214 protein-coding genes, 1 tRNA gene and 1 other RNA gene (2 of these 216 running past the window's edge) are annotated in these 221744 nt (G+C 66.3%); 96 read left to right on the top strand and 120 right to left on the bottom strand.

Annotated features, from left to right (window positions below; genetic code table 11):
- The 3 genes from ACQ4L4_RS05535 to ACQ4L4_RS05525 all read right to left on the bottom strand — a co-directional run.
- Nucleotides 1-503, bottom strand: the 5' portion of a protein-coding gene (locus ACQ4L4_RS05535) for a DUF1295 domain-containing protein (protein WP_431103233.1). Its footprint begins 325 nt before the window's first position; only the first 503 of its 828 coding nucleotides appear in the window; it begins with the start codon at nt 501-503; its stop codon lies off the left edge, out of view.
- Nucleotides 504-513: 10 nt separating this feature from the next.
- Nucleotides 514-1575, bottom strand: coding sequence for an SAM-dependent methyltransferase (locus tag ACQ4L4_RS05530; protein ID WP_431103231.1), 1062 nt, complete (start codon nt 1573-1575; stop codon nt 514-516).
- A gap of 157 nt (nt 1576-1732) precedes the next feature.
- On the bottom strand, nt 1733-3670 hold the full coding sequence (locus tag ACQ4L4_RS05525) for a WD40/YVTN/BNR-like repeat-containing protein (protein ID WP_431103230.1): 1938 nt from the start codon (nt 3668-3670) through the stop codon (nt 1733-1735).
- A 433-nt stretch (nt 3671-4103) separates the two neighbouring features.
- On the opposite strand from ACQ4L4_RS05525, the gene ACQ4L4_RS05520 reads away from it, so the two are divergent.
- Together ACQ4L4_RS05520 and ACQ4L4_RS05515 are read left to right on the top strand one after the other, a co-directional pair.
- On the top strand, nt 4104-4508 hold the full coding sequence (locus ACQ4L4_RS05520; RefSeq protein WP_431103229.1) for a RidA family protein: 405 nt from the start codon (nt 4104-4106) through the stop codon (nt 4506-4508).
- 176 nt (nt 4509-4684) lie between these two features.
- Complete coding sequence (locus tag ACQ4L4_RS05515) at nt 4685-5179, top strand: GNAT family N-acetyltransferase (RefSeq protein ID WP_431103227.1); 495 nt, start codon at nt 4685-4687, stop codon at nt 5177-5179.
- A gap of 33 nt (nt 5180-5212) precedes the next feature.
- On the opposite strand, the gene ACQ4L4_RS05510 is transcribed toward ACQ4L4_RS05515, so the two are convergent.
- Nucleotides 5213-5710, bottom strand: a complete 498-nt coding sequence (locus tag ACQ4L4_RS05510) for a 5-carboxymethyl-2-hydroxymuconate Delta-isomerase (protein WP_431103226.1) — start codon at nt 5708-5710, stop codon at nt 5213-5215.
- Here ACQ4L4_RS05510 and trhA point away from each other — a divergent pair.
- From trhA to ACQ4L4_RS05465, 9 genes are all read left to right on the top strand, one after another.
- Nucleotides 5709-6380 carry a PAQR family membrane homeostasis protein TrhA gene (trhA, locus tag ACQ4L4_RS05505; RefSeq protein WP_431103225.1) on the top strand — a complete coding sequence of 224 codons (672 nt, stop codon included), beginning with the start codon at nt 5709-5711 and terminating at the stop codon, nt 6378-6380. The two genes, ACQ4L4_RS05510 and trhA, sit on opposite strands and share 2 nt — an antisense overlap.
- A gap of 22 nt (nt 6381-6402) precedes the next feature.
- On the top strand, nt 6403-6870 hold the full coding sequence (locus ACQ4L4_RS05500) for a nuclear transport factor 2 family protein (protein WP_431103223.1): 468 nt from the start codon (nt 6403-6405) through the stop codon (nt 6868-6870).
- 71 nt (nt 6871-6941) lie between these two features.
- Nucleotides 6942-7520, top strand: coding sequence for an ankyrin repeat domain-containing protein (locus ACQ4L4_RS05495; RefSeq protein ID WP_431103222.1), 579 nt, complete (start codon nt 6942-6944; stop codon nt 7518-7520).
- A 66-nt stretch (nt 7521-7586) separates the two neighbouring features.
- Complete coding sequence (locus tag ACQ4L4_RS05490; RefSeq protein WP_431103221.1) at nt 7587-7970, top strand: hypothetical protein; 384 nt, start codon at nt 7587-7589, stop codon at nt 7968-7970.
- 280 nt (nt 7971-8250) lie between these two features.
- On the top strand, nt 8251-9141 hold the full coding sequence (locus tag ACQ4L4_RS05485; protein ID WP_431103220.1) for a hypothetical protein: 891 nt from the start codon (nt 8251-8253) through the stop codon (nt 9139-9141).
- Between the two features lie 109 nt (nt 9142-9250).
- Nucleotides 9251-9805, top strand: coding sequence for an ECF-type sigma factor (locus tag ACQ4L4_RS05480; protein ID WP_431103219.1), 555 nt, complete (start codon nt 9251-9253; stop codon nt 9803-9805).
- Between the two features lie 27 nt (nt 9806-9832).
- Nucleotides 9833-12907 (top strand): protein kinase domain-containing protein, encoded by a 3075-nt coding sequence (locus tag ACQ4L4_RS05475; RefSeq protein ID WP_431103218.1) that lies wholly within the window; start codon nt 9833-9835, stop codon nt 12905-12907.
- A 90-nt stretch (nt 12908-12997) separates the two neighbouring features.
- Nucleotides 12998-13711 carry a hypothetical protein gene (locus tag ACQ4L4_RS05470; protein ID WP_431103217.1) on the top strand — a complete coding sequence of 238 codons (714 nt, stop codon included), beginning with the start codon at nt 12998-13000 and terminating at the stop codon, nt 13709-13711.
- A gap of 216 nt (nt 13712-13927) precedes the next feature.
- Complete coding sequence (locus tag ACQ4L4_RS05465; protein ID WP_431103216.1) at nt 13928-15322, top strand: TolB family protein; 1395 nt, start codon at nt 13928-13930, stop codon at nt 15320-15322.
- A gap of 74 nt (nt 15323-15396) precedes the next feature.
- Here the strand turns inward: ACQ4L4_RS05465 and ACQ4L4_RS05460 are convergent, their stop codons facing one another.
- Nucleotides 15397-15828, bottom strand: a complete 432-nt coding sequence (locus ACQ4L4_RS05460) for a DUF1801 domain-containing protein (RefSeq protein ID WP_431103215.1) — start codon at nt 15826-15828, stop codon at nt 15397-15399.
- Nucleotides 15829-15901: 73 nt separating this feature from the next.
- Between ACQ4L4_RS05460 and ACQ4L4_RS05455 the strand changes: the two genes are divergently transcribed.
- On the top strand, nt 15902-16270 hold the full coding sequence (locus ACQ4L4_RS05455) for a glyoxalase superfamily protein (RefSeq protein ID WP_431103214.1): 369 nt from the start codon (nt 15902-15904) through the stop codon (nt 16268-16270).
- A gap of 32 nt (nt 16271-16302) precedes the next feature.
- On the opposite strand, the gene ACQ4L4_RS05450 is transcribed toward ACQ4L4_RS05455, so the two are convergent.
- Entirely contained in the window at nt 16303-16674 is a 372-nt protein-coding gene (locus tag ACQ4L4_RS05450) for a YciI family protein (RefSeq protein ID WP_431104880.1), read from the bottom strand.
- A 105-nt stretch (nt 16675-16779) separates the two neighbouring features.
- Entirely contained in the window at nt 16780-17202 is a 423-nt protein-coding gene (locus ACQ4L4_RS05445) for a hypothetical protein (RefSeq protein WP_431103213.1), read from the bottom strand.
- A gap of 289 nt (nt 17203-17491) precedes the next feature.
- On the opposite strand from ACQ4L4_RS05445, the gene ACQ4L4_RS05440 reads away from it, so the two are divergent.
- The 10 genes from ACQ4L4_RS05440 (at nt 17492) to ACQ4L4_RS05395 (ending at nt 27874) form a co-directional block, all read left to right on the top strand.
- Nucleotides 17492-17884 carry a nuclear transport factor 2 family protein gene (locus ACQ4L4_RS05440; RefSeq protein WP_431103212.1) on the top strand — a complete coding sequence of 131 codons (393 nt, stop codon included), beginning with the start codon at nt 17492-17494 and terminating at the stop codon, nt 17882-17884.
- Nucleotides 17881-18360: a hypothetical protein gene (locus tag ACQ4L4_RS05435; RefSeq protein ID WP_431103211.1), complete on the top strand. Its 480-nt coding sequence runs from the start codon at nt 17881-17883 to the stop codon at nt 18358-18360. The genes ACQ4L4_RS05440 and ACQ4L4_RS05435 overlap by 4 nt, the downstream gene beginning before the upstream one ends.
- Nucleotides 18360-19010, top strand: coding sequence for a DMP19 family protein (locus ACQ4L4_RS05430; RefSeq protein WP_431103210.1), 651 nt, complete (start codon nt 18360-18362; stop codon nt 19008-19010). Before ACQ4L4_RS05435 ends, ACQ4L4_RS05430 begins: the two co-directional genes overlap by 1 nt.
- A 191-nt stretch (nt 19011-19201) precedes the next feature.
- Nucleotides 19202-20428 (top strand): hypothetical protein, encoded by a 1227-nt coding sequence (locus ACQ4L4_RS05425; RefSeq protein WP_431103209.1) that lies wholly within the window; start codon nt 19202-19204, stop codon nt 20426-20428.
- A 6-nt stretch (nt 20429-20434) separates the two neighbouring features.
- Nucleotides 20435-21757 (top strand): hypothetical protein, encoded by a 1323-nt coding sequence (locus ACQ4L4_RS05420; protein ID WP_431103208.1) that lies wholly within the window; start codon nt 20435-20437, stop codon nt 21755-21757.
- A complete protein-coding gene (locus ACQ4L4_RS05415) occupies nt 21754-23880 on the top strand; it encodes a carboxypeptidase-like regulatory domain-containing protein (protein WP_431103207.1) in 2127 nt (708 codons plus the stop codon). Before ACQ4L4_RS05420 ends, ACQ4L4_RS05415 begins: the two co-directional genes overlap by 4 nt.
- 15 nt (nt 23881-23895) lie before the next feature.
- On the top strand, nt 23896-24396 hold the full coding sequence (locus tag ACQ4L4_RS05410; RefSeq protein ID WP_431103206.1) for a hypothetical protein: 501 nt from the start codon (nt 23896-23898) through the stop codon (nt 24394-24396).
- On the top strand, nt 24393-25655 hold the full coding sequence (locus ACQ4L4_RS05405; RefSeq protein WP_431103205.1) for a hypothetical protein: 1263 nt from the start codon (nt 24393-24395) through the stop codon (nt 25653-25655). Before ACQ4L4_RS05410 ends, ACQ4L4_RS05405 begins: the two co-directional genes overlap by 4 nt.
- Before the next feature lie 24 nt (nt 25656-25679).
- Nucleotides 25680-27065 carry a peptidoglycan recognition protein family protein gene (locus tag ACQ4L4_RS05400; protein WP_431103204.1) on the top strand — a complete coding sequence of 462 codons (1386 nt, stop codon included), beginning with the start codon at nt 25680-25682 and terminating at the stop codon, nt 27063-27065.
- A 14-nt stretch (nt 27066-27079) separates the two neighbouring features.
- Nucleotides 27080-27874, top strand: coding sequence for an amidohydrolase family protein (locus ACQ4L4_RS05395; RefSeq protein ID WP_431103203.1), 795 nt, complete (start codon nt 27080-27082; stop codon nt 27872-27874).
- On the opposite strand, the gene ACQ4L4_RS05390 is transcribed toward ACQ4L4_RS05395, so the two are convergent.
- A complete protein-coding gene (locus tag ACQ4L4_RS05390; protein WP_431103202.1) occupies nt 27822-29231 on the bottom strand; it encodes a sigma 54-interacting transcriptional regulator in 1410 nt (469 codons plus the stop codon). The two genes, ACQ4L4_RS05395 and ACQ4L4_RS05390, sit on opposite strands and share 53 nt — an antisense overlap.
- A 246-nt stretch (nt 29232-29477) precedes the next feature.
- The gene (locus ACQ4L4_RS05385) at nt 29478-31700 is read right to left on the bottom strand and encodes a diguanylate cyclase domain-containing protein (protein WP_431103201.1); all 2223 of its coding nucleotides are present in this window, start codon (nt 31698-31700) and stop codon (nt 29478-29480) included.
- A 147-nt stretch (nt 31701-31847) separates the two neighbouring features.
- On the opposite strand from ACQ4L4_RS05385, the gene ACQ4L4_RS05380 reads away from it, so the two are divergent.
- The gene (locus ACQ4L4_RS05380; RefSeq protein WP_431103200.1) at nt 31848-33803 is read left to right on the top strand and encodes a T6SS phospholipase effector Tle1-like catalytic domain-containing protein; all 1956 of its coding nucleotides are present in this window, start codon (nt 31848-31850) and stop codon (nt 33801-33803) included.
- Nucleotides 33804-33840: 37 nt separating this feature from the next.
- On the opposite strand, the gene ACQ4L4_RS05375 is transcribed toward ACQ4L4_RS05380, so the two are convergent.
- Entirely contained in the window at nt 33841-34272 is a 432-nt protein-coding gene (locus tag ACQ4L4_RS05375; protein WP_431103199.1) for a hypothetical protein, read from the bottom strand.
- A 137-nt stretch (nt 34273-34409) separates the two neighbouring features.
- Between ACQ4L4_RS05375 and ACQ4L4_RS05370 the strand changes: the two genes are divergently transcribed.
- Complete coding sequence (locus tag ACQ4L4_RS05370) at nt 34410-35639, top strand: esterase-like activity of phytase family protein (RefSeq protein ID WP_431103198.1); 1230 nt, start codon at nt 34410-34412, stop codon at nt 35637-35639.
- A 136-nt stretch (nt 35640-35775) separates the two neighbouring features.
- Nucleotides 35776-36996: a class C beta-lactamase gene (ampC, locus tag ACQ4L4_RS05365; protein WP_431103197.1), complete on the top strand. Its 1221-nt coding sequence runs from the start codon at nt 35776-35778 to the stop codon at nt 36994-36996.
- A gap of 76 nt (nt 36997-37072) precedes the next feature.
- On the opposite strand, the gene ACQ4L4_RS05360 is transcribed toward ampC, so the two are convergent.
- Nucleotides 37073-37486 carry a DUF5329 domain-containing protein gene (locus ACQ4L4_RS05360; RefSeq protein ID WP_431103196.1) on the bottom strand — a complete coding sequence of 138 codons (414 nt, stop codon included), beginning with the start codon at nt 37484-37486 and terminating at the stop codon, nt 37073-37075.
- 113 nt (nt 37487-37599) lie between these two features.
- On the opposite strand from ACQ4L4_RS05360, the gene chrA reads away from it, so the two are divergent.
- Together chrA and ACQ4L4_RS05350 are read left to right on the top strand one after the other, a co-directional pair.
- A complete protein-coding gene (chrA, locus tag ACQ4L4_RS05355) occupies nt 37600-38952 on the top strand; it encodes a chromate efflux transporter (RefSeq protein WP_431103195.1) in 1353 nt (450 codons plus the stop codon).
- A 1-nt stretch (nt 38953) separates the two neighbouring features.
- On the top strand, nt 38954-40411 hold the full coding sequence (locus tag ACQ4L4_RS05350; protein WP_431103194.1) for a 3-deoxy-D-arabino-heptulosonate 7-phosphate synthase: 1458 nt from the start codon (nt 38954-38956) through the stop codon (nt 40409-40411).
- Nucleotides 40412-40435: 24 nt separating this feature from the next.
- On the opposite strand, the gene ACQ4L4_RS05345 is transcribed toward ACQ4L4_RS05350, so the two are convergent.
- Nucleotides 40436-43900, bottom strand: a complete 3465-nt coding sequence (locus tag ACQ4L4_RS05345) for a P-loop NTPase fold protein (RefSeq protein WP_431103193.1) — start codon at nt 43898-43900, stop codon at nt 40436-40438.
- A gap of 123 nt (nt 43901-44023) precedes the next feature.
- Here ACQ4L4_RS05345 and ACQ4L4_RS05340 point away from each other — a divergent pair, with 123 nt between their 5' ends.
- From ACQ4L4_RS05340 to ACQ4L4_RS05330, 3 genes are all read left to right on the top strand, one after another.
- The gene (locus tag ACQ4L4_RS05340) at nt 44024-44974 is read left to right on the top strand and encodes a 5'-nucleotidase, lipoprotein e(P4) family (RefSeq protein WP_431103192.1); all 951 of its coding nucleotides are present in this window, start codon (nt 44024-44026) and stop codon (nt 44972-44974) included.
- Between the two features lie 139 nt (nt 44975-45113).
- Nucleotides 45114-45572, top strand: a complete 459-nt coding sequence (locus tag ACQ4L4_RS05335; protein WP_431103191.1) for a BlaI/MecI/CopY family transcriptional regulator — start codon at nt 45114-45116, stop codon at nt 45570-45572.
- Nucleotides 45565-46839 carry a M56 family metallopeptidase gene (locus tag ACQ4L4_RS05330; protein ID WP_431103190.1) on the top strand — a complete coding sequence of 425 codons (1275 nt, stop codon included), beginning with the start codon at nt 45565-45567 and terminating at the stop codon, nt 46837-46839. The genes ACQ4L4_RS05335 and ACQ4L4_RS05330 overlap by 8 nt, the downstream gene beginning before the upstream one ends.
- Before the next feature lie 97 nt (nt 46840-46936).
- On the opposite strand, the gene ggt is transcribed toward ACQ4L4_RS05330, so the two are convergent.
- From ggt to ACQ4L4_RS05160, 34 genes are all read right to left on the bottom strand, one after another.
- Complete coding sequence (ggt, locus tag ACQ4L4_RS05325) at nt 46937-48556, bottom strand: gamma-glutamyltransferase (protein ID WP_431104878.1); 1620 nt, start codon at nt 48554-48556, stop codon at nt 46937-46939.
- A 195-nt stretch (nt 48557-48751) separates the two neighbouring features.
- Nucleotides 48752-49246, bottom strand: a complete 495-nt coding sequence (locus ACQ4L4_RS05320) for a DUF1178 family protein (RefSeq protein WP_431103189.1) — start codon at nt 49244-49246, stop codon at nt 48752-48754.
- A 12-nt stretch (nt 49247-49258) separates the two neighbouring features.
- A complete protein-coding gene (locus tag ACQ4L4_RS05315; RefSeq protein ID WP_431103188.1) occupies nt 49259-49918 on the bottom strand; it encodes an NUDIX domain-containing protein in 660 nt (219 codons plus the stop codon).
- The gene (locus ACQ4L4_RS05310) at nt 49899-50234 is read right to left on the bottom strand and encodes a DUF2818 family protein (RefSeq protein WP_377155449.1); all 336 of its coding nucleotides are present in this window, start codon (nt 50232-50234) and stop codon (nt 49899-49901) included. Before ACQ4L4_RS05310 ends, ACQ4L4_RS05315 begins: the two co-directional genes overlap by 20 nt.
- A gap of 60 nt (nt 50235-50294) precedes the next feature.
- Nucleotides 50295-51776 carry an NADH-quinone oxidoreductase subunit NuoN gene (nuoN, locus tag ACQ4L4_RS05305; protein ID WP_431103186.1) on the bottom strand — a complete coding sequence of 494 codons (1482 nt, stop codon included), beginning with the start codon at nt 51774-51776 and terminating at the stop codon, nt 50295-50297.
- Nucleotides 51777-51788: 12 nt separating this feature from the next.
- Nucleotides 51789-53258, bottom strand: a complete 1470-nt coding sequence (locus ACQ4L4_RS05300; RefSeq protein WP_431103184.1) for an NADH-quinone oxidoreductase subunit M — start codon at nt 53256-53258, stop codon at nt 51789-51791.
- A gap of 18 nt (nt 53259-53276) precedes the next feature.
- Entirely contained in the window at nt 53277-55328 is a 2052-nt protein-coding gene (nuoL, locus tag ACQ4L4_RS05295) for an NADH-quinone oxidoreductase subunit L (RefSeq protein WP_431103182.1), read from the bottom strand.
- A 25-nt stretch (nt 55329-55353) separates the two neighbouring features.
- Nucleotides 55354-55665, bottom strand: coding sequence for an NADH-quinone oxidoreductase subunit NuoK (nuoK, locus tag ACQ4L4_RS05290; RefSeq protein ID WP_431103180.1), 312 nt, complete (start codon nt 55663-55665; stop codon nt 55354-55356).
- Entirely contained in the window at nt 55665-56306 is a 642-nt protein-coding gene (locus tag ACQ4L4_RS05285) for an NADH-quinone oxidoreductase subunit J (protein WP_377155454.1), read from the bottom strand. The genes nuoK and ACQ4L4_RS05285 overlap by 1 nt, the downstream gene beginning before the upstream one ends.
- A 78-nt stretch (nt 56307-56384) precedes the next feature.
- Nucleotides 56385-56867: an NADH-quinone oxidoreductase subunit NuoI gene (nuoI, locus tag ACQ4L4_RS05280; protein ID WP_088407447.1), complete on the bottom strand. Its 483-nt coding sequence runs from the start codon at nt 56865-56867 to the stop codon at nt 56385-56387.
- A gap of 15 nt (nt 56868-56882) precedes the next feature.
- Nucleotides 56883-57980, bottom strand: a complete 1098-nt coding sequence (gene nuoH / locus ACQ4L4_RS05275; RefSeq protein WP_377155455.1) for an NADH-quinone oxidoreductase subunit NuoH — start codon at nt 57978-57980, stop codon at nt 56883-56885.
- A gap of 13 nt (nt 57981-57993) precedes the next feature.
- The gene (nuoG, locus tag ACQ4L4_RS05270; protein WP_431103178.1) at nt 57994-60336 is read right to left on the bottom strand and encodes an NADH-quinone oxidoreductase subunit NuoG; all 2343 of its coding nucleotides are present in this window, start codon (nt 60334-60336) and stop codon (nt 57994-57996) included.
- Between the two features lie 21 nt (nt 60337-60357).
- On the bottom strand, nt 60358-61755 hold the full coding sequence (gene nuoF / locus ACQ4L4_RS05265; protein ID WP_431103177.1) for an NADH-quinone oxidoreductase subunit NuoF: 1398 nt from the start codon (nt 61753-61755) through the stop codon (nt 60358-60360).
- A gap of 12 nt (nt 61756-61767) precedes the next feature.
- Entirely contained in the window at nt 61768-62310 is a 543-nt protein-coding gene (gene nuoE, locus ACQ4L4_RS05260; protein ID WP_431103175.1) for an NADH-quinone oxidoreductase subunit NuoE, read from the bottom strand.
- Between the two features lie 11 nt (nt 62311-62321).
- A complete protein-coding gene (locus ACQ4L4_RS05255; RefSeq protein WP_431103173.1) occupies nt 62322-63578 on the bottom strand; it encodes an NADH-quinone oxidoreductase subunit D in 1257 nt (418 codons plus the stop codon).
- Between the two features lie 2 nt (nt 63579-63580).
- A complete protein-coding gene (locus ACQ4L4_RS05250; protein WP_297526090.1) occupies nt 63581-64177 on the bottom strand; it encodes an NADH-quinone oxidoreductase subunit C in 597 nt (198 codons plus the stop codon).
- 19 nt (nt 64178-64196) lie between these two features.
- Nucleotides 64197-64673 carry a NuoB/complex I 20 kDa subunit family protein gene (locus ACQ4L4_RS05245; RefSeq protein WP_067273441.1) on the bottom strand — a complete coding sequence of 159 codons (477 nt, stop codon included), beginning with the start codon at nt 64671-64673 and terminating at the stop codon, nt 64197-64199.
- 173 nt (nt 64674-64846) lie between these two features.
- Nucleotides 64847-65206 carry an NADH-quinone oxidoreductase subunit A gene (locus tag ACQ4L4_RS05240; protein WP_431103172.1) on the bottom strand — a complete coding sequence of 120 codons (360 nt, stop codon included), beginning with the start codon at nt 65204-65206 and terminating at the stop codon, nt 64847-64849.
- Between the two features lie 264 nt (nt 65207-65470).
- A tRNA-Leu gene (locus ACQ4L4_RS05235) sits at nt 65471-65555 on the bottom strand.
- A 134-nt stretch (nt 65556-65689) separates the two neighbouring features.
- Nucleotides 65690-66082: a preprotein translocase subunit SecG gene (secG, locus tag ACQ4L4_RS05230; RefSeq protein ID WP_431103171.1), complete on the bottom strand. Its 393-nt coding sequence runs from the start codon at nt 66080-66082 to the stop codon at nt 65690-65692.
- A 34-nt stretch (nt 66083-66116) separates the two neighbouring features.
- Entirely contained in the window at nt 66117-66857 is a 741-nt protein-coding gene (gene tpiA / locus ACQ4L4_RS05225) for a triose-phosphate isomerase (protein WP_377155461.1), read from the bottom strand.
- A gap of 48 nt (nt 66858-66905) precedes the next feature.
- On the bottom strand, nt 66906-67892 hold the full coding sequence (locus ACQ4L4_RS05220) for an NAD(P)H-quinone oxidoreductase (RefSeq protein WP_431103170.1): 987 nt from the start codon (nt 67890-67892) through the stop codon (nt 66906-66908).
- A 28-nt stretch (nt 67893-67920) separates the two neighbouring features.
- On the bottom strand, nt 67921-70059 hold the full coding sequence (gene pnp / locus ACQ4L4_RS05215; protein WP_431103168.1) for a polyribonucleotide nucleotidyltransferase: 2139 nt from the start codon (nt 70057-70059) through the stop codon (nt 67921-67923).
- A gap of 283 nt (nt 70060-70342) precedes the next feature.
- Entirely contained in the window at nt 70343-70612 is a 270-nt protein-coding gene (gene rpsO / locus ACQ4L4_RS05210; RefSeq protein ID WP_067273461.1) for a 30S ribosomal protein S15, read from the bottom strand.
- Nucleotides 70613-70797: 185 nt separating this feature from the next.
- Nucleotides 70798-72042 carry a branched-chain amino acid ABC transporter substrate-binding protein gene (locus ACQ4L4_RS05205; protein ID WP_431103167.1) on the bottom strand — a complete coding sequence of 415 codons (1245 nt, stop codon included), beginning with the start codon at nt 72040-72042 and terminating at the stop codon, nt 70798-70800.
- 95 nt (nt 72043-72137) lie between these two features.
- Nucleotides 72138-73196, bottom strand: a complete 1059-nt coding sequence (gene tsaD / locus ACQ4L4_RS05200) for a tRNA (adenosine(37)-N6)-threonylcarbamoyltransferase complex transferase subunit TsaD (protein WP_431103166.1) — start codon at nt 73194-73196, stop codon at nt 72138-72140.
- Nucleotides 73197-73267: 71 nt separating this feature from the next.
- Complete coding sequence (gene fdx / locus ACQ4L4_RS05195) at nt 73268-73606, bottom strand: ISC system 2Fe-2S type ferredoxin (protein ID WP_067273474.1); 339 nt, start codon at nt 73604-73606, stop codon at nt 73268-73270.
- 58 nt (nt 73607-73664) lie between these two features.
- A complete protein-coding gene (hscA, locus tag ACQ4L4_RS05190) occupies nt 73665-75533 on the bottom strand; it encodes a Fe-S protein assembly chaperone HscA (protein WP_431103165.1) in 1869 nt (622 codons plus the stop codon).
- A 55-nt stretch (nt 75534-75588) separates the two neighbouring features.
- On the bottom strand, nt 75589-76110 hold the full coding sequence (gene hscB / locus ACQ4L4_RS05185) for a Fe-S protein assembly co-chaperone HscB (RefSeq protein ID WP_431103164.1): 522 nt from the start codon (nt 76108-76110) through the stop codon (nt 75589-75591).
- A gap of 84 nt (nt 76111-76194) precedes the next feature.
- A complete protein-coding gene (gene iscA / locus ACQ4L4_RS05180) occupies nt 76195-76518 on the bottom strand; it encodes an iron-sulfur cluster assembly protein IscA (RefSeq protein WP_377155468.1) in 324 nt (107 codons plus the stop codon).
- 8 nt (nt 76519-76526) lie between these two features.
- Entirely contained in the window at nt 76527-76943 is a 417-nt protein-coding gene (gene iscU / locus ACQ4L4_RS05175; protein WP_431103163.1) for a Fe-S cluster assembly scaffold IscU, read from the bottom strand.
- Nucleotides 76944-77014: 71 nt separating this feature from the next.
- Nucleotides 77015-78235, bottom strand: coding sequence for an IscS subfamily cysteine desulfurase (locus ACQ4L4_RS05170; protein ID WP_431103162.1), 1221 nt, complete (start codon nt 78233-78235; stop codon nt 77015-77017).
- A gap of 68 nt (nt 78236-78303) precedes the next feature.
- The gene (locus ACQ4L4_RS05165) at nt 78304-78837 is read right to left on the bottom strand and encodes a Fe-S cluster assembly transcription factor (RefSeq protein ID WP_067273486.1); all 534 of its coding nucleotides are present in this window, start codon (nt 78835-78837) and stop codon (nt 78304-78306) included.
- A gap of 168 nt (nt 78838-79005) precedes the next feature.
- Nucleotides 79006-79470 (bottom strand): low molecular weight protein-tyrosine-phosphatase, encoded by a 465-nt coding sequence (locus tag ACQ4L4_RS05160; protein ID WP_431103161.1) that lies wholly within the window; start codon nt 79468-79470, stop codon nt 79006-79008.
- A 120-nt stretch (nt 79471-79590) separates the two neighbouring features.
- On the opposite strand from ACQ4L4_RS05160, the gene ACQ4L4_RS05155 reads away from it, so the two are divergent.
- From ACQ4L4_RS05155 to ACQ4L4_RS05145, 3 genes are all read left to right on the top strand, one after another.
- Nucleotides 79591-79755 carry a hypothetical protein gene (locus ACQ4L4_RS05155; protein ID WP_431103160.1) on the top strand — a complete coding sequence of 55 codons (165 nt, stop codon included), beginning with the start codon at nt 79591-79593 and terminating at the stop codon, nt 79753-79755.
- Nucleotides 79756-79878: 123 nt separating this feature from the next.
- A complete protein-coding gene (locus tag ACQ4L4_RS05150) occupies nt 79879-80856 on the top strand; it encodes an aliphatic sulfonate ABC transporter substrate-binding protein (RefSeq protein WP_431103159.1) in 978 nt (325 codons plus the stop codon).
- A 56-nt stretch (nt 80857-80912) separates the two neighbouring features.
- Complete coding sequence (locus ACQ4L4_RS05145) at nt 80913-82595, top strand: rhodanese-like domain-containing protein (RefSeq protein WP_431103158.1); 1683 nt, start codon at nt 80913-80915, stop codon at nt 82593-82595.
- A gap of 142 nt (nt 82596-82737) precedes the next feature.
- On the opposite strand, the gene uvrB is transcribed toward ACQ4L4_RS05145, so the two are convergent.
- Entirely contained in the window at nt 82738-84903 is a 2166-nt protein-coding gene (gene uvrB / locus ACQ4L4_RS05140) for an excinuclease ABC subunit UvrB (RefSeq protein ID WP_431103156.1), read from the bottom strand.
- Between the two features lie 133 nt (nt 84904-85036).
- Here uvrB and ACQ4L4_RS05135 point away from each other — a divergent pair, with 133 nt between their 5' ends.
- The 8 genes from ACQ4L4_RS05135 (at nt 85037) to ACQ4L4_RS05100 (ending at nt 90604) form a co-directional block, all read left to right on the top strand.
- Entirely contained in the window at nt 85037-86239 is a 1203-nt protein-coding gene (locus tag ACQ4L4_RS05135) for an amino acid aminotransferase (RefSeq protein ID WP_431103155.1), read from the top strand.
- 250 nt (nt 86240-86489) lie between these two features.
- Nucleotides 86490-87812 carry a polyhydroxyalkanoate depolymerase gene (locus ACQ4L4_RS05130; protein ID WP_431103154.1) on the top strand — a complete coding sequence of 441 codons (1323 nt, stop codon included), beginning with the start codon at nt 86490-86492 and terminating at the stop codon, nt 87810-87812.
- A gap of 62 nt (nt 87813-87874) precedes the next feature.
- Complete coding sequence (gene rsxB, locus ACQ4L4_RS05125) at nt 87875-88507, top strand: electron transport complex subunit RsxB (RefSeq protein ID WP_431104877.1); 633 nt, start codon at nt 87875-87877, stop codon at nt 88505-88507.
- Nucleotides 88508-88562: 55 nt separating this feature from the next.
- Nucleotides 88563-89201 (top strand): endonuclease III, encoded by a 639-nt coding sequence (gene nth / locus ACQ4L4_RS05120; protein ID WP_431103153.1) that lies wholly within the window; start codon nt 88563-88565, stop codon nt 89199-89201.
- A gap of 47 nt (nt 89202-89248) precedes the next feature.
- A complete protein-coding gene (zapB, locus tag ACQ4L4_RS05115) occupies nt 89249-89503 on the top strand; it encodes a cell division protein ZapB (RefSeq protein WP_377155480.1) in 255 nt (84 codons plus the stop codon).
- Nucleotides 89500-89832: a cell division protein ZapA gene (locus tag ACQ4L4_RS05110; RefSeq protein ID WP_431103152.1), complete on the top strand. Its 333-nt coding sequence runs from the start codon at nt 89500-89502 to the stop codon at nt 89830-89832. The genes zapB and ACQ4L4_RS05110 overlap by 4 nt, the downstream gene beginning before the upstream one ends.
- A gap of 29 nt (nt 89833-89861) precedes the next feature.
- Nucleotides 89862-90042, top strand: a non-coding RNA gene (gene ssrS, locus ACQ4L4_RS05105) — 6S RNA.
- A 124-nt stretch (nt 90043-90166) separates the two neighbouring features.
- Nucleotides 90167-90604 carry an EVE domain-containing protein gene (locus ACQ4L4_RS05100; protein ID WP_431104876.1) on the top strand — a complete coding sequence of 146 codons (438 nt, stop codon included), beginning with the start codon at nt 90167-90169 and terminating at the stop codon, nt 90602-90604.
- Nucleotides 90605-90637: 33 nt separating this feature from the next.
- On the opposite strand, the gene ACQ4L4_RS05095 is transcribed toward ACQ4L4_RS05100, so the two are convergent.
- Entirely contained in the window at nt 90638-91657 is a 1020-nt protein-coding gene (locus tag ACQ4L4_RS05095) for a GGDEF domain-containing protein (RefSeq protein WP_377155482.1), read from the bottom strand.
- A 459-nt stretch (nt 91658-92116) separates the two neighbouring features.
- Here ACQ4L4_RS05095 and rpsU point away from each other — a divergent pair, with 459 nt between their 5' ends.
- The 5 genes from rpsU (at nt 92117) to ACQ4L4_RS05070 (ending at nt 95736) form a co-directional block, all read left to right on the top strand.
- A complete protein-coding gene (rpsU, locus tag ACQ4L4_RS05090) occupies nt 92117-92329 on the top strand; it encodes a 30S ribosomal protein S21 (protein ID WP_012346814.1) in 213 nt (70 codons plus the stop codon).
- Between the two features lie 166 nt (nt 92330-92495).
- Nucleotides 92496-92942 (top strand): GatB/YqeY domain-containing protein, encoded by a 447-nt coding sequence (locus tag ACQ4L4_RS05085; RefSeq protein WP_431103150.1) that lies wholly within the window; start codon nt 92496-92498, stop codon nt 92940-92942.
- 37 nt (nt 92943-92979) lie between these two features.
- Nucleotides 92980-93321, top strand: coding sequence for a TIGR01244 family sulfur transferase (locus ACQ4L4_RS05080; protein ID WP_431103149.1), 342 nt, complete (start codon nt 92980-92982; stop codon nt 93319-93321).
- Nucleotides 93322-93598: 277 nt separating this feature from the next.
- Nucleotides 93599-94207, top strand: a complete 609-nt coding sequence (locus tag ACQ4L4_RS05075) for a TRAP transporter small permease subunit (protein ID WP_431103148.1) — start codon at nt 93599-93601, stop codon at nt 94205-94207.
- Nucleotides 94207-95736, top strand: a complete 1530-nt coding sequence (locus tag ACQ4L4_RS05070; protein WP_431104875.1) for a TRAP transporter large permease — start codon at nt 94207-94209, stop codon at nt 95734-95736. The genes ACQ4L4_RS05075 and ACQ4L4_RS05070 overlap by 1 nt, the downstream gene beginning before the upstream one ends.
- On the opposite strand, the gene ACQ4L4_RS05065 is transcribed toward ACQ4L4_RS05070, so the two are convergent.
- Both ACQ4L4_RS05065 and sugE read right to left on the bottom strand, forming a co-directional pair.
- Entirely contained in the window at nt 95733-96053 is a 321-nt protein-coding gene (locus tag ACQ4L4_RS05065; RefSeq protein ID WP_431103147.1) for a hypothetical protein, read from the bottom strand. The two genes, ACQ4L4_RS05070 and ACQ4L4_RS05065, sit on opposite strands and share 4 nt — an antisense overlap.
- 142 nt (nt 96054-96195) lie before the next feature.
- A complete protein-coding gene (gene sugE, locus ACQ4L4_RS05060) occupies nt 96196-96516 on the bottom strand; it encodes a quaternary ammonium compound efflux SMR transporter SugE (RefSeq protein ID WP_431103146.1) in 321 nt (106 codons plus the stop codon).
- A 99-nt stretch (nt 96517-96615) separates the two neighbouring features.
- On the opposite strand from sugE, the gene ACQ4L4_RS05055 reads away from it, so the two are divergent.
- A complete protein-coding gene (locus ACQ4L4_RS05055; RefSeq protein ID WP_431103145.1) occupies nt 96616-97635 on the top strand; it encodes a LysR family transcriptional regulator in 1020 nt (339 codons plus the stop codon).
- On the opposite strand, the gene ACQ4L4_RS05050 is transcribed toward ACQ4L4_RS05055, so the two are convergent.
- From ACQ4L4_RS05050 to ACQ4L4_RS05030, 5 genes are all read right to left on the bottom strand, one after another.
- Nucleotides 97550-98509 carry an amino acid ABC transporter substrate-binding protein gene (locus tag ACQ4L4_RS05050; RefSeq protein ID WP_431103144.1) on the bottom strand — a complete coding sequence of 320 codons (960 nt, stop codon included), beginning with the start codon at nt 98507-98509 and terminating at the stop codon, nt 97550-97552. The genes ACQ4L4_RS05055 and ACQ4L4_RS05050 overlap by 86 nt on opposite strands.
- Nucleotides 98510-98536: 27 nt before the next feature.
- Nucleotides 98537-99949: a replication-associated recombination protein A gene (locus ACQ4L4_RS05045; protein ID WP_431103142.1), complete on the bottom strand. Its 1413-nt coding sequence runs from the start codon at nt 99947-99949 to the stop codon at nt 98537-98539.
- A gap of 21 nt (nt 99950-99970) precedes the next feature.
- Nucleotides 99971-100591: an outer membrane lipoprotein chaperone LolA gene (lolA, locus tag ACQ4L4_RS05040; RefSeq protein WP_431103141.1), complete on the bottom strand. Its 621-nt coding sequence runs from the start codon at nt 100589-100591 to the stop codon at nt 99971-99973.
- Nucleotides 100592-100668: 77 nt separating this feature from the next.
- Entirely contained in the window at nt 100669-103041 is a 2373-nt protein-coding gene (locus tag ACQ4L4_RS05035) for a DNA translocase FtsK (RefSeq protein ID WP_431103140.1), read from the bottom strand.
- Nucleotides 103042-103129: 88 nt separating this feature from the next.
- The gene (locus ACQ4L4_RS05030) at nt 103130-103798 is read right to left on the bottom strand and encodes a Crp/Fnr family transcriptional regulator (protein ID WP_088383470.1); all 669 of its coding nucleotides are present in this window, start codon (nt 103796-103798) and stop codon (nt 103130-103132) included.
- Between the two features lie 192 nt (nt 103799-103990).
- Between ACQ4L4_RS05030 and trxB the strand changes: the two genes are divergently transcribed.
- The 3 genes from trxB (at nt 103991) to rpmG (ending at nt 105629) form a co-directional block, all read left to right on the top strand.
- Nucleotides 103991-104950, top strand: a complete 960-nt coding sequence (gene trxB / locus ACQ4L4_RS05025; protein ID WP_431103139.1) for a thioredoxin-disulfide reductase — start codon at nt 103991-103993, stop codon at nt 104948-104950.
- Nucleotides 104951-105202: 252 nt separating this feature from the next.
- A complete protein-coding gene (rpmB, locus tag ACQ4L4_RS05020; protein ID WP_377155495.1) occupies nt 105203-105436 on the top strand; it encodes a 50S ribosomal protein L28 in 234 nt (77 codons plus the stop codon).
- A 22-nt stretch (nt 105437-105458) separates the two neighbouring features.
- Nucleotides 105459-105629 carry a 50S ribosomal protein L33 gene (gene rpmG / locus ACQ4L4_RS05015; RefSeq protein ID WP_067273562.1) on the top strand — a complete coding sequence of 57 codons (171 nt, stop codon included), beginning with the start codon at nt 105459-105461 and terminating at the stop codon, nt 105627-105629.
- An 86-nt stretch (nt 105630-105715) separates the two neighbouring features.
- On the opposite strand, the gene ACQ4L4_RS05010 is transcribed toward rpmG, so the two are convergent.
- From ACQ4L4_RS05010 to ACQ4L4_RS05000, 3 genes are all read right to left on the bottom strand, one after another.
- Nucleotides 105716-106234, bottom strand: coding sequence for a DUF3016 domain-containing protein (locus tag ACQ4L4_RS05010; protein WP_431103137.1), 519 nt, complete (start codon nt 106232-106234; stop codon nt 105716-105718).
- Between the two features lie 150 nt (nt 106235-106384).
- Entirely contained in the window at nt 106385-107596 is a 1212-nt protein-coding gene (locus ACQ4L4_RS05005) for a DesA family fatty acid desaturase (RefSeq protein ID WP_431103136.1), read from the bottom strand.
- Nucleotides 107597-107827: 231 nt separating this feature from the next.
- Nucleotides 107828-109096, bottom strand: coding sequence for an RsmB/NOP family class I SAM-dependent RNA methyltransferase (locus tag ACQ4L4_RS05000; protein WP_431103135.1), 1269 nt, complete (start codon nt 109094-109096; stop codon nt 107828-107830).
- 69 nt (nt 109097-109165) lie between these two features.
- Here ACQ4L4_RS05000 and ACQ4L4_RS04995 point away from each other — a divergent pair, with 69 nt between their 5' ends.
- Nucleotides 109166-109444 carry a DUF1653 domain-containing protein gene (locus ACQ4L4_RS04995; RefSeq protein ID WP_431103134.1) on the top strand — a complete coding sequence of 93 codons (279 nt, stop codon included), beginning with the start codon at nt 109166-109168 and terminating at the stop codon, nt 109442-109444.
- 18 nt (nt 109445-109462) lie between these two features.
- On the top strand, nt 109463-110113 hold the full coding sequence (locus tag ACQ4L4_RS04990) for a DUF1345 domain-containing protein (protein ID WP_431103133.1): 651 nt from the start codon (nt 109463-109465) through the stop codon (nt 110111-110113).
- Between the two features lie 62 nt (nt 110114-110175).
- Here the strand turns inward: ACQ4L4_RS04990 and purN are convergent, their stop codons facing one another.
- A complete protein-coding gene (purN, locus tag ACQ4L4_RS04985; protein WP_431103132.1) occupies nt 110176-110814 on the bottom strand; it encodes a phosphoribosylglycinamide formyltransferase in 639 nt (212 codons plus the stop codon).
- A gap of 158 nt (nt 110815-110972) precedes the next feature.
- On the opposite strand from purN, the gene trpS reads away from it, so the two are divergent.
- Genes trpS through ACQ4L4_RS04970 form a run of 3 tightly spaced genes read left to right on the top strand, consistent with a single transcriptional unit; the run spans nt 110973 to nt 113840 of the window.
- The gene (trpS, locus tag ACQ4L4_RS04980) at nt 110973-111989 is read left to right on the top strand and encodes a tryptophan--tRNA ligase (protein ID WP_431103130.1); all 1017 of its coding nucleotides are present in this window, start codon (nt 110973-110975) and stop codon (nt 111987-111989) included.
- A 10-nt stretch (nt 111990-111999) separates the two neighbouring features.
- The gene (locus ACQ4L4_RS04975; protein WP_431103129.1) at nt 112000-112455 is read left to right on the top strand and encodes a DUF3717 domain-containing protein; all 456 of its coding nucleotides are present in this window, start codon (nt 112000-112002) and stop codon (nt 112453-112455) included.
- On the top strand, nt 112452-113840 hold the full coding sequence (locus ACQ4L4_RS04970) for an MATE family efflux transporter (RefSeq protein ID WP_431103128.1): 1389 nt from the start codon (nt 112452-112454) through the stop codon (nt 113838-113840). The genes ACQ4L4_RS04975 and ACQ4L4_RS04970 overlap by 4 nt, the downstream gene beginning before the upstream one ends.
- A 3-nt stretch (nt 113841-113843) precedes the next feature.
- On the opposite strand, the gene ACQ4L4_RS04965 is transcribed toward ACQ4L4_RS04970, so the two are convergent.
- From ACQ4L4_RS04965 to ettA, 4 genes are all read right to left on the bottom strand, one after another.
- On the bottom strand, nt 113844-115367 hold the full coding sequence (locus tag ACQ4L4_RS04965; protein WP_431103127.1) for a HAMP domain-containing sensor histidine kinase: 1524 nt from the start codon (nt 115365-115367) through the stop codon (nt 113844-113846).
- A 13-nt stretch (nt 115368-115380) separates the two neighbouring features.
- Nucleotides 115381-116094, bottom strand: coding sequence for a response regulator (locus ACQ4L4_RS04960; RefSeq protein ID WP_067282373.1), 714 nt, complete (start codon nt 116092-116094; stop codon nt 115381-115383).
- Between the two features lie 94 nt (nt 116095-116188).
- Nucleotides 116189-116776, bottom strand: coding sequence for a Spy/CpxP family protein refolding chaperone (locus tag ACQ4L4_RS04955; protein WP_431103126.1), 588 nt, complete (start codon nt 116774-116776; stop codon nt 116189-116191).
- Nucleotides 116777-117065: 289 nt separating this feature from the next.
- Entirely contained in the window at nt 117066-118730 is a 1665-nt protein-coding gene (ettA, locus tag ACQ4L4_RS04950; protein WP_431103125.1) for an energy-dependent translational throttle protein EttA, read from the bottom strand.
- Nucleotides 118731-118913: 183 nt separating this feature from the next.
- On the opposite strand from ettA, the gene ACQ4L4_RS04945 reads away from it, so the two are divergent.
- Nucleotides 118914-120572, top strand: coding sequence for an ABC transporter substrate-binding protein (locus tag ACQ4L4_RS04945; RefSeq protein WP_431103124.1), 1659 nt, complete (start codon nt 118914-118916; stop codon nt 120570-120572).
- A gap of 70 nt (nt 120573-120642) precedes the next feature.
- Here the strand turns inward: ACQ4L4_RS04945 and ACQ4L4_RS04940 are convergent, their stop codons facing one another.
- Entirely contained in the window at nt 120643-121350 is a 708-nt protein-coding gene (locus ACQ4L4_RS04940) for a winged helix-turn-helix domain-containing protein (RefSeq protein ID WP_431103123.1), read from the bottom strand.
- A 456-nt stretch (nt 121351-121806) separates the two neighbouring features.
- Between ACQ4L4_RS04940 and ACQ4L4_RS04935 the strand changes: the two genes are divergently transcribed.
- Nucleotides 121807-123378 carry a DEAD/DEAH box helicase gene (locus ACQ4L4_RS04935; RefSeq protein ID WP_431103122.1) on the top strand — a complete coding sequence of 524 codons (1572 nt, stop codon included), beginning with the start codon at nt 121807-121809 and terminating at the stop codon, nt 123376-123378.
- Nucleotides 123379-123486: 108 nt separating this feature from the next.
- Nucleotides 123487-125424 (top strand): FAD-dependent 5-carboxymethylaminomethyl-2-thiouridine(34) oxidoreductase MnmC, encoded by a 1938-nt coding sequence (gene mnmC, locus ACQ4L4_RS04930; RefSeq protein ID WP_431103121.1) that lies wholly within the window; start codon nt 123487-123489, stop codon nt 125422-125424.
- 5 nt (nt 125425-125429) lie between these two features.
- Here mnmC and ACQ4L4_RS04925 read toward each other — a convergent pair whose 3' ends face one another.
- Both ACQ4L4_RS04925 and ACQ4L4_RS04920 read right to left on the bottom strand, forming a co-directional pair.
- Nucleotides 125430-125810, bottom strand: coding sequence for a hypothetical protein (locus ACQ4L4_RS04925; RefSeq protein ID WP_431103120.1), 381 nt, complete (start codon nt 125808-125810; stop codon nt 125430-125432).
- Nucleotides 125811-125962: 152 nt separating this feature from the next.
- Complete coding sequence (locus tag ACQ4L4_RS04920; RefSeq protein ID WP_431103119.1) at nt 125963-126325, bottom strand: putative quinol monooxygenase; 363 nt, start codon at nt 126323-126325, stop codon at nt 125963-125965.
- 195 nt (nt 126326-126520) lie between these two features.
- Between ACQ4L4_RS04920 and ACQ4L4_RS04915 the strand changes: the two genes are divergently transcribed.
- Nucleotides 126521-128071, top strand: coding sequence for a methyl-accepting chemotaxis protein (locus tag ACQ4L4_RS04915; RefSeq protein ID WP_431103118.1), 1551 nt, complete (start codon nt 126521-126523; stop codon nt 128069-128071).
- Nucleotides 128072-128138: 67 nt separating this feature from the next.
- Here ACQ4L4_RS04915 and rpiA read toward each other — a convergent pair whose 3' ends face one another.
- The 5 genes from rpiA to ACQ4L4_RS04890 all read right to left on the bottom strand — a co-directional run bounded on the left by rpiA (nt 128139) and on the right by ACQ4L4_RS04890 (nt 132171).
- Nucleotides 128139-128798: a ribose-5-phosphate isomerase RpiA gene (gene rpiA / locus ACQ4L4_RS04910; protein ID WP_431103117.1), complete on the bottom strand. Its 660-nt coding sequence runs from the start codon at nt 128796-128798 to the stop codon at nt 128139-128141.
- 110 nt (nt 128799-128908) lie between these two features.
- A complete protein-coding gene (locus ACQ4L4_RS04905; protein ID WP_431103116.1) occupies nt 128909-129382 on the bottom strand; it encodes a DUF6152 family protein in 474 nt (157 codons plus the stop codon).
- Nucleotides 129383-129466: 84 nt separating this feature from the next.
- On the bottom strand, nt 129467-129895 hold the full coding sequence (locus tag ACQ4L4_RS04900) for a hypothetical protein (RefSeq protein WP_431103115.1): 429 nt from the start codon (nt 129893-129895) through the stop codon (nt 129467-129469).
- A gap of 106 nt (nt 129896-130001) precedes the next feature.
- On the bottom strand, nt 130002-131135 hold the full coding sequence (locus ACQ4L4_RS04895) for a 3-deoxy-7-phosphoheptulonate synthase (protein WP_431103114.1): 1134 nt from the start codon (nt 131133-131135) through the stop codon (nt 130002-130004).
- Between the two features lie 52 nt (nt 131136-131187).
- Nucleotides 131188-132171: a DMT family transporter gene (locus ACQ4L4_RS04890; RefSeq protein ID WP_431103113.1), complete on the bottom strand. Its 984-nt coding sequence runs from the start codon at nt 132169-132171 to the stop codon at nt 131188-131190.
- Between the two features lie 114 nt (nt 132172-132285).
- Between ACQ4L4_RS04890 and ACQ4L4_RS04885 the strand changes: the two genes are divergently transcribed.
- The 5 genes from ACQ4L4_RS04885 to ACQ4L4_RS04865 all read left to right on the top strand — a co-directional run bounded on the left by ACQ4L4_RS04885 (nt 132286) and on the right by ACQ4L4_RS04865 (nt 136938).
- Nucleotides 132286-133236, top strand: coding sequence for a LysR family transcriptional regulator (locus tag ACQ4L4_RS04885; RefSeq protein WP_431103112.1), 951 nt, complete (start codon nt 132286-132288; stop codon nt 133234-133236).
- A gap of 155 nt (nt 133237-133391) precedes the next feature.
- Entirely contained in the window at nt 133392-134432 is a 1041-nt protein-coding gene (locus ACQ4L4_RS04880; RefSeq protein WP_431103111.1) for a quinone-dependent dihydroorotate dehydrogenase, read from the top strand.
- A 172-nt stretch (nt 134433-134604) separates the two neighbouring features.
- The gene (locus tag ACQ4L4_RS04875; protein ID WP_431103110.1) at nt 134605-134931 is read left to right on the top strand and encodes an iron uptake protein; all 327 of its coding nucleotides are present in this window, start codon (nt 134605-134607) and stop codon (nt 134929-134931) included.
- A 17-nt stretch (nt 134932-134948) separates the two neighbouring features.
- On the top strand, nt 134949-136634 hold the full coding sequence (locus ACQ4L4_RS04870; RefSeq protein ID WP_431103109.1) for a PepSY-associated TM helix domain-containing protein: 1686 nt from the start codon (nt 134949-134951) through the stop codon (nt 136632-136634).
- Nucleotides 136627-136938 carry a DUF3325 domain-containing protein gene (locus ACQ4L4_RS04865; RefSeq protein ID WP_377155528.1) on the top strand — a complete coding sequence of 104 codons (312 nt, stop codon included), beginning with the start codon at nt 136627-136629 and terminating at the stop codon, nt 136936-136938. Before ACQ4L4_RS04870 ends, ACQ4L4_RS04865 begins: the two co-directional genes overlap by 8 nt.
- Nucleotides 136939-137036: 98 nt before the next feature.
- On the opposite strand, the gene ACQ4L4_RS04860 is transcribed toward ACQ4L4_RS04865, so the two are convergent.
- The 5 genes from ACQ4L4_RS04860 to ACQ4L4_RS04840 all read right to left on the bottom strand — a co-directional run bounded on the left by ACQ4L4_RS04860 (nt 137037) and on the right by ACQ4L4_RS04840 (nt 143581).
- Complete coding sequence (locus tag ACQ4L4_RS04860) at nt 137037-137537, bottom strand: FxDxF family PEP-CTERM protein (protein WP_431103107.1); 501 nt, start codon at nt 137535-137537, stop codon at nt 137037-137039.
- Between the two features lie 230 nt (nt 137538-137767).
- Entirely contained in the window at nt 137768-140128 is a 2361-nt protein-coding gene (parC, locus tag ACQ4L4_RS04855) for a DNA topoisomerase IV subunit A (RefSeq protein WP_431103106.1), read from the bottom strand.
- A 166-nt stretch (nt 140129-140294) separates the two neighbouring features.
- Nucleotides 140295-141023 (bottom strand): lytic transglycosylase domain-containing protein, encoded by a 729-nt coding sequence (locus tag ACQ4L4_RS04850; protein ID WP_431103105.1) that lies wholly within the window; start codon nt 141021-141023, stop codon nt 140295-140297.
- Complete coding sequence (locus ACQ4L4_RS04845; RefSeq protein WP_431103104.1) at nt 141020-141565, bottom strand: GNAT family N-acetyltransferase; 546 nt, start codon at nt 141563-141565, stop codon at nt 141020-141022. The genes ACQ4L4_RS04850 and ACQ4L4_RS04845 overlap by 4 nt, the downstream gene beginning before the upstream one ends.
- A gap of 15 nt (nt 141566-141580) precedes the next feature.
- Nucleotides 141581-143581: a DNA topoisomerase IV subunit B gene (locus ACQ4L4_RS04840; RefSeq protein WP_431103103.1), complete on the bottom strand. Its 2001-nt coding sequence runs from the start codon at nt 143579-143581 to the stop codon at nt 141581-141583.
- A 236-nt stretch (nt 143582-143817) separates the two neighbouring features.
- On the opposite strand from ACQ4L4_RS04840, the gene ACQ4L4_RS04835 reads away from it, so the two are divergent.
- The 7 genes from ACQ4L4_RS04835 to bamC all read left to right on the top strand — a co-directional run bounded on the left by ACQ4L4_RS04835 (nt 143818) and on the right by bamC (nt 150584).
- Nucleotides 143818-145299 (top strand): amidohydrolase family protein, encoded by a 1482-nt coding sequence (locus ACQ4L4_RS04835; protein ID WP_431103102.1) that lies wholly within the window; start codon nt 143818-143820, stop codon nt 145297-145299.
- Nucleotides 145300-145400: 101 nt separating this feature from the next.
- Nucleotides 145401-146636, top strand: coding sequence for an MFS transporter (locus ACQ4L4_RS04830; protein WP_431103100.1), 1236 nt, complete (start codon nt 145401-145403; stop codon nt 146634-146636).
- Nucleotides 146637-146671: 35 nt separating this feature from the next.
- On the top strand, nt 146672-146809 hold the full coding sequence (locus ACQ4L4_RS04825) for a hypothetical protein (RefSeq protein WP_431103099.1): 138 nt from the start codon (nt 146672-146674) through the stop codon (nt 146807-146809).
- A 93-nt stretch (nt 146810-146902) separates the two neighbouring features.
- Nucleotides 146903-147706, top strand: coding sequence for an SDR family oxidoreductase (locus ACQ4L4_RS04820; RefSeq protein WP_431103098.1), 804 nt, complete (start codon nt 146903-146905; stop codon nt 147704-147706).
- On the top strand, nt 147703-148374 hold the full coding sequence (locus tag ACQ4L4_RS04815) for a class I SAM-dependent methyltransferase (RefSeq protein ID WP_431103097.1): 672 nt from the start codon (nt 147703-147705) through the stop codon (nt 148372-148374). The genes ACQ4L4_RS04820 and ACQ4L4_RS04815 overlap by 4 nt, the downstream gene beginning before the upstream one ends.
- Before the next feature lie 84 nt (nt 148375-148458).
- The gene (gene dapA / locus ACQ4L4_RS04810) at nt 148459-149340 is read left to right on the top strand and encodes a 4-hydroxy-tetrahydrodipicolinate synthase (RefSeq protein ID WP_431103096.1); all 882 of its coding nucleotides are present in this window, start codon (nt 148459-148461) and stop codon (nt 149338-149340) included.
- An 83-nt stretch (nt 149341-149423) separates the two neighbouring features.
- A complete protein-coding gene (gene bamC / locus ACQ4L4_RS04805) occupies nt 149424-150584 on the top strand; it encodes an outer membrane protein assembly factor BamC (protein WP_431103095.1) in 1161 nt (386 codons plus the stop codon).
- Between the two features lie 308 nt (nt 150585-150892).
- Here bamC and ACQ4L4_RS04800 read toward each other — a convergent pair whose 3' ends face one another.
- From ACQ4L4_RS04800 to ACQ4L4_RS04790, 3 genes are all read right to left on the bottom strand, one after another.
- Nucleotides 150893-151093, bottom strand: coding sequence for a hypothetical protein (locus ACQ4L4_RS04800; protein ID WP_431103094.1), 201 nt, complete (start codon nt 151091-151093; stop codon nt 150893-150895).
- A gap of 157 nt (nt 151094-151250) precedes the next feature.
- Entirely contained in the window at nt 151251-151775 is a 525-nt protein-coding gene (locus ACQ4L4_RS04795) for a hypothetical protein (protein ID WP_431103092.1), read from the bottom strand.
- Between the two features lie 48 nt (nt 151776-151823).
- The gene (locus ACQ4L4_RS04790; RefSeq protein WP_431104874.1) at nt 151824-152951 is read right to left on the bottom strand and encodes a cupin domain-containing protein; all 1128 of its coding nucleotides are present in this window, start codon (nt 152949-152951) and stop codon (nt 151824-151826) included.
- Between the two features lie 107 nt (nt 152952-153058).
- Here ACQ4L4_RS04790 and ACQ4L4_RS04785 point away from each other — a divergent pair, with 107 nt between their 5' ends.
- On the top strand, nt 153059-153592 hold the full coding sequence (locus tag ACQ4L4_RS04785; RefSeq protein WP_431103091.1) for an FKBP-type peptidyl-prolyl cis-trans isomerase: 534 nt from the start codon (nt 153059-153061) through the stop codon (nt 153590-153592).
- Nucleotides 153593-153646: 54 nt separating this feature from the next.
- Here ACQ4L4_RS04785 and ACQ4L4_RS04780 read toward each other — a convergent pair whose 3' ends face one another.
- From ACQ4L4_RS04780 to ACQ4L4_RS04740, 9 genes are all read right to left on the bottom strand, one after another.
- On the bottom strand, nt 153647-154075 hold the full coding sequence (locus ACQ4L4_RS04780) for a hypothetical protein (protein WP_431103090.1): 429 nt from the start codon (nt 154073-154075) through the stop codon (nt 153647-153649).
- 94 nt (nt 154076-154169) lie between these two features.
- Nucleotides 154170-154622, bottom strand: coding sequence for a hypothetical protein (locus tag ACQ4L4_RS04775; protein ID WP_431103089.1), 453 nt, complete (start codon nt 154620-154622; stop codon nt 154170-154172).
- Between the two features lie 36 nt (nt 154623-154658).
- Nucleotides 154659-154847: a hypothetical protein gene (locus ACQ4L4_RS04770; RefSeq protein ID WP_431103088.1), complete on the bottom strand. Its 189-nt coding sequence runs from the start codon at nt 154845-154847 to the stop codon at nt 154659-154661.
- A 36-nt stretch (nt 154848-154883) separates the two neighbouring features.
- Nucleotides 154884-155054 carry a hypothetical protein gene (locus tag ACQ4L4_RS04765; RefSeq protein ID WP_431103087.1) on the bottom strand — a complete coding sequence of 57 codons (171 nt, stop codon included), beginning with the start codon at nt 155052-155054 and terminating at the stop codon, nt 154884-154886.
- 37 nt (nt 155055-155091) lie between these two features.
- Nucleotides 155092-155766, bottom strand: a complete 675-nt coding sequence (locus tag ACQ4L4_RS04760) for a hypothetical protein (RefSeq protein WP_431103086.1) — start codon at nt 155764-155766, stop codon at nt 155092-155094.
- 34 nt (nt 155767-155800) lie between these two features.
- On the bottom strand, nt 155801-156304 hold the full coding sequence (locus ACQ4L4_RS04755) for a hypothetical protein (RefSeq protein WP_431103085.1): 504 nt from the start codon (nt 156302-156304) through the stop codon (nt 155801-155803).
- A 374-nt stretch (nt 156305-156678) separates the two neighbouring features.
- Complete coding sequence (locus tag ACQ4L4_RS04750) at nt 156679-157617, bottom strand: hypothetical protein (RefSeq protein WP_431103084.1); 939 nt, start codon at nt 157615-157617, stop codon at nt 156679-156681.
- A gap of 195 nt (nt 157618-157812) precedes the next feature.
- Nucleotides 157813-158706, bottom strand: a complete 894-nt coding sequence (locus ACQ4L4_RS04745; protein ID WP_431103083.1) for a sensor histidine kinase — start codon at nt 158704-158706, stop codon at nt 157813-157815.
- Between the two features lie 373 nt (nt 158707-159079).
- Nucleotides 159080-159304 carry a hypothetical protein gene (locus ACQ4L4_RS04740; protein WP_431103082.1) on the bottom strand — a complete coding sequence of 75 codons (225 nt, stop codon included), beginning with the start codon at nt 159302-159304 and terminating at the stop codon, nt 159080-159082.
- A gap of 60 nt (nt 159305-159364) precedes the next feature.
- On the opposite strand from ACQ4L4_RS04740, the gene ACQ4L4_RS04735 reads away from it, so the two are divergent.
- Nucleotides 159365-160765: an IS110 family transposase gene (locus tag ACQ4L4_RS04735; RefSeq protein WP_431103081.1), complete on the top strand. Its 1401-nt coding sequence runs from the start codon at nt 159365-159367 to the stop codon at nt 160763-160765.
- 142 nt (nt 160766-160907) lie between these two features.
- Here ACQ4L4_RS04735 and ACQ4L4_RS04730 read toward each other — a convergent pair whose 3' ends face one another.
- Together ACQ4L4_RS04730 and ACQ4L4_RS04725 are read right to left on the bottom strand one after the other, a co-directional pair.
- Nucleotides 160908-163556, bottom strand: a complete 2649-nt coding sequence (locus ACQ4L4_RS04730) for a DEAD/DEAH box helicase (protein WP_431103080.1) — start codon at nt 163554-163556, stop codon at nt 160908-160910.
- Nucleotides 163553-164524 carry a HamA C-terminal domain-containing protein gene (locus ACQ4L4_RS04725; protein ID WP_431103079.1) on the bottom strand — a complete coding sequence of 324 codons (972 nt, stop codon included), beginning with the start codon at nt 164522-164524 and terminating at the stop codon, nt 163553-163555. The genes ACQ4L4_RS04730 and ACQ4L4_RS04725 overlap by 4 nt, the downstream gene beginning before the upstream one ends.
- Before the next feature lie 1178 nt (nt 164525-165702).
- Between ACQ4L4_RS04725 and ACQ4L4_RS04720 the strand changes: the two genes are divergently transcribed.
- The gene (locus ACQ4L4_RS04720; RefSeq protein WP_431103078.1) at nt 165703-166920 is read left to right on the top strand and encodes a hypothetical protein; all 1218 of its coding nucleotides are present in this window, start codon (nt 165703-165705) and stop codon (nt 166918-166920) included.
- Between the two features lie 63 nt (nt 166921-166983).
- On the opposite strand, the gene ACQ4L4_RS04715 is transcribed toward ACQ4L4_RS04720, so the two are convergent.
- Entirely contained in the window at nt 166984-167961 is a 978-nt protein-coding gene (locus ACQ4L4_RS04715) for a hypothetical protein (protein ID WP_431103077.1), read from the bottom strand.
- Nucleotides 167962-168326: 365 nt separating this feature from the next.
- Between ACQ4L4_RS04715 and ACQ4L4_RS04710 the strand changes: the two genes are divergently transcribed.
- Together ACQ4L4_RS04710 and ACQ4L4_RS04705 are read left to right on the top strand one after the other, a co-directional pair.
- Nucleotides 168327-168638, top strand: coding sequence for a hypothetical protein (locus ACQ4L4_RS04710; protein WP_431103076.1), 312 nt, complete (start codon nt 168327-168329; stop codon nt 168636-168638).
- A gap of 37 nt (nt 168639-168675) precedes the next feature.
- Nucleotides 168676-170193 carry a HEPN domain-containing protein gene (locus tag ACQ4L4_RS04705; protein ID WP_431103075.1) on the top strand — a complete coding sequence of 506 codons (1518 nt, stop codon included), beginning with the start codon at nt 168676-168678 and terminating at the stop codon, nt 170191-170193.
- Nucleotides 170194-170306: 113 nt separating this feature from the next.
- On the opposite strand, the gene ACQ4L4_RS04700 is transcribed toward ACQ4L4_RS04705, so the two are convergent.
- Nucleotides 170307-171140, bottom strand: coding sequence for a hypothetical protein (locus ACQ4L4_RS04700; RefSeq protein WP_431103074.1), 834 nt, complete (start codon nt 171138-171140; stop codon nt 170307-170309).
- A 116-nt stretch (nt 171141-171256) separates the two neighbouring features.
- Between ACQ4L4_RS04700 and ACQ4L4_RS04695 the strand changes: the two genes are divergently transcribed.
- Both ACQ4L4_RS04695 and ACQ4L4_RS04690 read left to right on the top strand, forming a co-directional pair.
- Nucleotides 171257-172222: a hypothetical protein gene (locus ACQ4L4_RS04695; RefSeq protein WP_431103072.1), complete on the top strand. Its 966-nt coding sequence runs from the start codon at nt 171257-171259 to the stop codon at nt 172220-172222.
- 243 nt (nt 172223-172465) lie between these two features.
- Nucleotides 172466-173188 carry a DUF4365 domain-containing protein gene (locus ACQ4L4_RS04690; RefSeq protein WP_431103070.1) on the top strand — a complete coding sequence of 241 codons (723 nt, stop codon included), beginning with the start codon at nt 172466-172468 and terminating at the stop codon, nt 173186-173188.
- A gap of 146 nt (nt 173189-173334) precedes the next feature.
- Here ACQ4L4_RS04690 and ACQ4L4_RS04685 read toward each other — a convergent pair whose 3' ends face one another.
- Both ACQ4L4_RS04685 and ACQ4L4_RS04680 read right to left on the bottom strand, forming a co-directional pair.
- Nucleotides 173335-173958, bottom strand: coding sequence for a hypothetical protein (locus tag ACQ4L4_RS04685; RefSeq protein ID WP_431103069.1), 624 nt, complete (start codon nt 173956-173958; stop codon nt 173335-173337).
- A gap of 83 nt (nt 173959-174041) precedes the next feature.
- Complete coding sequence (locus tag ACQ4L4_RS04680) at nt 174042-175028, bottom strand: hypothetical protein (RefSeq protein ID WP_431103068.1); 987 nt, start codon at nt 175026-175028, stop codon at nt 174042-174044.
- A gap of 487 nt (nt 175029-175515) precedes the next feature.
- Here ACQ4L4_RS04680 and ACQ4L4_RS04675 point away from each other — a divergent pair, with 487 nt between their 5' ends.
- Nucleotides 175516-176940, top strand: a complete 1425-nt coding sequence (locus ACQ4L4_RS04675) for a hypothetical protein (RefSeq protein WP_431103067.1) — start codon at nt 175516-175518, stop codon at nt 176938-176940.
- A 123-nt stretch (nt 176941-177063) separates the two neighbouring features.
- Here ACQ4L4_RS04675 and ACQ4L4_RS04670 read toward each other — a convergent pair whose 3' ends face one another.
- A complete protein-coding gene (locus ACQ4L4_RS04670) occupies nt 177064-178365 on the bottom strand; it encodes an MFS transporter (protein WP_431104873.1) in 1302 nt (433 codons plus the stop codon).
- Between the two features lie 161 nt (nt 178366-178526).
- Here ACQ4L4_RS04670 and ACQ4L4_RS04665 point away from each other — a divergent pair, with 161 nt between their 5' ends.
- Nucleotides 178527-179120, top strand: a complete 594-nt coding sequence (locus tag ACQ4L4_RS04665) for a TetR/AcrR family transcriptional regulator (protein WP_431103066.1) — start codon at nt 178527-178529, stop codon at nt 179118-179120.
- A 72-nt stretch (nt 179121-179192) separates the two neighbouring features.
- Here the strand turns inward: ACQ4L4_RS04665 and ACQ4L4_RS04660 are convergent, their stop codons facing one another.
- Entirely contained in the window at nt 179193-181358 is a 2166-nt protein-coding gene (locus tag ACQ4L4_RS04660) for a phage infection protein (protein ID WP_431103065.1), read from the bottom strand.
- A 172-nt stretch (nt 181359-181530) separates the two neighbouring features.
- Here ACQ4L4_RS04660 and ACQ4L4_RS04655 point away from each other — a divergent pair, with 172 nt between their 5' ends.
- The gene (locus ACQ4L4_RS04655) at nt 181531-181665 is read left to right on the top strand and encodes a hypothetical protein (RefSeq protein WP_431103064.1); all 135 of its coding nucleotides are present in this window, start codon (nt 181531-181533) and stop codon (nt 181663-181665) included.
- Nucleotides 181666-181771: 106 nt separating this feature from the next.
- On the opposite strand, the gene ACQ4L4_RS04650 is transcribed toward ACQ4L4_RS04655, so the two are convergent.
- From ACQ4L4_RS04650 to ACQ4L4_RS04635, 4 genes are read right to left on the bottom strand one after another with little or no spacing between them, the layout of a single operon-like run.
- Nucleotides 181772-182092 carry a DUF2845 domain-containing protein gene (locus ACQ4L4_RS04650; protein ID WP_431103063.1) on the bottom strand — a complete coding sequence of 107 codons (321 nt, stop codon included), beginning with the start codon at nt 182090-182092 and terminating at the stop codon, nt 181772-181774.
- A gap of 36 nt (nt 182093-182128) precedes the next feature.
- The gene (locus tag ACQ4L4_RS04645; protein ID WP_431103062.1) at nt 182129-184306 is read right to left on the bottom strand and encodes a protein kinase domain-containing protein; all 2178 of its coding nucleotides are present in this window, start codon (nt 184304-184306) and stop codon (nt 182129-182131) included.
- 17 nt (nt 184307-184323) lie between these two features.
- Nucleotides 184324-185091: a PP2C family serine/threonine-protein phosphatase gene (locus ACQ4L4_RS04640; protein ID WP_431103061.1), complete on the bottom strand. Its 768-nt coding sequence runs from the start codon at nt 185089-185091 to the stop codon at nt 184324-184326.
- Between the two features lie 8 nt (nt 185092-185099).
- Nucleotides 185100-185774, bottom strand: a complete 675-nt coding sequence (locus tag ACQ4L4_RS04635) for a vWA domain-containing protein (protein WP_431103060.1) — start codon at nt 185772-185774, stop codon at nt 185100-185102.
- Between the two features lie 229 nt (nt 185775-186003).
- Between ACQ4L4_RS04635 and ACQ4L4_RS04630 the strand changes: the two genes are divergently transcribed.
- Nucleotides 186004-186312 (top strand): DUF4148 domain-containing protein, encoded by a 309-nt coding sequence (locus ACQ4L4_RS04630; RefSeq protein WP_431103059.1) that lies wholly within the window; start codon nt 186004-186006, stop codon nt 186310-186312.
- 309 nt (nt 186313-186621) lie between these two features.
- Here the strand turns inward: ACQ4L4_RS04630 and ACQ4L4_RS04625 are convergent, their stop codons facing one another.
- Entirely contained in the window at nt 186622-187650 is a 1029-nt protein-coding gene (locus tag ACQ4L4_RS04625) for a porin (protein ID WP_431103058.1), read from the bottom strand.
- Nucleotides 187651-187822: 172 nt separating this feature from the next.
- A complete protein-coding gene (locus ACQ4L4_RS04620; protein ID WP_431103057.1) occupies nt 187823-188716 on the bottom strand; it encodes a LysR family transcriptional regulator in 894 nt (297 codons plus the stop codon).
- A gap of 142 nt (nt 188717-188858) precedes the next feature.
- Between ACQ4L4_RS04620 and ACQ4L4_RS04615 the strand changes: the two genes are divergently transcribed.
- The 3 genes from ACQ4L4_RS04615 to ACQ4L4_RS04605 are packed head-to-tail and all read left to right on the top strand — an operon-like array spanning nt 188859 to nt 191793.
- The gene (locus ACQ4L4_RS04615; RefSeq protein ID WP_431103056.1) at nt 188859-189854 is read left to right on the top strand and encodes a Bug family tripartite tricarboxylate transporter substrate binding protein; all 996 of its coding nucleotides are present in this window, start codon (nt 188859-188861) and stop codon (nt 189852-189854) included.
- A complete protein-coding gene (locus tag ACQ4L4_RS04610) occupies nt 189854-190897 on the top strand; it encodes a succinylglutamate desuccinylase (protein WP_431103054.1) in 1044 nt (347 codons plus the stop codon). Before ACQ4L4_RS04615 ends, ACQ4L4_RS04610 begins: the two co-directional genes overlap by 1 nt.
- The gene (locus ACQ4L4_RS04605) at nt 190894-191793 is read left to right on the top strand and encodes a hypothetical protein (RefSeq protein ID WP_431103052.1); all 900 of its coding nucleotides are present in this window, start codon (nt 190894-190896) and stop codon (nt 191791-191793) included. The genes ACQ4L4_RS04610 and ACQ4L4_RS04605 overlap by 4 nt, the downstream gene beginning before the upstream one ends.
- Nucleotides 191794-191928: 135 nt before the next feature.
- Here ACQ4L4_RS04605 and ACQ4L4_RS04600 read toward each other — a convergent pair whose 3' ends face one another.
- Complete coding sequence (locus ACQ4L4_RS04600; RefSeq protein ID WP_431103051.1) at nt 191929-192342, bottom strand: hypothetical protein; 414 nt, start codon at nt 192340-192342, stop codon at nt 191929-191931.
- A gap of 357 nt (nt 192343-192699) precedes the next feature.
- Here ACQ4L4_RS04600 and ACQ4L4_RS04595 point away from each other — a divergent pair, with 357 nt between their 5' ends.
- Nucleotides 192700-193071, top strand: a complete 372-nt coding sequence (locus tag ACQ4L4_RS04595; RefSeq protein WP_431103050.1) for an H-NS family nucleoid-associated regulatory protein — start codon at nt 192700-192702, stop codon at nt 193069-193071.
- A 170-nt stretch (nt 193072-193241) separates the two neighbouring features.
- Nucleotides 193242-193478 (top strand): protein L, encoded by a 237-nt coding sequence (locus ACQ4L4_RS04590; RefSeq protein ID WP_431103049.1) that lies wholly within the window; start codon nt 193242-193244, stop codon nt 193476-193478.
- A 164-nt stretch (nt 193479-193642) separates the two neighbouring features.
- On the opposite strand, the gene ACQ4L4_RS04585 is transcribed toward ACQ4L4_RS04590, so the two are convergent.
- The gene (locus ACQ4L4_RS04585) at nt 193643-194311 is read right to left on the bottom strand and encodes a DUF6988 family protein (protein WP_431103048.1); all 669 of its coding nucleotides are present in this window, start codon (nt 194309-194311) and stop codon (nt 193643-193645) included.
- A gap of 205 nt (nt 194312-194516) precedes the next feature.
- Here ACQ4L4_RS04585 and ACQ4L4_RS04580 point away from each other — a divergent pair, with 205 nt between their 5' ends.
- Together ACQ4L4_RS04580 and ACQ4L4_RS04575 are read left to right on the top strand one after the other, a co-directional pair.
- Nucleotides 194517-195299, top strand: a complete 783-nt coding sequence (locus tag ACQ4L4_RS04580) for a hypothetical protein (protein ID WP_431103047.1) — start codon at nt 194517-194519, stop codon at nt 195297-195299.
- A gap of 298 nt (nt 195300-195597) precedes the next feature.
- Nucleotides 195598-196353 (top strand): SDR family oxidoreductase, encoded by a 756-nt coding sequence (locus tag ACQ4L4_RS04575; protein ID WP_431103046.1) that lies wholly within the window; start codon nt 195598-195600, stop codon nt 196351-196353.
- A 101-nt stretch (nt 196354-196454) separates the two neighbouring features.
- On the opposite strand, the gene ACQ4L4_RS04570 is transcribed toward ACQ4L4_RS04575, so the two are convergent.
- The 7 genes from ACQ4L4_RS04570 to ACQ4L4_RS04540 all read right to left on the bottom strand — a co-directional run bounded on the left by ACQ4L4_RS04570 (nt 196455) and on the right by ACQ4L4_RS04540 (nt 205678).
- Complete coding sequence (locus tag ACQ4L4_RS04570) at nt 196455-198524, bottom strand: PAS domain-containing sensor histidine kinase (RefSeq protein ID WP_431103044.1); 2070 nt, start codon at nt 198522-198524, stop codon at nt 196455-196457.
- A gap of 384 nt (nt 198525-198908) precedes the next feature.
- Nucleotides 198909-200459 (bottom strand): methyl-accepting chemotaxis protein, encoded by a 1551-nt coding sequence (locus tag ACQ4L4_RS04565; protein WP_431103043.1) that lies wholly within the window; start codon nt 200457-200459, stop codon nt 198909-198911.
- 301 nt (nt 200460-200760) lie between these two features.
- Entirely contained in the window at nt 200761-201585 is an 825-nt protein-coding gene (locus ACQ4L4_RS04560; RefSeq protein WP_431103042.1) for an isochorismatase family cysteine hydrolase, read from the bottom strand.
- 242 nt (nt 201586-201827) lie between these two features.
- Complete coding sequence (locus ACQ4L4_RS04555) at nt 201828-202817, bottom strand: porin (protein WP_431103041.1); 990 nt, start codon at nt 202815-202817, stop codon at nt 201828-201830.
- A gap of 138 nt (nt 202818-202955) precedes the next feature.
- The gene (locus ACQ4L4_RS04550) at nt 202956-203579 is read right to left on the bottom strand and encodes a cysteine hydrolase family protein (protein WP_431103040.1); all 624 of its coding nucleotides are present in this window, start codon (nt 203577-203579) and stop codon (nt 202956-202958) included.
- A 331-nt stretch (nt 203580-203910) separates the two neighbouring features.
- Nucleotides 203911-204594 (bottom strand): type 1 glutamine amidotransferase domain-containing protein, encoded by a 684-nt coding sequence (locus tag ACQ4L4_RS04545; RefSeq protein ID WP_431103039.1) that lies wholly within the window; start codon nt 204592-204594, stop codon nt 203911-203913.
- Between the two features lie 100 nt (nt 204595-204694).
- Nucleotides 204695-205678, bottom strand: coding sequence for an NADPH:quinone reductase (locus ACQ4L4_RS04540; protein WP_431103037.1), 984 nt, complete (start codon nt 205676-205678; stop codon nt 204695-204697).
- A gap of 190 nt (nt 205679-205868) precedes the next feature.
- Between ACQ4L4_RS04540 and ACQ4L4_RS04535 the strand changes: the two genes are divergently transcribed.
- A complete protein-coding gene (locus tag ACQ4L4_RS04535; RefSeq protein WP_431103036.1) occupies nt 205869-209135 on the top strand; it encodes a hypothetical protein in 3267 nt (1088 codons plus the stop codon).
- A complete protein-coding gene (locus ACQ4L4_RS04530) occupies nt 209132-209389 on the top strand; it encodes a hypothetical protein (protein WP_431103034.1) in 258 nt (85 codons plus the stop codon). Before ACQ4L4_RS04535 ends, ACQ4L4_RS04530 begins: the two co-directional genes overlap by 4 nt.
- Before the next feature lie 261 nt (nt 209390-209650).
- Here the strand turns inward: ACQ4L4_RS04530 and ACQ4L4_RS04525 are convergent, their stop codons facing one another.
- A complete protein-coding gene (locus ACQ4L4_RS04525) occupies nt 209651-209827 on the bottom strand; it encodes a hypothetical protein (RefSeq protein ID WP_431103033.1) in 177 nt (58 codons plus the stop codon).
- Here ACQ4L4_RS04525 and ACQ4L4_RS04520 point away from each other — a divergent pair.
- Nucleotides 209817-210614 carry an MFS transporter gene (locus tag ACQ4L4_RS04520; protein ID WP_431103032.1) on the top strand — a complete coding sequence of 266 codons (798 nt, stop codon included), beginning with the start codon at nt 209817-209819 and terminating at the stop codon, nt 210612-210614. The two genes, ACQ4L4_RS04525 and ACQ4L4_RS04520, sit on opposite strands and share 11 nt — an antisense overlap.
- On the opposite strand, the gene ACQ4L4_RS04515 is transcribed toward ACQ4L4_RS04520, so the two are convergent.
- Nucleotides 210595-211884, bottom strand: a complete 1290-nt coding sequence (locus ACQ4L4_RS04515) for an IS256 family transposase (protein WP_431100636.1) — start codon at nt 211882-211884, stop codon at nt 210595-210597. The genes ACQ4L4_RS04520 and ACQ4L4_RS04515 overlap by 20 nt on opposite strands.
- A 71-nt stretch (nt 211885-211955) precedes the next feature.
- Here ACQ4L4_RS04515 and ACQ4L4_RS04510 point away from each other — a divergent pair, with 71 nt between their 5' ends.
- Nucleotides 211956-212504, top strand: coding sequence for an MFS transporter (locus ACQ4L4_RS04510; RefSeq protein ID WP_431103031.1), 549 nt, complete (start codon nt 211956-211958; stop codon nt 212502-212504).
- Nucleotides 212505-212557: 53 nt separating this feature from the next.
- Here ACQ4L4_RS04510 and ACQ4L4_RS04505 read toward each other — a convergent pair whose 3' ends face one another.
- The 6 genes from ACQ4L4_RS04505 to ACQ4L4_RS04480 form a co-directional block, all read right to left on the bottom strand.
- Complete coding sequence (locus ACQ4L4_RS04505) at nt 212558-214468, bottom strand: putative bifunctional diguanylate cyclase/phosphodiesterase (protein WP_431103030.1); 1911 nt, start codon at nt 214466-214468, stop codon at nt 212558-212560.
- A 132-nt stretch (nt 214469-214600) separates the two neighbouring features.
- Nucleotides 214601-215296, bottom strand: coding sequence for a hypothetical protein (locus ACQ4L4_RS04500; RefSeq protein ID WP_431103029.1), 696 nt, complete (start codon nt 215294-215296; stop codon nt 214601-214603).
- The gene (locus ACQ4L4_RS04495) at nt 215296-215904 is read right to left on the bottom strand and encodes a response regulator transcription factor (protein ID WP_431103028.1); all 609 of its coding nucleotides are present in this window, start codon (nt 215902-215904) and stop codon (nt 215296-215298) included. Before ACQ4L4_RS04495 ends, ACQ4L4_RS04500 begins: the two co-directional genes overlap by 1 nt.
- A gap of 234 nt (nt 215905-216138) precedes the next feature.
- A complete protein-coding gene (locus ACQ4L4_RS04490) occupies nt 216139-216438 on the bottom strand; it encodes a helix-turn-helix domain-containing protein (RefSeq protein ID WP_431104872.1) in 300 nt (99 codons plus the stop codon).
- A 282-nt stretch (nt 216439-216720) separates the two neighbouring features.
- The gene (locus tag ACQ4L4_RS04485; RefSeq protein WP_431100633.1) at nt 216721-217692 is read right to left on the bottom strand and encodes an IS5 family transposase; all 972 of its coding nucleotides are present in this window, start codon (nt 217690-217692) and stop codon (nt 216721-216723) included.
- Nucleotides 217689-218354, bottom strand: a complete 666-nt coding sequence (locus ACQ4L4_RS04480) for a cupin domain-containing protein (protein ID WP_431103027.1) — start codon at nt 218352-218354, stop codon at nt 217689-217691. Before ACQ4L4_RS04480 ends, ACQ4L4_RS04485 begins: the two co-directional genes overlap by 4 nt.
- A gap of 54 nt (nt 218355-218408) precedes the next feature.
- Between ACQ4L4_RS04480 and ACQ4L4_RS04475 the strand changes: the two genes are divergently transcribed.
- Nucleotides 218409-219197 (top strand): alpha/beta fold hydrolase, encoded by a 789-nt coding sequence (locus ACQ4L4_RS04475; protein WP_431103025.1) that lies wholly within the window; start codon nt 218409-218411, stop codon nt 219195-219197.
- 150 nt (nt 219198-219347) lie between these two features.
- Nucleotides 219348-220337, top strand: coding sequence for a quinone oxidoreductase family protein (locus tag ACQ4L4_RS04470; RefSeq protein WP_431103023.1), 990 nt, complete (start codon nt 219348-219350; stop codon nt 220335-220337).
- A 53-nt stretch (nt 220338-220390) separates the two neighbouring features.
- On the opposite strand, the gene ACQ4L4_RS04465 is transcribed toward ACQ4L4_RS04470, so the two are convergent.
- The gene (locus ACQ4L4_RS04465) at nt 220391-221128 is read right to left on the bottom strand and encodes an SDR family NAD(P)-dependent oxidoreductase (RefSeq protein ID WP_431103022.1); all 738 of its coding nucleotides are present in this window, start codon (nt 221126-221128) and stop codon (nt 220391-220393) included.
- Nucleotides 221129-221310: 182 nt separating this feature from the next.
- Between ACQ4L4_RS04465 and ACQ4L4_RS04460 the strand changes: the two genes are divergently transcribed.
- A protein-coding gene (locus tag ACQ4L4_RS04460; protein WP_431103020.1) for a winged helix-turn-helix transcriptional regulator crosses the window boundary here: on the top strand, nt 221311-221744 show its 5' portion. Its footprint extends 94 nt past the window's final position; only the first 434 of its 528 coding nucleotides appear in the window; it begins with the start codon at nt 221311-221313; its stop codon lies beyond the right edge, outside the window.

Raw genomic sequence — 221744 nt, 5'->3', positions numbered from 1 at the left:
TCGGCAACGGCCTCGACCAGGAGACCGCCCGCCGCCAGCGCGGCACCGAGGCTGTCCCACACGCCCCAAGGCACGCTGCCCGCGCCGCCTGCCGCGCCGCTGGCGACCAGCATCGGCCAGCTGACGATCCATCCCAGCACCGCCTGCAGCAGGAACACGAGCCACAGGCTCTTGAGCGCGAAGTTCGGCTGGTTGCGTGCCCGGATGGCTTGATAACGGCGGTCCTCGCCGTGGCCCCAATTGCGCACCGTCACGTAGACGCCGAGCCGCAACGCCCACGCGACCGTGATCGCCAGCATGACCTGCGCACGCGCGTCGCCGCCGGTCTTCCACACATAGAACGCGACGGGCACCGCGATGAATGCCGACCAGACGCGATCGGCGAGGCTCGCATCGCGCAGCGGGATGCTCGCAAGCCAGGTCGGCACCGCGAGGGCGATGGCGATCAGCAGGCCGGTGAGACCCAGCGCGGGCAAGGCCGGCAGCGATTCGAGGAATGACATGGCATCGACCTCAGCGCCGCGGCGCGAAGAGGTAGTGACTGACCCACCACTGCTGCCCGCGGTCGTAGCCGAACAGCTCCTCGACGGACAGCAGGAAGAGCCGCCAGCGCTGCCACCACATCGGCGCGTCGGCGGCGCCGTAGACCGACTCGAACATCGGCCACAGGGCGCTGCGATGCGCGTCGAAGCGCTGCAGCCAGGCGGCGGCCGTGCGCGCGTAATGGCGCCCGTCCCAGCGCCAGCGGTCCAGCAGCGCGAGGTCGTCCTGGCACAGCAGCGCGAGGTCGTCGCTGGGCATCATCCCGCCGGAGAAGAAGTACTGGCTCATCCAGTCGGTCGCGTCGCGGACCTCGAAGGCGTACGGCGCCTCGCGGTGCGCGAAGACATGCATGAAGAATCGGCCGTCGTCGCGCAGCCAGCCGGCGACCTTGCGGAAGGCGCGCGGCCAGTTGCGCAGGTGCTCGAACATCTCCACGGACACGACGCGGTCGAAGCGGCGGTCGAGACTGCCGTCCTCGCCGAACGCGTTGAAGTCGCAGGTCATCACGCGCAGGTTGCGGAGTCCGCGCGCCTGGGCCTGCTCCTCGATGAAGGCGCGCTGCGACGCGGAGTTCGACACCGCCAGGATCTCCGCCGCGGGGAACCGCGCCGCCATCCACAGGCTCAGCGAGCCCCAGCCGCAACCGAGCTCGAGGATGGACTGCCCGTCGGCCAGCCCGGCGCGCGCCGCGGTTTCCTCGAGCGCCGCCTCCTCGGCGGCCTCGAGCGTGTCCACGCCCTCGGGCCACCAGCAGCAGCTGTACTTGCGCTGCGGGCCGAGCATCGCCTCGAACAGCGTGGCAGGCAACTCGTAGTGCTGCTCGTTGGCCTTCTCGGTCTGCACGGCCAGCGGCGCGGCGCGCAGCGAGGCCAGGAAGGCCTGCGTCAGCGCCGCGGCGGTCTCGTGGTCGTGGTGATGCGATTCGTCGAGCCGCTGCCTCAGCAGGCGGCGGATGCCCAGCCGCACGGCGGCCTCCGGCAGCAGGCCGCGCTCGGCGAGCCGGACGGCGATCGAGGAGATGTCGAGATCCATGGAGACGACCGGAAGCAGAGGACGCCCCCTATACGCAGGAAGCGGCGATCTGGATCTCCGGCGTCGGCTACTGAGTCGTCGGCCATTCCGTCGTCGGCTGATGCGTTGTCAGCTGATCCGTCATCGACCGATCCGTCGTCGGTGACTGCTTCGTCGGCTACTGCGGCGTGAAAACGAGATTCGCCGACACGTAGCTGATCGGCATGAACACGCCGGCGCCGACATACTGCAGCTGCAGCGTGTCCGCCTGCCCGCCGGACAGCGAGCCCGTCACTCCCGGCGTGGTCGATGACCGGCGCACACCCCCATGGAGCGCGCCGCCGGACTTGCCGGCCAGCAGGGTCAGGCCGTTCGCGCTGCTGGCCACGGCCGTCCAGGCGCCGGCGTCGGCCGTGGGCCGCCACGACTGCCCGCCGTCCGGCGATTCATACAGCACGCCGCCGCTCGTGGCCGCCACGACATAACGGCCGTCCGACGAGGTGGCGATCCCGCGCCAGTCGCGGCTCGTCGTCACGGCTTCCCAGGTGGTGCCGAAATCGTCGGAGCGCCAGATGGCGCCGGTGTCGACCGTCGCGTACTGCCGCTGGCCGTCCGCGGACACCGCCGTGCCCCACCAGAACTGGGCCGAGGCCCGCGGGGTCCAGGTCACGCCGAAGTCGGTCGAGACATACAGCTGCGCGCCATTGGTGCCGGCGACCAGCACGCGCCCGTCGGCCGATGAACTGACACTCCGCCAGGCGCGATTGCTGTCGCGTGCCGTCCAGTTGGTGCCGCCATCGGGCGACGTCCAGATCTGTCCGAGGTAGGCCGTGGCCACGAGGCGCTGGCCGTCCGCCGAACTGGCGACGGCGGACCACGCGCGGCTGCTGCCATCGTCGGACCAGTTCAGGCCGCCGTTCGTCGACAGATAGAGGGCGCCCCCGTTGGTCGACGCGACGATCCGCAGTCCGTCGGAGGACATCGCGACACCGGACCAGGTCTGGCCGACGAGCCGCAGCGTCCATTGAGAGCCGGTGTCATCGGAGGTATAGAGCTCGCCGGACGCCGAGGCGGCGACCTGTCGCGTGCCGTCGGCGGACACGGCGGTCGCGGCCCAGGTCCCGGTCGGCACCTGAGGCGTCCAGGCCACGGTGTTGCCCCCGGGCAAGCCAAGGGTCGAGATGCGCTGGCCGGCGTTCTGCGCGATCGTCCAGCCTCCGGTGCCGACCCCGGTGACCTTGATCCAGTCACCGATGACCGGAGAGGCCGGCAGCGTGATGACCACGGAAGCGTTCGAATTCGCCAGATAGCCGGTGTTCGATGCGGCCTGCACGGCGGCGCCGGTCACCTCCACCCAACGCGTGTCGGCCGGGGCGGCGCTGCAGACGTAGGACGTGGCGGTGACTTCGCCGGCGTCCAGCACGCTGTTGCGGTTGGCATCCTGCCCCGACTGCACACGCTGGCCGCCATAGGCGCAATTGGCGCCGGCCGATTCCGCGACGACCGCGACCAGGGCGTCGAGGCCGGAAGCCCCCGAGGGGCCGGTCGGGCCCGTGGGACCCGTAGGACCCGTAGGACCGGTGGGACCGGTGGAGCCATTCGACCCGTTCGAGCCATTGGTGCCGTCCGCGCCACGGCAGACATAGGCGACGCTGCTGGCCTCGCTGTCTTCCAGCGCGCCATTGCCATTGGCATCCAGGCCGGCCAGCACGGCCGAGCCGCCTTGTGCGCAATTCGCGCCGGCGGCTTCCGCGCGGACGCGGACCAGCATGGCGGGCCCCGCGGCGCCGGGGGTGCCGGCCAGGCCGTTGCAGACGTACTGCGTGCTGGACACCTCCGCATCGGAGAGCACGCCATTCGAATTGGCGTCGCTGCCGGATTCAATGCGCGTGCCGCCCGCGGCACAGTGGCTCCCTGCGGGTTCCGCGGCGACGCGCACCAAGGTCGCGACCGTGGTGCCGGGTGTTGCCTCCGGTACCGCATCCGGCTCGGACGAGCCGCCGCCGCAGGCTGTCAGTGCTGCGGTGGCGCCCGCGACCACGGCCAGGGTCAGCAGACGGGATGAACGGGTGGCGGGCACGCCGCGTGCGCGACGGTCGGTGATGGCATGGAGCATGGCGGACTTCGATGCGCCTTCAGCCGCCGCACCATGCGACGCTCCCCCGAGGCGCGAAACGCCGGAGTATCTTCAAGCGCCGGCCGGATTGGCGAACCACCCCTTCCGGCGGTAGGAAAAGTTACAGAAACTGTCGTGCGTCCGCCGCAGATGACGACCCGCATGGCGGATCCATGTCGGCTTCCTCGACGGGCTCGTACTCCGGTCCGCGTGGACGCGGACTAGGCGATCATGTCGCCGGCACCTGCGCGACGAAGGCGCAGGGATGCGGTGTACGACAGACCGACGGGTTGGCATTGAAGCGATGCGCACCATCGCTTGCGTTCCATTGTTTGGTCGCTGCAAACACTGATTGTGCGGACTGCCTGTTTATCGGCGATCGCCGGATTCCTAAAGTGACTGCATCCGCAACCACCTTGAAGGAACTCCGCTCATGCCCACCCGCGACGTCGTCTCCCCGCCCGACCGCCACGCCCTGTACGCGCTGCACCGCTACTCCCCCGCCATCCGTTCCAACGGTCTGCTGTTCGTGTCCGGCCAGGTCGGCAGCCGCGCCGACGGTTCTCCCGAGCCGGAACTCGACGATCAGGTGCGTCTCGCGTTCAAGAACCTCAACGCCATCCTCGCCGCGGCCGGCTGCAGCTTCAAGGACGTCATCGACGTGACGGTCTTCATGGTGGACCCGCACACCCATTTCGAGCGCGCCTGGGAAGTGGCCGCGGAGTTCTGGGGCGAGGCGCCCTACCCGACCGCCACTGCGATCGGCGTCACGTGGCTCTCGGGCTTCCAGTTCGAGATCAAGGTCATCGCCAAGCTGCCGGAAGCCACGCCCGCCTGAAGCGAAGGTGTCGCGGCGATGTCGCGGCGATGTCGCGGCGATGTCGCGATAGCATCCAGCGCCCCTTCCCGCATGCGCAGCCGATGGCTGTCGTTTCGCGACTCGCCCCTCACCGGTGGGTCGCGAGCGTCACGGACATCCACGCGGCGGGAGATCTTGCGAACTGAATGCCCACGATGACCAGCCCTGCGCGACGCCTCGCCCGTCCTGAAGACCTCGAACCGGTCTTCGCGATCTACGCCCATCCGAAGGTCGTTCCCTACCTCACGTACGAGCCGATGGAGCTTGCGTCGTTCGTGCCGATCTTCGAGGAGCTCGTGCGCAGCGGCTGCTTCTGGATCTGGGAAGTGGACGGCGAGATCGCCGGCTTCTACCGGGCGACGCGTTATCCGGGCCGCGTGAATCACGTGCTCCTGCTGGGGACGCTGGCCGTCGATCCGGGACGCCATGGACAAGGCGTCGGCCGGGCCATGATCGACGACGCCCTCCGCCATTTCCGCGCCGACGGCATCCGCCGCGTCGAGCTCTACGCCGAGGCCGACAACGACCAGGCGCTGGCCTTCTACCAGCGACTCGGGTTCGTGGTGGAAGGAACGCTCAGGGACTTCTACAAGCGCGCCGATCAGGCGCACTACGTCGATGAGCATGTGCTGGGCTTGCTGCTGGTCTGAGTCCGCTCTGACGGACTCGACGCTCCGCGGCGCTCAACCGGCGATGACTGCCTTCGCGTAGGTTTCCCGCTGGATCTCGACGACCTCGACGGACACCTGGATGTGAAGTTCCGACGTGGCCGGAATGCAGGCCACCAGCGCCTTCAAAGCGATCGCCCCCATCTCGCGCCGCGTGTCATCGCTACGCCCAGTCAACACGGAGAGCGTGCCGGCCACGAAGGCGCGGCCGCGCGCTTCCACGCCGACCAGGAACTGCTCCGCCTGGAACGCCCGGCTCTTGATGTCGATTTCCTCGAAGTGACCCGACTCCGCGAGCGCGGCGTTCACCGCGGTGAGGCAGCGCCCCACGTCGAGGTCGGTCAGGTTGGCGCTGTGATGAAGCGTGAAGTGAGGCAAGGCAATCTCCAGGGTTGAGCCATGATAGGTCTGGCTGTTTTTCAGCGTCGCCAGCGCCGCGAAAGACCTGTCCCCGACGGGCCCTCTGACGGCTGCGTGCATACTTGGAACGGTCAGCCGCTTGACCTGCTTCATGACCGACCGCCCCCTCCCCGCCGACCGCCCGCAGACCCTGGGCGAAGAGATCGCCAACGCCGTCAGCCATGGCCTGGGCGCCCTGCTGGCGATCGCCGCCCTCCCCATCCTCGTGATCCGCGCGATGCACCACGGCGAGGTGGCGGACGTCGTGGCCGCGGCCATCTTCGCGTCCAGCGGCATCCTGTTGTACGGCATCTCCACGCTGTACCACGCCCTGCCCGCGAAGCTGGCCAACGGGCGACTGAAGGCCTGGCTGATGCGCCTGGACCACGCGGCGATCTACGTCTTCATCGCCGGCAGCTACACGCCCTTCACGCTGGGCGTGCTGCACTCGGGACCGGGCGTGACGCTGCTGATCGCCGTCTGGGCCGCGGCCGCCTTCGGCGTGACGATCAAGCTGCTGAACCGGCTGCGCCATCCGCTGGTGTCCACGGCGCTCTATCTCGCCATGGGCTGGGTGGTGGTCTTCGCCATCGGGCCGTTGATCGAACGCACCCCGGGGCCGGGTCTTGCGCTGCTCGTGGCGGGCGGCCTGAGCTACACGCTGGGCGCGTTCGTCTTCCTGCTCGACAACAAGCTGCGCTACGCGCACTTCGTCTGGCACCTGTTCGTGCTGGGCGGCAGCGTGTGCCACTTCTTCGCGGCGCTGTTCTACGCCTATGCGTGAGGCGACATGCCTGCTCGCCGCCGTGGCGCTTGCAACCGCGGGCGCGGCGCGGGCGCAGTCCGTTCACCCCAGCATTCCGGATGCGGACCTGCCCGCCATCATCGCCAAGCTGGACCAGCGCCACTTCGACGCCTTCAACCATTGCGACACGGACACGCTGCAGGCGCTCTACGCGCCGGACGTCGAGTTCTTCCATGACCTCAACGGGCGCGTCATGAACCGCGATCAGTTCATCCAGGCCGTCCGGAAGAACATCTGCGGCAAGCTGCAGCGACGCGTGCTGGAAGGCACGATGGAGGTCTATCCCATGGCGAAGATCGGCGCCCTCCAGATGGGGCGGCACTGCTTCGTGAAAGCCGGCGAGGCCGACTGCATCCAGCAGGGACGCTACTCCATCCTGTGGCGCTTCGACGGAACGAACTGGCAGATCGCCAAGGTGTTCAGCTACGACCATCGGCCGATGACGGGCAGCGCCGCGCCGGCGCATTGACTCACGGCCCGCCGCCAAGCGCCGTGGAGCCTGTCAGTTCATCGTCGAACCTATGGAGAAGCGCACCGCCCATGCATGACGAAGACATCGTGAAGCTCGTTCGTGCGTACGAATCAGATATCGCTCAAGGCGATGCGCTCCTCACGCAGCGCCCCGAGTTGCTGAACACGCGAACCGAACTGGAGGAGACGCCGCTTCATCTGCTCTGCCTCGGAGATTCGGTGGAAGCTGTCCGTGCGCTCCTTGCGCGCGGTGCCCAGATCAACACGCTCAATTTCTGCGGCGGTAGCCCTTTGAGCGAAGCCGCAATGATCGGTCGCGAATCCATCGTTCAAGCGCTGCTGGAGCACGGCGCTCTGCTGTCGATACCGGGGCAGGAAGAGCCGACGCTTCAACAGGCCGTCCGGTCCGGGAATGTGCGTGTCGTTGACCTCCTCCTTGACGCCGGCGCGCGCGTTGACGAGCGAGGACCGCTCTCGCAGACCGCACTCCATCTGGCCGTCGAAGACGACCGGGTGGAGATCGCGGCGCTTTTGATCGCTCGCGGCGCTGACCCCTCGCTCATGAACGGGTTCAACGAGTCCGCCATCGAGGTTGCGCGAAACCATGAGAGCGCGCGCTGCGTACAGCTGTTGACGCGGCTGCAGTGACTTGCCCAGCATCCACCGAACCTTCCTCGCGCGCGGGATCCCAGTCGCGCATGGCAATATCCGACGATGTCTGTTCATCCCTCCGAATCGACCTTCCTCGCGCAACTTGTGACGGCCAAGAACAGCTGGCTGGAAGCTGCGCAGCTCGCCATCTCATCGGCCGGGGGCACCGAGTCCTGGAGTGAAACTTCGGAAGCGTGGGCACGGTTGAGGCAGGTGCTCCGCACGGCGGAGGACCAGTCCGCCTTGGTAGCAGCCATCGATGAATTGCTCTCAGGCGTTCTTCATTCCGCACTTGTCACGCTCGATGGCGGTAGTGGCCTCGCTGAGACGACCCTGCTTTCCATCGAAGATTCCGACGGGCATCGGTTCAAGACTCACCTTCACGAGTTCTGGCCAGAAGCGCTGTCGGCCGCCGACAAGTCGTCAACGAAGCCGCAAGGCACTTGAGCGCCGACGAAGCACAGGCAGACAGGTTGCGCCGCCCCGGCCTCACGGCAACGTCGCGCGGATCATGACGCGAAGGGGACGCTACGTAGCCCCACCGTCACAGCACCTGCTATCTCACTGAACGAAGTCCCGGACTGGCGCCGGACATCCGGTGTCCACGGACGACCGGATTCCTTGTCCCCTGCTTGAGGTTCCGGCCACTTGTCCGTCCTCGACCGCCCATCTCGTTCACCTTGGCAGGACGGCGTGTTGTTGCTCGCCGTCCCCAAGGGGGAGCGCGATGGACGAGTTGTTCAAGGGCCTGCTGACCGCAGGCACGGTGTTGCTGGTGATGGCGGCGGCGCGCCACGGCGGGCGCCGGGTGGCAGGTCTTGTCGCCGCGCTGCCGACGATCACCGCGCCGACGCTGGCCTGGCTGGCGCATGACGAAGGCATGGCCTTCGCGATCAGCGCCGCGATCGGCAGCGTCGCCGCCTGCGCGATGCTGGCGGTCTTCGCGCTGGGCTACGCACGCGCTGCCCGCTACGGCGGCGCCGCTGTCGCGCTGGCCTGCGGGCTGGGCGGCGCGATGGCCATGGCGCTTCCGGCGAAGGCGGCCAGTGCCGACCTCAGCGCCGCGTTGATGCTCGCGCTCGGCAGTTGCGCCGTCACCTTCGTGGCGATGCCCCGACTCGGGGCGGAGATCGTGTCGCGTCAGCGTCTCCCTCCACGGTCCGCCCAACGCCTCTACTCACGGCACGACTCCCGGCCCTTCACCCGATCTGACAGCTCGATGTGGCGCTCGATGTGGCTCATCGCCGCGATGGCGGGCACGCTCACCACGATCGCGACGCTCATCGGTCCGGCCATGGGCGGCTTCGCGGCCGGGTTGCTCTCGTCGCTGCCGCTGATCACCGGCCCGGTCGCCATGGCCGAACACGCCAACGGCGGACACCGCGCCGCCGCGCACTTCCTGCGCGGCTACGTCGGCGGGCTCTTCGGCAAGGCGGCCTTCGGCACCGTGTTCGTCCTGCTCGCTCCCCACACGGGGGCCCTCGCGGCGCTGTCCCTCGCCTGCGCCTGCGCATGCCTGCTGTCGACCGTGCGGGTGCGCCCGCCGCTTCCGGGCGCCGCCTCGCTGCCGATGCCGCCGATGCCACCGATCGCCCGCGCCTCACGCCGCACGGAGTGACACCAGATGAAACAAGCCTGTCAGAACTCGGGGACGCGCCGCCGTCCGGGCCGCGCGGAGCGCGCGCTACCATGGCCGTCACCAACCTCGTTTTGGACGGAACCACGGCATGGGGGAAGTGACGCAGTTGATCGGACAGGCGCGCGAAGGCGACCGCGGCGCGTTCGACAGGATCTTCGAGCTGCTCTATCCCGAGCTGCGACAGGTGGCCCACCGGCGGCTCTCGCGCGGTCCCGGCAACGACCTGATGGCGACCACGGCGCTGGTCAACGAGTGCTACCTCAAGTTCCTGCAGCGCGATTCGCTGACGCCCTCGGACCGTGGCCACTTCCTGGCCTACGCGGCCACGGTGATGCGATCGATCGTCGTCGACGCGGCGCGTCAGGCGAAGACGGACCGCCGCGGCGGCGACGCCGAACAGGTCACGCTGAACTCCGAGCTCATCGGCGCCCTCCCCGCGGCGTCCGACGAGATCCTGGCCGTGCATGCCGCGCTGGAGGACCTCGGCCGTGTCGACGAGCGGCTGGGACGCGTGGTCGAGATGCGCTACTTCGGCGGCCTCGAGGACGAGGAGATCGCCGAGGCACTGGGCCTGTCCGCGCGCACCGTGCGCCGCGACTGGGACAAGGCCCGGCTGCTGCTGGCCCACGCGCTGCGGGACTGACGACGCCGTCGCGGGTCGGATGAACGCATGACGACCCTCTCAAGATTCGAAGGCGACTGGCCCGCGATCAGCGCGTTGCTGGACGAGGCGCTCAACCTCTCGCCGACCGCGCGCAAGGCCTGGCTCGAAGGCCTGATCGGCGAACACGCCGTGCATCGCGAGGCGCTGCGCGCCCTGCTCGCGCATCAGGCCGAGGTCGAGACCGATGACTTCCTCGACACGCTGCCTCGCCTGTTCGCGGCGGACGGTCCGGCCGACAGGCCCCTTCCCTTCGATGGCGTTCTTCCGGGCAGCAGCGTCGGCGCCTACCGGCTGATCGCCGAGATCGGTCGCGGCGGCATGGGCACGGTGTGGCTCGCCGAACGGGCGGACGGCCTGATGCACCGGCGCGTCGCGCTGAAGCTGCCGCGCCTCGTCTGGGGCGACAGCCTCGCCGAGCGGATGGATCGGGAAAGGGAGATCCTCGAGACGCTCGAGCACGAACACATCGCCCACCTGTACGACGCCGGCATCGACGCGCAGGGCCGGCCGTTCCTGGCGATGGAGCATGTCGACGGCGTGCCGATCGACGCGTACTGCCGCGACCGGGCGCTGTCGGTGCGCGAGCGCGTCGTGCTGCTGCTGCAGGTGATGGCGGCGGTCGGGCATGCGCATGCGCGACTCGTCGTGCATCGCGACCTCAAGCCGAGCAACATCCTGGTGACGCCCGACGGCAAGGTGAAGCTGCTGGACTTCGGCATCGCCAAGCTGCTCGAAGGCGACAGCACGCAGCGCACCGCGCTGACCGAGTTCTCGGGCCGTGCGTTGACGCTGGACTACGCCAGCCCCGAGCAGATCCGCGGCGACCCGCTCGGCACGGCCAGCGATGTGTACAGCCTGGGCGTCGTGGCCTACGAGGTGCTGGCAGGGGTGCGACCGTATCGCCTCAAGCGCGGCAGTGCGGCCGAGCTGGAAGAAGTGATCGCCTCGGCGGACGTGCCGCGGGCCAGCAGCATTGCGAGCGCCGGCAGTGTCGCCAGTCGCAGTGGCGCCAACAGGGCCAACAGGGCCAGCAGGGCCAACAGCGCTGGCAATGCCAGTGCCAGCACTGCCAGCACTGCCGACGGGAGCTCGGATCCGTGGGCCGACCGCTCGCTGCGCAGGCAGCTGCGTGGCGACCTCGATGCGATCCTGGACCACGCGCTGAAGAAGTCCCCCACCGATCGGTATCCGACGATGGATGCCTTCGCGCAGGACCTGCACCGCTGGATGGACGGCGAGCCGGTGCAGGCGCGACCCGATGGCGTCGCGTATCGCCTGGCCAAGCTGGTGCGACGACACCGGCTGCCGGTGACGGCCGGTGCCATCGCGACGGTGGCACTGATCGGCGGCGCATCGGTCGCGCTGTGGCAGGCGCACCAGGCGGGACTGCAGGCCCAGCGCGCCCAGGCCGAAGCCGCCACGGCCCAGGCCGTGCAGGGCTTCCTGGAAGGCGTGTTCCGCGCGAACACGGCCGACCAGGCCAACCCGGCGAAGGCCCGCGACACGACCGCGCGCGAGCTGCTGGACCGCGGCGCCGAACGTATCAATGCCGAGCTCAAGGACGCGCCCGCCGCACGACTGCGGCTGCTCACCGTGCTGGCCTCGATGTACCAGGACCTGGGTTTGAACGCGCGCGAGGTCGACCTGCAGCGTCAGCGCCTGAGCGTGGCGCGCGAGCTGCACGGTCCGGCCAGCGACGAGGCGGTAATGGCGATGGCCGCGCTGGCGAACGCGCTGGCCCTCGACACCAAGCGGGACGAGGCCGCCGCGCAGTTGAAGGAAGCCACGGCCGTGCTGGACGCGCGTCAGGACAACAGCTCGCCGACGCGGCTGCAGGTGGAGATCGGACAGGCCTCACTGAACCGGCGCGCCAAGCCGGAACTGGCGATGGCCTTCGCCGAACGCGCGCTGGCGATCGCGCGCCGCGGCCACACCAACACCAGCGGCAACGCCGACCTGTTGCTGGTCCTGCACATCCTGGGCGATGCTGCGCTGTTCAACAAGTCCTTCGACCGCGCGCAGGCGGCGTACACGGAAGCCGTGCAGCTCTGCGAAGCCCATCCGCCGCTGGGCGCGGGCGAGCTGTCGCTGCTCTACGAATTCCTCGGCCACTCCCAGCGCGGGCTGGGCCGATACGCCGAAGCCGAGACCAGCATGCGCAAGGGCGTGGCGGCGGAGGTCGCGCGCAACGCCAACGCGGTGCGCGTGGCGGAGACGCAGACGCACCTCGCGATCTTCCTCAACCTGGGCGGGCGCTTCCGCGACAGCCTGACGGCGCTGGCGCCGGCCTGGCGCTGGAGTGAGACCGCGCCGGCCGATCTTCCGCAGCGCCGCTGGGTCCGCATGTGGCAGGCGCGCGCACTGGCGAACTACGGCCAGACGCAAGCCGCGCTGGCCGTCAGCAGCGACGACGTGGCCGTGCTTGGAAAGCCCCACCCGGCTGACGGCATGGACGAGCAGGTGCTGACGGACCGCGCCTTGGCGTTGACGAGCCTCGGCCGATTGGCCGAAGCGCAGACCTTGCTGGAGCGCCAGCGTCAGGCCATCCCCGCCGGCAAGCCGCCGGGCAGGCTCTACAGCCTGGCACTTCGGCGCTGGCAAGTCCAGAGCGGCCAGGCGCGCGAAGCACTGGCGGGCCTGCAGGCGCAGCGTGCCGCGAGAAAGGTGCCGCCCGCCCCGGCCGCCAGCGAGCCCGTGACGGAGCAGGTCGAGTCCGCCTGGCTCGAACTGAACGCCGGTCATCTCGACGTGGCGCAAGCGCAGGCGCGGCAGGCGCTCGCCGCCATCGACAGCGGCGGGCATGCCGACTACCAACGGGACAACCAGGCCATCGCCACGCTGGTGCTGGGTCAGTCCTTGCTCCAGCAACGCAAGGCAGAGGCCGCCGCGCCGCTGCTGCGGGACGCCGTGCGACTGCACCGGCTGCTCTACGACCCGGCGCTGAGCCCCGCCGTGGCCGATGCCATCGACGCATTGGCTAGCGCCGAACGCGCGCTGCGCAATGACGCCGAGGCCAACCGGCTGATGGAGCAGGTCCGCACGATCCGTGCGGCTCAGCGAAGGCCGGTCGAGCGGCCATGATGGCGGGCAGCGGGCGGCGATGTCCGCTTCGGGATCGGGATCTCGTAATCAGGGATAGGCGGGTGAAGGCACCCGCGGCGGAGATCCCCGATGAGCTATCCGATCCCTTGGTCCGAAGGCCAGGCCACATCCGAACGCCATGCCACATCCGAAGGCCCTGAACGCCGTTCCCCATCGGCCGCGCAAGCGCCGCGCTGGCGCTCCCTGCCCTGCGCCGTCGGAACCTCGGTCGCCTACGCCGCGCTGTACACGCTGTCCAACCAGCTGACCAGTCTGCGGACCGATGTGGGCGCCGGTGTCTTCGCCTGGGAACGCGCCATTCCCTTCGTGAGCTGGACGGTGGTGCCCTACCTGTCGATCTGCGTCTTCTTCGCGCTGTCGTTCTTCATCGACGCGGACAGCGAACGGCTGCGCCGCCATGTGCTGCGGCTGCTCATCGTGCTGGTCGTGTCGGTGCTCTGCTATGCGGCGTTCCCGCTGCGCTTCACCTTCGAGCGGCCGCCGACGGAAGGCGCGTTCGGCCTCCTGTTCGACCTGCTCGGGCACTGCGACATGCCGTACAACCGCGCGCCGTCGCTGCACATCGGGGTGTTGGTGCTGCTGTGGGCGCGCTTTGCGCCGGTGCTGCGCGGCTGGTGGGCCGTGGGGCTGCACGCGTGGTTCGTGCTGATCGGGGTCTCGGTGCTGACGACGTATCAGCACCATGTGATGGATGTGCCGGCGGGGGCGGCGTTGGGAGTGGCCGCGGTCCTTCTCACTGCCCGGCCGCCGCATTCATCGCGCACGACTGGCGCGATGCGGTGAACATGGCCGCGGCTGACACCGGGCGCCGGGCGCCGGGCGCCGGGCGCCGCGTACGAGGATAGAGCTGCCGGACCTTGCTCGGCCACGCTCGCGCGGCATCTCATCCGCCTCCGGCCGCCTTGACGGCGTGTTTCACCGGCTTCATCACATCGCGGGGGTCAGGTCTTCACCTCGCTTCTAGCATCGGCGCATTCCGGACTTCCAGCCCTGATCGCCATGCTTGCACGCGCACTGAACCCTGTGGCCCTGCTTCTCCTTGCGGCCATTCATGACCCGTCGTTTGCGGTCGCTGCGGCGCCCGCGGTCGCAGCGCCCGAACTGGTCGTCGAACGGGTCGAACTGCCCGGCGCCGATCCGCAGACGCAGACCTACAACCTGCAGGAAACCGCCTCCCTGCGCGTCTTCGCGCGCTCCGCCGCGGGCTTCAAGCAATCGCAGATCTTCTGGCAGCGGCGGAATCCGGACGGCAGTTGGCGCGCCCCGGAGCCGCTGCCGTTCTCCGAGCCCCGCTCGCGCGACTCGGACCCGCATCTGTCCGGAGACGGCAAGACATTGACCTTCGTCTCCCATCGGTCCGGCACGGAGGCCGCCGCTCGAGGCGACGATCTCGATCTGTTCGAAGCCGGGTTGTCGGATCTCGCCACCGGGCAATGGACGCCGCCACGGCGACTGGCCGATGCGCTGCAAAGCCCGGGGCAGGAGCTCGGTCCCGAGCGTTACGGCAAGCGGCTGTACTTCGCGTCCACACGCGCCGGCGGTCCGGGCAAGCTCTCCATCTACCGCGTCGACGACGATGAAGACCGCCCTCCTCGCCTTCTCCCCTCTCCCATCAACGAGGGGACGGCCAACAGCGACTTCACCCTCAGCCCGGACGGGCGTTTTGCCGTGTGGTGGAGCAACCGCGCCGGGAGCGAAGGCGGCGCCGACCTCTACCTGGCCGAGCGCGTCGGCGAGCAGTTCGGCCCAGCGCTGCGATTGCCAGCGCCAATCAACGGCGCCGGGTTCGAGTTCACGCCGTCGGTCACCGCGGACGGGCGATGGTTGCTGTTTGCGTCGACGCGACCGGTGTCAGGTCTTGCGTCAGGGTTGTCGCAGGTCTATCGCGTGAGCTGGCCGGCGCTGATCGACGCGCTCGGGCCCGAGGCGCTGGCGTTCAGCCGCGCCGCGCTGGAGGCGCAGGTCACCGCGCTGTGGCAGTCGTTCAGCCACGCGCCAGGACAACCCGCGGACACGGTACGCATGAGCGCGCTGATGCATCCGGAAGCGCGGGTGTGGGGCCAACAGCTCAATGCAAACGTCAGTCAGCTGCAAGCGCGCAGCTGGTCCGCCGAGGCGTTCATCGCCGCCGTGGGAAAGCCGTCCCCGCGAGCGCTGCATGAATGCGAGATCCACCGGGAACTGCGCCGTTACGCGGGGCAGGCCGAGGTCTACAGCGTGGTCGAATCACGCCGCGATCCCGCGCAGGCGGCACCGGACTACGTGGGCGTGAACAGCACGCAGTGGCAACTGGGGCCGCAGGGGTGGCAGATGTTGTCGCTGCACTATGCGATCGAGTTGCCAGGGGTGCCGTTGCCGGGGCACGGCGCACAGAGCGGGAAGTGCATCGGATAGCAGGGACCGGACCGCGGCGGCGCGCAGTGAACGCTGCTCCGGAAGCGAGAGGCGCCTTCGCCGCGCACGGATTTTCAACCGGATGACGGGTCCTCTTGAACCGGGTAACGCCGACGAAGTTCTTCCACTGACGCCGACACCAACTGCTCAAGAACATCGATGTCGACGTCGGCGAGCTGCTTCAGATACAGGCAGCCCTTGCCGGCCTTGAACTTCCCGAGCCTGCTCAACCAGGCTTGCGCGCCTTCCCAGTCCGGCGCCAGATAGAGGACGAACTCCTTGCCTCGAATGGCGAAGCCCGCGAGGCACGACGTGCCCGAGCGACCGGACGCGTAGGTGTAGCGGTAGGCGCCGAAGCCCACGATGCTGGCGCCCCACATGGCCGGCGCCTCGCCGGTGACGGCGCAGAGAAGCTGCACCAGTCGCTTCACGTCTTCGAGCTGCCCGGGCGTCGCCTTGGCGAGGAGATGGTCCCGCACCGCATCGGGGGCGGGGAACGTCTTCATGTCGGAGTCCATGGCCCCTCACTTTTCTCTGGCGAATGGGTTTGGAGACTGTAGCCGTAGGATGATCGCGCTCATGAAATTCGCCAAGACCACCCCGATCCTGCGCATCTTCGACGAAGCCAAGGCGCTGGAGTTCTATGTGCAATTCCTGGGCTTCCAGGTCGACTGGGAGCATCGCTTCGAACCCGGACTGCCGCTCTACCTGCAGGTCTCCCGGGACGGCTGCGTGCTGCACCTCTCGGAACATCATGGCGATGCCTGTCCGGGTGCGGCGATGCGCATCGAGACGGACGACATCGAAGGCTTCCACGCGGAACTGATCGGCCGGCAGTACGGCTACGCCCGGCCCGGGCTGGAAGAGACGCCGTGGGGGTCCAGGGACGTTTCGGTGACGGATCCGTTCGGGAACCGGTTGACGTTCACCAACGCGATCAGCACCTGACGCAGCCGGCGCAGTGCAGTTCCTCCGAGTCCTCAACGGCTCAAGTAGAAGTCCATCGGAATCAACTCAACGGCCCAGCCGCCCGCTTCGCCCAGCGTGGCGGCCGGATGCATGGAGGCGATGCGCAGCGCTTCTTCCTCGCTGTCCGCCTCGATGATGAACAGGCCGCCGACGACTTCCTTCGCTTCGGTGTAAGGCCCGTCGGTGACGTGCGTCTTGCCGCCGCTCGGACGAAGCGTCTTCCAGCCCTCCAGATCGCCCAGCGATGCGGACACCAGCACCTTGCCGGTGGCGCGCATCTTCTCGTCCAGCGGCGGGCATTGGCTCACCAATGCCTTGACGTCTTCAGGCGACATCTTGGCGAATGCGTCGGGGGTGAAGTAGGCGAGGCCGAGGTATTTCAAGGGAAGTCCTTTGAAGGTGGTGATGCACTGACGACGAAGCGGAGGGTCGGAAATCGACAAGCGTCTGCCTTCCGGACCAGAAGCGGAAGTAAAGGCGGCTACGCCTCAGTCACGGCAATAGCCCTCCCCTGGATGAACCGTCAGGCACTTCGTCTTGCCTGCGAGCCACTTCATGCCCGTGGCGTCGCCGTTGGTGGGTTTGATCGACTCCTGCTTGCCATCCCGCTCGAAGTGGACGGCGCCGTCCTTGGCAACGCCCTTGAACGTGCGCTCAGCATCCAGGTCCTTGATGCGCACTTCGTAGCTGGCGTTGTCAGCGGCGTTCAGTTGCAAGTAGGTGCCTTCCGGTCCATTCCATCGACCCAGCCAGGCCTGCGCGGGGTCAGGCGTTGCGGTTGCTGTTGTGGGCGCTGAGGCGATCGGCATCTCGGACGTCGGTGCCGATGTCGAGTGCCCAGGGCGTTCACAGCCGGTGAGCGCCACGGACAGCACGATGGTCGAAGCCGCGGTGAATTTCATGATGATCACTTCCAGTTCTCCTTCAGCTCGGTGTTTCCGGTTGATCCGGATTCCCTGTTCGGGAGCAAGCGAGGTGCCAGGCGACGCAGCCCGACGCCCCTGCCCCTATGATCGGCGCCGATCACATGAACGCCTACGAGGCCGTCCCATTCGACACTGCCGCGCTGGAGCGACTGCTCGCCGATACCGGTGACCGACGCGGTGCGGGAACGGCCAGGATCTTCGCTTCAGTCCAGACGTTGGGAGCGTGTGTTCTGGACCAGCTTCCTCCATCGAGGCAAGCCGCAAGGAGGAACCGATGCATGACGATGAGCGCGCTCCGAACCTGGCCCCCGGAGACTTCTTCCCCGCCCTCGAGATCCGCCGCACCCGCGCCATCGTCGAGCGCGACATGCCCGTCATCGAATCGCTGCATGCGCCGGAGTACGAGCTCATCACGCCGGCGGGCCGCTTGTTCAGCCGCGACAAGTACCTCGGACTCATCGCCGAGGCGCCCTTCTACACCGGCTGGGAACACGGCGACATGCAAGTCCGCGCGTCGGAGGACCTCGCGGTCGTCCGCTACCGCGCGAGACTGAGCTTCCCGTCGGGCAAGGTCGTCGATTGCTGGCACATGGACGTCTACGAGCGCCGCGCGACCGGCTGGATGGCCGTGTGGTCCAAGGCAACGGCCGTCCCGCCCGCCTCATGAAGCCGAAGCCCATCCTCCTTCCCATCGTGACACTGGTGCTCTGCGTGCTGTTCTTCGCGATGACCTTCAGGGTCGACTCTCGAGCTCCGCAGGATCTGGAAATCGAGAGCGGCTCCATCGTCGACAGGGAGCCGCTCCGCGAGGCGGGCCTGCTGACGGGTTTCAAGATTCACGTCGGACACCCGCCTCTCACACTGACCTATCAGAGCCCCGATCCGGACGTGGAACGCGTCTGGTCCATCATCCAGACTGCGCGCACGGCAAAGATCCGATATGCCGTGCACACCGACCGCCGTCCCACCTTGTGGGAATTGGAAGCTGACGGCCGACCGGTGGCGACACTCGCGGACATCGAAGCAGCGCGGAGCACCTGGTTCTGGTTTCACTTCTATGCCGCCGTGCTCGCCGGCGCCATCGGACTGGCCTCCGTCGCGTCGTGGTTCAGAAAGACTTCGAGGTTCCACCGTTGGCCCTGATGCGATCCAACTTGCTCACCGTCGCCGTGCTCCTCGGCGCCACGGCCTGCACGCCAGCCCCACCGTCCACGCCTGCCTCTCAAGGCGCGATGTCGCCCGAACTGCGCCAGTCGCTGCAGGAGATCGAAAGGCGCGCACGCGAAGAGGAAGCTCCTCGTCCGCGCTTGACCTCGCTGAACGACGACGCGTGGCGCGCCATTCCCGAGGACCAGCTCGATGCCGCCGTGATGGCGTTCATCGAGGGACGCATCCTCGGCCAGATCGGCGAACCGAAGCCGCTGGCTTCCCTGCCGCGCGGATTCCAGATCTTCCACGTCTCATTCATCGTCGAAGCCGAGGTCGCCGACGGCGGCTTCAACCAGTTCTTCTGGAACAGCTCCGGCGAATCGGCGCCGCAAGTGCCAACGGCTTTGCGGGCCTTGGGTGCGGATGAGGCCGCCACCCTGTTCGAGCAGGTACTGCGCGTCGCGGACCAGGACAGCCCGCGACGCGCCCCGTTCAAGGCGCAAGGCTCCTTGCAGGCGTTTTCGGACTCCTACAAGGGCTCGCCGCTGAATGCCTTCGACAAGCCGTTCATGGAACTGGCGTTGAAGTTCCCCGCCCTGCGCATCGAGTACCTGAAGCGGCACATCGAGCAGTTCCGCGAGTGATCGCCTCAGTCGACGCCACACGCGACAGACCACCACGGACGAACGTCATTTCGGCCATGGCGCCCTCCCCACGCCGAAAAGCGAATCGCGCTTCGCCGCCATCGCCGCTTTTGAGGCCCTCACCCAGGTAGATCCACGTCCCCGCGCAGTGGCACGGTGCTTGCAAAAGATGAGGCAAGGAGCACCGCCCCATGTCGCATCCACTGGTCGACTACAGCCCCGAGACCGAGGCTCAGGAAGGCACCTCGCCAGGTCCGCTGGCCGCCGTCGCGCAGCGCACGCCGGCATCGGCCGGCGTGTTCAACGAGGGCCAGGTGCTGGAGCTCGCCGCGCAGCTGCTGGAGGCGCGCACCGCGCCCGCGCTGGCCGCTTCGCTGAACCATCTGATCGCCCGCACGTCCCGGCAGCTCGGCACGCCCGTCGATCCCGCCGCGGCGCGTGCGTTGCAAGGCGCGCTGCTCCAGAGCGCCGCCCGCGTCCTCCCCTGCACCGGCTGTCCGCGCGGCAACCAGCCCCTCGCCGCCGCGACGCGCGCTGCGGGCCTCGAACTCGAGGGCCTCAGCCCCGAGGACAAGGAGTTCGAGCTCGCGCGCAACTTCGTGCGCCTGTCCGCCGACGCCGTGCGCCATCTCGCCACCGCCGCTGCCCGCCTTTCCCCGCCCTTCCCGCCCTCACCGCAGCGGGCGGCCCGGGACGCCTTCGAACTGGCCGCGCGCCATCACGCCCCCGGCCTCCTTTCCTCACCCCACCGCAACCAGGAGCCCACCATGCACGACATCGACCGCACCCAGATGGAGTACGAGAACGAGCAGTTCGAATTCGGAGAGAACGAGTGGTCGACGGAATCCGGCGCCTTCAGCGAGGCCGAAGAACTCGAGCTCGCCGGCGAGTTGCTGTCCGTGGCCAACGAAGGTGAGCTCGACCGCTTCCTCGGCGACCTCGTCAGCCGCGCAACCAAGGCCGTCGGCTCCTTCGCGCGCTCCCCCATCGGGCAGGCCGTCGGCGGCGTGCTCAAGGGCGTGGCCAAGAAGGCCCTGCCGATGGCCGGCACCGCCATCGGCACCTACTTCGGCGGACCGCTGGGCGCCAGGATCGGCAGCGGGCTGGCCAATGCGGCCAGCAATGCGCTCGGACTCGAAGCCGAGATGGCCGGCGAGGACCGCGAATTCGAAGGCGCCAAGCAGTTCGTGCGCCTGGCCGCGCAGACCGCCGCGCAGGCCGCCTCCGCGCCGCCCAACGCGGACCCGCGCGCCGTCGCGCAGCAGGCCGCCGTCGCCGCGGCGAAGCAGCACGCGCCGGGCCTGCTCACCGGCGGCGCCTCCGCCGCATCCGCCCCGCCGACCGCCGCACGCCCGGGCGCCGCCACCAGCGGCCGCTGGGTGCGCCGCGGCCATCGCATCGTCATCTTCGGCGCGTGAACCACCATGGCCATCGGCACCTATCCCGCGTGGTTCCTGATGCAGGAATCGCGTGCGCTGCTGACGCGGCTGGCGCGGGTCAAGCCCTTCGCGCTGGTCGAGCCGATGGTGCCCGCGGCCAACCTGCTGCCGGCCGCGCAGAGCGAGATTGAAGGCCATCTGATCGCCGGCCGGCGCGAGCTGCGCCGCCTGGTCCACGGCTTCATGGGCTGGCTCGACAGCGGCGCCGCGCAACGAGCCAGCGCCGCCGAGGCGCAACGCCGCTTCGCCTACCTGCGGCTCAAGTTCAACGCCGTGCTGACGCAGTTCGACCTCTTCAGCGACGTCGTCACGCAGCGCAGCGAAAGCGAGAGCGGCGTCTGGCTGTCCGGGCTGGACGTGCTGTCGGCCGATGCGCTCGCGCTGCGCGGCCGCTACTACCGCGCGCCGCCGGTGATCTGCTACCTCGACCGCGGCCCCGGCGCGGCCATCCGCCGCGCGCGCACCCGCCTGCCCGGCGGCGGCACCAGCCCCGTGGCCGTGATCCGCGTGCCGCGCGAACGCATGATCGGCAGCGGCATCGCCTCGTCGCTCGTGCACGAGGTCGGACATCAGGCGGCGGCGCTGCTCGGGTTGGTCGACTCGCTGCGGCCGGTGCTGCGCGGGCTGCAGCAGGGTGCCGGCGACGGCGCGGTGGCCTGGGGCCTCTATGAACGCTGGATCAGCGAGATCGTGGCCGACTTCTGGTCCGTCGCACGCATCGGCGTGGCCGCGCCGACCGGGCTGATGGCCGTGGTCAGCCTGCCGCGCGCCTTCGTCTTCCGCATCAACGTCGACGACCCGCACCCCGTCCCCTGGCTGCGCGTGAAGCTCAGCTGCGCGATGGGCGACGCGCTCTACCCGCATCCGCAGTGGGCGCGCCTGGCCGCGATGTGGGAAGCCTTCTACCCGACCCGCGGCCTGGACGCCGAGTCGCTGCGTCTGCTGGATCGCCTGCAGGCGCTGATGCCGGCCTTCGTCAGCGTGCTCGTGCAGCACCGCCCCGCGGCGCTGCGCGGCCGCACGCTGGCCCAGGTGCTGGACGTCGCCGAGCGGCGGCCGGCGCGGCTCTCGGCGCTGTTCCGGCTCTGGACCCGGGTGCCGGCGCTGATGTACCGGGCGCCGCCGTCGCTCGTCTTCGCCGTCATCGGCCAGGCGCGCTGCGACGGCCGGCTCAGCCCCGAGGACGAATCGCTGCTGCTCGGCAAGCTGCTCACGCACTGGGCGCTCGCCAGCACGCTGGACACCTCGTTGGCCTGCGCCGCGGCGCAGGGCCGCAGCTTCACTGTCACCGAAGGAGAACCCTCATGAGCAAGCACCATCACGACCACGATACCGATCGCCGGTCCTCGATCGAGGTCCGGGTGCGCGACAGCGGCGGCGCGCACCGTCCGATCGCCCAGGCCCAGGTCGGCCTGTTCCACACCACCGGGCTCGCCGCCGGGTCCCATCCGGCCGACGAGCAGGTGCTGCTGCTCAAGCGCAGCGACGGCGACGGCCACCTGTGCTTCGACGACGTCGCGCCGGGCGAGTACGTGCTCGGCTTCCTGCACCACCCGCGGACCTACTCGGCCCGCTTCACCGTCGGCGACGGCGGCACCAGCAGGCAAGGCCTGGAACCGGAGTTCTGCGCCCAGCTGGAAGCGCGCTGGATGACGCGCGACTGCGAGACGCTGGACTGCCGCCCGCCCCAGGTCGGCGACTACCTGAAGGCCACGGTCAACCACACCGTCAATCCGCAGCTGCACATCGTGCCGCCGCACGGTTCGACCGAGCTGTCGCACGACGGCAGCTTCACCAGTTTCTCCACCCCCGTGTCGCGCGCCGGCCGCGTCGACTTCGTCTACGAGCTGCGCTCCCCGGCGCTGGGCGCCGCCGCGGGGCAGCCGCCGGCCGTGCTGACGCTGGCCCACACCGGCCACGCCGCGTCGATGCCGACGCAGCCGGTCTCCGGCCAGCTCGGCATCGCCCTCACCCGCACCGAGACCGAGCCGACCGAAGACATGACGCTGTGGCTGGCCATCCGCAACGGCACCGATGCGCTGGGCTTCAACCACTACCTGCGCTTCATGGACGTGCTGTTCGGCGGCCGGCGCCACGGTCCGCGCCACGGCGACCGCGGCAGCGACCGCAGAGGCTTCGGCGATGGCGGCGGAGGCGGCCACGGTGGCCGCGGCGGCCGCGGTTTCGAAGCCGAGAAGGAGGCCTTCGAGAAGCTCTCGTTGAAGCGCTTCCTGCCCTTCAACGACAGCGACGCGTACCGGGTGCTGAAGGCCGCGACCGAGGCCTTCGTGATGGTCAACTGCGGCGTGCTGCAGGGCGGCGAACACGACAACGCCTTCCACCCGCGCCACGACAACGCCTACCTGGACCGGCGCGACCTGCCCGCCTTCGACGACGCGCGCGGCAGCTTCGACGGCTACCTCGAACGGCCCGGCGGCCTCCTGCCCTACCTCGCCCTCGTGGCGCGCAAGCTGCCCGACATCCCGATCATCGAAGGCAACCCGGACGGCGCCAACCTGGCCGTCGGCTTCGTGCACGACAAGCTGGCCAACCCCTGCCTGGTCGAGCTGATCTGGTCGTACTGGCACGAGGAGGCGATGCTGGTGCAGACGATGAACGCGGTGACGCGGCGCTTTCAGAACCGCGCCGCGCCGGGCACGCCCGATCCGCTGGCCAACCTCGAGATCGACCCGCTGCGGCCGCTGAACAGCGTGCTGTGGGGCTACACGCAGGACGAGCAGCACCGGCTCACCGTGAACCGCCGCAACGCCGAGTACGCCCACCAGTACGGCCTGACGCTGCGCGGCAAGGCGGTGAAGGACTTCCGGGTCGCCGACTCGCGCTCGCAGTTCCTCGAAGGCTTCCACCACCTGCTGCGGCTGCTGACGGCGTTCTACAAGCAGGACGACGACACCACGGTCAAGGCCGACGCCTTCCCGGTGCTGAACGCGCTGAAGGAGGTCCACCTGGTGATGTCGCAAGGCGCGCACAACAACTTCGGCGAGCTGGCGACCACCGCGCGCATCGAGATGCTGATGCAGCAATGGCTGCTCGGCCGCCCCGAGTTCCGCGAGTTCCTGCCCAGCCGCATCATGGTGGCCTACCCCGAGCCGTGGATGGACCGCGTCGACGCGATGAAGAAGCTGCAGGGCTGGACCGACACCAGCGTCGTGCACTTCCGCAACCTGGCGATCTTCGGCGAGCAGATGATGCTGTCGATCCGCTTCGGCGCGTGGAGCGAGGTCTACGAGCCGACCCAGGCCTTCAACTGGGCGCGCTTCTGGCGGCCGCAGGTGCAGGGCTACATCCACGCGTACCGCGCGGCGACGGGCGTGGACCTCGGCAGCGAGACCTTCGACCCGAGCGCCGACGCCACCCCGCCTTCGCTGCTGATGCAGCGCCGGCTGGCCCAGCAGCAGCGCAACGCCTGACCCCCGGCGGCGGCCATGCTCGACTTCACGTCGTCGCTGTACCTGGGTCTGCGCCATCCGGTGGAGCTGCGCCACCCGGTGGACGGCGCCCGGGGCTGGCCGGCTCTGAGCCTGGGTCGGCCCGCGGCGCTGCACGCCGCGCTGCTGCAGCGGCAAGTCCGCACCGTCCTGCACGTCGAAGGCGTGGCGGCGCCGTCGCTTCCGCCGTCGTATCCACCGTCGTATCCGGCGTCGTATCCGGCGTCGTATCCGCCATCTCATCCGCCATCGCATTCAGCGTCTCATTCGACGTCGCACAAGCAGTCGCGTGCGCAGTCGCGTTGGCAGTCGCCATCGCCATCGCCATCGCCATCGCGATCGCGATCGCAGGTGCAGGCGCAGGCGCAGGCACGGCTGAGTTTCGTGATCACCGCGGGGCACACCGCGGCCTGCATCGAGCGCGCCGTGCAGGCGCTGGTGCAAGCCCTGGCGGCGTTGCGGCGCCCGTTCCACCCCTTCCTTGCGGAGGCTCCATGAATCCCACGACATCCTTCGAGTTGCTGTCCACCGGCAACGAATTCGAGACCGCGTCCGAGGAGTTCGAACGCGGTTATCGGGGCGGCCGCTCCGGCGGCTCCCGCTACGGGGGCTCGCAGCGCCGCTCTGCGTCGTCGCAGCGGCGATCGCCGCAGCGATCACCACAGCGATCACCGCAACGTCCGCCGCCGCAGTCGTCGCGCCCCTCGCGTGCCGCACCCTGGGGGCGCTACGGCTCGGCCTGGGATCCCACGCCGTGGCCGGCCTGGGGCGGTCCCGGCTCGCGCTATCAGCGCTGCATGCAGCAATGCCTGGCGTCGCCCTATGCGCCGTCCTATGCGCCGCCGTATGCGCCCCCCGACGCGCCGCCTGAACCCGCCGCCGCCGACCCCGGTCCCGCGGCAGCGCCCGATGCCCCCAGCGAGGAGATGACCATGCATCCGATCCGTTGCAACTGCCCCCGCTGCGGGGGCGCCCAGCAGACCTTCGAGTTCGCCGCGGAAGGCGAAGGTGAATTCGAGGGGGCGTACGAAGGCGAAGGCGAGTACGAGGGTCAATACGAAGGGCAATACGAAGGGCAATACGAGGGGCAGTTCGAGGGCCAGTACGAGGGCCCCTATGAAGGTCCCCACGAGAGCCAGTTCGAAGGCGAGTACGAGTACGAAGGCGAATACGAAGGCCAGGGCGAATACGGACGCGGTGGCGGCTCGCCGTTCAGCGAGGCCGAGGAGATCGCCCTCGCCGCCGAGCTGCTGTCGGTGTCCAGCGAGGCCGAGCTCGAGCAGTTCCTCGGCAAGCTGTGGAAGGGGGTCAAGAAGGTCGCCGGCACGGTCGGCAAGATCGCCAAGCCTTTCTCCGGCGTGCTGAAGGCGGTGGCCAAGAAGGCGCTGCCCTTCGTCGGCGGCGCGCTCGGGTCGATGATCCCGATCCCGGGGGTCGGCACCGCGCTGGGCACGGCGCTGGGCAGCGCGGTGAGCTCTGCGCTGGAGATGGAGTTCGAAGGCCTGGAGCTGGAGGACCGCGAGTTCGAGATGGCGCGCCGCTTCGTGCGCATCGCCGGCACGGCCGCGCAGCAAGTCACCGACGGCACCGCGCCGGCGGAGTTCGAAGCCGCCGTGGCCGCCGCAGCGCAGCAGCACCTGCCGCACTTCAGCGGCCGTGCGCTGCCGGGCCGGCCCGGCGCATCGGGCGGTGCGGGCACGCGCAACGGCGGCCGCTGGACGCGTCGCGGCTCGACGCTGGTGCTGCACGGCGTCTGATCAGCCATCCACCGGGAGACGCACATGGACACGCGTGAATTCGAGATCGTCGGCGAATGGGGCCTGGGCGACGTGATCGGCGGCATCGGCAGCCGCATCGGACAGGTCGCGGGCCAGATCGCCGGCACGCTGGCGGGTGCGGCGGGCGCCGCGAGCGCGGCCGGCGCCGGCATCATCGACCTGACCGACAAGGCCGACAAGAGCAACCGCCACGGGATGCGCCCGGCCGCGCAGGTGAAGGCGCTGGTGCTGCACCAGATGGCCTGCTGCCGCAACCGCAAGAACGCGCTGACGGACTACCTGAAGATCGGCTCGCACTTCGCGATCATGGCCGACGGCCGCATCCTGCAACTGCACCCGGAGCTCGCGATGGTCTGGGCCAGCAACGGCTTCAACCACGGCAGCGTGGCGGTGGAGTTCGCGGGCAACTTCCCCAACACCAAGGGCAAGTGGTGGCAGGGCGACAAGTACGGCCGCGACCAGGTCACGCCGGCGCAGCTGGAAGCCGGCCGCCGGCTGGTGCGCTACCTCGTCGCGAAGATCGGGTTGAAGACGATCCTGGCGCATCGCCAGAGCAGCGCCTCGCGCGAGAACGATCCCGGTCCCGACATCTGGTACCACGTCGGGCAATGGGCCGTCGACACGCTGAAGCTCAGCGACGGCGGGTCGGGCTTCAAGGTCGGCGACGGCAACGCGATCCCCGACCTGTGGCGCACCTGGGGCCGCAGCGCGCCGGTGAAGGAGGCCGAGTTCGGCGGCGTCGGCGCCGGTGAGTTCGGCGAGTACGAGAGCGCGTACGAGAGTGAACAAGAAGGCGAACAGGAAGGCGAACAGCAGGCCGAACAGGAAAGTGCCTTCGGCCCGCTGAACGCGCGGCTGAGCTGGCTGCCGAAGTCCTACTCGCGGGCGCAGATCGTGCGCGCGGGCAGCTCGTTCACGGGCTTCGGCGGCGTGTACATCGCGTTCGAGCCGGCCGCGGCCGGCGGGGCCGACGCGAAGCCGAAGATCCTGAAGGTCGGCATGAGCGACACCTTCGCGCGGCGCATGGGCGATCCGGCGCACATCGCGCTGAACCGCGCCCACCCGAAGCTGCAGTACTACCTGGCCACGGTGCACGGCCACCGCGGCGCGCACGGCGTGGCCGGCGTGGTGCGCATGGTCGAGCTCGCGCTGGCGCGCTTGCTGCGCCGCTCCGACGACCTCACGGACGCGCAGCTGCCCTACAAGCCGTCGATGACCCGCGGTCCCGTGAAGATCGTCAACGCGCTGCCGCCGCAGCTGCAGACCGCCATGGCACGGGCCCTGCGCAAGACACCGATCGATCCGAAACCCTTCGATCCGATGCCGCCGGGTCAGCTGGTGCTGCCGCGGGGCGTGCGCTGGGAGTTCGAGCAGATCGGCCCGGCCTGACGACGGGCATCCCCATGATCATCGACTGCCACTGCCATGCCGGCCCCGGCGACGGCTTCACCGGGCCGTGGGACAGCGGCGCGCCGCTGCGCGACTACGCGCGGCGCGCCGCGCAGGCCGGCATCGGACGCACGGTGATCTTCGCGGCCTTCCACTCCGACTACGAACGGGCCAACGCGGAGGTCGCTCGCATCGTGGCCGCGCAGCCGCGGCGCTGGATCGGTTTCGTCTTCGTGCATGCGGCGCGCGACCGCGGTCGCATCGGCGAACTGGTGCGCACGGGCGTCGAGGAGCACGGCTTCGTCGGCATCAAGCTTCATCGCCACGATGCAAACATCTCGCGCGAGGTCTGCGAGGCGGCGCGTGAATTCGCGCTGCCGGTGCTCTACGACGTGGTCGGAGAAACGGCGCAGGCGGAGCTGCTGGCGCTGGAGTTCCCCGATGTGGACTTCATCGTGCCGCACCTGGGCAGCTTCTCCGACGACTGGCGCGCGCAGCGCGCGCTGATCGATCCGCTGGTGCGCCACGCCAACATCCACGCCGACACGTCCGGCGTGCGCCGCTTCGACCTCCTCGTCGAGGCCGTGCGGCGCGCCGGCGCGCACAAGCTGCTGTTCGGCAGCGACGGCCCGTGGCTGCATCCCGGCGTCGAGCTGGCCAAGGTGCGCGCGCTCGGCCTGTCCGCGGCGGACGAGGCGCTGGTCACCGGCGGCAATCTGCTGCGCCTGACCGCGCGAGCGCGGCGGCGCGCTGCGCTCACACCAGCGCCCGCTGGCTGGCGCGCCGGATCTGCAGTGCGCGGTCGGTGACGCCCAGCCGCGCGGCGGCGCGCTGCAGGTTGCCGTCTTCGCACTCCAGCGCCATCTCCACCGCGAGTTCGGTGGCGCGCTGGCTGATGTCCTTCATGCCGATGCCCAGCTGCACCGCCGACCGGATGGCCGATCGGAAGCTGTTGTCCGGCCACAGCGGCGGCGCGCCCGGGACCGCGTGGTCCTCCGGCGGGATGTCGCCGACGGTGATCGGCCCGCGACCGCAGTGGCGCTGGCAGATGCGCGTGACCAGCTGGCGCAGGTCGCGCACGTTGCCGGGGTAGTCGCGGGCGACGAGGAACTCGCGCACCGCCGGGTCGATGGTCGGCTCGACGGCCGGCCCCCCCGGCCCCCCCGGCCCTGTCGGCCCGTCCCGCCCGTTCGATGCCGGCAGCAGCTCGCGCATGAAGTGCAGCGCCAGCGGGAGCACGTCGTCCTTGCGCTCGCGCAGCGGCAGCGTGCGGCACTGCCATCCGGCGATGCGGTAGTAGAAGTCGGCGCGGAAGCTGCCGTCGGCGATGCCGCGCACCAGATCGCGGTGCGTGGCCGAGACCAGGCGCAGCTCGCTGTGCTGCCAGGTGTTGCTGCCGACGCGCTTGTACTGGCGCTCCTGCACCGCCCGCAGCAGCCGGGCCTGGAGCTCGCACGGCAGCTCGCCGACCTCGTCGAGGAACATCGTGCCCTTGTGGGCCAGCGCGAAGGCGCCTTCGCGCGATCCCACCGCCCCGGTGAACGCGCCGCGCTCATGGCCGAAGAACTCGCTGCCGGAGAGCTCCGGCGACAGCGTCGTGCAGTCGACGACGACGAACTCGCCCTTGTCGGGCCGCGGGTCGAGGTCGTGGATCAGGCGCGCGATCAGCTCCTTGCCGGTGCCGCTCTCGCCGGTGATCAGCACCGACGCCGAGGTGGAGACCGTCGCCTCGATCACGCCGCGCATCGTGCGCCGCCACGCCGGGCTGGTGCCGACCAGGCAGGACGCGACCGCGGGCGAATCGATCAGGGCGTCGACCCGACGCCAGTGCTGCAGCCGCGCGCTGATCTCGTCGGCCGTCGCGGGCAGCTCCGGCCACTGCAGCACATCGCGCGCGCCGGCATGGACGAGATTCCACTGCGCGGTGCTCGACAGGACTTCGGCGCCGACGCAGATCGCCAGCACCAGCGCATGGTCGCCGTGCCGTCGCAGCAGCGTGAGGAGCTCGTCGTCACAGGCGCCGAAAATGACCAGGCCCAGCGTCGCGCCGTCCTCGGGCGTTGAGGTGCTGACGGCGATGCCCGCGCGCGCCAGCAGCGAGTGGCATCGCTCATGCAGACCGGCGTCGCACGACCCGGTAAAGGCGATCCAGGCCGATGGCGCCAATTGCTCCCCCCACAGGAGTGTCTTGTCCGATTCGTAACCGGCGACCTTCCCATTCCCTGCCGAGAGGCCCGAACCGCGATCACGTCCGAGTCAGTCTAGGTTCTGTGAACGTGCGCGACATCCCTAGTCTTGCGGTGCAACGAGATGCTTCCGCAGGGCTGATGAAATACCAGGGTCGGGACCCGACCCCTTCATCTTGCGGTCACACCGCCATCATCCAGCGCTCATCCTGTCCTCACCCCGCGCTCACCCTGCCCTGACCCGCCCCTTCCCATCGCGCTTCCCGCGCAGCATCTCGTGGTCCGCGCGCTCGATGAGCTCGTGCGCGCCGACCGTGTCGTCCGGCGAGAACACCGCGACGCCCGCGGTGACGCCCACCGCCACCTTCGCCCCGGAGGACAACACGATCGGCTCGCCGATCGCGTCGACGACGCGCGCCAGCACCGTTCGCCATCCCCCGTCCTCGATGCAGGTCAGGACCAGGACGAACTCGTCGCCGCCCAGCCGCGCGACCGTGTCCAGCGGGCGGATGCCCGCCGTCAGGCGCGCCGCCACCGTCTGCAGCAACTGGTCGCCCGCGTCGTGCCCCTGCGCGTCGTTGACCGCCTTGAAGCCGTCCAGGTCCAGGTAGCAGACCGCCACCTGCTGGCGTTCGCGCCGCGCCAGCGCCAGGGCCTGCTCGATCCGGTCGTACAGCAGCACGCGGTTGGGCAGCTGCGTCAGCGCGTCGTGGAAGGCCGCGTGCGCCAGGTCCTCGTGCGCCGCCTTCATCGCGGTGATGTCGACCGCCATCGCGAAGATCTCGGTGTCCGACAAGGGCACCGCGCCGAAGTCCACCCACACCGCCTCGCCGGACTTGCTCCGCATCCGGATCTGCGAGCGGTAGTAGCCGCGCTCGACCATCGCCGCGTAGACCTGCCGGCCCACCTCCTCGAACTGCTCGTCGTCCCAGTAGAACACCCGCGCCGACACGCCCTGGAGCTCGCCGGGCCCGTAGCCGAGCAGCCGCTCCACCGCGCGGTTGCGCCAGGTGATCCTGCGGCGCGAGATCCTGGCCATGCCGACCAGGTCGCTCTCGAGCATCGCCGCCTGCTCGCGCAGCAGCCGTCGCTGCTGCGTGACGTCGCGGCCCGAGGAGAACACCAGCAGCTCCCCGCCGATCTCGGCGACGCTCAGTTGCAGTTCCACGTCGATCACCTCGCCGTCGTCGCGCCGGTGCTGCACGTCGACGCGCTGCCGGTCCCCCGCCTTGACCCCGGCGAGCCAGCGCGTGATCGCGGCCTCGTCCTGGTTGGCATCCCAGCTCGAGACGTGCCGCCCCAGCAGCGACGCACGCGTCGACTTCAGCATCTCCGCGAAGGCGTCGCTGAACTCCACCAGCCGCCCCTGCCGGTCGACGATGTGGATGCCGTCGGCCGAGACGCGCATCAGCGCCTGGATCCGCTTGCCCTGGTCGGCCAACGCCTGCATCGCGCGGTCCTGACGCCGCGTCACGCGATGGACCTGCCACGCCGCCAACGCCACCAGCAGCCAGGCCAGCACCGCCAGCGAGGCCACCGTCCAGGCCTGCTGGCGCCAGGGCTTGAAGAAGCGCTCGTTGTTCACCCCGGCGTAGACGACGAAGGGCCAGTCGTCTAGCGCGCGGTACGCCGTGGTGCGGTTCTGTCCGTCGATCGTCACCGTCGACACGAAGGTCCCCTGGCGCGGCTGCGCGGCCTGCATCGCGCGCAGCTCGTCCGAGACCAGCGTCTCGCCGATGCCGCCCTGCGCCGGGCTGCCCGGCGCCATGCGCGCGACCAGGCGCAGGTCGTCGCGGCGCAGCGTCATCGCGTCGAGCGGCGCGAGGTCGTAGCGTTCGAAGAGATGCCGGAAATGATCGACGCCCACGGTCACGTACAGGACGCCCGCGAACCGGTTGCGCACCACCAGCGGCCGTCCGAAGCCGATCACCCAGTTGCCGGACACCCGCGAGACCAGCGGCCCGGTGACCTGCGTCAGCGGCTTCGAGAGGTCGCGGGCCCGGATGAAGAAGTCGCGATCGGTGATCCACGCCGGTGCCTCGGCCGGCAGGCGAGTGCCCCAGCGCACCTGCCCGGACGCGTCGGAGGCGCGCAGGGCCTCGATGCCGAAGAGCAGGCCGAAGCGCGCGTTGAGCACCTCGTTCAGCACGGCGTCGGAGGCGCCGCCCGGCGCCTCGAGCAGCCGCTCCATCTCGCCGGCGGTCGCGCGCAGCACCGCGTCGACGCGGCCCATCTCGGCCGCGACGTTGAGTTGCGCCACGGCGGCCAGGCCCTCGGAGACATCGCGCGCCTGCGCCGCGTACGCGCGATGGGACGTGAGCAGCACATGCGCCACGAGCGCGCCCAGCACCAGCGCGACGGTGAGGTTGGCGCCGATCAGCCAGGCCGTCATGCGACGCCGGCGGCGCACGGCGCCGTCGACCAGGTGTTGCGGATCGGAAAGCGGCATGCCCTGAATGGTGCCTCAGCCGGACGCCGTGCGACAGCCGCGCCCTTCCCCCGGCCCCTGTGTTTTCCCGAGTCCCCACATTCGGGGATGACCGCCTGGCCCTTCCGTCCTAGCCTTCCAGTTTCGACAGAAGAAACACAGGGGGGGATGACCATGGACAAGAGCACGACAGGCGCCGGCACCGGTGGCGGCGGCGTCGACCTCCGCCAGCGCAACCTCGTGCTGTTCTGCGACGGCACGAACAACACGCTGACCGGCGGCATCGAGGACACCAACGTCCTCAAGCTGTTCGGCTACCTGCGCAGCCAACGGCCGACCATCGATTCGCTGCTGTACTACGACCCTGGCGTCGGCTCGCCCGACTCGGCGCCGCCCACCGCTCTCATCGACCTGATCAAGCGCCGCTGGGCGCGCATCGCCGGGCTGGCCTCGGGTCAGGGCGTCTACGACAACATCGGCGAGGGCTACCGCTTCCTGATGCGCCACTTCGACGAGCGCATCGATGACCGCATCTTCTGCTTCGGCTTCTCGCGGGGCGCGTTCACGGCGCGCGCGATCGTCGGCATGGTCAACCTCTTCGGCATCCTGCGCCCCGAGCACGAGGAACTGATCCCGACGCTGGTCCGGATCTACTTCTCGCAGCCCCCGATCGAGGAGCAGGCCGAAGGCCGCAAGAACTGGCGGCGCTCGCTGGCGCGCTTCGTCCACCGCGGGTTCGCCAGACCGGGCCAGGAAGGCGCGCGCGGCGCCCAGGGCGGCGAGGAGGCGACCGCGGCCACGCGCAACCGCCTCGCGGAGCAGGTCCGGCGCAACTTCGCGCGGCCCGCGGACGTCTTCTGGGTCGGCGTCTGGGACACCGTCGAATCGGTCGGCCTGCCGCCCTTCGGCTCGCGCGACAACCCGGCCACGGCGACCTTCGCGGACAAGAAGCACATGCTCAACGTCCGCCACGCGCTGGCCTTCGACGAGCACCGCTGGCCCTTCCTGCCGCGGGTCTACGACTCGCCGAGCCGCGTCGACGTGCCCGCGGTCGACCGCTTCAACCGCCCGATCGTGCGCACGCTGCGTCAGCTCTGGTTCCCGGGCGTGCATTGCGATGTCGGCGGCAGCTATCCGGCGCAATCGGCGGAGAGTCGACGTTATCCCCACGGCCGCACCGGGCTGCCCGATGCGTCGATGGTGTGGATGGTCAACGAGGCGGCGGCGGAGCTCGGCGTCCCGCCGCTGTCCAGCCTGCCCGCCGGCAGCGATGCCTTCGGCATGCCGCTGCCGGAGTCCTTCGTGGGCACGCTGCCGCTGCGCCACGACGCGCTCCACGACACGCCGCTCTGGGCGCTCGCCGGCATGACGGTGCGGCGCATGACGATGGAGGTCGTCCGCATCCCCAAGGGCAGGCAGAAGATCCCGGTCGACGTGGCGCCCGAGTCACCGCCCGCGCCGTTCCAGGGCCCCAGCGTCTGGGACGAGCGGCGGTCGCTGCCGTGGCTGCTGTTCGCGGTCCTCGCGGGCGCGGCCTTCCTGCTGCTCTCCGGCTGGAACCTGCAGCAGCTGCCCTTCCTGCAGTCGAGGCTGCCGGCGCCGGGCGGCTGGTGGGAATGCCTGATGCGCAGCGCGGTGGCGCCGTGGGAGTTCGCACGCCACCAGGCGGGCTTCCTGGTCCACGTCGTGGTCCACGGCTGGCCCCATCACCTCGAATGGATCCGCCAGAACCGCGCGGGCCTCTTCTGGGGCCTCGCATGGGACCTGCTCTTCCTGCTGGCGGCGGCCTACCTGCTGTCGCGGCTCGCGTCGCGCGTGTTCACGTGGCTGGCGGGATGGCGCCACCCGGGTGAGTCGCGGTCACGCCTGCTGCTGGCCATCGGCTGGCTGCCGGCGCTGGCCTTCGGCGCCGACGCGCTGGAAGACCTGTCGACGCTGGCCGCGGTCGCGATCGACACCCTCGGCATGCCCCGCCTCGCCGGCGTGGCGCTGCTGGCGATGAGCGCCTGCTCGCTGGTGAAGCTCCTCGCGTGGGGCCTGGGCATCGCCGTCTTCGGCGTGGGCCGCGTGCTGCTGGCGGTGCTGCCGGTCAAGACGGTCGGCAAGGTGGGACGCAAGACCTGACTCTGCGCGGACCTCGTCCGAGGCAGGCGCCGAGACCTCAAAGGCCTTCCATCGCCTTCTCGTGCGCCTGGTCCTTCAGCGTGCCGCCTTTGGGCTTGAGCAGGTCGCGGGCGTTGGGGATGCCGGAGCCGGCCGACGCGGGCGCCGGCGGCGCCTTGTAGGCCGGCATGACGGTGATCGTGCCGCCCTTGACCTGCTGCTCGGTGCTGCCCGCCGGGCAGGCATCGTTGGTGTAGAGCACGCTGCCGTTGACCAGGCAGCGGCGCGCGCGGCCGGGGATCGGATTCGTCCGCGGGTCATCCGCCGTGACGGGCGGGCTCTCGGCGAAGGGGTTCTTGGGAATCTCGACCTTCTCTGCCTGGCGCTCGACCTGCCGCGCGGCATCGCGCAGGAACGGGATCTCGTCGCGCTTCTTCCAGCCGACGACGCCCAAGATGGCGACAACGATGATGAGCAGCACGGCTCGCATGACTTCTTCTCCCTGATCGGCCGGCCATGTGTTTCGAAATGATGCGGCGCGGCGGGTGCGAATGATAGCGACGGCCTGTCACCTCGGCGCAACCTTGCGCAACGAACATGACACGAATCACGACCTCCATCGCTGTCATGTCCTTCACCTCGACGCCGTCCTTCCGCCGTTCCATCGCTTGCTCCCTCGCCGCGACCCGCGGCCTCGTGCCGCTGCTGGTGGCGACCGCAGCGCTGGCCGCCTGCGGCGGCAGCGACGACGACGCCGGCGAGCCCATCAACGGCAACAACAACATCACCGTATCCAGCCTGCGCCTGATCGGCCAGCAGGTGCTGCCGCGCCGGATGGACTACGCGGGCACGGTCGTCGGCGGGCTGTCCGGCGTCGACTACGACCCCAAGACCGACACCTACGTGCTGATCAGCGACGACCGCACGACGACGGACTCCGCCGGCGCGCCCCGCCTCTACACCGCCAAGCTGAGCTTCGACGCGAACACCTTCAGCGCGGTGAGCTTCACCGGCGTGGTAACGATGAAGCAGCCGGACGGCAGCGTCTATCCCAAGGTGCCGGACGCGAAGGTCGCGGATCCGGAGTCGGTCCGCGTGGATCCGGTCACCGGCAACTGGGTCTGGCTCAGCGAGGGCGACCGCACGCTGACGAGTACGCCGCCGCGCGTGATCAACCCCTTCATCCGCGAGATCTCGCCGCAGGGCGGCCACGTGCGCGAGTACACCCTGCCGGCGATGTTCCAGATGAGCGCGCAGGAGACCGGCCCGCGCGGCAACCTGGTCTTCGAGGGCCTGAGCTTCTCGCCCGACGCCCAGTCGGCCTGGGTGCTGATGGAAGGCGCGCTGATCCAGGACGGCGCCACACCGACGCCGGCGGCAGGCAGCGCGTCGCGCCTGACGCGCTTCGATCGCGCGAGCGGCGTGGCCAACGCGCAGTACGTCTATCCGATCGAGAAGGTGCAGGCCACGCCGGTGCCGGCCGACCAGTTCACGGTCAACGGTCCGACGGAGATCCTGGCGCTGTCGGCGACGCGTTTCCTGGTGCTGGAGCGCAGCTTCTCGGTCGGCGTGATCGGCAACCAGGTGCGACTCTACGAGATCGACACCGCCAACGCGACCAACGTGCTGACGGCCCCCTCGCTGACCGGCGCGACGCCGGTGAGCAAGAAGATGGTGCTGGACTTCGAGACGCTGAAGACGCAGCTCGGCGGCATCGCCAACCTCGAAGGCATGACCTTCGGGCCGAAGCTGCCCAACGGCAAGCGCAGCCTGGTCGTCGTCGCCGACGACAACTTCCCGACGGCGGACTCGCTGACGGACCGCAACCAGATGCTGGTCTTCGAAGTCCAGCCTTGAGATCAGGGGCGCGTTACGGCGGCCGCCCGTAACGCGCCTTTCGCCTTCAGCCGGAGGGCGACAGCCTCTATGGTCCGGGTTGAACGCCGCGCATCTCGCGCGGACCGATTCCAACGATTCCAACGAGGCTTCATCGATGCATGGGATTCCACGCGCCGCGGCGCGACTGACGGCACAACTGACGGCGCTCGCCGCGTCCGGTCTCGCGCTCTTCTCCGCGCAGGCAACGACTGACCCCGTGCGTGACCCCGTGCATGATGCCGCGGCGATCCGCGCGGCCGTCGACGCGGCGGTCCGCCCGATGATGGCGAAGAACGACATCCCCGGCATGGCCGTCGGCGTGACGGTCGGCGGACGCTCCTTCGTCTTCAACTACGGCGTCGCGTCGAAGCAGTCCGGCCAGCCGGTCGACGACAGGACGCTGTTCGAGGTCGGCTCCGTCAGCAAGACCTTCAACGCGACGCTGGGCGCGAAGGCGCTGGTGGCAGGCAAGCTCCAGCTGTCGGACCACCCCAGCCGTTTCCTGCCCGCGCTGAAGGACCATCCGATCGACCGCGCGACGCTGCTGAACCTCGTCACCTACACGGCCGGCGGCCTCACGCTGCAGGTGCCGGACGCGGTGACCGACGAGGCGTCGATGCTGCGCTATCTTCAGCAGTGGAAGCCGGACTTCGCGCCGGGCGAGAAGCGTCGTTATTCGAATCCGAGCATCGGTCTGTTCGGCCGCGCTGCGGCCGCGGCGCTGGGGCGCGATTACGCCGATGCGGTCGAAGCGGACCTGCTGCCCAAGCTCGGCCTGCGAGAGACCTACCTGCGGGTGCCGACGGCAGCGATGGCGAACTACGCCACGGGCTACGACAAGGTCGAGCACCAGGGGGCGACCCAGGACATGGCCGTGCGGGTCTCGCCGGGCGCATTCGACGCGGAGTCCTACGGCATCAAGACGACGGCGGCGGATCTGGTGCGATTCATGCAGGTCAACATCGATCCCGGCGGCCTTGACGCGACGACTCGCCAGGCGGTCGACGCCACGCACGTCGGCCACTTCCAGGTCGACGGCATGACGCAGGGCCTGGGCTGGGAACAGTACCCGTGGCCGGTGTCGCTGGCGCAGCTCCAGGCGGGCAACACGCTGGGGCGCGTGACCACGGCGGTCAAGCCGCTGGAGCACACGCCGGCGGGACCGCGGCTGTTCAACAAGACCGGCTCGACGCGCGGATTCGGCGCCTACGTCGTATTCGTGCCGACGCAACGCATCGGCGTCGTGCTGCTGGGCAACCGGAGCTGGCCGATCCCGGAGCGCGTGGACGCGGCCTACGCGATCCTCGGCAAGCTCCAGGCGAGCACCACCCGCTGAAGCGACTCGGCTGGACAGCTTCAGCGTGAGCACTTCAGCGTGATCGCTTCAGCGCAAGCGCGTCAGCAAGATGAGTTCAACGCGCGGGCGAAGACGCCGAGGCGCCCTTCCCCGCGGCGCGCACGGTCGCGAGCTCGCGCGTGAGCCAGGTCTTGCTCTCGACCGGCGCCGTGCCGCCACAGCGCACGAGATAGGGCTTGCCGCTCATGCTGCTCCTGGACGCGCCGAGGTCGATGAACTGCTCCGCGGTCTTCACGAGGTTCTTGTCCTCGAGGTAGTTCAGCTTGCGCTCGAGGTGGGTCTTCGCCTCGGCGGCGGAGTGCCAGTCCCCGTTGCGGTTGAAATGGCAGGACGACGCGGTCAGCTTGTCGAGCAGCGCGGCGACTTCGGCCTTCGCGGCCGGGGGCAGCGGATCGGCCTTGACGAAGGCCGGTGCGAAGGTCGCGGTCAACGCGGTGGCGAGCAGCATCGTGATCACAGGGGCGCGCATGGGCAAGGTCGTCGTGGCGTCGGAAAGCGCGATGTTGCCATGGCGCCTGATGAGGCACACTTCGCTGCCATCGCCCGGCCCTCGCGTCCGGCCCGCCGCCATTCGATCTCCGCATGACCCGCCCTGTCTCCCCTCCGCCGGACCGCCCCCCCGCGGTCGGATTCCGGGAAGCCTTCCGCTTCTGGCTGAAGCTGGGATTCATCAGCTTCGGCGGCCCCGCCGGGCAGATCGCGATCATGCATGCCGAGCTCGTCGAGCGGCGCCGCTGGATCAGCGAGGGGCGTTTCCTGCATGCCCTCAACTACTGCATGCTGCTGCCCGGCCCGGAGGCCCAGCAACTGGCCACCTACATCGGCTGGCTCATGCACCGGACCTGGGGCGGGCTGGTCGCCGGCGGGCTCTTCGTCCTGCCGTCGCTGCTGATCCTGGTCGCGCTGTCGTGGGTCTATGCCGCCTTCGGCACCCAGCCGGTGATCGCCGGGCTGTTCTACGGCATCAAGCCCGCCGTGACGGCGATCGTGCTGCATGCGGCGCATCGCATCGGCGGGCGCGTGCTCAGGAACGGCTGGCTGTGGGCCATCGCGGTCGCGGCCTTCGTCGCGATCTTCGCCTTCGACGCCCCATTCCCATTGATCGTGCTGACGGCCGCCGTCGTCGGTGCCGTCGGCGCGCGCCTGGCGCCGGCGGCGTTCTCCGGCGCCGGGCCCCACGCGACCCGGAGCGGCTACGGCCCCGCGCTCATCGACGACGACACGCCCACGCCCCCGCATGCGCGCTTCAAGCGGCGTCGGCTGCTGGGCGTGCTCGGCGTCGGTCTCGGCTTGTGGGCCATCGCGATGGGCGGGCTGGTGCTGCTGTACGGCGTCGACGGCGTGCTGACGCGGATGGGCGGCTTCTTCACGAAGGCTGCGCTGATGACCTTCGGCGGCGCCTACGCCGTGCTGCCCTACGTGGTCCAGGGCGCCGTCGACCAGCATCACTGGCTCAGCGGGCCTCAGATGATCGACGGGCTGGCGCTCGGTGAGACCACGCCCGGCCCGCTGATCATGGTGGTGGCCTTCGTCGGTTTCATGGGCGGCTGGAACACGCATCCCTTCGGGCCCGAGGCGCCCTTCCTCGCCGGCGCCATCGCGGCCGCGGTGGTCACCTTCTTCACCTTCCTGCCGTCCTTCGTCCTCGTGCTCGCCGGCGGACCGCTGATCGAGTCGACGCACGGCAACCTGCGCCTGAGCGCGCCGCTCACCGCCATCACCGCGGCCGTCGTCGGCGTGATCGTCAATCTCGCCTGCTTCTTCGCCGGGCACGTGTTCTGGCCGGACGGGCTGCATGGCCGCTTCGACCTCTTGTCCGCGCTGATCGCCGCCGCCGCGGCGTTCGCGCTGTTCCGCCTCAAGTGGGGCGTGCTCCCCCTGCTCGGCGCCTGCGCGGCGATCGGGCTGGCGTGGTCGATGGCCATGGGCGCTTGAGGTGTCGCAGGCCCTGCCCCCGCTCCTCGAAGACGCGCTGCGGCGGACGGCCCGACGGTATCGCGCGCCCGCGCTGCCGGCGACCTTGCAGGACGCTCGCGCCGCGGGCGCGGCGACCGCGCTCGCCGTCGCGATCGAATACGCACGGACGGCACTCGCCAGCGGGGAGGCACCCGAAGACGCCGTGCAGACGCTGTTCCTCGACGCGCTCGCCGACTTGATCGGCGAGGCGATGCGTCCGCTCAAGACGCATGGCGACGACATCGCGGAAAGCGGCGGCGACCCCGCCTTCCAGGCCATGGTGTTGCGCCACCGCTCGGCGGTGGTCCGCGAGTACGCCTCGCTCAGCGCGCATGCCGAGCGCGATCGTCGCGCCGTCCGCGCCGCGGTCAACGCCCTCGCCCATCCCGCGAAGACGCAGCGCCGATCGCCGGGACCGGCGCGCGAGGCGCTGCTGGCGCTTCACGCCGCGGGCGAAGCGGGCGACTGGGCGCGTGTGTCCGACGTCATCGCGCCGTTGCGCGACCTGCCCGACGTTCGCACCGAACCGCTGCTCCTTCGCGGCCTCGAGCGCCTCGCCGACGACGGTGCGATGAAGCATCTCCGGCGCCTCGACGCGCTGTCCTCCGATGCACTCGTGGCGCGTTATCGCGCGCTGTGGGACCGGCAAGGACCGGTCGCCGGCAGCGAGCAGGCGGCCGCCAGCGGCGCAGGCGCGCAGCAGCGCGGCGACGCGGTGGAGGCGCTGGCCACCGAGGCGCTCGACGCGCTCGTCAGCCGCATGAATGCTGAAGGCGGCAGCGGTGTCGGCACGGGCCACGGCGATGTTGGTATCAGTGCCGGTGTTGGTGGCACGCGATACCGGGTCGCGACTTCGCTGCGGGTGCCGCCCTCCTTCCCCGGCGATGCGCAACGCGCGAAGAGCGAATGGGACGTGGCACTGCTGCGACGCCATGGGACCGCGGAGCCTGGCGGCGAGGACTGGGACCTTTGCCTGCTCATCGAAGCCAAGGCCTCCCCGGATGCCGCGACGACGGACCTGCCCCGTCTGCTGCGCGGCTTGCGCCTGCTGGCGCAGGCCGACATCGGCACGACCTATGGGTTCGCCTCGAACGATGGCGACGTGCGCCTGCGCGGCGCCTCGCTGAGCAAGCTGCCCACCGAGCAGGGCGATCTCGCGCGCGCCGTGCTCTATTGCTGCGACGGTCCGGAGGAGCGCGCGCCGCGGCTGCTCAACGCGGCGAGCCGCATGCAACTGCTCTCCGCGGAGGCCAGCCTGGACGTCGCCATGCGGCTGGAGGACGGCTCGCCGGTCACCCCTTCCCTGCTGCGCCCGGTCTGGCGACTGCTGCTCGAAGCGCCCGCCTTCACCTCGGTCCTGCACCAGTACGCGACGCTGCGCGTCGTGCGCGAGTTGATGGTGCATCCGGGCGACCTGCTGGCCGCGGTGACGGCCTGAGAGCGATCGATCGGCAGCGACCGGTCATTTCATTTCGGGCCGACTGGAAGAAGGCGAAGGCGAAGGCGGCTCCGAATCCGGCCCCGCATTTGCTGCCGCGCTGTTCTCGGACGGCCCGCGCATGTCGACCTCTTCCGATTCGCCAGGCATGCGGATCCCGTCGAGCAGGCGCGCGAAGACCTCCACCTCTTCCGGACGCGGCGGCCATCCGGTGCCGAACAGCAGTTCGTGCTTCGCGATGAAGCGCTCCGCGTCATCGATCAGCCGCACGTCGTCGTACTGGGAAAACGTCGAGAAGTCGCCTGGCCGGCTGTGACCCAGATCCGACCGGAATCGCGACAGCCAGTCTGCGCCGAAGGCTTCGTGCAGCGCGCCCAGCGCCACGAGCTGCTGTGCGGCGATCCGTCGATTCGGCTCTGCGCTCGGCGGGTTCGCCGCCGAGGGCGCGTCGTCGTCCCTCGTGGCGAAACGGCGCAGCCGCGCCTTGAGGTCATCGAGCAACGTGCGATCGCGCGCTTCCCCTTGCTGCAGCATCTCGAAGTAGCGCAGCTTGTTGCCGAAGCGCTTGACCGCGCGCGGGGTGTGGGCGGACTCGCGGACCAGCTCGGTCCAGACCTTGAGCGCGTCGCGGAAGTCCTTGGAATCGGTGGCCTCGCGATGGCGCCGGCTCGCGGCGCGCAGGAGCAGCAGTCCCGCCAGCGCGGCGCCGACGACCAGCACGCCGGCCGCGATCCATTCATCCGCATGACTGTCCGCGCCGGCTTGCACGAGCACCCGCGTCGCCGACTGCGCGGGGGATCGCCCCCAGGCCAGCGTCGGATCGGATGCGCCAAGGCCCGGCGTCGGTACCCAGCGCGGCGCGCTCGCGGCGCTCGCGACAGCGGCGGCTTCCGGGGCGGACGCGGCCGTCAACACAGGCCCCGTTGCCAGGTCTTGCGCTTGCGCCTTCAACGGAAGCTGCGGGCGCAGCAGGACGCCCAGACTCACGCCGCCTGCGATCGCGCCCGCGAGCGCCAACCACATCGCGTGGCGACGGAGCCCCTGCATCGCCTCGCGCCGCCACGACGACGAGGCGGCCATCGCCGGATCGTCGGTCAGCAGCCGCCACGCCTCATAGGACTGCGCGGTCGGCACCTTGATCTCCAGGTTGATCAGCTTCTGCAGGTAGTTGGCCGCATAGGCGCGGCGCTGCTCGCGCGCGGCCTGCTCGGGATTGGCGTTGGCATCGGATGCGGACGCGCTTGCCAGCTCCTTCGCTATGCGCTCGAACGCGATCGCCAGCGCCGCCTGCACCTTGTCGGTCGCCATGCCGAAGAGCACGAAGCACTGCCCCGACGAGGTCAGGAAGTTCACCGCTTCCATGATTTCGAGCACGGCCTCGGGCCGGCAGCGGTCGAGATCGTCGATGACGACGACCACGCGCTCGGGCAAGGCGCGCGAGACCTCGCCGAACTGCTCGGCGAATCGCGTGCGGAAGCTGTTCTGCTCGGCGGCGAGCTTGGGTTTCATCCCTTGAAGCCCGCCGGCCAGCAGCGCGGCGGGATCCGCGCCGAAGGCCGTCAGCGCCTTGCGCAACGCGGCCAGCGTGGTGCCCGCGACCGTCAACAGCGCGAGCCATTCCGCCCAGGGCAAGGGCGCTGCGCTCGGCGTCGTGCCCGAAGCGGCATCCGACGCCGGTCCCGCCGCCGTCCTTGTCGGCGCGGCGGCGGTCTTCGCGGGCTCCTGCCCCGCCAGCGAGCCCAGCACCTGGTCGACGCGCCGCAGCATCTGAGCCTCCGCTGCGGGATCGTTCATTCCCGCGTGCAAGGTCAGGATCAACGCCGCCGCCGCGCACAGCAGCACCGTGAACACCCAGTGCTTGCGCGAGCGCAGCCATAGCAGGCGCAGCCGGAAGCCGATGCCGTCGAGGCTGAGCCATGGCGGCAACGCCTGCTTGCTCAGCGCGCCCAGCAGCGCGGCGAAGAGATGATCCTCCTTCTGGTGGTGCCAGGCGTTGAACCAGATCGGCCGAGAGCCGTGTTTGCGCAGGTCCGCGCACACGAGGCCCATCAGCGAGCTCTTGCCCGAACCCCAATCGCCGGTGATGGCGAGCGTCAATGGCGGCTCGGTCGCCGGGTTGCGCAGGAAGCGGGAGATGCCCGCGGCGAGCGGCTCGAAGTTGAGCCGGTCCTGCTTCGGGTCGGTCAACGCCGCGTCGGTGGCCGGCGTGTCGGCCATGCCGGCCACCACCTGGCGCGCCTGCGTGAACAACCGCCAGGCGCGCAGGAACATCGGCACCGACAGCAGCAGGGCGAGCCAATACCAAGGCGCCGGATAGCGCGCATAGACACGGGGATCGGTCCAGGTGCGGCCGCCGTCGCGCGTGGTCAGCAGCATGCCGCCGTCGCCGACGGCCCAGCCGCGCAGGCCGTCCGCGCCGATGTAGCCCGTGCGCAGGCCAAAGGGCAAGGGCATCGGCGGCCGCAGCGGTTGACGCGCACGCGCCATCGCCGCTTGCGCGTCCGGCGCCGCCAGGTCCGCGGGTTCCCACAGCAGGCCGCCGTTGGTGGTCTGGAGCACGCTGTCGCCTGTCGCGCCCGTCGCCCAAGCCTTCTTGCCGTCGGCGCTGACGCGCAGCACGCCCAGTCCCGCCGCGATGCCCGCCGGCTGCGAGCGCCAGGTCTTGCCGCCATCGTCGGTCCTCAGCACGGTGCCGCTGGCACCGTAGGCCCAGCCGCGTTCGCCGTCGTCGGAGAAATCGACGCTCAGCAGCGCGTCCAAGGCCCCTCTCGTCGCCGGCGACCACGTCAGCGCGCCGTCGTCGGACGTGATCAGGTGGCCGTTCTTCCCCAGCGCCCACGCGCGCCGTCCCGCGTCATCCAGGCGGACAACCGTCAGGAGCCGGAAGCCGTCCCCTTCCTGATAGGTCTGTGCCGGGGACGCCTGCACCGGGAGCGACTGCACAGGCGGCGCCTTCGCATCGCGCGGTGGTGGCCGGTTCACGGACTGGACGGTGCCCGACGGCGCGAGGGCCGACGACCCGTAGCCGGTTTCCGACCAACGCCGGGCCTGTTCGTCCATGACGAACACGCGGCCACGCTCCCTGATCACCGCGCCCACGCGGTAGGTCGCGTCGAAGCGCACCTCCCTCATGCTGGAAGTGCCGGGGCGATCCGCCGGGTGCCACGTCGCGCCGCCGTCCAGGGTCTCTATCGCGGCGCCGTCGTCACTGGCGAGCCACCACCGCTGGCCGTCGTCGTCGACGGCGATGGACGTGAGGTTTCCGCTGACATCGGGCAGGCGCCGGAACGCGTTGCGTTCGACGGGGAGAAGCCACCATTCCCAGAGATCGCGCTCGAGGCGCGTGACCGGCAGTGCCGAGTCCACCGGCCCAGGCGGCTGCAACAACGCTGCGGTGGTGGCGAGCGCGCACCAGACGAGTCCCATCGCCAGCCAGACACGACCACCGCGTCGATGCGTCGCAGGCGAGCCGGGCGAGGGAGCTTGCATGGCGAGGAGCGAGTGGGCAACGTCATCCGTATATCCCGCGGCCCCGGCCCGCGCATCATCAATTGGGATGAGCCCGCGCCATCGCACAATCCACGCGTTCCGAACCACGAGAAAGCCACCGGCATGCGCCTCGAAGCGATCCGACTCCGCCTCACACGCACGACGCTGGCTGCGATCGTGGCGATGAGCCCGATGACCGCCATGGTCTCGATGGCGCAGGTCACACCGGTGGCCCCGGCGGTCTCCGCCAGCGAGCCACCGATCATCGGCCGCGAAGGCGTGACGGCCACCTTGTGGTTCCAGACCGCGGTGGAGCGGCAAGCCGCGACGCTCGCGGTCTATCGCGCCGCGACCGCCCGCCTTCCGGCCGCGCGCAGGGCCACCCATGAGACCGCGTCGCTCGAGCAGGCCGCGCAAGGCGGTTTCACCCGCAAGCCGCCGGCGATCGTGCTGGACGTCGACGAGACGGTGGTCGACAACTCGCCGTACGAGGCGTGGCGCATCCAGGCCGGCAAGCCCTACGACAGCGCGTCGTGGGCCGCCTGGGTCGCTTCCGAGCAGGCCACCGCGATCCCGGGGGCGCCCGAGTTCATCGCCCGGGCGCGCGCCCTCGGCTTCCGTGTCGTCTTCGTCACCAACCGGACCTGCCCCGCCAACGGCCCCTACGGACCCGATGGCCTTCACGCCGCGTGCCCGCAGAAGGCGCAGACGCTCGCGAATCTGGAGCGGCTGCTGGGCCGCCCCGTCGCGCCCGGCGACCTGATGCTGCGCGGCGACCGCGCCGACTGGAGCGAATCCGACAAGAGCGCCAGGCGCCTCGCGGTGGCGCGCACGCATCGCATCGCGATGCTGGTCGGCGACGACCTCAACGACTTCGTGCCCCGCGCGAAGTACGTCGAGCAGGACCACGCGAAACGCTGGGGCCTGACCTGGGTGCCGATCCCCAATCCGACTTACGGATCCTGGGGCGATTCCCTGACGCTGCCTCAACGCTACGACGCGCTGAAGCCCTGGCGCGGACCCGGCACCGCCGAACCACCCGTCCCGGCATCCGGAGCGTTTGCAGCTCAGTAATCGATCAACGCAAGGCCACCGGACGTGGCCCATCGTGGGCTTGAGGGCTTGAGGGCTTGAGGGCTTGAGGGCTTGAGGGCTTGACGATTCCATTTACAGCTGTAATCATTCATTCGATTACACGCGTAAACGGAATCACATGCCCGACGATCTCCCGCCCATCACCTCCGCCGAAGCCGAGGTCATGGAAGTGCTCTGGCGCTCCTCGCCGCTGTCGGCGGAGGACATCGCCGCGGCGCTCTCCGACCGGCAGGACTGGCAGCTCGCCACGGTGAAGACGCTGCTGAACCGGCTGCTGAAGAAGGACGCCCTCGTCGCCGAACGCGACGGCCGGCGCTTCCTCTACGCGCCGCGCTTCCCCCGCGCCGACTGGGCGCACGGCGAGAGCCTCTCGCTGCTGGACCGCCTCTTCGGCGGCAGCCTCGCGCCGCTGGTGTCGCACTTCTCCTCGCAGCGCAAGCTCAAGGCCGCCGACGTCAAGGCGTTGAAGCAGCTCATCGAGGACTACGAGCAGCGCGACGCGAAGCCCGCCAAGTCGGCCATCGCGGGCAAGAGCGCCAAGGCCAGCAGCGCCAAGGGCGGCAAATCCCATGACTGACGCGCTCCTCCCCACGCTGCTACAGGAGGGGCTTCAGGCGGGGCTTCAGGCGCTGCTGCGCCAGACCGCCCTGCTCTCCATGATCGTGCTGGTCCTGCTGGCGCTGCGCCGCCCGTTGGCACGCCACGTCGGCCCCGGCTTCGCCTACGTCGCCTGGGCGGTGTTGCCGCTGCTGCTCATCGTCGATCTGCTGCCGGCGAGCCCGCCTGCGACGCAGTTCTCTGCGGAATTCGTCCGCCAGATCGCACCGGCGCTGGGCCAGGCGACGGCCCCCTCGTTGCAAGTCCTGGCACCGACCAGCAGCGCCCCCCTGTGGCTGATGCTCTGGGCCGTCGGTGCGCTCGTCGTCGTCGCGCGGATGGCGTGGCTGCAGCGCCGCTTCAGCATGCAAGGACCCGCGCTGGTCGGTCTGTGGCCGCCGCGGCTGGTCCTGCCGCAGGACTTCGAGCAGCGTTTCGACGCCGCTCAACGCCCGCTGGTGCTCGCGCATGAAGAGGTCCATCGCCGCCGCTTCGACAACCACTGGAACGCCCTGGCCGCCGCGCTGTGCGTGCTCCACTGGTTCAACCCGCTGGCCTGGCTCGCGCTGCGCGCGATGCGCGCCGACCAGGAGCTCTCCTGCGATCACGCCGTGATGCGTCGTCACCCCGGCCGCGAAGCCGACTACGGCCGCGCGCTGCTCCGCGCCCAGCAGTCCCTGTCCCCGCTCCAGCCGTGGTCCGGCTGGCGCTCGTCCCACCCGTTGATCGAAAGAGTCGCCATGCTCGCCGTCCGTCCCCGTTCCCGCTCGCGCCGCCTGTTGGGCGCCTCCGCCCTCGCGGTACTCACCCTCGGCGCCGCCGGCGCCGTGCACGCGGTCAACGCGGTGATGCCGGAACTCGCCCGGGACCCGATTCCGCTGGAACTCTACGTCGAGGTCAACCGGCGCGACGGCACCCCGCCGACGGACAAGCGCGTGTCCAAGATGCGCCTCGTCACCGAGGAAGGCAAGCGGGCGCTGGTCGTGCTCGGCGGCCGGCCGGATCAACCGACGCCGGACCAGGTCCGCGTCGAGATCACCGCCAAGCGCCGCAACGACCGGCAACTGACGATGACCTTCTCCGTGACCGAGGGCGGCCAGCCGTTGATGAACAACACGGTCCTGGTGAAGGAAGGCGTCGAGGCGACCGTCTGGTCGGCGCCCGACGACCTCAAGCAGAGCGAGGTCCTCATCCGCGTGCGCAGCATCACGTTGGCGGAGGTGCCGGGCTACAAGCCGAGGCAGTGAGGCCGCGACGACGCACCTGCCGCACCGCGGCGGCTGGCGGACCCTCGCCCACCGCGAGGGTCAGGGCTTGCCCCGCGGACGCGAGGCGCGGCGGGCATCAATAGCCGGCCGCCAGCCCCGTGTTCCGCCGCGGATCGTTCGCCCCGTAGAAGCGGTTGTTCCCCACCGGTTTCCCGTTGAGCGACGGCGCGCCGACGATGATCGCCGCCAGGTGGTTCGCCGGATGCGGCGCGCCCAGCTTGTGCCCCATGCCTTCCAGCAGCTTGCGCGTGTCCGGCGAGAACGCATACGGCTCGACGTTGGTCACGTCCGGCAGCCATTGCTGGTGGAAGCGCGGCGCGTCCACCGCCTCCTGCACGTTCATGTCGAAATCGATCGCGTTGAGCATCGTCTGCAGCACCGCCGTGATGATGCGGCTGCCGCCCGGCGTGCCGACCACCATCACCGGCTTGCCGTCCTTGGTCACGATCGTCGGGCTCATCGACGACAACGGACGCTTCCCGGGCGCGATCGCATTCGCCTCGCCCTGCACCAGGCCGTACATGTTGGGAACGCCGACCTTGGAGGTGAAGTCGTCCATCTCGTTGTTGAGCAGCACGCCCGTCTTCGCCGCCGTGACCTTCGCGCCGAACCAGTCGTTCAGCGTGTAGGTCACCGACACCGCGTTGCCCCACTTGTCCGCGATCGAGTAGTGCGTCGTGTTGCTGCCCTCATGCGGCGGCACACCGGGCTTGATGTCCATCGATACGCCCGCCTTCGTCGGGTCGATCGCCGCGCGCAGCTTGGCCGCGTAGTTCTTGTCCAGCAGCCGCTGCAGCGGGTTCTTTACGAAGTCCGGATCGCCCAGCGTGCTGTTGCGATCGACGTAGGCATGGCGCATCGCCTCGATCTGGTAGTGCGCGCCCTGCGCCGATCCCCAGCCGAGCTGCCGCAGCGGGTAGCCCTCGAGGATGTTCAGCATCTCGCAGATGATCACGCCGCCCGAGCTCGGCGGCGGCGCCGACACGACGTGGTAGCCGCGGTAGTCGCATTCCACCGGGGGGAGCTCACGCGTCTGGTACTGGTCCAGGTCGGCCTGCGTCAGGATGCCCTTGCCCGCCTGGCTGGACTCGACCAGCGCCTTCGCCACCCAGCCCTTGTAGAAGCCGTCCGTGCCCTTGGCGCCGATCTCGCGCAGCGTCTTCGCGAGGTCCTTCTGCACCAGCTTGTCGCCGGCCTGGAAGGGCTTGCCCTTGTTCAGGAAGATCGCGCCCGAGGCGGGGTCGGCCTCGAAGTCCTTCGTGGCCGTCTTGAACATGTCGATGTCGCCCTGGTCCAGCGCAAAGCCGCGGTCCGCCAGCGCGATCGCGGGCGCGATCAGCGCGGGGCGCTTCATCGTGCCGTACTTCTCACGCGCGTACTCAAGACCTGACACCGTCCCCGGCACGCCCACCGCGAGGTGCCCGTGCGTGCTCAGGCCCTTGACGACGTTGCCGTCCTTGTCGAGGTACATGTTGGCCGTCGCGGCCAGCGGGGCCTTCTCGCGGAAGTCGAGGAAGGTCTTGCGGCCGTCGGCCAGCTGGATCGTCATGAACCCGCCGCCGCCGAGGTTGCCCGCCGCCGGGTACACGACCGCGAGCGCGTAGCCCACCGCCACCGCGGCGTCGACGGCATTGCCGCCGTCCTTGAGCACGTCGACACCGACCCGCGTCGCGAGGTGCTGCGCGGTCACCACCATGCCGTTCTGCGCGGCCACCGGCGCGGCCGAAGCCGCGAGGGACGGCGTTATCGGCGCAAAGGCCAGGAACGCGGTCACCGCCGCGGCACACGTGAGCAAACGGAAAGTCTTCATGAACCTGATTCCTCAAGAGATGCGACGGGGCATTCGACACCCGCGGCGGTGTCGCCCGCAATCCCAAGCGGCGTCAGATCGTTACTGGAGAGGGTCTTTCAGCGCATCGGGCACCGGCAGTGCGACGATGTCGATGCCCTCGTCCGCCAGCTCGCGCGCCTCGTCCGGCGTCGCGCGGCCGCGGATGCCGCGTTCCTCGGCTTCGCCGTAATGGATGCGGCGCGCCTCGGTGGCGAATCGGTCGCCCACGTCCTCGGTCTTCGCCATCAGCGTGCGAACCGCCTGCAGGACCTGCTTCTGCATCTCGATCGCGATCGGCGGCACGCCGTCCGGCATCGAGGGCACCGAAGGCAGCGACGGCGCTTCGGCGCCGCTCTTGCGCGACCTCGCCGTCGTCGGCTCGGCGGCGGAAGAGAGATTCAGCCGCGGCGCGCTCGGCATCCGCCGCACGGCCGCGCTGTTGCACAGCGGGCAGCTCAGCAGGCCGCGCGCTTGTTGCGACTCGAAATCGGTGGCGGAGGCGAACCAGCCCTCAAAGGCATGGCCGGCCTCGCAGGCCAGGTTCAGTACCAGCATGATGGACCGATGCTAGCGGCTGGAGGCTTCGTCCGCCGGCATCCAGTCCAATGGCCATGCGCCGGCCCGCCAGCGCTGCAGCCATTGCAGGCAGATCAGCGTCTTCGCGTCGGTGACGCGGCCGTCGAAGGCCATGCGGTCGAGCTCGTCCTCGGCCACCGGCAGCAGGTCGAGGAACTCCTCGTCGTCGAGCTGCCGTTCGCCGGCGATCAGGCCGCGGGCGAAGAAGATCTCGATGCGTTCGTCCGAGTAGGCGATCGCGTTGTGGAGCACGCCCGCGTAGGCCCACTCGCGCGCGCGGAAGCCGGTTTCCTCGAACAGCTCGCGCATCGCGCAGCGCAGCGGAGATTCGTCCGGATCCAGCTTGCCCGCGGGAAACTCCAGCACCACGCGGCCCATCGGATAGCGGTACTGGCGTTCCAGCAGCACGCGGCCGTCGTCGAACAGCGGCACGATTACCGCCGCGCCGGGGTGGCGGATGTACTCGCGCGTGGCCTCCCGGCCATTGGGCAGCGCGACGCGGTCGCGCTTCACATGAAGAAAATTGCCCCGAAGGATCCACTCGGACGCCAGCGGGGCTTCGCGCAGATGTTCGTCGGCATCGGCGGCCGGCGGGATGCCGATCACGCCGTCGTCATCGGGTCGGTTGGCTTCAGGCAGCTTCTTCGTCATCGAACTCTCGCACCTTGGCCCGCGAGCGGCGCAGGTAGCGCCACACGAAACCCGGGAAGCCCAAGGTCACGAACATCGCCAGCGCCGCCGCGTAGAACTCCCAGCCCTGCGGGAAACGCTGGCCCTGCTGCGACTCGAGGCCGAAGCCCACGGCCAGCGTCACCAGCGCGAGCAGGAAAAGCTCCAGCAGGCGCCAGCCGCCGGCCTTGGGATCGCGACGCGGCCCCACCAGCAGGATGCGCGAACTCAGGTAAGGCAGGTTGGCCGCGACGAGCGCGACCACCAGCACCATCCAGACAGAAACGCCCTGATCCATGGTCGTGTGCTCCGTATCCCGTTGTCGGCCGCTGCCGTTTCCGCTCGCCGTCGCCGGCGATCAGTGCGCCAGCGCGCGTGTCACGGCCTGGCTGCACAGCGCCAGCAGGCCGCTCGGCACCAGGCCCAGCACCAGCACGGCAACGCCGTTCAGCGACATCACCACGCGGGCGTCCACGGGGGCGCTCAGCGGGCTGTGGTCGGTCGGTTCATCGAAGAACATGACCTTCACGACCCGCAGGTAGTAGAACGCGCCCACCAGCGACAGCAGCACCGCGATCACCGCCAGCCAGATGTAGAGCGACTGGCCCGTCGTGACCATCGCCTGCAGCACGGCCAGCTTGCCGTAGAAGCCCACCATCGGCGGGATGCCGGCCAGCGAGAACATGTAGATCGCCATCACAAAGGCGTACCACGGGCTGCGCTTGAACAGGCCGGCCAGATCGCTGATCTGCTCGGACTCGAAGCCCTGGCGCGCCAGCAGCATGATCAGGCCGAAGCTGCCCAGCGTCGTCAGCACGTAGGTGATCGCGTAGAACATCGCCGAGCTGTAGGCGTTCAGCGCATGCAGGTCCGGCTGGCCGTTCACCACGCCCGAGGCCAGGCCCAGCACGACGAAGCCCATCTGCGAGATCGTCGAGTACGCCAGCATCCGCTTCAGGTTGCTCTGCGCGATCGCGGCCAGGTTGCCCACGACCAGCGAGGCCACCGCCATCACCAGCATCATCTGCTGCCAGTCGGTCGCCAGCGGCAGCATGCCTTCCACCAGCAGGCGCAGCGTCATGCCCAGCGCGGCCAGCTTGGGCGCGCCGCCGATCAGCAGCGTCGCGGCCGTCGGCGCGCCCTGGTAGACGTCCGGCACCCACATGTGGAACGGCGCGGCGCCCAGCTTGAAGCCCAGGCCGGCGACGACGAAGACCACGCCCAGCACCAGCACGCCCTTGTTGACGGTGCCGGTGGAGATGACCTCGAACACGCGCGGGATCGAGAGCGACCCCGTGGCGCCGTACATCATCGACAGGCCGTACAGCAGGAAGCCCGAGGCCAGCGCGCCCAGCACGAAGTACTTCATCGCGGCTTCGGTCGAGATCGTGTGATCACGACGCAGCGCCGTCAGCGCGTACAGCGACAGGCTCATCAGCTCCAGACCCAGGTAGGTCGTCAGGAAGTTGTTGGCCGCCACCATCACGTTGACGCCCAGCAGCACCAGAAGGCTCAGCGTGAACAGCTCGCCCTTGAGGATGTCGCGCGACTCGGCGTACGGACGCGCGTAGACCAGCGTGACGATCAGCGCGATGGCGCTGACGCCGCTCAGCAGGTGGCTGAGCGGGTCGACGACCAGCATGCCCTGCATCGTCTCGGTGGGCACGTCGCCCATCGCGGCGAAGTGCATCACGCCGACCACCGCCAGGCTGAGCTGCGTCAGCCAGTAGGTCGTCGTGCGGCGCGGGTCGGTGACGAACAGGTCCACCAGCGCGACCACGCAGGCCAGCGCCAGCAACAGGATTTCGGGATAGACCGCGACCCAGTTCATGTCGTTCATTGTGTTGGGCCCTTATTGGATCTTGGACACCGCGACGTGCTTGAGCAGCGCGTCGACGGATTGATGCATCACGTCGGTGAACGGCTTCGGGTACACGCCCATGTAGAGCGTCGCGATCGCCAGCACGCCCAGCATCAGGAACTCGCGGCCGTTGATGTCGGTCAGGTTGCGGACGTTGTCGTTGGTCACCGCGCCGAAGTAGACGCGCTTGATCATCCACAGCGTGTAGGCCGCGCCGAAGATCAGCGCCGTGGCCGCCAGCAGGCCGATCCAGAAGTTGTGGCCGACGGCGCCCAGGATCACCATCCACTCGCCCACGAAACCGGCCGTCGCCGGCAGGCCGCAGTTGGCCATGCCGAAGAACACCGCCAGCGCCGCGAACTTGGGCATCGTGTTGACGACGCCGCCGTAGTCGGCGATCTCACGCGAATGCACGCGGTCGTACAGGACGCCGATGCACAGGAACATCGCGCCCGACACGAAGCCGTGCGAGATCATCTGCACCAGGCCGCCGGCGACGCCCAGCTCGTTGAAGATGAAGAAGCCCAGCGTCACGAAGCCCATGTGGGCCACCGACGAGTAGGCCACCAGCTTCTTCATGTCGCGCTGGACCATGGCCACCAGGCCGATGTAGATCACGGCGATCAGCGACAGGCCGATGATGAACCAGTCGTAGTGACGCGCGGCGTCAGGCGCGATCGGCAGGGAGAAGCGCAGGAAGCCGTAGGCGCCCAGCTTCAGCATGATGGCCGCCAGGACCACCGAGCCGCCGGTCGGCGCCTCCACGTGGGCGTCCGGCAACCACGTGTGCACCGGCCACATCGGCACCTTCACCGCGAAGGCCGCGAAGAAGGCGAAGAACAGCAGGGTCTGCGCCGGCATCCCCAGCGGCAGCTTGTGCCACAGCAGGATCTCGAAGCTGCCCGACTGGCTGTACAGGTACAGCAGCGCGATCAGCATCAGCAGCGAGCCGGCCAGCGTGTACAGGAAGAACTTGAAGGCCGCGTACACGCGACGAGGTCCGCCCCAGACGCCGATGATGATGTACATCGGGATCAGCGTGGCCTCGAAGAACACGTAGAACAGCATGCCGTCGAGCGCGCAGAACACGCCGATCATCAGGCCCGACAGGATCAGGAAGGCGCCCATGTACTGGTGCACCCGCGTGTCTATCACTTCCCAGGCCGCGATCACCACGATGATCGAGATGAAGGCCGTCAGCGGGACGAACCACATCGAGATGCCGTCCACGCCCAGGTGGTAGTGGATGTTGAAGCGCGGGATCCAGGACGCGACCTCGACGAACTGCATCGCCGCCGTCGAGTTGTCGAAGCCGCTGATCAGCGGCAGCGTCACCAGGAAGGACGCGACCGCCGCGACCAGCGCCATCCAGCGCACCGCGCCGGCATTGTTGTCGCGCCCGAGCGCGAGCAGCAGGCCACCGCAGACGATGGGCAGCCAAATGGAGAGACTTAGCAACATTCTTATTCTCCGCCCGCGTCAGAGGCCGAACAGGGCCTTGAATTGGGGCCCCATGTAAGGCCACAGCTGCCAGGTCATCAGACCCACGACACCCAGGATCATCACCAGCGCGTACCAGTACAGGTGGCCGGTCTGGATCAGCCGCACCAGGCCGGCGACGCCGCCCACCGTGCGCGCCGAGCCGTTGATCAGCACGCCGTCGATGACGCCCTGGTCGCCGCCCTTCCACAGGCCGGATCCGAGCGCGCGCGCGCCGCGGGCCAGCACGTTCTCGTTGAACCAGTCCATGTAGTACTTGTTCTCGAGGATCGTCACGATCGGGCGGAAGATGCGCGCGATCGCGGCCGGGATCGCCGGGCTGATCATGTAGAACCAGTAGGCCACGGCCACGCCGGCGATCGCCAGCCACAGCGGCAGCGTCTGCAGGCTGTGCACCGCCATCGCGACGGCGCCGTGGAACTCCTCGCCCAGTTCGGTCATCGCGTGATGGACCTCGTGGTTCACGAAGATCGAGTCCTTGAAGAAGTCGCCGTGCAGCATCGGCTTGATCGTGAAGAAGCCGATCAGCACCGACGGGATCGCCAGCAGCACCAGCGGCACCGTCACCACCCACTTCGACTCATGCGGCGTGTGGTCGTGCGCGTCGCCATGGTGATCGTCATGGTGGTCGTGCTCGCCCGGGAACGGCTTGTGGTGGAAGTTCTCCTTGCCGTGGAAGACCAGGAAGTACATCCGGAAGCTGTAGAACGCCGTCACGAAGACGCCGGCCACCACCGCGAAGTAGGCGAAGTCCGCGCCCGGCAGGTGCGAGGCGTGGACCGCCTCGATGATCGAGTCCTTCGAGTAGAAGCCCGAGAAGAACGGCGTGCCGATCAGCGCCAGCGAGCCCAGCAGCGAGGTGATCCAGGTCACCTTCATGTACTTGCGCAGGCCGCCCATGTTGCGGATGTCCTGGTCATGGTGCATGCCGATGATCACGGAGCCCGCGCCGAGGAACAGCAGCGCCTTGAAGAACGCGTGCGTCATCAGGTGGAACACCGCCACCGAGTAGGCCGAAGCGCCCAGCGCCACCGTCATGTAGCCCAGCTGCGAGAGCGTGGAGTACGCGACGACGCGCTTGATGTCGTTCTGGATGATGCCCAGGAAGCCCATGAACAGCGCCGTGATCGAGCCGATCACCAGCACGAAGCTCAGCGCCGTGTCGGACAGTTCGAACAGCGGGCTGAAGCGCGACACCATGAAGATGCCGGCCGTCACCATCGTCGCCGCGTGGATCAGCGCCGAGATCGGGGTCGGGCCTTCCATCGAGTCCGGCAGCCACACGTGCAGCGGGAACTGCGCCGACTTGCCCATCGCGCCGATGAACAGGCAGATGCAGGCCACGCTCAGCATCATCCAGCTCTCGCCGCCGAAGGGATTCGCGAAGCCGATCTTGGCCAGTTCCGCCGACTTGGCGAAGGTCTCGGTGTAGTTCAGCGAGCCGCCGTAGGCCACCAGCAGGCCGATGCCCAGGATGAAGCCGAAGTCGCCGACCCGGTTCACCAGGAAGGCCTTCATGTTGGCGAAGATCGCCGTCGGCTTCGTGTACCAGAAGCCGATCAGCAGGTAGGACACCAGGCCCACCGCTTCCCAGCCGAAGAACAGCTGCAGCATGTTGTTGGACATCACCAGCATCAGCATGCTGAAGGTGAACAACGAGATGTAGCTGAAGAAGCGCTGGTAGCCGGGGTCTTCCTCCATGTAGCCGATGGTGTAGATGTGCACCATCAGCGAGACGAAGGTCACCACGCACATCATCATCGCGGACAGGCCGTCGATCATGAAGCCGACTTCCATCTTCAGGCCGCCCAGCACCATCCACTCGTAGACGGTCTGGTTGAAGCGCGCGCCGTCGAGCACGGCGTTGAGCGTCATCACGGAGATGATCAGCGCCACCAGCACGCCGAGGATGGTCACCACGTGGGCGCCGCGGCGGCCCACCTGCTTGCCGAACAGGCCCGCCACGATGGCGCCGGCGAGCGGCGCCAGGGGCACCGCCAGCAGCATGTTCTGAGAGAGTGTTGCAGACATTGTTTTTCTCGCTTCCTGACGCTCGTCAGCCCTTCAGGGCGTCCAGCTCTTCCACGTCGATGCTGCTGCGGTTGCGGAACAGCACGACCAGGATCGCCAGGCCGATCGCCGACTCGGCGGCCGCCACGGTGAGGATGAAGAACACGAACACCTGGCCGGCCATGTCGCCCAGGTAGTGCGAGAACGCCACGAAGTTCATGTTGACCGCCAGCAGCATCAGCTCGATGGCCATCAGCAGCACGATCAGGTTCTTGCGGTTCAGGAAGATGCCGATCACCGACAGCGCGAACAGGAACGCGCCCAGGATCAGGAAATGGTTCAGGCTCAGCACGCCCATCACGCGGCTCCTTCGTTCTTGTCAGCCGCCGGCAGGGACGGCGCTTCGACGGTCGGGGCGACCTTGACGATGCGCAGGCGGTCCGCCTTCTTCACGCGCACCTGCTGCGACGCGTCCTGGTGACGCGAGTCCTTGCGGCCGCGCAGCGTCAGCGCGATCGCCGCGATGATCCCCACCAGCAGCAGCACCGCGGCGATCTGCACCGGGAACAGGTAGTTGGTGTAGATCTCGATGCCCAGCAGCTTGGTGTTGCCCAGCTGCGCCATGTTGGGGATCTCCGGGGCGTTCTCGACGCCGCGGAAGCCGCCCATCAGCACGGCCGCGATCTCCAGCGCGATGACCGCGCCGACCAGGCTGGCCACCGGCAGGTGCTTCCAGATGCTCTCGCGCACGGCGGTGGACTCGAAGTCCAGCATCATCACGACGAACAGGAACAGCACCATCACGGCGCCGATGTAGACCAGCACCAGCGTGATGGCCAGGAACTCCGCCTTCAGCAGCATCCACAGACAGGAGGCGCTGAAGAAGGACAGGATCAGGAACAGGGCCGAGTGCACGGTGCTCTTGGCCGTGATGACACGGACCGCGGAGGCCAGCAGTACGAACGAGAAAACGTAGAAGAGCGCGGTAGTGATGTCCATGCGATGTCCTGCAAGCAGGCCGCCGGTCGCGGTCCTCTCCCCTCGCCTCGCGGCGCGGTGAAGAGACCGCCGGACCGGTCAGCGGTACTTGGCGTCGGCCTCCTTGCTGGCTGCGATCTGCGGCTCGTACCGGTCCCCCACCGCCAGGAGCATCTCCTTGGTGAAGTACAGGTCGCCGCGCTTCTCGCCGTGGTATTCGAAGATGTCGGTCTCGACGATCGAGTCGACCGGGCAGCTCTCTTCGCAGAAGCCGCAGAAGATGCACTTGGTCAGGTCGATGTCGTAGCGCGTCGTGCGGCGCGAGCCGTCCGCGCGCACGTCCGATTCGATCGTGATCGCCATGGCGGGGCACACGGCCTCGCACAGCTTGCAGGCGATGCAGCGCTCTTCACCGTTCTCGTACCGGCGCAGCGCGTGCAGACCGCGGAAGCGAGGAGACAGCGGGGTCTTCTCTTCCGGGAACTGCACCGTGATGTTCTTCGAGAGGAAATGCCGGCCGGTGAGGGCCATGCCCTTCAGCAGCTCGGTGAGCATGAAGCTCTTGACTAGGTCCTTGATCACAGCGTGTACCTCGGATTACTTCCAGATATTGAACGGCGACTGGATCCACAGACCCACCACGACGAGCCACACCAGGGTGACCGGAATGAAGATCTTCCAGCCCAGACGCATGATCTGGTCATAGCGGTAGCGCGGGAAGGTCGCGCGCACCCACAGGAAGCAGGTCACGACGAAGAAGGTCTTGGCGAACAGCCAGAACCAGTTCCAGAACGCCATCGAGTGCTGGATCCACGCGGGCGTGTCCATGCCCAGCAGCGACCACGAGATCGGGGCCGACCAGCCGCCCAGGAACATCAGCACCGCGAGGGCCGACACCAGGATCATGTTGGCGTATTCGGCCAGGAAGAACATCGCGAACGACATGCCCGAGTACTCGATCATGTGGCCGGCCACGATCTCCGATTCGCCTTCGACGACGTCGAACGGGTGGCGGTTCGTCTCGGCCAGGCCGGAGATGAAGTACACCAGGAAGATCGGCAGCAGCGGCAGCCAGTTCCAGGACAGGATGTTCACGCCGTGCGACGCGAACCAGCCCTGCTCCTGGCTGGTCACGATGGCGCTGACGTTCATCGAGCCGGTCACCATCAGCACGACGACCAGGCAGAAGCCCATCGCGATCTCGTAGGAGACCATCTGTGCCGAGGCGCGCAGCGCGCCCAGGAAGGCGTACTTCGAGTTCGAGGCCCAGCCCGCGATGATCACGCCGTAGACCTCGAGCGAGGTGATGGCCATCAGGAACAGCAGGCCGGCGTTGACGTCGGCGATCGCGACGCCCGGGCCGAAGGGCACGACCGCCCAGGCGGCCAGCGCCGGCATGATCGTCATGATCGGGCCGAGGAAGAACAGGCCCTTGTTCGCGGCGCTCGGGACGATGATCTCCTTGAAGATCAGCTTCACGGCGTCGGCGATCGGGGTCAGCAGGCCCAGCGGACCGACACGGTTCGGACCCGGACGGATCTGCGACCAGCCGATGGCCTTGCGTTCCCACAGCGTCAGGTAGGCGACGCAGCCCAGCAGCGGCAGCAGCACGGCGATGATCTTGAGCACGCTCCAGACCACCGGCCAGACCACACCTCCCAGCAGCGAGGCGCCGGCGTTATAGAAGTTTTCCATCGTCGTCTCGTCCTCAGGCCTTGGTCACGGCGATCGCGCCGGTGAACGCGCCCAGTGCGGCGGTCTCGGGGATGCCGGCGGGGATGCGCACCACGGTTGCGGGCAGCGATGCGTCCAGCTGCGCGGCCAGCACGGCCTCGCCGCCGTTCTGCGTCACGCGCACCTGCGCACCCTGCTCGGTCAGGCCGAGTTCGGTCCACAGCGCCTGCGGCAGCGACGCGATCGCCGCGTCACGGCCGTCGCGGGTCAGCTGCAGCGAGGTGGCGCGGCGCACCAGCGCGTCGGTCGCGTAGATCGGCACGGTGGTCAGGCGTTCCAGGCCTGGCGCCACTTGCACAGGCGCGGCAGCGGCGGACTGCGCCGACACCGCGTTGCCCAGGCGGTTCGCCAGGTCCAGCGACGAGCCCAGCGCCGCGGTGCGGACCTGCTCGGAGCTGTCGAAGTCGAAGCCCTGGAGGCTCAGCAGGTTGCCCAGCACGCGCAGGATCTTCCAGCCCGGACGGGTCTCGCCGCGGGCCTTGGCCACGCCGACGAAGCTCTGCAGGCGACCTTCCGCGTTGACGAAGCTGCCCGAGGTCTCGGTGAACGGCGCCGTCGGCAGCAGCACGTCGGCGAACTCGACCACCGGGCCCGTCTTGAACGGGGTCAGCACGACGACCATCTCGGCCGCGTTGACGGCCTTGGCGGCGGCGGCGGCGTTCGCGCCGTCCAGCACCGGGTCGGTGTTGAGCAGCAGCAGCGCCTTGGCCGGCTGGTCGTTCAGCAGCTGGGCCGCCGTGCGACCGCCCTGCCCCGGACGGGCATTGACGAGTTGCGCGCCGACGCTGTTCGCGGCGGCCGACAGCACGCCGACGGTGGCGCCGGTCTGCTCGCCGATCCAGTTCGCCAGCGACAGCAGCGTCGCGGCCTGCGGATGCTGGATCGCGGCGTTGCCGATCAGCACGGCCTTGCGCTCGCCCGACAGCAGCGTGTCGGCGATTGCCTGGGCGGCGTCGGTGGCGTTGCCGGACACCGGAGCGCTGACACCCTTGGCGGCGCCGATCGCGGCGGCGACGTTGGCCAGTTCAGCGACCCAGGCCGACGGCGCGGCGGTGATCGCGGCAGCGACCGGCATCTTCCAGTCTTCGACCGAGCCGGCCAGCGACACGATCTGCGCGCCGCGGCGGGCGGCCTGGCGCAGGCGTTGCGCGAACAGCGGGTGGTCCTTGCGCAGCGACGAGCCGACGACGAAGGCGCGGTCCAGTTGCGACAACGATGCGATCGACGTGCCCAGCCACAGCGCCTTGCCGTCCGCGGCGCGCAGCGCCGGGTCGACGACGCGCAGCTGCGTGTCGATGTTCTCGCTGCCCAGGCCGCGCACCAGTTGCGCCAGCAGGTGCAGTTCCTCGACGGTGCTGTGCTCGGAGCCCAGCGCGGCGATGGAGGAACCACCCTTCTCCGTCTTGACCTGCTTCAGGCCGTTGGCGACGTATTCCAGCGCGGTGGTCCAGTCGACCGACTTCCACTCGCCGCCCTGCTTGAGCATCGGCGTGGTCAGGCGTTCGTCGCCGTTCAGCGCTTCGTAGGAGAAGCGGTCGCGGTCGGCGATCCAGCACTCGTTGACGGCTTCGTTCTCCAGCGGGACGACGCGCATCACTTCGTTGTTCTTGACCTGGACGATCAGGTTCGCGCCGGTCGAGTCATGCGGGCTGACGCTCTTGCGACGCGACAGTTCCCAGGTGCGGGCGCTGTAGCGGAAGGGCTTGCTGGTCAGCGCGCCGACCGGGCAGATGTCGATCATGTTGCCCGACAGCTCCGAGTCCACGGTGCGGCCGACGAAGGTCTGGATCTCGCTGTGCTCGCCGCGGTGCGCCATGCCCAGCTCCATCACGCCGGAGATCTCCTGGCCGAAGCGGACGCAGCGCGTGCAGTGGATGCAGCGGCTCATCTCTTCCATCGAGATCAGCGGGCCGACGTTCTTGTGGAACACCACGCGCTTCTCTTCCGAGTAGCGCGAGGCGCTGGCGCCGTAACCGACGGCCAGATCCTGCAGCTGGCATTCGCCGCCCTGGTCGCAGATCGGGCAGTCCAGCGGGTGATTGATCAGCAGGAACTCCATCACGCCCTGCTGGGCCTTTATGGCTTTCTCGCTCTTGGTGCGGACGATCATGCCCTGCGTCACCGGCGTCGCGCAGGCGGGCAGCGGCTTGGGCGCCTTCTCCACGTCCACCAGGCACATGCGGCAGTTGGCCGCGATGCTCAGCTTCTTGTGATAGCAGAAGTGCGGGATGTAGGTGCCGGCCTTCTCGGCGGCATGCATCACCATGCTGCCTTCGGGCACTTCGACCTTCTGGCCGTCGAGTTCGATTTCAACCATAGTTCTTCTCAGCGGCTCCGATCAGGCGTGCGCCGGCGACTTCGCCGTGGCGGACGGGGACGACGCGGCAGGCGCCTTGTTCTGCTGGGCCTGTTCGATCATCGCGATGAACTCACCCTTGAAGTGCTTGAGCATCGCGCGCACCGGCATCGCCGCGGCGTCGCCCAGCGCGCAGATGGTGCGGCCCTGGATGTTGTCGGCCACGGAGTTCAGCAGGTCGATGTCCTCGACGCGGCCCTTGCCGTGGGCGATGCGCTCGATCACGCGGTGCATCCAGCCCGTGCCTTCGCGGCAGGGGGTGCACTGGCCGCAGGACTCGTGCGCGTAGAAGTAGGACAGGCGCAGCAGGCTGGTCACCATGCAGCGGGTCTCGTCCATCACGATGACGGCGCCCGACCCCAGCATCGAGCCGGCCTTGGCGATGGAGTCATAGTCCATCGTGCACTGCATCATGACGTCGGCCGGCAGCACCGGGGCGGACGAACCGCCGGGGATGACCGCCTTGAGCTTGCGGCCGCCGCGCATGCCGCCGGCGAGCTCGAGCAGCTTCTCGAACGAGGTGCCCAGCGGGATCTCGTAGTTGCCGGGACGCTCGACGTCGCCGGAGATCGAGAAGATCTTGGTGCCGCCGTTGTTGGGCTTGCCGACCTCGAGGTAGGCCTGGCCGCCGTTGCGGATGATCCAGGGCACCGCCGCGAAGGTCTCGGTGTTGTTGATGGTCGTCGGCTTGCCGTACAGGCCGAACGAGGCCGGGAACGGCGGCTTGAAGCGGGGCTGGCCCTTCTTGCCTTCGAGCGATTCCAGCAGCGCGGTTTCCTCGCCGCAGATGTAGGCGCCGAAGCCGTGGTGGCCGTGCAGCTGGAAGCTGAAGTTGCTGCCCAGGATGTTGTCGCCCAGCAGGCCGGCCGCGCGGGCCTCTTCCAGCGCGGCTTCGAAGCGTTCGTACACCTCGAAGATCTCGCCGTGGATGTAGTTGTAGCCGACCTTGATGCCCATCGCGTACGCCGCGATCGCCATGCCTTCGATGACGATGTGCGGGTTGTACATGAGGATGTCGCGGTCCTTGCAGGTGCCCGGCTCGCCCTCGTCGCTGTTGCAGACCAGGTACTTCGCGCCCGGGAACTGGCGCGGCATGAAGCTCCACTTCAGGCCGGTCGGGAAGCCCGCGCCGCCGCGGCCGCGCAGGCCGGAGGCCTTCACTTCCGCGATGACCTGGTCGGAGGTCATGCCCTGACCCTCGCCCTGGGCGAGGATCTTGCGCAGGGCCTGGTAGCCGCCGCGTGCTTCGTAGTCCTTCAGCGACCAGTTCTTGCCATCGAGGCCCGCGTAGATCTGCGGGGTGATGTTGCGGTCGTGGAAGCAGGTCTCGGCGCCCGTGGCCTGCCACTTCGAGAGGTCGATGTTCGCGATGTTGGTCATCGTCCAGGTCCCTCAGTTCTTGTTGGCCACAGATTGCCGGCCATGGTGCGCTCTGAGCGCATCCACCAGCTCATCGAGACGTTCGGCGCTCATGAAGCTGAGCATCTGGCGATCGTTCACCAGCATCACCGGCGAGTCGGCGCAGGCGCCCAGGCACTCGCTCTGCTGCACGGTGAAGACGCCGTCGGCGGTCGTGCCGCCGGCCTCGACGCCCAGCTTCTGGCACAGGTGGTCCAGCGCCTTCTGGCCGTCGCGCAGCTGGCACGGCAGGTTGGTGCAGACGTTCAGCTTGAACAGGCCCAGCTTGCGCTGGTTGTACATGTTGTAGAAGGTCGTGACCTCGTAGACGGCGATCGCCGGCATGCCCAGGTACTGCGCGATCGCGTCCTCGGCCTCGCGGGACACGAAGCCCTGCTCCTGCTGGACGATGGACAGGCAGGCCATCACGGCCGATTGCGCCTGCTCGGCCGGGTACTTGGCGACTTCGCGCGCGAAGCGGGCCGCGGTGGCCTCGCTCAACACGAACCCAGTGCTCACAATTTCAGTGCTGCTCATGCGATCACCACTCAACGGTCAATTTCACCGAACACGATGTCCATCGTGCCGATCACGGCCACCGCGTCGGCAATCATGTGTCCGCGGGCCATCTCGTCCAGCGCGGCCAGGTGCGAATAGCCCGGCGCGCGGATCTTCAGCCGGTACGGCTTGTTGGCGCCGTCGCTGATCAGGTAGATGCCGAACTCGCCCTTCGGGTGCTCGACCGAGGCGTAGGCCTCGCCCTCGGGGACGCGGAAGCCTTCGGTGAACAGCTTGAAGTGGTGGATCAGCTCTTCCATGCTGGTCTTCATCGCCACGCGGCTGGGCGGCGCCACCTTGTGGTTGTCGGTGATGACCGGACCCGGGTTGGCCTTGAGCCACTTCACGCACTGCTGGACGATGCGGTTGGACTGGCGCATCTCTTCGACGCGCACGCAGTAGCGGTCGTAGGTGTCGCCGTTGGTGCCGATGGGGATGTCGAAGTCCATCTTGCCGTAGACGTCGTAGGGCTGCGTCTTGCGCGTGTCCCACGCGATGCCGGAGCCGCGCAGCATCGGGCCGGTCAGGCCCAGGTTCAGCGCGCGCTCGGGCGTCACGACGCCGATGCCCACGGTGCGCTGCTTCCAGATGCGGTTGTCGGTCAGCAGCGTCTCGTAGTCGTCGACGTTGGCCGGGAAGCGGGCGCAGAAGTCCTCGATGAAATCGAGCAGCGAGCCCTGGCGGTTCTCGTTGAGCTTGTCGATCGCCTTCTGGTTCTTGATCTTGCTGACCTTGTACTGCGGCATCGAGTCCGGCAGGTCGCGGTACACGCCGCCCGGACGGAAGTAGGCCGCGTGCATGCGCGCGCCCGAGACCGCCTCGTACATGTCGAAGATGTCCTCACGCTCGCGGAAGCAGTAGATGAGGATGTTCATCGCGCCGCAGTCGATGCCGTGCGCGCCCAGCCAGAGCAGGTGGTTCAGGATGCGGGTCAGCTCGCCGAACATCACGCGGATGTACTGCGCGCGCTCCGGCACTTCCAGGCCGAGCATCTTCTCGATGGCCAGGCAGTACGCGTGCTCGTTGGACATCATCGACACGTAGTCGAGGCGGTCCATGTAGGGCAGCGACTGGATGAAGGTCTTGGTCTCGGCCAGCTTCTCGGTGGCGCGGTGCAGCAGGCCGATGTGCGGGTCGGCGCGCTGGATGACTTCCCCGTCCAGCTCCAGCACCAGGCGCAGCACGCCGTGCGCGGCCGGATGCTGCGGGCCGAAGTTCAGGGTGTAGTTCTTGATTTCGGCTGGCATGCTCACAGGCCCCCGTAGTTGTCTTCGCGGATCACGCGCGGCGTGATCTCGCGCGGCTCGATGGTCACCGGCTGGTAGATCACGCGCTTCTGCTCGGGGTCGTAGCGCATCTCGACATGGCCCGTCACCGGGAAGTCCTTGCGCATCGGGTGACCGATGAAACCGTAGTCGGTCAGGATGCGGCGCAGGTCCTCGTGGCCTTCGAAGATGATCCCGTACAGGTCGAACGCTTCGCGCTCGAACCAGTTGGCGGCGTTCCAGATCGGGGTCACGGCGGCGACGGACGGGAAGTCGTCCTCCGGCGCGAAGACCTTCAGGCGCAGGCGCCAGTTCTTGTTGATCGACAGCAGGTGGGTGACGACCGCGAAACGCGCGCCTTCGTAGGCGCCGTCCTTGTAGGCGGAGTAGTCCACGCCGCACAGGTCGATCAGCTGCTCGAAGCGCAGCTCGGAGTGGTCGCGCAGCAGCTTGGCGACGTTGAAGTAGTCCTTGGCCGCGACGGTGATCGTGATTTCACCCAGCTCGCGCTTGAACGCGACGATCTGGTCGCCCAGCACGCTGTGCAGGGCCGCCTGCAGGGTGTCGAGTTTGATGGTCATGAGGTCTGCCTGCTTCTGCTCAGCGAGCGATGGTGTTCTCGCGGCGGATCTTGGCCTGCAGCTGCAGGATGCCGTAGAGCAGCGCCTCGGCGGTCGGCGGACAGCCCGGGACATAGACGTCGACCGGGACGATCCGGTCGCAGCCGCGCACGACCGAATAGCTGTAGTGGTAGTAGCCGCCGCCGTTGGCGCAGCTGCCCATCGAGAGCACCCAGCGCGGCTCGGCCATCTGGTCGTAGACCTTGCGCAGCGCCGGCGCCATCTTGTTGCACAGCGTGCCGGCCACGATCATCAGGTCGGACTGCCGCGGGCTGGGACGGAACAGCATGCCGAAGCGGTCGATGTCGTAGCGGGCGGCGCCCGCGTGCATCATCTCGACCGCGCAGCAGGCAAGACCGAAGGTCATCGGCCACAACGAACCGGTCTTGGACCAGTTCACCAGCTTGTCCAGCTGGGTGGTCATGAAGCCTTCCTTCATTACGCCTTCGTTACCCATATCGAATTCCCATCTTTCGAGATCAGCGGAGAAGGAACTTCGTGACTGCGGACGTTGCATTAACGCCGCGTTGACGCGTCGCCCTTCCCTAACGGACACGCGCCCGAAACGGGCGCCGTGTCCTGAAGCATTCACGGATCCGGCGCGTCATCGCGGATCCGCCCATCGGGTCGTCACTCCCAGTCGAGCGCGCCCTTCTTCCATTCGTAGGCGAAGCCCACCACCAGGATGCCGAGGAAGAGCATCATCGCCCAGAAGCCTGCCGGTCCGATCTCGCGCAGCGAGACGGCCCACGGGAACAGGAAGGCGATTTCCAGATCGAAGAGGATGAAGAGGATGGCGACGAGGTAGTAGCGCACGTCGAACTTCATGCGCGCGTCCTCGAAGGCCTCGAAGCCGCATTCGTAGGGGCTGTTCTTTGCCGCGTCAGGGCGACGCGGACCCGCCAGGAAGCCCAGTAATTGCGGGGCGATACCCACTCCGCAACCGACCAGGATGAAAAGGATGACGGGCAGGTATTGTTCCAGGCTCACGACTTGCTCTCGTTTTATGGCCGGGAAAACCAATTCCCGACGTGTCACCGAAGATTGGCGGGCCAGGGCCGACCAACGATTCGGCAAAAGCAACGGGCGCGCCGCCAGCGATTATCCAATCGCTCACGGACCGCGCCCGCCTTGTCCTCCGGAAATTCGCACACGGGATGTGCGCTGGGATTTCCTGAGTCCTACGACCTGCTTGATCACCTTCGATCCGGCTTTCCGGCTAGATCGCGAAGACCATGGCAGGCCGATTTATTCTGGTGCCGACGGCGAGACTCGAACTCGCACAGCTTTCGCCACTACCCCCTCAAGATAGCGTGTCTACCAATTTCACCACGTCGGCTTGTCGTCACCTTTCAGTGACCTTGTCTTGACGGCTCGCGTTTCAGACAGCCTCGAATTCTATAGTGCTTTCTGAGCCCCAAAAGGAAACCAAAGCAATTTTGTCGAGGTGCTTGCGCTTGCCGCCCACCTCTGTCAGTTCGAGGCGCCGGATGCGGCAGCCGACGGCGCCGCTTGCGGAGCGATCGACGCGCCAGGCAGCACCGCGGCCGAGGCCGGCGCGGACGGCACGGCGGCGCGTTCGAGCAGCTGCTCGCCCGCCGACGGACCCGAACCGATGCCGCCGTCGCGATGGCTGCCCATGTAGGCCAGCGCCAGCGTCGACACGAAGAAGATGGTCGCCGCGACGGCCGTCGAGCGCGACAGGAAGTTCGCGCTGCCGGTGGCGCCGAACAGCGAACCCGAGGCGCCGCTGCCGAACGACGCGCCCATGTCGGCGCCCTTGCCATGCTGCACCAGCACCAGCCCGATCATTGCCAGCGCCGCAACCAGTTGCAGCACCAGCACCAGATTCATCATCACTTGCATTGCTATTTTCTCCAGGAACCTTGAACGCCGGGCATCAGCCGGCAGCGCGGCAGATCGCCGCGAAATCGGCCGCCTTCAGCGCGGCGCCTCCGATGAGGCCGCCGTCGATGTCCGGCTGCGCAAACAGTTGGGGGGCGTTGTCGGGCTTGACGCTGCCGCCATACAGGATCTGCATCTGATCGGCCTTCTGCGTGGCCGCGCGCAGCTGCTGGCGCAGCAGCGCATGAACCTGCTGGGCCTGCTCCGGCGTGGCCGTCAGGCCGGTGCCGATCGCCCACACCGGCTCGTAAGCCACCACGATCTCGCCGATGCAGTGCGTCAGCGTGTGGATGACCGCCGCGAGCTGGCGCTTGACGACTTCCTCGGTGCGACCCGCCTCGCGCTCGGCCAGCGTTTCGCCGACGCAGACGATGGGCGTGACGCCGTGCGCCAGGGCGGCCTTGGCCTTGTCGGCCACCAGCTGGTCGCTCTCGGCATGGTACGCGCGGCGCTCCGAGTGGCCGACGATCGCGTAGCGGCAGCCCAGATCCGCCAGCATGGCCGACGACACCTCGCCGGTGTAGGCGCCCTGCTCGTGCGTGGACACGTCCTGCGAGCCGTAGGCGACCTGCGTGCCGGTCAGCGCCAGCGCCGTGTCCGTGATGTACGGGAACGGCACGCACACGGCGACCTGGGCGTTCCACGGACCCGCTTCCTTCAGGCCCGCCAGCAGCACGGCGTTGGACGCACGGGTGCCGTGCATCTTCCAGTTGCCGACCACCAGTTTCTTGCGCATCAGATCAACTCCCTTGAATCCGAAAAATCCTGCGGATGAGCGGACCGCTCACCAGCTCAGCACGATCTTGCCGACGTGCTCGCCCGATTCCATCAGCGCATGCGCCGCGGCGGCTTCCGTCGCGGGCAGCTGCTTGAAGATCACCGGCGAAATCGCCCGCGACTCGAGCAGCGGCCACACGCGCTCGCGCAGCGCGCGAGCGATGCCGGCCTTGAAGGCGATCGGACGCGGACGCAACGTGGAGCCGGTGATCGTCAGACGGCGGCGCAAGACCTGACCCGCATCGAACTCCGCCTTCACGCCGCCCTGCACCGCGATGATCACGGCGCGGCCGTCGTCGGCCAGGCACTGCACATTGCGCGCGACATAGCTGCCGGCCACCATGTCCAGGATCACGTCGACGCCACGACCGTTCGTCGCCGTCTTCACTTCCTCGACGAAGTCCTGGTCGCGATAGTTGATCGCGACGTCGGCGCCGAGCGCCAGACAGGCCTTCGCCTTGTCCGCGTTGCCGACGGTGACCAGCACCGTCGAGCCCAGCGCCTTCGCCAGCTGGATCGCCGTCACGCCGATGCCGCTGCTGCCGCCGTGGATCAGCAGGCTTTCGCCAGGCTGCAGGCGGGCGCGCTCGAAGACATTGCTCCAGACGGTGAAGAAGGTCTCCGGCAGGCTCGCAGCCTCAACCATGCTCCAGCCCTTCGGCACCGGCAGGCACTGGGCCACCGGCGCCACGCAGCGCTCGGCATAACCACCACCCGCCACCAGCGCGCAGACCGCGTCGCCGACCTGGAGGCCGGCGGCGGCCAGCGCCTGGGCATCCCCCGACTCGACCGTGCCCGCGACTTCCAGGCCTGGAAGATCGCTGGCACCGGCCGGCGCCGGATAGGCACCCTTGCGCTGCAGGACGTCCGGACGGTTGATGCCGTAGGCCTGCACGCGGATCAGGCACTCGCCAGCCCCGGCGGCGGGGTCGGCGCGCTCGATCAGCTGCAGGACCTCCGGTCCGCCGGGTTGGGTGATGGCGATGGCCTTCATGACGTGAGCTGCCGGGCCGCTTCGCCGATTACTCGGCCGAGCCTTCGCCGTGGAACGGAGCAGCCGGGGCCGCATCGCGGTCCAGCAGCGCCTTCATCGACAGCTTGATGCGGCCCTTCTCGTCGGTCTCGAGCACCTTGACCTTGACGATCTGACCTTCGCTCAGGAAGTCGGTGACCTTCTCGACGCGCTGATGCGCGATCTGGCTGATGTGCAGCAGGCCGTCCTTGCCGGGCAGGATGTTGACCAGCGCGCCGAAGTCCAGGATCTTGGTGACCGCACCTTCGTAGACCTTGCCGATCTCGGCTTCCGCGGTGATCTCGGCGATGCGCTTCTTGGCGATCTCGGCCTTGGCGCCGTCGGTCGACGCGATCGTGATCGTGCCGTCCTCGCCGATGTCGATCTGCGTGCCGGTCTCTTCGGTCAGCGCGCGGATGGTCGCGCCGCCCTTGCCGATCACGTCACGGATCTTCTCCGGATTGATCTTCATCGTGTACAGGCGGGGCGCGAACTGCGAGATCTCGGCGTTGGCCGTGCCTTGCGCGCCGACCATGGCTTCCAGGATGTGCAGGCGGGCTTCCTTGGCTTGCGCCAGGGCGACCTGCATGATTTCCTTGGTGATGCCCTGGATCTTGATGTCCATCTGCAGCGCGGTGATGCCCGAGGTCGTGCCGGCCACCTTGAAGTCCATGTCGCCCAGGTGATCTTCATCGCCCAGGATGTCGGTCAGCACGGCGAAGCGGTTGGCGTCCTTGATCAGACCCATCGCGATGCCGGCGACGTGCGCCTTCAGCGGCACGCCGGCGTCCAGCAGCGACAGGCAGCCGCCGCAGACCGAAGCCATCGACGAGGAGCCGTTGGACTCGGTGATTTCCGAGACCACGCGGATCGAGTACGGGAAGTCTTCCTTGGTCGGCAGCACGGCGACGAGCGCGCGCTTGGCCAGACGGCCGTGGCCGATTTCGCGGCGCTTGGGGCTGCCCACGCGACCGGTTTCGCCGGTGGCGAACGGGGGCATGTTGTAGTGCAGCATGAAGCGCTCGGAGTACTCGCCGGCCAGCGCGTCGATGGTCTGCGCGTCGCGGTCGGTGCCCAGCGTCGCGGCGACCAGCGCCTGCGTTTCGCCGCGGGTGAACAACGACGAACCGTGGGCGCGCGGCAGCACGCCGTTGCGGATCTCGATGGCGCGGACGGTGCGGGTGTCGCGGCCGTCGATGCGCGGTTCGCCGGCCAGGATCTGGCCGCGGACGATGCGGGCTTCGATCTCGAACAGCAGGCCGTCGACTTCGACGCCGTCGAAGGCGGTGCCTTCGGCGGTCAGGGCGGCCTTGACCTTCGAGTAGGCGCTGCGGCAGGCCTCGGTACGGGCCTGCTTCGAACGGATCTGGTAGGCGGCGCGCAGGTCTTCCTCGGCCAGGGCGGTGACCTTGGCGATGAAGGCTTCGTCCTTGGCCGGGGCGACCCAGTTCCACGACGGCTTGCCGGCGTCGCGGACCAGTTCGTTGATCGCGGCGATGGCGACCTTGCCCTGGTCGTGACCGAAGGTCACGGCGCCCAGCATGATGTCTTCGCTCAGCTGGTCGGCTTCGGACTCGACCATCAGCACGGCGGCTTCGGTGCCGGCGACGACCAGGTCCAGCTTGGAGTCGATCAGCTGGGTCTTGCCCGGGTTCAGCACGTACTCGCCGTTGACGTAGCCCACGCGGGCGGCGCCGATCGGGCCGTTGAACGGGATGCCGGAGATGGCCAGCGCGGCGCTGGTGGCGATCAGGGCGGCGATGTCGGCCTGGACTTCAGGGTTCAGCGACACCGTGTGGATCACGACCTGGACTTCGTTGAAGAAGCCTTCCGGGAACAGCGGGCGGATCGGGCGGTCGATCAGGCGCGAGGTCAGGGTCTCGAGCTCGCTCGGGCGGCCTTCACGCTTGAAGAAGCTGCCGGGGATCTTGCCGGCGGCGTAGGTCTTCTCGATGTAGTCGACGGTCAGCGGGAAGAAGTCCTGGCCGGCCTTCGGGGAGGACTTGGCGACGACGGTCGCCAGCACCACGGTGTCCTCGATGTTCACCAGCACGGCGCCGGAGGACTGACGGGCGATTTCGCCGGTCTCCATCACGACTTGATGTTGGCCCCATTGGAAGGTCTTCACGACCTTGTTGAACATGCTCATTCGAGTTCTCCTCAGTTCAGGGATGCGCCGCTTGCGGTGCGGCACAGAGACCGGGAGTGAAACTGGGTTTGGCGGGATGCCATTCCAGAGCGGCTGCCTGTCCGGCTGCCACCGGCAAACGCTTTGGAATGACACATCGGCGCCACGTCAGTTCAACTCCGTTGTCCGACCGGTCCGTGGACCGGTCGGGCCGCCTGCCGGAACACTCCGGCCGACGGCACGCAGAAACGACAAAGAGCCTGTTGGAGTCAGACCAATCAGGCTCTTTGCTTTCATGCGCCGATTACTTGCGCAGACCCAGCTTCTGGATCAGGGCGGTGTAGCGGTCGGCGTCCTTCTTCTTCAGGTAGGACAGCAGGCTCTTGCGCGCGTTGACCATCTTCAGCAGGCCGCGGCGGCCATGGTGGTCCTTGGCGTGCAGCTTGAAGTGGGGGGTCAGCTCGTTGATGCGCGCGGTCAGCAGGGCGACTTGGACTTCCGGCGAGCCGGTGTCGTTGGCGCTGCGCGCGTTGGCCTTGACGATCTCGGCCTTGTTTTGGTCGAAGCTGGACATGATGCGTTCCTTGTTCCGGAATGATTCGGAAGGTCCGCCGGCATGGCCAGTGAAGGCGTCAAGTGCGCAGACGGTTTCCGAGGTGGACTTGCGATCACAGGTGAAACCGACCCGTGTCGTGCTGATTGCCGCCGCCAGGACGAACCTGGCAGACAGCCGCGGAGTATAGCCGCAAACACTACACCCTAGTAGTAACGCCTCATCCGGCAGCTGGAAGGCTGCTCCGCCTGCGCCGCATCGAGGAAGCGCAGCGTGCGGAAACCGTAGCCGGAGCCCTCGTTGTCGTGGGGCGTGCCGGCCTCGCCGGCGCGACGCATGATGCTGACATGGAGCGGCTGCTGCAGCTGGTGATCCGACGGCCGCATCCAGCCCTGGTGGGCCACGCCGAGCGGCCGACCATCGAGCCTCAAACCTTCCAGCGCCAGCGCGACCGCCTTCGGATCGGTGCCGCCAGCCTTCTCCATCGCGGCGACCAGCATCTCGACCATCAGCTGCATGCGCGCATGGAGGTAGTCGTGCTCCGGCTTCGGGAAGCGCTGGCGGAAGGTCGCATAGAAGCGCTCCGAGTCCACGGTGCCGACGTTCGGATGCCACTCCGCCACCGCCAGCACGCGGTCGACGCCCGCCTCGCCCAGCACGCCGGGCACACCCAGCGCGTTGCCGTAGAACGTGTAGAAGCGCGCATCGAGGCCGATGTCCTTGGCCGCCTTGATCAGCAGCGTCAGGTCGTTGCCCCAGTTGCCGGTGAGCACGGCCTGGGCGCCACTGGCGCGGATCTTGGTCGCGTACGGAAGAAAGTCCTTCACGCGGCCGAGCGGGTGGAGTTCATCGCCGACGATCTGCAGGTCCGGACGACGCTGCGCCAGCAGCGCCCTCGCCTGCTCGCGCAGGTGCTGGCCGAAGCTGTAGTCCTGTCCGATCAGGTAGAGCCGCTTGAGATTCCGATCCTGGGCGATCACCTCGACCAGCGCGGCCAGCCGCATGTCGGTATGGGCGTCAAAACGGAAGTGCCAGAAGCTGCACTGCGCACCGGTCAGCGCCGGGTCGACGGCCGCATAGTTGAGGAACAACGCGCGGCGGTCGGGCTCACGGGTGTTGTGCTTGTCGAGCGCGCCGATCAGCGCGCTCGCAACAGCCGAACTGTTGCCCTGGAGGACCACCGGGATGCCCTGGTCCGTCGCTGCGCGCAGCATCGACAGCGACTCCTCGACGGAACCCTTGCTGTCGAAGCGGACGATCTCCAGACGGCGCGCGCCGCCCGGCAGCTTCACGCCGCCGCGCGCGTTGACGCGCTCGGTGGCCCAGATGAGATTGCGGAAGACGGCCTCGCCGCCGTTGCCGAGCGGTCCGGAGAGCCCCTCGATCAAGGCGAGCCGGATCGGAGCGGCAGGAGCAACCGGAACGGCCGGAACCGTCGCGACAGCGGCCACCGGAGCGACTTAAGCGAGCACGACACCTGCGGCAAGCGCGAAAGCGGCAGACATCGCAGCGGTCAGCGCGACCGCCGCCCTGCTCGTCCAGCGCATCACAGCTGCGCCGGGCTGGCGAGCTGCGACAGATCCCAGCGCGGCTTGACCTCGAAGCCGCCATCGCGCGTCAGGTTCGCCATGTCGCGCTGCAGACGAAGTCCGGCCGCGAGGGCGATCATGGCGCCGTTGTCCGTGCACAGGTGCAGCTCGGGATAGTGGACGCGCACGCGGCGCTTCTCGCAGGCCGCATCCAGCTGCTCGCGCAAGCGCCTGTTCGCGCCGACGCCGCCTGCCACGACCAGGCGCTTCAGGCCGGTCTCCTTCAGGGCCAGCAACGCCTTCTTGACCAGCACCTCCACGATCGCAGCCTGCGTCGAGGCCGCGAGATCGGCCCGCTGCGACTCGGTGATGCCGCCGGGCTGCGCCTCGAGTTTGCGGACCTGCGTCAGCACCGCCGTCTTCAAGCCGGCGAAGCTGAAGTCCGGCTTGCCGCTGTGCATGAGCGGGCGCGGCAGCGCGAAGGCTTCCGGGTTCCCCTGCTCCGCCAGCTTCGACAGATGGGGACCGCCGGGATACGGCAGCCCGAGCAGCTTGGCCGACTTGTCGAAGGCTTCGCCGGCAGCGTCGTCGATGGTCTCGCCGAGCAGCTCGTAGCTGCCGACGTCGTCGACGCGCATCAGTTGCGTGTGCCCCCCGGACACCAGCAGCGCGACGAACGGGAACTCCGGCGGGTCCGCCGAGAGGAACGGCGACAGCAGGTGCCCCTCGAGGTGATGGATGCCCATCACCGGCCGATCAAGCGCGGCGCCCAGCGAGGCGGCAACGCCCGCGCCGACCAGCAGCGCGCCAGCCAGGCCGGGACCTTGCGTGTAGGCGACGACGTCGACATCCGTCAGCGACAGGCCGGCGCTCGCCAGCACTTCGCGCGTCAACGGCAGCACACGGCGGATATGGTCGCGCGAGGCCAGCTCGGGCACGACGCCGCCGTAGGCCTGGTGCATCGTGATCTGGCTGTGCAGCGCATGGGCGAGCAGCGCCGGCACGCCGTCGCCGGACGCGTCGACCAGCGCCACGCCGGTTTCGTCGCAGGAGGATTCGATGCCGAGGACGCGCATGGGGTCAGACGTTCAGGAGGCCTGGAAAGTCGCTGCGAACCGCAGCCATGCGGCCACGGCGATCACACCGCTCAATGATTTTCCTTGGCGTGGTTGATCGAGTACTTCGGGATCTCGACCGTCACGTCCTTGTTGGACAGGATGGCCTGGCAGGACAGGCGCGAGTTGGGCTCCAGGCCCCAGGCGCGGTCCAGCATGTCCTCCTCGTTCTCCTCCATCTCGGACAGCGACGCGAAGCCCTCGCGCACGATCACGTGGCAGGTCGTGCAGGCGCAGACCTGGTCGCAGGCGTGTTCGATGTCGATGTGGTTGTCGAGCATCGCTTCGCAGATCGTCGTGCCCGAGGGGGCCTCGATCGACTTGCCCTCGGGCGCGTATTCGGGATGGGGAAGGATCTTGATGACGGGCATGGGGAGGTGTCCTTGAGGCTGGCGAGCTGAGCTTGTCCGGCTGGGCGTCGGCTTGCGATCAGACCTGATCGATGCTGAGGCCGGTGAGGGCCTGCTGGATGCCGCGGTTCATGCGCGCGGCGGCGAAGGCCTCGGTGCCCTTGGCCAGCGTCTCGACCGCGGCGGTGATCGCGTCGGCGTCCGCGACCGCGTCGTCGGCCTGCGCCTTCGCGAGCAGGTCCGCCTGCAGCGCAGCGATCTCGGCGCGTTCGGCATCGCTGAGCAGGTCGCCGTCGGCGCGCAGCGCGGACTGGGTTGCAAGGATCATCCGCTCGGCATCGACGCGCGCTTCGCGCAGCTTGCGGGCGACCATGTCGCCCTCGGCACTGGCGAAGCCCTCGCGCAGCATCGTCGCGATCTGGTCGTCGGACAGGCCGTAGCTCGGCTTGACCTGCACCGCCGCCTCGACGCCCGAGCCCAGCTCGCGCGCGGAGACGCTCAGCAGGCCGTCGGCGTCGACCTGGAAGGTCACGCGGATGCGGGCGGCGCCGGCGACCATCGGCGGAATGCCGCGCAGCTCGAAGCGCGCCAGCGAGCGGCACTCGCTCACCAGTTCGCGCTCGCCCTGCAGCACGTGCACCGCCAGCGCGGTCTGGCCGTCCTTGAAGGTGGTGAAGTCCTGCGCCTTCGCCACGGGGATCGTGGCATTGCGCTCGATGATGCGTTCGACCAGGCCGCCCATCGTCTCCAGACCCAGCGACAGCGGAATCACGTCCAGCAGCAGGATCTCGCCGTCGGCGCTGTTGCCGGCCAACTGGTTGGCCTGCACGGAGGCGCCGAGCGCAACGACCTCGTCCGGATTCAGATTGGTCAGGACCTCGCGACCGAACAGCTCGCCGACGACGCGACGCACGATCGGCATGCGCGTCGAGCCGCCGACCATCACCGTGCCCTGGACCTCGTCCGCGGTGACCTTGGCGTCGCGCAGCACGCGTCGCACGGCCAGCAGCGTCTTGTTGACCAGCGGCTGGGCCAGCTCGTCGAACTGACCGCGCGAGACCTCGACGCTCAGCGCGCCGGCGTCCAGCGCGGCGCTCAGCGTCACGCGCTCGTGATCGGTCAACGCTTCCTTGGCCTCACGCGCGGCGACCAGCACGCGGCGCTTGTCCGCCGCGCTGCTGACGCTCAAGCCCGCCTGCGCCAGCGCCCAGTCGGCCAGCAGGCGATCGAAGTCGTCGCCGCCGAGTTGCGCGTCGCCGCCGGTGGCCACCACTTCGAAGACGCCCTTCGTCAGGCGCAGCAGCGAGATGTCAAAGGTGCCGCCACCCAGGTCGTAGACGGCGTAGAGCCCTTCGCTGCCGTTGTCGAGCCCGTAGGCGATCGCGGCGGCGGTGGGCTCGTTGATCAGGCGGAGCACGTTCAGGCCCGCCAACTGCGCCGCATCCTTGGTCGCCTGGCGCTGCGCGTCGTCGAAGTACGCGGGCACCGTGATGACGGCACCGAACAGGTCGTCGTTGAACGTGTCCTCGGCGCGCTGGCGCAGCGTGGCAAGGATCTCGGCGCTGATCTCGACCGGCGACTTCAGGCCCTCGCGCGTGGCGACGCTCAGCATGCCGGGCGTGTCCTCGAAGCGGTAGGGAAGCTTGTCGCGGTTGGCGATGTCGTCGAGCCGGCGCCCCATGAAGCGCTTCACCGAGACGATGGTGTTCTCCGGATCCTCGGCCTGTGCCGCGAGCGCCTCGTAACCGAACTGGCGGCGGCCCTCCGGCATCACGCGCACGGCCGACGGCAGGATCACGCGGCCCTGCTCGTCCGGCAGGCACTCGGCGACGCCGTGGCGCATCGCCGCCACCAGCGAATGCGTCGTGCCGAGGTCGATGCCCACCGCGATGCGGCGCTGATGGGGATCGGGCGACGCGCCGGGTTCGGAGATTTGCAGCAGGGCCATGGTGTGTTGTCTTGTTCTTCGGAGGTCGAATCGAATGTCGAATCGGATGCCGGGGTCAGGAAGGCTCGAGCGCATCCAGCCGATGGTCGATGTCCGAGCGGAAACGCGTCAGGAACATCAGCGCGCGCACCGATTCGGCGGCGCCGGCGGCGTTGTCCTCGTCATCGAGCTGGCGGCCGGCCTGCGCCAGCAGCGCCCGTTCGCGATCGGCGACCTGCTTGTCGATGGCCAGGATCGCGTCGGGCGTCTTCGCCTCGTCGAGCGATTCGCGCCACTCCATCTGCTCCATCAGGAAGGCCGCGGGCATGCGGGTGTTCTCGTTGGCCTGGATCGGCGCGCCGCGCAGCTCGCAGAGGTAGGAAGCGCGCTTGAGCGGATCGCGCAGGCGCTGGTGCGCCTCGTTGACGCGCAGCGCCCACTGCATCGCCAGACGCTGCGATGCCGCGCCGTCGGCGGCGAAGCGGTCCGGATGCACCTTGCCCGCGAGCGCCTTCCAGCGCTCGGCGATCTCGGCGCCGTCCTGCGCGAAGCGCTGCGGCAAGCCGAACAGGATGAAGTCGTCGTCGTCGAGTTTCATGAACTCACGCTCGGCGCGAAGCCGGATCAATCGCAGGAACAAAAAAGCGCGGCACCGTGGCCGCGCCTCTCTTCGCTTGCGAACTCAGACGCGGAAAGACTCGCCGCAGCCGCAGCGATCCTTTTCGCGAGGGTTGCGGAACTTGAAGCCCTCGTTCAGGCCCTCGCGGACGAAGTCCAGCTCGGTGCCGTCCAGGTACGGCAGGCTCTTCGGGTCGATCAGCACCTTCACGCCATGGCCCTCGAAGATCACGTCCTCGGGGGTCACCTCGTCCGCGTACTCCAGCTTGTAGGCCAGGCCCGAGCAACCGGTGGTCTTCACGCCCAGGCGCACGCCCACGCCACGGCCGCGCTTGGCGATGTAGCGCGTGACGTGCCGGGCGGCGGCTTCGGTCAGGGTGACGGACATCGCTGACCTCAGGCGGTGGCGGTGGCGCCCGCCTCGGCGTTCTGACCGTGCTTGGCGCGGTAGTCGTCCACGGCGGCCTTGATGGCGTCCTCGGCCAGGATCGAGCAGTGGATCTTCACCGGCGGCAGGGCAAGTTCTTCCGCGATCTGGTTGTTCTTGATGGACAGCGCCTGGTCCAGCGTCTTGCCCTTGACCCACTCGGTGACCAGCGAGCTCGACGCGATCGCCGAGCCGCAGCCGTAGGTCTTGAACTTGGCGTCCTCGATCAGGCCGGTCGCGGGATTGACCTTGATCTGGAGCTTCATCACGTCGCCGCAGGCCGGCGCGCCGACCATGCCGGTGCCGACGGACTCGTCGCCCTTGTCGAAGCCGCCCACGTTGCGGGGATTTTCGTAGTGGTCGATGACCTTGTCGCTGTATGCCATGTCGTGTTCTCCAACAACCTTGTTCGTAATGATCAGATGGCGATCAATCCGCCGCTATCAATGAGGGGCGCTCAATGCGCGGCCCATTGAATGCTGCTGATATCGACGCCTTCCTTGAACATGTCCCACAGCGGGGACAGTTCGCGCAGCTTGGCGACCCGGTCCTTCAGCAGCGAGACGGCGTAATCGATTTCCTCTTCGGTCGTGAAACGGCCGATCGTCATGCGCAGCGAGGAGTGCGCCAGTTCGTCGCTGCGGCCCAGCGCGCGCAGCACGTAGCTGGGCTCCAGGCTCGCCGACGTGCAGGCCGAGCCCGACGACACGGCGATGCCCTTGATGCCCATGATCAGCGACTCGCCCTCGACGTAGTTGAAGGAGGCGTTGACGTTGTGGGGCACGCGGCGGGTCAGGTCGCCGTTGATGAACACCTGCTCGATGTCCTTCAGGCCGTCCAGCAGGCGCTGCTGCAGCGCCTTGATGCGGGGCAGCTCGGTGGCCATTTCCTCGCGGGCGATGCGGAAGGCTTCGCCCATGCCGACGATCTGGTGCGTCGGCAGCGTGCCCGAACGCAGGCCGCGCTCATGACCGCCGCCGTGCATCTGCGCTTCCAGGCGCACGCGCGGCTTGCGACGCACGTACAGCGCGCCGATGCCCTTGGGGCCGTAGGACTTGTGCGAAGCCAGGCTCATCAGGTCGACGGGCAGCGTGGTCAGGTCGATCTCGACCTTGCCGGTGGCCTGCGCGGCGTCGACATGGAAGACGATGCCCTTCTCGCGGCACAGCGCGCCGATGGTCGGGATGTCCTGGATCACGCCGATCTCGTTGTTCACGAACATCACCGAGATCAGGATCGTGTCGGGGCGGATGGCCGCCTTCAGCACGTCCAGGTCGATCAGGCCGTCTTCCTTGACGTCGAGGTAGGTGACCTCGAAGCCCTGGCGCTCCAGCTCACGCGTCGTGTCGAGCACGGCCTTGTGCTCGGTCTTGATCGTGATCAGGTGCTTGCCGCGCGACTGGTAGAAGTTCGCCGCGCCCTTGATGGCGAGGTTGTTGGACTCGGTCGCGCCGGAGGTCCAGACGATCTCGCGCGGGTCCGCGCCGATCAGCTTCGCGACTTCGACGCGCGCCTTCTCCACGGCTTCTTCCGCCTCCCAGCCCCACGCGTGACTGCGCGACGCCGGATTGCCGAAGTGCTCGCGCAGCCACGGAATCATCGCGTCGACGACGCGCGGGTCCACCGGCGTGGTGGCGCCGTAGTCCATGTAGATGGGGAAGTGCGGGGTCATGTCCATGGGAACGTTTTTTCTTATCGACTACTGAATCGGGGTGACGCAGACCGGGGTGGACCGGAGGGCCGGGATCACTTGCTCATCGCATTGCCGAGCGCGAACACGGAATTCGGCGCGGTGATGCGGATGGGCTTGACGACGGGGGTGCTCGAGATCGCGCGCTTGATCGGCGCTTCCTCGACGGTGACGCCCTTGGCGAGCTGGTCGTCGACGAGCTTGCGCAGCGTGACCGAGTCGAGGTACTCGATCATCTTGTTGTTCAGCGCCGTCCACAGGTCGTGCGTGATGCAGCGGCCGGTGTCGTCGCCCATGCAGTTTTCCTTGCCACCGCAGCCGGTCGCGTCGATGGGTTCGTCGACGGCGACGATGATGTCGGCGACGGTGATCTCATCGGAGCGTCGGCCCAGCGAATAACCGCCGCCAGGACCGCGGGTGGATTCGACCAGCTGGTGACGGCGGAGCTTGCCGAACAGCTGTTCGAGATAGGACAACGAGATCTGCTGGCGCTGGCTGATCGCCGCCAGCGCGACGGGCCCGCCGTTTTCGCGCAGGGCCAGATCGATCATCGCGGTGACGGCAAAACGACCTTTGGTGGTGAGACGCATCGAACTTCTCCTTGGCGCCCTTGTCGGGCTACAGGACATGGAGGCGGCGGCTCGGCTGACGCCGGGTCGACTCACGGAGCAGGGTTAACCCCCGCTAAGTCCGACCATTTTACTCAATTAAGAAGAAGCTTGCTCGGGTTACCCCGGACAGGGGTCGAGGGGGCCTTTTCAGGCCAGTCGACTGGCTGCGATTTGCGCCAGACGACCACAGCCTGACTCCAGCAGATCGAGCACCTGCTCGAAGCCGTCGGCACCGCCGTAATACGGATCTGGTACCTCGATCTCCCCGGGCAGCAGGGAAATCTTGTGCTGCAGCGCAGCAGGGCAGCGGCGTCGGAGCTCGCGCAGATGGCCGCCATCCATCGCGACCAGCAGGTCGAAGCGCTCGAAATCATCGGTGCGAAGCGCGCGCGCCCGTTGATCGCAGAGCTCATAACCCCTTTTCCGGGCGTGGTCTTGGGAGCGTTCATCCGGGGCTTCGCCGGCATGCCAGCCCTGCACGCCGGCAGAGTCGACGTGGACGCGGTCCGCCAGCCCCCTCTCCACCAATTGGTGACGGAGCACGCCTTCGGCCGTCGGCGAGCGGCAAATGTTTCCCGTGCAGACGAAAAGGATGGAGAGCTCGGCAGGCATGGGGCGGCATTGTGGCGCCAGCGCTGCCGATTGCCATTCGGCAGATCCGCGATCGGCAGGACCGCCACATGGGACCAGAATTTGCTCATCGACCCACCACACCCACCCAGGAGCCCCGCCATGAACCTCATGCAAATCGAAACCGTCCGCGCCGCTCGCCTTCAGCTGATCGACCTCGGCGACGAGAAGACGGCCGCGCTACTGGAATGGGCACTGACCGAGGAAGCCGCCCCCTCCCCGGCTTCCGGGACTACGCCTCAGCGTGACGATCCCCGGGCGGGCTGAGGTCCCGGACGCGCTTGAGCAGAGCGCGTTTATCGATCCTCGCTTTGCTTCCTTCCGATCCCCGGCCTGGATCCGTAGCCTGCGGCGTTCCCCTGTTTCACGCTCGATCTCGGGCACGCTGCCATGGTTTCCCTGCGCCTCCAGACCTCCCGCCGCCAATGGCTGGCTCAAGCCGCCGCCCTCGCGGGGGCGGCGGCCCTCCCCGCATTCCCGGTCCGCGCGGCCGAGGCCAGGACCCTGCGCATCGGCTACCAGAAGTCCAGCACGCTGACGCTGTTCCTCAAGTCTCGCGGCATCCTCGAGAAGGCGCTCGCGCCGCAGCAGGTCGCCGTCAGCTGGCATGAATTCACCTCCGGCCTGCCGCTGCTGGAAGCGCTCAATATCGGCGCGCTCGACCTCAGCGCGGACGTGGCCGACGCCGTCCCGCCGTTCGCGCTCGCCGCCGGGGCCAAGCTCACCTATTACGCGATCGAGACGCCCTCGCCCACCGCGCAGGCCATCGTGGTCCGCAAGGATTCGCCGATCACCAGCGTCGCCCAGTTGAAGGGCAGGAAGATCGGCTTCGCCAAGGGCGCCGGCGCGCATTACCTGCTGCTGGAAGCGCTGAGCCAGGCCGGCCTGTCGATCCGCGACATCGAGCCCGCCTACCTCAACCCCGCCGACGGCCGCTCGGCCTTCGAGAACGGCGCCATCGCCGCCTGGGTCGTCTGGGATCCGTTCCTGGCCGCCGTGCAGCGCCAGTCGGGCGCACGCATCCTGGTCGACGGCACCCGCATCACCGCCTACCGGCGCTTCTACCTGGCGGCCACCTCGTTCGCGCAACAGAATCCCGAGGTTCTCCAGCGCGTCTACGACGAGCTCCAGCGCGCCGGCGAGTGGGTGAAGAAGAACCCCGCCGCTGCCGCCGAATGGCATGCGCCGGTGCTCGGACTGGACGCTTCCATCGTCGCCGCCGCGAACGAGCGCCGCAGCTATGCGGTCCGCCCGGTCGACCCGGAGTCCCTGTCCGAGCAACAGCGCATCGCCGACGCCTTCAGCGGTGCGCAGATCCTGCCGCGCCGCATCGCGATCCAGGAATCGCCCGTTTGGCGCCCGGCTTGAACACCGCCCCGTCACCCGACCCGCACCGTCCCGGTCCGATCGCAAGGAGCACCACCATGTCCGTCCTGAACTCCGACACGGGGATCGCCCAAGGGCTGCCCCGTCCGCCGGCACCGAAGCACCCCGCGCCGCTGCCCACCCGCACGCCCGCCGATGTCCGCGCCGCGCTGCTCGCGCGCGTGGAGATCGCCCTGCTCGACGTCCGCGAAGAGGCCGCCTACGCCGAAGCCCATCCGCTGTGGGCCGCCAATCTCGCGGCCTCGCGGCTGGAGCTCGACGCCTGGGGTCGCCTGCCCCGCCGCGACGTGCCCATCGTCGTCTACGACGACGGCGAAGGCGTCGCCGCGCCATCGGCGCGCAAGCTGCAGTCGCTGGGCTACACGGATGTCGCCCTGCTCGCGGGTGGCCTGTCCGCCTGGCGCGACGACGGCCTGGAGCTCTTCCGCGACGTCAACGTTCCGAGCAAGGCCTTCGGCGAGCTCGTCGAAGCGCGCCGGCACACGCCATCACTGCCGGCGGAGGAAGTCCAGGAACGGCTCGCGCGTCGAGACAACATCGTGCTGCTGGATGCCCGCCGCTTCGACGAGTACCGCACGATGAGCCTGCCGGGCTCGATCAGCACGCCTGGCGGCGAACTGGTGCGGCGCGCGCGCGACCTCACGCCCGATCCGTCGACGACGATCGTCGTGCACTGCGCCGGCCGCACTCGCAGCCTGATCGGCGCGCAGTCGCTGATCGACGCCGGCGTGCCGAATCCTGTCGCCGCGCTCCGCAACGGGACCATCGGATGGACGCTCGCCGGCCTCACGCTCGCGCAGGGCCAGGGACGCTCGCACGAGGACGTGCCGGTCGGCGATCTGTCCGCCGCGAGAGAAGGGGCGGCCGCCCTCGCCCGCCGGGCTCACGTGCAACGCATCGACGCCTCCGTTCTCGCGGAATGGCTGGCCGATGCACGACGGTCGACCTATCGATTCGACGTCCGTAGCGCCGCCGAGTACGGCCGCGGCCACCGCCCCGGTTTCCGCAACGCGCCCGGCGGGCAGCTCGTCCAGGAGACGGACCACCATGTGCCGGTGCGCGGCGCGCGCATCGTGCTGGCCGACGACGACGGCGTCCGCGCGCCGATGGCCGCGGCCTGGCTGGCGCAGATGGGGTGGGAGGTCGCCGTGCTGCCGCCCGACGCCACCGCCCACACCGAGACCGGCCCCGACCTACCGCCGCAGCCGCTCTCGCCGACGGTCGCGACCGTGACGCCCGCCGAGCTCGCCCGCTGGCGCGCCGAGGAGGCGGATCGGGAGCAGCCGGATACGGTCGTCGTCGACGTGGCGCCCAGCATCACCTACATCGTCCGTCACATCCCCGGCGCGTGGTGGAGCCCAAGGGCGCGGCTCGCTGATGCGCTTCGGACGGTGATCCCGCCGGCACGTCGCGTCGTGCTCACGGGCAACCTGGGTGTGCTGCCGCGCTTCGTCGCCGCGGACCTCGCGGCCGAACTGGCTTCGGAGGGGCGCGAGCTGCTGGTACTCGAAGGCGGCACGACGGCCTGGTATGACGCCGGCCTGCCGATCGAATCTGCCAATCCGCGCCTAGCTTTCCCGCGCGACGACCGTTATCGGCGCCCTTACGAGGGCACGAATCACCCGCGCGACGCGATGCAGGCCTACCTCGACTGGGAGTTCGGGCTGATCGCGCAGCTCGACCGCGACGGAACGCATTTCTTCCGCGTCATCGAGAACTGACGCAGTCCGCGCAACGCAGCCCGAAGTCCCCCGTTCCCACTGGGGCCGGAATGGGGCTGGGGGTCCCTGGAGGGGCGCCCCCTGCCCCGTGGAGTGCCCGCGCTAGGCGACGCGAAGTCGGGGAGCCTCGACCAGAAGCGGCCTACTTCCCCTTGCCGGCCGTGATCGGCACGACGTTGTCGTGCACCGCCGCGCCGAACGCCTGCTCCTTGAGTTGAGAGAGCTGGTCGCGCAGCCGCGCGGCCTTCTCGAACTCCAGGTTGCGCGCATGCTCCAGCATCTGCTTCTCCAGCTGCGTGATGCGCTTGCTCAGGTCCTTTTCACTCAGGGCCTCGACTTCAGCAGCGTCATGGATCACCTTGGCATCGTCGCGGCCCGGCTTGTCGCTGTAGACGCCCTCGATCAGGTCACGGATGCGCTTGACCACGCCGCGCGGCGTGATGCCGTTGGCCTCGTTGAACTCGATCTGTTTGGCGCGCCGGCGCTCGGTCTCCCCGATCGCCTTCTTCATCGACTCGGTCATGCGGTCCGCATACAGGATCGCCTTGCCGTTCACGTTCCGCGCGGCCCGCCCGATGGTCTGGATCAGGCTGCGTTCCGCGCGCAGGAAACCTTCCTTGTCCGCGTCCAGGATCGCCACCAGCGACACCTCGGGGATGTCCAGGCCTTCGCGCAACAGGTTGATGCCCACCAGCACGTCGAAGGTCCCCAGCCGCAGGTCACGCAGGATCTCCACCCGCTCGACGGTATCGATGTCCGAGTGCAGGTAGCGCACCTTCACGCCGTTGTCGCTGAGGTACTCGGTCAGCTGCTCGGCCATGCGCTTGGTCAGCGTCGTGATCAGCACACGTTCCTTGATCTCGACCCGATCGCGGATCTCCTGCAGGACATCGTCGACCTGATGCACGGCCGGTCTCACCTCGACGATCGGATCCACCAGACCGGTGGGCCGCACCAACTGCTCGACGACGTTGCCGGCCTGACGCTTCTCGTAGTCACCCGGCGTCGCGCTGACGAAGATGGCCTGGCGCATCTTGCGCTCGTACTCCTCGAACTTCAGCGGCCGGTTGTCCATCGCCGACGGCAATCTGAAACCGTACTCGACCAGCGTGCTCTTGCGCGCCCGGTCACCGTTGTACATGCCGCCGAACTGGCCGATCAGCACGTGGCTCTCGTCGAGGAACATCAGCGCGTCGGGCGGCAGGTAGTCCACCAGCGTCGGCGGCGGATCGCCCGGCGCGGCCTGCGAGAGATGGCGCGTGTAGTTCTCGATGCCCTTGCAGTGACCGACCTCCTGGAGCATCTCCAGGTCGAAGCGCGTGCGCTGCTCCAGCCGCTGGGCCTCGACGAGCTTGCCTTCCTTGATGAAGAAGGCGACGCGCTCGCGCAACTCTTCCTTGATCGTCTCGATCGCGGCCACCACCCGGTCGCGCGGGGTCACGTAATGGCTCGAGGGATAGACCGTGAAGCGCGGGATCTTCTGCCGGATCTGGCCGGTCAGCGGATCGAAGAGCACCAGCCCCTCGACCTCGTCGTCGAAGAGCTCGATCCGCAGCGCCAGCTCCGAGTGCTCGGCCGGGAACACGTCGATCGTGTCGCCGCGCACGCGGAAGTGGCCGCGGGTGAATTCCATCTCGTTGCGCGTGTACTGCATGCGCGCCAGCTGCTGGATCACGTCGCGCTGACCGACCTTGTCGCCGACCCGCAGCGTCATCACCATCTGGTGGTAATCGCTCGGGTTGCCGATGCCGTAGATCGCCGACACCGACGCCACGATCACTACGTCGCGCCGCTCCAGCAGGCTCTTCGTGCAGGACAGCCGCAACTGCTCGATCTGCTCGTTGATCGCGCTGTCCTTCTCGATGAACAGGTCGCGCTGCGGAACGTAGGCCTCGGGCTGGTAGTAGTCGTAGTAGCTGACGAAGTACTCGACCGCGTTCTTCGGGAAGAACTCGCGGAACTCGCTGTACAGCTGCGCCGCCAGCGTCTTGTTGGGCGCGAAGACGATGGCCGGGCGTCCGAGCCGCGCGATCGTGTTGGCCATCGTGAAGGTCTTGCCCGAGCCGGTCACGCCCAGCAGCGTCTGGAAGCTTTCGCCGTCGTTGACACCGTCCACGAGTTGCTGGATCGCCGTCGGCTGGTCGCCCGCGGGCGGGTACGGCTGGAACAGCTGGAAGGGAGAGCCTTCGAAAGAGACGAATTCGCCCTTCGGCGGCTCGCCCGCGCCGGGGGTCTCCACCTCTGGCGGGACGGGGCTCTCCCCCTTGGCGACGGGAGTTGGAGGCTTGGCGGCGGTGGATCGACTCATCAGGGTTTCCCAGGGGCAACGCATGTTCCCTGCCTACAATCGGCGGGCTTCGCTGGGCGCTCAGGAGGCGCCTCGGGCGTCAGGACGCGACAGCGTAGCGCAGTCCTCTCCACCGTTTGTCAGGAAAGCCTCCATGTCCTTGTTCGCCGCCGTCGCCATGGCCCCTCGCGACCCCATCCTGGGTCTGAACGAGCAATTCAACGCCGACCCGAATCCCGACAAGGTCAACCTGGGCGTCGGCGTCTACTACGACGACAACGGCAAGCTGCCGCTGCTGGCCTGCGTGGCCGCGGCGGAGGCGCAGATGCAGGCCGCGCCCAAGCCGCGCGGCTATCTGCCCATCGACGGCATCGCCGCCTATGACCTGGCGGTGCAGGGCCTGGTCTTCGGCGCCGACAGCGAGGTGCTCAAGAGCAAGCGTGTGGCGACGGTCCAGGCGATCGGCGGCACCGGCGGCCTGAAGATCGGCGCCGATTTCCTCAAGCGCCTGAACCCGGACGCGAAGGTCCTGATCTCCGACCCGTCCTGGGAAAACCACCGCGCGCTGTTCACCAACGCCGGCTTCCCGGTCGACACCTACCCCTACTATGACGCCGCCAACCGCGGCATCAACTTCGACGGCATGCTGTCGGCGCTCAACGCCGCGCCGGCCGGCACGGTCGTCGTCCTGCACGCCTGCTGCCACAACCCGACCGGTTACGACCTGACGCCCGCGCAGTGGAGCCAGGTCGTCGAGGCGGTCAAGGCGAAGAACCTGGTCGCCTTCCTGGACATGGCCTACCAGGGCTTCGGCGAAGGTATCGCCGAGGACGGCGCCGTGATCCAGCAATTCCTGGCGGCCGGCCTGGACTTCTTCGTGTCGACCAGCTTCTCCAAGAGCTTCTCGCTGTACGGCGAGCGCGTCGGCGCGCTCAGCGTGGTCTGCGCCTCGGCCGAGGAGACGGTCAAGGTCCTGAGCCAGCTGAAGATCGTCATCCGGACGAACTACTCCAACCCGCCGACGCACGGCGCCCAGGTCGTGGCGACCGTGCTGTCGACCCCGACGCTGCGGGCCCAGTGGGAAGAGGAACTGGCCGGCATGCGCGTGCGCATCAAGCAGATGCGCGAAGCGCTCGTCACGGAACTCAAGGCCGCCGGCATCACCGACGACCTGAGCTACGTCACCCGTCAGAAGGGCATGTTCAGCTACAGCGGCCTGAGCGCCGAGCAGATGCAGCGCCTGCGTTCCGAGTTCGGCGTTTATGGCGTCGATTCCGGTCGCATCTGCGTCGCCGCGCTGAACAGCAAGAACCTGAAGCCGGTCGCCGCCGCGATCGCCGCCGTGAAGAAGGCCTGACCGCCGGGCTCCTCTCCGACACCACACTTCGATGCGCTGATCGCACGATCAGCCTCCGAACACAGGGCCGGACCCGCCGCAAGCGGGCCGGCCCTGCGCATTTATGGCGAAATGCGTCGGTTCGAAGTCCCTCCTCCCGCCTTGCTCGGCGCACCGGCGACACACACTGCAAGAAGCCGGGCACTAGAATTGCTGCAATGCACAACGGGTGCCAGCCTTCGCCTCACTCCCCCCTCGAGAGGTCCGCCAGATGCTCTACCAGCTTTATGAAACCCAACGCGCGCTGCTGAGCCCGTTCTCCGAATTCGCCAGCGCCACGGCCAAGCTGTACAGCCACCCGCTGTCGCCTTTCGCCCACTCGCCGTTGTCGCACCGGATGTCCGCGGGCCTCGACCTGATGCACCGGCTGGCCAAGGAATACGAGAAGCCGGAGTTCGAGATCAACAGCGTCGAGGTCGACGGCGTCGACGTCGCCGTGCAGGAACTGGTGGCGCTGGAGCAGCCGTTCTGCCGCCTGCTCCGCTTCAAGCGCTACACCGACGACCAGGCCGTGCTGGCGAAGATGAAGGCGCAACCGACCGTGCTGGTCGTCGCACCGCTGTCAGGCCACCACAGCACGCTGCTGCGCGACACCGTCAAGCAGTTGCTGAAGGACCACAAGGTCTTCATCACCGACTGGACCGACGCCCGCATGGTGCCGCTCGAGGCTGGCGCCTTCCACCTCGACGACTACATCTACTACGTCCAGGACTTCATCCGCCACGTCGGCGAGGACTGCCATGTGATCTCGGTCTGCCAGCCGACGGTGCCGGTGCTCGCGGCGATCTCGCTGATGGCCTCCAAGGGCGAGACCACCCCGCGTTCGATGACGATGATGGGCGGTCCGATCGACGCCCGCCGCAGCCCGACGGCCGTCAACAACCTGGCGATGAACAAGAGCTACAGCTGGTTCGAGAACAACGTGATCTACCGCGTTCCGACCAACTTCCCGGGCGCCGGCCGCGAGGTCTACCCGGGCTTCCTGCAGCACACGGGCTTCGTGGCGATGAATCCGGACCGCCACCTGAGCTCGCACTACGACTACTTCCTCGACCTGGTCCGCGGCGACGACGACAACGTCGACGCCCACCGCCGCTTCTACGACGAGTACAACGCCGTGCTGGACATGCCGGCCGAGTACTACCTGGACACGATCAAGACGGTGTTCCAGGACTTCGCACTGGTGAACGGGACCTGGGAAGTGGGCGGCGATCTGGTGCGCCCGCAGGACATCACCGAGACCGCGCTGCTGACGGTCGAAGGCGAACTGGACGACATCTCCGGCGCCGGCCAGACCAAGGCGGCGCACGAGCTGTGCAGCGGCATCGACGCCAAGAACCAGGTTCATTACGACGCGGTGGGTGCAGGCCACTACGGCATCTTCTCGGGCCGCCGCTGGCGCGAGAAGGTCTATCCGGTGATCCGCGACTTCATTGCGAAGTACGATGCGGCCCCGTTGCACCAGCCCGCCGCGACCAAGCGTGCTGCCGCCCGTCCGGCTGCGGCCCGCCGGCCGCGCAAGCCGACCGAGTGAATCCCGCCGCTGCCGCCTCCGCTGAACCGACCTCCTCCGCGTTCGACGACCTTGTCGAACGCCTGAATCTGGCCCTGCCGCAGACGCAATGCACGCGCTGCGGCTATCCCGACTGCCACTCCTACGCCCATGCGATGGCGCGCGGCGAAGCGGCGATCAACCAGTGCCCCCCCGGCGGCACCGAAGGCATCGCGCGCTTGGCCGCGCTGACCGGTCGCGAACCGTCGCCCCTCAATCCGGACCACGGTATCGAGGGCCCTCGCCGGCTTGCCGTCATCGACGAAGGCTGGTGCATCGGCTGCACCTTGTGCATCAAGGCCTGCCCTGTCGACGCGATCATCGGAACCAACAAGCAGATGCATGTCGTCATCGACGACGACTGCACCGGTTGCGAACTCTGCATCCCGGTCTGCCCGGTCGACTGCATCTCGCTGGCGGACGTGACGCCGGGGCGAAGCGGTTGGGCTGCATGGAGCGCGCCGCAGGCCGAGCGCGCTCGCGAGCGATACCGCTGGCACGAGATCCGTGTCACGCGCGACCAGCATGAGCACGATGCGCGCCTTGAAACCAAGGCGCAGCACAAGCTCGATCACCTCGAAGAGGAAACGCGGCTCACCGACGCGGCGCAGATCGACCGCAAGCGCGCCGTCATTGAGGCTGCGCTTGCGCGGGCCCGCGCCAAGCGCGGCGTCTGAACACAGCCCCTCTTCGATCCTGCCCCGCCCCATCGCCAGCCGCTTCCCGCTCGCCATGAATCAAACGCAAGTCCGCGAATTCTTCGAGATCCTCCGCCGCGCCAATCCGTCGCCGCAGACCGAACTCGAATACGCCAGCGTCTTCGAACTGCTCGCCGCGGTGCTGCTGTCCGCGCAGGCGACCGACGTCGGCGTCAACAAGGCGACGAGACGGCTGTTCGTCGTCGCCAACACGCCGCAGAAGATCCTGGACCTGGGTGAAGAACGGCTCGCTGAGTACATCAAGACGATCGGCCTTTACAAGACCAAGGCAAAGAACCTCCACGCGACCTGCCGCATCCTGGTCGAGCAGTACGGCGGCGCCGTGCCGCAAAGCCGCGAGGCGCTCGAATCCCTGCCCGGCGTCGGTCGCAAGACGGCGAACGTGGTGCTCAACGTCGCCTTCGGCGAAGCGACGATGGCCGTGGATACGCACATCTTCCGCGTCGGCAATCGCACCGGCCTCGCGCCCGGCAAGAACGTGCTGGAAGTCGAACAGCAGTTGCTCCAGCGCGTGCCGACGGAATTCCTCGTCGACGCGCACCACTGGCTGATCCTCCATGGCCGCTACGTCTGCCAGGCACGTCGACCGCTGTGCGAGCGCTGCGCCGTCGTCGCGCAATGTGACAGCGCACCGATGGCAGCGGCCCGTTGAGCGAACCCCGCCCCCTACAATCCGCGCGTTCATCCGTCAGGGAAGCCATGTCCAGCATCAACGACCTAGTCGACCGCGTCGAGCGCCTGCTGGTGCGTCACGAGGAACTCAAACGCACGAACGGCTTGCTCGAGCAACAGGTCCAGGCGCTCACCCTGGAGCGCGACAGCCTGCGCTCCAGACTGGCCGCGGCGCGCGCGCGCGTCGACGCCCTGCTGGATCGTCTCCCGCTGGAGGCCGCCGATCTGCTGGAGAGCGGCGACGGCACTGAACCCTCAGATTCTCGAAAGACGGGCGCATGAAGCAAATGGAAGTCACGATCATGGGCCAGAGCTATCTGCTCGGCTGCCCGGAAGGCGGCGAAGCCGCGTTGCAGAAGGCAGTGGCGCGTGTCGACAAGGAAATGTGTGCGATCCGCGACGCGGGTCGCATCAAGGCACGCGAACGGATCGCGGTGCTGGCGGCCCTGAACCTCGCTTATTCCCTCACCGAATCCAACGCATCGGCGGTGGCGCCGGGCGATGCAACGGATGCAACCGCCGGTGACGCACGCGGCGCTACCGTACCCGATCTTGAAACGCTGATGAAGCGGCTCGATGAAGCCCTTGTCCAAGACGGGCAACTGCTGTGAACGCGGAGTCGCGGCGCGTAGAATCCTTCTTGTCCACTGCGTTCGCGTGAGTTTTATATTTCCTTGAACCGATGCTTTCGCGAGCAAGGGCTTGGAACATTGCAGAGCTGGTGTGAGCGTCTCGCGTCAGATGAACCCGAAGCCCTGCTGACCTCGCCCACCTGTACCCCTAGGGTTCAGGAATGCGGCTCACGGTTCGCCGTGGACACCTCTTCCCAAACCGCGCCTGATTTTTTCGTCACGCGCGGTTTTTTCATGGTCGAGCTTGATCGGCCATCGTCATGAGGGTTCCGCCTTGAGCACCGCATCGCACGCTTCCCGGCAGTACTGGCTGATGAAGTCCGAACCGGACGAAGCCTCGATCGACCATCTGCAGGCCGCCGGTGAACTTCCGTGGACCGGCGTCCGCAACTATCAGGCACGCAATTTCATGCGCGACCAGATGCGCATCGGCGACGGCGTGCTGTTCTATCACTCGTCCTGTCCGGAGCCGGGGATCGCCGGGTTCGCCGAGGTCAGCAGCACGGCCTATCCGGACGAGACCCAGTTCGATCCCGAGAGTCACTACTTCGATGCGAAGGCCAGGCGCGAGGAACCGCGCTGGCAACACGTCGATGTGCGCTTCGTGCGCAAGACCCGGTTGTTGAGCCTGGCAGAGATGAAGCGTGATCCCGCGCTTGCCGGCATGCGCACCTTGCAGCCGGGCAACCGGCTGTCGATCACGCCGGTGACGCCGGCGGAATGGCAGCACCTTCAGAAGCTGCTCGCCTGAACGGCGAGCGCGACGCTCGGTCCAGCAGCAGCCTCAGCCGCCCATCCCGAACGGGATCGACGCCAGCACGACCTGATTGCCGCCGCGCCGCTGCGCTTCCTTGACCGCCATCTCGGCGGCGCCCAGCAGTTCCTCCTGCCGCGAGGCCGTGTGCGGGAAGCTCGCCACGCCCATCGACAACGACAGCCCGATGTCCTGCCCATGCAGCACGACGATCTGGGCATGGCACTGCCGGCGCAGCTGTTCCATGCGCGCATGCGCGGTCGCGAGGCCGACGCCCGACAACAGCACCGCGAAGAGGTCGTCGCCGATGCGGCAGGCCGCATCCATCGCGCGAGTGTTGGCGCGCAGCATGCGCCCCAGGCCTTCGAGCAGGCGTTGACGCGCCTCCTCGCCCAAACCGGCCTCCGGCGCCACCGGATCCAGCGCGATCAGCACCAGCGTGAACTCGCGGTGTTCGCGGGTCGAGAGATCGATCTCGCGCAGCAGTTGATCGTCGAACTGCGCGCGCATGTAGAGGCCCGAGACCTCGTCGCGGCCGCTGCCCTGCTGCAACTCGCGGCGCATCTGCTCGAGCGACTTCTGCTGCTGCTCGAGCTGCTGCAGCGCGCGCTGCAGGTGCGTCTCGCGGTGACGCTCTTCGGTCTTGTCGCTCCACAGCGCCATGACGTGCTCCGCGCCCAGCGGCACGCGCATGACCATGAACTCGCGACGGCGTCCGCCGATCTCCAGGCGGTGCTCGGAACTCACGACGCCGCGCTGCGCGAGCGTGGCCTGTTCGGAGCGTCGCATCGCCTGCACTTCGTCGCCGCGCATCAGCTCGGCATCGGTGGCGCCGACGATGCCGGTCTCCAGGCGACCGAAGAGCTCGCTCATGCCCGGGCTGGCGAAGACATAACGTCCGGTCGCCATCGACTTCACGGTCAGGCAGGCGCCGGTCGGCTCCAGCAGGCTGAGCAAGCCGGCCGCAACGGGCGTCTGGGGCGTTCCCGACGATTCCAGCCAGGCATCGAAACTGGCAGGCGCGGGCGTCGCGGCGGCTTGTAATTCCATGGGTCGGGCCGGGCCAGGGGGGAGGCCCCTCGCGGTCGAATGGTGGTGGATCGAATGTAGATGGGCGTCCGTCGCCGGGGCAAGTGCCGATGGCAGGACAGAGGTGCCACTCCCCCTAAGCTTGGGGTGCGGCATCCTAGCTTGCCACGGCTTGGGCCGAGAGCGATGCACTTCGCCCAGAGAGGCGGGCCTGCGCTCCGGCGGGGACAAGGCGTGAAAATGTCACACCCGTCGGCAAGGCGCGCATGCGGCCTTCACAGGGGACACGCCGGCGGGAGCCAGGCGAAGTCTCCGGCGCGGCACGGCTGCATCGAGTTGGGTGGCGACCGGTCAAAAATAAGGCTAGAATACTCGTTTTGCTGGCAAACCCTGCGCGTCGATTCGGAAGTGGAATCCGGATACTCCGCTTCGAAGGCAAGCCCTTCCTCGCGAACACCGAGCGCTATTTGAAGGAATTTCATGACCACCATTCGCGTCAAAGAAAACGAGCCGTTCGACGTGGCCCTGCGCCGCTTCAAGCGCACGATTGAAAAGCTGGGCCTGCTCACCGAGCTGCGCGCCCGCGAGTTCTACGAGAAGCCGACTGCCGAGCGCAAGCGCAAGAAGGCGGCTGCCGTCAAGCGTCACTACAAGCGCGTGCGCAGCATGCAGCTGCCCAAGAAGCTGTACTGATCGCCTGATCGGACCGCTTCGGCACCGGGGACCCGTCCACTGACGATCCCCACCGCCGGAACAGCACAGAAAGCCCGCGCAGGACGCTGCCGCGGGCTTTTCTGTTTCTGCGCGACATTACGACATCTCCCACATCTCCCTCGAGACCAGGAATCAAGGAGCCCTCATGAGCCTGAAGGAACAGATCACCGAAGACATGAAGACGGCGATGCGCGCCAAGGACAGCGAACGCCTGGGCACGATCCGGCTGCTGCTGGCCGCGGTGAAGCAGAAGGAAGTGGACGAACGCGTCGAGGTGGACGACGTGATGCTGGTGGCCATCGTCGACAAGCTGATCAAGCAGCGCAAGGACTCGATCAGCCAGTTCACGGCGGCTGGCCGCATGGACCTTGCCGACAAGGAAACGGCGGAGCTGAAGGTGCTGGAGGTCTACCTGCCGCAGCGCCTGAGCGAGGACGAGATCAAGGCCGAGGTCGCCGCCATCGTGACGGAGCTGGGTGCCAAGGGCCCCGCCGACATGGGCAAGGTGATGGGCGCCGTGAAGGGCAAGCTGGCAGGCAAGGCCGACATGGGCCTGGTCTCGGCGGCGGTGAAGGCGGCGCTGGCGGGCTGAGCGCCCTCCTCGCCCCGTTCAACGACAGGAGTTAGCGATGGAACTGACCGTCCAACAATTGACGCCCGATTTCTGCGTCGCACCACAACTCACGCCGGACGCGATGGCCGCACTGGCGCAAGCCGGCTTCAAGTCGGTGATCAACAACCGGCCCGATTTCGAGCACGGCCCTGACCAGCCAACCAGCGAGCAGGTCCGCGCCGCGGCCGAAGCCGCGGGACTGGTGTATCACCACTTGCCGGTGCAGGGCGGCTATCAATCGCCGGAAGAGATCGCCGCGATGCGCGCGTTGCTCGACGAAGTGCCCAAGCCGGTGCTGGCGTTCTGCCGCTCCGGCGCGCGTTCCACGCGCCTCTTCGCCGCCGCCACCCAACTCTGAGCCGACGAGAACACCTCGGTGCCTCGGATCGAGGCGACCGGGGCCCCTTTTCGGAGGTCAAGGAGGGAATTCGACTGCCGGGAGGCAGTCGAAGGAGGGACACGGAGAAAAGGGGCCCCGGTCGCATCGATCAACGCGCCATTCCTCGCATGTCGGGGCTTTCCCGCAGCCCCTCCCGAATTCAGGTTCCCGACAGCCCCCGCTGGCTACAGTCCACGTCTACACACAAGAACCGAGCCCTCCCGTCGGGGTTCGAGATGGAGACCTGGACTCGTCGATGAAAGCCCTGCTTGCATTTGCCAAGGGCATCGACTGGCTGACGGACCGGTTCGGCACGCTTGCCGCCTGGGCTGTCCTGCTGTCGTGCTTTATCAGCGCCGCGAACGCGGTGATCCGCTACGGCCTGGACATCAGCTCCAACGCCTTCCTTGAGATCCAGTGGTACCTGTTCGCCGCCTGCGTCATGGGCGGGGCGGCGCAGGTGCTGCGGCTCAACGAGCATGTGCGCGTCGACATCCTCTACACGCGGCTGCGCGGCCACGGCAAGGTCTACGTCGACCTGTTCGGACTCATCGTCTTCCTGATCCCCGTGATGGGGTATGCGGGCTGGCTGTCGTGGGACTTCTTCCTGGTGAAGCTCACCACCGGCATGCGCGCGGAGGACACCGTCGCCGCGCTCGGCTACGGCGGTTATGCGTGGAAGCTGTTCACCAGCGGCGAGGTGTCGGGCAACGCCGGCGGGCTGATCCGCTGGCCGGCCGCGCTGACGCTGCCGGTGGGCTTCGCGCTCGTGTTCCTGCAGGGGATCTCGGAGGTGATCAAGCGCATCGGCTATCTGGCCCATCTCGTCGAGATGGACACGCACTACGAGAGGCCGCTGCAATGATCACGATGGAGCAGTTCCCTCCGCTGATGTTCGCGGGGCTGATCATCATCATGCTGATCGGCTTCCCCGTGGCGTTCTCGCTGGCCGCGCTGGGCCTGGCCTGCGGCTTCTTCGCGGTGAGCCAGGGCTGGTTCCCACCCTCGTTCATGTCGGCGCTGCCGCAGAACGTCTTCGGCATCCTGTCCAACGACCTGCTGCTGGCTATCCCCTTCTTCACGCTGATGGGCGCGCTGCTGGAGAAATGCGGCCTGGCCGAGGACATGCTCGACTCGATGGGCCAGCTCTTCGGGCCGGTGCGCGGCGGGCTGGGCTACTCGGTGATCATCGTGGGCTTCATCCTGGGCGCGATCACCGGCACGGTGGCGGGTCAGGTGATCGCGATGGCGATGATCTCGCTGCCGGTCATGATGCGCTACGGCTACAACATGCGCTACGCCACCGGGGTGCTGGCGGCCTCGGGAACGATCACGCAGCTGGTGCCGCCGTCGCTGGTGCTGGTGGTGCTGGCGGACCAGCTCGGCAAGCCGGTCGGCGACATGTACAAGGGCGCGTGGGGCCCCTCGATCCTGCAAGTGCTGATCTTCGCGCTCTACACCTTCATGGTGTCGCGCATCAAGCCCGAACACGTCCCTGGCGTCCCCAAGGAGGCACGCACCCTGAACGGCTGGGCGCTATGGAAGAAGTGCCTGCGCGGCATCATCCCTTCGGCGATCCTGATCTTCGCGGTGCTGGGCTCGATGGGCGGATTGCCGGGCATCGACACAGCGGTGTGCACGCCGACCGAAGCAGGGGCGATGGGCGCGGTCGGGGCCTTCATCCTGGCGGCATCGCACCGGCGGCTGAACTGGCCGGTCATGCGGGACGCCATGATCGGCACGATGCGCATCACCGCGATGGTGGTGTTCATCCTGATCGGCTCACGGACCTTCTCCCTCGTGTTCCAGGGCGTCGAAGGCGGCAAGTGGATCGAGCACCTGCTCTCCAACCTGCCCGGCGGTCAGATCGGCTTCCTGATCGTCGTCAACCTCTTCATCTTCTTCCTGGCGTTCTTCCTCGACTTCTTCGAGATCGCCTTCATCATCCTGCCGCTGCTCGGCCCGGTCGCCGACAAGATGGGTATCGACCTGGTGTGGTTCGGCGTGATGCTCTGCGTGAACATGCAGACGAGCTTCATGCATCCGCCGTTCGGTTTCGCGCTGTTCTACCTGAGAGGGATTTCGGACACGCTGTTCAAGAACGGCGCGCTGCCCAAGCGGGTGCTTTCGAGCGATATCTACCTGGGCTCGATCCCCTGGGTCGTGATGCAGCTGATCCTGGTGGCCATCGTCATCTTCTTCCCGGTCACGGTGACGGCGTTCCTCGACAAGGCGGAAGCGGTCGACATGGACAAGGCGACGGAGATGCTCCAGGGCATCGACGCCGGTCAGGCCGAGCGAACCGATCCCAACGCGGACACGAACGCGCTGTTCGGGTTGCCCGCCGAGGCCGCGTCCGCACCGGCCTCCTCGGCCTCTGGAGGAACTCCCTAGCGCGTCGAGGGCGGCATGTTCGACGCCTCCTTGATGCGATCCCAGGCGTCCTTCACAGCGGGTTTGGCCCTCGCCCATTCCAGCGAAGAACCCTGGCGCTGGTTGCCCCAGTCGCGGTGCAGTTCCGCCTCGAAGTCATCGAAGTCGCGGTCCGGATAGCGCGCGAACGCATCGACCCCGTAGGCATACGCCGGACCGAAGTCATCATGCGTGTCGCCTTGCTGGATGTAGGGCCGCTGGGCGTAGTTGTCGCGCCAGTAGGCGGCCTCCTGCTCGTGGTCGTAGGCCTTGTCGCGGGGTTCGTTGAAGTCGGGCATCGGAGTCTCCAGAAGTCTCGATGACCTTCGTCGGCAAGTGCCATGCCCTCCGCTCGCTGCAGCCAACAGGCGCCCAGGACCTTCTACTGACAACTGATCAGGTGCTGGGCAGCGACCGCGGACGACACGGCAGTTGGCGGGCTTACTGCGGCGTGACGATCTTGAGCCCGACGATGCCCGCGGCGATCAGGCCGATGCACGCCAGGCGCGCCAGCGATGCCGATTCGCCGAGCAGCACGATGCCCGCGATCGCCGTGCCGACGGCACCGATGCCCGTCCACACCGCGTAGGCCGTTCCCACCGGCAGATGCTTCAGCGCCCAGCCCAGCAGCACGACGCTTGTCACCATCGCCACCACGGTACCCACCGTCGGCCATGGCCGCGTGAACCCCTCCGTGTACTTCAGGCCGACGGCCCAGCCGATCTCGAACAACCCGGCCAAAAACAACACGCCCCACACCATCGCCATCTCCTTGAAAGTGGATGGACACGACTGTATGTTCGCAGCCCTGATAGTTAAAGTCAGAATCCATCAGGTTCACTGACAGATCACGGACCCACCATGGCTTTCGACCTCGACAACCTCCGCGTCTTCCTCGCGGCGATCGACCACGGCTCGTTCTCCGCTGCGGCGCGCGCACTGGGGCGCGTGCCGTCCGCCGTCAGCATGACGATCGCGAACCTGGAAGCTCAGCTCGCCCTCCCCCTCTTCGACCGCGTCGGCCGGGAACCTGTCCCCACCGTGCAGGCGCTCGCCCTGGTGCCGCAGGCTCGCCGGCTGGCCGAGCAGCTCGGCCAGCTCAACCGTCATGCGTTGTCGCTGACCCAAGGACTGGAGCCCTCGCTGACGATCACGGTCGTGCCCGAGCTCGTCGCCGCAACGCCATGGAGCGACGCACTGACGACGCTGTCCGCCGAATTCCCGCTGCTGGACGTCGAGGTGCTGACCGCGCCGCAGGCGGACGCGCTCGCGATGCTGAAGTCCGGCCGCGCGCAACTGGCGCTCGTCTTCGAACGCCAAGGACTCGACCCGTCGGAGCAGTTCCAGGAAGTGGCCCGCGAAACGCTGATCGCCGTCGCGGCGGCCTCGCATTCGATGCTCGCGCGCGATCCGTCGGCGCTCCGCGACGAGCACCTCATCGCCGAACGACAGATCCTGGTCGCCGGTCGCGATGCCTGCGACGTCGACAAGCGGATCGCCGTCTCCCGCGTGCAGTGGCGCACCGACAGCCCGGTGGCGGCGTTGCGGATGGTGTCGGCGGGACTCGGATGGGCATGGTTGCCGTCGGGGTTCGTGCGCGCGGCGCTGGCCGCGGGGGAACTGGTGCAGATTCCCGCGGGCAACTTCACGACGGCGCTACAGCTCTACGTCGACGTCGTCTGGACGCAGACGCGGCCGCTCGGGCTCGCCGCACGGCGTTTCGTCGAACTGCTGAACGGCCGCGAGGGCTGCTCCGGCGCGATCGCTGGCGATCGGACGCCGGCCGGAGCTTCGTTCAGCGGTAGCGCTCCGGATCCGGCGAGTCCGTCGGCTGAGCGACCACGCGCCGGAAAGCGGCGTTCATCGGCAGCTTCAGGTTGATGCCCGTCGGCGGCAGCGGCGACTCGAACCAGCGTCTGTAGATGGTGTGGATCTCGCCGCTGCGGTACAGGCCGGTCAGCACGTCGTCGACCATGCTCTTGAACATCGGATCGTCGCGGTTCAGCCCGATCGCATAGGGCTCCACGGTCAACGCGCGATCGGAGATCACATAGTCGTCCGTCGAGACCGCCGCTCCCTGCTGCGCCAGCAGGCTGCGGATGATCACGTCGTCCATCATGAACGCGTCGGCGCGGCCGCTGCGCAGCAGCTGGAACGCGTCCGGATCGTCCAGCCCGGCGACGATGCGGATGTTCAGCCCCTGTTGCTCATTGACCTTGGCCAGGTGCTGGATGCTGGTCGTGCCGATGGTGCTTACCACCGGCCGGCCGCGCAGGTCGAGCAGGCTCTGCACCTTCTCGCCGTAGCGCGTCATCAGCTTGGTCTCGGCAACGAAAATCGTCACCGAGAATGCCTGGCTGCGCGCGCGCTCGGCGGTGTTGGTCGTGATGCCGCACTCCATGTCCAAGGTGCCGTTGCTGACCATCGGCATGCGCGTCGCCGAACCGACCGCGACGCGTCGCACCTCCAGGTCGGGCAGCTTGAGCCGCACGCGCAGCGACGCGATCACGCGCTCGCAGAGTTCGACGGAATAGCCCGTCGGCCGCAGCTGCGCGTCGAGATAGCTGAACGGTGCCGACGCCGGCCGGTAACCGATGACGACGACCCCGGTCTCGCGGATGCGCGTCAGCGTCGGGCCTTCGGGCGGTTGCGCCAGGCGCGACGCCGACGGTCCGGCGAGTCCCGGCTTGACCGGCGCGGCGCTCGCGGGCAACGCGCCCGCCTTCCACACCCAGATCAGAAGGACCGCGGTCACGACGCTGACGATCCGCGCACTCATCGATCAGGCCTCGCCGTTCTCACCGTTGTCGCCGATGCCATCGGTGCCGCCTCGACCGGAGGCATCGTCCTGGCCCAGCGCTCCGGCATCGAGCCGCCGCAACTCGTCGAGCCGCGCGCCGATCTTGATTTCCAGGCCGCGCGGCACGGGTTCATAGAAGCGCTGATCCTCGAGGCCGTCCGGCAGGTACTGCTCGCCGGCCACGTACGCACCCGGGAAATCATGCGCGTAGCGATAGGCCTTGCCGTAGCCGAGCTCCTTCATCAGACGCGTCGGCGCGTTGCGCAGGTGGACCGGCACGGGCCGCGAGCTGTCCTGCTTGATCAGTGCGCGGACCTGGTTGTAGGCGTTGTAAACGGCGTTCGACTTCGGCGCGATCGCCAGATAGACGACCGCCTGAGCCAGCGCGAGCTCGCCTTCCGGCGAACCCAGGCGCTCATAGGTTTCGGCCGCGTCCAGGCAGATCCGCAGTGCACGCGGATCGGCGTTGCCAATGTCTTCGCTGGCCATCCGGACCAGTCGTCGCGTGATGTAGCGCGCATCGACGCCGCCGTCGAGCATCCGCACCAGCCAATACAACGCCGCGTCCGGATGGGAGCCTCGCACGGACTTGTGCAGCGCCGAAATGACGTCGTAGAACTGGTCGCCGCCCTTGTCGTAACGGCGCAGTTGCTCGCCCAGCGTGCGCTCCAGCAGCGCCTCGTCGATCTCCGCCGTGCCCGCGGGGGTCAGTTGCGCCACGGTCTCCAGCGTGTTCAGCAGACGCCGCGCATCGCCATCGGCATAACCGATCAAGCGCAGCGTGGCGGCCTCGCTCACCGGCGGCGCGCCGAGCGCCTCGCGTCCGCGCGTCAGCAGCTCGCGCATGTCCTGCTCGTCGAGCGACTTCAGCACGTGCACCGTCGCCCGCGACAGCAACGCCGAGTTCACCTCGAACGACGGGTTCTCGGTCGTCGCTCCGATGAAACTGAACAGCCCCGACTCGACATGCGGCAGGAAGGCATCCTGCTGCGCCTTGTTGAAGCGGTGGACCTCATCGACGAACACGATCGTGCGCCGGCCCTGCCCCGCCGCGACCTGCGCGCGGTCGACCGCCTCGCGGATGTCCTTGACGCCGCCCAGGACCGCGGAGATCGCGATGAACTGTGCGTCGAAGTGCTGCGTCATCAAGCGCGCCAGCGTCGTCTTGCCGACGCCGGGCGGCCCCCACAGGATCATCGAATGCGGCCGGCCGCTCTCGAGCGCGACACGCAGCGGCATGCCCTCACCCAGCAGGTGGCGCTGGCCGACGACCTCGTCGAGCTTGCGCGGCCGCAGCCGTTCCGGCAGCGGTGCGTGCTGGCTCGGTGCGGCCCCCGAAGGCTGTCCGCCCGGGACGGAATCGAACTCGTCCGGAAAGAGCGACGCGTTGCTCATCGATGCTGACTCAGACGCCGCTCAGGGCTGGCGCGCGATGTCGGTGCCCGGCGGCGGGTTGAAGCGGAAACGGTCGGCCGACACCTTCGCGTTGGGCTCGATCGCACTGAACTGCATCACCGATTGCTGGCCGAAACCGTCCACGATCTCCAGCGCGCCCAGTTCGCGCCCCTTGAAACCGAGCTTCAGGCTCTGCAGGCCGCTGTCGTTGCGCTTGGGCGTCGCCTGCACCCAGTCCAGGCCGTTCGCCGCCGGCAGCGACTTCAGCGTGAAATCCTTCGACAGGTCGCCGCCCGCGAGCAGCGACACCGGCGTCGCGCCCAACGCCTGGTCCATGTTGCGGACGCTGGCCTGCTGCAGGTCCGGGTCGTAGATCCACACCTCCTTGCCGTCGGCCACGATCAGTTGCTCGGCCGGCTTGGCGTAGCTGAAGCGGAACTGGTTCGGGCGTTGGAACTCGAAGGTGCCGGTCGTCGTCTTCTTGCGCTTGCCGTCGGGTGCGGTGACGGTCTGCGTGAACGTCGCGCGGCCGCTCTTCACCTCGGTGACGAACTGCTGCAGCGCGCTCACGCCGTCGGCGTGGGCCAAGGTCGTGACGCAGACGGCGATCGCCGCGATGCCACGGGTCAGGATACGGAGCATGGAGGAAGCCTCAATCATTCGTCGCGTTCATTCGTCGCGTTCATTCATCGCGGTCGGTGGTCGCGTCCGGCGACGCATCAGTCGTCCCGCTTGGGCACGATGATGTCGCGGTTGCCGTTGGTGGCCATCGCCGAGACGACGCCGGACTTCTCCATCTGCTCCAGCAAACGGGCGGCCCGGTTGTAGCCGATGCGCAGATGTCTCTGCACCAGCGAGATCGACGCCCGCTTGTGCTGCAGCACGATGCCCACGGCCTGGTCGTACATCGGGTCGGATTCGCCGTCGCCGCCTGCTGTCAGGCCGGGCAAGCCATCGCCGCCCCCATCGCCGTCCAGCACGCCGCCTTCCAGGATGCCTTCGATGTAGTTGGGCTCACCTTGCTCCTTCAGGTACTCGACGACGCGATGCACCTCGTCGTCGCTGACGAACGCGCCGTGCACGCGCACCGGCAGGCCGGTACCCGACGCCATGTAGAGCATGTCGCCCATGCCCAGCAACGCTTCCGCGCCCATCTGGTCGAGGATGGTCCGCGAGTCGATCTTGCTCGACACCTGGAAGGACAACCGCGTCGGGATGTTGGCCTTGATCAGGCCGGTGATCACGTCGACCGACGGCCGCTGCGTCGCGAGGATCAGGTGAATGCCGGCCGCGCGCGCCTTCTGCGCCAGGCGGGCGATCAGTTCCTCGATCTTCTTGCCGACGACCATCATCAGGTCGGCCAGTTCGTCGATGACGACGACGATGTGCGGCAGACGCTCCAGCGGTTCCGGCTCTTCCGGCGTCAGGCTGAACGGGTTGGGGATCTTCTCCTCGCGTTCGGCCGCGTCGGCGATCTTCTTGTTGAAGCCCGCGAGGTTGCGCACGCCCATCTTGGACATGAGCTTGTAGCGCCGCTCCATCTCGTTGACACACCAGTTCAACGCGTTGCTGGCCTGCTTCATGTCGGTCACGACGGGCGCCAGCAGATGCGGGATGCCTTCGTAGACGCTCATTTCCAGCATCTTCGGGTCGATCAGGATCAGGCGGACATCGCGGGCCTCGGCCTTGTAGAGCACCGACAGGATCATCGCGTTGATGCCCACCGACTTGCCCGAGCCGGTCGTGCCGGCCACCAGGCAGTGCGGCATCTTGGCCAGGTCGGCCACCACCGGCAGGCCGACGATGTCCTTGCCCAGGCCCATCGTCAGCGGCGACGCGGCGTCGGCGTAGACCTGGGAGCCCAGGATCTCGGACAGCCGGATGGTCTGGCGGCGCGCGTTCGGCAGCTCCAGCGCCATGTAGTTCTTGCCCGGGATGGTCTCGACCACGCGGATCGAGGTCAGGCTCAGCGAGCGTGCCAGGTCCTTGGCCAGGCCCAGGATCTGCGAGCCCTTCACGCCGGTCGCCGGCTCGATCTCGTAACGCGTGATCACCGGCCCCGGCGAGGCCGCCACCACCCGCACATCGACGCCGAAGTCCTTCAACTTCTTCTCGATCATGCGGCTGGTCATCTCCAGCGATTCGGGCGTCACCGTCTCGATGCGCGGCGGCGGTGCGTCCAACAGGTCCACCTGTGGCAGCTTCGCGTCCGTCGGATCGGTGAACAGCGTCTGCTGGCGCTCCTTGATGACGCGCGTGGACTTCGGCACCTCGGCGACCGGCGGCTCGATGACGATCGGGATGTGATGCTCTTCCTCGACCAGGCGCTCGACCTCGACGACCGCTTCGCGCTCGCGTTTGGCTTCCTTGCCGACGCGCTTGTCCTCGGCGATCTCGCGACGGACCTCGCGCTTCTCGATCAGACGCTCGATCTTGGTTCCGATCTGCTCGGCGACGCGAAGCCAGGAGAACTTCAGCGCCAGCGACACGCCGGCCACCAGCGCCGCGATCCACACTACGCCAGAACCCGCGAAGCCGAGCAGCTTCATGCTGGCGGGTCCGAGCAGGTAGCCCAGCACGCCGCCGGCGTGCCCGGGCAGGTGTGACTCCCAGCCGTAGAGGCGGGTCCATTCGAGCGCGCAGCTCGCGGCCATCAGGAGAACAAGGCCGGCCACCGTCGGCAGGCGTTCCTTGAAGGTCAGCATCGGACCGCCGTCGGCGCGCAGCATGCGCGCCAGGCCGCTCAGCCACGCACGCAGCGAGATGAGCATCAGCCACCAGCAGGAGTAGCCGAAGCCGAACAGCATCAGGTCGGAGATCCAGGCGCCGAGCGCACCGACGCGGTTGTGCGCCGGGACTGAGGTACCGGCGGTACTGAAGGCCGCATCGGCGCGGTCATGACTGACCATGGCGAGCAAGACCAGGCACCACACCAGCGCGCCGATCAGCAGCCACAGCGGCGTGCGCAGCGGACTGGGAGGCGCGGGCGGCGCGGCGGGAGGCGCCGCCTTCTTGGACTTGCGTGCCGGCGCGGGGCGCTCGGTCGGAGCGGCGTCGTCACCGCCGCCCAGCAGGGAACCGGGAAAACTCATCCCTCGATTGTGACGCACAAGCCCCGCGTCCCGGACGCGGGGCTCCTCACCAAGGTGAAGAAACGTTGAAGCGTCAGCCGCTGGCGCCTCAGTCGTGCTGCAGGCGTTCCTTGATGACCACGGAGCCGTTCTCGAGCGTCTCGATGACGCCCTTGTCCTCCAGGTCCTTCATGACGCGACTGACCATCTCGCGCGACGCGCCGACGACCTTCGCCATGTCCTGCCGCGACACCTTGCCGCGGATGATCTTCACGCCCTTCTCTTCCTCCGCCATGTCGAGCAGCGTGCGCGCGACGCGACCGTAGACGTCGAGCAGCGCGAGCGACTCGATCTGGCGGTCCGCGTTTCTCAGGCGCGCGACGAGGCCGCGCAGGATGCCGTAGGCCAGGCTGGAGGACTCCGGCAGACCGCGGCCGAAGTCGGCGCGACCCAGCACCAGCATGTCGGTCTGCACCTCGGCGCGGACCGTGGCCGAGTGCGGCTCGTTGTCGATGAGGCTCATCTCGCCGACGTAGTCGCCAGGCTGCAGCACGGCGAGGATGACTTCGCGGCCGCGGCTGTCCGCGGTCAGCACGCGGGCGCGGCCGTTGAGCAGGATGAAGAGCGCGTTGGACTTGGTGCCCTGCTCGACGATCAACTCGCCGCGTTTGAAGCGCCGTTTGACGACGCTGTCCGCGATGGACTGGGCCTGGTCGGCGGTCAGCAGGGAGAACAAGGGAACCCTGCGGATCAGATCCAAATTGGACAACATGGCCATGAAGGGGTGCCTCCTGTCGGGGGTTAGGGTCAATCGTGGTTGTCAGGATGGCAGAGAGACCCGCCACCTAGAATGGATGCATTGTGCCAATTTGTTCACGCCTGTTCATAGGGTCAACGCCATAGGCCGCCCGCCGGTCCCCTTAGGCTGTCGACCCTTGCGTCCGTTGAACGCATCCCCATTTCCCCTGTCATGAGCCAAAACACCCGCCACGCCCAGCTGTTGATCCTCGGTTCCGGCCCCGCCGGCTACACCGCCGCCATCTATGCGGCGCGTGCCAACCTGAAGCCGCTTCTGGTGACGGGCATGGCGCAAGGGGGTCAGTTGATGACCACGACCGAGGTGGACAACTGGCCCGCCGACGTGATGGGCGTGCAAGGTCCCGAGCTGATGCAGCGCTTCCAGGAGCATGCCGAGCGCTTCCAGACCGAGATCGTGTTCGACCACATCAACAGCGTCGACTTCTCCAAGCGTCCGTTCACGCTCACCGGCGACAGCGCGGTCTACACGGCCGATGCGGTGATCCTCGCCACCGGCGCTTCCGCGCAATACCTGGGACTGCCGTCGGAAGAGTCGTTCATGGGCCGCGGCGTCAGCGCCTGCGCGACCTGCGACGGCTTCTTCTATCGCGAGCAGGAAGTCTGCGTCGTCGGCGGCGGCAACACCGCGGTCGAGGAAGCGCTGTACCTGTCCAACATCGCCAGCAAGGTCCACCTGATCCATCGTCGCGACAAGTTCCGCGCCGAGCCGATCCTGGTCGACAAGCTCATGGACAAGGTCAAGGCCGGCAAGATCGAACTGCACGTGTTCCACACGCTGGACGAGGTGCTGGGCGATGCGAGCGGCGTGACCGGCGTGCGCATCAAGAGCACGCAGGACGGCACGACCACCGACATCAAGCTGCAGGGCTGCTTCATCGCGATCGGTCACAAGCCCAACACCGACATCTTCCAGGGCCACATCGAGATGAAGGACGGCTACATCCGCACGAAGAGCGGTCTGGAAGGCTTCGCCACGATGACCACCGTGCCGGGCGTGTTCGCCGCGGGCGACGTGCAGGACCACGTGTATCGCCAGGCCATCACCAGTGCCGGCACCGGCTGCATGGCGGCGCTGGATGCTCAGCGTTTCCTGGAGCAGGAATCAGCCTGACCCTCCCGGTGCGCGCGGCTGCGCGCCCATGGACGGGTGCTCCCGAGCTTCACTGACCGGCCCGCCTTTGCGCGGGCCGGTTCGTTTCTGCTACACTCTTCGTTTCCCCGCGCCATCAACCTGTGAAGGATCTTGACGCGAGGAAGATGGGATACCGCCACCCTATGGCGAGGTGAGGCCGCCGCCCGCGACTCGACAGCGAGGTCGAGACGATTGGGACGGTCGCCGGATGACAAGTATCGGAGTGTCCTCATGGCACGCGTCTGCGAAGTCACGGGCAAGAAGCCCATGGTCGGGAACAACGTTTCCCACGCCAACAACAAAACCAAGCGCCGGTTCCTCCCGAACCTGCAATACCGCCGTTTCTGGGTCGAAAGCGAAAACCGCTGGGTCCGTCTGCGCATCACCAACGCCGGGCTGCGTCTGATCGACAAGAAGGGCATTGACGCCGTGCTGGCCGACCTGCGCGCGCGCGGTCAAGCCTAATCACTGAACCAGGAGCGACACCATGGCATCCAAAGGCGGACGCGAGAAGATCAAGCTGGAATCCACTGCCGGCACCGGTCATTTCTACACCACCAACAAGAACAAGAAGACCACGCCCCAAAAGCTGGAATTCATGAAGTTCGACCCCAAGGCACGCAAGCACGTGCTGTACAAGGAAACCAAGCTGAAGTGATTCAGCCCGGTCCTTGAAGAAGAAAACCCGCCTCTCGGCGGGTTTTTTCATGGGCGATCGAAAGGGGCTTCACCACCCCATCGCGATCAGCGTGTCGGCGCCAGGCGCGCCTTGCCGAGCAGTTCGCGCGCCATCCAGTCGTCGATCATCTTCTTCTCATAGCGCAACGGCTCGGAGTCGAAGTAGCGGTTGCCGACGCCATTCTGGTAGTCCATGTCCTTCAGGTCCGCCTTGCCGGACTTCAGGACCTGGCCGTTCTCGCTGAGCGTATAGGTGAAGCTCATGCGCGGAATCGTCACCGATCGAAGGATGCGGAGCCGATCGGTGCGGACATGCGGTTCGACTTCGCCCGCCAGGTCAACGTCGGTGACGTCGATCTTGAGCTGCTTGCCGGGCAGTTCGCGCGCCGCGAGTGCCTTGAAGTGCTCTTCGAGTTGCTTCATGGCGTTGTCGCGATCCACGCCGACCCAGCCGATGTCGGAGAAGTTTTCCGGCTTGATGAAGTTGACTTCCGCTTGAGCCTGCGCAGCCGCGGCGATTGCGCCCAGGCTGGCGCTCATCAGGCCGAACAGCACAGCGCGCTTGAAATGGGTCGAGGCCATCATGTCAATCTCCTTGTCTGAGAGTTCAACAAATTATGGGCGCCGCCAAGAAAAAAGGCGCCCAGTAGGGGCGCCCTTTGCATTGCTTCATCTCCGCCTGGGTGCAGGCCATCACTCTGGCCGGCCTCCGGGGCCCGATGAGCCGACCTTCGTTCAGACGCGCACAGTGCGCAAACCCGTCGCGAAAGCCTTGAGTTCGGCGATGCCGCTCTCCTCGGCCTTGCGGCACCAGGCCTGCAGGTCATGCACCAGCTGCTCGGCCGACACGTTCGTGCGGGTCCACAGCTGACGCAGTTCTTCGCGCATCGTCACCAGCTTGTCGAGCACCGGGCTCGCCGCGCGGGCGCCGTTCAGTTGCTCCTGATAGGCGGCCGGGATCTTCTCGGCATCGCGATGCAGCCAGCGGGTCGCCAACTTGAACTGATGGAACTTGACGCTGTGCTGCTCGCCCGCCGCCTTCAACTGGAGCAGCTCGGCCTTGCAGGCGCCGCGCAAGCCGCGCGCATAACGGGCCATCACTTCGTAGCGATTGGCGATGATGGCTTCCAGCGTGTCCTTGTCGGCCACGGCCTTGAGCTCGCCCGTCTTCATCTGGGGTGCGGTCTTGCGCACCTTCGCCCAGCCGATCATCTCCATCGCACGGATGTAACCCCAGCCGATGTCGAACTCGAAAGGCTTGACCGAGAACTTGGCCGACGTCGGATAGGTGTGGTGATTGTTGTGCAGCTCTTCGCCGCCAATGATCACACCCCAGGGCGACACGTTCGTCGACGCGTCCTGCGCCTCGAAGTTGCGATAGCCCCAGTAGTGACCGACGCCGTTGATCACGCCGGCGGCCCAGAACGGGATCCAGGCCATCTGCACCGCCCAGACGGCCATGCCGGCCACGCCGAACAGCGCCAGGTCGATGATCATCATCAGGGACACGCCCCACACCGAACGGCCGGTGTAGACATGGCGCTCGATCCAGTCGTCCGGCACGCCATGGCTGAACTTCTTGATCGTTTCCTCGTTCTTGGCTTCGGCGCGGTACAACTCGGCGCCACGCGTCATCACCGTCTTGATGCCGCGGGTGACCGGGCTGTGCGGGTCATCCTCGGTCTCGCACTTCGCGTGGTGCTTGCGGTGGATGGCCACCCATTCGCGAGTGACCATGCCGGTCGTCAGCCACATCCAGAAGCGGAAGAAGTGCGACGGGATCGGACCCAGGTCGAGCGCCCGGTGCGCCTGGGCGCGGTGCAGGAAGATCGTCACGCCAGCAATGGTGATATGCGTCACCACCAGGGTGAAGACCACGATCTGCCACCAGTTGGCGCCGGTGAAGCCGTCGATCATCCACGCCAGGATGGCGTCGTGCACAGACATCAATACGTTCATTCGGTCCTAACCCTGCTCGCGAGGAGCCAGTTGTCCACAGGAAGCCCCGATTGTAGGCGACGCACTCTAGAAATCGCCCAGAGGTAAGCCGCTTTCCCGTCGGTCTTTTGACGCTTCACGACCGGAAGGGCCTGAAGACGTGATCGAACAGACACGATGAGCTGTTCGCAATAAGAAACATGCCGCTCATCGGACCCCGGCCAGGTCCGGTCGGCAGGCTCATTTCTTACGTTCCCAGACGGCCGCGAAGAAGCCGTCGCTCTGATGACGATGCGGCCACAGGCGCAGGTAGCCGTTCTCGGTCAGCTGTGCCGCCTGGGTCGCGTCGACCTGGGCGTGGGTCAGCACGTCCTGAGCGGGCATCAGGATGAAGTCTGGATGCGCCTCCGCGAAAGCCTGGGCGACCGACTCGTTCTCGGCATCGAGCAGTGAACAGGTCGCATAGACCAGGCGGCCGCCCGGCTTGAGCAGTCGCGAGGCGCTGTTCAGGATGGCCAGCTGCTTGTCGTGCAATTCCAGGACGCTGTTCGGGGATTGGCGCCATTTCAGATCGGGATTCCGGCGCAGCGTGCCCAGGCCCGAGCACGGCGCATCGACCAGCACGCGGTCGATCTTGCCGGCCAGGCGCTTGACGCGCTCATCGCGTTCGTTGCTGATCTGCACGGGGTAGACGTTCGACAGCCCGCTGCGCGCCAGGCGCGGCTTGAGCTTGTCGAGTCGATGCCCCGAGACGTCGAATGCATACAGCCGACCGGTGTTGCGCATCGCGGCCCCCAGCGCCAGGGTCTTGCCGCCGGCGCCAGCGCAGAAATCGACGACCATCTCTCCGCGCTTGGCCTCGGTGAGCAAGGACAGCAATTGGCTGCCTTCATCCTGGACCTCGACCTGGCCGCTGGTGAAGACGTCCAGCTTCTGCAGCGCCGGCTTGCCCTCGAGCCGCAGGCCCCAGGGCGAGAACGGCGTCAGCGACGACGCGAATCCCTTGTCCTTCAAGGCCGCCTGCACGTCCTCGCGCTTGGCCTTCAGCAGGTTGACACGCAGATCCAGGGGCGCGGACACGTTGACGGCGTCGGCCAGTTGCCAGAACTGCTCAGCACCCAGACGCTGCCTCAGCGGCTCGACCAGCCAGTCGGGCAGGTTGTGGCGCAGCTTCTCCGGCAGCTTGCTGCGGTCGACCTTCGCCACCTGCTTGAGCCATTGCTGCTCCTGGTCGTCGGTCGCCGCGCGGAGGAAGGTGTCGCTGCCGGCCCAGGCGAGGATCGCCAGCCGCCGCGACATCGGACCGCGGCCCGACTGGGCCAGATGCTGCAGCACCGGACGCTGGCGCAGCACGGCGTAGGCGGTCTCGGCGATGGTGTGGCGCTCGCGCTGGCCGAGCGCCTTGTGCGCACGGAAGAAATCGGAAACGAGGGCGTCGGCGGGCTTGTCGAACAGCAGCAGGCTGTCCACCAGTTCGGCGCAGAGTTCAAGAAGGGCATTAGGATGCATCGCGCGATTATCCCCGGCTCCGGCGTCAGGCCCGCGCCCTGCCCCATTCCCGCCGTCACGCCCCTGCCCATGAGTGCCTCCCACACCGTCCAAGACCCTGCCGCGCACGGCGCCGGCGACCCGCTGCAACCACTGCCCGACGCCCCCACCGGGCGTTACCGCCACTACAAGGGCGGCGAATACGAGGTCCGCGGCGTCGTCCGCCACAGCGAGACGCTGGAGCCCCTCGTGCTCTACGTGCCGCTCTACAACGACAGCGGCCTGTGGGTGCGCCCCTACGACATGTTCTTCGGCTCCGTCGACATCGACGGGGTGACGCAGCCGCGCTTCGCCCGGGTCCCCGACTGATTGCCCGTGGATCGGCCCATGCCCCTTCTGCACCAGATCAAGCGCCGCCCGCGTCTGCTGATCGGCGCGGCCACCGGCGCGCTGCTGGCGGCCGCCTGGCCGGTCGAACTGGCCTGGCACACCCGCGCGTTGCTGGGCTGGAGCGCCGGCGTCTGGACCTACCTCGTGCTGATCGGCTGGATGATGTTCCGCACCGATGCGGAAGACGTCGAGGAGCAGGCCAGCGCCGTCGCGGACGGTGCGCCGACGGTGCTGGTATTGGCGATCCTCGGCGGAGCCGCCAGCATGGCGGCGATCGCGCTGGAACTGGCGCAGGTGAAAGAGGCCGGCCTGTTGAAGGCCTGGCCGCACCTGCTGGTGGCATCGGCGACGCTGACCGGTTCGTGGCTGCTGCTTCCGGTGGAGTTCGGACTGGCGTATGCGTCGCTGTTCCACTGTGGCCCGAAGGCGCCTCACGGGCTGGAATTCCCCGGCGACGAGGACGCTCCCGACTACCTGGATTTCTTCTATTTCGCGGCGACGGTCGCCGCGACCTCGCAGACCTCGGACGTCGTCGTCAGCGCGCGACCGATCCGGCGACTGGTGCTGGTGCAGGCGATACAGGCCTTCGTGTTCAACACCGTCGTGCTGGCGCTGACGATCAACTTCCTTGCCGGCATGCTGGGCTGAACGACGCGGCCCGGCATTCATCGGCCCTGGGCGCAGCCCGCGGCGGGTCGTGCGGCGGGCGGTCAGCTGAACATCTGCGGCTCGCCGCCGCGATGAAGGACGCGCGCGCCCTCGATCGCGAGCTTCCCCTCGACGAACCAGCGCACGGCGCTCGGGTACATGCGGTGCTCGACCTTGAGCACGCGCGCCGCCAACGCCGCCTCGTCGTCGCCGTCCAGCACCGGCACGATGGCCTGCGCGACGATCGGACCATGGTCCAGTTCCGCCGTCACGAAGTGCACCGTCGCGCCCGCCACGCGGCAGCCGGCCTCGATGGCGCGCTGATGCGTGTGCAGCCCCGTGAATGCCGGCAGCAGCGACGGGTGGATGTTGAGCATGCGGCCCGAGTAATGACCGGTGAACGCCGGCGTCAGGATGCGCATGAAACCAGCCAGCACGACCAGGTCGGGGGCGAAACCGTCGATGACGCGCTGCAGTTCCGCATCGAACGCGGCGCGCGCGGCGTCTCCCTTGCCGAAGGCCTTGTGGTCGACGACCGCGGTGGCGACGCCATGCGCCCGCGCGAATTCAAGTCCGGCGGCATCCGGCCGGTTGCTGATCACCGCGGCGATGCGGGCCGGCCATCCACCGGCCGTGCAGGCCTGGACGATGGCCTCCATGTTGGAGCCTCGCCCGGAGATCAGGATCACGATGTTCTTCATGGGCCGGCAGTGTAGCCAAGGGCATCGGCGCCAGCGCACTGCCATGACCGGCGGCGACCGGGCCGACGCTCCCTACAATCGCCCTCCCGCCGTCGCATGTCCGACCTCGTCCCGAGATCGCCGCGCGCCGGTGCGGCCACCGCCCCCAGCCTTCCGCCATGACCGACCACCCCACCCTCACCCCGCGCCAGCGCGTGCTCTCCGGCATGCGCCCGACGGGCGCGCTGCACCTCGGCCACTACCATGGCGCGCTGAAGAACTGGGTGCGTCTGCAGGACGCCTACGACTGCTTCTTCTTCGTTGCCGACTGGCACGCGCTGACCACGCATTACCAACACCGCGAAGGCCTGGAACAGAGCGTCTACGACATGGTCGTCGACTGGCTGGCGGCCGGCGTGGATCCGGAGCAGGCGACGCTGTTCATCCAGAGCCGCATGCCGGAACACGCCGAGCTGTTCACGCTGCTGGCGATGAGCACGCCGTCGAGCTGGCTGGAACGGATGCCGAGCTACAAGGACCTCGTGGCCGAGAACCGCGAGCTGGCGACCTACGGCTTCCTCGGCTACCCGCTGCTGCAGGCGGCCGACATCCTGATCTACAAGGCGGCCTTCGTGCCGGTCGGCGAGGACCAGGCACCGCACGTCGAGGTGACGCGCGAGGTCGCGCGACGCTTCAACCACCTCTACCGTCAGCCCTCGGCGCCCTTGTTCCCGGAACCGCAGGCGCTGATGACCGAGACCTCGCGGCTGCCCGGCCTGGACGGACGCAAGATGAGCAAGACCTACGGCAACGCGATCGCGATGCGCGACGCCCCGGAGGTCGTCGCCGACAAGGTGCGCAAGATGCAGACGGATCCGCAGCGCGTGCGTCGCGGCGATCCGGGCGAGCCCGAGCGCTGCCCTGTCTGGGCGCTGCACAAGGTCTACGCCGACAGCGACACGCGGGCATGGGTCGAGTCGGGCTGCCGCAGCGCGGGCATCGGCTGCCTGGACTGCAAGCAGCCGCTGATCGAGGCGATCCACGACGAGCAGGCGCCCTGGCGCGCCCGCGCCGACGAACTGCTCGCCGATCCGAAGAAGGTCCACTGGATCGTCGAGGTCGGCACCGAACGTGCCCGTGCTGTGGCACGCAAGACGCTGCGCGAGGTGCGCGGCGCGATGGGCATCGACTATTGAGCACACAGAGATGGCCGGCATCCACATCACCGACATCGAGTCCGCCATCAACTGGTGGCGACAACGCTCCCCGGGCGACGGCGTGACGCTGGGTCCCGAGCTGCGTGCGCTGGCGGAGGTCTATGCGCTGATGGTCTTCCATCACGAGACCGAGTGCGACGAGGACTCGATGCCGCCGCGCGCGCTCGCGGCCTGGACGCGCTGGTACGACACCACGCCGGACGCGCCCTGCATCGCGATCTGTTCGACCAGCCAGGGCGACGAACTCTGCAAGGGCTGCGGACGCAGCTTCGACGAGGTCCAGAACTGGCCGGTACTGACGCCCGGAGAGAAACGCGCCACCTGGCGGCGGATCACGATCGAAGGCACGGCGTGGCGCTTCAACCGCTATGCGGAACGGGCGATCGAGCGGCGCAGCGCCGCCGGTGCCGATGCTCAAGCGCCTGCCGACAAGGATCCCGTTTGAGCGCTGCGATCCACGGCCGACTCGCGAGCCTGCGCCAGATCCTGCCGCTCGCGTGGCCCGTGTTCATCGGGCAACTCGCGGTGCTGGCGTATTCGACGATCGACACGCTGCTCGTCGCCCGCCACTCCGCCATCGACCTCGCGGCCCTCGCGGTCGGTTCGGCCGTCTACACGTCGGTGTTCGTCGGATTGATGGGCGTGGTGCTGGCGATCTCGCCGGTGGCCGGGCAACTCTTCGGCGCGAAGCGCATGGCCGAAGCCGGCGACAGCCTGCATCAGGCCGCGTGGCTCGCGCTGGCGCTCACGGTGATCGGCGAATTGATCCTGTGGTTCCCGCAGCCCTTCCTCGCGATCTCGCAGGTCAGTCCCGAGATCGCCGCCAAGATCCGCGACTACCTGCGCATGCTGGGCATCGCGCTGCCCGCGGCCTTGCTGTTCACCGCCTACCGCGGCTTCAACACGGCGGTGTCGCGACCGAAGGCGGTGATGGCGTTGCAGATCGGCGGACTGCTCTTGAAGTTCCCGGCCAGCGCGCTGCTGATCGGCGGATTCACGCTGGGGCCGCTGCACGTGCCACCGCTGGGCGCGGTCGGCTGCGCGATCGCGACGGCAATCGTGATGTGGAGCCAGCTGCTGATCGCACTGGCCGTGCTGCGTCGCGATCCGTTCTATGCCGCGTTCGGCTTCGCTCGGACGGGGCTGCATCGCCCGCGCAAGGACACGTTGATGCGGCTGCTGAAGCTGGGCGTGCCCATGGGCGCGTCCGTGCTGATCGAAGTGACCGGCTTCACCTTCATGGCGATCTTCATCGCGCGGCTGGGCACGACGCCGGTGGCGGGGCACCAGCTCTGCGCCAACCTCGTCGCGATGATGTTCATGCTGCCGCTGTCGCAGGCGAACGCCTGCAGCACGCTCGTGGCGCAGGCCATGGGCGCGCGCGACTATGCGGCGGCGCGGCGGCTCGGCTGGCATGGATTGGAGATCGCGCTGGCGATCGCGTTCGTGCTCGGCGGCGTGGTCTTCTCGCTGCGGGAGCAGGTGCTGGGCCTCTACACCAGCAATGCCGCCGTCATCGCCACCGCGCTGCCCCTGCTGGGCTGGCTGTGGCTCTTCCACGTGTCCGACGCGGGCCAGACCGTGGCCGCCTTCGTGCTGCGCGCCCATCACATCGCGACGGCGCCGATGCTCATCTACGCGTTCGCGATCTGGGGGCTGGGCCTGGGCGGCGGCTACTGGCTGGTCTTCGGCGACCACGCCGTCGAGTTGCCCGCGATCATGCAGGGCGCGATGGGGTTCTGGAGCGCTGCCTCAGTCGGACTTGCCGCCGCCGCGATCGGGCTCGGCGCCCTGCTGGCCTTCGTTCATCGCCGCGAGATCGGGCGTTGAGCCTCAGCCAGCCGCGTTCAGCGGCAACGTGATCACGAAGCAGCTGCCGCCGCCCTCGCGGGCATCGCAGCGCACCGTGCCCTGGTGGGCCGTCGCGATCTGCTTCACCAGGCTCAGGCCGAGTCCCACGCCGCCCGACACCTCGGCATGGCCGGGCAGACGGAAGAAGGCCTCGAAGATCCGCTCGCGCATCGGCTCGGGCACGCCCGGGCCGCGGTCGCAGACCTGCAACTCGACGCGATCCTGCCCGGCGCGGCGCACCTTGAGCTCGACGACCGGCCCGCCGTAGCGGCGCGCGTTCTCGAGCAGGTTGCGCAGCGCGCGTCGCAGCAGACGGTCGTCGCCGTTCAGCGGCAGGCGGGCGATGCCGGTCTCGATCTCGAGTTCGGCGTCGCCCAGCGCGGCCGATTCGGCGGCGATCGCCAGCAGGTCCACCGGCTCCAGCCGCAGCGACTGCGCGCCGCCTTCAAGCCGGCTGGCCAGCAGCACCTCTTCGACGAGCGCGTCCAGCTCCACGATGTTGGTGTTGATCTCCTGCCCCAGACGCACGCGCTGGGCCGGCGACGCGTCGTCCAGCATCGAGAACGCCATCTTCAGCCGCGCCAGCGGCGAGCGCAGCTCATGGCTCGCGTTGGCCAGCAGGCTCTTCTGCGATCTCAGCAAAGCCTCGATCCGTTCGGCGGCGAGGTTGAAGCTGGTCGCGAGCGCGGCGACTTCGTCCTTGCCGTTGTCCTGCACGCGGAAACTCAGATCGCCGGAGCCGAACTGCTCGACCCCGGACTTCAGCGATTCGAGCCGGCGCGTCAGCCGCCGCACGACCGGATAGGCCCCGACGGCCACGGCCACGAACAGCACCGCCAGCAGCACGGCCAGGGCTTCGCCGCTCGGGCGGGGGATCCAACCGGGCAGCCAGGAGCCGTTCGCCGCGTCCTCGCGACGCTGCTGCTCCAGGCGGTCCAGCATGCGCTGGCGCATCTGCTCGACTTCGGGCCGCGGCTCGCGGCGGATGGGATTGCGCACGTCGTTCGGCGGCGGGCCGTCGACGAAAGGATCGCGGCGCTCGCGCTGCATCCGTTGCGGACCGCTCGCGGCACGCGCATCGGCTTCGAGCTTGTCCTGGCCGGTCGGGCCGGACGCGCCCGGCGGGCGGGCCAGGCGCAGGAACAGCAGGTGCCGGCCGTCGTCCAGCGGCACGCGCTGCACGCGCGAGCCGGGCAGATCCTCGCGACGCTCGAACAGCGGCGAGGCGCCGATGCGGCGTCCGCGCGAATCCTCCAGCGCCAGCGCCATCCGCAGGCGCTGACCCCAGTCCTCGACGGCGTCGGCCTGCTCGTCGGTCGACGCCGTGACCGGCGGCAGCGCGCGCTGCACCAGCACCGCGAGCGCCACCAGCCGCTCCGAGGCGGCCTGCTCGAAGGTTCCGCGCTCCTGCTCGATGCGGCCCTGGAAGAGCCACGCCGAGCCCAGCGCAAATGCCAGCAACACCACCACGACGGTGATGTAGATGCGCAGGTACAGCGCCTTCACTGCGTCGCAGCCTTCATTCCAGGCCTTCGGCGTCCTGCTTGCGTGCGAACACGTAACCGGCACCGCGCACCGTCAGCACGCGGCGCGGGTTCTTGGCGTCGTCCTCGATGACCGAGCGGATGCGCGAGATGTGCACGTCGATCGAGCGGTCGAAGGCCTCCAGCGGGTGGCCCTTGAGCGCATCCATGATCTGGTCGCGCGACAGCACCCGGCCCGGACTCTGCGCCAGCACGACCAGCAGGTCGAACTGGTGGCTCGTCAGGTCGCAGGCATTGCCGTCCAGGCGCACCTGGCGCGCCGCCAGGTCGATCTCCAGGCGGCCGAAGCGCAGCACCTCGTCGCCCATCGCCTGGGGCTCGGTGCGCCGCAGCAGCGCCTTCACGCGGGCCTGCAGCTCACGGGGCTCGAAGGGTTTGGGCAGGTAGTCGTCCGCGCCCAGCTCCAGGCCGAGGATGCGATCCATCGGCTCGCCGCGCGCCGACAGCATCAGCACCGGCAGGCGGCGCCAGCGCTTGTCGCTGCGCAGCTGGCGGCAGAACTCGAGGCCGTCGCCGTCGGGCAGCATCAGGTCCAGGACCAGCAGTTCGAACTGGCCGGCCTCGAGCTCGGTGCGGCCCTGCGCCAGCGAACCGGCGAAGCTGACGTCGAAGCCGGCGCTGCTGAGGTAGTCGCCCAGCATCGCGGTGAGCCGGGCGTCGTCGTCGATCAGGAGCAGTCGTGGGTTCATCGGGCGTTGCGGTGCAGCCACCGACCGGGCCGGATCGGCCAGGCCGCGCGCCGCGGACTCATCGAAAGACTGAAGCATAGCCGGCCTCGTGCGTTCAGCGGTCAGTGAAAGGCTTCGGGACCGGGTTGGCCTCGTTGGCCCCGCGGCGCTCCTTGGCGCGCTCGGCGCGGTCCTTCATGCGCTCCTTCATCTTCTCGCGCTGCTGGTCCTTCAGCTGGGCGATCTTGGCGCGCTGCTCGGGGGTCAGGACACGCGACGCGTCGATCATGGCCAGCGTGATGCGCTTGGACTCGACGTCATGCGCGGCGTGCATCTGCTGGCGCACCTGCTCGACGGCGTTGGCGTCGACGGTCGGCGCGGTGAACAGCGCCTGCATGCGTTCGTGCAGTTGACGCTCGGTGTCGCGTTGCGTCTTCAGGTCCTTGTGCGCGGCGTCGAAGATCTGCTTGATCTGGGCCCGCTGCGCATCGGTGACGCCGGCGTCCTTCAGCAGCTTGCCGTGCATCGGGCCCATGGGGCCGAAGCCGGGGCCGCCGAAATCGGGGCCACCGCGGTGCATGCCGTGCGGCGGGGGCGGCGGCGCGTCGCCCGGTGCCGTCTGGGCGTGCGCCGACAGGGCGGCCACGCTCATCGTCGCGGCCAGGGCCAGCATCTTGAGGGGGCGGGAGAAGCTCTTGACCATCTCGGGATCTCCAAATCGTTCTGGGGTGAGGAAATGGTCGAGGGCGCGCGTCAATTGGCCGTGGGCGCGCCGTAAAGATTCGTGAAATGAATCAGTGCCAATGAAAAACGCCCGCGGTGCCTCTTGAAATCGAGACATCGCGGGCGGATTGGCGTCTGCACACCGCTCGGCATTGCGTGACCGCCGCGGCTCCGATTCGGGAGGCTCCGCCAGGCGCAAACCGGAGCCATAGCCCAGCTATGGCGAGGATTTGCAACGACGCGGAGCGCCCGAAGCGGAGCTGCGGAGGTTACGCAATAGGTTTGAAACGCACGCGCTTCGGTCGCGCACCTTCTTCGCCCAGGCGCTTCTTCTTGTCAGCTTCGTACTCGTGGAAGTTGCCGTCGAAGAAGAACCACTGCGAGTCGCCCTCGCAGGCCAGGATGTGCGTGCAGATGCGGTCCAGGAACCAGCGATCGTGGGAGATCACCATCGCCGAGCCGGCGAATTCCAGCAGCGCCTCTTCCAGCGCGCGCAGGGTTTCGACGTCCAGGTCGTTCGACGGTTCGTCGAGCATCAGCACGTTGCCGCCCTGCGCCAAGGTCTTGGCCAGGTGCAGACGGCCGCGCTCACCACCGGACAGCTGGCCGACCATCTTCTGCTGGTCGTTGCCCTTGAAGTTGAAGCGGCCGATGTAGGCGCGCGACGGCATCACGAACTTGCCGACGATGATGTTGTCCAGACCGCCGGAGACGTCCTCCCACACGGTCTTGTTGGCGTCCAGGCTCTGGCGGCTCTGGTCGACGAAGGCCAGCTTGGCCGTCTTGCCGATCTTCACCGTGCCGCTGTCCGGCTGCTCCGCGCCCTGGATCATGCGGAACAGCGTCGACTTGCCGGCGCCGTTCGGGCCGATGATGCCGACGATCGCGCCCGCCGGGACCTTGAACGACAGGTTGTCGATCAGGACGCGGTCGCCGAAGGACTTGGTCACGCCTTCGAACTCGATCACCTCATTGCCCAGGCGCTCGGCCACGGGGATGAAGATCTCGTTGGTCTCGTTGCGCTTCTGGTATTCGACGTCGCTCAGTTCCTCGAAGCGGGCCAGCCGCGCCTTGCTCTTGGCCTGGCGGCCCTTCGCGTTCGAGCGCACCCACTTCAGTTCTTCCTTCATCGCCTTGGCGCGGGCGTCCTCGGTCTTCTGTTCCTGCTCCAGGCGGCGTTCCTTCTGGTCCAGCCAGTCGGAGTAGTTGCCCTTCCAGGGAATGCCGTGGCCGCGGTCCAGTTCCAGGATCCACTCGGCGGCGTTGTCCAGGAAGTAGCGATCATGGGTGATCGCCACCACGGTGCCGGGGAAGCGCTGCAGGAACTGCTCCAGCCATTCGACCGATTCGGCGTCCAAGTGGTTGGTCGGCTCGTCCAGCAGCAGCATGTCGGGCTTGGACAGCAGCAGGCGGCACAGCGCCACGCGGCGCTTCTCGCCGCCGGACAGCACGCCGATGTTGGCGTCCCACGGCGGCAGGTTCAGCGCGTCGGCGGCCAGTTCCAGCTGCAGGTCGGTGTTCTCGGAGCCGGCGGCGGCGATGATCGCCTCCAGTTCGCCCTGCTCGGCGGCCAGCGCGTCGAAGTCGGCGTTCTCTTCGGCGTAGGCGGCATAGACCTCGTCCAGGCGCTTCTTGGCGGCCAGCACGCCGCCGATGCCTTCCTCGACCGCTTCGCGCACGGTCTGGTCCGGATTCAGCTGCGGCTCCTGCTCCAGGTAGCCGATCTTGATGCCGGGCATCGGGACGGCTTCGCCCTCGATCTCCTTGTCGACGCCGGCCATGATCTTCAGCAGCGTGGACTTGCCCGAGCCGTTCAGGCCGAGCACGCCGATCTTGGCGCCGGGGAAGAAGGACAGCGAGACGTTCTTGAGGATGTGGCGCTTCGGAGGAACCGTCTTGTTGACGCGGTTCATCGAAAAGACGTATTGAGCCATGGCGATGGTTCTTCAGCGTTTCGTGGGTTGACCTGGAGCCCTGGGGCCGCCTGCAGCAGCGGGTGCGACAGTGGGGCCGGAGCCTGCGTGGGCGGCGGGGCGCCCGGGCAATAGTCACGCATTGTCGCAGCTTCCGCCGGTGCCCCTAAACTCGACCGCCCTGCCCGTTCAGAGATGACCACCATGCTGTTCCGTTCCATCTCGCGCTCCATCTCGCGCGCCATCCCGCGCGCCATCCCGGTTCGTTCGCGCACATCGGCCGCCCTGGGCGCCTGGCCGCTCACGATCGCCCTGAGCCTGGGGCTCCTGGGCGCCGCGCACGCGCAGACCCTGCGCTGGGCCAGCCAGGGCGACATGCAGACGGCCGATCCGCATTCGCAGAACGAGATCGTCACCAACGCGATGAACGGCCAGGTCTACGAGCGCCTGGTCTCTCGCGACCGCAACCTCAACCTGGTGCCGGGTCTTGCCACCGAATGGACGCAGCTCAAGCCCACGCTGTGGCGGCTGAAGCTGCGCCAGGGCGTGAAGTTCCAGGACGGCACGCCGTTCACGGCGGACGACGTCGTGTTCTCGATCAACCGGGCCAAGGATCCGTACTCGCAGATCAGCGTCTACGCGCAGGCCGTCGGCACGCCGAAGAAGATCGACGACCACACGGTCGAGTTCCAGCTCGACAAGGTCAATCCGATCTTCCTGCAGCACCTGGACACGCTGTTCATCATGAGCCGCAAGTGGTGCGAGCAGCACAACGTCGTCAAGCCGCAGAACTTCAAGGACAAGCAGGAGACCTACGCCGCCACGCATTCGAACGGCACCGGGCCGTACGCGATGGTGGCCCGCGAGCCCGGCATCCGCACGACCTTCAAGCGCAATCCGGCCTGGTGGGGCAAGTTCGACGGCAACGTGCAGGACGCCGTCTACACGCCGATCGCCAACGACGCGACCCGGCTGGCCGCGCTGGTGTCGGGCGAGATCGACTTCGTGCTCGACCCGTCGCCGCGCGACATCCCGAAGCTCAAGCAGACGCCGCAGGTCAAGGTCCAGGAAGGCCCGGAGAACCGCATCGTCTTCATCGGCATGGACCAGTCGCGCGACAAGCTGCTCTACGGCAAGGTGCCCGGCGACAAGAACCCGTTCAAGGACCTGCGCGTGCGGCAGGCGCTGTACCAGGCGATCGACATCCACACGATGCGCGCCAAGCTGATGAACGGCCTGAGCCTGCCCACCGGCGGGCTGACGCCGTCGCCGCTGGGCGCGTTCAACGATCCGCAGCTGGAGACGCGGCTGCCCTTCGACCTGGCCGCGGCGCGCAAGCTGATGGCCGACGCCGGTTATGCCAACGGCTTCGAGGTCACGCTCGATTGCACCAACAACCGCTACATCAATGACGAGCGCATCTGCCTGGCGCTGGCCTCGATGTGGGCGCAGCTCAAGGTCAAGGTCAGCGTGAACGCGCAGCCGCGCGCGCTGATGTTCCCCAAGCTGGAGAAGCTCGACACCAGCCTCTACATGTACGGCTGGGGCGGCAGCATCACCGACGCGGAAGTGGCGATGACGCCGCTGATGCGCAACCGCGGCGAGAAGTCGGTCGGCCAGTACAACTTCGGCAACTGGCGGGACGACAAGTTCGATCAGCTCGCCGCCGCGTCCAGCGAGGAAGCCGATCCGAAGAAGCGCGAGGAACTGATCAAGGCCGCGCTGCGCGAGTTCCGCGCGCAGACGCACCTGATCCCGCTGCACCGCCAGATGATCCCGTGGGCGACCCGCGCCAACGTGACGGTGGTCCACCGACCCGACAACTGGTTCGAACTGCGCTGGGCCTCAGTCGCCCCGAAGTAAGGCAGATCGAACTCCCTCTCCCGTTTGCGGGAGAGGGGCGGGGGTGAGGGCCAGCGGCCGCATCAGTGCGTCAGCGCAGCGGCGGATCGAACAGATACCCGATGCCGCGCACCGTGCGAATCAGCGGCGAGCTCGGATCGTCGTTCAGTTTCTGTCGCAGCCTCGACACCATCAGGTCCACCGAGCGCTCCAGCGCCGTGACGCCGTCGCCGCGCGCCAGGTGCAGCAGCTCCTGGCGTTGCAGCACGCTGTGCGGACGTTCCAGGAAGGCGCGCAGCAGCTTGTATTCGCTCTGTGACAGCACCACGCAGAAGCCCCCCGGTCCGGACAGTCGACGCGTCATCGGTTCCAGCTTGAAGCGGCCGAACATCAGCACCTCGGTCGCATCGCCCTCGCGGGGTCGCAGCAACGCCTTGATGCGCGCCTGCAGTTCGCGCGGTTCCCCGTCCTTGGGGAGCACCGCGTCCGCACCGCGCTCCAGCGCGAGGACTCGTTCCAGCGTGCTGTCGTGCTGCAGCAGCACGATCACCGGCATCCGCGAGCGCTGTCTCAATCGGGTCAGCGCGCCCCAGCCGGCCTCGCGGGCGTCGCTGGGATCGATGAGGGCGAGGTCCACCGGCAGCAGCGGCACGCGGTCCAGCAGGGCTGCCTCCGCGCTGTCGGTGACGCGGAAGCCCCAGGCCCGCATCAGGCCGGCGAATCGCAGGCGCGCATGCGGGTCGGGGTCCAGCAGCAGCAGATGGGTGCCGGCGGCAGGATCGGGAAACAGGGCGCTCATGACGATGGGACAAGTGGACACATTGGCGCAAGACTATGCCGCCGCAATCCCGTTTGAACGCCGATCAGGACGGGCCTCACCGCCCTTTTTACCCACGGTTTACCGCACTGAAACACGGCTGCGGACACCGACACGCTTGCCTGAGTGAGGCCTGTCACCGAGCTTGCTGGAAGCTGTCCGGAGCGCCGCATTTCCACCCTTTCGGTGCACGTTCCCCCTGTTCTTCCCGCCTCTTCGGTGTCGCGGGGGGGAATGGGGCGAGGCTCATCGACCGAACCAATTGCTCACAGGGATGACAGACCCCGTCAGCTACAATGCCCCATCGCCGCGGCTCAGTCTTGCCGCGGCTTTATCTTTTGAGCTCACGCTCTCCCACGGCAGCCGAAGACTGGCGCCAGCCCTCACCGGGCCGGCGTGCTGCACACAAAGCCCGTTCGGGCACCAACAAAGCAGCTTATGAGTTTTGACGCATTGGGGCTCTCCCAGCCCCTGCTCCGCGCGATCGCCGATGCCGGCTACTCGACCCCCACCCCCATCCAGAGCCAGGCGATCCCCGTCGTCCTGACCGGCGGCGACCTGCTGGCCGGCGCCCAGACCGGTACCGGCAAGACCGCCGGTTTCACCCTCCCCCTGCTGGAACGCCTCTCCAGCGGCAAGCCCGTGCGTGACGCCAAGGGCCGCGCCGCGATCCGCGCGCTGGTGCTGACGCCCACCCGCGAACTCGCGGCGCAGGTCGAGGAAAGCGTGCGCACCTACGGCAAGTACCTGCCGCTGACCAGCATGGTCATGTTCGGCGGCGTCGGCATGAATCCGCAGATCAGCCAGCTGCGCAAGGGCGTGGACATCCTGGTGGCGACGCCGGGCCGTCTGCTGGACCACGCACAGCAAGGCACGCTGGACCTGTCCAAGGTCGAGATCCTGGTGCTGGACGAAGCCGACCGCATGCTGGACATGGGCTTCATCCACGACATCAAGAAGGTGCTCGCGCTGCTGCCGGCGAAGAAGCAGAGCCTGCTCTTCTCCGCGACCTTCAGCGATGAGATCAAGGCGCTGGCCGACCGCCTGCTGGACAAGCCGGGCCTGATCGAGGTGGCGCGCCGCAACGCGACGGCCGACACGATCGCGCAGCGCATCCACCCGGTCGACCGCGACAAGAAGAAGGAACTGCTCGCCCATCTGATCACGAAGAACGACTGGCACCAGGTGCTCGTGTTCACGCGGATGAAGCACGGCGCGAACCGTCTGGCCGAGTACCTGGACAAGTCGGGCATCACCGCGATGGCGATCCACGGCAACAAGAGCCAGGGCGCCCGCACGAAGGCGCTGGCCGAGTTCAAGAGCGGCGACCTGAAGGTCCTGGTCGCGACGGACATCGCCGCGCGCGGCATCGACATCGACCAGTTGCCCCACGTCATCAACTACGAGCTGCCGAACGTCGCCGAAGACTACGTGCACCGCATCGGCCGCACCGGCCGCGCGGGCGCGCAGGGCGAGGCGCTGTCGCTGGTGTGCGTCGACGAGGAGGGCTTCCTGCGCGAGATCCAGAAGCTGATCAAGCGCGAGATCCCGCGCGAGGTCGTGCCGGGCTTCGAGCCGGACCCGAACGCGAAGGCCGAGCCGATCGTGCTGGGCCGCATGGTGCTGAACGGCGGGCTGGGCAAGTCCTCAGGCTCGCCGCGTCCGGCGGGCGGCGGCGGCGGTGGTGGCCGTCGCGGTGGTGGTGGCGGCGGCGGTGGCCGCTCGCAGGGCCAGGGCGGTCGCCCGCAGGGCGGCGGCCAGGGTCAAGGTCAAGGCCGTCCGGCGCAGGGTGCGCAAGGCGGTGGGCAAAGAGCCGGCGGACAACCGCAGGGCCAGCGTCAAGGGCAAGGCCAGGGCGGACAAGGTCAGGGCCAGCGTCAGGCGCAGGGCCAGGGTCAAGGCGGTCAACGCCAGGGTCAAGGCCAAGGTCAGGGCCAGGGCAGCCGTCACGGCAGCCAGGGCAACCGTCCGGCCAGCGCGGCGCTGACGCGTCCGAAGTCGAACTCCTGATCCCGGACTCTCCGTGATGCAACGGCGCCCTCAGTGGCGCCGTTGTCGTTTCCGCCCCGCCCCGCCTCTGCGCGGGGGCCGCATTCGGCATACTCGCAGCCACGTCCCATGAAGACCGCGCCCATCCTTCCGGCCCGCGTCGATTTCTCCGGCGCCGTCCCGAACGCGCCGGACTTCGGCGATCTCTACCACGCCCCCTTCGGCGCGTTCGCGCAGGCGCGACAGGTCTTCCTCGACGGCAACGAGATGCCGGCACGGTGGGCGGGTCGACAGCGCTTCGTCGTGCTTGAAACGGGCTTCGGCCTGGGCAACAACTTCCTCGCCACCTGGGCCGCGTGGCGCAAGGATCCGGCGCGTTGCGAGCGGCTGGTCTTCCTCAGCATCGAGAAGCATCCGCTGACGCAGGACGACCTCGAGCGCGCGCATGCGGGCTCGCCCGAGCCGGCGCTGGCGCGGCAACTGCTCGAGGCCTGGCCGGCACTCACGCCCAACCTGCACACGCTGGACTTCGACGAAGGCCGCGTCCGACTCATGCTGGCGTTCGGCGACGCGCACGATTGGATGCCGGAGCTGGTGGCGTCGGTGGATGCGTTCTTCCTCGATGGCTTCGCACCGGCGAAGAACCCCGAACTGTGGGACGAAGCCATCTTGAGGCAGGTCGGCCGGCTGGCCGCGCCGGGCGCCACGGCGGCGACCTGGAGCGTCGCCCGCGGCGTGCGCGACGGATTGACGGCGGCAGGCTTCGAGGTCCGGAAGCGACCAGGCACCGGTGGCAAATGGCAGACGACCGTGGCGCGTTTCGCTCCTCGCCATCGGGCGCCGGTGCCGCCGGGCCGGACGGCCGTCGCGCCGCAGGCCAAGGACGTGCTGATCATCGGCGCCGGGCTGGCGGGCGCCGCCTGCGCCCGCGTGCTGGCGCGGGAAGGCTTGCGAGTCACGGTGCTCGAAGGCGGCGCGACGACCGCGGCGCAGGCCTCCGGCAATCCAGGCGGACTGTTCCACGGCACGCTCCACGCCGAGGACGGTCCACATGCCCGCTTCAGCCGCGCTGCGGCGCTCGCCACGGAGCGCGAACTGCGCCGCATCGCACCCGCCCTGCCCTGGCTGCAATGGGGACTGCTGCGCGTCGAGCGGGATCCCCAGGCGCTGGCACCGATGCAGGCGCTGTTGGCGCGCAGCGGGCTCCCCGCCGACTATGCGCAGGCCCTGAGCGCCGAGGAAGCGGGAGCGAAGGCAGGCCTCGCCTTGACCCCACCCGCATGGTTCTTCGCAGGGGGAGGCGCGGTGTCGCCGCCGGCGCTCGTGACGGCATGGCTGGATGAAGCGGCGCGATCCGACGGTTTCCAGTTGCGTTTGAACACGCCGGTCGAACGACTGCACCGTGACGAGGCGAGCGGTCGCTGGGCCGCGCTGAACGCCGCCCGCGAACCCATCGCGACCGCTGACGCCGTGGTGCTGTGCGGCGGCATCGGAAGCGGCTCGCTGGCCTCCGCATGGGCGGCGGGGCCGTCATGGCCTTGGGTGGCGCAGCGCGGGCAATTGAGCGTCATGCCGCAAGACCTGTCCCCGCCGATGCTGGCGATGCCGGTGGCGGGACTGGGCTACGCGCTCAGCCTCCCCGACGGCACGCTGTGCTTCGGCGCGAGCACCGATGGCGACGACATGGACCCCACGCTCCGTGCGTCGGATCACTCACAGAACATCGGTCGGCTGCGTTCACTGCTGCCGTCGGCCGCGATCCCCGATGACATGCCCCTCGAGGGTCGTGTGGGCTGGCGCAGCCTGGTGCCGGACCGGCTCCCGATCGTGGGCGCGCTGCCGGCCTCCATGCCCGAGCGCCGCGCCGAGCAGGCACGCTTCTGGCCGCGTCAGCCCGGCTTGATCGTGCTGGGCGCCCTCGCCTCGCGTGGGATCACGTGGGCGACGCTGTGCGCCGAACTCGTCGCCGCGCAGTTGACTGGCGCGCCGTGGCCGGTGGAATCGAGCCTCGCGGACGCGCTCGACCCAGCCCGCTTCGCCGCCAAGGCGCACCGGGCCACGACGTAGAGCGCCTACTCGCGCTGCAGGTCTTGCGCCTTGTCGGCCACCATCGCCAATGCCAGGGCATCCCGACCGCGCGGCGAGAGCTGGAGCATCGGCGCCATGGCCGTCACGACGGCCGCCGCAGCCACGATCGACGTCAACGCGACGCCGACGCCCCACTTCAGCAGGTTGGTGAACGCCTGATGCATTTCCGACCGGAGACTGCCGATCTCGGCACGCACCGTGCCGATCTCCCCGCGGAGCGCGCCCACCTCCTGCTGCAGCTGCTCTCGCGTCGCCAGGGTCGGCAACACCACATCCAGGCGCGTCTTCAGCATCTGCACCTGCAGCGCCAGTTCGGCGTTTCCGCCCATCGCGCTGGCGCGCTGTCCTTCTTCATTGAACTGCATGAACTTCTCCATCGCAACAACGGGCGCCGTCACCCGTCCAAGGCAATCACTCTGCCACTGCGAGAGAAGTCGGGAATTCAACTTTCGGGGGAAGCGACGGGGGATTCGACCTCCCCTTGCGCGGCGTCAACTCCCCTCGTCATTTCGGGGGGTCAGGCCTTGACGGCGTCCACCGGCTTGCCGTCGGCGCCCACGCGAACGACGTAGCTCGTCACCTCGCGCGACACCAGCATCGGGATGATGGTGCCGAAGCCCAGGCGCTGGAAGTGCTCGGAAGCGCGGTGCTCATCCAGGCCGCTCGCGTCGGTGTACTGCTCGAGGATCACGTAGCGGTCCGGATCCTGCGGCGAGCGGTAGAACGCATACGCCAGGTTCTTGGCCTCGCGGCGCGTGGCCTCGGTCAGTTCGACGAGCAGCGCGCCGACCTGGTCGCCCAGACCCGGCTTGACGTGGTAATGCGCGATCACCTGCAGGAAGCTGCCGCGCTCGGCGGTCGGGAAAGTCGTGTCGGACATGGCGGACGTCGGGGATGGCCGGGGTCGTGACGGATGGCGCATTGTCGGGCGCCCCGCCGTCGAACCATTTAAGTTTCTTCACATACGCGTCGATATGGAGCGAAGGTGCCGTCAAGGGCGTCGCGCGCCCGCACGGGCGCGGACCTGCGAATCCAAACGGATCCAAGCGGATTCAATATCTCGGGAGACACATTCATGATTCATCTCGTGGCGGGCCGATCGATCGGCCAGCGGCTCGGCGTGGTGCTGGGCCTGGTGCTGCTGATCGCCTTCGTGGGCTCGGGCCTGAGCTACCTGGCCCTGGGCCGCGTGGCCGCCGAGACCGACGTGATGCTCAACCAGGACCTGGCCGCCGAACGTGTCGCGTCCGACTGGTACCGCAACATCACCAACGGCGTGAACCGCACCAGCGCGATCGCGGTCAGCGCGGACCCCAGCCTGGCCCAGTTCTTCGCCGCCACCTCGGCCGAATCGACCAAGCAGTCGGGTGAACTGCAGAAGCAGCTCGACGGCTACATGGTCACGCCCGAGGAACGCAAGATGTTCGAGACGCTCAGCGAGGCCCGCAAGGGTTACCTGAGCACCCGCGACGCGGTGGCCGCCGCCAAGAAGGCCGGTGACGCGGACAAGTCGCGCGAGGTCTTCGACCGCGAGTTCCAGCCCGCCGCGGCGAAGTTCCAGGAAGCGATCCAGGCCATCGTGCAGCACAAGCGCAGCTTGCTGGACGACGCCGCCAAGCAGGTCGACGCGACCAACGACCGGGCGCGGACCGCGCTGCTGGTGTTCTCGCTGGTCGCTCTGGGATTGGGCGTGTGGTTCGCGGTGGCGCTGACGCGCTCGATCACCGGGCCGCTGCGCGGCGCCGCCGAAGTGGCGGACGCCATCGCCCACTTCGACCTGACGCAACGCGTGCCGCAGGGCGGTCGTGACGAGACGGGACAGCTGCTGGGTTCGCTCGGCGGCATGCAGTCGCAACTGGTGAAGCTGATCGGCGACGTGCGCGGCTCGGCCGAGAGCATCGGCACCGCCAGCGCGGAGATCGCCACCGGCAACCACGACCTGAGCGCGCGCACCGAGCAGACGGCGTCCAACCTGCAGGAAGTTGCCGCGTCGATGACGCAACTGACGGGCACGGTGCGTCAGACGGCGGACTCGGCGATGACGGCCAACCAGCTGTCGAGCTCGGCAGCGGAGACGGCGCAACGCGGCGGCTCGGTGATGAGTCAGGTGGTGAGCACCATGGGCGACATCAGCAACAGCTCGCGCCGCATCGCCGACATCATCGGGACCATCGACGGCATCGCATTCCAGACGAACATCCTCGCCTTGAATGCCGCCGTCGAAGCGGCGCGGGCCGGCGAGCAGGGTCGCGGTTTCGCGGTGGTCGCGAGCGAGGTGCGCTCGCTCGCGCAGCGCAGCGCCGAGGCGGCCAAGGAGATCAAGACGCTGATCGGCGCGAGCGTCGAGCGCGTCGAGTCGGGCTCGCGGCTGGTGGAGGACGCCGGCGGCGCGATGACCGAGATCGTGGCCAGCGTGCAGCGCGTGGCCGACATCATCGGCGAGATCAGCGCCGCGTCTCGCGAGCAGAGCGACGGCATCAACCAGGTCAACGCGGCCATCGGCCAGCTGGACCAGATGACGCAGCAGAACGCGGCGCTGGTCGAGGAATCGGCGGCGGCGGCCGAGAGCCTCAAGGAGCAGTCGCAACGGCTGGCCAGCGCGATCTCGGTGTTCCGGCTGCGCTGAGCGCTCGGGGAGCAGAAGAAAGATCGGGGCCCCGCGGGGCCCCGACGTCATTGCCTCCGGCGTTCGCTCAGAACGTCATCGTCTTCACGCCCTGCGCCGTGCCCAGCAGGCACACGCCGGCCTTGTTGCGGGCGAAGACGCCGACGGTGACGACGCCGGGCCACTGGGTGACCTCGGCCTCGAACGCGGCAGGATCCGTGATCTTCAGGCCCTTGACGTCCAGGATCTGGCAGCTGTTGTCCGTCACGCAGTCCTTGCGCAGCACCGGCTCCGCGCCCATGGCCCGGAAACGTCGCGCGATCTGCGCGGCGGCCATCGGAATCACCTCGACCGGCAGCGGGAAGCCGCCCAGCACGTCGACCAGCTTGCTCTCGTCGGCGATGCAGACGAAGGTCTTCGCCAGATCGGCCACGATCTTCTCGCGCGTCAGCGCGGCACCGCCGCCCTTGACCATGTGGCCCTGGCGGTCGATCTCGTCGGCGCCGTCGATGTAGACCTGCAGCGACTCGACCTCCGATGCGTCCAGCACCGGGATGCCCAGCGCCTTCATCCGCTCGGTGCTGCGCACCGAGCTCGACACCGCGCCCGAGATGCGCATCGCGCTGGCGGCGAGCGCGTCGATGAACTTGTCCACCGTCGACCCGGTGCCCACGCCCACCACCGTGTCCGGCGTCACGTACTGCAATGCGGCCTGGCCGACCAGGGTCTTCAATTCGTCTTGGGTCATGGGTGGAGCGAGCGGGGGCTCGTCGTTGATGGCGGGAGAAGAAGGGCGGAAAGGGAAAGGCGGGATTATCTCCGCCGACCGGACCTCTTCACGCGCTCACGGCTCACGGCTCACGCCGGCGACGACCTCAGCCCGTACACCTTCCCGCCGACGAACAGGTACTCCGCCCGCAGCACCGCCTCGCCCTGCTCGCCCGGCGCGGCGAAGCCGATCACCGACACGTCGGTGCCGGGCTTGATCTCCTCGACCTTCCAGGCCTCCAGCCGCGTCAGCGGCGCGAGTTCGACCTCCCAACGCCGGTCGCGCCGCGTCGGCACCTGCGTCTTCGCGAGCAGCGCCTGGCCGTCGACCGCGGTCGTCTGCTTCGGCAGCGTCCGCTGCTTCAGGTCCGCCGGCAGCACCAGCCGCTCCGGCACCTCCAGGTCCAGTTCCGCATGCGGGTTGCGCCAGGCGACCTTGAGCGCCTTGCCTTCGAGATACAGCGGGCGATCCTGGTCGAAGCCGCTCCACCCGTGATGGGCACGAACCGTGGCGGGCATCAGGGGCGCGGCCGCGAGCGCGGCCAGCAACGTGCGACGTTCCATCGAAGCCTCCTTGAAAAACGCGCCGGCGATCTCGTCGGGACAGCCGATTCCAGGGCGGATTCGTCGTGCCCGGCGGGCGGGCAATCAGACGAACGCGATCCAGCGCCCGCAGATGATGACAGCGACCCAAATCCCCAATGACAGCAGGCATTGCCAGCGCCCGAGGCGATCCTGCGCCCGGACGCCGCCGCGCCAGTGGAACCACGCCGCGTTCAGGCCCGCCAGGGCGATCAGCGCGACCTTGATGCGCAGCGCCGGATTGACCCACAGCTCCTGCGGCTGGATCGCGAACATGGCCGCGCCCGACACCGCGCACAACGCGAAGCCCGCCAGCGCGGTGGGAATCGCAAGCCGCGCCAGCGACGAGGGATCGAGGTCGCGGCGCGCGCCCAACGCTCTCAGCTCGAAGACGAGCAAGCCGCCGAACAGGGCCCCCAGTCCGATCAGGTGCACGACCGAGAACGCCGGATAGGCCCAGGGATGGGCCGCCAACGTCGTCATCGTGTGCCACATGCGATCAGTCCGCCGCGCGTCGAGGGAAATCCGTGCAGCGTTCGCTCATGCGTGAGGACTCGGACGGGCCTCGGACAAGGCGACCACCAGGTGCGCTGACGCCCGATCAGGCGGCGCGGCGCTCGCGCCGTTGGCGCACCGCCGCGGCCAGCGAGCGCATCAGCGGCTCGGTCTGGCTCCAGCCCAGGCAGGCATCGGTGATCGACACGCCCGGCAGCAGGTCGGCCTTGGTCTGGCCGGCCAGCAGGTCCTGGCGACCCGGCTGCAGGTGGGACTCGACCATCACGCCGGTGATGCGCGCATCGCCGCCGGCGATCTGCGCGCCGACGTCGTGGCCGACGTCGATCTGGCGCTCGTACTTCTTCGACGAGTTCGCGTGAGAGAAGTCGATCATCAACTGCTCGCGCAGGCCGGCGGCCTTCAGCACCTCGGCCGCCGCCTGCACCGACGCCGCGTCGTAGTTCGGCGCCTTGCCGCCGCGCAGGATCAGGTGGCAGTCGTCATTGCCGCGGGTCTCGAAGATCGCGGCCAGGCCCATCTTCGTCATGCCCATGAAGGCGTGGCTCGCGCGCGCCGCCAGCACCGCGTCGGCGGCGATCTTCACCGAGCCGTCCGTGCCGTTCTTGAAACCCACCGGGCAGGACAGGCCCGACGCCAGCTGGCGGTGGCTCTGGCTCTCGGTGGTGCGCGCGCCGATCGCGCCCCAGGCGATCAGGTCCGAGATGTACTGCGGCGACAGCAGGTCCAGGAACTCGGTGCCCGCGGGCAGGCCCAGCGCCGTCACGTCCAGCAGCAGCTGGCGCGCCAGCCGCAGGCCTTCGTTCATGTGGAAGCTGCCGTCCAGGTGCGGGTCGTTGATGTAGCCCTTCCATCCCACCGTCGTGCGCGGCTTCTCGAAGTACACGCGCATCACGATCAGCAGGTCCTGCTCGAGCTCGCCGCGCAGGTCCTTCAGCAGCCGGGCGTAGTCCATCGCCTGGCCGTGGTCGTGGATGGAGCACGGCCCGACGATGCACAGCAGCCGGTCGTCGCGGCCGTGCAGCACGTCGCTGATCTCGCGGCGCGCGGTCTCGACGACCTTCAGCGAGGCCTCCGGCAGCGGCAGCTCGTCGAGCAGCAGCGCCGGCGAGATCAGCGGGCGGACCGCATCGATGCGGGTGTCGTCAGTGCGGGTGTCGTCGCGGGTGGAATCGGCGGAACCGATCTCGCGATCGTGCTGCGGGTGGTCGAGGTGCTTCATGGCGGCGGCGCTGCGCCCTCTCGGGCGTCGATACGCGAAATTGAACCGCCGATTATCCGCCCGCCCGAGACATCGAGGCCAGTCCCACCGAGGCCGCCGACACGACGAAGCCCACCAGGGCCAGCGCGCCGAAGTGCTCACCGAGCAGCCCCATGCCCATCAGCGCCGACACGCCGGGGATCAGGTAGAAGAGCTTGGCCACCGCGCCGGCCTGGCCGCGCCGGATCATCACGAACATCAGGCTGAACGCGCCGATCGAGTTCACCAGCCCCAGCCACAGCGTCGAGCCGATCAATTCCGGACTCCAGTCCGGCATCCCGGGTTCGCGCCACCAGGCCAGCGCCAGTACGGTGAGCGCGGAGACCGTCATCTGGATGCCGCTGCCGGTGCGCAGGTCCATGCCGGCGCAGAAGCGCTTCTGGTACAGCGTGCCGGCGACCAGGCCGGCCAGCCCGAGCAACCCCGCGCCGTAGGCCATCCAGGCGCCGCCGCCAGCCCCTCCCAGAGGCCGGTCGACGATCACCAGCGCCACGCCAGCCATGCCGCCGAGCATGCCCAGCCACTGGCCGGCGCTCATCCGCTCGGCCAGCCACAGGTGGGCGCCCATCGCGGTGGCCAGCGGCATCATCCCGATCAGCAGCGCGGCCACGCCGGTCGGCAGACCCCACGCGATCGCGCAGTAGACGCCAGAGAAATGCAGCACCTGCATCAGCAGGCCGACGACGCCGAGGTGGATCCAGGCCCGCGCCGTCTTCGGCCACGGTGCGCGCGTCGCGACCGACACGGCCAGCAGCACCACCGCCGCGAGCCCGAAGCGCAGCGCCAGCAGCGTGAACGGCGCCGCGTGCGGCAGCGCCAGCTTGCCGGCGACGTAACCGGTGCTCCACAGCAGGATGAACAGCGCCGGGAGGCTCAGCGCCACCAGGGCGCCGAGACGGTCGGGTCGCGTATCGCCAACCAGCCATGGACGCCGGCGCGACGCCGGGGCCGACTTCGGTGAATGCGGCGTGGCAGTGGTGAGGGTCGAGGTCGTCATGGCGGACTTCCAGGTGAACGTCGATGGGACGAACTCTAGAAATGGAAGCCCCTGGACACAATCCGTCATCGATTCGTTTTAGAGTTTCCATATCGAGAACAATCAAGGACCGTCATGGGCCGCCTGGAAGACCTGCAAGCCTTCGCCCGCGTCGTGGACGCACGCAGTTTCTCGGGCGCGGCCAAGCTGCTGGGCGCGACCAAGTCCGCCGTCAGCAAGCAGGTCGCGCGACTGGAACAGCAGCTCGGCACGCGGCTGCTGCACCGGACCACCCGCAGCATCAGCCCCACCGCCGAGGGGCGCAGCGTCTACGAGCGCGCCCAGCGCCTGATCGAGGAGGCGCAGGCGCTCGATGCGGAGCTCGCCGGCCAGCGCGAGCAGCCGCGCGGCGTGCTGCGGCTGAGCACCTCGACCGCCTTCGGCAACCTGCAATTCACCGCGCTGATGGCGGAGTTCTGCGCGCTGCACCCGCAGTTGCAGATCGTGCTCGGCCTCAACGATCGCTATGTCGACCTGGCCGAGGAAGGCTTCGACGTCGTGATGCGACTGACGGGGCGTCCGAGTCCCGGGCTTGTCGCGCGCAAGCTGGCCGACATCCGCTTCGTGCTGTGTGCGTCGCCGGACTACCTCGCCAGACACGGCACGCCGACGGCGGTCGCGGACCTGGCCGGCCACCGCTGCCTGCGCTTCGGCTACCTGCACGCGCCGGAACGCTGGCGTTTCCGCCATCCCGCCGAGGGGGAGTCGGAGGTGGAGATCTCCGGCGCACTGCGCTTCGAGAGCGGCCTCACGGCCAACAGCAGCGAGTCGCTGCGGGTGGCGGCGCTGGCGGGCATGGGCCTGGCGGTGCTGCCCACCTACGCGATCGGTCGCGACCTGCGCGAGGGCCGCCTGACCGCCCTGCTCCCGGACTGGACGCCGCTGGGCGGACCGGCCGAGGCCAACGTGCTCTACGCGGTCTACCTGCCGAGCCGCTTTCCCAGTCCGAAGGTGCGCGCGCTGATCGATTTCTGTGTCGAGCGGTTCGGCGACGTGCCGCCATGGGATCGCCCGGAACCCGCCTGACACCGATGCCGGCGGGCCCGCGGCCGGATCCGCGCCCAAGGCTCGTCCAGGCCCCGGCCCGAACGGGCCAGGGGGAGTCCCCCATCACCGTTCGCACGCCAGGAGTAGGCGCGGCCAGGGGCGTGCGAAGGGCGATGAGACAATCCGCCCCCATCATGGCTCTCATCCCCTACGGCTTCGCCCGTCCCTTCCTGTTCGGTCTGGATCCCGAACACGCGCACGAACTGACCCTGGGCAGCATCGCCCGTCTGCAGAACACCCCCGCCCAATGCGCCTGGGCGCAGACGCGGGTGTCCGATCCGGTGACCGTCGCCGGACTGCGCTTCCCCAACCGCATCGGCCTGGCCGCCGGGCTCGACAAGAACGGACGCTGCATCGACGGCCTCGGCGCGATGGGCTTCGGCTTCATCGAGGTCGGCACCGTCACGCCCAAGGCGCAGCCCGGCAACGACAAGCCGCGCATGTTCCGTCTGCCGGCCAAGCAGGCGCTGATCAACCGCCTGGGCTTCAACAACGAGGGGCTGGACGCGTTCATCGCCAACGTCAAGCGCTCGCACAGCTTCCGTCACCATGGCGGGCTGCTCGGCCTGAACATCGGCAAGAACGCCGCGACGCCGATCGAGCGTGCCGTCGACGACTATCTGATCGGCCTGGAAGGCGTGTTCCCGCATGCCGACTACATCACCGTCAACATCTCCAGCCCCAACACCAAGAACCTGCGCCAGCTGCAGAGCGACGAGGCGCTGGATGCGCTGCTCGGTCCGCTGCAGGCGCGCCGGCTGGCGCTGCAGGACGAGAGCGGGCGGCACGTCCCGCTGTTCGTGAAGATCGCGCCCGACCTCGACGAGGAGCAGGTCGCCGTCATCGCCGCGAGCCTGAAGCGCCACGGCATCGACGGCGTCATCGCGACCAACACGACCATCTCGCGCGAGGCCGTGCAGGGCCTGCCGCACGCGAACGAGACCGGCGGCCTGTCCGGCGCGCCGGTCTTCGAGGCCAGCAACCGGGTGATCCGCCTGCTGCGCGCGGCGCTGGGCAGCGGCTATCCGATCATCGGCGTCGGCGGCGTTCTCGGCGGCGAGGACGCGCGGGCCAAGCTGCAGGCCGGCGCGGACCTGGTCCAGCTCTATACCGGCCTGATCTACAAGGGCCCGGCGCTGGTGCCCGAGTGTGCGAAGGCGATGGCGCGGCTCTGACCCGGCACTCGTCGATCAACTTTCCACCGCCAGACAAAGCGCTCCCGAGGGAGCGCTTTTTCGTTGGCGCATCCAGCAAAGACCTGCTGGTGAGGTGTAGAACTTCATTCGGTCAGGTCATTGCCGAGACGATAATGCCTCGCATTCACATTCACGCAATGCCTGCCCGCTCATGATTGATGCCGCTACCCGCCCCGCTCGAGGCACTGGCCGACGACCTCCGCTCGCCCTCCTCTCCCGCATCGGCGCGGCGATCCTCGGCGGCTACGCGTTCTGCTGGGGCTTCATCGCGATCGCGCACAGCGGGCTCTATGCGCTGGGCATGCCCTTCCACGACGCCGAGCACCTGAGCGCGATCCTGGGCCTGCTGCTCTTCCTGGTGGTGTTCCTCTGGACCTTCGCGGCGCGCCGCGTCGGCGTGAGCTGGGCGATCCTGCTGACCGGCGGCGGCGTCATGACCGGGGCGGCCGCGCTGATCCAGCGCGCGCTGCTCGCCTGACGCGAAAGGATCGGACCGTGTTCCAGAATTTCCGGCTCTCGATGGCCTGGCTGCACACCTGGTTCGGCCTGGTGCTGGGCTTCGTGCTGATGGTGGTGTTCTTCTTCGGCGCGCTGTCGGTCTTCGACCGCGAGATCGACCGCTGGGCGATCCCGTCCTCGCGCTTCGCGCCGCAGCCGATGCCGTCCTTCGACCAGATCCTCCAGCCCGCCTTCGAGAAGATGCAGCCGGCCAAGGAGGCCGTCGCGCTGCTCGAAGGCCGCGTCAACGGACCGCTGCCCGAGCGCTTCGACGTCGCCAGCAGCTGGGGCGCGTACACGACGCACCGCGATCCGGTGGTGTCGGTCTTCGCCGGCTTCAAGGTGCCGAACGCCAAGGACCCGGAGGAGACCGTCTTCGCGGTCCATGCGCTCGATCCGCGCAATGGCGCGGTGCTGCCGCAGGGGCAGTTGCGCATCGGCAGCGAGTTCTTCTATCCGCTGCACTACAGCCTGCACTTCACGTGGAAGGACCTGGGCTACTGGATCGTCGGCTTCTCGGCGCTGATGATGCTGGCGGCGCTGGTCAGCGGCGTGGTGATGCACCGCAAGATCTTCCGCGAGTTCTTCACCTTCCGTCGCAACAAGACCGTGCAACGCAGCGCGCTGGACCTGCACAACCTGACCGGCGTCGTGGCGCTGCCCTTCCACTTCTTCTTCGCGTTCACGGGGCTGGTGATCTTCGCGGGCATCTATTTCCCGGTCGCCCACACGCAGCTGCATGACCTGCACGACCTCCATGAACGCGTGGAGGCGCAGGAGACCGGCCTGCCGCACGAGCGCGCCGGCACCGCGGCGCCGCTGGCCTCGGTGGACGCGATGGTGGCCGAGGCGCAGCGTCGCTGGGCGGCCAAGGGCATGGCGGGCGACGTGGGCTTCGTCAACGTGCAGCACGTCGGCGATGCCAACGCCTACGTGAGCGTGTATCGCGCCGGCACCGACCGCGTCGCGCTGACCGGCGAAGGCATCCACTTCAAGGGGACCACCGGCGAGCTGATGCGCGAGGACCCGCCGCGCACCGCCGTCGACAGCGTCAACGAGTTCCTCACCGGGCTGCACCTGCAGCACTTCCGGCATTGGCTGCTGCGCTGGCTCTACGTGCTGGGCGGACTGCTGGGCTGCGTGTGCATCGCGACGGGTTTCCTGTTCTTCGTGGAGAAGCGCAAGCAGCAGCATGCGAAGGCCGGCGGACAAGGCAGCCGCATCGTCGATGCGCTGGCGGTGACGACCGTCACCGGCATGCTGGTCGCGACGATGGCCATGCTGATCGCCAACCGCCTGCTGCCGGAGTCGCTCGCCGACAAGGGCGCGTGGGAGCGCAACGTGTTCTGGAGCACCTGGGCGCTGACGATGGTGCATGCCTTCCTCCGCGGCGGCGCCGTCGCGCAGGCGCGCATGAATCCGGCCTGGCGCGAGCAATGCTGGGCGATCGCCTTGGGCGCGGCGTCGGCGGTCATCGCGAATGCGGTCACGACGGGCGACCACCTCGGCAAGACGCTGTCGGCCGGCTACTGGCCGGTGGCCGGCGCGGACCTGAGCCTGATCGCGATGGCCGCCATCGCCCTGTTCGCCGCCAGCAAGCTGGCGCAAAGGGCCAGGCGTTCAGCGTCGCCGGAGCCTGCCTCGCCGTCCGCCCTCAAGACCGCGGGAGTCCGTCATGGCTGAGCCCGTTGTGCTGTTGAGCGCTGCCGCCGTGAACGCCGTGCTGGGCTTCGGCTGGCTGGCGTTGGCGATGGACACCCACTGGGAGCAGGTCCACGGCGAAGCCGCGCCGACGGCGGCCACCGTCCGGAATCTCCGCGCGGCCGGCGTGCTCGCACTGGCGCTGTCGCTCGGCCTGTGCCTGCAGGCGGATCACCCGTCGATGGCCGCGCTGGTCTGGCTGATGCTGCTGGCGGGCTCGGCAGCGGCCATCGCGGCCACGCTGTCGTGGCGCCCGCGATGGCTGAAGGCGCTGTGGCCGCGTTGAGCGGCTGAAAGACAAACGGCCGCGTGAGCGGCCGAATGAAGAACGGCCGCTCACGCGGCCGTCGAGGCAGTGGCCGCAACCCGCGGCCCGGATGCCGATCAGTCCTGGCGACGACGACGCGCCGCGAAGCCGACGCCGGCGATACCGGCCAGCATCAGCGCGTAGGTCGCGGGCTCCGGCACGGCAGCCGCCGCGGCGACGTTGACCGTCGTCGACAGCACCGCGATGCCACCGAAGCCGGCACCGCCCAGCGTGCCGCTGGCGAGCAGCTGATACGTGCCGGCGGCCAGGTTGGCGTAGTGGAAGCCGGCGGCGCTTGCGTCCAGGTCGGTCAGCCCGTTCAGGCCCGCGAAGCTGAAGCTCACCGACTGCAGCGGCACCGTGAAGCCGTTGCCGAAGCTGATGGTGGTTGCCGCCAGCACCGAGCCGGTGACGTCCGAGGCCTGCGTCAGGGTGAAGGATCCGAGGACCACGTCCGAAAAGCTGTTGCCGCTCGGGGTCACCGTCGGCGTGACGAACACCGGATCCAGGGTCGCGGCGCCCGCGGCGCCACCGATCAGCGCTGCGCCCAGCGCCAGCACGAGAGACTTCAATTTCATGGCTGCCGATCCCGTCAGTCGAGTTGATTCGTGACGGAGTGTGCACTGCAGCATGGGCTTGCGTCCTGCACAAACCGGCGACTTTTGTTGCGGTGCGTCACCGGCGTGTCACATCCGCAGGGGACAAGGGCCAGGTTTTGTCCCCTTCCCTTGTCCCTTGCGTGCCTGCGGCAGGCACGCCGCCGATCGAACAGGCGATGGGCGGCGGCCGGCGATCCGATCGCTCAGCCTCAGCCCGCCGTGATGCGCATCGGCTTCTGCATCACGTCGCAGGGCTTGCCCTTCTTGGCGCGTTTGCCGGCGTAGCCGGCCAGCGCCACGCCCTTCAGCGGCTCTTCCCGGGCTTTGCCGCCGCGGATCGTGCCGCTGACCAGCAGATGGGTCGTGAACGCGGCCACGCTGACCAGCGCATCCTTCGCGTCCAGGTCGATCAGCGTCAGGCCGCGACCGCCCTTGGGCTGGTGCTTGAGCTCGTCCATCGCGAAGGTCAGCAGGCGACCGGTCATGGACAGGCAGGCGACCTGCACGCCGGCGACCTCCCCGGCCGGCACCACCGACGGCGGCAGCGGCCGCTCCTCGCCTTCCAGGCTCAGGAAGCTCTTGCCGGCCTTCTGGCGGCCGACCAGGTCGCCGACCTCGGCCACCAGGCCGAAGCCGCCCGTCCCCGCGAGCAGCAGCTTCTGCGTCGCCGCGCCGGCGAAGTAGTGCGCGATCTGGGTGCCCGACTCCAGTTCGATCAGCGTGGTGATCGGCTGGCCGTCGCCGCGGCCGCCCGGCAGCGCCGAGACCGGCACCGAGTAGGCCCGGCCGTTGGTGCCCAGCACCACCAGCGGATCGACGCTGCGGCACGGGAACACGCCGTACAGCGAGTCGCCCGACTTGAACGCCAGCGCCGCCGGATCCACCTCGTGGCCCTTGAGCGCGCGCACCCAGCCCTTCAGGCTGACGACCACCGTCACGGGCTCGTCGACGATGCGCACCTCGGCCACCGCGCGCTTGTCTTCCTTGATCTCGGTGCGGCGGTCGTCGCCATACTGCTTGGCGTCGGCCTCGATCTCCTTGACCACCGTGCGGCGCAGCACCGACGGGTTGGACAGGATCTCCTCGAGCTTGCCGGCCTCCTCGCGCAGGTTCTTCAGCTCCTGTTCGATCTTGATGAACTCCAGTCGCGCCAACTGGCGCAGGCGGATTTCCAGGATGTCCTCGGCCTGGCGCTCGCTGAGCTTGAAGCGCTCGATCAGCGCGGGTTTCGGTTCGTCCGAGTGGCGGATGAGCGCGATGACCTCGTCGATGTGCAGCAGGATCTCGTGCCGGCCTTCCAGGATGTGGATGCGGTCGCGGACCTTGTCCAGGCGATGCTGCGTGCGCCGCGTCACCGTGTTCAGGCGGAAGCCGATCCACTCGGTCAGGATCTTGCGCAGCGTCTTCTGCGTCGGCCGGCCGTCGTCGCCGACCATCGTCAGGTTCAGCGGCGCCGTCGTCTCCAGGCTGGTCTGCGCGAGCAGCGTGTTGATGAAGTCCTGCTGGTCGACCGTGCGGCTCTTGGGCTCGAAGACCAGGCGCACCGGCGCGTCCTTGTTGGACTCGTCGCGGGCCTTGTCCAGCACCGCCAGCATCGCGCCCTTGAGCTGCAGCTGCTCCGGCGTCACCGTCTTCTTGCCGGTCTTGACCTTGGGATTGGTCAGCTCCTCGATCTCCTCGAGCACCTTGGCCGTGCTGACGCCTTGCGGCAGCTCGGTCACGACCAGTTGCCACTGGCCGCGGGCGAGATCCTCGATCTTCCAGCGCGCGCGCACCTTCAGGCTGCCGCGGCCGGTGCTGTAGGCCGCGCGGATCTCGTCCGCCGAGCTGATCAACTGGCCGCCGCCCGGATAGTCCGGGCCCTTGATCACGCCGAAGAGCTCATCGTCGCTGGCATCCGGGCGCTTGAGCAGCAGCACCGCCGCCTCGGCGACCTCGCGCAAGTTGTGGCTCGGGATCTCCGTGGCCATGCCCACCGCGATGCCCGAGGCGCCGTTCAGCAGCACGAAAGGCAAGCGGGCCGGCAGTTCGCGGGGCTCGCTCTCGGAGCCGTCGTAGTTGGGCTGGAAGTCGACCGTGCCCTGGTCCAGCTCGTCCAGCAGCAGGCGCGAGTAGGCCGACAGGCGCGCTTCCGTGTACCGCATCGCGGCGGCGTTGTCGCCGTCCCGGCTGCCGAAGTTGCCCTGGCCGTCGACCAGCGGATAACGCTGGCTGAAGTCCTGCGCCATGCGCACCATCGCGTCGTACGCGGCCTGGTCGCCGTGCGGGTGGTACTTGCCGAGCACCTCGCCGACCACGCGCGCGCTCTTGACCGCCTTGGCGCCGGTCGTCCCGGTGAAGCCCAGGCCGAGCCGCTCCATCGTGAACAGGATGCGGCGCTGGACCGGCTTCTGGCCGTCGCTGTAGGACGGCAAGGCCCGGCCCTTCACCACCGACAGCGCGTATTCCAGGTAGGCCTGCTGCGCGTACTGCGCCAGCGTCAGCGCGTCGCCCGACGGGGACTGACCGCCCGGGCCGCCGGCGCCGTTGGGGTTCTCGAAATCAAAGGTCTCTTGGGTCATCTCTCTCATGCCGGCCTGCGCCGGTCGTTCGAATCTGCTTGCGAATGTCTGGAAAAACGTTCTTGCGAATGTTCTTGCGAGTGTTCTTGCGAATGTCTTTGGGAAGGCTCTTGGGAACGTTCCCGGGAATCTGCTGCTCAGGAATCCTTCGGCGTCCGCCGGTCGCCGCGACCGCTCATTCGAGCGGCGCCGCGACCATCGTCAATTGCCTGGCCCGGCTGCCGAGGCTGCGCTGCAGCAGCGCCCAGTAGAGCTCCATCACGAGGTGGACGTGCGCCTGCGTCTCGTCGATATCGGGCATGTGGCCGCCTGCGCGACGCACCGCGCCTTCGCCGGCGTTCCAGGCCGCCAGCGCCGCGTCCAGGCGGCCGAAGCGCCGCGTCAGGTCCGCCAGCATCCGCGCGCCGATCAGCACGTTGGTGCGCGGATCCTGGAGGTAGCCGGCGCGCCGCAGCTCTTCCGGCGTGGCGTAGCGTTGCGCCGTGGCCGCGGTGATCTGCATCAGACCGGTCGCGCCGCGCGGCGACACCGCGTCGGGCTTGAAGCCGGACTCGACCGCGATGATCGCCTTGAGCAACTCCGCGTCGATGCCGGTCGCGGCCGCCGCCTCGCGCAGATACGGCTGCACGGCCTTGACCTCGGGCGCGATGTCCAGCCACGTCAGCATGCGCTGGCCGTGGTCGGTCTTGCCCGGCACGCGCCGGATGCCGCTCAGCGGCGACATCACCGGCTGGAAGCGGCTGTCCACCTGCACCGGCGCGAAATGCGCGATGCCGTCGGCATCCACGTAACCCCACAGCTCCGCATGCGCCGGCGACATCTTGGCCGCGAAGGCCACGGCGATGCTCAGCGCCAGCCGCTTGCGCAGCCCGCGTCCGCGCGGCGTGGGGCGGCCATGGCTCATGGCGCCTCCAGACCCTGCGCGGCGCGCGCCTCGTACTCGCGCTGGAGCAGCGACATCACGATCAGGTCGTCGTAGCCCTCGCCCATGACGCCTTCAGCATCGGCCAACGGCTCGGCCCGCACGCATTCGCGCAGCCGGCCTTCCTCGACATAGCCCTCGCTGAGGTACAGCGATTGCGCCCGCGTGTTGCGGCCTTTCACGTCCAGCCAGAAGCGGTGCGCCCCCAGCTGCGTGAACGCCATCTTCTTGAGCAGCCGCACGCACAGGCGACCGACGCCCTGCCCCTTCGGGCCGAGCACGATGCGCTTGAGCTCCACCGAGCGGTTGGGGTTGCGACAGCCCTGCAGGATCACGAAACCCGCGCGTTCGGCATCGAGCTCCACGATGAAATGCCGCGCGTCCGGGAACCGGACGGCGCCCTCGTGCTGCGTGCGTTCCCACGGCGTGATGAAGGGCCGGTTGCCGGCGTCCTGCTCCACGCCGACGACGAAGTCCAGGTCGGACAGCATCGTGGGTCGAAGCGTGACGCGGTGTTCCAGCATGGCGCGGTCCGGGAATCAGACGTCGACTTCGATGGAGTCGCCGTGCAGCTCCATCAGCTCACGCCGCGCGGCCGCTTCACCCTTGCCCATCAGCTTGTTGATGGCGCCTTCGGTGTCGCCGAAGTCCAGCTCGCCGTACTGCACCTGCAGCAGGCGGCGCGTCTCGGGGTTCAGCGTCGTGTCCCAGAGCTGCTCGGCGTTCATTTCGCCCAGGCCCTTGAAGCGGCTGATGCTCCAGCTGCCTTCGCGCGCGCCTTCCTTGCGCAGCTTGTCGAGGATCGCGGTCTGCTCGCCCTCGTCCAGCGCATACAGCTTGGCCGCGGGCTTCTTGCCGCGCGCCGGCGCATCCACGCGGAACAGCGGCGGCCGCGCCACGTAGACATGGCCGGTGGCGATCAGCTTGGGGAAGTGACGGAAGAACAGCGTCAGCAGCAGCACCTGGATGTGGGCGCCGTCGACGTCCGCGTCCGAGAGGATGCAGATCTTCCCGTAGCGCAGGCCGGACAGGTCCGGCTCGTCGTTCTTGCCGTGCGGATCGACGCCGATGGCCACCGAGATGTCGTGGATCTCGTTGTTGGCGAACAGCCGGTCGCGCTCGACCTCCCAGGCGTTGAGCACCTTGCCGCGCAGCGGCAGGATGGCCTGCGTCTCCTTGTCACGGCCCAGCTTGGCGGAACCGCCGGCGGAGTCGCCCTCGACCAGGAACAGCTCGTTGTGCAGCAGGTCGGTGCTCTCGCAGTCGGTCAGCTTGCCGGGCAGCACGGCCACGCCGGAGCTCTTGCGCTTCTCGACCTTCTGCGCCGCGCGCTGGCGCGTCTGCGCCTGCTTGATGACGAGCTCGGCCAGCTTCTTGCCGTGCTCGACGTGCTGGTTGAGCCACAGCTCCAGCGCCGGCTTCACGAAGGCCGACACCAGCCGCAGCGCGTCGCGCGAGTTCAGCCGTTCCTTGGTCTGGCCCTGGAACTGCGGATCCAGCACCTTGGCCGACAGCACGAAGCTGGCGCGCGAGAACACGTCTTCCGCCATCAGCTTCACGCCCTTCGGTGCGAGGGCGTGCATCTCGATGAAGCCCTTGATCGCGCCGAACAGGCCGTCCTTCAGCCCGGACTCGTGCGTGCCGCCGGCCACCGTCGGGATCAGGTTCACGTAGCTCTCGCGCATGACCTGACCCTCCTCGGTGAAGGCCACGCACCAGCTGGCGCCCTCGCCCTCGGCGAAGTTCTCGCTCTCGGAGGCCGTCGCGAACTGCTCGCCCTCGAACAGCGGGATCAGCGGATCCGCCGGCAGCGCCTGCATCAGGTAGTCGCGCAGGCCGCCCTTGTAGGTCCAGGTCTGCGTCTCGCCGGTCTTCTCCTGCGTCAGCGTGACCGTGACGCCGGGCATCAGCACGGCCTTGGAGCGCAGCAGGTGCACCAGCTCGCCCTTGGGCAGGTCGGCGCTCTCGAAGTACTTGCCGTCGGGCCAGACGCGCACCGTCGTGCCCTGCTTGCGGTCGCCGGTCTTGAGCTCGGCCTTGCGCGTGGCGACCGGCTCGATGACGTCGCCGCCGGAGAAGGCCAGCGTCGCGACCTGACCCTCGCGATAGACCGTCACCTGCAGCCGCTTGGCCAGCGCGTTGGTCACCGAGACGCCCACGCCGTGCAGGCCGCCGGAGAAGCTGTAGGCGCCGCCCGAGCCCTTGTCGAACTTGCCGCCGGCGTGCAGTCGTGTGAAGACGATCTCCACGACCGGCACGCCTTCCTCGGGGTGCAGGCCGTAGGGAATGCCGCGGCCGTCGTCCTCGATGGTGATCGAGCCATCGGTGTGCTGGATGACGGCGATGCGCTTGCCGTGACCGGCCAGCGCCTCGTCGGCCGCGTTGTCGATCACCTCCTGGATGATGTGCAGGGGGTTGTCGGTGCGGGTGTACATGCCCGGGCGCTGCTTGACGGGCTCGAGTCCCTTGAGGACGCGGATCGAGCCTTCGCCGTAGCTGCCAGGAGCGCTGCCGGTGGAAGTGACTGCTTTGGTTGCCATGGGGCGGGATTCTATGCAGCGTCGGCGACGCTTCCGGACGCTGGCCGGCACGGGTCGTTCCCATGGGGGTTTCCCCTCGGCGGACACCCCGCTCCATCCCCGCCGATGCCGGCTGCGCGCGCATGCCGCACGACGCTAGCGCCCCCGCACGTCCCGTTACCGATCGAGTCCCGACGGCATGGGAGCGCTGTCGTAGCATCCGCCGCTTGTCCGCACGCCGCCGCCCGACTGGTCCGATGTCGCTCCTGCCCCGTTCCTCGCGCCCGCTGCTGGCGCCCCTGGCTCCCCTCGCCCTGGTGTGGGCCGCCCTCCTTTGGGCGGGACCGGCCCGGGCCGACAACTACAAGGCCAGCCCGGAGATGGCGATGGAGCTGCGCCACGCCCGCTGGTTCGACGGCGAAAAGCTGCAGAGCGGCACGCTCTACGTCGAGGACGGCCGCTTCGTCGAGAAGCGGCCCCGCAAGGTCAACCGCCTGCTGGAACTGCGCGGCCAGACGCTGGTGGCGCCGCTCGCCGACGCGCACAACCACAACCTGCAGAGCGCCTGGGGGCTGGACAAGTTCGGTCAGGATTACCTGCGCGACGGCGTGTTCTACGCGGCGATGCTGTGCGCCGACCCGGCCGCGATCGAGCCGATCCGCGCCCGCATCTCGCAGCCGGAGGCGCCGGACGTGCTGTTCGCCACCGCCTGCATCACCTCGTCCGACGGCCAGCCGCTGGCGATGCTGCAGTCGGGCACGCCGCCGATGGCGCTGGACCAGATCGTCGACAAGGCGGTGCTGGTCATGGACACGCCCGAGCAGGTCGGCCAGAAGTGGCCGCTGATCGCCGGCCGCCACAGCGACCTGGTCAAGGTCATCATGAGCTACCACGACCGCCCCGAGCTGCGCCAGGTGCCCGAGCAGCGCGGCCGCCTGGGCGTGACGCCCGAGGTCGTGGCGGAGGTGGTCCGCCGCGCGCATGCGGAGCAGCGGCGCGTCGTGGTCCACATCGAGAGCGCCGCCGACTTCGCCGCCGCCGTGCGCGCCGGCGCCGATTTCATCGCCGAGCTGCCGGGCTACTTTCCGCAGCATGGCGAGGATCCCGAAACCCATCTGATTGCGCCGGACGTCGCCGCCCTGGCCGCGGAGAAGAAGATCGGCATCATCACCGCGACCGTGGCGACGCGGCTGTTCCAGCCGGCGCCGGAGCTGCTCGCGCGCATCGAAGCCGTCCAGAAGCAGAACCTGGAGCGGCTCAGGACGGCCGGCGCCCGGCTGCTGGTCGGCTCGGACCTGTTCACCGGCAACGCGCTGAGCGAGCTCCACCACCTCGAGCAACTGGGCGTGCTGGACAGACCGGCGCTGCTGCGGCTGGCCACGGTGGACACGCCGAAGGCCCTGTTCCCGCAGCGCAAGCTCGGCTGCTTCCAGCCCGGCTGCGAAGCCAGCTTCCTGGTGCTGATCGGCAACCCGCTCGAGGACCTCGACGCGCTGGACAAGCCGATCCTGCGCATCAAGCAGGGCCGCGTGCTGACGCAGCTGGAGGACGTCGCCGCGACGGCGGGCGAAGAGAACAACGCGCTGAACTCCGCCGCCGGCGCGCAGAAGAAGTCCTCCGGCAAGAAGTCCGGCGCGAAGTCCACGAAGAAATCGCCCGGCACGAAGGCCAAGCCCGCGGGCAAGTCCACCAAGGGCACGAAGACGAGCGCCCGCAACGCCTCGACACCGCGCGCCTGAACGCCGCGGGCCCGCCGGGCGACCGCCCTTCGGAGGGAGCGCGGCGGCCCCGCGTCATCCAGGCGTCAGCGGAACGCGCATGAAGCCATTACATTGACCGGATGAGCGCGATGCCGATCCCCCCTTCCTCCTCCCGCACCCTGTCGATGCGGCAGGTGCTGATCTGCGGCGCCGCGATCGTCACGCTGTCGATGGGCATCCGCCACGGCTTCGGCCTGTGGCTGACGCCGGTCACGATGGACCGCGGCTGGACCCGCGAGGCCTTCTCCCTCGCGCTGGCCGTGCAGAACATCGCCTGGGGCGCCGCCGGCCCGATCGCCGGCATGCTGGCCGACCGCTTCGGCGCGCTGCGCGTGCTGATCGCCGGCGCCCTGCTCTACGCGGCGGGGCTGGCGCTGATGGCGGTGTCGTCGTCGACCGCCGGTTTCCTGGGCAGCGCCGGGGTGCTGATCGGGTTGGCGCAGTCGGGCACCACCTACGCGGTCATCTACGGCGTCATCAGCCGCAACGTCTCCGCGGAGAAGCGCTCCTGGGCCATGGGCGTGGCGGCGGCGGCGGGCTCCTTCGGGCAGTTCCTGATGGTCCCGGTCGAGAACTGGCTGATCGGCTACACCGGCTGGCAGAACGCGCTGTTCGTGCTGGCGATCGCCGCCTGCCTGATCATCCCGCTGGCCTTCGGCCTGCGCGAGCCGGCGCGCGACGCCGTCCACGGCGCACACCACCAGAGCATCGGCCAGGCCTTGCGCGAGGCCTTCGGCTACCGCAGCTTCCAGCTGCTGATGCTGGGCTACTTCGTCTGCGGCTTCCAGGTCGTGTTCATCGGCGTGCACATGCCGAGCTACCTGAAGGACCACGGCCTCACGCCCCAGGTCGCCACCAACGCGCTGGCGCTGATCGGCCTGTTCAACGTCTTCGGCACCTACGCCGCCGGCACGCTGGGCCAGAAGCTGCCCAAACGCTACCTGCTGTCGGGCATCTACCTGCTGCGCTCGATCGCGATCATCGTCTTCCTGTCCGTGCCGCTGACGCCCGCCAGCGTCTACGTCTTCGCCGCGGTGATGGGCGTGCTCTGGCTGTCCACCGTGCCGCCGACCAATGCGATCGTGGCGCAGATCTTCGGCGTGCAGCACATGTCGATGCTGGGCGGCTTCGTGTTCTTCAGCCACCAGATCGGCAGCTTCCTGGGCGTGTGGCTGGGCGGCAAGCTCTACGACGCGACGGGGTCCTACGACGTCGTCTGGTACCTGGCCATCGCGCTGGGCGTGATGGCGATGCTGGCCAACCTGCCGGTGCGCGAGACCGCGATCACGCGGCACGCCACGCCGGCGGCCGCCTGACGGCGTGCGAAGGAGCGATGGAGCGGAGCGACACGATGACAGACAGGCGACGCGGACTCTGGCGGATCGTGGCGTGGCTGGGCGCGTGCGGCGTGCTGGCGGCGGTCTTCCTGGCCTACACGCAGCCCTCGCTGATGCAGCAGCTGGGCGATGCGATCTGGGCCTGTTTCTGATCTTCCCGATCCGGTTCACGGACCGGGTTGTCGATCTGACGATCTGACGACGAATACAACCAGCGCCACGAGCGCAACGACAACGGAGACAACATGGTCGTGATCATCACCGGCGCCTCCGACGGCATCGGCGCCGAACTGGCGCGTCAATGGGCGCGGCGCGAAGGCGCCAAGCTCTCGCTGGTGCTGGCGGCGCGCAGCGTCGACAAGCTCGAGAAGGTGGCGGCGGAGTGCGAGTCGCTCGGCGCCCACACCCGCGTGCAGCGTTGCGACGTCGAGTCGCAGGAGGACTGCCAGGAACTCGTGCGCGCGACGCTGGGCGCCTTCGGCGCGATCGATGTGCTGGTCAACAACGCCGGCATGTCGGCGCATGCGCTCTTCGACCAGGTCAAGGACCTCGCCTGGTACCAGCGGCTGATGCAGATCAACCTGTGGGGCTCGGCCTGGTGCACCCAGGCCGCGCTGCCGGCGCTCAAGGCCAGCAAGGGGCGCATCGTGGCGGTCTCGAGCCTGGCCGGCTTGCTGGGCATCCCGGGCCGCACCGCCTACAGCGCCAGCAAGTTCGCGATGACCGGCTTCTTCGAGGCGCTGCGCACCGAGGTCGCCGCCAGCGGCGTCAGCGTGACCATCGCCTATCCGGGCGTCGTCGACACGCAGATCCGCTATCGGGGCTTCAACGCGCAAGGGCACGCCTCGGGGCTGAGCAGCCTCGACGAACGCGGCGCGATGCCGGTCCAGGAGTGCGCCAGACTGATCCTCGACGGCACGCTGGCCCGCGAGCGCGACATCGTCATGACCGCCAAAGGCAAGCTGGGCCGCTGGCTCAAGCTGCTGGCGCCGGCGATGGTCGATCGCATGGCGATGAAGGCCCTCAAGAAGGAACAACGCCCGGCATGAGCTTCTCCTCCTTCCCCAGCCCCCCGTTCCCCAGCGATTGGGTGCTGCGCTGGGCGCAGGCCTGGCGCGACCGCGACGGCGTCACGGCACTGGACCTGGCCTGCGGCTCGGGCCGCCATCTGCGCCTGCTGGCGGGCGAAGGCGTGGCCGTCACCGGCGTCGACCGCGACGCGGCGGCGCTGGCGACGCTCTCCGGCCTCTCCGACCGCGTCGAGCTGATCGAGGCCGACATCGAGCAGGGCCCCTGGCCGCTGACCGACCGCGTCTTCGACGTCGTGCTCGTCACCAACTACCTGTGGCGGCCGCTGCTGCCGCGCGTCGTCGAGGCCGTCGCGCCCGGCGGCTGGCTGATTTACGAGACCTTTACCGATGGACAACAGACGGTCGGCCGACCCGCGCGACCGGACTTCCTGCTGCGATCCGGCGAGTTGCTGGCCGCCGTCGATGGCCTGCGCGTGATCGCCTACGAGGACGGCTTCATCGAGGCGGAGCCCCTCGTCACCGGGGGCGGCGCCGTCAACGGCCGGTATGTCCAGCGCGTTGCTGCCGTTCGGGAGAACCTGCCCGGCGCCGGCGCCGCGACTGCGGCCGGCCTTGACGGCGGTGGTGGCGGGGGCGGCGACAGCGATGTGCGCCCTGGGGTCTACCCGAGATACCGGCTGCGCTGAGCGGGCAGTCCCGACAGAGCCCGGGATGAGCGCCGAAAGAGCCCCGGCGCTTCAGTAGAATCCGCCGATCCAGAGGAATCCTCAATGAACGCAATTGTTGGCAGCATCGTCGCGCTGGTCACGCCGATGCATGAAGATGGCCGCATCGACTTCGATGGGCTGCGCAGCCTGATCGACTGGCACATCGACCAGGGCACGGACGTCATCGGCGTCGTCGGCACGACCGGCGAGTCCCCGACCGTCACGATGGAAGAGAACCGCGAAGTCATCCGCGTTGCGGTCGAGCACGTCAAGGGTCGCAAGCCGGTCCTCGCCGGCACGGGCGCCAACGCCACGGCCGAGGCCATCGAGCTGAGCCGCTTCGCCAAGCAGGTCGGCGCCGACGCCACGCTGTCGGTCGTCCCCTACTACAACAAGCCCTCGCAGGAAGGCATCTACCAGCACTTCAAGGCGATCGCCGAGGCGGTCGACATTCCGATGATGCTGTACAACGTGCCCGGCCGCACGGTGGCGGACATGTCGGTGGAGACCACGCTGCGCTGCGCCTCGCTGCCCGGCGTGTTCGGCATCAAGGACGCGACCGGCAACGTCGAGCGCGCCGCCTGGCTGATCAAGCACGCCCCGCAAGGTTTCAGCATCTACTCCGGCGACGACGCGACCGCCATCGCGATGATGCTCATGGGCGGCCGCGGCTCCGTCAGCGTCACCGCCAACATCGCGCCCAAGGCGATGCACGAGATGTGCATGGCCGCGATCGAAGGTCGCGTGCGCGAGGCCACCGCGCTGCACTTCCAGCTGCTGCCGCTGCACAAGCAGCTGTTCTGCGAACCCAGTCCCGCCCCGAGCAAGTGGGCCCTGAACAGGCTGGGCCGCTGCCCCAACAACCTGCGCCTGCCGCTGACGCCGCTGACCGCCGCCGGCCAGGATCTGGTCGAAGGCGCCATGCGCGAAGCCGGCCTGCTCTAATCACCCCCGGCCGGCGCGCGCCGGCCGCACCCTTTTCCTTCAGCGGCCGCGGGCCGCAGCGACCTACCTCGGAGATCTCCAGCGTGACTCGTTCCCTTTCTGAATCCGGCGCGCCCACTCCGGTGCGCGTGGCCTGCCTGATGGCGCTGGCCTCGCTGACGGCGTGCAGCACGTTCGAGAGCATCACCAGCAGCGACAAGGTCGACTACCGCACCCAGGCCAAGCAGACCACCGGCCTGGACGTGCCGCCGGACCTGACGCAACTGCCCAAGGAAAACCGCCCTACCGGCCCGATCAGCGCCGCGCAACTGGCCGCGCAGCCGAACGCCCAGCGCCAGGCCGTCGCCACCGCCGGAGCGCCCGTCGCGCTGGACAAGGCCGGCACGATCGAATTCCACCGCCTGGGCAACGCCCGCTGGCTGCACAGCACGCTGCCGCCGGAACAGCTCTGGCCGCAAATCAAGGGCTTCTGGCAGGACCGCGGCTTCACGATCGAGTCCGAGGACCAGAACGTCGGCCTGATGGAAACCAACTGGGCCGAGAACAAGGCCAAGCTGCCGCAGGACTTCATCCGCAAGACGCTGGGCTCGCTGCTGGATTCGCTGTACTCCACCGGCGAACGCGACAAGTACCGCACCCGCCTGGAGCGCAACGAGCAGGGCGGCACCGACATCTACGTCACGCACCGCGGCCTGGTCGAGGTCTACACGAACTCGCAACGCGACGAGACCGGCTGGCAGCCGCGCCCGTCCGATCCGGAGCTGGAAGCCGAGATGACCTCGCGCCTGATGCTCAAGCTCGGCGGCAAGGAAGAGGACGCCAAGACGCTGGTCGCCAACGCGCAGCAGCCGGCGCCCTCCTTCGCCGAAGCGCCGCGCGGCAACGCGCCGCGCTCGCTGGCGGACGTGCCGGATCAGCTCAAGATCAACGAGGACTTCGACCGCGCCTGGCGCCGGGTCGGCCAGTCGCTGGACCGCCACGGCTTCACCATCGAGGACCGGGACCGCAAGCAGGGCCTGTTCTTCCTGCGCTACGCCGATCCGAACCAGGCCGGCAAGGAAGAGCCCAACTTCTTCCAGCGTCTGTTCGGCGCGACCAGCGCGTCCACCGCGGTGCGTTACCGCGTGTCGGTCAAGACCGAGGGCACGACCTCGACCGTCATGATCCTGGACGACAAGGGTCAACAGCAGACCAACGAAATGGCCAAACGCATCCTGCAACTGCTGATGGAAGACGTGCGCTGATCTGACTGGATGGCGGACCACCGTACGCCATCAGTTTGCGCAAAACAAAAAACGCCACCTCCGGGTGGCGTTTTCATTGGGGGAGCCATTCGTCGAGCGCGGCGGTCCACATTCGGTCCGGCGAGGCTTGGTAAACTCCACTCTAATACCAGCGCGGGGCGCTCAGCGCGCGGATTCCCGAAGCGGGGAGTAGGCCAAGGCGATGGGCCAGGGGGTGGCCAAGGGAGAGGCAAAGGACAGGCAAAGGACCGACAAAGAAAAAGCCGCAAGGGCGAACCCTTGCGGCTTTCTCAGGACGAGTGATCGTCTTAGTTGCTGGCGGCCGAAGCGGGCGCAGCAGCGTCGGAAGCGGCAGCCGAAGCTTCCATCGCCGGGGCCGAAGCCTCAACGGCGGGAGCCGAAGCTTCCGGAGCCGGGGTGGCCACGGGAGCAACAGCTTCTTCCTTCTTGCCGCAAGCGGTCAGGGCAACAACGGCCAGCAGGGAGGCCAACAGGATCGACTTTTTCATACTTGTCCTCAAGTAACTTTTAGACGAACAATCAATTACCGGTAATTAATGAAGTCGTACCAGATGACAAGTACGAACTTCAGCAGACCAAGACGTGAGAAACCTCGAGCGCTTCCCCCGCCTAGCCAGCAATTATAGCCACCAGTTTGTAATCTCCTTACAAGCCTAGGGTGCTGCTGGCGAACGAGTCGGCAGACCGTTGCTCAATAGCGTCAAACCACTCGCGGGCCATGGCTTCTTCGCGGGCGTCTTGTACCGAAAGAGAGGCCCGCGCCGGCGTCCACAACTTCATCGTCAGCAATCCGGGTGCCAGCAGCAGGCCCATGGGAGCGGGGGTGCTGCGCTCGGCGAGGTCGGCCGGATCGAAGGCGCGCGCCTGCACCACATGGTCATGCGCCTGGCGCCACTGGACGAAACGAGGATGGACGCGCCGCAGCGTCTCGTAGTCATGCGCCGCCAGCAGGTGCAATCTGCGGTGCGGCAGTGCCCATCGATGCAGGGCATCGAGCAGCGCCGGGTCGGACAACGGCCAGTGGGCGAAGTCCGGGTCCAGCCAGCACAGCTCCCGACCGCCCTGCTCCGCGGCCCGCTGCAGCGCTTGCTGCAGCATTTGCCGGACCTCCGCGGCGGTTTCGACGAGTGCGGGCGTCAAAGCTTCTGGCATCGTGGGTTCCGGCGACATGTCGAACTCCTCATGACGTTGGCGTGGGATTGAGGCAAGGCGGGCCGGTCAGGCGGGCTGCACCCACCCGTCCTCGGTCCACTGATCCAGCAAATCGCGTGCGCCGTCGCTCAGTTTTGCGACCTCGGCGGGGGACAGCGCCCGGCTGTCCGCCATCCGGCGCATCAGCGTCGCATCGCGTCCGCCGGCCCGGAAGGATTGTCCATTGATGAAGACATGCGCCGCGTCGTACATCATGCGGGTGCGGGCGCTCAAGCGCGCCCCCTGTCCCGGCGGCAGCGCGGCGCCGGGTTCGAAGAAGACGCGGGGCTTGGGCTCGGTCAGCGCCTCGCCCAGCGCGCGCTCCAGCGCCAGCGGCTGCGAGGCCGCTCTCAGCACCGCTTCGCGCGCGAAGGCCGTCAGCGCCTCGGGAATGCGCCCCGGCTCGCCGGTCGCCGGCTGACGGGGATCGACATACATCCGGTCGCCGCGCGGCGCTTCCTCGTCGTCGGTCAGGCGGACCAGCAGTTCATTGGCCAACTCGCTGCGCCAGGGCGAACGGAAACCCACCGAGGCGGTCATGCAGTCGCCGCCGACGGCCACGCCGTCGTGCGCCCATCCCGGCGGCAGGTACAGCATGTCGCCGGGCTCGAGCACGAAGTCCTGCTCCGGCTCGAAGTCCGCCAGCACCTTCAGCGGGACGTCCTCGCGCAGCTCGCCGGTGGTCGACACGCCCAGTCGGCCGATGCGCCAGTGGCGACGGCCGCTGACCTGGATCAGGAAAACGTCGTAGGAATCGAAATGCGGACCGACGCCGCCGCCCTCGCTGGCATACGACAGCATCAGGTCGTCGAGCCGGGCCTCGGGAACGAACCGGAAGCGGCTCAGCAGCGCCGAGGCCGGTTCGACATGCAGATCCAGCCCCTGCACCAGCAGCGTCCACTGCGGCTTGCTCCAGGCGGGCAACTTGGCGATCGGGCCCTGGCGCATCGTCCAGCGGTCGCCGTCCTGCTGCGACACGAGGCGGGATTCCACCTCGTCGCTGGCCGCCAGGCGGGCCAGGCCGGCGCGATCGATCGGCGGCACCACGCCGGGCAAGGCCTGGCGCACGAGCAGCGGTTGCTTCTGCCAATGGCGCTTCATGAACTGCGCAGGGCTCAGGCCGCCGAGCAGCGGCAGCTTCGCGTCGATGTCGATGCCGGAGGCGCCGGAAGCGGCCGGGGCACGCTTGGACGGGATCGGGGATGTCTGGGGGGACTTGGACTTGGAGGTCATGGGCGCGCATTGTCTGAGAGAATTGCGCGATGCAAATCACTGCCCCCTGCGTCGTCTCCCTGACTTGGAGACTCGAGGACGCCCAAGGCCAATCCGTCGAGGTGCTGGACCCGCCGATGGAGTTCTTTTACGGTGGCCAGGACCTGTTCACCAAGGTCGAGGAAGCGCTGGCCGACAAGCTCGCCGGCGACGAGGTCAGCGTGGCGCTCGAGCCCGAGGACGCGTTCGGCGACTACGACAGCGCCCTGGTCTGCTTCGAGCCGCGCGAGGTGTTCCCCGAGAACGTCGATGTCGGCATGCAGTTCGAAGGACTGCCCGAAGGCGCGTCGACGCCCGACATGCCCGCCGACCGCATCTACACCGTGACCGAGGTCTATCCGGAGCACATCGTCCTGGACGGCAACCACCCGCTGGCCGGTGTCGGCCTGCGCATCCACGTGACGGTGCACGATGTGCGCGAAGCCACCGAGGAAGAGCTCGAAGCCGGCTCGCTGGGCGACTCTGGCTTCACCGTTGCCACCGGCCTCACCGCCGGGCCGGGGCCGGATGAGCCGATCCACTGAGCCCCACCGAAGTCCGAATCCATGGAAGCCCCGCGATGCGGGGCTTTTTGCTGTCTAGACGCCGAGCAGGCGCCACCGCGCCTCCAGCGAAGCGAGCTCCGGTTCGGCATGGGGATCGCCTGCTTCGGCCGCCAGGGCATACCAGCGCCGCGCGGACTCGACATCTGGAGGATCCTCACCGATGCCGAAGCCGTATCCCCGGGCGACTTCGAGCTTGAAGTGCGGATCGGGCTGGTGCATGGCCAAGGCCATCATGTGCTTGAAGCGCATGCGCATCGCGCCCTGGACGGACTGGTCGCCGATCATCAGCTCATAGGCTTTCAGGAATTCGATCTGGGTGTCCCGGTCGTCGTCGCGGGCGATCGCTTCGGCTTCGGCGAGAAGGCGCCCGACCGTCGCGGGATCCTCGTCGCGACTGGCGAGCGACAGGGCCATCGCGACGAGCGCCCAGACCCGGCCCTCCTCGATGGCTTGATGGAGCAAGCGGTTGACGAGTTCCTCGTCGCCATTGACCGCTGCGTCCAGGTAGTCCCTCCGATCGATCACGGCCCGCCTCGTGCTTCTTGTACCCGCGACCTCATTGCTGCGCTCGCTCCCGGAGCTCCGCCGGCGCCATCGTCGTCACCGAGATGGCCCGGACTCCGCCGATCGGGGAATGCAGGGACAGCAGCATGTCGTCTCGCCAATATTCGAGGACCTCATCATTCATGCTGTGTGAGCGCCGCCATCCGCGGCCGTCGATGAACGAGACCATGACAGTCTCCGGAGGCCGGCCCAGCGGCGCCGACAGCGCCACCCTCCCGAACCAGCGATGTTTCCCCGACCAGTCCACGGGCCCGCACTTCGCCAAGGGAGGTTGCGAGAGTTGCTCGCAGAGGAGGGACAACTCCCGTTCGATGCGCTGCCGGGCTTCAGGACTGAACGTGCCGAGGGTCTCCCGGTTCCTGGCGGGTCCGGTGATGAAAACAAAAACAACGTAGGTCGCCAGCGCGATGGCGCCGAACACCTTCACATGGACCTTGATGCGCATCTCCCGGCTTCCTCAAGACAAAGATTCGTGGCGAGATCAACAGTCCCAGATCGCCCGCTGGAACTCCTCGCTGGGTTCGAAGGCCAGGCCGGTCCTCTTGCCGCGAAATTCCGCCACGCGCCAGCGGTCGACCTCCAGCCAGACGAGGAGTTCATCCGTTCCGGATGGAGACTTGCAAGGCACCCAGACGCGGACGGACCAGTTGCCTGGAATGTCGTCGGCCAAGGCGGACTTCAGGTCCTGACCAAACGCCAGGCCCGCCTAGCGCCTCAATGCCGCGGTATCGAGCAGCGTCAGATCGACGACGAAAGGATCGAAGCGACTTGAACCGACGTCGTAGCTCTCCGGCGGCAAGTGACGCAGGCCATGCCGCACCAGGGCCACCACCGAGAGCCATTCCGCTTCGTCACCCCAATCGTCATCCTCGTCCATCGGTGCTCCAATCTGGCGTTCACGCGTCCACAGATTCTCACGCCTGCATCAGGCCTGACGTGCAGCCGTCCCGCAGGTTGCCACCATCGTCGAAGAGACTATCGAGTCGACCGAATTCCGCAGTGACATAGGTGGCCAGATCACGCCACTCGGCAATGACATTCCCACTGTGCTCCAGTGCGATCACGCGCTTGTCACTCTCCAGACAGGCGACAAGAACACCATCCGACCGGTAGCCACCAAAGACAAGCGCCCTCTTGCCGAGCACGGTCCGCGCGGGCGTGTTGGCAGAAATCAATTCCAGCGGCTGCGAGGTCTTCCAGGGATCATTCGTGCGAATGCCAAAGAAGTTCAGGTGTCCGGAGAAGAAGCGCGCGCCGTTCAGCGCCTGCAGCAGTTCCCGATAGGCGCTGGGGAAACTCCAGAGTCCTGCGTCAGCGAAGTCGGCGAACGCACTCGAAGGCAATCCTTGGGGTCGCCAGACGCTGGCACCCAAATCCCCCCAGCATTCGTCGATCGTCGATGACGGGAGCGGCGCATAGAGGACGGAGAACCACTTATCCTCACCAGGAAACTGCGGCACACGTTCGCCCAACATCAATGCATTTCCAGCGGACACTCGCCGCATCCCCTCGCGTCGTTCCACCGCTTCAAGAATGATCCGAAACGCATCTGAACGATTGCGTCCTGACTCGAGCAGGTCTTGATCCACCGATGGACTCCTATCCAGGCGAGTTGCGACAGCGCTACTTCGCGGTGGTCGCGATGAATGTCCGAACGCCGTCCCTGGGGGCATAGATCGAAAGTTCCATGTCACCCCGCTCGAAAGACACAGCATCGCCGGAGGTTGTGGCGTGCGTCCACCCGAGCTCCCCGAGCATCCGCTCAACATCGCTTCGCTCCGGCGGACCATTGAAGCCCTGGAGCTCAATCTTCCCGAACCAGCGATGTTTCCCGTGCCAGGCCAATTCGCCGCAGCGAGCGACGCGTTGACGCTCGCTGGCCTCGCACGCCGTCGCCAGCGTCTGCTCGATCTGCGCTTTCGCTTCCGGACGGAAAGTGCCAAGCGCCTCGCGATTGCGGATGGACATGCCCACCATCGCCGTCAGGGCCGCCAAAACCAGGGCAACGTGGCCGGCGATGATGGTGCTCCGCGCTTCGATCCCCGCGATGCCCGGCACGACCGTGACCGGCACATTGATGCTGGCGGCACTACTCGCATTGACGGAGAACTCGTGAGGCGTCGTCATCTCGGCCCGCGCATCGGGACTGGTAGCAGGACTGCCGCCGCGACCGCCGCGTGGCCGGACAAGCACCGCATCCCGTCCGGAGACGGACTCAACAGGGTGTGGAGATTCATTCACATCGTGTGTCTTCCGCCTCGTGCCGCGTCCGGGACCGGACAGGCACGGGCAGACCCGATGCGGATCGACCGCGAACGGTCGATCGCACACAAGCTGCGCGCTTCCTCCCTCCCCTCGACGCGGCGTTGCTCCGCGTGTCAGGTCTTGCCGTGCGTATTCGCATCTGGCAAGACCAATGGGCGCGCAGTATACAAATTACTTAACGAATATTTAACTCAACATCAACACCAAAAAAACCTTCCTGCGAGGACATCCTCCCGTCAAACATCGCGGGCACAAAGCCGCCGATAGAGATCGAAGACCTTCGACTCCAGTTCGGCCGGACTGCAGCAGATGCGTGCGCCGATCAGCCGCGCGCGATAGTTGTGGATCTGCTCGCGAACCGCGTGCGACCAGCTCTGGGTGCTCGGCGTCAGATCGAAGGTGCTGCTGCGCAGCACGTGCAGCCAGCCGATCAGCACCGGCTCCGGCACTCCCGCCAAGGTCTCGGCGAGGGTCTCCGGCGGTCGCGCCCGGCCGGCATGCAGGCGGTGGAGCATCAGCAGCCGGATCACCAGCGCCGGGTCCGAGGCCGCGGTCATCGCCAACGCCTCATGCGGCGCGCCATGCCGCACCAGGCGGAAAAGGCGCCCCAGCACGTCCAGGTCGCAGCTCGGCAGCGATCGCGGCGACTCCTCCTGCGGTGCCATCAGCAGATCGCCCTGGAAGTAGCGCACGCCCAGCGCCTTGAGGCGCAGGTAGTCGGCGGACTCCGTCATGCGGTCGGCGATCAGCGTCGCACCGGCCTGGCGCGCCAGCTCCTGGACCGTCGCCCAGGCGCTTACCGGCGCCAGCGACACATCGAGCTTCACGAACGAGACCATCGGCAGCCAGGCGGTACGCGCATCATCCGGCGACACCACGCCCGCCAGTGCGAAGCGGTAGCCTCGCGCATGCAGTTGCGCGATGCGGCGGGTCACCGACTCCTGGACGGGCATGCCCACGGGCAGCTGGATCGCACCCAGCGAGCCGCACAGGACGTCCGCGATCGGACTGAGCAGGGTCGCCGCGTCCATGTCGATGAACAGGCAGCCGGGACGGCGATGCGCCAGGCCGCCGTCGAGCAGGGCCTGGCTCAGCAGCAGGCTGGTCGCATAGGCACTGGGCGGCGGCGCGCGGCGCGAGCCGGCGCTCCATCGGAAGCACAGTTCCTGTCCCATCGGTTCGACGGATCCGTCGATGATGGATTGACGTGCGAAACGGGAACTGGCCGGTTCAGGTTGAATCAGCAGCCGGGCTACCGTAACGCCGTTGCGGGAGGGTCGGGAAGATTGCATGACCATGGAAATCGTCGGCAGACCCGGATGCCCGGGCGGGATATCAGTATTTCCAGGAACGGCCAAACGTTCGATGGCTCAGCTCAGTGGCAATGCAGCGGTTTCCGACTGGGAACAGTCGTCGACCGACTCGTTTGCTGAGTCCTGGGCCGGCAATATCGTCAACGGCAGGCTCAAGCAGGTGCGCGCGCCTTGCGGCGTGCGTTCGAAATGGAAGACCGCGCCGATGCGCTCGGCGCGGCGCCGCAGACCGTGCAGTCCGGTTCCTCCGGTCAGCGGCGACTCGTCACCGGACGTCGCCGCGCGCTCGTCGCGCTGGGCCGCCCCGGACTGGCCGTTGTCCTCGATGAGCACTTCCAGCCGCGCGCCCTGCTGCACCGTCATGCGGATCGAGAGCCGGCTCGCCTGGGCGTACTTGATGGTGTTGGCGACGGACTCCTCCACGATGCGCATCACCTGCCTGGAAAGATCAGCCAGCAGCACGATCTCAGGCCCTTCGGGAATGTCGTACTCGATCTGGAAGTCGGCCCGGGTGAGCGATTCGTCGAGGTTGCTGCAGTAGGTGAACAGGATGTCGTGGATCGTCCGCTGCTCGTGGACCTCCGTCACCGAGATGATCTCGCGCAGGTCCTTCAACGCGTCCATCAGCCCGCGCTCGAGGCGGTCATGGTCGATCTCGCGGTCTCGCACGCTGAACAGCGTCGTGACCAGCTTGGAGCCGATGCCGTCGTGCAGGTCGCGGTAGATCCGGTCCCGCTCGGCCTGCGCGGCGGATTCGGTCTCCATCTCGCGCTGCCGGTTGTAGCTGATCAGCAGCTCCCGTTCGCGCTGCTGCAGCGTGTCCGTGAGGATACGGTTGTTGTCGCGGACGCGCTTCACGCTCGCCTGGAACTTCGTCAGCAGGATCTGCGCGACGACGAACAGCAGCAGCGGCACGCTCAGGTGGCTCAGGAAGATCGGCGTCACCAGCATGATTTGACCTAAAAGAGTCTTGAGCTCTAAGAAAATGTCTTGAGCTAGACAAGTGTCTTGAGCTGTACGGCCGCAGAACGCCTCCTTCGCCTGCCAATCTCATAAAAGAGTCATGAGCTTCTGGCCGCAAGGCCGCGTCGCGACCACGCCTAGCCGCACACAGCGCCTTGATCAGAAAAGGTGAAAAAATCGCCTGCCAGCCGCGGCCGAATTCTGAGTTTGGCTCCTCGACCACCGTCGGCCGCGCTTCAAGCTCGACAACCTCGCGCTGGAAGCATCTCTACCGCTCAAGCTGTCACCGGTCCGGCTGGCGCGGCACGGGACGGACGCAACCGAGCCAAGTGGCCCCTTGGCTGGCGTCGCGCGAGGCGCTTCACTTCAAGCGCTTGAAACGCACCAAGTCCACGTAGCGCTCGCCAGCTTCTTCCCTCGCCTGCTGGGCAACTATCTCCACAAGCCCCTGCTCGGCCAGTTCATCCAGACGCTCCAACTCGCGGGAGAAGCGTTCGAGCGTCTCGATCGCGTCCTGGTGGGCATCAAATGCGAATGTCTGCTCGCTTCCCGCGGCGGCCATTTTGTAGATGTGGTCGATGAGCATCGCCAACTCCCCGCTTGTGTGGAACCCAGTCGCACGCCCATCTAGGCCGGTCTTGAGCTAATGGCTCGGCGGCAAGGGGTGTGCCACGCGGGGCGAACGGGCGGAAGTTTCAACACACGCGAGGAGACGGAAAGCACATATCCGGGCCAAACCTCCCGCCCGCCCAGTACAGGGAGCGGGCGAGCCCTTCCCTCGCAGCTTTTCCAGGATGGGGGGCGAAAGGGTGCTTGCGCCAGAACCTCGGCCTGGTTGCCAACGTCAGCTCAGCGTTCTATCTACTACGGTAGGTCAGACGTGGTAGCCACCGGCCTCGTCTTGTTCCACCTCGAGGAGATGGCGATGGATACGCAAGCGGTTCGCTATGTCGGGATCGATCTGGCGAGGCGGATTTTCTCGGTCCAACTGCAGGATGCAGACGGCAGGGACCTTGGATCGAAGCGCCTTGACCGAGAAGAAGTGGCGCCATTCTTCGCATCTCTTCCACCCTCCACGGTGGCCATGGAGGCCGCTGTAGGCGCCGGATACTGGTGCGAACTGTTCGCAGACATGGGCCATACGCCGCTGCCCCTACACCCAAGAGCTGTCGCACGTCTGCGGATGGGCCCAAAAAACGACAAAAAGGATGCCGCTCTCATATTGCTGGCAGCCAGACTTCCGGATGCCCGAGCGGTCCTTGTGAAGTCAAGAGAGCAACTCGCGGTGCTCTCCCTACATCGCATGAGAGACCTAGTCATTCGGCACGAGACCGCATGCGCAGGCCAAGTGCTGAGCTTTCTATTAGAGATGGGCTGCGTGCGCTGGAGGAGTTCGGCTGATCTACGAAGGGTGACCGAGGAGGAGATTGACGCCGAGATCGGTCGCTGGCCAAGCGAGTTTCAGTTCACCATCCGCTCGGGTCTGGCGCGACTGCGGGCGGCCCATGCGGAGAACCTGACGATCAGGCGAGCTCTTCAACGTTGGCACGCCACACATCCGAGAAGCCTCACCCTCGCGACCGTCCCAGGTGTTGGCTACGCGGCGGCAACGGCGCTAGCAGCCTCGATCCCTGACCCGCCACCATGGCCGTCGGGCAGAGCGTTCTCCTCATTCCTAGGCTTGGTCCCCGTTCAACGCTCGTCTGGGGACTTCACTCGTCTTGGACGGATTGGGCGCGGCGGAGACCAAGCGCTCAGGCGATCGCTGTTTATGGCCAGTCGAAGCGCCGCGATGTTTTGCTTCAGGATGGGTGAAGGGCCGAGCTGTCTCGTATCGCTGCTCAATCGAAAGCAATACTTCGTGGCCGTCTGCGCGCATGCTGCGCGCCTAGCTCGAACGTGCTGCCAGATGCTTATTGACGGCACGGAGTTCGAGCCAACCCCCGCGTGGACCATGGTGCCCTTTGCGGGCAAGGCACATACTGAACCTGGGGGCGTGGCGAAGCGCCGCACGACAGTCGATCCCGAGCCGCACATGGAGCTTTGAGCTCGATCCATCGCCGGGGATTGTTGTGCGGAACTCCGGCTCGGCAGTGGGACTTCGAGTCCGTACGGTTGCAGGCGCCACGCTCCCACGGGGATATTGGTTCTCTGTTCAGCGGCCACACCCGTGGCCGCTTGTGGCTCCGTTATTCCTCAACATCACCTTGGACCGACTCCTCCTCCGGCAGCAGGCCCTTCGCCCGAAGCTCCGCACGAATCAAAGGTGAGAGCTGCGACAACATGTCCTCCTGCTGGGACTGCAGCCACTTCCGGACCTCGTCCGGCGTCAGCGAAGAGTCGGTAATCAGCGACGCGACCGCCGACGCGCTGATGCGAGACAGGCCGAACTCCACGAGCGACCTTCCCGTGTTCGTAGACACGCCGAGCTCGAGCGCCAGCGAAAAGTCGTACACCTGAGGGACCAACTCGGCATGACCGGCTTCCATCAGAGCAAACTTGGTGAGGTCGACATACGCCTTGGCCCACTGGACGAGCTTGAATCGAATCGTTTGTTCGATGGTCTGGAACATGTCGCGGATGGCAGCGTCGACAACCGCCTGTTCCGGCTTGCTCTTCGTCGACTGCTTGGCGACCGCCAGCTTGAATCGAACGGCCTCATTGACCAGCTGCGTGAGCGGTTCTCCTCGCATCCACTTCAGCGCCGTCACGGTGACATGGGACACGTAGCCCTTCGACTTGGCTCCCTGTTCCCCCGAGAGGTTCAAGCCGCCAAGCTGCTTGAAAAGGCGCCGGAGGATGCTTTGATAAACGGTGTATGAGTCCGACGAAGGATTCGTCGGGATCAGCTTGGAGAACTCCTTCGCTCGCACCAGCTCCCTGATGCGCTTCAAGAGCGAGGCCAGTGCCACCGGGTCAATCATCCAGCTGTTGGTCAATACGGATTCGGGCAAGCCGAGCCGTGTCAGCGCACTGTCGGCCGATGAGGCCAGTCGGCCCAGTTGGTCGGCGGAAAGCTGCAGCCGGCCGCGGCCGAGCAGCGTCTGCAAGTTCCCTTGCGCTGCTCGGAACAGCACCAAGCCAGCAGCGGCGGTGGTCCGCTCATCGGCCCGTTTCCGCTCTTCGTTGACCGCTTCGCTACCCGCTACATCCAGCAGGTCTACGACCGCGTCGAACGAGTCCTCCAACGCATCCTTGAATGCAACCTTCAGCTGGAACGGCTTGCGCTTGGTGAGCAGCTTTTCTTCCCAGTTCTCGTAGTTCACCAGGAACACGTTCCCGACGACCTCTTCGCCCAGGCGTCCGGCTCGCCCAGCGAAGTTCCACAGCTCAGCCTCGTTCAAAAGCTCTCCGCGGTTGCCACGGGTGGGCGTATCGATAAAAACGTTGCGCGCCGGCAGGTTCACTCCCTGGAACAGGGTCGTCGTGCAGCAGAGGTAGTCCAAGTTGCCTTCACGGAAGCTGGTCTCGATGCCTTCGCGAAGAAGGCTGGGCATGTTTCCATAGTGGAAGGCCACGCCATGGCGCACGAAGCGCGCCAGCGAGTACTGCTTGTGGACGTGCTTCTCGATGAAGGCCGCCAAGTCGTTCAACGGGCCATCCTCCTTGGACGCCCGGTTCAGCGCGATGAGCGACGTCACGTCCTCTGCGTTCTTGGCCCCCGTGGCGTACACCAGCGATCGCCCTGCAGCGCCGAACTCTTCGGCCACGGCGGCAAGCTTCGCGTCCTCGCTGAGCGCGAAACCCCTCCTGAACTTATACGAGCCGATGGGTTCGAGCCGTTCCGGCGTCACCAAGTCGAGGTGAACCGCATGCTCGTCCTCCAGCGGAAAGCGCACGCTGATGCGGTTCTGCACCACCGGGGACAGGTTGGTCTCCTTGACCTCCAACTGCTCAAGTCCAACGCTTTCGCCCACTAGGTCGAAGCCGCTGGCACCCGGCGCCAGGAACAGAAAGCGCGCGTCCGGATTGGCGTCCCGCACCTTCTCCAGGGCGTCTTGCAGAATCATCCCGCGGCTGTCGTCGCCGATTGCTTGGGCCTCGTCCACGACCACGAGGTTGATTTCTCCGGCGAGGTCCATCGTCGAGAGCAGCAACTGCGCTCGCTCCTGGGTCAGCACATAAATCTGCCGAGGCCTACGCTCCGGGTCTGGCACGGGGATGGTGGTTATACGAACGCTGTTCCCAAGAGCGGCGAGCTTGCGCTCAAGCTTTCCTTGAATCTCCGCCAGCAGCGCGCGAGTTGGCGCAACGTACAGCGCCGTGAACTTCTGGGAGCTGCCTGCCGCCTCGCAAAGGTGCTCGAGGACGACAAAGGACTTGCCGGCAGAGGTAGGAGCCGAAATGGCGGTGGCAAGCCGCGCCTTCAGGCTAGACCAGACTTCCAGCTGGAATTCGGTGAGCGGCATACGCCGGTCGGCCATCTGCACAGAGTTGAGCTCTCGAAGGAGAGCGCTGCGAAGCTGAGCTTGCAAGCCCAGCTCCTGCGGCGACTGCTCTTCAATCAGCTTGAGACCAGGGAAGTTGCCGAGTCCGGAGAGGATGTGGGCGGCAGCGGTCCTCACGCCGGGTTCGTCCGTGGTCAAACTGGCGAAGACGGCAATCTGCTGGGCAAGGTCGCGACTCTCCTCGTCTTCCGCGAGGGCGAAAACGCTGGCCGAGTTCAAGAGTCTGACCAGGCTCGCCTCTTCCAAAGCTGGTCCCGTGACGGCGGGCTGCTCGCCCATATTCGCGACCAGGGTGGACCGGATACCGACGGCGCGCAGCCCGGCAAGGTCAGCCCAGAACTTCGGCTGCTGCCGGATATCGCTAGAGACTTCAGTGGCAAAACTTGTCATGGTCGAGGATTCAGTTCAGCAAACAGACGCTTGATTTCGTCGATGTCGGGGACAGCAACAAGGAACACCTCGCAGTGACCAAGGTCGAGGCCCTTGGACTCCGCTTGGCGCTGAAGGTTTTCCTTGAATCGGATGTGCTTCCCTGCGTATAGCGCCTGAAAATTCTCCTCGTGAATGTCGAGCGGCTTGCTGTGATCGACAGGCAGACGCTGCCCGTACGCCGCCTCCGCGAAGACCAGGCTGCCGGCGTGGACGTCCCGTCGCCGCAGGTGGCTGCCGTCCCCGACGTAGTCGTTGAAGAAGGATTTCGCCGCCTCACGTTGCTCGCCCTGCAACACCTCCAGGTTGGAGAAGTCGGAAGCGAGTCGTAGCTCGTTGAGCTTCCTTCCGCGGTCTGCCCGGTATTCCGCGATCGACGCGACCATGTCACGCGACGCGTCGGCAGCGGAGGGGACGAGCTTGGACTCAAGCAGGTAGAACGTCACCGTCCCGTCGGCGTTTGCCTTGGCATGCAGGCCATCGACACCATGCACTGGCATGCCGCTCGAAGTCTTGAGCGCCATCTTCGAGCCGATCTGGGCGGCGCCGAGATAGTGCACCGCAATGACGAAGGACAACAGCTCGCCGAGCTCGCCATACCGGGCTTTCGTCTCCTTCTCGAACTTGATCAGGAGACTGCGAGCCTCCAGCTGCAGACGCCCATGCGCAGACGTACTCCCCCCGGTCCTAGAGCGAGATCCGTGCTCATTGGCCTTCTTTCGCTTGGCAAGCGGCACCACGTAGTCGACCAACTGGGCGGTAAGCAGCTCAACCAGCGCATGCACCTCTGGCTCTTCGCCATGAAAGCGCACGAACAGAAGTCGCGGCAGCCGCAGTTGGGGGTCGGCGACGACCTCCTTGATGACGTTTTCCAGTCCTTCAATGGGATCGAGAAGCGCCTCGAACGCCCCTTCATCAGCCTCAGTCACGCATTCCCTCTCGCAAAGTCACGTGTCAGTCTGCGTAAATTACAATTACGCTCGACATTATTGAGCATGTAACTCGTTCGACTGGGGCTGGCGCGCAAGCTCGGCTACGGTCACTGCTCATCGAGTAAAACGTAAAACAGCGTCCAAACCCGACATGGGCGCATCGCACCTTCCGGTCAGCATTGCGCTCGCCGGCTGGGGCGGCACTTCCAAGATGCATCGCTCTTGCGTGCTCTGCGTTCCGCTGGCCGTGGCGCCAATGGTTGGTCGCCTCAGCGAGGCGCGCCAAGGTACCGCTGCGTCAGACCTGCGCGCCTTCCGAAGGATTTAAGTTCTGACGCTATACGGGACATACACACCAACATCTTGACAACATGGAACACACTACACATGCCTCCCGCCCACCCTCGGAGAGTAGTGACGGAATGGGGCTTCTGACAGGGATCGTCACCTCGCCGCTTGGCGTCGGAATGGCGGTTGACGTCTTCTCCGCTCCCGAACGAAACCCGCTGAATGAGCCCGCGACATGGGCAGTCTTGCTCACGCTCCCCTTTGTCTTGTTGAGCATCATCTTGCTGCTTGGGCTAATTGCAGCTCATGCGGAAGAAGCAGCCAGGGCGCTTAAATCGATTGCCGCACGTCTCTCAGGAGACCGCTAATGCACGTCTGTCCACGGACTGAAATCCGTAATCAGGTCGCAATACGATTCTCCGTCGGAGTGAACCTCACCACGGACGGATTCTGCAGCTAGCGCGTTTGTCGTGTGACATTGCTCACGCCATCTCCGCGCACTGGGAATGTCACAAGATTCACATTCTCTGCGGCTGACATCGACGATCGCACACTCGTGGTTGCCACATGGTCCAGAGACTTGAGACCGAAATGGCATAGGTGTCAAATTATTCGGGAACTAAATATCCGACAACACTGTCTCGGTGAATGAAATTTAGCTTCTTGCAGCGAGCTTCGCACGGATGTTGACCTGGTCTCGGAGAAGCAACTCACCGTGCGGCCTTCATCCAAGAGAAAACCAATTCACTCTGGAGTTAGTGGCTTATCGACTTCAATTACAAAGTAGGGGCGCGGCATTGAGACAAGAGGACTCATGCCCTCCGATGGGTAAATCTCACATCGGTGGGGCGGCATTCGCCGCGATCAGAACAACAATTTGATAGCAGATGATGCCCCGCACTCCTGTAAGCAAGAATCGAACGGTCCGGCTCGAACGAGAACAGCTCTACAAAGACATCTGGAGTCATCCAATGTCGAGGCTGGCGGAGGCTCTTGACGTGCCCCGAAGCGCTTTGAGGATTGCTGCCCAAAATCTTGAAATTCCACTCCCGCCAGCCGGGCATTGGACGCGCCTTCGAAGCGGCCAGCCATCCGAACCCCCGCCCCTTGCAGATTCGCAGAGCCAAAACTTCTTTGAAGTGGAACGGCGCCTCGACTCCGATAACGAGTTGCGCCAGGAAGTCAAGCAAGAGCAAGCGGATGAAATCTACTACCCGGGTCTCATCCTGCCCCACATGCGACCGACCCTGACGGCTTGCCTAGCGATCACCAAGACGATTGCTACTGCCCTCGCCGCCCGGGATGCATCCGAGCAGCCGCCACACCCCTCACCCCAGCCCTTCGGCCTGGCAGTTTCCTGGGACAACCGAACGCGTGCGCTTCTGACGTTGGATCGCGCTGTGCGTATCGCTTGCGCGAACGGCGGCGCCCTGGACGTCGAAGAAAATTCCGAGGATCCGGTAAGGCTCTTCTTCAACGGCTGTTCGTTCGGCCTCAGGCTGGCGGAGTTTGAGCCGGTTCGACGGTACCGCGTTCCATCGGCCGGTCTCAAGACGCACCTCAAGGTTCTCGACGATGAGACGCTTCCTTGGATGCGGCTGGAAATTACGGGAGAGGATCTGGGCCCGGCTTTGGCGACGCTCGAGGACATGTCGGAGCAGATCTTGGCCGACCGTCTGCCCCAGCTCGTCGAAATTCTGCGGGACCTCTCCAGCGCGCAGCTCAACCGCTTCGAGCTGGCCAACCATTCACCAGCGCCCCCGCAAATCGAAACCTCGCCGCGCAGGGAGGCTGCGATGTCACCTCCGCCTCAGCCCGCCCCCATCTCCCCACCTGCTGAAGCTGACGAGGAGGCTGCTACGGCTGCATTCCATCGCCCGGTGGCTGCAGCCGCACCGCGGCCGTCATCAGAACATTTGATGGCGGTCGAAGAAATGGCGTCTCGTTATGAGCGAGCTAACAAGCTGCGAGACCTGGCGGCAGCCCTCAAGGACAAGGCTCCATCGTCTAACGCGGAGGTCATGAGGCAAGTGGCATGGATTGAGCATGCGGCGAACTGGCTTGACCCAACCGAGAGCCTCATCGGACCAACGATTGGAAAGTGACTCTGCAGGAGCGAAGGCCTACGCACTGCGTCCCACGCTGGCACTGGTGGCGGGCAGCGAACTTCACTTCCCGCATCCCAGCGTTTGCACGAGCGCGTCATCCCCCTTCTTGATCGCGTCGATGCATTCCTTGAACTTGATTTTGGCGAGCTCGAGTTCCAGCTGCGCCGCAACTGCAGCTGTTTCGTTCTCGGCAACGGTCTTTCTATCAGTGAAGGCCTTGCCAATCGCAGCAAAGTAGGCACCGATGACGTCGGCTGGAATCTTGAGGGCAGCCACAATCTCTCCATCGGTGTCCTGATCGAACTTCGTGGGGACTCCGTCGGTGAAGGCGAAGTCGGAAGTGTTCACGGCGAACATGGCTCTCGCGACCGGCAAGAATCTGACCGGTGACTCTGAGGGGGAAAGCACGATGTCGCTACTGTCGACGCCCGCTCCAGCAACTCGAACTAGGTACGGAAGGTCCTGGCGGTAGAAGACCCCCGACGCGCCATAGCCAGAGGCGTCTGCTTGCTTCAGCGCTGGCGCGTCTTGTTTGACCAGGCCTTCGCTCAAAGAGGTGATAGTGACGGTCAGCCCGCATGGGTTGTCCCCGACCGCGCGCTTCAAAGGCAGCGCATACACATGAGTCGTGGTCCCCTCAGCACAGTCGGGTTCTTTGGGAGGCGCGAACGCAAGTCCGCGCATTGCACCCTTCGCTGACGCGAGGCTTTTCAAGGCCTCGCCGATGCCCGGGGTGGTTACGGACTTGGTTGAAGTCAACAACCCGGCCGTACTCACCCCCACCTTCAGCTCCGTCCTGGCCAAGAGGCTCTTTTCGAAATCCAGGATGAACGACTTCTTGTAGTCAGCGAAGGCGCTAGTCGTGCCGATGGTGACTGTCGTCTTGGCGCCCTCGCGGACAACCGTGACTCGGATGTCCTTCTTCGGAAGGTAGTAAATCAGACCATCCTTCGCCTCGGTGGCGGGCCTTGAGCTCAGACTTGAACAGCCGGTGAGCGCCGCAATCCCGAGCAGAAGAATGAGTTTGAAGATTCGCATGCGGATCGCCTCCAGTTGTCGCTTCAGGTTAGGAAGCGAGAGGCGGGCACACATCAGCAAGCCGTATGAGAAACCACAGGGGAAGTTGCGCCAATTGACAACGGCAGATTACCCCGAACCAGTCCCTTGGCCAAGCTCGGTCCCATGACGAGGCCACCCCTTCCGCCGAAGCTCGGCTGCCACATTTCGCGGCACACCAACCTTGCATCTTTGAAATCAACGGCTTGGCACAGTCCCGCCCATGCTGCCAACAGACTTGTCCACAGGCGACGGGGACAGCGGGGGGTGATAGGCAGCCCGATGACGACCCAGAGCGGGACTTGAGCAGGCGGCGCTATACGAGCAATCACTCTCGTAGGGTCAACATGCATGTCTCACAGCTCCGGAACGTCAAGCTCGGCGTTTCGAAAAACATCCGCGAACTAGGCGAGGAGGAGCTGGACCCCAGAGCCCGCTTTGTCGCGATGAAGATTGCCAAGGCTCTGCAGAACGAGGCGAACTCCCTGGCGGCGTGTCTCGCCGTATTCGGTGACATGACGCTCAAGGAGCTCATCGCTCGCGCGAACATGGTCGATGTCGAAACAGCAGACGCAGACCGACGCTCGCTGAGGCACGCGGCACAAATATCGAGCCGCGCCCTCAGGAAACTGTCCCGCATGTCGATCAAGGTCTCATGACGTAGGCCCGGCCGGCGCCACCAGGCTCGCAGAACCTATGAAGGCACGGCCTTCTAATCTCACGGGTGAACGGCCCCTCCCCCTTGAGGTGCTGACACGACCGCCACTCGGGCTACTCTTGCGACCGCCAACAGCCCCATCCCACCCCGTGCACAAGTTCGTCCTAACCGATCCACAAGACTTCACTGGCACCTGGCACCTTCCAGCCAAGACGGCGGAGGGCGGCACCAGCACGGAGCCATTCCCAGTCAGCGGAACGCTCAGATGGGCGAAGGGCGAGGCCCGCCTAGCGTTGGATGGGATGCTCGCCGCCGCCTCCTCCGAACAGTCTTCTAAGTTCCCCGTAGTTCACGGAACGACACGCAAGGCCGAGCTGGTGACGTTGCTCCGATCAATCGAGGTGCACAGCTCTTCCAACTGGGGCCCAGCCGGCCAGAAGCAAACTCAAGAGCTCCTCTCGCATACCGCCGTCGTGGGCGGGCATGTCGACGGCGACCAACTCTATGAATCGCTTACGGCTCGGATCCCGGGCCTCGAAGATTGGCTCGGCGGAATCGGCACGACGTTCACCCGCAGCGCATCCTCGGTCACCCTGGAGATTCCTGGTCGCACTGCGGAGGACGTTCACATCCCCTCGACCGGCATCGAGCTCGAATTCAGTGTGGGCCGCAGCCACCACGCGCTCTCGTCTTCAGAAGTGCGCTTCACTTTCCCTGGCTATCTCACCGTCCGACCAGACCAACCGGCGCGGCTGTCCGATCTGCTGGCGCACCTTTATAAAGTTCGCGCGCTGCTCTCGATCCTCGTTGCCTCCCCCATGTTTCCTGACTGGATCACGGTGCAACTTCCGGGAAACGAACGAGCCAGCGACTTGAACATCTTGGTAGGTCTTTGGGATGCGGAGCTTTGCCGCCACAAGTCGCAGCATGACCACTTTCTCCCGCGAGCACTCCTGGGTGAGAGTCTCTCCACGGTGCTCAACACGTGGTTCGAAGTCTTCGAACAGATCGCGAGTCCGGTGAGCTTGGCGCAGGATGTACTCAATTCCACGGGGCTTTGGAACCACGTCCTATTCTTGAGCCACATGCAGGTTCTGGAAGGTCTGCATCGCGCAAGAGGCAACGGCCTCTACATGGATCAAGAGGAGTACGACAAGATCGCCGGTCATCTAGCGGGACAAATTCCGAAGTCAGTGGACCCGAACCATCGCACGGCCCTCAAATCTCGGCTCCAGTTTGGAAACGAGATCTCGCTGCGGAACAGACTGAAGGCCCTGGTTGCCGGACTGCCCGAGGAGATCCGCCAGCTTGTTCTTAATGCTGACTCGATACCTGGATCCTGGGTGACCACCCGGAATTTCTACACCCACTGGGACCAGGCGTCCCACCACTTGGTCCTCAAGGACATCGAGATACATGCTGCTAACGTGAAGCTCGGCATGCTCATCCGCGTTCTCCTGCTACAGGTGGCCGGGGTTCCCCAGGCGGCGGTACTTGCAGCGCTCAACGGTAATAGCAAAACAGCACAAGAGGTGCACCAGAGCCGCGGCTGGTAGACCAGAAAGTTTCCGTCCGCCGCCTGTCTCCACGGCTCTTCGCCTCCGCTCTTGGTGCGACTGGCCTCCCGTTTCGCTACCCAGCGAGACGCTGTGGTGATCGACCTAGCCGATCAGGCTCCCCCGAAAATCTCCCAGAGACCATTCGTGCCTCCTGGTGCCGGGAGCTTCCTGGTCTTCCAATGAACGTTCCCTTCCGCGACCACCTGAATCAGCGGCGGTACACCCAGACAGACCCTGTGCCGCAAGCGCCCCTCTGGACACATGTCCCAGACATTAATTCGGCGGCGCTGCTCCTCGGCCGGGGCCATCAGCGTTATCTGCGGGCTCGCATAGATTTTCGGCCCTGCGCTGCCCTTGTACGCGACAGCGTCTGGGAACCCGACCTCCCAGGGATCTACAGGCGTTTTGCCGTGTTCCACCAGGTGCTGCCCGATCGGAATTGACTTATCGACAAGCACGAAGTGCATCTCAAATTCGTCAGCGTTCGCGTTCAAGCTCAACTGATGCAACTTGCGCACATCGTTGCGGAAGAGGTGCCGCTGCTCTGGATCCGCGGAGCACGCAGCCTTGACTTCAATCACGGCCTCCACGTCGCAGGCTGGAATTGCCGCGACGACATCCAGCGTTCCGTTCCCAGCTCGTGACAAGCGAACTTGGTGTTCTGACTTTAGGACGACTATGTCAGAGGCCTCTTTTCCTCCCGTCACCTTCATCTCATGCTGAATGCGGAACACCGGTGTGGCCAATTGCACCAAGCCGCCTACCCCCGCCCCTCCGTCCGACAGAGTTCCAAAGGTATCCAACGATGCATTGGACTTTTCCAGTTGCTCCTCGATCAGTCGCCCTAAGCGAACCTGAAGATTGATCTCCCTCAAGAAGCGCAGAGGTGCCTCCTGGTATTCGTCAAAGAGCGTCCTGATCGCAGAGGCAAAGATTGAGTTCACGGTGGCAAGTTGTCTGGACGGAATTGGCAGAGCGCTAGGCCCGCATCCCCCACTTGGATGCGTGCTGCGATTCTCACGGCGCCAGGGCTAGACTCCCGCTAAAACTGGGAGCTAGCATGAAGGATCGACGAATCCTGGTCGCTTTGGCCTTCTGCGCGATGGTCACCACGGTGTTTGCCAAGGGTGGTGGCGCTGTCGCCGTACGCGGCTACGTCAAGAAAGACGGCACCTACGTCGCACCGCACATGCGGTCTGCTCCAGACGCCAACTTCCAGAACAACTGGAGCACAACGGGAAACATCAACCCGTACACCGGAGAGCCGGGCAAGGTTGACACTCCTCCCGCAGTTCAGTCCGGTGTAGCGGCACCGGCCCGCACATGGACTCCTCCCGCGTCAATGGCCCCGGCGCCGCTTATCTATGCGCCGGCGATCCCGGCTCTAGGTGACGCGGGCGTGAACCCGCACACCTCTGAACCAAAGCAGCCTTTAACTGTTGCGCCGGCGGCCCCGGGGACGACACCGGCCACCCCAGCCTGGCTGCAAGTTCCCGTCGTGCCTGCGGCCATACATCCCCGCCCCACCCTGGCACCCACGCGAGCATCTCAGCCCGCGACCACGAGCACCAGACACATCGCCCCGTCCACCGGCGGCGACAACGGCGGCATCAGCGACTATCTGCAACAACAGAAGACCAAGGACGCGGCGCGCGCGCAGTTCTGGCGCGACAAGGGCTACTCCTTCGATCCGACCTACATGTCGGCCTACGCGATGGACCAGAAGGTGAAGGACATCGAGCGCGCGTCGTTCTGGAAGCAACGCGGCTACACCTTCAGCGCTGAGTTCATGAGCGCCTACGCCATGGATCAGAAGGTCAAAGACATCGAGCGAGCCACTTTCTGGAAGGCTCGCGGCCACACATTCAACCCTGAGTACATGTCCGCGTACGCGATGGACCAGAAGGTCAAAGACATCGACCGTGCTCAGTTCTGGGCGACCAAGGGGCTCAATTTCAATCCCGACTACATGAGCGCGTACGCGATGGACTATGAGGCGGCGCGCCGAGGGGTGTCTCCCCGCTGAGATCTCGTCCCTTTCCCCCGCCGTCCTCTGCGTTAGGCCTGGCTTGCACATCCGACATCACTTCTGAAGCCGTTCAAGTAGCCAGCCTTCAGATCTGATGTTTACGTTTGCTCGACCCACGATGGCAAGAAGCTCCTCCACGAAGGACGGGAACAGGGTGAGCGGCCTCAAGCCCCTGCACTTCACTCGCCAAGAAGCCTACAGAAGCACAGTTTCGCTTGGACGCTCCGTTAGCATGCGCAAATGGAATACGAGAAACGATCCGCCAGTGGCGATGCCGGCGAGTACTTGGCCGCCTACAAACTCACGAAGCTGTTGGGCTGGCCGTGTCGGCTCTATGGAGTAGACATCGGCGTAGATGCAGAACTTGAAGTCTTGGACTCCAACTCGCGGTCTCATGGCGACATCATCAAGGTCCAGATCAAAGCGATTTCAGCGCCCCCTGGAACTAAGGAGCTCTCGGTCTATGTCGACGCCAGGCACATCGAGTACTGGCAGCGCTTCTGTCTCCCCGTGATCGTCTGCTGTGTTGACCTTGAGGCAGAGAAGATCTACTGGCGCCAGATTACCGCCACCGAAGCCTTCCTCTCCGGCGGCGACTCCCGAAAGGTCACGTTCGATCGAAGCCGGGACGAGCTTTCCGCAGCGTCGAAAGACGCGCTAGAGCGGCTAGTACAGCCGCCAGAGTCGAAATCGATACAACCGTTGATGGCGGAGCTTGAGCAAAGGTACTCCAACTTTCCGGTGGGTTATTTGCGGTTTCACTCGTTCGATAAAGTCGACGAAATCATCGAAAAGTGTGACCATGTCGATGGTGTCTTCAAGAAGCTCGATCCCGTCCTGGCATTCTTTCCCTGGCGCATCAGTTCCTTTGCGAACGCGAGGCTCAACCAGATTCGAGATCACGTGCGCCATCTCAGGAGAGAGGCAAGCATGGCGTACACCGACCTGGTCAATGGCGGGTAGTACGTCCGTTAGCCTCGGTTCACGAAGCGCCATCGCGCCAAGACTCGGTGCCTTAAAGGATGGGCAGGTCGGGCCACGGAGTTTCTTCTAGTTCTCGCCCAGCACCTGCAGCCCTCGCGAGGGCCCTTACTAACGCATTGCCGCACCTACGCGGGCAGCCCCTCCGACCGGTGCACCTGTCCTGTCTGGGGGTCAATCGGGCAGATCGCCTGGGAAGCGTCGTCGTAGACCACCATCATGGTCTTCCCCACCGGCCGAACGCTGTTCAGCCTCTCGAGAACCGCTGCGTTCGCGCTGCCTGTGTTCAATTCCTCCAGCAGATCAAGGAAGCTGCTCACGTCGCGTGCGAAGTCTCCTTCCGTCGCCTGCCTCTTCACAAGCAAACGCAACCTCGTTCCGAAGATCGTCTCTCCAACCATCGAGAAGTTCAGTGAGTACGGATAGCTTTCTTGCACCTTACCCGGACGCCCTACCAACGTGACGTTGGGAGCGCTGGGCCCGAACGCCGTACCGTACAGCTTCTTAAGACTGGCCTTCAGCGTCGGTAGTAGCTCCTTCCCCAACTCTTCAAGCATTCCACCGAACACTTTCTCGGCGACGAAGACTGTGACCACCGTTGCGATAGCGAACGCAACGCTTGCCATCGGACCTGGCGGGTCAATCTCCTGGACGTGGACATCAACGCCACGCCCCTTCAGCTCATCCCGAAAATCATCGAACGCGGCGCCGGAAATGACATTGACATGAACGATGGACAGCGGCGTTTCCATGCTTGAAGCTCCCTTGATTTGATTGGATAGACTGGTTGTCGCTGCGACCGAACTTAACGCGAACGTCTGCGTCAAGCAGCTACTCATCCTCGCTCCTCTGGGGACTTCCAGGTTCGTAAAAGAGCCACAGGATCAAGGGGGCCAATCAGGTCGCGAGCCTTGGCAAGTCGCTCCCGAAGCTGTTCTGCAAGATCGGTGTCGCTTCCCTCCCCGACCGCCTTGACCCGACCTTCGACCGCGGCAAAGTAATCGTGCGTCCGACGCACTTGGTCCCACTGAGCGATCGCATTCATCAGGTCTGCGCGTGACTCCTCTCGCCTCTTCGCCTGAGCGGCTCGTGCCTCCTCCTCCCGTCGACGGCGCATGTCCTCCTGCCAACGCCGATGCCGCTCCTCAGCCTCCGCTTTGGCCGCCGCGACCTTGTCGACCAAAATCGGCGACATCTCCTCGAGCTCCTGAGTGATCGATGGCAACAGCCCCAACAGCGCTCGAGGCTTCGCCTCCGGCCAGCGCTTGAACCAGTTGATGTTCCGCACTCCACAGTAGGCCTGCAGGCAGAACCTTCCCGAGGCCCAGTCCTGCGTCGTCGTCCAGTGGGCTGAGCGGTTCGCGAACCGCCGGCGTTGGTCAGGCGATAGGTCTCTGACTGGCATGTACTTGCTGTTGCCTACGTGCACCATCTCGACCTGTTCGGTCATCTCGAACAAGGTCAAGCCGACGGGGAAGCCATCGATGTAAACCACAGTGGCGCGATCGGGCGACCATGTACTTTGGAGGTACCGCCCCTTCTGGGCTACTTCTCGCAAGTCAAGCTCAGCTCTACCAATCTGCTCGCTCCGTCCCACCAGGGCCACCCGATGTCCGCGTGCCTCCAGCGTCGTGTACAGCGCCCTGGCGAGGTCGATCGCCGCTCCCAGTTGCCCCCGAGAACTGAGGACGTCCGGCATTGAAAGCTTGTACGGTCGAAGGATTCCGTTGTCGTCGTAACGAGCTTCCCTAACCTTCTCGAAGTGCTGCGCCAGACCCACGAGCAGCGGATGAGAGCGCGACCCCTTGTGTCGATTGCTCAAGCCCGCACTCTTCGAGGTTGCAGTCTCCGGCTGCCCATCTGAGGGTGATGCCGCTCGCGTCGCCGTCTCCAACACAAGCTGCTTGCGTCGGAGTCGCTGGGTAGTCCCGATAGAGTCCCTCGGTGCCCAGTCCGTGGGATCTCCTGGCAGCGCAGACGGGAGCGCCGGCTGCGGCATCGCCTTGCCGAATTCAAGCTTTGCCCAGTGCCCGCGGCCAGGCCTTGGAATCCGCAACTCCGTACAAACGCTCGCCAGATAGGTAGCCGAGACACCGAAGCGCTCGGCCACCCTCAGCATCGGCTCCTTCCAAACCTGTTCGTACAGACTTTCGCGCGTGACTCGATCCGGCATTCCGCTTCCCTGGCCCCGTTGTAGAGACGTACCTCGCTAGATCGCGCCCCCCTCTAGATGGATGGGCTCCCTCCCTCGGTCGGCGCCAGGATCTGCGAGAAACTCCCAACAGATTCTGCTGCACGTCACTACATAAATGGAAGCCTTGAATCCCTCAGTCGATTGGATCCGGAACCTCTACGTCATGCACCTAGGAGGCGAGGACGACGATGGCCTGCGCGAAGACGCCCTGGCCAGAAGCGTCTTGCGCGTCACGTGGAATGTTCCACCTGAGCTGATCCAGCGGAAGGACTGGCTAGGCATCGAGCGTCACCTCAAGGCGGGTACGGCCAAGAACAACGCAACAGAGGCATCGGCGGACACTTCACGGCTGCGCCAGGTTGTCGAGTCCACTCCGAACGACGTTTGGGTAGCGTTTATCGACCGGCAGCTCTACTGGACTCGCTTGGCGGACGGACCCTTGGAGCTCGGCGACGGCCCCGGCGCCTACTTCCGGCGCACCTCCGGTTGGCGCTCCGCCGGGCGGCAGGGTGAGCCGCTGCGGATTGATGACTTGGGTGGCCCGATCCTCAAACTCTTCCAGCGAGTTCGGCCGACGGTGCATCTGTCAGTTGCTGCCGAGCGTGAAGCGTTTTTGGGAGCCATTTTTGGGTCCGAGTGGTCCAAGCTGTCAAGAGGGCCTGAGGTTTTGCCCTCGGACCGAGCTCACCTAGTCAAGCACTGGTCGAAGCTCAAATCCCGTTGGGGATGGGTGGACGACCTTGCACATGGACTCCAGGCTGGAAAGCCTGGCGACAAAGGGTGGGTTGCCTCGATGTATTGGGCGAACAGCACCATGGAAAACGACGTGTCGTTCTGCATCGCCTTCCAGCGCATCGTTCCCGAAGGGGAGCGCGAGTCGGCAAGGCTGTGGTTGGACTGGCAGCGTAACGTGCTGGGCGGCCGAGATGCGGAGTACCGAGGGACAGTCGAAGGTCTGGACTCAGCGTATCGGGTCGGTTTCACGACCCAAAACGCGATCACGTTCCTGGAGCGGTGGACCGACGCTTTTGACCCCATGAAGGCCGACCATTACGGCCGATGGAAGATTCCCACGGAACCCTTGGCCACCTTAGATCCCGCGCCCTCCCCCGCGGAGACCTCTCCACCTGCCAAGGCCTCGCAGCCGCCCAGGCCGGCCAATGACCTGTGGCAATTCTCGATCGACTCGATGGTCAAGAACGCTCATAGCGCAGCCGCCGAGTCCGGGACCATCACGGAACGCGTTGCCAAGCACAAGGAAGTACGGATGTCCGCGGATGAGCTCAGGCAGCACATTCGCGAACTCATCGCAGCCAAGCAAGGTCGCTGCGCCATCACCGGGATCGAATTTCACTTTCCGGAGCCCGATTCATCGGGCACGTTCGAGCATGAGTTCTGTCCGAGCCTAGACAGGATCGACTCGGATGGACACTACGCCCGCGGAAACCTTCAGGTTGTCTGCCGGTTTATCAATCGCTGGAAGAGCGACAACGACGACACGCACTTTCGGCGGTTGGTCGAGCGGCTGCGAGCAAACTGAGGTCCTGCGTACCACCCTGCGGACGGAGCGGCCTAGGAAGTTCCAGTTGCCTCAACGGCCACCGCTACCCTCGGTTCGTCTGACCAAACCAAGTATCGCTTGACCGTCGAGGACGAAGGAGAGCTACGCGGCTGCCGGCGCTACCGGCGGCAGGGCAGGCTTACGTCGAACAGCCATGGCCATCAATGCCGCAACCATGCAGGCACCGCCAGCGACGTAGATGGCCGGGGTGTAGCTCAGCAGCAGGCTGCGGCTCAAGCCGCCACCGTACGCGGCGAACGCGGCGCCAATCTGGTGACCAGCGAAGATCCAGCCGAAGACCATGCCCATCTTCGCGACGCCGAAGCTCTCCGCGCTCAAGCGCACCGTCGGCGGCACGGTGGCGATCCAGTCGAGGCCATAGAAGGCTGCAAACAGAGACAGGCCGAACAGCGTGAAGTCGGCGTGGGGCAGCCACAGCAGCGAAAGTCCTCGCAAGCCGTAGTACCAGAACAGGAGCTTGCGAGAGTCGTAGCGGTCGCTCAGCCAGCCCGAAGCGATGGTGCCAGCAAAGTCGAACATGCCCATCATCGCAAGCGTCGACGCCGCGGAAACTGCAGCCATGCCGTGGTCACCGCACAGGGAGATGAAGTGCGTCTGCACCAGGCCGGCCGTTGACAGGCCGCAGATGAAGAATGTCCCGAACAGCAGCCAGAAGGCCGGGATGGTCGACGCGTCCTTCAAGGCTGCGAATGGCGAGCGCCAGGTCATGTGCGCTGCCGCTGCCGGCGGGTGCGCGGCCTGCGCGGCAGGGTCGGCACCGTACGGCACGAGGCCGATGTCGGATGGCCGGTCGCGCATGAACAGGAAGACGAGCGCCATCACGGTCAGGCAGAGCAACGCCAACGGGAAAACCGGAGCTCGCCATCCCCACCGCTCGATCATCCAAACGGCGATGGGCAAACAAATGAGCTGCCCCGTCGCCGAGCTCGCCGTGAGAATTCCCATCACCAGGCCTTTGTGCGAAGCGAACCATCGGCTAGAGACGAGCGCGCCCAGAACCAGCGCGGTCATCCCGCTGCCGATGCCAAGCACCACGCCCCAAAGAACCACTAGGTGCCACAGCTGAGTTACGAGGCTTGCGAGCAGCATTCCTCCTCCGACCAAGCCGAGCGCGACGCTCACGACAGTGCGAACTCCGAAGCGTTCGATCAGCACTGCAGCGAAAGGCCCCATCAGCCCAAACAGGGCGAAGCGAAGAGCCAAGGCGGAAGAAATCTGGCTGGTCGTCCACCCAAACTCCTTGGAGAGCGGTTGGAGCATCGCGCCAGGCAGGCCGATGGCCGCCGACATGAACAGCATCGTCAAGAACGTCAGTCCTGCGATGAACCAGCTGTAATGCAGACCGCGGTCGGTCATGCGTCGAGACATAGCGGCGGCGAGCATCGGCGCGACTCCTTTGACCACAGCGTGGCAACTGCTATTGATGATGGTCAAAATTATCGAATGAGCTGATACCGCCGACGTAAGCAATTCGGTCATACATAGGGATGAGTTGACGCCACGCCCATTACATCCCTAACTTTTATCTTTGAAGTCGTGAAGCAATGAAGGTCACTAAAGAGCAATCCGCAGCAAATCGCGAGGCGATGGTCAGCGCAGCCTCGAAGCTCTATCAAGAACGAGGAATCGCTGGAGTCGGGTTGGCTGAGATCGCTCGTGCAGCTGGATTCACGAATGGAGGCTTCTATGCGCGCTTCTCTTCCAAAGAGGAGCTCGCCGCCGAAGCTTGCAGTGCTGCCTTCGAAAGCTCTCTCTCCAGGCTTCGGCGACATCTAAAGAAGCACGGCGGCAATCCGGCCCCATTCCTCAAGCGTTACTTCGGAACGGCGCAACGCGATGACCCGGGCTCCAGTTGTCCGATGACCACCCTCGCGGTTGACGCAGCGCGAGAAGGCGGCCTGATCAAACAGACCATGGCGGAGGGCATCGGTCGCTACCTTGATGAACTTGCTGCGCATCGCCCCGACGGGTCCATCATTGATGTGCCCGATGCTGCCGACCAAGCTAGGGCGATCGCCATGCTCGCAACCATGGTCGGCGGGATGGTGCTTGCGCGAGCCTGCTCAGACTCGGACTCGAGGCTGTCGGAGCAGATTCTCAAAACCGCCTTTGCAGATGCCACCGCCAAGAGTTCTTGAGTAAATGCGGTTAACTTCCCGTGAGGAACGTGGCGGCCAGCCCCGCCACCGCTGCAACACGCGGCGTCTAGACTAAGTCAGCGCCGACACCTCGTTGAACAAGCGTCGCAGGTGTCTATCCGACATGTCCAAGATCGGCTCGTACATGAAGGAGTTGAGATGGATGTTCTCGGGCGTCATGAGCGCCACTCGGTCCAGCACCTCATGATTTTCAGCGGCTCCTGGGAAGTCCTTCCTGTAGCGTTCGATGAGCTCCGGCGTCTGATGTGAGGTGATTTTGGCGTGCCATGCCGCGTCGTTGATCTTGTCGGCCATGAACTTCTCCGACCTGAGGCGTATCGCAATTGCCAGCAGCACCTTGTTCTCAAAGTTCAGGCCGTCGGGCGCAATCAGGCAGTTCGCCGCTTCTGCCTCTATGAGGTCAATCACCTTTGCGGTGCCGTTGGGCGACTGCCCTGTCTGATCGAACAGCCGGTTGTAGACCACGTCAAGGTCAGCAACGGTAATCTGCTGAGAATCGGATTTCCAGTGAAGCAAGGAGGTCAACTTCAAAAAGTCCGGATGCTTGTCGCCCCTGGTGAACTCGATGAGGTTGCGCATGAACGGGATGCAACAGATCTTCTTGTCGTTCTGCTTGAAGAACTGTGTCTTCCATACCCTTTCGAAGATGTTGTTGACGCCTTGAGCTTCAACCAGGGCCACGCCAGCATTCGTCTTGGTCACCATGAAGCTGCCGGTACGCGCGATCAACCGACGGCTGACGATCGTTCTGAAAAAGTCGAAGTTGTGCGTGAGAACGAGGAGCTTGAAGTGCGTGCCCTTGGCAAGGTCCAACAGGTACTGGACGATGGCGTACTTATTCTTGTAGTCGAACGAGTCGGCGATGTCATCGACCACCAGAAGCGTCTCTTGGGCAGACAGTCGCCTTTCCTCGATTTCAAAGAGCGTATTGAGGATGTGGAATGCCCTCCTCTCTCCCGTGCTGAGCGCCTCAAGAAGCCGATCTCGTTCTACTTCTTGGTCGCCAAGGTCGTCCTTGAAGACGAAGCCTAATCGCGCGACTTCCTTGCCAATCACCACCTGCGGTTTGTTGGCGACATGCAGCCGGAACGGCACTTCGAAGCGATCGTTGAAAATCTTGATGACCGCCTCCCAGAGGGTGTTCTCCTGCTTGGCCTTCTCCTCGATTTCCTTGGAGCCTGCCGCCGCCAGATCAAGTTTGTTGACGAAGTCGGTGTATAGATCCTGATTCGCCTTGACGTAGGACAGCCAGAGCTTGCGCTTGAACACCGCCATGTCCGCAAGCTCAGGGATCAGCTCGACGTTCGCCTGCAGATAGGCTTCGAAGTCGCGAAGCTGCGAATTTTTGTTGATCTGCTTCTCAAGCTCTTTGAACTTCGCGCGCAGGGCCGCGTCCTCCGAGATTTTTGCCTTCTCGGCATCAATCAGGTCCTGCAACTGCCCATCGGAGGAGATTTCTTCGTTGCCATCGCTCGCGTTCAAGCGCACGGTGTGCTTAGCCGCAAAGAACCCACTACTTTTGAGTTCCTTGGCGACGTTGGAGGCCTGGTAGTAGTTAAACCCGACCTTCTTGAAAAACCGCGACGCAGCAAGCAGCTCGTTGTACTTCTTCACGTAGTCGTTCAGCGCACTGCGCGTTTCGCCGCTCTCCAGAAATGCGGTGACTTTGTCATCCTGGAACAGGTCGTAGGGCACATCCTTGAAGACAGGCTCCCAGCCCTCCAGCTGCTCCTTGACGCTTGCGACTGCGGCGTCGAACTGATCTGCGCCGCCCATAAAGGCCGCGGAGAATTCTCGATCTACCGGCCGCTTGGTCTTCGAACTTCCCTTGAGCGCGCTGATGAGGGAGCTGCGTGCGGTGTTGACCTCTGCATGCAGAGCCTCGTACTGCAGCCGGAGCTTGGCGTTAACGAGCAGCGTCGCGGATGACGAACCGCTGCGAACGCCCTCCTCGAAAGGACGGACAACAAGTACGGAAGTAGCCGCTAGATCCGTCCCGTTCTCGTCTTTGATGGCGCGCGCGTTGACCCGGCTGGGGAAAATTCGATCGCGCGAAGCCTTGCCCTCCGCGACATCTTGGAACGTGCTGGCCAGCGAGCTCTTCATCGCACCGTTGGGCGCGTAGATTCCAACCGCGTTTGATGCTCCAAAGTCGAGCAAGGCGTCTAGCTTCCGAATTCCATAGCAATTGGTAAGTTCGAGTTTCAGCGTCTTCATCCTTTTCCTCCCGATCGACTTTTGAGCGTATCGCTTGGCGATGCGGTACGTCGACTGGCAGCGACCGTTTCGCCCCTCAAATGCGGTGTGCCTAAACTTTTTCCTGATGTGCTGACTGCAGACACGTGCTTAGAGTCGAACCGCAGCCGCCTTGGCTGCAAGGGAGAACCAGATGACCTCGATCAAGCCAGGCCCCAAGCCGAATAACGATGACGGTACGGACGACCGCCGCCGGCATGTGGACGAAGAGAATTCGCGCAAGCATCCGACGCTGCCGATCCACAAGCATCCGCCCAAGAAGAAGTAGCCGCCTGGCGGCCGACCGCACCTGCTGCGTTCTGACGTACAAACGGCGCCTGGTTCGATCCAAACCAGGCGCCGTTCGCGTCGTTGCGTCCAAGGTCGGCCGGACGCTACCGCTGGTCCCAGCCGACGACCTGGCCATTCTCCAGCGTGATGCGCAGCGCGAATCGATTCTTCCCGGTCTGCTTGTACTTCCACACCAGCTTGGTCTTCGTCTTAAGGACTTTCTCGTCCACCTCGACCGGCCGCCCGAGTGAATCTAGCAGCTGATCAGTCGTCTGACCTTGCCAGAACTGACGGTTCATGATGCGTTGAACGAGCGCCGCATCGCCGTACTTCGCCATTAGTGCCTCGCGACGCTTCTTGGTATTACGCGCTGAAAGGTAGGTGCCTAGCGCGATGACGATAGCGATGATTGCAATCAGTTCCACAGGGCCCTGCTCCCTCAGTTCAGATCGGCGCCGCCGCTAAATGGGCCGCGTCCCTTTGCAGTTGGGGTAACGCGTGCAACCCCAGAAGTCGTTGCCAGCGTTCCGCCCCTGTCGAGCCAATCTGCGTTGCATTGAAGATCCGCATCGCGGGCAGCTCGGCGTACCGGTTGCCCTAGATTGCGGCTGCGAGGCCGGTGAAAATATGCGTCGCGCGGCTTGCACTGGTGCCGCCGGCGTCGCCGAATGCGTTGGCGGGGCTACAGCGGGCTCGGACACATTCAGGAAGGCAAGATCAGCCCTCACCTGTTCAATTCGTTCGTGCAGCTGGCTCAGGGCCGGGTCAACACGTTTGGCGAACTCCTGGCTGCGTAGCTGACGCGCCTCAAGCTCCTGTGCGCCCTGCGTGAGCGTTGAGCGGAGCGTTCCCGCCTTCGCCTCCATAAGCGCACGAATTCGGGCCAGCTCTTGGCGATCGGCATCGTTATCAGCGGCGTTGTAGATAAAGCGAGCCTCGTGCCTGCGACGCCACTCAAGGAGGCGGCCAGTCAGTGCATCGCCGAAGCCTGGAACGTTCATGACCCGCGCTTTACTAACATCTGCCGCGGTGTCGATGCCATACGACGCCAAGGCAGCGAGCTTGGCGTGACCAATGCCTTTGATGGACGCCCGTGCCAGATCGAAGCCCTCCAAATACGAATGGAGCTGCCGAGCCTTCCGCTGCGAGCGGTACAGCTCCGCCTGACGAGATTCATCCGCGGCAAGTTCGATGTATCGGTCGCGTGCTTCGATCAGCTTCTGCTTGAACTCGACCAGGTCAGCGATTCCCGTACGCCTCCGCCAGCCCTCCAGTTCCTGGAACCACTGTTTCTTGGCTGCGACAAAAGCGTCTTTGAACGGTTGCCCGTTGACCGGCTGGACGGGCGGATCCTTGAAACGGGACAAGCCCCAGATGCCGAGCCCGACGGCGATGATCCAAGCCTTCGGCGCAAGCACCCCCAGCGTGAGTGCGATGGCCAACAGCATGACGCCCGAGCCAGCTGCGGACTCTCCTTTAACTTCCTTGGCTGCTCGGGCCGCCGGAGAGACCTCAGCACGAACTGCCGGAAGGGCCGGCTGGAGCTGCTCCACAGTTGGAACGACCACGCGCTCAATGCGGGCCCAGATAAGCCGCAGATCGAAGTTCGCATCCGCGCCCGTTTTGGCTGATGCCTTTGCCGTGGCACCCGAGCCAACGTATGGCAGGAACAGGAACGACCCGTACTGCCTCTCCATGTCGCACCAGGGGCACTCCGAGGCGTTCCTGGGTCCGTAGTGCAGTGGGTTGTCCGCGCACTGCACCAGCGTCGCCTCAAATCGCTCCAACGCTCCCACCCAGTCCTGGGCGGTGGGGCGCTGGCCTAGCGTCGATTTGGAGAACGCGCGGTTGAACAGCGCGGCCAGTTCCGGCGAGAAGTCAGACATCGCGGGTGTTCCTGGCGGCTGGTCCATCCCGACATCTCGATCTTCAGCATACGCATACCTGAAGTCTCGAATACTCTCCTCGTGGGTCGGCATCTCGCCTTTGCGGACTCGCCCCACGAACGGGTGCCGGCCCATCATCAGTACCTGAAAGAGAACTACCGCCAGGCCGAACGCGTCGTGATCGATGGTTCGAACGACACCCTGAAGTGACTTCCCTTGAAGCTCCGGTGGCGTGTACTCCGGAACACCCACCTTGCACAGGTACCGCTTTCCGCCGGCGGTGAACTGGAAGCTGTCCGCGTCGATGAGCGCCGCTGTAGCTTGTGACGACACCAGCACCCCTGAGTGGTTGATATCTCCAACCACGCAGCCAGTTCCGTGCACCGAAGCGAAGGCCTTGGCGATATTGGTCGCAGACCTGGCCAAGAAGCGGTAGTCAGCCTGTGGAAAGTGCTGCTTTCGCGACCCCGGCGCATAAAGTTCGTGAAGGGGCCGGTGACCGCCAACGAGTCGCATCACGAAGCCTGCAAAGGAACCGTCGTTCCTGTGCACGACCGCGACAGGAAAGGCTGCCAGCGAGCTCTTGTTCGACAGCCCAGACTGGACCATCGCCTGCACCTTTTCCTCTCGGCTCAACCGATCGGCGGTCGTATACAGCTTGACCGCTATAGTCGCGTCCCCAGCGACAAGGTACACATCCCCTTCCCCGCCCTTGCCGATCTGCTTGTCCAGCAAGAGCGGCTTGCCCGCCATCTGGATACGTGGGGCTGTCATCGAAGCGCCGCAATGACGAGGGTCTTGTCGTCATCCGTCCTTGCGTTGACCTGCTCACTATCCAGATAGTCCTGAAGCTGGCGAGACAGGGGCCTATCCTTCCCTGCGTCGACGCGGCTCGTCAGAACCGGCCGCGCCATGACCGCGAAGAACTTCTCGGACGGTTGTTGAGCCGCCATATCGAGCACCATCCGCTCGATACCGTCGGAGAACAGTGCCAGGACGTCAACCTGACGTTCCTCGATGCTGACGCGCACCTTCGCCGTGGGCTGATCGGTGACGAACGTGGTGGTTGATGCGTATTCCCCGTGGTCCGGCCAGGTCGGCGCAAACCAGGTGCATGTGGCAGCCTCTCTTGCCACCACGCACCCGTCTCCGACATGAATCACGACGGAAGTCTCGCCGTTCGAGATCGCGCACACCAGAGTGCATGCAAAGTCTCTTGCCGTCTTGGCGCGTTGGGCTGCTGCGCGGTAGATGGCGTCCCGTGCGCCATCCACCCACATCTCCACTTCCGCGGGTGACGGCAGTCCGGGGGATGCAGCGAAATGCCGGCGAGCCGCCACGCCTACGCTTCGGCAGACCAGCGAAGCACCTTCCCCACCAAATTCAGCGCTCCCGGCCCCGTCCGACACGATGCCCACGAACACCGAAGCGGCCTCCGTCTCGATCGAAAAGCAGGAGTACGCGTCTTGGAGGCGCTGCCCAGTGCGAGTGTGCGACGTGCCGACCTGCGAGGTGCACGCCCAAGTCCAGCGGCCCATGGGCCGCCTTACTCAGCTACCGCCCAGCCCTGAGGGCTCGTGGGGTTGGCCAGAGGCACCGGCTCACCCGGGTTAGACCTCGACACCGATCCGAGCGAGCTCGACAGCCAGGCGAAGAGGTCCTTGAAGGCGATGCCCTTGAGCTTCAACGGCTCACGCACGGAGATTTGCTTGAGCATGGACATGTCCGCACTGTCCACGCCGACGGCGTAGAACATGAACTCCTTGCCTTCTTCACCTTTTCGGACTGCGCTGGCCGCGCTGGTCCAGCTGTCGGTCGGCGCTCCATCGGTAATGAGGAAGACCCACGGGCGGTAGTAGGCAATGCTGTTGGCCTTGTAGTCGTCCTTGCGGGCGCGCAGCAACGCCAGCCCTTGGTCGATGGCAGCACCCATGGGCGTGTCACCGGTAGCCTCGAGCTCCGGCGCGTAGAACTGGGTGACGGCTGTGAAGTCAGACTGAACATTGACGGGACCGAAGGTAACGATCGCCACCTCAACGCGCTTGGAGGTCAGCGAATCCGCCTTGAGCTCATCTTCGAAGGTCTTCAGACCGATGTTGAGTTCGCGAAGCTTCGCGCCTGACATCGAACCCGAGGTGTCCAGCAGCAGCAAGCACGGGCAGCGCGGCTCTGGGTTGTCAACAAATTCCGCTCCAGAAAACGGCTTTTGCTCGTAGTCCATGTGTGCTCCCTCGACAGCCGCTTAAGCGGCAATGATTAGTTACACGATCCTACCCGACTTGGATTCGAAGCGCCCTCTCGGTCTCGCCTCACCTACTGCACCGTTGACCTTTCGACAACGCACGCAGCCCGAGCTTCATACCAAGGCGCTATTGCGGCACTCCTTCCCGTCGCGCAAATTTGATCGACGCCGCAAGCGTGTCGACCACTTGCTATCGAAAGGAAAGAACATGCAGATCAAACACATGGTCATCGCCGGCCTGCTCACCCTCGCAGGCTTCACCGGAGCCGCCGTTGCCGCGGGCGCGGACTCGGAAGCCCCCAAGGGACTGACCCGCGCCGAAGTGCTGGCAGACCTACAAATTTATCGGGAGTCGGGACTGGCGGCCGCTGAGTTGCCTGAAACGTACGGGTTCGACACAGAGCGCCTCCGCGAAGCGCAGACGAAATATCAGCAGCTGCGCCAGTCGCCCCACTACGCTGAGCTCGTTCGGAAGTTCGAGAGCACCGCCAAGCATCCGACCGTCGCTCAACACTGAGCGTGACTCGCGAGCGGCCTCGGGATGAGGCCGCGCAGCGCCTGCTGCGTCGCGGAGACTGTCACGTCACGATCAGCGTGGCGCTACCCTTTGCCATTAAATAGCTGTTACGACACTTGCCCGTTTCGCAGCCCGTCACTCCGATACCGATCTGCGGCTGCTGGCGACGAAACGCGTGTCCAGGTTTGGCGGCAAGCGTCTTGACCCGTCGATGCGGTGCGGCCGCTCACCGTGCGGCCCTGGCATCGAGGCGCGGCTGCTTCGCGAGAACCAACTGGTCGCAGTGAGCAGTTCGGCCGCCCCGCCGGGTCAGAACGAATGCCGCAGGCCGGCCTCAATCCCGCGCGAGTTCGCGCCGGCGGCGAGCGCCGGCGCGCTGTCGACGACATAGTTCGCGCGCCCGTCGTTGTGGACCAGGGCGATCGTGCCGTACAGCGCCGTCCGCTTCGACAGGTTATGCACGTACCCAAGGGCGAACTGCCGCGCGTCGTTGTCCGCGACGGAGGCGCCGGTGGCCGTGCGGCCGCTGGCGTCGGCGTCGATGAACACGGCCTTAATCACGCCTTGGCCGATCGGCATCGTCGCGCCGAGGCTGATGACGCGGTTCTTCTGGTCGCCGTTGCGGGTGTCGCCGACATAGGCGAGCAGCTTGACGACACCGAAGTCGTAGGAGCCGCCGATCGTCGCGAACTTGAAGCCGTGATCGGCGCTGGCGGGCGGGCGCACATCGGTGCGGCTGTACGAGGCCTGCAGGTCGAGGTCGCCGGCCTTGTAGCCGGCGCGGCCGGCGGCGTACTTCTTTCCGGCGCTGCCCTCGCCCGGCGCGACGGTCAGCTGGCCGTAGAAGCCGCCGAGACCGGATGGCGTGTAGTAGTTAACCATGTTGTCGGCCCGAACCGTCGTGTCCGCGCCGGTGCCCAGCGCGGTGAAGAACTTGCTGCCGGAGGCGATGCCGTTGGTGCCGAAGGGTTCGTACGGGAGATAGGCCAGGTAGTTGGTCGCGAAGTCTCGGCCAAGTCTCAGCTCGCCGAAGCCGCCGACCAAGCTCACCGTGCTGCGCCGGCTCCAGAAGCGGGCGGCGTCGGTCTGGACGCCGGTGTCGGCGTTGAAGCCGGACTCCAGCCAGAACTGGGCCAGCAGACCGCCGCCCAGATCCTCGGAGCCGCGCACGCCGAGGCGGCTGGAGTTGATGCCGCCCGAGGCCAGCGAGTTGAGGGTGCGGTCGCCGTTCTTCACCTGGCGGCCCCCCAGGTCGACGATGCCGAAGACGGTGGTGGTCGACTGGGCGTGGACCGCGCAGCTCGCGGCGACGAGCGCGAAAACAAGGCATTGCTTCATGCGAAAGGCTCCACGGGACTGTTGAGCGCGCCGGCCGGTGGCTCGGTCGCGGTCGCAGACTAGGAGCCTCGAGGGAGCCTGGCCGAACCGGGCGCGTGCAACGAGGCGCCCTCGCGTGCGGGCCCCCATCCGATATGGCACATCGCGTGGCGCGGACGCATCGCTGGCCGGGTCAGGCGTCGTTCACGCCGTCCCAGAGACGCTCGGCGAGTTCGTGCAGGCGGCGCTTCGGGCGGTACAGCCGGATGTCGTAGCCGATGTCGGACCGCTTGTCCCCCGCCGCGGCGAGCCGCCCGGTCTTGCAGTCGTGGCTGACCAGCGACCATGGCAGCCAGGCCACGCCCAGCCCCTTGAGCGCGTACTCCAGCAGCGCATCGGAGGAGTCGCACTCGACGCGCAGCTGGAACGGAGGGAGGGCCGCGTTGTTGGCGAGCCGGTCCTCCAGCAGCCGGTGCAGCGCCAGCCCCTTGCCGAAGGCAAGCAGCGGCACGGGCGCCTTGCCGCGCAGCGGATGCAGCGGCGCGCCGGTCGCGTCGGCGCGGCAGACGGCCACGAGGCGCTCGCTGGCCAGCAGCGTGTTGGCGAACTGCCGGCCGTCCAGCGCGATCGAGACCATCGGATGCACGTTGGCCAGCATGAAGTCGCAGGCGCGGCGTTCCAGCAGCCCGATGGTCTCGTCCAGGCTGGCGGTCTGGACGCGGACCACCGCGTCGGCCAGCAGGCGACGCTGCCGGACGAGGCAATCGGCGAGCACCGTGCGGGCCAGCGTTCGCCCCGTCGCGATCGTCACCGTGCGCTGGTTGCGGGAGCTTTCACCCTGGAGCTCGTCCCGCGCCTGCGCGATGCCGCCCAGCAGCGCCCGCGCCGAGTCCCGGAACGCGAGGCCGGCCGGCGTGAGGCGCACCGGGGAGCGGCTGCGATCCAGCAGCGCAGCGCCGGCCCATTCCTCCAGCGCGACGATGCGCCGTCCGAAGGCCGCGTGCGTCACGTTGCGCAACTCAGCGGCGCGCACGAGGCTTCCGGTCTCCACCACGGCCAGGAAATCCTCCAGCCACTTCTGTTGCACGGCCTGGTCCTTTTCAGCGCTTCTGTGAGCCGATTCTGCACAGGACGGCCGGCATCGGAACACCAGAATTTCCCCATCTCGAGCGCCGAGACAGTCAGTCGCGGCGCATCCACCCGCCCCTCCCACACGGAAAGTCAGAGTCATGCTTCCTCTCCTGCAGCATCCCTGGCGCGTAACCGCGCTCCTCGCGGTCGGTCTCGCCACGCTCAGCGTCGCCTCCGCGCAGACCTCGTCCCCGTCCGCGTATCCCAACCGCGCGATCACGCTCGTCGTCGGTTATCCGCCCGGCGGCAGCACTGACCTGATCGCCCGCGCGCTGGGGCTGGAACTGGGCCGGCAGCTGGGGCAGACGGTCATCGTGGAGAACCTTGGCGGCGCGGGCGGATCGCTCGCCGCAGGCAAGGTGGCGAACGCGCCCGCGGACGGCTACACGCTCCTGGTCGGAGCCAACAACGAGATCGCCATCAACGCGCTGGTGCGACGCAACATCAAGTACTCGCTGAAGGACTTCACGCCGCTGGGATTCCTGGGCTCGCAGCCGCTGGTGCTGGCGGCACCCGCGGACAAGGGCGTTAAGACGACCGCAGACTTCCTGCGCAAGGTGCGGGCCCAGCCGGACCGCTTCAGCTACGGCAGCTCCGGCATCGGCACCTCGCTGCACGTGGCCGCGGAGATGGTGAAGCAGCAGGGACGCCTCACCATGACGCACATCCCCTACAAGGGCACGGGACCGCTCACCACGGACCTGATCGGAGGCAACCTGGACTTCGGAATGTTCGTCATGTCGAGCGCGCTGCCGCTAATCCGCAGCGGCAAGATCGTGCCGATCGGCATCACCGAGAAGCGTCGCTCGCCGGTCGCGCCGGACATCCCCGCGCTGGCGGAGGATCCGGCGCTGAAGGATGTCGACATCAGCGTCTGGTTCGTGCTCATGGGACCGGCGCGGCTGCCCGAACCGGTCGCGACCCGGCTGCGCAGCGCACTGGTCGAGGTCCTCAAGCACAAGTCCTACCGCGACACGCTGGAGACGGCGGGCACCGTCCTGCCGTCGCAGCAACCCGACCTGCCGCGCTTCCTGGCCGACGAGACCGAGAAGTACCGCCGCATCGTCCAGTTCGCCAACATCAAGGACGAGTGATGGCCGTCGCCATGAACACCCAGCGCCCAGGTTCGCCCGCTTCGCCAAGCTCACCCGTCTTTGCGCTGGCCGCGCCGGACCTGTCCCGCGCGCGCGCCGGCAACACCGGCGTGGAAGGCGTCTGGACCTTCGACGCCGGACGGCCGGGCAGGCATGTCCTGATCACGGCGATCGTGCACGGCAACGAGCTGTGCGGCGCCTGGGCGCTGCACGACCTGCTCGAGGCCGGTCTGCGGCCCGATCGGGGCCGCCTGACGCTGGCGTTCTGCAACCTCGCCGCGTTCGACCGCTTCGATCCGCTCGATCACGACGCGTCCCGCTTCGTCGACGAGGACCTGAACCGGCAATGGACCTCGGACCGGATCACGCTCGGCGACTCGCTCGAGCGCCGGCGGGCGGCGCGGCTCGCGCCCTTCGTCCGCGACGCCGACTGGCTGCTCGACCTGCATTCGATGCACGAGCGCTCGTCGCCGTTGACGCTCACGGGGCTGCATGACGGGAACGTGGATCTCGCGGTGGCGATGGGTGCCGGGACGACCGTCGTCATGGACGCGGGCCACGCCGACGGCATGCGGATGCGGGACTTCGAAGCCTTCGGCACGGCGGAGTCGATCGCCGCCGGCAAGCGCTCGCTGCTGATCGAGTGCGGTTTCCACGGCGACCTGGCCAGCCGTCAGGTCGCGCGCGACCACTGCGTGCGCTTCCTGGCGCTGTCCGGCCTATTCGCGCCGGACGCGTTGCGACAGGCCCTGGACGACTGGTGGCTGCCCGACGCGGCGGAGATCCAGGTGTTGGAGGTGACCGGCGCGGTCGTCGCGCGCAGCACCGACATCGACTTCGTCGCCGGGTTCCAGGGGCTGGAGACTTTTCCGCTGGCCGGCACGCTGGTGGGTCACGACGCGGGCCGGCCGCTCGTCACGCCGCACGACGACTGTGTGCTGGTAATGCCGTCGCTGCGCCACGCGAGACCCGGCGTGACCGTGGTCCGGTTCGCGCGTCGCCGGGCGATCCGGAGGGCTGATCGCACGGGAATCCGCGCATGACCGCGGCGGCGGCCCGGACCGGCGCCTGGTACGCCCAGGGTCGCGCGCTCTGCGGGCTTCCGCGCCAGGCGTCCGGCAGCGGCACCGAGGCGGACCGCAATGTCCGCCGGGGTTCGGTGCTGCTGCTCCGCGCGGCGGACGGCGGTCTGACCGAGGCCTGGCTGGACCTGCACCACCTGCATGCCAATCCGCGGTCGACCGTGGCCAACGCGGCGATGGCGATGTTCTGCCTGGAGAAGGCGGCGCAGGCGGGCGATCCCGTGGGACAGCGGCGTCTGGGCGTGGCCATGCTGCGTGAGGCCCAGGACCTGCCCGCGCTGGAGCTCGGCATGGCGTGGCTCGCCACGGCTTGGCGCCAGGGCGATGCGATGGCACGCGCGCTGCTGCAGTCCTTCGTGATGCCCGTGAGCGGCGATGAGGCCGCGGCCCAGGCCGTCATCGCGACGGTACGCTGCAGCGCCCCGCTGCTGGCCGCGCGCCTGAGCGTCGCGCGCGCCTTCGGCCTCACGCGGGCGGAAGCACTGAGCTTCTCGCCGCTGCGGGACACACGCCGTTGGGGCCTGGCGTTGGGGTGGCATCCGACCTTGCGCAAGACGCACCTGTCGTCGCCCCGCGCCGTGCTGGCCCTGCATGCGGGTGCGGAAGGGGCGCTCCGGGAGGCGATTTCGCTATACGCGACGCTGCCGCTGGACGAGCCGCCCACGGCCGGGCGTCGGCGGGCGGCGGCGCTCCGCCGCCTTCTGGCGGGAGAGCCCGGCGGCGAAAGGCTGCTGTTTCCCGCCGCGGACTCGACCGCCTTGCAGACGCTGAAGTGCGGGCCAAAGTGGGCGCACCGGCAGAGGGCCTTGATTCGCGAGGCAATGGCGGACCATAACGAAGACCTGCAAAACGTCTAGGCTCCCCGACTGGCGATCTGATGGCCGCTCGGCGACGATGGGGGCGAGAATCAGATCACGCCCTGTCTCAGAACCTGCTACTCAATACGCCTAGAGCCTGCGTCTGCTCGACGTACCAGGCTTCACAGAGCGTCCCTAGATCAGCTGGCCGCCACGCTTCTTGATGGCCTGGAGAACGGCCGCGACACCGTCCCGGTGCAATCGCGGCCTCCTGTAGCCAGAGAACGGACGCGCGTTCGCTCCAGCTCGTACGAAGCTCGCGTGCTTGGCGATGTATGTGTTCAGACCATCGCACAAGAACTGGCGATCTGCTTGCCATCCCGGGCTACCGTGCAGTTTCCATCTTTGCTCGAGCAACAGTCGCTCCACACGTTCGACCTTGGTGATCGTCGTCCACACGCTCACGCCGGGCTCGCGCTGAACACAAAGAATTGGTCCGTCTCGATCTAAGGAGGAGTTGACCTGCTGAATGTCGGGGTCCGCCAGAACGAGTTCATGGTCCAGGTACGCGATCGTCCCTGCCGAGATCTCTCCGCTAGTCAGTGCCATCGCCGTCCCTTTTGATTCTCTTGCAGCATAGGACTTGGCAGGGCACGGGACGCGCGGCCGACTGACTTTCCGCCGGTGGCGTAGTCCTTCTGCAACGCCATTCTGACCGCGGTATTGATAGAGCCAGGTCGGCTCCGCCTCAACAGGGAGGCCGTTGCACGAGTTGCCAAAGTCGCGAAAGGCTGCGTCGACTCGACTAGTGCCCTTGAAGGAATCAATCGACTCATATTTGAGACTGATAGGATTCAAGTTCTGCTCAGGTCACTGAGCGCCCCTTGGTCCTCAATGGTCCAAGTAAGTCCGACCTCCCAAGTCACAGCCAATTCGCTACTGCGAAGCATCAAAAAGGAGCGCCAGATGGCCAAATCCCTGAAGCAAGTCATGGCTCAGATCGACAAGCTGCAAAAGGAAGCAAGCGCGCTTCGAACTAAGGAAATCTCGGGGGTGGTCGCCCGGATTCGTGAGGCAATCGATCATTACGCGCTCACACCTGCGGACATTTTTGGGGACGGTACCGCTCCCCGCCGTCGCGGACGCAAGCCCGGCGCCAAAACTGCAGCAACCAAGAGCGCCGGTAGAGCGACGGTCGCACGAGGCCGCAAGTCGGCCGGCGTTCCGAAGTACCACAACGGCGAAGGCAAGACCTGGACCGGAATGGGCAAGCGTCCGAATTGGTTCAAGGACGCTTTGGAAGCAGGGAAGACGGCTGAAGACTTGCTGATCAAGTAAGACTCGCATGCACCACTCTCGCCATGCAACACGCATGCGCGAGAGTCGCCCAACAAGTACGCCTTTCCCCTCCCTCGAAAGATTGAGGTTCAGTCAGGTGCTCTCCAACGTTCTTCCACGGTGGCCGCTTCGATGTAGAACGGTCATCCCTATTTTGTGGAGGAGCGCTCATGAGCAATTACGTCGATGCATCCGTTCTGAAAAAGGTGCAGCCCACTCAACCGCACTGGACGACTATCTACCACCCGGGCGACAAGGTCCCGGTATCTGGAATCTATCGTTGTCAGGGCTGCCACCTTGAGATCGCGGCGAACCACCCTGACCACTTTCCGCCTCAGAATCGCCACCAGCACACCGACGAGCAAGGGCCCATCGCGTGGAAGCTGAACGTACGGGCGCACACCTGAGAAGGTTGTCCGAGGACAATTGCAAACCCAGCTCCCTCGTTTGATAGAGAGACCTGAGGCTTCCTGATGCATAGAGTGCGGGGCTCGGCGTCGATACCCTCAATGCTCGCATCCTTCGAGGACGCCGAATTGCGCCTAACCTTATCGGGTTAGGCGCTTTTTTCCTAAGCGCCTACGCCGTTCCTCCGATGCAAGCTCGGAAGCACATCGGCGAAGCTTGGGACAAGTCGGTTGATCGCACGACCTCGTTCGACCTCTCCGGTGAGGTTCGCCAACAACATGGCCGCCATCGTGGAAATTCCGTTCGATGACGCGATCACCTGCTTAGCGAGACGCACCGGAAATCCCGACTGGGTGCGGTCCAGTGCGTGGATGCCTGCGTGTATGAACGAGTTCATTCCCTTCCCCAACACCGCCTTTACCTGCGTCAGATCGTTATGCAGACCATCGGGGCCATTTGCCTCAAGCGCCTTGAGCATCACCCCCACCATCGGCAAGCTGCTTGCTTTGCGCTCTGCCTCTTCGTCAAGTTCCGACTGAATAAGCGAGACCTCCGCGTCGGTAGCCGCGAACAGCAGCCAAGCTGAGCGCACCACCGCCTCGTATTGGAGGCGCAGGAGCGCAGTCGCCGACGACGGATGCCCGGTTGTCATCAAGATCCGAAGCGCACTCGCATGCTCGAGAGAGAGCTCGCCGGCCGCGGCGCTCGCATCGGCGCGCAGACTGCCGTCAAACGTGCTGTAGCCATCCGCCCCCTCCAGCACGTCCTGCAGTGCAGCGTGCAGCTCTTGGCTGCGCTCCGCAACGTGCGCAATCTCATCCTGATCATCCATGCTTGCGCGTTCTCCAGGTTTTATGGGCGCCTCCGGAACGTACCGTTGAGCGCGTCGCCTCTTCATCCCGCATCTTCCCAAAGTTGGCAGTGCCCGACCGAGATCTCGCGCGGAGAATCGGACAATGGCCAAGACATCGCGCTCGAACCCAATGACCTCCTCAGCTCGCCAAGCCGTGCAAGGGGGACCTTGCTTAGCTAAGGTGATGACGCACCGTAGCGAGGGGCAGTTTCATCCAAAGGCCTGGATGCAGGAGGGCTGGCAGCTGTACGCATCCGCCAAGAGCTCCCGTGCAAACTGGATCCTCAAGCGCAAGAAAATCCTGCGGCGCACTGGGAACCACCATCTTCGACACCTCGACATGTCCGCACTGGAGGGTCTGGCGAAGTCCTCATTTCTCCTGCTTGGCTATTCCCTCGAGATGTTCCTCAAGGCAGGCCTTGCCAAGTTGTACGCGGGCTGCAGCGAAGAGCTGTTCCAGGAGGACATCAGGAAGGTCTTCAGTCACCGCTACGCGATCGCTGCCGATGCGCTTGCCTTCCCCACGGCCACAACAGACCACGCTGATTTCGATCTGCTGTCCCGCGCGGTGCTAGCGGATGCGCGCTATCCCGTGGCCCCTGGAACAGGAACGCTCGCCCACCTCGAAAACGAGCGACGGAATCTGATGTGGAACCGCGCCAACTTCTTCCGCCTGCGTCAGCTTGTGCTTCGTGTCCGAAAGTTCGTGGAGAAGGTCGATTCCGACCGCACGAACATGGCGAACGTGACCCGAATCGCCATGGATATCGACGGCTACCTCACCTGTCGTACCGGTGGCAATTTGCCGCACAGGATCACCTACAGATTCAGCACCGCACAACGCAGCCTAAAGGAGGACGATCTGGACCTCCTTCGCGCGCAAATCGAGGGCGACCCGACCTTCGTTCGAATCAGATTGGCCTGGCCATCCGCCGTCTTGCATGAAGACAAAATCAAGCCGCGATGAGCTACCGACAGTCCCGCTTCTCACCGCCTCTTCCCGCGCTGACACCTTCGTATAGCTGCTCACCGACCTTCGACTGCATAGCATGCATCGTTCATCAAGGTTGCTTGCTCAAGGCATCGACGGACGAAGTGCACGAGCGGAACCAGCTCATCAGCGTGACGACCTCACGGGAGCCCTTGGCAGAGTTCCAAAGCCTCGCTAGCGCCCTCCGCGCGTCAGATCGCATCCTCGACGCATCAACCTTGACTTGAATTCTTCGAGTTCTCCCGAACTCTCATCACCCCGTCAAGGAAGAATCATGTCTGACAAGACTGACAAGAAGGTTGCCTTCATCACCGGCGCGAACCGTGGCATCGGCCTCGAGACCGCGCGCCAACTCGGAAAATTGGGCGTTCTCCCCGTTATCGGCGCGCGCAACAGCGCAGCTGGCGAAGAAGCGGTCGCTGCGCTGAAGGCACAGGGCGTCGAAGCCCAGAGCATCAAGTTCGACATCCTGAGCGCTGACGACCACAAGAGCGCTCATGACTACTTCAAGGCGAAGTTTGGCCGCCTGGACATCCTGATCAACAACGCCGGCGTCTATCTGGACGGCGAGGCAGGCGTCAGCAACCTGTTCACACCCGCAACCGTCCCGCAGAGCATGCTGCGCGATTCGATGGACTCCAACTTCTTCGCACCGGTGGCAATCACCCAAGCCCTGCTGCCGCTGCTCCAAAGTGCGCCGGCCGGCCGTGTCGTCAACCTGTCCAGCGGTCTCGGCTCGTTGAACCTGGTGAGCGATCCGACGTCGTCCGTGTACGGCGCCCAATCGTTCGCCTACAACGCGTCGAAGACTGCCCTCAACTCCTTCACTCTGCACCTAGCGAAGATGCTTGAAGGTACGAGCGTCAAGGTGAACTCCGCTCATCCGGGGTGGGTCCAGACGCAGATGGGCGGCAAGCTGGCTCCCATGCAGGTCGAGGATGGAGCTAAGACAAGCGTCCAGCTGGCCACGCTGCCAGCCGACGGCCCGAGCGGCGGCTTCTTCCACCTGGGCGAAGCTCTGCCTTGGTGAGGCTAAGGTTCTAAGTAAAAGAACAGCGAGGCGCTAAGCCTTGTGAACGCGGCCCTCATTACGAGGGCCGCCGCATCAATGACGTCGAATTCAAGGGATGCTCAGTCGGCAACCCGTGGAAGTCGAACGACGAAGCGCGCGCCGCGAGACTGAGGGCCGATCCCGGACCGAACCACTGAAATCGTGCCTTTGTGCGCCTCGACGATCGACTTGCAGATTCCGAGGCCAATCCCGATCCCGTTCTTCTTCGTGGTGAAGAACGAAGAGAAAAGCTTGCCAGAGTCCTCCGAAGGAATTCCCGGACCATTGTCCGCAAAGTCAATCTGGACAGTGTCGCCTGAGTACGAGGTGGCGATGAGAATCTGCGGATCGTTCATCCCCTCCATGGCCTGAAGCGCGTTCACGGTGAAGTTGACCAGAACCTGCTGCAGCTGGATGTTGTCGCCACAGATCTCGGGCACGCAGGTGCCGAGCTCCAGCTGAACTGCCACTCCCAGTTTTCTCAGTTCTGGTCGCACGAACGTGAGCGTATCGGCGACAAGCGTGTTGATTGCCATCCGGTGGTGCGGCGTGACTTGAGGAGCCGCCATCGCCCGAATTCGACTGACGATGTCCGACGCGCGGCGGGCGTCGGCAATCATTCTTCGCGTCAAGTCCATTATTTCGGGAGCATTGTGCTCCGGCCGGTCGAGCAGCCGGAGGCTGGTCTCCCCGTAAACGGTGATGGCGGCGAGCGGCTGGTTGACCTCGTGCGCAATCGATGCCGTCAGTTCCCCCAGTGAGGAGATTCTGGCCGCATGCGCGAGGGTGGTTTGCATGTCCGCGAGCGCGTTCTGCGCCTGAACCTTGTCGGTGATGTCAACGATGGCCAGAAGCAGCTCGCCCGCGGCGCGCAGCGCTCCTGAGGACGACCGTGTATAGAGCACATCGATCTCGCGGCCACGTAGCGTTCGCATCCTTCCCAAGCTACGGAAGGTCTCGATATTGTTGAAGGACGCTTCCAGACTTCCAAGCAGCGGCTCGAGGTTCCCTGGAATCCAGTAGGCGGTGATTGGGCCGCCAATCATCTCGCTACGATCACGCGCCTCGAAGAGCTGAACGCTTGACTCGTTGACGTCCACTACCTTGATGGCGCCCATGATGCGCGTTAGGAGGCTTGGGTTGCGCGCAACCTCTGCCCGGAAGTCCGTGACGCCTTGTTCGCGTAGTTCGGCATAGATCTCGCGAGCGCCGCTGGCCTCCAGCCGCCACGCTGAGAAGGCAGAACCGTGGAACATGTCCTTGTAGAACGCCTCGCTTTGTCTGATGGCCGCCTGGCTGCGCTTTACCTCGGTGTAGTCGATAACGGTAACGATGAAGTAGCCCTCATCGATGGTCCCGGGCGCGAACCTTGACGTGAACCACGAGTCGAACTCCACGCCGTCGTACGTTCGCTGGCGGATCTCCCGCTGCCACGTGTTTTGCCCCGACAGCGCATTCACTATCCAGTCGATGTAGTCGGGAAGCGTACTCTCTGGCCAGAACCTGTCGATGCTGCCAAGCATTCCGCTTCTGTCAGGCGGACGAAACAGCTCCACCGTGAAGTCGTTGACATCCAGGCACAGCGTAGCCCGCATGAGCTTCCGCACCTCGTCGGGGTGCTCGGTGAACCACTGGCGAGGCTCCACGTCCACGTCTTTGAGCCACTCCAACGCCATCTTCCTGGCCGCCGAGAAGTCCACCGCGCACACCGCCGCCGGGATCGCTTCGAAGACGTTCTGGTAGTGCAATTGGCTGGCCTCTTCAGCCCACTCTGCACGCCGCTGTGCCGTCACGTCCGCGCCGAATTCGATCCAACCCAGAGGCACGCCGGCTTGATCGCGGCGAAGCACCAACCGGGTCGCCACAATCACCTCCTCCTGGGAGGCGTTGACCCTACGAAGCTCAACGGTCTCCGGCTCAGCGTTCGCAAGACCCACCATCGGCTCCGCGTCCGGCCAATGGCGAACGCCCAGCACGACCTCAAACGAGCGACCTACGACCTGGTCCCTCGACAGGCCGTAAATACTTTCTGAGGCCCTGTTCCAGTCGACGATTCGCCGATCCAGCCCGATAACGATGACGCTCTCGCGGATGAAATCCAGAACGCATGACGGCTTGGGGCCTGGGGACACTTCGATGTTCTTGTCCAACACCCCGGCAGCCTGATGGCTCTGTGACGAAGCTGGGGCAGCAGCTGGCGGACAGGTTGCCTCGGAGCGCGACGCTGGTGACAAGGGGCGCTCTTCGCTGCGATCCATATCCGGTTCCTTTTGACTGTCGCTCAACTAATCTACCCGCCAAGCAGCTGCAGGCACCGTCAGGCGGCGTTGCATCTGGACTCGGCGGCGCCCTCGCTCGTTCAATTTCGGCGCCGACGTATCGACTTCAAATTATGAAGCCACATACATTGTAAAGACAGGTGGTCGCCACACTGGCGCCGGGGGCATCAGGGAAGTTCGCAAGTTTCTACCCCTCCTTACGACCGAACGCACCGATGCAGCGCAAGCTGGCACCGAGCTTCCGGGGCGGCGGCGTCAGCGAAGGCGGAACACAGAGATTGCGCCGGCGAGCTGAATCGACTGGTCCCTCAAACTCTCGGCAGCGGCCGCTGACTGCTCGACCAGCGCAGCGTTCTGCTGGGTCATCTGATCCAACTGTCCCACGGCGGCGTTCACCTGCGTGATGCCGTCACTCTGTTCTCGCGCCGACGTGCTAATTTCACCGATGATGCCCGCAACGCGTTGAACGCTCTCCACGATGCCCGACATGGCAACGCCGGCATCTCCCACAAGCTGCGATCCAGCCTCTACACGCTCAACACTGGCGCCGATGAGAGCCTTGATTTCTCGCGCAGCGGCTGCACTGCGCTGGGCCAAGGAACGCACCTCGCTCGCCACCACCGCAAAGCCTCGTCCCTGGTCGCCTGCCCTCGCCGCCTCGACCGCGGCGTTGAGCGCAAGGATGTTGGTCTGGAAGGCGATGCCATCGATCGTGCCGATAATCTCAGCGATGCGGCGAGAGCTTTCGCTGATCTGCCCCATGGTCGCGACCACGTGCTGCATCACCTGGCTGCCATTTCGGGCCGAGTCGGCCGCAGACCCGGAGAGCAGCTTGGCTGTCTTCGCGGCCTCCGCGGTCTGGTGTACCGTGCCCGTGAGCTGCATCATGGACGCTGCCACCTCTTGCAGGTTCGACGCGGTCTGCTCGGTTCGCGCGCTCAAGTCCTGGTTGCCGACGGCAATTTCGGAGCTCGCAGTTCCAATGCTTTCCGCGGATCCACGGACCTGGCCGACCAGGCTAAGCAGCTGCTGTTGCATGTCCTTGAGGGACTCCAGCAACATCCCGGTTTCATCGCTTCCGCCCGTCGGTACAGAACCGCTCAGGTCGTACCGTGCGATCGCATCAGCCACGGCGGCCGCGCCTCGCAGCGGACGCGTGATGGACCGGGCCAGAAGATAGGCAAACCAGCTTCCAAGAGCCAAAGCGATGAGCGAGAAGCCCAAGAGCGCATTGCGAGCGCGCTGGTTGGCTCGATCCAGAGTTACGCCTGCGACGTCCAGGCGCTCGCGCTTTTGTTTGACGATGGCTTGGATGGCGTCCTGAAACCTTCCCGCCGCAGGGACGAACTGCTGGTCGAACATGGAGCGAGCTCGCTCAGCCTCCCCCGCCTTCTTCACCGCGCTGATGGCATCTCTTGTCTCAAGGTACTCCTTTCGCGCAGCCGTGAGCCGGTCGAACAGCTTGCGCTCCTCCGGCGAGACCATGTATCCGTCGAGGCGCTTCTGGAAGTCGCTTGCCTGTTTGGTCGACTCCGCTGCGGCAGCAGAGAAAAACTCCGCCAGTGACACGTCAGTCGTGAAGGCGATCGCGCTCGTTCGGTTGACACCGTTCGTGATGTTGCGATACCAGTCAGACGCTGCCCGTTCCGCAGCAAGGTTTTGACTGAACATCGCGTCAGTCTCCTGAGCAACTTCGGACAAGGCCAAGAGTCCGATGCCCGACCCGATGAATGAGATCAGCAGAACCAGGCCCAAGACCAAGCCTAGGCGTTTGCCGATCGAGCGAGCGGGGATGCGTTTATTCATGATTTTCAGGGACTATGGTTGCACTGTGTCTGGTGTTCGCTTCGGTCTTGTCGAAGGAAGAGTTCCGGGTCTTCCCACCCTCGCCAGGGGAGCCATCCAGCTCGAAATGCTATCCACGCGACTTCAATAAATGCAGTATGCAAAGGTATTAACGGCCGCGTCCGCTCTGGCCGGCGAGGGTGACTTTGCGCCTTGGGGGCAACCAAATCCCATCCGCGTTGCATGCGAGCAGCAACGGAAAGGCCGCAGACCTCCCGACAAAGTCGAGTGATCTGCGGCCTTGAGCACGACAGCGCTGGCGTCAACCTTCCTTCACATGCCGGAGGAAGGAGTCAATCGTCGTGACCTGATGGCCGAACGTCGGATAGGACAGCGTGATGGCCGCGCGATGAGCATCCTCGGTGAACTCAGCCACACCGTCGGCCAGGAAGGTGACGTGATACCCCTCTTCCAGCGCATGGCGACCGGCGCCTTCCACACAAGTGTGCGAGGTCAACCCGGCAAAGACGACCTTCTCGATGTGCGCCTTCTTCAGCTCCTGCTGCAGATTGGTGTTGAAGAAGCCATCGAAGGTGCGATGACGCGTGGAGATGATGTCGCCCTTCTTCGGAGCGAACGGCGGATAGAAGTCCGAGCCCCAGCTTTCCTTCCAGAAGACCTTGTTCTCCATGCCCCATTTCCAGCGCGGATGAACGTACTTGACGTCGTCGAAAACGTGCTCGTCCAGCTCGTGAGGGACATAGAAGAGCTTCATCTTCTTAGCCCGAGCGCCTGCGATCAGCCGCGCCAAGTTCGTTTTCAAGCGCGTACGTTCGAGCATGGTGCCGATCCGGGGCGCCAGCTTGCCTTTCTCGTCCAGGAAATCGTTCAGCAGGTCGACCAGAAGCAGCGCCGTGTTGCTGGTCATGTACGGCTCGGTAATCTCAGGCGAATCCGGCATGGCAGCTGCCCACGCTGCCAGATCACCCTTGTCACCTTGAGTCTGCGCCCATGACGGAACGGCGACGGACGCTGCTGCTGCGGCAGCCGTGGCAGCTCCAAGCGTGAGCAGACGGCGGCGATCCAGCTGCGTGGAGGCGATGTCTGCGCCGAGGTTCGGCGCATTCTTGAAGATTGAGGATTTCACGATGTTCAGTTTCCTTGGGTTCTTTTCACCTGCGTCCAGGTCACGTGTACGCTCACGCGCTCAACAAATCCCGTCCGCCTACATTCCGCCTAAGGCGATACCCGATGAGGATGGGCACCGTAGACTCTACGATTTGCACTTCTATTTTTGAAGCCATCCACAGGGATAGGTCGCGCGCATTGCAGGTCGATCAACGCAGAAATATTTTTCCGGCCTCGATTTTTGGCCGGCACTTCAGCTGCTCAGAAGAAGTGCCGTATACCGGCTTCAGCACCGCGGTTCGTGAAGGCGCCTTGGGGGGACAACGGGGCGTTCGGCATAGCGTAGCTAGCCGCCCCTTCGTTTCGCAGTCGGCTGAAGTTGAGGTACAGGGCAGTGTTCTTGGACGCCACATACGTCAGATTGACGAACAGTTGGCGCGCATCGTTCGCTCCAGTCCCAGCACCGTATGCGTTCAAAACCTGATAGGAGCCATGAAACTCCACACGGCCGATCGGGACGACCACGCCAACGAGCAAGTCGATAGCTCGCCTTGGACCATAGGCGTACTTGTTCGTGAAGCCCTCGATGAGCACTCCATCGAACTTGTAGGAAGCCGCCAGATTCGTTGTGCGGTAGATGCCACCCGGCAGTGGTCCAGCGATGGTCTCGCTGGTCGCGGCTGCGAGCCTCAAGCGCTCGCGGTAGTAGGTCAGCCGCGCTCCGCGATAGCGTTGGCCGTCCAGGCCTTCTGACGGAGAAACCATCAACTGGCCCGACAAGCCCTCCAGGTTGGGCGTCGTGTAGCTGACCGTGTTGTTTGCACGGACGTTCGTGACCGCATTGCTGCCGAGGTAGGACCAGAGGATGGTCGAACTGCCCGATCCATTGGTGTTGGCGGGGTCGAAATCAGCCATGTTCGAGAACACGCCGGTGTAGTCCCGTCCAAGACGAATCTCCCCTGCGGGGGTAGCCAGGCTCAGCGTACTGCGGCGATTCCAGAAGGCGTTAGCGGTCCCGTTGCTGCCGCCTTGGGTTCCCACATCCGGATCCAGGCCACCTTCTATCCAGAAAGCGGTGGAATAACCGTCCCCCAAGTCCTCGCTGCCCCGTAGTCCGAGCCGGCTGGGATTGATGCCACTGGCACGGGAAACCGCCTTCGTTCGCCCGTTCGTGCTTGCCACTCCTACGCCCACATCGACGGTTCCGAAGATGACAACGCTCGATTGCGCGTACACAGGCATCACGGCCATCGCGCCCAGAATCGGAACAACTAGGTTTCGCAAACCATCCGGCTTGAAGCCGCCCCAACTTCCTATCAACGAGTGCCACCTGAGCTCACTTGCGCGAGCTCGACACGGCACCAGCCGCGAACCGCCGATGTCTACCGATCAGGCCGCCTCGACGGCGCTCAGGAAGGTGTCGATGGTGAGCACCTGATGACCGAACGTCGGATACGAAATCTCGACCGCGGCCTTGTGCGCTTCAGGGGTGAACTCCGCGACAGCGTCGGTCAGGAAGGTAAGGTGGTAGCCCAACTCGGTGGCGGATCGGGCGCTGCTCTCGATGCACGTGTGGGAGGTCAAGCCAGCCATCACCAAGCGCTCGATGCCGCGGCTGCGGAGCTGCTCATCAAGGTCGGTGCGGAAGAAGGCGTCAAACGTCCGGTGACGGGTCGCAATCAGGTCTTCATCATGTGGCCGGAACGGTTCGTAGAAGTCCGAACCCTTCTCGCCCAGCCAGAAAATCTTGTGCTGCATCGCACCTTGCATGCGCACGGGGATCTCGGCGACGTCGTCGAAGGAGTGCTCGTGCAGCCCATGCGGAGCGAACACAATCTGCAGGCCTTTCTCGCGAGCTCCCGCGATGAGGCGAGTCATGTTGGCAACGAAGTTGCGCTCTTCCAATTGCTCCTTGATGCGACCGTTGACCTTGCCGTCTTCGGCCAGAAAATCGTTCAAGAGGTCAACCAGCACGAGCGCGGTATTGCCCGTGGAGTAGGTGATGCGTTCCATTTTCTATCCTTCGAAAGTCCGCGTCGGGACGGGTACAACAGCTCAATGCCTGTTGAAATGTTTGAGGAGTTCGCAGCACGCGGGTCCGCCATGGCTGGTGGCAGCGGTCTGATCAGCCGAGTTCTTGGACAAGACGCGCGTCCTCGTTCCGGGACGGGCCACCGGCGTCCTGGACAGGGCCGCCTCAGCGCATGGGATGCCATCGCCACGCTCATGGCCCTTCATCTCGGAGGTGAGGCGCTGGCGGCCGCGCCCATGTCGTTCAATGCGGCCGCAAGGCCGTTGGATGCGCCGCCCATAGCTTGCGCGAAGCCCTGGGCGGCTCGGCCACTCAAGAGCCCATCACCGGATTGCCGTCCAGCAAGTGGTTGAACGCAATGCCGTACTCCGACGCGGACTGCTGGTTCTGACCCGTGATGAGCTGCCCGTCGACAACGACGCGAACGCCCCAAGGTGTGGTGTGGACGAACTGGATTCCTGCAGCCTCCATCACGGGCTGAGGGAAGTTCGGGATGAAGTCCTTGCCGTAGAGATCCTCCACCTGGGCATCCTCGACGCGCGAGAACCCCGTCGCCACTCGTCCCTTGACCCGATCCGGATTGTTGGCAAGAGCGATCGCTCCGTGGCAGATCGCGCCGATGACCTTGCCGCGCGTCCAGAAGTGCTCGAGGAGCTTCGCCACGTCGTCGTTCGGGTAAAGGTCCACCGCGGCACCACCACCGCCGACGACATGGACGGCATCAAACTCTGCCGCGTCAACGTCCTTGATGGCCAATGTCGTGTCCAGCAACTGAAGCAGTTCTGGAACGGCCAGGAAGCCGCGCGAGACCAGGTCGCCCTTCTCCCAACTGTTTTCGGTGAAGGGGTCGCTGGTCGGGTCGCGCTTGATCTTCCCGCCCGCAGGGCTTGCCAGGACCACCTGGTGCCCTCGCTCGGTCAGATGCCAGTACGGATGGGTCAGTTCGGCCAGCCAAAAGCCCATGTCCGAGCTGCTCAACAGGAAAAGAACTTTCATCGAATTCCATCGGTTGTGGGTAAATGCGCCGAATCCTACGGCTATCACTTCAACTAATGAAGTCGACTCATACCAATGTCTGATGTCAGCTTTGTCGCCTTTACCGGGTCTTCACCAGAACACTGCCCACCGTTCGGCCCGACTCCACTGCTTCGTGCGCGGAGGCGATGTCTTCCAGGGTTGTGACGAAGCCGACCCGGTGCTTGACCAGTCCAGCATCAAGCAGTGCGCGCAGTTGGTCCTGAGCGGCCAGGCGGTCTGCATCCGCCAGCGAGTAAACAATGAAGAAGCGCAGGCTGAGGTGGCGCGTTATCAGAGGGAAGAAGTTCAACTTGATCTCTGGGCCGCTTCCATAGGCGACCAGGTCTCCCCCGGCCTTGAGAAGCAACGGTGATACCCCGGCGTTGGCCGCAAGGTCTACCTCGATCACCCGGTCGACTCCAGCGCCATCGGTTAGCTCCATCGTTCGCTGGTGCACCGGCTCCGTCTTGTAATCGATCGTAGCGTCAGCGCCTGCGGCCATTGCCATCTCAGCCTTCTCGGACCCGCTTACCGTGGCAAGCACTTGCGACGCACCAAGCTGTTTGCAGAACTGGATTGCGTACTGACCAACCGTCCCGGCGCCGCCAGTAACAACTACCGACTTGCCTCGCACGCCGCCGTATCCGATGACCGCGTGCATGGCGGTCATCGCCGGAATTCCCAGAACGGCCCCAGTGTCTAATGCGACGCTGTCTGGAAGCGCCACTGCTTGACGCGCCGGAACCACCACCGCCTCAGCAGCGGTGCCGTCATGGCGCTGCCAGGCGGCGTTCCACACCCAGACGCGCTCACCTATGCGCTCCCTCGGGACGCCCGGCCCTACCGCATCGATCTCGCCCGCACCGTCACTATGCGGAATCACCCAAGGGAACGGCATCACCGAGGACCGCAGCCCTTGCCGATTCTTCACATCAGACGGGTTGACGCCTGAAAAATGCAGCCGGACCCTAACCTCGCCGGAGGCCGGGATTGGATCCGGTCGTTCCCCGACTTTCAGCACCTCACGGGCGGCCCCAGTCGCCTCGTACCAAGCAGCTTTCATCATGCGTCTCCATGTGAGCGGACGCCGCTATCCAAGCGGCCCGATGGCTGTCCCCGAACTCACTTTGCGACGTAGGTCACGGGACACCAATTTTTCACAGTGACTATCATATTTGAAGTCTATTGTTCCACCTGTCACGGTGAGGTACACCGCAGGCATGGCGATGCCCTGATCGCCGAGACCTGATTGCATGACTGAACAACCGAACCTGAGCCACCGTGCGTTCCGCGCCCAGCTGCTGAGCAGTGGCGACCAAAATTCAAGCTTTCCCACGGAAGATTTCTTCGGGAGTTTTCCGCGGTTGACCGGCCCTCGATCCAGGACGTTCTCCGAGGCACGCGACGCCATATCCGCCTTCAGGAATTCCGCCGCCGAATACCTAGCAGATGCCGGCGTGGCCAAGTCGCCAGTGCTCCTGGAGCTGGCTCGTAGAGCCTTGGGGTTGCCGGCCGAGCTCAGCAGGCCACCTGGCACGTTGAAAGGTGCGCTCCTGAATCTCTGGTGGCTCGCGCCTGAGGCAGCGCGGCTGAAGCGAGCGAAGGCCCTTCTGTCCGACGTCAAGACGCTGGAAGGCCGCCGCTACGTCTTCGAGCACTTTCTACAGGCCACGCTGTTTGGCCAAGGGTACTACTGCGAGGCGTCTGACCTAGCACTGCGCCGGTTTGCGCCCGAAACCGCGCAAGATCTGAAGTTCCTGACGAGCCTTGGCGCTCCTAGCCTGCGTGCGGCTTATGCAGTCGGGATTCGCACTGCGCAGGAAGCATCGGAATACCTGCCGCGACATCCGAGCCCCAGACAGGGCGTACTACTGCTGCTCCTGGCTCAAGAGCAGGTCATCCGAGGGCCCAACGAACTCGCCTGGCTCTCGCAAGCGGCCGCGCCGGCCTATCACGACTTCGGTGTGTATCCTGAGGAGTTGGCTGAAGCCCGGAGGATGGTGCGCACCCTCATGCAGCTAGGGCTTGATCGAGAGGCCGTCGCAACAGTTCTCGGCTTTCCGCTTGGCCATTTCAGCCACGAGCAGCTGGCAGAGAACACCGCCCTGCTCGTCGAGGAGCTTGGGCTGGACATCAACCAGCTGTTCCAAGAGTGCTCCGACCTCATTTGGAGGGCTAGACCCGCTGCGTGGCGATTCCTTTCAGAGGTCTTGCAACTTGCCACGCCAGCGGACTTTGGACGGTTCCGCGAGCTCCTTCAAGCGTACGACTTGCCCTCCGAGGCGTTGGTCACTAGGTTGCGATCGCTGGGCGCGACTACGCTCGACCTCGCGAAGTCTGAGCCGCTCCTCGTCGCAACTGCCAGATGCAAGGTTTCGGAGACGTACATGGGACGGGCCCTGACTCTGCTCAGCTCCGCGCCCTTCTCTCTCGCACCTGAACAGCTCGCCCGATGCAACGTCTACCTCTGCCATGAAGGGGACATTGAGACTTTCCTCGGCACGCTGCAGCTTCACAACCTCACATCGGCGGAGGCGGTGCTGGCTTTCCAGGACTGCTACAAAGGTTCGACAGGACGGTCTCTCGGACTTTGGCTACCGTTCACAAAGAATCGAAGCCGGGGTGCCTCGTTGGCTGAGATTGCGTCCTGGGTTCAAGACGCGGCATGCGGTGGCTACCACGCAGACCTCACCTATCTCTGCGAAGCCGTGGACCTGCCAGACATGAGCGCCCTGCGCCAAGCGTTGAAGCTGGTGCCCTTAGGGGCGGGCATGCTCAGATATATCGTTGAGGAGCAAGGTCTTCCCTCGCTCAAGGCCATCAGGCATTGGTACTACAAGGAAGCGGCCGGTATCGTGGGCTTCCGCAGCTGGGGGCCGGTGGATGCCATCGGTCGTGTTCTCCTCGACGACGCTTGGCGGCGAAACAACTTTGCACTGGTGGACAGCAACCGACAAAGTGCTCGCGACGTCATCGACCTCGCCGTGAACCCCCAGATGGGGCGATTCCCGTTTGGCGAACCTGAGGCCGTCCGAGATGAGCATCACCGCCAGCGCGATCGCCTAGAGAAGGAGGAGTTGGCCAAGTTGCTGCCGCTCATCCCGCGAATACTCGCAAAGACCAAGGGCGTTCTTCTTCCGAGCTTGCTCGACGCCGCTCGTCAGAACCCCGACTCCCTTCAGGACCAGCTCGACGTACTGACTCCCCTCCTGCAGGATCTGCTTGAAGGCCGGGGGCCCATCGGAAACAGCTTGAAGCCTCTTGAGGCCGAGGCGATCGCGCTGGTCTACCGCACCGGGCTTCAAGATGTTCATCGCCTGTGGAGGGACGTCGCTGGGCGTCACGAACGCCTTCCTATCCACCAGCTCGGCCCGTATCCTGTGCAGTGGAGCTTTTCGCGGCTGCGAGCCCGCGCTCCCCTGGACCGCGAAGGAATCCGGGTGCTGGCCGAAGCGGCAAGGTTCGCGAGGAATTTCGAAGCCAATCGCTCGAAAGAGATGTTTCTCGCGTGTCGCCATCTCAGCCCGAAGCAACTACTCAACCCGGCCGCTGAGCGCTCTGCTCTGGCCCACCATCTGGGCTCTCTGCTGGTACTTGCACGACGGGATTCGGTGGTCTCCGAGTGGGTGAGCAACGGGCTGGAGGCCCTGGAGGCCATGGAGGAAGAGAGCCGAGATGCCTACCAGCGGGTGTCCACGCTCTTATCCCTGTTCTCAGTGGTCTTGCACGATGCCCTAGAAGCGCACGCCCGGACCTACGTCCAGTCCTTGTTGGCCGAGGATGCAGAGCTATGGGCTCTTCGCCTTGGCCCTGCGGCGCTTGCGCCGACGCTGCGTGGCCACGCTCTTTTGAACACCATGATCGCCGCTGTTCGGAAGAAGGTGATCCCGGCGTTCCAACGCTGGGCGCAACATGAAATCGCCAAATTCGAGGAGGACCGGTCCGAACGCCCTCCCCACGTGCTGAAGGCGATCGCGTCAAAGCACCCGGCAGCGTATTTCGCGAAGACCGCGGTGCACCTATGCACCGAGAACAACGTTCGGATGTGGCAAGAAGACCGCCACCTTCACCTGGTGGTCTTCGATCCCGTAGACCAGCGCATGGCCGCGATGGCACTACTCTACGTCGAGCCACTGAGCGCAATCGCCGGACACCGCCCTGGCCTGGTCATCAGAGCCCTCAACCCCACCGACGAGATGTTGGCCGAACACACTGTCGAGTCCATCGTTTCTTCTTTCATGGAGACGGCGATCCAACTCGCCCACGACAACCAACTGGCCTTCGTCGCATTTCCGAGTCCATGCGGATCTCACCTGATGTCAAACCGCGAACCGGTGGAAGCCTACGTTCGTAGTCGCTACATCAAGCGGTCCACGAGAACACACTCGTATCGGAACTCGGAACCGCCTCGCTCCAACCTGCTGAACGCGCCGACCGAAGTCGACGCGGACTTTTATGCGTACGAGCACGGCGAAGAGCGCGTACAGAGCATGTATGTGATCTGGCGCAGTAACGCTTGACCGAGATTTCCCTCCTCTACCAACCTCCTCACATGAGCAACCCAAAAACCCTGGCCCTTGGCCACATCCACGCCGAGATTGGTGAACTGTCCAGCATCCATGATGAGGCGGAACTGCGCAGGCACATCTACGCCATCCACCGTCAGATTCTCTTGCTCGTTGTCAGCACGTTGATCTCGATGGAAGAGGCTTCTGAGCTCGAGGACCATCTCGGGAAGGCGCGCAAGGCGGCGTCGCTCAGGACGACCGGATGAAATCCAACAGGTCTTCTCGCATGCCAAGGAGCCGCTCCCATGTGCCACTTTTGAGGGAAGACCTCCGCCGCCCACCCGCCTAGACTGAACCTTCCGGCGGTCCTCCCCCCGCCCTTGTGATGTCTCCTTAACCGCCGGATTTCGGGCCCAGCCGGGAGGCTGGGCCCATTTTTTCTCCAGCACCGCAAGCGGCGCGCTCAGCATGCGATGTTGCGCGCGGCACGAACAGTCCCACCATGCCGCGCATGACAGAGCGGCCGCTCAATCATTAGACTCGCCATCATTCCAACATCGCACCAGCACTTCGTGCTTGGACGTCGCAGTGATGACACGAGAAGCTGATGTAACTTCAATTTCTGCACCTTCTAGCAAAGAAGGCTCTTGGCTCACATTTTGGGTAGCCAGCGCCGCTGTCTTCATGGCTTCGATGGATGCCACGGTTCTGTATGCTGCGTTCGGGTCGTTGCGTCAAAGCTTCTCCGAGAACTCATCCGCTGATGTGTCGTGGGTGCTGAACGGCTACTCGGTAGTCTTTGCCGCCCTGCTGATCCCCAGCGGAAGATTGGCCGACTTGAAGGGCCGGCGAAGGGTGTTTCAGTGGGGAGTTGCCCTCTTCCTGATTGGCTCTCTCGCCTGCGGCGCCTCCTCTAGCTTGAGCTGGTTGATCGCTGCACGGGTTCTGCAGGCTGCCGGGGCGGCGCTCCTATCGCCCGCATCGTTTTCTCTCGTCTTGGATGCATTCCCCGGTCAACAGCGCACCAAGGCCATCGCCCTGTGGGGCGCAGTTGGAGGCCTGGCTGCTTCCCTCGGACCTGGACTCGGCTCGCTGCTGGTTGAGCATGCCGGCTGGCGCTGGGCATTCTTCATCAACGTGGTGCCTGCGGTCTGGTCACTTTGGCGGTCCCGGCAGGTGACGGAGGGTGTCACCGCAGAAGTCAACGGGCGGCTGGATCTTCCAGGTGCTGCCGTCTTGGCCCTGGCCACTGCGGCCGTAGCCTTAGGGCTTGTTCAGGTTCGCTCCGAATGGGGAGCCGCGGAGATCGGAGGCGCCCTGTGGGTGGGCGTCGGCGGCTTCGCGATGCTGGTGGCTTGGTCGAAGATTCGCAAGGACGGGATATTGGACCTGTCCTTGTTCAAGTTCCCCGCGTTCCTCTGGGGGAACATGGGAGTGTCAGAAATTCTGTGTTTGAGGCGCTTTTACGAGGCTACGAGCCGGCCCTTGTGAACCGGTCTGCGTAGAGGATGGCGAACTGGTTCATTGCCTCTCGCCAGTTCTTGGCGGCGCGCCCCCAGTCGGCCGTGATGTTGCGCAAGGCCAGCCAGAGTAGCTTGCTCGCCGCGTCGTCACTAGGGAAATGGCCACGCGACTTGATGATCTTGCGCAGCTGCGCGTTGATGCTCTCGATGGCGTTGGTCGTGTAAATCACCCGCCGCACCTCCGGCGGGAAGGCGAAGAACGGGATCACGCGGTCCCAGGCCCTGCGCCAGGCAGCGACCACGGTGGGAAATTTCTGGCCCCAGGCGCTTGCCTCGAAGGCGTCCAACTCTGCCGCAGCGGCCTCGGCGCTTGGCGCCGTGTAGACCAGCTTGATGGCCGCGGCCAGCGGCTTGCGATCCTTCCAGTTGGCGTAGTCCAGGCTGCTGCGAATCAGGTGCACGATGCAGGTCTGCAGCGTCGTGGCCGGATACACCGCGCTGAGCGCCTCCGGCATGCCCTTGAGCCCGTCCGTGACCGCGATGAGGATGTCGTTGACACCGCGCGTCTTCAGGTCGTTGAAGACCTTCATCCAGAACTTGGCACCTTCAGTGCCTTCGATCCACAGCCCCAGGATGTCGCGCGTGCCGTCTGGCAGGACACCCAGCGCCAAGTAGACGGCCTTGTTGCGCACCACCGCGTCCTCGCGGATCTTCACGCGCAGCGCGTCGAAGAACACTACCGGGTACATCGGCTCCAGCGGCCGCGCCTGCCAGGCGCCCACCTCCGCCATCACGGCGTCGGTCACGCTGCTGATCAACTCAGGGCTGACGTCCACGCCGTACTGCTCGGCCAAGAAGGCCTGCATCTCCCGTACGGTCATCCCGCGCGCGTACATGGCGATGATCTTGTCGTCGAAGCCGGTGAAGCGGCGCTCGTGCTTGGGAATCAGCAGCGGCTCGAAGCTCGAATCCCGGTCGCGAGGAACGTCGATGCGAAGCGGCCCATCCTCGGTCAACACCGTCTTGCCGGTCTTGCCGTTGCGCAGATTCTTCGTCGTCTCGGGCTTGTCGGCTCCGCTTGGATAGCCCAGGTGGAATCCCAGCTCCGCGCCCAACGCTCTCTCGATCAGGGCCTTCTTGAACGCCATCGAAGCGGCATTCACTTCCTCGCCAGTCATCGGCTGGCCCTTCACGATCTGGTCGATCAACTCATCGGGGATCTTGGGCAACGCGGCAGACTTGGCCGCAATCGCGGCGTTCCTCAGCTTGGTCTTGCTCAGAGGTTTGTCGATTGGCATAAATGCTCCGGGTTCGGGTCATGTTATGCCTCGCACACAAAATTCAGGACAGGCCCGGGAACATCGCGTCATTGGCCTACAACATCGCCTTCGCGATGATGTTCTTCGGCTTCTTCGTCTACTTGACGGATGTCTGGCACTACTCGATCTCACGCGCCGGGATCGCCGTGATGCCTGGCCCAATGTCCGTGGTCATCGTCGCGATGTTCATCGGCCCGCTGTTCCGGAAGTATGGCCGCCGCTTCTTGCTGCTATCGGGAAGCGTTCTGCTCTCCGCAACAGCCCTTTGGTTCATGGGCATCCCTGGCGATGCCCCGAACTACTTCGGAACGTGGTTACCTGGCATGTTGATCAGCGGGGTTGGCGTCGGAATCCTCATCCCGGGTCTTGCGGCAGCAACTGTGTCGGAACTCCCAGCGCAGAAGTACTCAGTCGGTAGCGCCATCAACCAGACCGTGCGTCAGATTGGTTCCGTGCTGGGCGTCGCAGTCTTCGTTGGGGCGGTGGGAATCCAGTCGCGGCTGCATGCGGACTTCGGCATCGCCTACGGGATCCAGTTCGGGTTCTCGCTGCTGACCTGCGGCCTATGCGCGTTGATTCGAGACCCTGCAACGGCGTGAGGCACGGCGCTGCAGCCCGCGCCAAACCGTCGCGTAGGCCTCGGACCGCCGTATCACGCAGCGGTCATCGTCAGGGCATTCAACCGTTGATCGAGGAAGGCCACCGCCTCGTCGGCGGGCATGGGTTTCCCGCAGAAGTAACCTTGAATCTCGTCACATCCCATGGCCTGCAGGCAAGAGCGCTGTTGGACCGTCTCTACGCCCTCCGCGATCACCTCCAGGCCAAGACTGTGACCAAGGTCGATGACGTTCTGAACGATGCAGCCTTCGTGCTGCTTCCCTTCGGTGCTCATCTCGCTGATGAAGCTTCTGTCAATCTTGAGCTTCTGAACTCGAAACTTCTTCAGGTATGCGAGGCTTGAGTATCCGGTTCCAAAGTCGTCGATGGCAAGGCTGATCCCGAGCTTTCGAAGCCCTTCGATGACCACCTCGACCCGCTCAGGGTCATCCATCGCTGCCGACTCAGTAATCTCGAGTTCAACCATCGAGGCGTCGGCGCCAGTCCGCAGCAAAGTCGCCTCGACCTCGCCCACGAATTCCAGGCGCTGGAGCTGAAGCGCTGAGACGTTCACGGCCACCTTAACCGGGTGTAGCCCTAGCGAGTTCCAGGCCTTTGACTGCCTGCACGCCTGCTCCAATACCCAAGCGCCGATGGGAACGATGAGCCCAGTCTCTTCGGCCATCGGGATGAATTGGTCAGGCGCGATGAGTTTTCCTTCGCGGCGCCACCTGAGCAGAGCCTCGAATCCGATCACCTTACCTGAGCGAAGGTTCATCTGAGGTTGGAAGTGCACCTCCAGCTCCGCCCGCTCGATCGCGCGCTGGAGGTCTGCCTCCATGTCGAGTTGGTCGAGAGTTCGAACGTGGATTGATGTGGTGTAGCCAATCTGACGAGCTCCGCCGGCGCGCTCGGCAGCCTGGAGCGCCGCGTTGGCCTTGCGCATGAACGACGACACCGCCACACCGTCGTCCCAGCTTTGAACAGAGCCGATGCTGACCGTCAAAAACACCTCGTGGCGGCCGAGACGGAACGGACTTCGCATACCGTCTGAGAGGGTAGAAATTGCGTGAGGCAGGAGACCCAGCCGCCCCGGATAGAGGACTGCGAAAACAACGCCTTCCAGACGGAAGACCTCTCCACCAGCGCTCTGTGCCGCCGTCTTCAGGCGATCCGCCACTTGAACAATGACGTGATCTGCCTGGCTGTGGCCAGCGCTGGCAAGCACACGTGCGAAGCGGTCGACACCAATCAGATGGAGCGTGAGGTCCTCGCCACGAAGTCGGGCCAACCGCGCCTCCAAGCTGCGTCGGTTCTGCAGGCCGGTAAGTGCGTCATGGCCTGCCAGCCGACCCAGCTCATCTTCTGATCGCAGGCGAGCCCACACGTGATAAATCATGAATGCCGCGGTGAGACCAGCCACCGCGTTGCCGATCGCCACCCACACGGCCACCATGTCTAGCTTCTTGTCGGCCTCCTGACTTGCACGCGCGATGGATTCGTTGATCTCGCGTTCGCGGTCGTCAACCTCTGCGCGCACGATGCGCGTCAGTCTGTTCAACTCAAGCAGGACCGCCTCTCCGTTCTGGATGGCTCCCGCGGAGTCCGCAACTTCATCCATCTGCGGCGAAAGCTTTTCGATTTCGATGCACGTCCTACGGATGGTCTCGAGCCCGTCGCGGTGCCCCCAGTTCTTCTCCAACCACCCAAGGTGAAGCTCCATGCTTCGCCAGGTGTCTCGGTTAAGCAGCAGGAAGCGCTCGTGACTGATCGATCGAGCGAAGTACTTGTTCATGGCCAGCTGGTGCAGTAGGAGCGCTGACTCGAACTCGGAAAAGTGATGTATGGCCGGCAGCTGGCTGTCAAGCAGCGATGCTGCGCTTTCTCGTACGCGCGCGTTGAGATTCGCGACCTGGCTGGCCACCCCGATGCTGATCGCAAGTAGCGCGGCCAGGAGGGCGAACACTGCTCCACGGTAGGTACGCCCCACCGGTCTATTCATCGCTGCACTCATACCTTTTCAATCTCCCCTGCAGGTACTCGCGCACCTGCAGCCTCGCGCGACCGCTGCATCGACGCTGTCGGCAAGTACCAGTTATCAATCTTCATGTCGGATTCCGTACGTGCTCACCGCCACCCTCGCAAGCGTCTGACCGAGCGTGCGCACCAGCATCAACCCAAGGGCTCCGAGCGCTAAACCCGCGAGTACCAACCGGTCTTGCAAGGTGCGAGCGCGGGTGTTCTCTCTGATCTCCGCGGCCCCAAGGCGCCGCACTTGCTTTGCACGTTCGACCAAGAGCGCTTGCATGTACGCAAGCTGCTCTCGCCTTACACCTGTTGTCAGCTCGCTTGGCTGCGTCTTGCTTGATGCGTCGGCGAGTTGTCGCGCAAATACGGCCGTCTTCTCCTTCACGCTCTCGCCCCGTTTCACGAGCGACTTGAACTCTCGGACGTCCAGGTCTGCGGGCAGGACCACGTCCTGTTGGAGCGCCTCAATAGAGGAGACTTCTAGTGCCTCGGCCGCAAGCGCTGCACTTCGACGCTGTCCGTGGCCAGCCTCCGCCGCCTCCATAAGCTCTTGCGATTTCACAAGCTTCGAGAGCGAAAAGTCCATCTTTTCGATCAGCCGATATCGCTGCGAGGTAACCTGGCCCTCCACCCCGAAGTTCCCACGCTCCACCGCATACAAGGCGGTTTGGACGAGTGTCGTGAGCAGAACAACAAGGAGCGCGGCGGCTGTAAGTGCCGCACCGCGCAGGCCGTCCAGGGCTTCGACATCGGTTGTCCAGTTCATCAGGGGCGCACCCGCGGGTTGAAGGACATCGCCTGCTCAGCCGGCAGGAAACCCAGTTGCGCCGCCAGCACGACGGCCCGCGTCCTGCTCCCCACGCCAAGCTTCGTGAAGACGGTCTTCACGTGCGTCTTTACGGTGCCCTCTGTCACGTGCAAGCGGTTGGCGATCTCCTTGTTTGATGCGCCTTGACTCATCAGGTTCATGACGTCACGCTCTCGGGCCGTCAAACCAAGATGGCGATCCCCTTCGCGCAGCAGCTTTTCTGCCTGAGGACAGGTGTAGGTCTCACCGAGGGCGGCTCGCACAACTGCAGTACGAACGTCCTGCGGTGTGCAGGCGCAGAGCAAATAACCACGGACGCCGAGCGAGATTGCTTCCTTGACGGCCTTGTAGGCCCTCGCCGAGCTGTAGACGACGATCGGACAAGGTGTCTCGCCCCGCTTCGAGGATGCGATTTCTTCGAGCGCGCGCTGGTGGCTTAGAACAAGAACGTCGGCCGCGTCCGCTGCGCCGACCAGGTGCAGGTCCTGCTCGACTCCTGCAAGGATGCAGCTTCTCAACCCCTCCTCGACGATCTTGTCGTCATGGACCACGCGCACACGGATCATGTCCCTCGCCATCTTTCTGTCTGATTCTGGAAATTTTCTCGGGCACGGAAAGCCGCGCGACTTGATGCGACCAACCTTGGCGGCGCCAATCGGCCGAGCACACCCAGCCCCGGCATCCCTTGTTCGATCAAAGGGAGCGGACATGTACCCACGCGTTTGTCTTGTTCGTGAAGCGTAACGGTCCGGATCGCGCGCCGCGACTATGCTCAAGTGTTAGTCCGTGCGCGAAGACCGTTAAAGACTTGGCGTGTCGGACGAAAGCAGCTCAGTCACTCCGTCGCGCTCGACCGTGCTGTGACTGGCGCTCCCTCGTGCATCCCGCGGGGAGCGGCCAAACTCGGACTTGAACGCTCTGCTAAACGCGGCCTCTGACTTGTAGCCAACCTGCTGCGCGACCTGCGTCACGCGAAGCCCTTTGGAGGACGCCAGCAAGTCCGCCGCGACGGAGAGCCGCCATCTAGTGATGTATCGCGCTGGAGAGATGGAGGTTGCTTCGGTGAACTTGCTAGCGAACGTCGATCGCGCCAAATTCACCTTCTCCGCGAGCTCGCCTACGGACCAATCTTTGAAGGGGTCATCATGGATTGCCTTGAGGGCGCGACCGATACGCTCTTCTCTCACACCGGCTCCCCAACCATGAAGATTGGGGCGCTCGTCTAGGGACGGTCTGCAAAACCCACCCTTCGCGCAGTCTGAGCCCAAGTGTTTGGCCCGGGCTCATGAGCTGCTCGAGCGCGGTTGGTCGTGTGGAGTTTCAGGTGGGTTTTGATGCGACTTGGACCGCCGCGGCGCCCGTCTGGCGCGTTGCAGACGCACTCATCCCTGCGCTTCCAACAACCTCCGGCGCACCATCCACAGATTGCCCAGCGCGCACAGCATCGTCAGTCGCACAGTGTTCTTGGCCACGCCCCGATAGCGCACCTTGGCATAGCCAAACTGCTGCTTGATCAGCCGGAATGGATGCTCGACCTTGGCTCGCACACTGGCCTTGAGCTGCTCGACCCGTTCCAGCAATTGGTCCGCCGGGTTTGCGCCATTGAGCGCGCGGCGTTTCCCGGGACGCATGGCGACGTGCCAACGAACCTTGCTGTCCTTGAGCTCCTCGCGCTTGGACACGCCCTGATAGCCGGCGTCGGCGAATACGTCCGTCTCCTGCCCGTGCAACAGCCCCGCCGCTTGCGTCACGTCGTTGACGTTGGCCGCCGTGCCGATGATCGTGTGCACCAGGCCGGAATCGGCGTCCACGCCGATGTGTGCCTTCATGCCGAAGTGCCATTCGTTGCCCTTCTTGACCTGATGCATCTCCGGATCTCGCTCGCCATCGTTGTTCTTGGTCGAGCTCGGCGCGGCAATGATGGTGGCATCCACCACCGTGCCGGTCTTGAGCATCAAGCCTTGCTGAGCCAGGCCGGCGTTGATGAAGGCCAACACCTGCGGCGCCAAGTTCTGCTTCTCCAGCAGGTGCCGGAAGCGCAGGATCGTCGTCTCGTCGGGCATGCGCGCGGCACCATCCAGACCGGCAAAGCGCCGATACAGCGGACGCTCATGAAGCTCTTCCTCCATGGCCGGATCGCTGAGGTTCCACCACAGCTGCAGGCAATGGATGCGCAGCATCGTCTCGATGGGGAACGGCGGACGCCCTCCCAGGGCTTGATGCGCGCCTCGCGCGTACGGCTGGATCAGCGCCACCAGCTCGGCCCACGGCACGACGCTGTTCATCTCGTCCAGGAAGATCTCCTTGCGGGTCTTCTTGGGCAGCGGGTCAAAACCAAGCGAGCTTTGATTCATGCCCACATCGTCGACGACCGACGATCAAATCGCCAGTCGGGGCGACCAGAGGTTTTGCAGACCTTCCCTAGCCACGCTCGAAGCGTGCGCAACACGAGCAGCTCCATCAGCCGAGAAATCATGAGTGCAGAGCCTGGCTTCGCCTGCGCTGCCTCTTCGAGCAGATGGGAAGAAATTGCTCTCAACCATCCCGCGGCCTCTCCCGCGCTCGCCTTGAGGTGGATGACATTTGGCAGCGCGCCCCAAACGGTGCGTAGCGGCAACCCTTCGAAGTCAAACGCACCTGAAATTAGCTGCGCTTTGCTGGTGAACGCTTGATCCCGCGATTCAGCATCGCTCCCCCTCGGTTGCGCAACCGAGGCAGCAGCGATGTCGTGGCTTGCCCCGGCAAGGACCAGTGCAACGTCACCCTCAGACAGATTCAGTCTTTGCTCTTCGAACTGGAGCACTAGTCCGCCGGATCCAGCAATGTGGAAATGCGACTGCGGTCCTGAAAAACTCGTGGCCTTCCTATCCGAAAGCATTACCCGCATAACACTTCTCCCTCGAAGGCGAACCAGTGAGAGAACGCTCGACAAAAAGTCTGCGCGAGTAGCAGGCGTCAGCCCATCGGATTCAGACGCCAAGGCAAAGAATGCATCGCTTGGAGTATGGAGCGTCATGTATTGCCAGTCCTAGGATGGTTCTCTCTTAAACATCGCGAAAGCGGATCTCTCATGAAAGCAGTCATCGCCTCTGCTGCGCTCGCCACGAGCCTTCTGTCCGGCGCCGCATTTGCGGCCGACAAGCCCACCATCGTCCTGGTCCACGGGGCATTCGAAGACGCAAGCGTCTGGACGCACACCCAGACCCAGCTGAAGTCGGACGGCTACAAGGTGGTCACGGTGAATCTGCCGGGACACCCCAGCAACCCGCTGGCCCCCGACAAGGCGTCGCTTGACGTCTACCGCGATGCCGTTCTGACGGTCATCGACGCTGAAAAGGCTCCGGTCGTCCTGGTCGGCCACAGCTTTGGCGGCATCACGATTTCGGCCGTCGGTGAAGCGCGACCGGAGAAAATCAAGTCCCTGGTTTACCTTGCCGCCTACCTGCCCACAGAAGGTCAGTCGCTCCTGTCGCTGGCGAACACGGACCGAGACAGCAAACTCGGTCCGTTTGTTCAGATCCAGAAGGAGAAGGGGATCGCATCCATCGCCTACACCGCTCGAGCTGACCTGTTTGCCAACGATGGCCCGCCGGAGCTTCGCAAGGCGATTCCGGACCTGCTGCTTGACGAGAATCTTGCCCCGCTGGCCACTCCGGTGCACGTCACGCCGGAACGTTTTGGCAAGGTCGACAAGGTCTACATCAAGACCGCGAAGGACGTTGTGGTGAGTCCGTACCTTCAAACGGAGATGATCAAAGCCACGCCTGTGCGCTTGACCCTCTCGGTGGACACCGGCCATACGCCTTTCCTGACTGCTCCGAAGGAGTTGGCCAAGGCCATCGAGGCCTCAGCAAAGTAATACCTGGAGCGGAGTTGAGCCAAGCGGATGCGCCGCGACGGCCCAGCCCCAACCCCGCTGCTCCGTAGCCGGCATGCATAGAACAAAGTTCAAGCTCGCCGGATCACTTCATTTTTTGAAGCTTTAGTCTACTTCACCAGAGCGTTCCAAATGAAAATCGTTCGATTCCACAGCATCGGTGGCCCAGAAGTCCTGACCTACGAAGATGCTCCCGACCCCAAGCCCGGCCCGGGCGAAGTGTTGATCAAGGTTGGCGCGGCCGGCGTCAACTTCGCCGATGTCATGCGCCGTCGTGGAGACCCCTACCCAGAGACCTCCCCGCTCCCGTTCACCCCCGGCGGTGAAGTCGCCGGAACGGTCGCCGAACTGGGCTCAGGCGTCACGGACCTCGAGATTGGAGCCACGGTGTACGCGACCTCGCGCGTGGGCGGATACGCGCAATACGTCGTGGTTCCGCGCGCATCGGTGCTTCCGATCCCCAATGGTCTTACCGCATCGCAAGCCGCCGGCTTGGTCATTCAAGGCCTGACGGCCCTTCTCGCGTTGCGCTACTCCGCGCGACTCGCCGTTGGTGAAACCGTCCTGGTCGAAGCGGCCGCCGGCGGCGTTGGCTCCTTCGCGGTGCAGCTCGCCAAGTTAATGGGTGCCGGAAAGGTCATCGGGCTGGCAAGCAGCAAGGTCAAGCGAGACATCGCCCTGAGCCTGGGCGCAGATGCAGTCGTTGATTACACCAAGCCAGGCTGGTCCAAGGAAGTTCTCGAGCTGACGAACGGGGAAGGCGCCCAAGTCATCTTGGAGATGACCGGCGGCAGTGTTCTGGGCGAGGCGCTGGAGTCGATGGCGTCCTTCGGCCGCATGATTGTGTACGGCCAGGCTAGCGGCTTCCCCACGAGCATTGACCCCCAGACCCTCACGACCAAGAACCACGCCGTGATCGGGTTCTACATCGCTCAGTTCTTCGCGACACCTTTCATCATCGAATCCGCGCTCAACGAGCTCGTTGACTACGTGAAGTCGGGGAAGGTGAAGCTGGACGTCGGTCTTGAACTGCCCCTGTCTCACGCCAGCGAGGCACATTCGCTGCTGGAAAACCGCATGACCAATGGAAAGGTCGTTCTTCTGCCTTGGGCCGAGGAATAAAGCGAGCCGGTGGGCCGCCGCCAGTCGGCGGCCCCCGTTCCCCACCAGGCAGATCAGAACGGCTCCGCCCATGGACGTAGGTCAATTTCCTGTGTCCAAGCACTGCGGTGCTGGTTGTGCAGCATCCAGTAGGTTTGAGCGAGCTCATCTGTCTTAAGGAGTCCGTCCGCGCCGCGTTTGGCGGCCTCCTCCGGGAAGCGGCTCAAGAATCGCTCCCCCTCTATCCCGCCGTCGACGATCACGTGAGCGACATGCAGGCCCAGCGGTCCAAGCTCGCGGGCCATACTTTGGGACAGCGCGCGAAGGCCAGCCTTGGAGGCCGCAAACGCCGCGAAGCCCGAGCGACCGCGGAGCGACCCGCTGGCGCCCGTGAAGAGGATGGATCCTCGCCCCTTGTCACGTAGGACAAGCGCCGCGGCCTTGCCCACAAGGAAGCCGCCCAGGGTGTTGCTCCTCCAAAATGCCTCGAAGGTCTCAGCCGTCACGTCGAAGATGCTTTCACGCAGGTTCTGTCCAGCGTTGTAGACAACAACGCTCAATTCCCCCTTCGCGGCGGCATTGGATACAAAATTGGCCGCGGTATGGGCTTGGGACGCGTCGCCGCTCGAGTAGCTCGCTTCCCCACCTGCCTTTTCCAGCTCGGCCACGATCGGCTTGAGCTTCTCGGCGCTGCGGCCGGCAACGTGCACGTGGTAGCCCTCTCTCGCAAAGCGCCGCGCTATCGCAGCCCCAAGGCCGTTGGTCGCACCGACTCCTACGACCAACGCTACATTTTTCGAAGTTTCCGACATCGCGATTTCCTTCTGACACTGAGATTGCTGGGAGCCTCGTGGGTCGCCAAGACCTCCGCGGGCGCCACCCGGACTGAACTAGGTGTGGAGGACCGCGTACCGAAGCCAAGTTCACGGCATTAAGGACGTTTGTGTCCGTGGTCTAATCTGGTCTGTGACAAGAAAGTACTGGACCAGTACCTATGGGCTTTTTGGATAGTGGTGAGTCGGTCTGCCCGATCGCACAAACCTTGGCCATCGTCGGCGAGCGTTGGACCCTGTTGATCCTCCGAGAGATGTTCATGGGGTCAACTCGCTTTGACGAGTTCCAGATGTACACGGAGGCCGCTCCGCATCTACTTTCGACTCGTCTCAAGCAGCTGGAGGTCGACGGCATCGTCACCCGAGAGCTCTATCAAGAGCGTCCGCCTCGCCACGAGTACAAGCTGACCGCCAAGGGCCTCGATTTGTTCCCCGTCATCATGGGACTGAAGGCCTTCGGGGACAAACACGGTAAGTACCGTTCACGAGGCAAGGCCGCCATCACTGTTGTGCATGCCAAGTGCGGGCACTCGACCGAGCTCAAGATGCGTTGTAGTTGCTGTGACGAGCCCTATGGGCCCATGGATGTACTCAA

The organism is Roseateles noduli, assembly GCF_050626985.1.
Lineage (GTDB): Bacteria > Pseudomonadota > Gammaproteobacteria > Burkholderiales > Burkholderiaceae_C > Roseateles > Roseateles noduli_A.
The sequence above is the reverse complement of the archived record's forward strand: the minus strand, read 5'-3'. Positions and strand labels throughout refer to the sequence as shown.

Bases quoted from the DNA above. Each gene is read 5' to 3' on its own strand.
- ACQ4L4_RS05530 (WP_431103231.1), bottom strand. From the start codon at position 1,575: ATGGATCTCGACATCTCCTCGATCGCCGTCCGGCTCGCCGAGCGCGGC.
- ACQ4L4_RS05525 (WP_431103230.1), bottom strand. From the start codon at position 3,670: ATGCTCCATGCCATCACCGACCGTCGCGCACGCGGCGTGCCCGCCACC.
- ACQ4L4_RS05520 (WP_431103229.1), top strand. From the start codon at position 4,104: ATGCCCACCCGCGACGTCGTCTCCCCGCCCGACCGCCACGCCCTGTAC.
- ACQ4L4_RS05515 (WP_431103227.1), top strand. From the start codon at position 4,685: ATGACCAGCCCTGCGCGACGCCTCGCCCGTCCTGAAGACCTCGAACCG.
- trhA (WP_431103225.1), top strand. From the start codon at position 5,709: ATGACCGACCGCCCCCTCCCCGCCGACCGCCCGCAGACCCTGGGCGAA.
- ACQ4L4_RS05510 (WP_431103226.1), bottom strand. From the start codon at position 5,710: ATGAAGCAGGTCAAGCGGCTGACCGTTCCAAGTATGCACGCAGCCGTC.
- ACQ4L4_RS05495 (WP_431103222.1), top strand. From the start codon at position 6,942: ATGCATGACGAAGACATCGTGAAGCTCGTTCGTGCGTACGAATCAGAT.
- ACQ4L4_RS05490 (WP_431103221.1), top strand. From the start codon at position 7,587: ATGTCTGTTCATCCCTCCGAATCGACCTTCCTCGCGCAACTTGTGACG.
- ACQ4L4_RS05485 (WP_431103220.1), top strand. From the start codon at position 8,251: ATGGACGAGTTGTTCAAGGGCCTGCTGACCGCAGGCACGGTGTTGCTG.
- ACQ4L4_RS05480 (WP_431103219.1), top strand. From the start codon at position 9,251: ATGGGGGAAGTGACGCAGTTGATCGGACAGGCGCGCGAAGGCGACCGC.
- ACQ4L4_RS05475 (WP_431103218.1), top strand. From the start codon at position 9,833: ATGACGACCCTCTCAAGATTCGAAGGCGACTGGCCCGCGATCAGCGCG.
- ACQ4L4_RS05470 (WP_431103217.1), top strand. From the start codon at position 12,998: ATGAGCTATCCGATCCCTTGGTCCGAAGGCCAGGCCACATCCGAACGC.
- ACQ4L4_RS05465 (WP_431103216.1), top strand. From the start codon at position 13,928: ATGCTTGCACGCGCACTGAACCCTGTGGCCCTGCTTCTCCTTGCGGCC.
- ACQ4L4_RS05460 (WP_431103215.1), bottom strand. From the start codon at position 15,828: ATGAAGACGTTCCCCGCCCCCGATGCGGTGCGGGACCATCTCCTCGCC.
- ACQ4L4_RS05455 (WP_431103214.1), top strand. From the start codon at position 15,902: ATGAAATTCGCCAAGACCACCCCGATCCTGCGCATCTTCGACGAAGCC.
- ACQ4L4_RS05440 (WP_431103212.1), top strand. From the start codon at position 17,492: ATGCATGACGATGAGCGCGCTCCGAACCTGGCCCCCGGAGACTTCTTC.
- ACQ4L4_RS05435 (WP_431103211.1), top strand. From the start codon at position 17,881: ATGAAGCCGAAGCCCATCCTCCTTCCCATCGTGACACTGGTGCTCTGC.
- ACQ4L4_RS05430 (WP_431103210.1), top strand. From the start codon at position 18,360: ATGCGATCCAACTTGCTCACCGTCGCCGTGCTCCTCGGCGCCACGGCC.
- ACQ4L4_RS05425 (WP_431103209.1), top strand. From the start codon at position 19,202: ATGTCGCATCCACTGGTCGACTACAGCCCCGAGACCGAGGCTCAGGAA.
- ACQ4L4_RS05420 (WP_431103208.1), top strand. From the start codon at position 20,435: ATGGCCATCGGCACCTATCCCGCGTGGTTCCTGATGCAGGAATCGCGT.
- ACQ4L4_RS05415 (WP_431103207.1), top strand. From the start codon at position 21,754: ATGAGCAAGCACCATCACGACCACGATACCGATCGCCGGTCCTCGATC.
- ACQ4L4_RS05410 (WP_431103206.1), top strand. From the start codon at position 23,896: ATGCTCGACTTCACGTCGTCGCTGTACCTGGGTCTGCGCCATCCGGTG.
- ACQ4L4_RS05405 (WP_431103205.1), top strand. From the start codon at position 24,393: ATGAATCCCACGACATCCTTCGAGTTGCTGTCCACCGGCAACGAATTC.
- ACQ4L4_RS05400 (WP_431103204.1), top strand. From the start codon at position 25,680: ATGGACACGCGTGAATTCGAGATCGTCGGCGAATGGGGCCTGGGCGAC.
- ACQ4L4_RS05395 (WP_431103203.1), top strand. From the start codon at position 27,080: ATGATCATCGACTGCCACTGCCATGCCGGCCCCGGCGACGGCTTCACC.
- ACQ4L4_RS05385 (WP_431103201.1), bottom strand. From the start codon at position 31,700: ATGCCGCTTTCCGATCCGCAACACCTGGTCGACGGCGCCGTGCGCCGC.
- ACQ4L4_RS05380 (WP_431103200.1), top strand. From the start codon at position 31,848: ATGACCATGGACAAGAGCACGACAGGCGCCGGCACCGGTGGCGGCGGC.
- ACQ4L4_RS05375 (WP_431103199.1), bottom strand. From the start codon at position 34,272: ATGCGAGCCGTGCTGCTCATCATCGTTGTCGCCATCTTGGGCGTCGTC.
- ACQ4L4_RS05370 (WP_431103198.1), top strand. From the start codon at position 34,410: ATGTCCTTCACCTCGACGCCGTCCTTCCGCCGTTCCATCGCTTGCTCC.
- ampC (WP_431103197.1), top strand. From the start codon at position 35,776: ATGCATGGGATTCCACGCGCCGCGGCGCGACTGACGGCACAACTGACG.
- ACQ4L4_RS05360 (WP_431103196.1), bottom strand. From the start codon at position 37,486: ATGCGCGCCCCTGTGATCACGATGCTGCTCGCCACCGCGTTGACCGCG.
- chrA (WP_431103195.1), top strand. From the start codon at position 37,600: ATGACCCGCCCTGTCTCCCCTCCGCCGGACCGCCCCCCCGCGGTCGGA.
- ACQ4L4_RS05345 (WP_431103193.1), bottom strand. From the start codon at position 43,900: ATGCAAGCTCCCTCGCCCGGCTCGCCTGCGACGCATCGACGCGGTGGT.
- ACQ4L4_RS05340 (WP_431103192.1), top strand. From the start codon at position 44,024: ATGCGCCTCGAAGCGATCCGACTCCGCCTCACACGCACGACGCTGGCT.
- ACQ4L4_RS05335 (WP_431103191.1), top strand. From the start codon at position 45,114: ATGCCCGACGATCTCCCGCCCATCACCTCCGCCGAAGCCGAGGTCATG.
- ACQ4L4_RS05330 (WP_431103190.1), top strand. From the start codon at position 45,565: ATGACTGACGCGCTCCTCCCCACGCTGCTACAGGAGGGGCTTCAGGCG.
- ggt (WP_431104878.1), bottom strand. From the start codon at position 48,556: ATGGTGGTGACCGCGCAGCACCTCGCGACGCGGGTCGGTGTCGACGTG.
- ACQ4L4_RS05320 (WP_431103189.1), bottom strand. From the start codon at position 49,246: ATGCTGGTACTGAACCTGGCCTGCGAGGCCGGCCATGCCTTTGAGGGC.
- ACQ4L4_RS05315 (WP_431103188.1), bottom strand. From the start codon at position 49,918: ATGACGAAGAAGCTGCCTGAAGCCAACCGACCCGATGACGACGGCGTG.
- ACQ4L4_RS05310 (WP_377155449.1), bottom strand. From the start codon at position 50,234: ATGGATCAGGGCGTTTCTGTCTGGATGGTGCTGGTGGTCGCGCTCGTC.
- nuoN (WP_431103186.1), bottom strand. From the start codon at position 51,776: ATGAACGACATGAACTGGGTCGCGGTCTATCCCGAAATCCTGTTGCTG.
- ACQ4L4_RS05300 (WP_431103184.1), bottom strand. From the start codon at position 53,258: ATGTTGCTAAGTCTCTCCATTTGGCTGCCCATCGTCTGCGGTGGCCTG.
- nuoL (WP_431103182.1), bottom strand. From the start codon at position 55,328: ATGTCTGCAACACTCTCTCAGAACATGCTGCTGGCGGTGCCCCTGGCG.
- nuoK (WP_431103180.1), bottom strand. From the start codon at position 55,665: ATGGGCGTGCTGAGCCTGAACCATTTCCTGATCCTGGGCGCGTTCCTG.
- ACQ4L4_RS05285 (WP_377155454.1), bottom strand. From the start codon at position 56,306: ATGGACATCACTACCGCGCTCTTCTACGTTTTCTCGTTCGTACTGCTG.
- nuoH (WP_377155455.1), bottom strand. From the start codon at position 57,980: ATGGAAAACTTCTATAACGCCGGCGCCTCGCTGCTGGGAGGTGTGGTC.
- nuoG (WP_431103178.1), bottom strand. From the start codon at position 60,336: ATGGTTGAAATCGAACTCGACGGCCAGAAGGTCGAAGTGCCCGAAGGC.
- nuoF (WP_431103177.1), bottom strand. From the start codon at position 61,755: ATGACCAACATCGCGAACATCGACCTCTCGAAGTGGCAGGCCACGGGC.
- nuoE (WP_431103175.1), bottom strand. From the start codon at position 62,310: ATGAGCAGCACTGAAATTGTGAGCACTGGGTTCGTGTTGAGCGAGGCC.
- ACQ4L4_RS05255 (WP_431103173.1), bottom strand. From the start codon at position 63,578: ATGCCAGCCGAAATCAAGAACTACACCCTGAACTTCGGCCCGCAGCAT.
- ACQ4L4_RS05250 (WP_297526090.1), bottom strand. From the start codon at position 64,177: ATGACCATCAAACTCGACACCCTGCAGGCGGCCCTGCACAGCGTGCTG.
- ACQ4L4_RS05245 (WP_067273441.1), bottom strand. From the start codon at position 64,673: ATGGGTAACGAAGGCGTAATGAAGGAAGGCTTCATGACCACCCAGCTG.
- secG (WP_431103171.1), bottom strand. From the start codon at position 66,082: ATGCAAGTGATGATGAATCTGGTGCTGGTGCTGCAACTGGTTGCGGCG.
- tpiA (WP_377155461.1), bottom strand. From the start codon at position 66,857: ATGCGCAAGAAACTGGTGGTCGGCAACTGGAAGATGCACGGCACCCGT.
- ACQ4L4_RS05220 (WP_431103170.1), bottom strand. From the start codon at position 67,892: ATGAAGGCCATCGCCATCACCCAACCCGGCGGACCGGAGGTCCTGCAG.
- pnp (WP_431103168.1), bottom strand. From the start codon at position 70,059: ATGAGCATGTTCAACAAGGTCGTGAAGACCTTCCAATGGGGCCAACAT.
- rpsO (WP_067273461.1), bottom strand. From the start codon at position 70,612: ATGTCCAGCTTCGACCAAAACAAGGCCGAGATCGTCAAGGCCAACGCG.
- tsaD (WP_431103166.1), bottom strand. From the start codon at position 73,196: ATGCGCGTCCTCGGCATCGAATCCTCCTGCGACGAAACCGGCGTGGCG.
- fdx (WP_067273474.1), bottom strand. From the start codon at position 73,606: ATGCCCGTCATCAAGATCCTTCCCCATCCCGAATACGCGCCCGAGGGC.
- hscA (WP_431103165.1), bottom strand. From the start codon at position 75,533: ATGGCCCTGCTGCAAATCTCCGAACCCGGCGCGTCGCCCGATCCCCAT.
- hscB (WP_431103164.1), bottom strand. From the start codon at position 76,110: ATGAAACTCGACGACGACGACTTCATCCTGTTCGGCTTGCCGCAGCGC.
- iscA (WP_377155468.1), bottom strand. From the start codon at position 76,518: ATGTCCGTCACCCTGACCGAAGCCGCCGCCCGGCACGTCACGCGCTAC.
- iscU (WP_431103163.1), bottom strand. From the start codon at position 76,943: ATGGCATACAGCGACAAGGTCATCGACCACTACGAAAATCCCCGCAAC.
- ACQ4L4_RS05170 (WP_431103162.1), bottom strand. From the start codon at position 78,235: ATGGACATGACCCCGCACTTCCCCATCTACATGGACTACGGCGCCACC.
- ACQ4L4_RS05165 (WP_067273486.1), bottom strand. From the start codon at position 78,837: ATGCGTCTCACCACCAAAGGTCGTTTTGCCGTCACCGCGATGATCGAT.
- ACQ4L4_RS05160 (WP_431103161.1), bottom strand. From the start codon at position 79,470: ATGCCTGCCGAGCTCTCCATCCTTTTCGTCTGCACGGGAAACATTTGC.
- ACQ4L4_RS05155 (WP_431103160.1), top strand. From the start codon at position 79,591: ATGAACCTCATGCAAATCGAAACCGTCCGCGCCGCTCGCCTTCAGCTG.
- ACQ4L4_RS05150 (WP_431103159.1), top strand. From the start codon at position 79,879: ATGGTTTCCCTGCGCCTCCAGACCTCCCGCCGCCAATGGCTGGCTCAA.
- ACQ4L4_RS05145 (WP_431103158.1), top strand. From the start codon at position 80,913: ATGTCCGTCCTGAACTCCGACACGGGGATCGCCCAAGGGCTGCCCCGT.
- uvrB (WP_431103156.1), bottom strand. From the start codon at position 84,903: ATGAGTCGATCCACCGCCGCCAAGCCTCCAACTCCCGTCGCCAAGGGG.
- ACQ4L4_RS05135 (WP_431103155.1), top strand. From the start codon at position 85,037: ATGTCCTTGTTCGCCGCCGTCGCCATGGCCCCTCGCGACCCCATCCTG.
- ACQ4L4_RS05130 (WP_431103154.1), top strand. From the start codon at position 86,490: ATGCTCTACCAGCTTTATGAAACCCAACGCGCGCTGCTGAGCCCGTTC.
- nth (WP_431103153.1), top strand. From the start codon at position 88,563: ATGAATCAAACGCAAGTCCGCGAATTCTTCGAGATCCTCCGCCGCGCC.
- zapB (WP_377155480.1), top strand. From the start codon at position 89,249: ATGTCCAGCATCAACGACCTAGTCGACCGCGTCGAGCGCCTGCTGGTG.
- ACQ4L4_RS05110 (WP_431103152.1), top strand. From the start codon at position 89,500: ATGAAGCAAATGGAAGTCACGATCATGGGCCAGAGCTATCTGCTCGGC.
- ACQ4L4_RS05100 (WP_431104876.1), top strand. From the start codon at position 90,167: ATGAAGTCCGAACCGGACGAAGCCTCGATCGACCATCTGCAGGCCGCC.
- ACQ4L4_RS05095 (WP_377155482.1), bottom strand. From the start codon at position 91,657: ATGGAATTACAAGCCGCCGCGACGCCCGCGCCTGCCAGTTTCGATGCC.
- rpsU (WP_012346814.1), top strand. From the start codon at position 92,117: ATGACCACCATTCGCGTCAAAGAAAACGAGCCGTTCGACGTGGCCCTG.
- ACQ4L4_RS05085 (WP_431103150.1), top strand. From the start codon at position 92,496: ATGAGCCTGAAGGAACAGATCACCGAAGACATGAAGACGGCGATGCGC.
- ACQ4L4_RS05080 (WP_431103149.1), top strand. From the start codon at position 92,980: ATGGAACTGACCGTCCAACAATTGACGCCCGATTTCTGCGTCGCACCA.
- ACQ4L4_RS05075 (WP_431103148.1), top strand. From the start codon at position 93,599: ATGAAAGCCCTGCTTGCATTTGCCAAGGGCATCGACTGGCTGACGGAC.
- ACQ4L4_RS05065 (WP_431103147.1), bottom strand. From the start codon at position 96,053: ATGCCCGACTTCAACGAACCCCGCGACAAGGCCTACGACCACGAGCAG.
- sugE (WP_431103146.1), bottom strand. From the start codon at position 96,516: ATGGTGTGGGGCGTGTTGTTTTTGGCCGGGTTGTTCGAGATCGGCTGG.
- ACQ4L4_RS05055 (WP_431103145.1), top strand. From the start codon at position 96,616: ATGGCTTTCGACCTCGACAACCTCCGCGTCTTCCTCGCGGCGATCGAC.
- ACQ4L4_RS05045 (WP_431103142.1), bottom strand. From the start codon at position 99,949: ATGAGCAACGCGTCGCTCTTTCCGGACGAGTTCGATTCCGTCCCGGGC.
- lolA (WP_431103141.1), bottom strand. From the start codon at position 100,591: ATGCTCCGTATCCTGACCCGTGGCATCGCGGCGATCGCCGTCTGCGTC.
- ACQ4L4_RS05035 (WP_431103140.1), bottom strand. From the start codon at position 103,041: ATGAGTTTTCCCGGTTCCCTGCTGGGCGGCGGTGACGACGCCGCTCCG.
- ACQ4L4_RS05030 (WP_088383470.1), bottom strand. From the start codon at position 103,798: ATGGCCATGTTGTCCAATTTGGATCTGATCCGCAGGGTTCCCTTGTTC.
- trxB (WP_431103139.1), top strand. From the start codon at position 103,991: ATGAGCCAAAACACCCGCCACGCCCAGCTGTTGATCCTCGGTTCCGGC.
- rpmB (WP_377155495.1), top strand. From the start codon at position 105,203: ATGGCACGCGTCTGCGAAGTCACGGGCAAGAAGCCCATGGTCGGGAAC.
- rpmG (WP_067273562.1), top strand. From the start codon at position 105,459: ATGGCATCCAAAGGCGGACGCGAGAAGATCAAGCTGGAATCCACTGCC.
- ACQ4L4_RS05010 (WP_431103137.1), bottom strand. From the start codon at position 106,234: ATGATGGCCTCGACCCATTTCAAGCGCGCTGTGCTGTTCGGCCTGATG.
- ACQ4L4_RS05005 (WP_431103136.1), bottom strand. From the start codon at position 107,596: ATGTCTGTGCACGACGCCATCCTGGCGTGGATGATCGACGGCTTCACC.
- ACQ4L4_RS05000 (WP_431103135.1), bottom strand. From the start codon at position 109,096: ATGCATCCTAATGCCCTTCTTGAACTCTGCGCCGAACTGGTGGACAGC.
- ACQ4L4_RS04995 (WP_431103134.1), top strand. From the start codon at position 109,166: ATGAGTGCCTCCCACACCGTCCAAGACCCTGCCGCGCACGGCGCCGGC.
- ACQ4L4_RS04990 (WP_431103133.1), top strand. From the start codon at position 109,463: ATGCCCCTTCTGCACCAGATCAAGCGCCGCCCGCGTCTGCTGATCGGC.
- purN (WP_431103132.1), bottom strand. From the start codon at position 110,814: ATGAAGAACATCGTGATCCTGATCTCCGGGCGAGGCTCCAACATGGAG.
- trpS (WP_431103130.1), top strand. From the start codon at position 110,973: ATGACCGACCACCCCACCCTCACCCCGCGCCAGCGCGTGCTCTCCGGC.
- ACQ4L4_RS04975 (WP_431103129.1), top strand. From the start codon at position 112,000: ATGGCCGGCATCCACATCACCGACATCGAGTCCGCCATCAACTGGTGG.
- ACQ4L4_RS04960 (WP_067282373.1), bottom strand. From the start codon at position 116,094: ATGAACCCACGACTGCTCCTGATCGACGACGACGCCCGGCTCACCGCG.
- ACQ4L4_RS04955 (WP_431103126.1), bottom strand. From the start codon at position 116,776: ATGGTCAAGAGCTTCTCCCGCCCCCTCAAGATGCTGGCCCTGGCCGCG.
- ettA (WP_431103125.1), bottom strand. From the start codon at position 118,730: ATGGCTCAATACGTCTTTTCGATGAACCGCGTCAACAAGACGGTTCCT.
- ACQ4L4_RS04945 (WP_431103124.1), top strand. From the start codon at position 118,914: ATGCTGTTCCGTTCCATCTCGCGCTCCATCTCGCGCGCCATCCCGCGC.
- ACQ4L4_RS04940 (WP_431103123.1), bottom strand. From the start codon at position 121,350: ATGAGCGCCCTGTTTCCCGATCCTGCCGCCGGCACCCATCTGCTGCTG.
- ACQ4L4_RS04935 (WP_431103122.1), top strand. From the start codon at position 121,807: ATGAGTTTTGACGCATTGGGGCTCTCCCAGCCCCTGCTCCGCGCGATC.
- mnmC (WP_431103121.1), top strand. From the start codon at position 123,487: ATGAAGACCGCGCCCATCCTTCCGGCCCGCGTCGATTTCTCCGGCGCC.
- ACQ4L4_RS04925 (WP_431103120.1), bottom strand. From the start codon at position 125,810: ATGCAGTTCAATGAAGAAGGACAGCGCGCCAGCGCGATGGGCGGAAAC.
- ACQ4L4_RS04920 (WP_431103119.1), bottom strand. From the start codon at position 126,325: ATGTCCGACACGACTTTCCCGACCGCCGAGCGCGGCAGCTTCCTGCAG.
- ACQ4L4_RS04915 (WP_431103118.1), top strand. From the start codon at position 126,521: ATGATTCATCTCGTGGCGGGCCGATCGATCGGCCAGCGGCTCGGCGTG.
- rpiA (WP_431103117.1), bottom strand. From the start codon at position 128,798: ATGACCCAAGACGAATTGAAGACCCTGGTCGGCCAGGCCGCATTGCAG.
- ACQ4L4_RS04905 (WP_431103116.1), bottom strand. From the start codon at position 129,382: ATGGAACGTCGCACGTTGCTGGCCGCGCTCGCGGCCGCGCCCCTGATG.
- ACQ4L4_RS04900 (WP_431103115.1), bottom strand. From the start codon at position 129,895: ATGTGGCACACGATGACGACGTTGGCGGCCCATCCCTGGGCCTATCCG.
- ACQ4L4_RS04895 (WP_431103114.1), bottom strand. From the start codon at position 131,135: ATGAAGCACCTCGACCACCCGCAGCACGATCGCGAGATCGGTTCCGCC.
- ACQ4L4_RS04890 (WP_431103113.1), bottom strand. From the start codon at position 132,171: ATGACGACCTCGACCCTCACCACTGCCACGCCGCATTCACCGAAGTCG.
- ACQ4L4_RS04885 (WP_431103112.1), top strand. From the start codon at position 132,286: ATGGGCCGCCTGGAAGACCTGCAAGCCTTCGCCCGCGTCGTGGACGCA.
- ACQ4L4_RS04880 (WP_431103111.1), top strand. From the start codon at position 133,392: ATGGCTCTCATCCCCTACGGCTTCGCCCGTCCCTTCCTGTTCGGTCTG.
- ACQ4L4_RS04875 (WP_431103110.1), top strand. From the start codon at position 134,605: ATGATTGATGCCGCTACCCGCCCCGCTCGAGGCACTGGCCGACGACCT.
- ACQ4L4_RS04865 (WP_377155528.1), top strand. From the start codon at position 136,627: ATGGCTGAGCCCGTTGTGCTGTTGAGCGCTGCCGCCGTGAACGCCGTG.
- ACQ4L4_RS04860 (WP_431103107.1), bottom strand. From the start codon at position 137,537: ATGAAATTGAAGTCTCTCGTGCTGGCGCTGGGCGCAGCGCTGATCGGT.
- parC (WP_431103106.1), bottom strand. From the start codon at position 140,128: ATGAGAGAGATGACCCAAGAGACCTTTGATTTCGAGAACCCCAACGGC.
- ACQ4L4_RS04850 (WP_431103105.1), bottom strand. From the start codon at position 141,023: ATGAGCCATGGCCGCCCCACGCCGCGCGGACGCGGGCTGCGCAAGCGG.
- ACQ4L4_RS04845 (WP_431103104.1), bottom strand. From the start codon at position 141,565: ATGCTGGAACACCGCGTCACGCTTCGACCCACGATGCTGTCCGACCTG.
- ACQ4L4_RS04840 (WP_431103103.1), bottom strand. From the start codon at position 143,581: ATGGCAACCAAAGCAGTCACTTCCACCGGCAGCGCTCCTGGCAGCTAC.
- ACQ4L4_RS04835 (WP_431103102.1), top strand. From the start codon at position 143,818: ATGTCGCTCCTGCCCCGTTCCTCGCGCCCGCTGCTGGCGCCCCTGGCT.
- ACQ4L4_RS04830 (WP_431103100.1), top strand. From the start codon at position 145,401: ATGAGCGCGATGCCGATCCCCCCTTCCTCCTCCCGCACCCTGTCGATG.
- ACQ4L4_RS04825 (WP_431103099.1), top strand. From the start codon at position 146,672: ATGACAGACAGGCGACGCGGACTCTGGCGGATCGTGGCGTGGCTGGGC.
- ACQ4L4_RS04820 (WP_431103098.1), top strand. From the start codon at position 146,903: ATGGTCGTGATCATCACCGGCGCCTCCGACGGCATCGGCGCCGAACTG.
- ACQ4L4_RS04815 (WP_431103097.1), top strand. From the start codon at position 147,703: ATGAGCTTCTCCTCCTTCCCCAGCCCCCCGTTCCCCAGCGATTGGGTG.
- dapA (WP_431103096.1), top strand. From the start codon at position 148,459: ATGAACGCAATTGTTGGCAGCATCGTCGCGCTGGTCACGCCGATGCAT.
- ACQ4L4_RS04800 (WP_431103094.1), bottom strand. From the start codon at position 151,093: ATGAAAAAGTCGATCCTGTTGGCCTCCCTGCTGGCCGTTGTTGCCCTG.
- ACQ4L4_RS04795 (WP_431103092.1), bottom strand. From the start codon at position 151,775: ATGTCGCCGGAACCCACGATGCCAGAAGCTTTGACGCCCGCACTCGTC.
- ACQ4L4_RS04785 (WP_431103091.1), top strand. From the start codon at position 153,059: ATGCAAATCACTGCCCCCTGCGTCGTCTCCCTGACTTGGAGACTCGAG.
- ACQ4L4_RS04775 (WP_431103089.1), bottom strand. From the start codon at position 154,622: ATGCGCATCAAGGTCCATGTGAAGGTGTTCGGCGCCATCGCGCTGGCG.
- ACQ4L4_RS04765 (WP_431103087.1), bottom strand. From the start codon at position 155,054: ATGGACGAGGATGACGATTGGGGTGACGAAGCGGAATGGCTCTCGGTG.
- ACQ4L4_RS04755 (WP_431103085.1), bottom strand. From the start codon at position 156,304: ATGACGACGCCTCACGAGTTCTCCGTCAATGCGAGTAGTGCCGCCAGC.
- ACQ4L4_RS04750 (WP_431103084.1), bottom strand. From the start codon at position 157,617: ATGGGACAGGAACTGTGCTTCCGATGGAGCGCCGGCTCGCGCCGCGCG.
- ACQ4L4_RS04745 (WP_431103083.1), bottom strand. From the start codon at position 158,706: ATGCTGGTGACGCCGATCTTCCTGAGCCACCTGAGCGTGCCGCTGCTG.
- ACQ4L4_RS04740 (WP_431103082.1), bottom strand. From the start codon at position 159,304: ATGCTCATCGACCACATCTACAAAATGGCCGCCGCGGGAAGCGAGCAG.
- ACQ4L4_RS04735 (WP_431103081.1), top strand. From the start codon at position 159,365: ATGGCTCGGCGGCAAGGGGTGTGCCACGCGGGGCGAACGGGCGGAAGT.
- ACQ4L4_RS04730 (WP_431103080.1), bottom strand. From the start codon at position 163,556: ATGACAAGTTTTGCCACTGAAGTCTCTAGCGATATCCGGCAGCAGCCG.
- ACQ4L4_RS04720 (WP_431103078.1), top strand. From the start codon at position 165,703: ATGATGCCCCGCACTCCTGTAAGCAAGAATCGAACGGTCCGGCTCGAA.
- ACQ4L4_RS04715 (WP_431103077.1), bottom strand. From the start codon at position 167,961: ATGCGAATCTTCAAACTCATTCTTCTGCTCGGGATTGCGGCGCTCACC.
- ACQ4L4_RS04710 (WP_431103076.1), top strand. From the start codon at position 168,327: ATGCATGTCTCACAGCTCCGGAACGTCAAGCTCGGCGTTTCGAAAAAC.
- ACQ4L4_RS04705 (WP_431103075.1), top strand. From the start codon at position 168,676: ATGAAGGCACGGCCTTCTAATCTCACGGGTGAACGGCCCCTCCCCCTT.
- ACQ4L4_RS04695 (WP_431103072.1), top strand. From the start codon at position 171,257: ATGAAGGATCGACGAATCCTGGTCGCTTTGGCCTTCTGCGCGATGGTC.
- ACQ4L4_RS04690 (WP_431103070.1), top strand. From the start codon at position 172,466: ATGGAATACGAGAAACGATCCGCCAGTGGCGATGCCGGCGAGTACTTG.
- ACQ4L4_RS04685 (WP_431103069.1), bottom strand. From the start codon at position 173,958: ATGGAAACGCCGCTGTCCATCGTTCATGTCAATGTCATTTCCGGCGCC.
- ACQ4L4_RS04675 (WP_431103067.1), top strand. From the start codon at position 175,516: ATGGAAGCCTTGAATCCCTCAGTCGATTGGATCCGGAACCTCTACGTC.
- ACQ4L4_RS04670 (WP_431104873.1), bottom strand. From the start codon at position 178,365: ATGCTCGCCGCCGCTATGTCTCGACGCATGACCGACCGCGGTCTGCAT.
- ACQ4L4_RS04665 (WP_431103066.1), top strand. From the start codon at position 178,527: ATGAAGGTCACTAAAGAGCAATCCGCAGCAAATCGCGAGGCGATGGTC.
- ACQ4L4_RS04660 (WP_431103065.1), bottom strand. From the start codon at position 181,358: ATGAAGACGCTGAAACTCGAACTTACCAATTGCTATGGAATTCGGAAG.
- ACQ4L4_RS04655 (WP_431103064.1), top strand. From the start codon at position 181,531: ATGACCTCGATCAAGCCAGGCCCCAAGCCGAATAACGATGACGGTACG.
- ACQ4L4_RS04645 (WP_431103062.1), bottom strand. From the start codon at position 184,306: ATGGCGGGCAAGCCGCTCTTGCTGGACAAGCAGATCGGCAAGGGCGGG.
- ACQ4L4_RS04640 (WP_431103061.1), bottom strand. From the start codon at position 185,091: ATGGGCCGCTGGACTTGGGCGTGCACCTCGCAGGTCGGCACGTCGCAC.
- ACQ4L4_RS04635 (WP_431103060.1), bottom strand. From the start codon at position 185,774: ATGGACTACGAGCAAAAGCCGTTTTCTGGAGCGGAATTTGTTGACAAC.
- ACQ4L4_RS04630 (WP_431103059.1), top strand. From the start codon at position 186,004: ATGCAGATCAAACACATGGTCATCGCCGGCCTGCTCACCCTCGCAGGC.
- ACQ4L4_RS04625 (WP_431103058.1), bottom strand. From the start codon at position 187,650: ATGAAGCAATGCCTTGTTTTCGCGCTCGTCGCCGCGAGCTGCGCGGTC.
- ACQ4L4_RS04615 (WP_431103056.1), top strand. From the start codon at position 188,859: ATGCTTCCTCTCCTGCAGCATCCCTGGCGCGTAACCGCGCTCCTCGCG.
- ACQ4L4_RS04610 (WP_431103054.1), top strand. From the start codon at position 189,854: ATGGCCGTCGCCATGAACACCCAGCGCCCAGGTTCGCCCGCTTCGCCA.
- ACQ4L4_RS04605 (WP_431103052.1), top strand. From the start codon at position 190,894: ATGACCGCGGCGGCGGCCCGGACCGGCGCCTGGTACGCCCAGGGTCGC.
- ACQ4L4_RS04600 (WP_431103051.1), bottom strand. From the start codon at position 192,342: ATGGCACTGACTAGCGGAGAGATCTCGGCAGGGACGATCGCGTACCTG.
- ACQ4L4_RS04595 (WP_431103050.1), top strand. From the start codon at position 192,700: ATGGCCAAATCCCTGAAGCAAGTCATGGCTCAGATCGACAAGCTGCAA.
- ACQ4L4_RS04590 (WP_431103049.1), top strand. From the start codon at position 193,242: ATGAGCAATTACGTCGATGCATCCGTTCTGAAAAAGGTGCAGCCCACT.
- ACQ4L4_RS04585 (WP_431103048.1), bottom strand. From the start codon at position 194,311: ATGGATGATCAGGATGAGATTGCGCACGTTGCGGAGCGCAGCCAAGAG.
- ACQ4L4_RS04580 (WP_431103047.1), top strand. From the start codon at position 194,517: ATGACGCACCGTAGCGAGGGGCAGTTTCATCCAAAGGCCTGGATGCAG.
- ACQ4L4_RS04575 (WP_431103046.1), top strand. From the start codon at position 195,598: ATGTCTGACAAGACTGACAAGAAGGTTGCCTTCATCACCGGCGCGAAC.
- ACQ4L4_RS04565 (WP_431103043.1), bottom strand. From the start codon at position 200,459: ATGAATAAACGCATCCCCGCTCGCTCGATCGGCAAACGCCTAGGCTTG.
- ACQ4L4_RS04555 (WP_431103041.1), bottom strand. From the start codon at position 202,817: ATGGCCGTGATGCCTGTGTACGCGCAATCGAGCGTTGTCATCTTCGGA.
- ACQ4L4_RS04550 (WP_431103040.1), bottom strand. From the start codon at position 203,579: ATGGAACGCATCACCTACTCCACGGGCAATACCGCGCTCGTGCTGGTT.
- ACQ4L4_RS04545 (WP_431103039.1), bottom strand. From the start codon at position 204,594: ATGAAAGTTCTTTTCCTGTTGAGCAGCTCGGACATGGGCTTTTGGCTG.
- ACQ4L4_RS04540 (WP_431103037.1), bottom strand. From the start codon at position 205,678: ATGAAAGCTGCTTGGTACGAGGCGACTGGGGCCGCCCGTGAGGTGCTG.
- ACQ4L4_RS04535 (WP_431103036.1), top strand. From the start codon at position 205,869: ATGACTGAACAACCGAACCTGAGCCACCGTGCGTTCCGCGCCCAGCTG.
- ACQ4L4_RS04520 (WP_431103032.1), top strand. From the start codon at position 209,817: ATGGATGCCACGGTTCTGTATGCTGCGTTCGGGTCGTTGCGTCAAAGC.
- ACQ4L4_RS04515 (WP_431100636.1), bottom strand. From the start codon at position 211,884: ATGCCAATCGACAAACCTCTGAGCAAGACCAAGCTGAGGAACGCCGCG.
- ACQ4L4_RS04500 (WP_431103029.1), bottom strand. From the start codon at position 215,296: ATGAACTGGACAACCGATGTCGAAGCCCTGGACGGCCTGCGCGGTGCG.
- ACQ4L4_RS04495 (WP_431103028.1), bottom strand. From the start codon at position 215,904: ATGATCCGTGTGCGCGTGGTCCATGACGACAAGATCGTCGAGGAGGGG.
- ACQ4L4_RS04485 (WP_431100633.1), bottom strand. From the start codon at position 217,692: ATGAATCAAAGCTCGCTTGGTTTTGACCCGCTGCCCAAGAAGACCCGC.
- ACQ4L4_RS04480 (WP_431103027.1), bottom strand. From the start codon at position 218,354: ATGACGCTCCATACTCCAAGCGATGCATTCTTTGCCTTGGCGTCTGAA.
- ACQ4L4_RS04475 (WP_431103025.1), top strand. From the start codon at position 218,409: ATGAAAGCAGTCATCGCCTCTGCTGCGCTCGCCACGAGCCTTCTGTCC.
- ACQ4L4_RS04470 (WP_431103023.1), top strand. From the start codon at position 219,348: ATGAAAATCGTTCGATTCCACAGCATCGGTGGCCCAGAAGTCCTGACC.
- ACQ4L4_RS04465 (WP_431103022.1), bottom strand. From the start codon at position 221,128: ATGTCGGAAACTTCGAAAAATGTAGCGTTGGTCGTAGGAGTCGGTGCG.